The 224,904-nt window shown below is 65.3% G+C and carries 206 protein-coding genes, 3 tRNA genes, 3 pseudogenes and 2 riboswitches (2 of these 214 cut by a window edge); of the genes and pseudogenes, 126 read left to right on the top strand and 86 right to left on the bottom strand.

Going from position 1 to position 224,904, the window contains the following annotated elements:
* A protein-coding gene (rpsI, locus tag ACEF39_RS19275) for a 30S ribosomal protein S9 (RefSeq protein WP_005411311.1) crosses the window boundary here: on the top strand, nucleotides 1-262 show its 3' portion. 131 nt of this gene lie to the left of the window's left edge; 262 of the gene's 393 nt are visible here — the last part of the coding sequence; the start codon falls outside the window, past its left edge; it ends in the stop codon at nucleotides 260-262.
* 227 nt (nucleotides 263-489) lie between these two features.
* On the opposite strand, the gene ACEF39_RS19270 is transcribed toward rpsI, so the two are convergent.
* Together ACEF39_RS19270 and ACEF39_RS19265 are read right to left on the bottom strand one after the other, a co-directional pair.
* Nucleotides 490-563: transfer RNA gene (locus ACEF39_RS19270), tRNA-Gln, on the bottom strand.
* Between the two features lie 52 nt (nucleotides 564-615).
* A tRNA-Met gene (locus ACEF39_RS19265) sits at nucleotides 616-692 on the bottom strand.
* Between the two features lie 121 nt (nucleotides 693-813).
* Here ACEF39_RS19265 and ACEF39_RS19260 point away from each other — a divergent pair.
* The 3 genes from ACEF39_RS19260 (at nucleotide 814) to bfr (ending at nucleotide 2,363) form a co-directional block, all read left to right on the top strand.
* The gene (locus ACEF39_RS19260; protein ID WP_500286232.1) at nucleotides 814-1,434 is read left to right on the top strand and encodes an RNA pyrophosphohydrolase; all 621 of its coding nucleotides are present in this window, start codon (nucleotides 814-816) and stop codon (nucleotides 1,432-1,434) included.
* 108 nt (nucleotides 1,435-1,542) lie between these two features.
* Nucleotides 1,543-1,752, top strand: coding sequence for a (2Fe-2S)-binding protein (locus ACEF39_RS19255; RefSeq protein ID WP_089237360.1), 210 nt, complete (start codon nucleotides 1,543-1,545; stop codon nucleotides 1,750-1,752).
* Nucleotides 1,753-1,892: 140 nt separating this feature from the next.
* The gene (gene bfr / locus ACEF39_RS19250) at nucleotides 1,893-2,363 is read left to right on the top strand and encodes a bacterioferritin (RefSeq protein WP_025874625.1); all 471 of its coding nucleotides are present in this window, start codon (nucleotides 1,893-1,895) and stop codon (nucleotides 2,361-2,363) included.
* 1 nt (nucleotide 2,364) lies between these two features.
* Here bfr and ACEF39_RS19245 read toward each other — a convergent pair whose 3' ends face one another.
* Genes ACEF39_RS19245 through ACEF39_RS19235 form a run of 3 tightly spaced genes read right to left on the bottom strand, consistent with a single transcriptional unit; the run spans nucleotide 2,365 to nucleotide 7,130 of the window.
* Complete coding sequence (locus ACEF39_RS19245) at nucleotides 2,365-4,569, bottom strand: hybrid sensor histidine kinase/response regulator (RefSeq protein ID WP_500286231.1); 2,205 nt, start codon at nucleotides 4,567-4,569, stop codon at nucleotides 2,365-2,367.
* Nucleotides 4,570-6,468 carry an EAL domain-containing protein gene (locus ACEF39_RS19240; protein WP_500286230.1) on the bottom strand — a complete coding sequence of 633 codons (1,899 nt, stop codon included), beginning with the start codon at nucleotides 6,466-6,468 and terminating at the stop codon, nucleotides 4,570-4,572.
* A 44-nt stretch (nucleotides 6,469-6,512) separates the two neighbouring features.
* Complete coding sequence (locus ACEF39_RS19235; protein ID WP_500286229.1) at nucleotides 6,513-7,130, bottom strand: DUF4126 domain-containing protein; 618 nt, start codon at nucleotides 7,128-7,130, stop codon at nucleotides 6,513-6,515.
* 178 nt (nucleotides 7,131-7,308) lie between these two features.
* Between ACEF39_RS19235 and ACEF39_RS19230 the strand changes: the two genes are divergently transcribed.
* The 5 genes from ACEF39_RS19230 to ampE all read left to right on the top strand — a co-directional run bounded on the left by ACEF39_RS19230 (nucleotide 7,309) and on the right by ampE (nucleotide 11,001).
* Nucleotides 7,309-8,052, top strand: a complete 744-nt coding sequence (locus tag ACEF39_RS19230) for a DUF6776 family protein (protein WP_500286228.1) — start codon at nucleotides 7,309-7,311, stop codon at nucleotides 8,050-8,052.
* 4 nt (nucleotides 8,053-8,056) lie between these two features.
* Complete coding sequence (locus ACEF39_RS19225) at nucleotides 8,057-8,521, top strand: bactofilin family protein (RefSeq protein ID WP_500286227.1); 465 nt, start codon at nucleotides 8,057-8,059, stop codon at nucleotides 8,519-8,521.
* 31 nt (nucleotides 8,522-8,552) lie between these two features.
* Nucleotides 8,553-8,945: an iron-sulfur cluster insertion protein ErpA gene (erpA, locus tag ACEF39_RS19220; protein ID WP_025874631.1), complete on the top strand. Its 393-nt coding sequence runs from the start codon at nucleotides 8,553-8,555 to the stop codon at nucleotides 8,943-8,945.
* A gap of 141 nt (nucleotides 8,946-9,086) precedes the next feature.
* A complete protein-coding gene (nudC, locus tag ACEF39_RS19215; protein WP_500286226.1) occupies nucleotides 9,087-10,019 on the top strand; it encodes an NAD(+) diphosphatase in 933 nt (310 codons plus the stop codon).
* Between the two features lie 94 nt (nucleotides 10,020-10,113).
* Nucleotides 10,114-11,001, top strand: a complete 888-nt coding sequence (gene ampE, locus ACEF39_RS19210; RefSeq protein WP_500286225.1) for a regulatory signaling modulator protein AmpE — start codon at nucleotides 10,114-10,116, stop codon at nucleotides 10,999-11,001.
* A gap of 475 nt (nucleotides 11,002-11,476) precedes the next feature.
* Here ampE and ACEF39_RS19205 read toward each other — a convergent pair whose 3' ends face one another.
* The 10 genes from ACEF39_RS19205 to ACEF39_RS19160 form a co-directional block, all read right to left on the bottom strand.
* Nucleotides 11,477-11,902 carry a DUF2752 domain-containing protein gene (locus ACEF39_RS19205; protein ID WP_089237343.1) on the bottom strand — a complete coding sequence of 142 codons (426 nt, stop codon included), beginning with the start codon at nucleotides 11,900-11,902 and terminating at the stop codon, nucleotides 11,477-11,479.
* Between the two features lie 43 nt (nucleotides 11,903-11,945).
* Nucleotides 11,946-12,230 (bottom strand): CD225/dispanin family protein, encoded by a 285-nt coding sequence (locus ACEF39_RS19200; RefSeq protein ID WP_100462178.1) that lies wholly within the window; start codon nucleotides 12,228-12,230, stop codon nucleotides 11,946-11,948.
* 33 nt (nucleotides 12,231-12,263) lie between these two features.
* Nucleotides 12,264-12,551 carry a CD225/dispanin family protein gene (locus ACEF39_RS19195; protein WP_089237339.1) on the bottom strand — a complete coding sequence of 96 codons (288 nt, stop codon included), beginning with the start codon at nucleotides 12,549-12,551 and terminating at the stop codon, nucleotides 12,264-12,266.
* Between the two features lie 194 nt (nucleotides 12,552-12,745).
* On the bottom strand, nucleotides 12,746-14,635 hold the full coding sequence (locus tag ACEF39_RS19190; RefSeq protein ID WP_500286224.1) for an MFS transporter: 1,890 nt from the start codon (nucleotides 14,633-14,635) through the stop codon (nucleotides 12,746-12,748).
* 149 nt (nucleotides 14,636-14,784) lie between these two features.
* On the bottom strand, nucleotides 14,785-15,582 hold the full coding sequence (locus ACEF39_RS19185) for an SDR family NAD(P)-dependent oxidoreductase (RefSeq protein WP_500286223.1): 798 nt from the start codon (nucleotides 15,580-15,582) through the stop codon (nucleotides 14,785-14,787).
* A gap of 144 nt (nucleotides 15,583-15,726) precedes the next feature.
* The gene (gene yccS / locus ACEF39_RS19180) at nucleotides 15,727-17,904 is read right to left on the bottom strand and encodes a YccS family putative transporter (protein WP_500286222.1); all 2,178 of its coding nucleotides are present in this window, start codon (nucleotides 17,902-17,904) and stop codon (nucleotides 15,727-15,729) included.
* 109 nt (nucleotides 17,905-18,013) lie between these two features.
* Entirely contained in the window at nucleotides 18,014-20,071 is a 2,058-nt protein-coding gene (locus ACEF39_RS19175) for a TonB-dependent siderophore receptor (RefSeq protein WP_500286221.1), read from the bottom strand.
* 249 nt (nucleotides 20,072-20,320) lie between these two features.
* Nucleotides 20,321-23,443: an efflux RND transporter permease subunit gene (locus ACEF39_RS19170; protein WP_500286220.1), complete on the bottom strand. Its 3,123-nt coding sequence runs from the start codon at nucleotides 23,441-23,443 to the stop codon at nucleotides 20,321-20,323.
* Nucleotides 23,444-23,474: 31 nt separating this feature from the next.
* On the bottom strand, nucleotides 23,475-26,708 hold the full coding sequence (locus tag ACEF39_RS19165) for an efflux RND transporter permease subunit (protein ID WP_500286219.1): 3,234 nt from the start codon (nucleotides 26,706-26,708) through the stop codon (nucleotides 23,475-23,477).
* Between the two features lie 74 nt (nucleotides 26,709-26,782).
* Nucleotides 26,783-28,021 carry an efflux RND transporter periplasmic adaptor subunit gene (locus tag ACEF39_RS19160; protein WP_500286218.1) on the bottom strand — a complete coding sequence of 413 codons (1,239 nt, stop codon included), beginning with the start codon at nucleotides 28,019-28,021 and terminating at the stop codon, nucleotides 26,783-26,785.
* 186 nt (nucleotides 28,022-28,207) lie between these two features.
* Here ACEF39_RS19160 and ACEF39_RS19155 point away from each other — a divergent pair, with 186 nt between their 5' ends.
* The 9 genes from ACEF39_RS19155 (at nucleotide 28,208) to ACEF39_RS19115 (ending at nucleotide 37,155) form a co-directional block, all read left to right on the top strand.
* Nucleotides 28,208-29,527 carry a M20 family metallopeptidase gene (locus ACEF39_RS19155; RefSeq protein WP_500286217.1) on the top strand — a complete coding sequence of 440 codons (1,320 nt, stop codon included), beginning with the start codon at nucleotides 28,208-28,210 and terminating at the stop codon, nucleotides 29,525-29,527.
* Nucleotides 29,528-30,103: 576 nt separating this feature from the next.
* Nucleotides 30,104-30,922 (top strand): NADPH-dependent 7-cyano-7-deazaguanine reductase QueF, encoded by an 819-nt coding sequence (queF, locus tag ACEF39_RS19150; protein ID WP_500286216.1) that lies wholly within the window; start codon nucleotides 30,104-30,106, stop codon nucleotides 30,920-30,922.
* A gap of 172 nt (nucleotides 30,923-31,094) precedes the next feature.
* The gene (locus tag ACEF39_RS19145; RefSeq protein ID WP_329866127.1) at nucleotides 31,095-31,388 is read left to right on the top strand and encodes a LysM peptidoglycan-binding domain-containing protein; all 294 of its coding nucleotides are present in this window, start codon (nucleotides 31,095-31,097) and stop codon (nucleotides 31,386-31,388) included.
* Nucleotides 31,389-31,436: 48 nt separating this feature from the next.
* A complete protein-coding gene (locus tag ACEF39_RS19140) occupies nucleotides 31,437-31,940 on the top strand; it encodes a hypothetical protein (protein ID WP_025878596.1) in 504 nt (167 codons plus the stop codon).
* Nucleotides 31,941-32,296: 356 nt separating this feature from the next.
* Nucleotides 32,297-34,519 (top strand): NADP-dependent isocitrate dehydrogenase, encoded by a 2,223-nt coding sequence (locus ACEF39_RS19135; protein WP_500286215.1) that lies wholly within the window; start codon nucleotides 32,297-32,299, stop codon nucleotides 34,517-34,519.
* 326 nt (nucleotides 34,520-34,845) lie between these two features.
* On the top strand, nucleotides 34,846-35,793 hold the full coding sequence (locus ACEF39_RS19130) for a hypothetical protein (RefSeq protein ID WP_500286214.1): 948 nt from the start codon (nucleotides 34,846-34,848) through the stop codon (nucleotides 35,791-35,793).
* Nucleotides 35,786-36,334 carry a GTP-binding protein gene (locus ACEF39_RS19125; RefSeq protein WP_025878599.1) on the top strand — a complete coding sequence of 183 codons (549 nt, stop codon included), beginning with the start codon at nucleotides 35,786-35,788 and terminating at the stop codon, nucleotides 36,332-36,334. Before ACEF39_RS19130 ends, ACEF39_RS19125 begins: the two co-directional genes overlap by 8 nt.
* A complete protein-coding gene (locus ACEF39_RS19120) occupies nucleotides 36,327-36,743 on the top strand; it encodes a roadblock/LC7 domain-containing protein (protein ID WP_032976421.1) in 417 nt (138 codons plus the stop codon). The genes ACEF39_RS19125 and ACEF39_RS19120 overlap by 8 nt, the downstream gene beginning before the upstream one ends.
* Before the next feature lie 52 nt (nucleotides 36,744-36,795).
* Entirely contained in the window at nucleotides 36,796-37,155 is a 360-nt protein-coding gene (locus ACEF39_RS19115) for a hypothetical protein (protein ID WP_500286213.1), read from the top strand.
* Between the two features lie 64 nt (nucleotides 37,156-37,219).
* Here ACEF39_RS19115 and ACEF39_RS19110 read toward each other — a convergent pair whose 3' ends face one another.
* Entirely contained in the window at nucleotides 37,220-37,957 is a 738-nt protein-coding gene (locus ACEF39_RS19110; protein WP_500286212.1) for a KilA-N domain-containing protein, read from the bottom strand.
* A gap of 187 nt (nucleotides 37,958-38,144) precedes the next feature.
* On the opposite strand from ACEF39_RS19110, the gene aceK reads away from it, so the two are divergent.
* From aceK to ACEF39_RS19095, 3 genes are all read left to right on the top strand, one after another.
* The gene (gene aceK, locus ACEF39_RS19105; protein WP_500286211.1) at nucleotides 38,145-39,875 is read left to right on the top strand and encodes a bifunctional isocitrate dehydrogenase kinase/phosphatase; all 1,731 of its coding nucleotides are present in this window, start codon (nucleotides 38,145-38,147) and stop codon (nucleotides 39,873-39,875) included.
* 63 nt (nucleotides 39,876-39,938) lie between these two features.
* On the top strand, nucleotides 39,939-40,832 hold the full coding sequence (locus ACEF39_RS19100) for an energy transducer TonB (protein ID WP_500286210.1): 894 nt from the start codon (nucleotides 39,939-39,941) through the stop codon (nucleotides 40,830-40,832).
* 76 nt (nucleotides 40,833-40,908) lie between these two features.
* Nucleotides 40,909-41,784 carry an energy transducer TonB gene (locus ACEF39_RS19095; RefSeq protein WP_500286209.1) on the top strand — a complete coding sequence of 292 codons (876 nt, stop codon included), beginning with the start codon at nucleotides 40,909-40,911 and terminating at the stop codon, nucleotides 41,782-41,784.
* A 58-nt stretch (nucleotides 41,785-41,842) separates the two neighbouring features.
* Here the strand turns inward: ACEF39_RS19095 and ACEF39_RS19090 are convergent, their stop codons facing one another.
* The 4 genes from ACEF39_RS19090 to trxA all read right to left on the bottom strand — a co-directional run bounded on the left by ACEF39_RS19090 (nucleotide 41,843) and on the right by trxA (nucleotide 47,375).
* Nucleotides 41,843-43,417, bottom strand: coding sequence for a sensor domain-containing diguanylate cyclase (locus ACEF39_RS19090; RefSeq protein ID WP_500286208.1), 1,575 nt, complete (start codon nucleotides 43,415-43,417; stop codon nucleotides 41,843-41,845).
* Nucleotides 43,418-43,704: 287 nt separating this feature from the next.
* Nucleotides 43,705-44,939 (bottom strand): IS3 family transposase gene (locus ACEF39_RS19085; protein ID WP_500285793.1). Its coding sequence is split into 2 segments (ribosomal slippage): nucleotides 43,705-44,588 and nucleotides 44,588-44,939, totalling 1,236 coding nucleotides; the frame shifts between segments, so codons are not numbered across the junction.
* A gap of 112 nt (nucleotides 44,940-45,051) precedes the next feature.
* A complete protein-coding gene (rho, locus tag ACEF39_RS19080; RefSeq protein ID WP_500286207.1) occupies nucleotides 45,052-46,815 on the bottom strand; it encodes a transcription termination factor Rho in 1,764 nt (587 codons plus the stop codon).
* Between the two features lie 230 nt (nucleotides 46,816-47,045).
* Nucleotides 47,046-47,375: a thioredoxin gene (gene trxA / locus ACEF39_RS19075; RefSeq protein WP_025878607.1), complete on the bottom strand. Its 330-nt coding sequence runs from the start codon at nucleotides 47,373-47,375 to the stop codon at nucleotides 47,046-47,048.
* Nucleotides 47,376-47,888: 513 nt separating this feature from the next.
* Here trxA and rhlB point away from each other — a divergent pair.
* The 6 genes from rhlB to rpoH all read left to right on the top strand — a co-directional run bounded on the left by rhlB (nucleotide 47,889) and on the right by rpoH (nucleotide 54,103).
* Nucleotides 47,889-49,610, top strand: coding sequence for an ATP-dependent RNA helicase RhlB (gene rhlB, locus ACEF39_RS19070; protein WP_500286206.1), 1,722 nt, complete (start codon nucleotides 47,889-47,891; stop codon nucleotides 49,608-49,610).
* A gap of 141 nt (nucleotides 49,611-49,751) precedes the next feature.
* Nucleotides 49,752-50,438, top strand: coding sequence for a cell division ATP-binding protein FtsE (gene ftsE / locus ACEF39_RS19065; protein ID WP_025878609.1), 687 nt, complete (start codon nucleotides 49,752-49,754; stop codon nucleotides 50,436-50,438).
* A gap of 2 nt (nucleotides 50,439-50,440) precedes the next feature.
* Nucleotides 50,441-51,388 (top strand): permease-like cell division protein FtsX, encoded by a 948-nt coding sequence (gene ftsX / locus ACEF39_RS19060; protein WP_089237302.1) that lies wholly within the window; start codon nucleotides 50,441-50,443, stop codon nucleotides 51,386-51,388.
* 7 nt (nucleotides 51,389-51,395) lie between these two features.
* Entirely contained in the window at nucleotides 51,396-52,238 is an 843-nt protein-coding gene (locus tag ACEF39_RS19055) for a response regulator (RefSeq protein ID WP_100553793.1), read from the top strand.
* 9 nt (nucleotides 52,239-52,247) lie between these two features.
* The gene (ung, locus tag ACEF39_RS19050) at nucleotides 52,248-52,973 is read left to right on the top strand and encodes a uracil-DNA glycosylase (RefSeq protein WP_500286205.1); all 726 of its coding nucleotides are present in this window, start codon (nucleotides 52,248-52,250) and stop codon (nucleotides 52,971-52,973) included.
* A gap of 254 nt (nucleotides 52,974-53,227) precedes the next feature.
* Entirely contained in the window at nucleotides 53,228-54,103 is an 876-nt protein-coding gene (rpoH, locus tag ACEF39_RS19045) for an RNA polymerase sigma factor RpoH (protein WP_025878613.1), read from the top strand.
* Between the two features lie 119 nt (nucleotides 54,104-54,222).
* Here rpoH and purD read toward each other — a convergent pair whose 3' ends face one another.
* From purD to purH, 3 genes are read right to left on the bottom strand one after another with little or no spacing between them, the layout of a single operon-like run.
* The gene (purD, locus tag ACEF39_RS19040) at nucleotides 54,223-55,506 is read right to left on the bottom strand and encodes a phosphoribosylamine--glycine ligase (RefSeq protein WP_500286204.1); all 1,284 of its coding nucleotides are present in this window, start codon (nucleotides 55,504-55,506) and stop codon (nucleotides 54,223-54,225) included.
* Between the two features lie 58 nt (nucleotides 55,507-55,564).
* A complete protein-coding gene (locus ACEF39_RS19035; RefSeq protein ID WP_500286203.1) occupies nucleotides 55,565-56,443 on the bottom strand; it encodes a hypothetical protein in 879 nt (292 codons plus the stop codon).
* A gap of 17 nt (nucleotides 56,444-56,460) precedes the next feature.
* A complete protein-coding gene (purH, locus tag ACEF39_RS19030; protein WP_500286202.1) occupies nucleotides 56,461-58,044 on the bottom strand; it encodes a bifunctional phosphoribosylaminoimidazolecarboxamide formyltransferase/IMP cyclohydrolase in 1,584 nt (527 codons plus the stop codon).
* Between the two features lie 189 nt (nucleotides 58,045-58,233).
* Between purH and ACEF39_RS19025 the strand changes: the two genes are divergently transcribed.
* The 7 genes and pseudogenes from ACEF39_RS19025 (at nucleotide 58,234) to ACEF39_RS18995 (ending at nucleotide 64,712) form a co-directional block, all read left to right on the top strand.
* Nucleotides 58,234-58,863, top strand: a complete 630-nt coding sequence (locus ACEF39_RS19025; protein WP_500286201.1) for a hypothetical protein — start codon at nucleotides 58,234-58,236, stop codon at nucleotides 58,861-58,863.
* 38 nt (nucleotides 58,864-58,901) lie between these two features.
* Nucleotides 58,902-59,519, top strand: a complete 618-nt coding sequence (locus ACEF39_RS19020; RefSeq protein WP_428703953.1) for a CDP-alcohol phosphatidyltransferase family protein — start codon at nucleotides 58,902-58,904, stop codon at nucleotides 59,517-59,519.
* A 39-nt stretch (nucleotides 59,520-59,558) separates the two neighbouring features.
* Entirely contained in the window at nucleotides 59,559-61,310 is a 1,752-nt protein-coding gene (locus tag ACEF39_RS19015; RefSeq protein WP_500286200.1) for a bifunctional alpha/beta hydrolase/class I SAM-dependent methyltransferase, read from the top strand.
* Entirely contained in the window at nucleotides 61,310-62,644 is a 1,335-nt protein-coding gene (locus ACEF39_RS19010; RefSeq protein ID WP_500286199.1) for a phosphatase PAP2/dual specificity phosphatase family protein, read from the top strand. The genes ACEF39_RS19015 and ACEF39_RS19010 overlap by 1 nt, the downstream gene beginning before the upstream one ends.
* A complete protein-coding gene (locus ACEF39_RS19005) occupies nucleotides 62,641-63,078 on the top strand; it encodes a hypothetical protein (RefSeq protein ID WP_500286198.1) in 438 nt (145 codons plus the stop codon). The genes ACEF39_RS19010 and ACEF39_RS19005 overlap by 4 nt, the downstream gene beginning before the upstream one ends.
* 12 nt (nucleotides 63,079-63,090) lie before the next feature.
* On the top strand, nucleotides 63,091-63,720 hold the full coding sequence (locus ACEF39_RS19000; protein WP_500286197.1) for a lysophospholipid acyltransferase family protein: 630 nt from the start codon (nucleotides 63,091-63,093) through the stop codon (nucleotides 63,718-63,720).
* A pseudogene (locus ACEF39_RS18995) lies at nucleotides 63,717-64,712 on the top strand (phosphatidate cytidylyltransferase). The gene ACEF39_RS19000 and the pseudogene ACEF39_RS18995 overlap by 4 nt, the downstream one beginning before the upstream one ends.
* A gap of 133 nt (nucleotides 64,713-64,845) precedes the next feature.
* On the opposite strand, the gene fis reads toward ACEF39_RS18995, so the two are convergent.
* The 3 genes from fis to prmA form a co-directional block, all read right to left on the bottom strand.
* Nucleotides 64,846-65,121 (bottom strand): DNA-binding transcriptional regulator Fis, encoded by a 276-nt coding sequence (gene fis / locus ACEF39_RS18990; RefSeq protein ID WP_006397198.1) that lies wholly within the window; start codon nucleotides 65,119-65,121, stop codon nucleotides 64,846-64,848.
* A 116-nt stretch (nucleotides 65,122-65,237) separates the two neighbouring features.
* Nucleotides 65,238-65,987: a DUF3426 domain-containing protein gene (locus ACEF39_RS18985; protein ID WP_500288054.1), complete on the bottom strand. Its 750-nt coding sequence runs from the start codon at nucleotides 65,985-65,987 to the stop codon at nucleotides 65,238-65,240.
* 39 nt (nucleotides 65,988-66,026) lie between these two features.
* Entirely contained in the window at nucleotides 66,027-66,947 is a 921-nt protein-coding gene (gene prmA, locus ACEF39_RS18980) for a 50S ribosomal protein L11 methyltransferase (protein WP_500288053.1), read from the bottom strand.
* 150 nt (nucleotides 66,948-67,097) lie between these two features.
* On the opposite strand from prmA, the gene ACEF39_RS18975 reads away from it, so the two are divergent.
* Complete coding sequence (locus ACEF39_RS18975; protein WP_500286196.1) at nucleotides 67,098-68,063, top strand: hypothetical protein; 966 nt, start codon at nucleotides 67,098-67,100, stop codon at nucleotides 68,061-68,063.
* The gene (locus ACEF39_RS18970) at nucleotides 68,060-68,434 is read left to right on the top strand and encodes a hypothetical protein (protein ID WP_500286195.1); all 375 of its coding nucleotides are present in this window, start codon (nucleotides 68,060-68,062) and stop codon (nucleotides 68,432-68,434) included. Before ACEF39_RS18975 ends, ACEF39_RS18970 begins: the two co-directional genes overlap by 4 nt.
* A 137-nt stretch (nucleotides 68,435-68,571) precedes the next feature.
* On the opposite strand, the gene accC is transcribed toward ACEF39_RS18970, so the two are convergent.
* Genes accC through aroQ form a run of 4 tightly spaced genes read right to left on the bottom strand, consistent with a single transcriptional unit; the run spans nucleotide 68,572 to nucleotide 71,369 of the window.
* Nucleotides 68,572-69,939 carry an acetyl-CoA carboxylase biotin carboxylase subunit gene (gene accC, locus ACEF39_RS18965; RefSeq protein WP_089237274.1) on the bottom strand — a complete coding sequence of 456 codons (1,368 nt, stop codon included), beginning with the start codon at nucleotides 69,937-69,939 and terminating at the stop codon, nucleotides 68,572-68,574.
* A 12-nt stretch (nucleotides 69,940-69,951) separates the two neighbouring features.
* The gene (gene accB, locus ACEF39_RS18960) at nucleotides 69,952-70,443 is read right to left on the bottom strand and encodes an acetyl-CoA carboxylase biotin carboxyl carrier protein (RefSeq protein WP_500286194.1); all 492 of its coding nucleotides are present in this window, start codon (nucleotides 70,441-70,443) and stop codon (nucleotides 69,952-69,954) included.
* A 54-nt stretch (nucleotides 70,444-70,497) separates the two neighbouring features.
* On the bottom strand, nucleotides 70,498-70,920 hold the full coding sequence (locus ACEF39_RS18955) for a lysozyme inhibitor LprI family protein (protein WP_500286193.1): 423 nt from the start codon (nucleotides 70,918-70,920) through the stop codon (nucleotides 70,498-70,500).
* Nucleotides 70,917-71,369 (bottom strand): type II 3-dehydroquinate dehydratase, encoded by a 453-nt coding sequence (gene aroQ, locus ACEF39_RS18950; RefSeq protein WP_500286192.1) that lies wholly within the window; start codon nucleotides 71,367-71,369, stop codon nucleotides 70,917-70,919. Before aroQ ends, ACEF39_RS18955 begins: the two co-directional genes overlap by 4 nt.
* A gap of 266 nt (nucleotides 71,370-71,635) precedes the next feature.
* Between aroQ and ACEF39_RS18945 the strand changes: the two genes are divergently transcribed.
* Both ACEF39_RS18945 and ACEF39_RS18940 read left to right on the top strand, forming a co-directional pair.
* Nucleotides 71,636-72,976 (top strand): acetamidase/formamidase family protein, encoded by a 1,341-nt coding sequence (locus ACEF39_RS18945; RefSeq protein WP_500286191.1) that lies wholly within the window; start codon nucleotides 71,636-71,638, stop codon nucleotides 72,974-72,976.
* A 46-nt stretch (nucleotides 72,977-73,022) separates the two neighbouring features.
* Nucleotides 73,023-73,850 carry an isocitrate lyase/PEP mutase family protein gene (locus tag ACEF39_RS18940; RefSeq protein WP_500288052.1) on the top strand — a complete coding sequence of 276 codons (828 nt, stop codon included), beginning with the start codon at nucleotides 73,023-73,025 and terminating at the stop codon, nucleotides 73,848-73,850.
* Nucleotides 73,851-73,861: 11 nt separating this feature from the next.
* Here the strand turns inward: ACEF39_RS18940 and ACEF39_RS18935 are convergent, their stop codons facing one another.
* Complete coding sequence (locus tag ACEF39_RS18935; protein ID WP_500286190.1) at nucleotides 73,862-74,266, bottom strand: response regulator; 405 nt, start codon at nucleotides 74,264-74,266, stop codon at nucleotides 73,862-73,864.
* 189 nt (nucleotides 74,267-74,455) lie between these two features.
* Between ACEF39_RS18935 and ACEF39_RS18930 the strand changes: the two genes are divergently transcribed.
* Both ACEF39_RS18930 and ACEF39_RS18925 read left to right on the top strand, forming a co-directional pair.
* Nucleotides 74,456-75,052 (top strand): NAD(P)H-dependent oxidoreductase, encoded by a 597-nt coding sequence (locus tag ACEF39_RS18930; RefSeq protein WP_500286189.1) that lies wholly within the window; start codon nucleotides 74,456-74,458, stop codon nucleotides 75,050-75,052.
* A 48-nt stretch (nucleotides 75,053-75,100) separates the two neighbouring features.
* Entirely contained in the window at nucleotides 75,101-75,664 is a 564-nt protein-coding gene (locus ACEF39_RS18925; RefSeq protein ID WP_500288051.1) for a TetR/AcrR family transcriptional regulator, read from the top strand.
* 1 nt (nucleotide 75,665) lies between these two features.
* On the opposite strand, the gene ACEF39_RS18920 is transcribed toward ACEF39_RS18925, so the two are convergent.
* Nucleotides 75,666-76,217: a hypothetical protein gene (locus ACEF39_RS18920; RefSeq protein ID WP_500286188.1), complete on the bottom strand. Its 552-nt coding sequence runs from the start codon at nucleotides 76,215-76,217 to the stop codon at nucleotides 75,666-75,668.
* 68 nt (nucleotides 76,218-76,285) lie between these two features.
* A complete protein-coding gene (locus ACEF39_RS18915; protein WP_500286187.1) occupies nucleotides 76,286-77,083 on the bottom strand; it encodes a D-alanyl-D-alanine carboxypeptidase family protein in 798 nt (265 codons plus the stop codon).
* An 84-nt stretch (nucleotides 77,084-77,167) separates the two neighbouring features.
* Here ACEF39_RS18915 and ACEF39_RS18910 point away from each other — a divergent pair, with 84 nt between their 5' ends.
* Complete coding sequence (locus ACEF39_RS18910) at nucleotides 77,168-77,722, top strand: GIY-YIG nuclease family protein (protein WP_500286186.1); 555 nt, start codon at nucleotides 77,168-77,170, stop codon at nucleotides 77,720-77,722.
* A gap of 244 nt (nucleotides 77,723-77,966) precedes the next feature.
* Entirely contained in the window at nucleotides 77,967-78,869 is a 903-nt protein-coding gene (locus ACEF39_RS18905; protein WP_500286185.1) for a LysR substrate-binding domain-containing protein, read from the top strand.
* 36 nt (nucleotides 78,870-78,905) lie between these two features.
* Here ACEF39_RS18905 and ACEF39_RS18900 read toward each other — a convergent pair whose 3' ends face one another.
* Entirely contained in the window at nucleotides 78,906-79,622 is a 717-nt protein-coding gene (locus tag ACEF39_RS18900) for a transporter substrate-binding domain-containing protein (RefSeq protein WP_500286184.1), read from the bottom strand.
* Between the two features lie 344 nt (nucleotides 79,623-79,966).
* On the opposite strand from ACEF39_RS18900, the gene ACEF39_RS18895 reads away from it, so the two are divergent.
* The gene (locus tag ACEF39_RS18895; protein WP_500286183.1) at nucleotides 79,967-80,095 is read left to right on the top strand and encodes a hypothetical protein; all 129 of its coding nucleotides are present in this window, start codon (nucleotides 79,967-79,969) and stop codon (nucleotides 80,093-80,095) included.
* Between the two features lie 31 nt (nucleotides 80,096-80,126).
* Here the strand turns inward: ACEF39_RS18895 and ACEF39_RS18890 are convergent, their stop codons facing one another.
* Nucleotides 80,127-80,960, bottom strand: a complete 834-nt coding sequence (locus ACEF39_RS18890; protein WP_500286182.1) for an arylamine N-acetyltransferase family protein — start codon at nucleotides 80,958-80,960, stop codon at nucleotides 80,127-80,129.
* A 202-nt stretch (nucleotides 80,961-81,162) separates the two neighbouring features.
* On the opposite strand from ACEF39_RS18890, the gene ACEF39_RS18885 reads away from it, so the two are divergent.
* Nucleotides 81,163-83,700 carry a methyl-accepting chemotaxis protein gene (locus ACEF39_RS18885; RefSeq protein WP_500286181.1) on the top strand — a complete coding sequence of 846 codons (2,538 nt, stop codon included), beginning with the start codon at nucleotides 81,163-81,165 and terminating at the stop codon, nucleotides 83,698-83,700.
* An 86-nt stretch (nucleotides 83,701-83,786) separates the two neighbouring features.
* Here ACEF39_RS18885 and ACEF39_RS18880 read toward each other — a convergent pair whose 3' ends face one another.
* The 5 genes from ACEF39_RS18880 to ACEF39_RS18860 all read right to left on the bottom strand — a co-directional run bounded on the left by ACEF39_RS18880 (nucleotide 83,787) and on the right by ACEF39_RS18860 (nucleotide 92,091).
* The gene (locus ACEF39_RS18880) at nucleotides 83,787-86,312 is read right to left on the bottom strand and encodes a PepSY domain-containing protein (protein ID WP_500286180.1); all 2,526 of its coding nucleotides are present in this window, start codon (nucleotides 86,310-86,312) and stop codon (nucleotides 83,787-83,789) included.
* 637 nt (nucleotides 86,313-86,949) lie between these two features.
* Nucleotides 86,950-87,510, bottom strand: a complete 561-nt coding sequence (locus tag ACEF39_RS18875) for a TlpA family protein disulfide reductase (RefSeq protein ID WP_500286179.1) — start codon at nucleotides 87,508-87,510, stop codon at nucleotides 86,950-86,952.
* Entirely contained in the window at nucleotides 87,507-89,897 is a 2,391-nt protein-coding gene (locus ACEF39_RS18870; RefSeq protein ID WP_500286178.1) for a protein-disulfide reductase DsbD family protein, read from the bottom strand. The genes ACEF39_RS18875 and ACEF39_RS18870 overlap by 4 nt, the downstream gene beginning before the upstream one ends.
* Nucleotides 89,894-90,232 (bottom strand): divalent-cation tolerance protein CutA, encoded by a 339-nt coding sequence (cutA, locus tag ACEF39_RS18865; RefSeq protein ID WP_025878647.1) that lies wholly within the window; start codon nucleotides 90,230-90,232, stop codon nucleotides 89,894-89,896. The genes ACEF39_RS18870 and cutA overlap by 4 nt, the downstream gene beginning before the upstream one ends.
* A 68-nt stretch (nucleotides 90,233-90,300) precedes the next feature.
* Complete coding sequence (locus ACEF39_RS18860; RefSeq protein WP_500286177.1) at nucleotides 90,301-92,091, bottom strand: endonuclease; 1,791 nt, start codon at nucleotides 92,089-92,091, stop codon at nucleotides 90,301-90,303.
* A 352-nt stretch (nucleotides 92,092-92,443) separates the two neighbouring features.
* On the opposite strand from ACEF39_RS18860, the gene ACEF39_RS18855 reads away from it, so the two are divergent.
* A complete protein-coding gene (locus ACEF39_RS18855; protein ID WP_089237231.1) occupies nucleotides 92,444-92,731 on the top strand; it encodes a co-chaperone GroES in 288 nt (95 codons plus the stop codon).
* An 84-nt stretch (nucleotides 92,732-92,815) separates the two neighbouring features.
* Nucleotides 92,816-94,465: a chaperonin GroEL gene (gene groL / locus ACEF39_RS18850; RefSeq protein WP_025878650.1), complete on the top strand. Its 1,650-nt coding sequence runs from the start codon at nucleotides 92,816-92,818 to the stop codon at nucleotides 94,463-94,465.
* A 144-nt stretch (nucleotides 94,466-94,609) separates the two neighbouring features.
* Here the strand turns inward: groL and ACEF39_RS18845 are convergent, their stop codons facing one another.
* Nucleotides 94,610-95,512, bottom strand: coding sequence for a LysR substrate-binding domain-containing protein (locus tag ACEF39_RS18845; RefSeq protein ID WP_500286176.1), 903 nt, complete (start codon nucleotides 95,510-95,512; stop codon nucleotides 94,610-94,612).
* 275 nt (nucleotides 95,513-95,787) lie between these two features.
* Between ACEF39_RS18845 and ACEF39_RS18840 the strand changes: the two genes are divergently transcribed.
* The 7 genes from ACEF39_RS18840 to ACEF39_RS18810 all read left to right on the top strand — a co-directional run bounded on the left by ACEF39_RS18840 (nucleotide 95,788) and on the right by ACEF39_RS18810 (nucleotide 100,941).
* Nucleotides 95,788-96,423, top strand: coding sequence for a glutathione S-transferase family protein (locus ACEF39_RS18840; RefSeq protein ID WP_500286175.1), 636 nt, complete (start codon nucleotides 95,788-95,790; stop codon nucleotides 96,421-96,423).
* A 13-nt stretch (nucleotides 96,424-96,436) separates the two neighbouring features.
* On the top strand, nucleotides 96,437-97,465 hold the full coding sequence (locus tag ACEF39_RS18835) for an LLM class oxidoreductase (RefSeq protein WP_500286174.1): 1,029 nt from the start codon (nucleotides 96,437-96,439) through the stop codon (nucleotides 97,463-97,465).
* A 109-nt stretch (nucleotides 97,466-97,574) separates the two neighbouring features.
* Entirely contained in the window at nucleotides 97,575-98,075 is a 501-nt protein-coding gene (locus ACEF39_RS18830; protein WP_500286173.1) for a MarR family winged helix-turn-helix transcriptional regulator, read from the top strand.
* Nucleotides 98,072-98,809: a DNA alkylation repair protein gene (locus tag ACEF39_RS18825; protein WP_500286172.1), complete on the top strand. Its 738-nt coding sequence runs from the start codon at nucleotides 98,072-98,074 to the stop codon at nucleotides 98,807-98,809. Before ACEF39_RS18830 ends, ACEF39_RS18825 begins: the two co-directional genes overlap by 4 nt.
* 121 nt (nucleotides 98,810-98,930) lie before the next feature.
* Nucleotides 98,931-99,269 (top strand): DUF6616 family protein, encoded by a 339-nt coding sequence (locus ACEF39_RS18820; RefSeq protein ID WP_500286171.1) that lies wholly within the window; start codon nucleotides 98,931-98,933, stop codon nucleotides 99,267-99,269.
* A gap of 84 nt (nucleotides 99,270-99,353) precedes the next feature.
* A complete protein-coding gene (locus ACEF39_RS18815) occupies nucleotides 99,354-99,614 on the top strand; it encodes a hypothetical protein (RefSeq protein WP_089237217.1) in 261 nt (86 codons plus the stop codon).
* Between the two features lie 253 nt (nucleotides 99,615-99,867).
* Nucleotides 99,868-100,941 carry a 3-deoxy-7-phosphoheptulonate synthase gene (locus ACEF39_RS18810; RefSeq protein WP_049467209.1) on the top strand — a complete coding sequence of 358 codons (1,074 nt, stop codon included), beginning with the start codon at nucleotides 99,868-99,870 and terminating at the stop codon, nucleotides 100,939-100,941.
* A 170-nt stretch (nucleotides 100,942-101,111) separates the two neighbouring features.
* Here ACEF39_RS18810 and ACEF39_RS18805 read toward each other — a convergent pair whose 3' ends face one another.
* Nucleotides 101,112-101,729 (bottom strand): trimeric intracellular cation channel family protein, encoded by a 618-nt coding sequence (locus ACEF39_RS18805; RefSeq protein WP_032952083.1) that lies wholly within the window; start codon nucleotides 101,727-101,729, stop codon nucleotides 101,112-101,114.
* An 81-nt stretch (nucleotides 101,730-101,810) separates the two neighbouring features.
* Nucleotides 101,811-101,916, bottom strand: a riboswitch (glycine riboswitch).
* A 13-nt stretch (nucleotides 101,917-101,929) separates the two neighbouring features.
* A riboswitch (glycine riboswitch) is annotated at nucleotides 101,930-102,019 on the bottom strand.
* 40 nt (nucleotides 102,020-102,059) lie between these two features.
* On the opposite strand from ACEF39_RS18805, the gene ACEF39_RS18800 reads away from it, so the two are divergent.
* Both ACEF39_RS18800 and ACEF39_RS18795 read left to right on the top strand, forming a co-directional pair.
* Nucleotides 102,060-102,335 carry a GIY-YIG nuclease family protein gene (locus tag ACEF39_RS18800; RefSeq protein ID WP_500286170.1) on the top strand — a complete coding sequence of 92 codons (276 nt, stop codon included), beginning with the start codon at nucleotides 102,060-102,062 and terminating at the stop codon, nucleotides 102,333-102,335.
* A 101-nt stretch (nucleotides 102,336-102,436) separates the two neighbouring features.
* A complete protein-coding gene (locus tag ACEF39_RS18795) occupies nucleotides 102,437-102,868 on the top strand; it encodes a nuclear transport factor 2 family protein (protein ID WP_500286169.1) in 432 nt (143 codons plus the stop codon).
* Between the two features lie 222 nt (nucleotides 102,869-103,090).
* Here the strand turns inward: ACEF39_RS18795 and ACEF39_RS18790 are convergent, their stop codons facing one another.
* Nucleotides 103,091-104,371 (bottom strand): NAD(P)/FAD-dependent oxidoreductase, encoded by a 1,281-nt coding sequence (locus tag ACEF39_RS18790; RefSeq protein WP_500286168.1) that lies wholly within the window; start codon nucleotides 104,369-104,371, stop codon nucleotides 103,091-103,093.
* A gap of 121 nt (nucleotides 104,372-104,492) precedes the next feature.
* On the opposite strand from ACEF39_RS18790, the gene ACEF39_RS18785 reads away from it, so the two are divergent.
* Nucleotides 104,493-105,287, top strand: coding sequence for an NYN domain-containing protein (locus ACEF39_RS18785; protein WP_025879390.1), 795 nt, complete (start codon nucleotides 104,493-104,495; stop codon nucleotides 105,285-105,287).
* A gap of 59 nt (nucleotides 105,288-105,346) precedes the next feature.
* Here ACEF39_RS18785 and ACEF39_RS18780 read toward each other — a convergent pair whose 3' ends face one another.
* Nucleotides 105,347-105,538 carry a hypothetical protein gene (locus ACEF39_RS18780; RefSeq protein ID WP_500286167.1) on the bottom strand — a complete coding sequence of 64 codons (192 nt, stop codon included), beginning with the start codon at nucleotides 105,536-105,538 and terminating at the stop codon, nucleotides 105,347-105,349.
* Nucleotides 105,539-105,616: 78 nt separating this feature from the next.
* On the opposite strand from ACEF39_RS18780, the gene ACEF39_RS18775 reads away from it, so the two are divergent.
* Complete coding sequence (locus ACEF39_RS18775) at nucleotides 105,617-106,237, top strand: glutathione S-transferase family protein (RefSeq protein ID WP_089238140.1); 621 nt, start codon at nucleotides 105,617-105,619, stop codon at nucleotides 106,235-106,237.
* 57 nt (nucleotides 106,238-106,294) lie between these two features.
* Here ACEF39_RS18775 and ACEF39_RS18770 read toward each other — a convergent pair whose 3' ends face one another.
* Nucleotides 106,295-108,484: a primosomal protein N' gene (locus ACEF39_RS18770; protein ID WP_500286166.1), complete on the bottom strand. Its 2,190-nt coding sequence runs from the start codon at nucleotides 108,482-108,484 to the stop codon at nucleotides 106,295-106,297.
* A 414-nt stretch (nucleotides 108,485-108,898) separates the two neighbouring features.
* On the opposite strand from ACEF39_RS18770, the gene ACEF39_RS18765 reads away from it, so the two are divergent.
* The 4 genes from ACEF39_RS18765 to sppA all read left to right on the top strand — a co-directional run bounded on the left by ACEF39_RS18765 (nucleotide 108,899) and on the right by sppA (nucleotide 114,054).
* Nucleotides 108,899-109,900: a hypothetical protein gene (locus ACEF39_RS18765; RefSeq protein WP_500286165.1), complete on the top strand. Its 1,002-nt coding sequence runs from the start codon at nucleotides 108,899-108,901 to the stop codon at nucleotides 109,898-109,900.
* Nucleotides 109,893-110,471: a DUF3106 domain-containing protein gene (locus ACEF39_RS18760; RefSeq protein WP_500286164.1), complete on the top strand. Its 579-nt coding sequence runs from the start codon at nucleotides 109,893-109,895 to the stop codon at nucleotides 110,469-110,471. Before ACEF39_RS18765 ends, ACEF39_RS18760 begins: the two co-directional genes overlap by 8 nt.
* Before the next feature lie 181 nt (nucleotides 110,472-110,652).
* Nucleotides 110,653-112,017, top strand: coding sequence for an MATE family efflux transporter (locus ACEF39_RS18755; RefSeq protein ID WP_032976478.1), 1,365 nt, complete (start codon nucleotides 110,653-110,655; stop codon nucleotides 112,015-112,017).
* Nucleotides 112,018-112,131: 114 nt separating this feature from the next.
* A complete protein-coding gene (sppA, locus tag ACEF39_RS18750) occupies nucleotides 112,132-114,054 on the top strand; it encodes a signal peptide peptidase SppA (protein ID WP_336032522.1) in 1,923 nt (640 codons plus the stop codon).
* Between the two features lie 86 nt (nucleotides 114,055-114,140).
* On the opposite strand, the gene ACEF39_RS18745 is transcribed toward sppA, so the two are convergent.
* Nucleotides 114,141-114,344, bottom strand: a complete 204-nt coding sequence (locus tag ACEF39_RS18745; RefSeq protein WP_100462255.1) for a hypothetical protein — start codon at nucleotides 114,342-114,344, stop codon at nucleotides 114,141-114,143.
* Nucleotides 114,345-114,455: 111 nt separating this feature from the next.
* Here ACEF39_RS18745 and ACEF39_RS18740 point away from each other — a divergent pair, with 111 nt between their 5' ends.
* Entirely contained in the window at nucleotides 114,456-115,232 is a 777-nt protein-coding gene (locus ACEF39_RS18740) for an SDR family oxidoreductase (protein WP_025879399.1), read from the top strand.
* Nucleotides 115,233-115,257: 25 nt separating this feature from the next.
* Here the strand turns inward: ACEF39_RS18740 and ACEF39_RS18735 are convergent, their stop codons facing one another.
* The 9 genes from ACEF39_RS18735 to ACEF39_RS18695 all read right to left on the bottom strand — a co-directional run bounded on the left by ACEF39_RS18735 (nucleotide 115,258) and on the right by ACEF39_RS18695 (nucleotide 125,213).
* On the bottom strand, nucleotides 115,258-115,974 hold the full coding sequence (locus tag ACEF39_RS18735) for a hypothetical protein (RefSeq protein ID WP_500286163.1): 717 nt from the start codon (nucleotides 115,972-115,974) through the stop codon (nucleotides 115,258-115,260).
* Between the two features lie 451 nt (nucleotides 115,975-116,425).
* Nucleotides 116,426-117,133, bottom strand: coding sequence for a DUF4124 domain-containing protein (locus tag ACEF39_RS18730; RefSeq protein WP_500286162.1), 708 nt, complete (start codon nucleotides 117,131-117,133; stop codon nucleotides 116,426-116,428).
* Between the two features lie 43 nt (nucleotides 117,134-117,176).
* The gene (tsaC, locus tag ACEF39_RS18725; RefSeq protein WP_500286161.1) at nucleotides 117,177-117,737 is read right to left on the bottom strand and encodes an L-threonylcarbamoyladenylate synthase type 1 TsaC; all 561 of its coding nucleotides are present in this window, start codon (nucleotides 117,735-117,737) and stop codon (nucleotides 117,177-117,179) included.
* Between the two features lie 121 nt (nucleotides 117,738-117,858).
* Complete coding sequence (locus ACEF39_RS18720; protein ID WP_500286160.1) at nucleotides 117,859-120,327, bottom strand: DNA topoisomerase I; 2,469 nt, start codon at nucleotides 120,325-120,327, stop codon at nucleotides 117,859-117,861.
* A gap of 222 nt (nucleotides 120,328-120,549) precedes the next feature.
* Entirely contained in the window at nucleotides 120,550-121,479 is a 930-nt protein-coding gene (locus tag ACEF39_RS18715) for an RDD family protein (protein WP_500286159.1), read from the bottom strand.
* A gap of 48 nt (nucleotides 121,480-121,527) precedes the next feature.
* Nucleotides 121,528-122,268, bottom strand: coding sequence for a GYF domain-containing protein (locus ACEF39_RS18710; RefSeq protein WP_500286158.1), 741 nt, complete (start codon nucleotides 122,266-122,268; stop codon nucleotides 121,528-121,530).
* Between the two features lie 40 nt (nucleotides 122,269-122,308).
* A complete protein-coding gene (locus tag ACEF39_RS18705) occupies nucleotides 122,309-122,782 on the bottom strand; it encodes a DUF494 family protein (protein ID WP_025879062.1) in 474 nt (157 codons plus the stop codon).
* A gap of 43 nt (nucleotides 122,783-122,825) precedes the next feature.
* Nucleotides 122,826-123,953: a DNA-processing protein DprA gene (gene dprA, locus ACEF39_RS18700; RefSeq protein WP_500286157.1), complete on the bottom strand. Its 1,128-nt coding sequence runs from the start codon at nucleotides 123,951-123,953 to the stop codon at nucleotides 122,826-122,828.
* Nucleotides 123,954-124,085: 132 nt separating this feature from the next.
* Entirely contained in the window at nucleotides 124,086-125,213 is a 1,128-nt protein-coding gene (locus tag ACEF39_RS18695) for a LysM peptidoglycan-binding domain-containing protein (protein WP_500286156.1), read from the bottom strand.
* A 129-nt stretch (nucleotides 125,214-125,342) separates the two neighbouring features.
* On the opposite strand from ACEF39_RS18695, the gene def reads away from it, so the two are divergent.
* The 5 genes from def (at nucleotide 125,343) to ACEF39_RS18670 (ending at nucleotide 131,379) form a co-directional block, all read left to right on the top strand.
* Nucleotides 125,343-125,855 carry a peptide deformylase gene (def, locus tag ACEF39_RS18690; RefSeq protein ID WP_025879059.1) on the top strand — a complete coding sequence of 171 codons (513 nt, stop codon included), beginning with the start codon at nucleotides 125,343-125,345 and terminating at the stop codon, nucleotides 125,853-125,855.
* A 121-nt stretch (nucleotides 125,856-125,976) separates the two neighbouring features.
* The gene (fmt, locus tag ACEF39_RS18685; protein WP_500286155.1) at nucleotides 125,977-126,900 is read left to right on the top strand and encodes a methionyl-tRNA formyltransferase; all 924 of its coding nucleotides are present in this window, start codon (nucleotides 125,977-125,979) and stop codon (nucleotides 126,898-126,900) included.
* Nucleotides 126,901-126,903: 3 nt separating this feature from the next.
* Nucleotides 126,904-128,235 carry a 16S rRNA (cytosine(967)-C(5))-methyltransferase RsmB gene (gene rsmB / locus ACEF39_RS18680; protein ID WP_500286154.1) on the top strand — a complete coding sequence of 444 codons (1,332 nt, stop codon included), beginning with the start codon at nucleotides 126,904-126,906 and terminating at the stop codon, nucleotides 128,233-128,235.
* 22 nt (nucleotides 128,236-128,257) lie between these two features.
* Complete coding sequence (locus ACEF39_RS18675) at nucleotides 128,258-129,970, top strand: ArnT family glycosyltransferase (protein WP_500286153.1); 1,713 nt, start codon at nucleotides 128,258-128,260, stop codon at nucleotides 129,968-129,970.
* Between the two features lie 122 nt (nucleotides 129,971-130,092).
* On the top strand, nucleotides 130,093-131,379 hold the full coding sequence (locus tag ACEF39_RS18670; RefSeq protein ID WP_500286152.1) for an O-antigen ligase family protein: 1,287 nt from the start codon (nucleotides 130,093-130,095) through the stop codon (nucleotides 131,377-131,379).
* A 25-nt stretch (nucleotides 131,380-131,404) separates the two neighbouring features.
* Here ACEF39_RS18670 and ACEF39_RS18665 read toward each other — a convergent pair whose 3' ends face one another.
* Complete coding sequence (locus ACEF39_RS18665) at nucleotides 131,405-132,211, bottom strand: glycosyltransferase family 2 protein (RefSeq protein WP_500286151.1); 807 nt, start codon at nucleotides 132,209-132,211, stop codon at nucleotides 131,405-131,407.
* Between ACEF39_RS18665 and ACEF39_RS18660 the strand changes: the two genes are divergently transcribed.
* Nucleotides 132,210-133,268: a CDP-glycerol glycerophosphotransferase family protein gene (locus ACEF39_RS18660; protein ID WP_500286150.1), complete on the top strand. Its 1,059-nt coding sequence runs from the start codon at nucleotides 132,210-132,212 to the stop codon at nucleotides 133,266-133,268. The two genes, ACEF39_RS18665 and ACEF39_RS18660, sit on opposite strands and share 2 nt — an antisense overlap.
* A 104-nt stretch (nucleotides 133,269-133,372) precedes the next feature.
* Here the strand turns inward: ACEF39_RS18660 and ACEF39_RS18655 are convergent, their stop codons facing one another.
* The 4 genes from ACEF39_RS18655 to ACEF39_RS18640 all read right to left on the bottom strand — a co-directional run bounded on the left by ACEF39_RS18655 (nucleotide 133,373) and on the right by ACEF39_RS18640 (nucleotide 137,629).
* Entirely contained in the window at nucleotides 133,373-134,914 is a 1,542-nt protein-coding gene (locus ACEF39_RS18655) for a PH domain-containing protein (RefSeq protein WP_500286149.1), read from the bottom strand.
* Nucleotides 134,911-135,387 (bottom strand): PH domain-containing protein, encoded by a 477-nt coding sequence (locus tag ACEF39_RS18650; RefSeq protein WP_500288050.1) that lies wholly within the window; start codon nucleotides 135,385-135,387, stop codon nucleotides 134,911-134,913. Before ACEF39_RS18650 ends, ACEF39_RS18655 begins: the two co-directional genes overlap by 4 nt.
* 112 nt (nucleotides 135,388-135,499) lie before the next feature.
* Entirely contained in the window at nucleotides 135,500-136,633 is a 1,134-nt protein-coding gene (ribA, locus tag ACEF39_RS18645; RefSeq protein WP_500286148.1) for a GTP cyclohydrolase II RibA, read from the bottom strand.
* Between the two features lie 75 nt (nucleotides 136,634-136,708).
* Nucleotides 136,709-137,629, bottom strand: coding sequence for a lauroyl acyltransferase (locus tag ACEF39_RS18640; protein WP_500286147.1), 921 nt, complete (start codon nucleotides 137,627-137,629; stop codon nucleotides 136,709-136,711).
* A gap of 63 nt (nucleotides 137,630-137,692) precedes the next feature.
* On the opposite strand from ACEF39_RS18640, the gene dtd reads away from it, so the two are divergent.
* From dtd to ACEF39_RS18610, 6 genes are all read left to right on the top strand, one after another.
* The gene (dtd, locus tag ACEF39_RS18635) at nucleotides 137,693-138,133 is read left to right on the top strand and encodes a D-aminoacyl-tRNA deacylase (RefSeq protein WP_099820533.1); all 441 of its coding nucleotides are present in this window, start codon (nucleotides 137,693-137,695) and stop codon (nucleotides 138,131-138,133) included.
* A 90-nt stretch (nucleotides 138,134-138,223) separates the two neighbouring features.
* Nucleotides 138,224-140,074 carry an RNA polymerase sigma factor RpoD gene (gene rpoD / locus ACEF39_RS18630; protein ID WP_500286146.1) on the top strand — a complete coding sequence of 617 codons (1,851 nt, stop codon included), beginning with the start codon at nucleotides 138,224-138,226 and terminating at the stop codon, nucleotides 140,072-140,074.
* A gap of 340 nt (nucleotides 140,075-140,414) precedes the next feature.
* A complete protein-coding gene (yjjJ, locus tag ACEF39_RS18625; protein WP_500286145.1) occupies nucleotides 140,415-141,815 on the top strand; it encodes a type II toxin-antitoxin system HipA family toxin YjjJ in 1,401 nt (466 codons plus the stop codon).
* Between the two features lie 58 nt (nucleotides 141,816-141,873).
* Nucleotides 141,874-141,949 (top strand) — tRNA-Ile (locus tag ACEF39_RS18620).
* A 425-nt stretch (nucleotides 141,950-142,374) separates the two neighbouring features.
* Complete coding sequence (locus ACEF39_RS18615; RefSeq protein WP_500286144.1) at nucleotides 142,375-145,629, top strand: hypothetical protein; 3,255 nt, start codon at nucleotides 142,375-142,377, stop codon at nucleotides 145,627-145,629.
* Nucleotides 145,630-146,965: 1,336 nt separating this feature from the next.
* Nucleotides 146,966-147,544, top strand: coding sequence for a hypothetical protein (locus tag ACEF39_RS18610; protein WP_500286143.1), 579 nt, complete (start codon nucleotides 146,966-146,968; stop codon nucleotides 147,542-147,544).
* Here the strand turns inward: ACEF39_RS18610 and ACEF39_RS18605 are convergent.
* Both ACEF39_RS18605 and ACEF39_RS18600 read right to left on the bottom strand, forming a co-directional pair.
* Nucleotides 147,518-148,674, bottom strand: a protein-coding gene (locus tag ACEF39_RS18605; RefSeq protein ID WP_500286142.1) for an IS3 family transposase whose coding sequence is annotated in 2 segments (ribosomal slippage) — nucleotides 147,518-148,434 and nucleotides 148,434-148,674 — 1,158 coding nt in all. Because the reading frame shifts where the segments join, the coding sequence is not laid out codon by codon here. The genes ACEF39_RS18610 and ACEF39_RS18605 overlap by 27 nt on opposite strands.
* Nucleotides 148,675-148,966: 292 nt before the next feature.
* Nucleotides 148,967-149,173, bottom strand: a pseudogene (locus ACEF39_RS18600) (DDE-type integrase/transposase/recombinase); the annotation flags it as partial.
* A 682-nt stretch (nucleotides 149,174-149,855) separates the two neighbouring features.
* Between ACEF39_RS18600 and ACEF39_RS18595 the strand changes: the two are divergent.
* From ACEF39_RS18595 to ACEF39_RS18575, 5 genes are read left to right on the top strand one after another with little or no spacing between them, the layout of a single operon-like run.
* A complete protein-coding gene (locus tag ACEF39_RS18595) occupies nucleotides 149,856-151,103 on the top strand; it encodes an efflux RND transporter periplasmic adaptor subunit (protein WP_500286141.1) in 1,248 nt (415 codons plus the stop codon).
* On the top strand, nucleotides 151,100-151,873 hold the full coding sequence (locus ACEF39_RS18590) for an ABC transporter ATP-binding protein (RefSeq protein WP_500286140.1): 774 nt from the start codon (nucleotides 151,100-151,102) through the stop codon (nucleotides 151,871-151,873). The genes ACEF39_RS18595 and ACEF39_RS18590 overlap by 4 nt, the downstream gene beginning before the upstream one ends.
* Nucleotides 151,870-154,308, top strand: a complete 2,439-nt coding sequence (locus ACEF39_RS18585; RefSeq protein ID WP_500286139.1) for an ABC transporter permease — start codon at nucleotides 151,870-151,872, stop codon at nucleotides 154,306-154,308. The genes ACEF39_RS18590 and ACEF39_RS18585 overlap by 4 nt, the downstream gene beginning before the upstream one ends.
* A 20-nt stretch (nucleotides 154,309-154,328) precedes the next feature.
* Nucleotides 154,329-155,807 carry a sigma-54-dependent transcriptional regulator gene (locus tag ACEF39_RS18580; RefSeq protein ID WP_500286138.1) on the top strand — a complete coding sequence of 493 codons (1,479 nt, stop codon included), beginning with the start codon at nucleotides 154,329-154,331 and terminating at the stop codon, nucleotides 155,805-155,807.
* Nucleotides 155,794-157,113: a sensor histidine kinase gene (locus ACEF39_RS18575; RefSeq protein ID WP_500286137.1), complete on the top strand. Its 1,320-nt coding sequence runs from the start codon at nucleotides 155,794-155,796 to the stop codon at nucleotides 157,111-157,113. The genes ACEF39_RS18580 and ACEF39_RS18575 overlap by 14 nt, the downstream gene beginning before the upstream one ends.
* A 440-nt stretch (nucleotides 157,114-157,553) precedes the next feature.
* On the opposite strand, the gene ACEF39_RS18570 is transcribed toward ACEF39_RS18575, so the two are convergent.
* From ACEF39_RS18570 to lanKC, 4 genes are all read right to left on the bottom strand, one after another.
* Nucleotides 157,554-157,676 carry a class III lanthipeptide gene (locus ACEF39_RS18570; RefSeq protein WP_500286136.1) on the bottom strand — a complete coding sequence of 41 codons (123 nt, stop codon included), beginning with the start codon at nucleotides 157,674-157,676 and terminating at the stop codon, nucleotides 157,554-157,556.
* 130 nt (nucleotides 157,677-157,806) lie between these two features.
* Nucleotides 157,807-157,929, bottom strand: a complete 123-nt coding sequence (locus ACEF39_RS18565) for a class III lanthipeptide (RefSeq protein ID WP_500286135.1) — start codon at nucleotides 157,927-157,929, stop codon at nucleotides 157,807-157,809.
* Nucleotides 157,930-158,278: 349 nt separating this feature from the next.
* Nucleotides 158,279-159,778, bottom strand: a complete 1,500-nt coding sequence (locus ACEF39_RS18560; protein ID WP_500286134.1) for an ATP-binding cassette domain-containing protein — start codon at nucleotides 159,776-159,778, stop codon at nucleotides 158,279-158,281.
* A gap of 161 nt (nucleotides 159,779-159,939) precedes the next feature.
* Nucleotides 159,940-162,657, bottom strand: a complete 2,718-nt coding sequence (gene lanKC / locus ACEF39_RS18555) for a class III lanthionine synthetase LanKC (protein WP_500286133.1) — start codon at nucleotides 162,655-162,657, stop codon at nucleotides 159,940-159,942.
* A 581-nt stretch (nucleotides 162,658-163,238) separates the two neighbouring features.
* Between lanKC and ACEF39_RS18550 the strand changes: the two genes are divergently transcribed.
* On the top strand, nucleotides 163,239-163,946 hold the full coding sequence (locus ACEF39_RS18550) for a hypothetical protein (protein ID WP_500286132.1): 708 nt from the start codon (nucleotides 163,239-163,241) through the stop codon (nucleotides 163,944-163,946).
* Between the two features lie 31 nt (nucleotides 163,947-163,977).
* Here ACEF39_RS18550 and ACEF39_RS18545 read toward each other — a convergent pair.
* Nucleotides 163,978-164,655 (bottom strand): annotated as a pseudogene (locus ACEF39_RS18545) (IS3 family transposase); the annotation flags it as partial.
* Between the two features lie 33 nt (nucleotides 164,656-164,688).
* Complete coding sequence (locus ACEF39_RS18540) at nucleotides 164,689-165,330, bottom strand: glutathione S-transferase family protein (protein WP_500286131.1); 642 nt, start codon at nucleotides 165,328-165,330, stop codon at nucleotides 164,689-164,691.
* Nucleotides 165,331-165,524: 194 nt separating this feature from the next.
* Here ACEF39_RS18540 and ACEF39_RS18535 point away from each other — a divergent pair, with 194 nt between their 5' ends.
* Complete coding sequence (locus ACEF39_RS18535) at nucleotides 165,525-165,845, top strand: hypothetical protein (RefSeq protein WP_500286130.1); 321 nt, start codon at nucleotides 165,525-165,527, stop codon at nucleotides 165,843-165,845.
* Between the two features lie 18 nt (nucleotides 165,846-165,863).
* Here ACEF39_RS18535 and ACEF39_RS18530 read toward each other — a convergent pair whose 3' ends face one another.
* The gene (locus ACEF39_RS18530) at nucleotides 165,864-166,166 is read right to left on the bottom strand and encodes a hypothetical protein (RefSeq protein WP_487813520.1); all 303 of its coding nucleotides are present in this window, start codon (nucleotides 166,164-166,166) and stop codon (nucleotides 165,864-165,866) included.
* Nucleotides 166,167-166,333: 167 nt separating this feature from the next.
* Between ACEF39_RS18530 and ACEF39_RS18525 the strand changes: the two genes are divergently transcribed.
* The 8 genes from ACEF39_RS18525 (at nucleotide 166,334) to ACEF39_RS18490 (ending at nucleotide 171,316) form a co-directional block, all read left to right on the top strand.
* Nucleotides 166,334-166,555 carry a hypothetical protein gene (locus ACEF39_RS18525; protein WP_500286129.1) on the top strand — a complete coding sequence of 74 codons (222 nt, stop codon included), beginning with the start codon at nucleotides 166,334-166,336 and terminating at the stop codon, nucleotides 166,553-166,555.
* Between the two features lie 105 nt (nucleotides 166,556-166,660).
* On the top strand, nucleotides 166,661-166,918 hold the full coding sequence (locus tag ACEF39_RS18520; RefSeq protein ID WP_500286128.1) for a hypothetical protein: 258 nt from the start codon (nucleotides 166,661-166,663) through the stop codon (nucleotides 166,916-166,918).
* 43 nt (nucleotides 166,919-166,961) lie between these two features.
* Nucleotides 166,962-167,177: a hypothetical protein gene (locus ACEF39_RS18515; protein ID WP_500286127.1), complete on the top strand. Its 216-nt coding sequence runs from the start codon at nucleotides 166,962-166,964 to the stop codon at nucleotides 167,175-167,177.
* Nucleotides 167,165-167,464, top strand: a complete 300-nt coding sequence (locus ACEF39_RS18510) for a hypothetical protein (protein WP_025879032.1) — start codon at nucleotides 167,165-167,167, stop codon at nucleotides 167,462-167,464. The genes ACEF39_RS18515 and ACEF39_RS18510 overlap by 13 nt, the downstream gene beginning before the upstream one ends.
* Nucleotides 167,465-167,541: 77 nt before the next feature.
* Nucleotides 167,542-168,612, top strand: coding sequence for an alpha/beta hydrolase (locus ACEF39_RS18505; protein WP_500286126.1), 1,071 nt, complete (start codon nucleotides 167,542-167,544; stop codon nucleotides 168,610-168,612).
* 14 nt (nucleotides 168,613-168,626) lie between these two features.
* A complete protein-coding gene (locus ACEF39_RS18500) occupies nucleotides 168,627-169,043 on the top strand; it encodes a hypothetical protein (protein WP_500286125.1) in 417 nt (138 codons plus the stop codon).
* A gap of 306 nt (nucleotides 169,044-169,349) precedes the next feature.
* Nucleotides 169,350-170,270, top strand: a complete 921-nt coding sequence (locus tag ACEF39_RS18495; protein ID WP_500286124.1) for an MBL fold metallo-hydrolase — start codon at nucleotides 169,350-169,352, stop codon at nucleotides 170,268-170,270.
* Nucleotides 170,271-170,362: 92 nt separating this feature from the next.
* Nucleotides 170,363-171,316, top strand: a complete 954-nt coding sequence (locus ACEF39_RS18490) for an alpha/beta fold hydrolase (protein WP_500286123.1) — start codon at nucleotides 170,363-170,365, stop codon at nucleotides 171,314-171,316.
* A 101-nt stretch (nucleotides 171,317-171,417) separates the two neighbouring features.
* Here ACEF39_RS18490 and ACEF39_RS18485 read toward each other — a convergent pair whose 3' ends face one another.
* The 3 genes from ACEF39_RS18485 to ACEF39_RS18475 form a co-directional block, all read right to left on the bottom strand.
* A complete protein-coding gene (locus ACEF39_RS18485; RefSeq protein ID WP_500286122.1) occupies nucleotides 171,418-172,299 on the bottom strand; it encodes an RNA polymerase sigma-70 factor in 882 nt (293 codons plus the stop codon).
* 83 nt (nucleotides 172,300-172,382) lie between these two features.
* Entirely contained in the window at nucleotides 172,383-172,790 is a 408-nt protein-coding gene (locus ACEF39_RS18480) for a cupin domain-containing protein (protein WP_049466772.1), read from the bottom strand.
* Nucleotides 172,791-172,824: 34 nt separating this feature from the next.
* The gene (locus ACEF39_RS18475) at nucleotides 172,825-173,304 is read right to left on the bottom strand and encodes a carboxymuconolactone decarboxylase family protein (RefSeq protein ID WP_500286121.1); all 480 of its coding nucleotides are present in this window, start codon (nucleotides 173,302-173,304) and stop codon (nucleotides 172,825-172,827) included.
* Between the two features lie 144 nt (nucleotides 173,305-173,448).
* Here ACEF39_RS18475 and ACEF39_RS18470 point away from each other — a divergent pair, with 144 nt between their 5' ends.
* From ACEF39_RS18470 to ACEF39_RS18450, 5 genes are all read left to right on the top strand, one after another.
* Nucleotides 173,449-173,706 carry a sigma factor-like helix-turn-helix DNA-binding protein gene (locus tag ACEF39_RS18470; RefSeq protein WP_312705648.1) on the top strand — a complete coding sequence of 86 codons (258 nt, stop codon included), beginning with the start codon at nucleotides 173,449-173,451 and terminating at the stop codon, nucleotides 173,704-173,706.
* Nucleotides 173,703-174,734, top strand: a complete 1,032-nt coding sequence (locus tag ACEF39_RS18465; RefSeq protein WP_500286120.1) for a LysR family transcriptional regulator — start codon at nucleotides 173,703-173,705, stop codon at nucleotides 174,732-174,734. Before ACEF39_RS18470 ends, ACEF39_RS18465 begins: the two co-directional genes overlap by 4 nt.
* Nucleotides 174,735-174,849: 115 nt before the next feature.
* Nucleotides 174,850-175,617, top strand: coding sequence for an SDR family oxidoreductase (locus tag ACEF39_RS18460; RefSeq protein WP_500286119.1), 768 nt, complete (start codon nucleotides 174,850-174,852; stop codon nucleotides 175,615-175,617).
* A gap of 32 nt (nucleotides 175,618-175,649) precedes the next feature.
* A complete protein-coding gene (locus tag ACEF39_RS18455) occupies nucleotides 175,650-176,147 on the top strand; it encodes an Ohr family peroxiredoxin (RefSeq protein ID WP_500286118.1) in 498 nt (165 codons plus the stop codon).
* A gap of 207 nt (nucleotides 176,148-176,354) precedes the next feature.
* Nucleotides 176,355-176,807: a PA2169 family four-helix-bundle protein gene (locus ACEF39_RS18450; RefSeq protein ID WP_500286117.1), complete on the top strand. Its 453-nt coding sequence runs from the start codon at nucleotides 176,355-176,357 to the stop codon at nucleotides 176,805-176,807.
* Between the two features lie 87 nt (nucleotides 176,808-176,894).
* Here the strand turns inward: ACEF39_RS18450 and ACEF39_RS18445 are convergent, their stop codons facing one another.
* Nucleotides 176,895-178,394 (bottom strand): MFS transporter, encoded by a 1,500-nt coding sequence (locus tag ACEF39_RS18445; protein ID WP_500286116.1) that lies wholly within the window; start codon nucleotides 178,392-178,394, stop codon nucleotides 176,895-176,897.
* Between the two features lie 76 nt (nucleotides 178,395-178,470).
* Between ACEF39_RS18445 and ACEF39_RS18440 the strand changes: the two genes are divergently transcribed.
* The 5 genes from ACEF39_RS18440 (at nucleotide 178,471) to ACEF39_RS18420 (ending at nucleotide 182,155) form a co-directional block, all read left to right on the top strand.
* Nucleotides 178,471-179,376 (top strand): LysR substrate-binding domain-containing protein, encoded by a 906-nt coding sequence (locus ACEF39_RS18440; protein WP_500286115.1) that lies wholly within the window; start codon nucleotides 178,471-178,473, stop codon nucleotides 179,374-179,376.
* 218 nt (nucleotides 179,377-179,594) lie between these two features.
* Nucleotides 179,595-180,812 carry a CmlA/FloR family chloramphenicol efflux MFS transporter gene (gene cml, locus ACEF39_RS18435; RefSeq protein WP_500286114.1) on the top strand — a complete coding sequence of 406 codons (1,218 nt, stop codon included), beginning with the start codon at nucleotides 179,595-179,597 and terminating at the stop codon, nucleotides 180,810-180,812.
* An 89-nt stretch (nucleotides 180,813-180,901) separates the two neighbouring features.
* Nucleotides 180,902-181,420 carry an SLOG cluster 4 domain-containing protein gene (locus ACEF39_RS18430; RefSeq protein ID WP_500286113.1) on the top strand — a complete coding sequence of 173 codons (519 nt, stop codon included), beginning with the start codon at nucleotides 180,902-180,904 and terminating at the stop codon, nucleotides 181,418-181,420.
* An 84-nt stretch (nucleotides 181,421-181,504) separates the two neighbouring features.
* Nucleotides 181,505-181,705: a hypothetical protein gene (locus tag ACEF39_RS18425; RefSeq protein WP_331273719.1), complete on the top strand. Its 201-nt coding sequence runs from the start codon at nucleotides 181,505-181,507 to the stop codon at nucleotides 181,703-181,705.
* A gap of 99 nt (nucleotides 181,706-181,804) precedes the next feature.
* Complete coding sequence (locus ACEF39_RS18420; RefSeq protein WP_500286112.1) at nucleotides 181,805-182,155, top strand: VOC family protein; 351 nt, start codon at nucleotides 181,805-181,807, stop codon at nucleotides 182,153-182,155.
* Between the two features lie 15 nt (nucleotides 182,156-182,170).
* Here the strand turns inward: ACEF39_RS18420 and ACEF39_RS18415 are convergent, their stop codons facing one another.
* Nucleotides 182,171-182,731, bottom strand: coding sequence for a TetR/AcrR family transcriptional regulator (locus ACEF39_RS18415; protein ID WP_500286111.1), 561 nt, complete (start codon nucleotides 182,729-182,731; stop codon nucleotides 182,171-182,173).
* A 197-nt stretch (nucleotides 182,732-182,928) separates the two neighbouring features.
* Here ACEF39_RS18415 and ACEF39_RS18410 point away from each other — a divergent pair, with 197 nt between their 5' ends.
* The gene (locus tag ACEF39_RS18410; protein WP_500286110.1) at nucleotides 182,929-184,401 is read left to right on the top strand and encodes an MFS transporter; all 1,473 of its coding nucleotides are present in this window, start codon (nucleotides 182,929-182,931) and stop codon (nucleotides 184,399-184,401) included.
* Nucleotides 184,402-184,416: 15 nt separating this feature from the next.
* Here the strand turns inward: ACEF39_RS18410 and ACEF39_RS18405 are convergent, their stop codons facing one another.
* Nucleotides 184,417-184,719, bottom strand: coding sequence for a KGG domain-containing protein (locus ACEF39_RS18405; RefSeq protein WP_500286109.1), 303 nt, complete (start codon nucleotides 184,717-184,719; stop codon nucleotides 184,417-184,419).
* A 129-nt stretch (nucleotides 184,720-184,848) separates the two neighbouring features.
* The gene (locus ACEF39_RS18400) at nucleotides 184,849-185,181 is read right to left on the bottom strand and encodes a hypothetical protein (RefSeq protein WP_500286108.1); all 333 of its coding nucleotides are present in this window, start codon (nucleotides 185,179-185,181) and stop codon (nucleotides 184,849-184,851) included.
* 177 nt (nucleotides 185,182-185,358) lie between these two features.
* On the opposite strand from ACEF39_RS18400, the gene ACEF39_RS18395 reads away from it, so the two are divergent.
* The 4 genes from ACEF39_RS18395 to ACEF39_RS18380 all read left to right on the top strand — a co-directional run bounded on the left by ACEF39_RS18395 (nucleotide 185,359) and on the right by ACEF39_RS18380 (nucleotide 191,029).
* The gene (locus ACEF39_RS18395; protein WP_500286107.1) at nucleotides 185,359-186,480 is read left to right on the top strand and encodes a sensor histidine kinase; all 1,122 of its coding nucleotides are present in this window, start codon (nucleotides 185,359-185,361) and stop codon (nucleotides 186,478-186,480) included.
* Nucleotides 186,477-187,250 (top strand): LytR/AlgR family response regulator transcription factor, encoded by a 774-nt coding sequence (locus tag ACEF39_RS18390; protein ID WP_500286106.1) that lies wholly within the window; start codon nucleotides 186,477-186,479, stop codon nucleotides 187,248-187,250. The genes ACEF39_RS18395 and ACEF39_RS18390 overlap by 4 nt, the downstream gene beginning before the upstream one ends.
* 141 nt (nucleotides 187,251-187,391) lie before the next feature.
* Nucleotides 187,392-188,285: an NAD-dependent epimerase/dehydratase family protein gene (locus tag ACEF39_RS18385; RefSeq protein ID WP_500286105.1), complete on the top strand. Its 894-nt coding sequence runs from the start codon at nucleotides 187,392-187,394 to the stop codon at nucleotides 188,283-188,285.
* A 209-nt stretch (nucleotides 188,286-188,494) separates the two neighbouring features.
* On the top strand, nucleotides 188,495-191,029 hold the full coding sequence (locus tag ACEF39_RS18380; protein WP_500286104.1) for a methyl-accepting chemotaxis protein: 2,535 nt from the start codon (nucleotides 188,495-188,497) through the stop codon (nucleotides 191,027-191,029).
* Between the two features lie 72 nt (nucleotides 191,030-191,101).
* Here the strand turns inward: ACEF39_RS18380 and ACEF39_RS18375 are convergent, their stop codons facing one another.
* Complete coding sequence (locus ACEF39_RS18375) at nucleotides 191,102-191,488, bottom strand: DUF2628 domain-containing protein (RefSeq protein WP_500286103.1); 387 nt, start codon at nucleotides 191,486-191,488, stop codon at nucleotides 191,102-191,104.
* A 218-nt stretch (nucleotides 191,489-191,706) separates the two neighbouring features.
* Between ACEF39_RS18375 and ACEF39_RS18370 the strand changes: the two genes are divergently transcribed.
* The gene (locus ACEF39_RS18370; protein ID WP_500286102.1) at nucleotides 191,707-191,877 is read left to right on the top strand and encodes a hypothetical protein; all 171 of its coding nucleotides are present in this window, start codon (nucleotides 191,707-191,709) and stop codon (nucleotides 191,875-191,877) included.
* A 54-nt stretch (nucleotides 191,878-191,931) separates the two neighbouring features.
* On the opposite strand, the gene ACEF39_RS18365 is transcribed toward ACEF39_RS18370, so the two are convergent.
* On the bottom strand, nucleotides 191,932-193,968 hold the full coding sequence (locus tag ACEF39_RS18365; protein WP_500286101.1) for a TonB-dependent receptor domain-containing protein: 2,037 nt from the start codon (nucleotides 193,966-193,968) through the stop codon (nucleotides 191,932-191,934).
* A 494-nt stretch (nucleotides 193,969-194,462) separates the two neighbouring features.
* Between ACEF39_RS18365 and mdoH the strand changes: the two genes are divergently transcribed.
* The 5 genes from mdoH to hemC all read left to right on the top strand — a co-directional run bounded on the left by mdoH (nucleotide 194,463) and on the right by hemC (nucleotide 200,367).
* Entirely contained in the window at nucleotides 194,463-196,388 is a 1,926-nt protein-coding gene (gene mdoH / locus ACEF39_RS18360; protein WP_500286100.1) for a glucans biosynthesis glucosyltransferase MdoH, read from the top strand.
* Nucleotides 196,389-196,438: 50 nt separating this feature from the next.
* Complete coding sequence (locus ACEF39_RS18355; RefSeq protein ID WP_500286099.1) at nucleotides 196,439-197,098, top strand: alpha/beta hydrolase; 660 nt, start codon at nucleotides 196,439-196,441, stop codon at nucleotides 197,096-197,098.
* A 30-nt stretch (nucleotides 197,099-197,128) separates the two neighbouring features.
* A complete protein-coding gene (locus tag ACEF39_RS18350; RefSeq protein ID WP_500288049.1) occupies nucleotides 197,129-198,145 on the top strand; it encodes a sensor histidine kinase in 1,017 nt (338 codons plus the stop codon).
* Nucleotides 198,146-198,155: 10 nt separating this feature from the next.
* A complete protein-coding gene (locus ACEF39_RS18345; protein ID WP_025879008.1) occupies nucleotides 198,156-198,884 on the top strand; it encodes a LytR/AlgR family response regulator transcription factor in 729 nt (242 codons plus the stop codon).
* Between the two features lie 571 nt (nucleotides 198,885-199,455).
* A complete protein-coding gene (gene hemC / locus ACEF39_RS18340) occupies nucleotides 199,456-200,367 on the top strand; it encodes a hydroxymethylbilane synthase (protein ID WP_100553635.1) in 912 nt (303 codons plus the stop codon).
* 116 nt (nucleotides 200,368-200,483) lie between these two features.
* Here the strand turns inward: hemC and ACEF39_RS18335 are convergent, their stop codons facing one another.
* Nucleotides 200,484-201,260, bottom strand: coding sequence for a DUF481 domain-containing protein (locus ACEF39_RS18335; RefSeq protein WP_100462319.1), 777 nt, complete (start codon nucleotides 201,258-201,260; stop codon nucleotides 200,484-200,486).
* Between the two features lie 107 nt (nucleotides 201,261-201,367).
* The gene (locus ACEF39_RS18330; RefSeq protein ID WP_500286098.1) at nucleotides 201,368-201,970 is read right to left on the bottom strand and encodes a LolA family protein; all 603 of its coding nucleotides are present in this window, start codon (nucleotides 201,968-201,970) and stop codon (nucleotides 201,368-201,370) included.
* Nucleotides 201,971-202,051: 81 nt separating this feature from the next.
* Here ACEF39_RS18330 and ACEF39_RS18325 point away from each other — a divergent pair, with 81 nt between their 5' ends.
* Together ACEF39_RS18325 and ACEF39_RS18320 are read left to right on the top strand one after the other, a co-directional pair.
* On the top strand, nucleotides 202,052-203,023 hold the full coding sequence (locus ACEF39_RS18325; RefSeq protein ID WP_025877388.1) for a helix-turn-helix transcriptional regulator: 972 nt from the start codon (nucleotides 202,052-202,054) through the stop codon (nucleotides 203,021-203,023).
* Between the two features lie 26 nt (nucleotides 203,024-203,049).
* The gene (locus ACEF39_RS18320) at nucleotides 203,050-203,844 is read left to right on the top strand and encodes a MetQ/NlpA family ABC transporter substrate-binding protein (protein ID WP_025877387.1); all 795 of its coding nucleotides are present in this window, start codon (nucleotides 203,050-203,052) and stop codon (nucleotides 203,842-203,844) included.
* 127 nt (nucleotides 203,845-203,971) lie between these two features.
* Here ACEF39_RS18320 and glpK read toward each other — a convergent pair whose 3' ends face one another.
* The 3 genes from glpK to ACEF39_RS18305 form a co-directional block, all read right to left on the bottom strand.
* Nucleotides 203,972-205,471: a glycerol kinase GlpK gene (glpK, locus tag ACEF39_RS18315; protein ID WP_500286097.1), complete on the bottom strand. Its 1,500-nt coding sequence runs from the start codon at nucleotides 205,469-205,471 to the stop codon at nucleotides 203,972-203,974.
* Nucleotides 205,472-205,534: 63 nt separating this feature from the next.
* On the bottom strand, nucleotides 205,535-207,019 hold the full coding sequence (gene glpD / locus ACEF39_RS18310; RefSeq protein WP_500286096.1) for a glycerol-3-phosphate dehydrogenase: 1,485 nt from the start codon (nucleotides 207,017-207,019) through the stop codon (nucleotides 205,535-205,537).
* A 120-nt stretch (nucleotides 207,020-207,139) separates the two neighbouring features.
* Nucleotides 207,140-207,775 carry an OmpW/AlkL family protein gene (locus ACEF39_RS18305; RefSeq protein ID WP_049464294.1) on the bottom strand — a complete coding sequence of 212 codons (636 nt, stop codon included), beginning with the start codon at nucleotides 207,773-207,775 and terminating at the stop codon, nucleotides 207,140-207,142.
* Between the two features lie 186 nt (nucleotides 207,776-207,961).
* On the opposite strand from ACEF39_RS18305, the gene ACEF39_RS18300 reads away from it, so the two are divergent.
* The 3 genes from ACEF39_RS18300 (at nucleotide 207,962) to lpdA (ending at nucleotide 212,273) form a co-directional block, all read left to right on the top strand.
* On the top strand, nucleotides 207,962-208,531 hold the full coding sequence (locus tag ACEF39_RS18300) for a DNA-deoxyinosine glycosylase (protein WP_500286095.1): 570 nt from the start codon (nucleotides 207,962-207,964) through the stop codon (nucleotides 208,529-208,531).
* A 113-nt stretch (nucleotides 208,532-208,644) separates the two neighbouring features.
* The gene (gene aceF / locus ACEF39_RS18295; protein WP_500286094.1) at nucleotides 208,645-210,357 is read left to right on the top strand and encodes a dihydrolipoyllysine-residue acetyltransferase; all 1,713 of its coding nucleotides are present in this window, start codon (nucleotides 208,645-208,647) and stop codon (nucleotides 210,355-210,357) included.
* Nucleotides 210,358-210,464: 107 nt separating this feature from the next.
* Complete coding sequence (gene lpdA, locus ACEF39_RS18290) at nucleotides 210,465-212,273, top strand: dihydrolipoyl dehydrogenase (RefSeq protein WP_500286093.1); 1,809 nt, start codon at nucleotides 210,465-210,467, stop codon at nucleotides 212,271-212,273.
* A 449-nt stretch (nucleotides 212,274-212,722) separates the two neighbouring features.
* Here lpdA and ACEF39_RS18285 read toward each other — a convergent pair whose 3' ends face one another.
* Complete coding sequence (locus ACEF39_RS18285; RefSeq protein WP_089237057.1) at nucleotides 212,723-213,541, bottom strand: hypothetical protein; 819 nt, start codon at nucleotides 213,539-213,541, stop codon at nucleotides 212,723-212,725.
* Nucleotides 213,542-214,038: 497 nt separating this feature from the next.
* Between ACEF39_RS18285 and ACEF39_RS18280 the strand changes: the two genes are divergently transcribed.
* From ACEF39_RS18280 to ACEF39_RS18240, 9 genes are all read left to right on the top strand, one after another.
* Nucleotides 214,039-214,371 (top strand): hypothetical protein, encoded by a 333-nt coding sequence (locus ACEF39_RS18280; protein WP_032952006.1) that lies wholly within the window; start codon nucleotides 214,039-214,041, stop codon nucleotides 214,369-214,371.
* 31 nt (nucleotides 214,372-214,402) lie between these two features.
* The gene (atpB, locus tag ACEF39_RS18275) at nucleotides 214,403-215,191 is read left to right on the top strand and encodes a F0F1 ATP synthase subunit A (RefSeq protein ID WP_176019520.1); all 789 of its coding nucleotides are present in this window, start codon (nucleotides 214,403-214,405) and stop codon (nucleotides 215,189-215,191) included.
* Nucleotides 215,192-215,255: 64 nt separating this feature from the next.
* Nucleotides 215,256-215,558 carry a F0F1 ATP synthase subunit C gene (gene atpE, locus ACEF39_RS18270; protein WP_089237053.1) on the top strand — a complete coding sequence of 101 codons (303 nt, stop codon included), beginning with the start codon at nucleotides 215,256-215,258 and terminating at the stop codon, nucleotides 215,556-215,558.
* A gap of 114 nt (nucleotides 215,559-215,672) precedes the next feature.
* Nucleotides 215,673-216,143 (top strand): F0F1 ATP synthase subunit B, encoded by a 471-nt coding sequence (locus tag ACEF39_RS18265; protein WP_025877365.1) that lies wholly within the window; start codon nucleotides 215,673-215,675, stop codon nucleotides 216,141-216,143.
* A 2-nt stretch (nucleotides 216,144-216,145) separates the two neighbouring features.
* A complete protein-coding gene (locus tag ACEF39_RS18260; protein ID WP_230111829.1) occupies nucleotides 216,146-216,673 on the top strand; it encodes a F0F1 ATP synthase subunit delta in 528 nt (175 codons plus the stop codon).
* Between the two features lie 44 nt (nucleotides 216,674-216,717).
* On the top strand, nucleotides 216,718-218,265 hold the full coding sequence (atpA, locus tag ACEF39_RS18255; protein ID WP_089237049.1) for a F0F1 ATP synthase subunit alpha: 1,548 nt from the start codon (nucleotides 216,718-216,720) through the stop codon (nucleotides 218,263-218,265).
* Nucleotides 218,266-218,360: 95 nt separating this feature from the next.
* Nucleotides 218,361-219,224, top strand: coding sequence for a F0F1 ATP synthase subunit gamma (atpG, locus tag ACEF39_RS18250; RefSeq protein ID WP_089237047.1), 864 nt, complete (start codon nucleotides 218,361-218,363; stop codon nucleotides 219,222-219,224).
* Between the two features lie 38 nt (nucleotides 219,225-219,262).
* Nucleotides 219,263-220,669 carry a F0F1 ATP synthase subunit beta gene (gene atpD / locus ACEF39_RS18245; protein ID WP_089237045.1) on the top strand — a complete coding sequence of 469 codons (1,407 nt, stop codon included), beginning with the start codon at nucleotides 219,263-219,265 and terminating at the stop codon, nucleotides 220,667-220,669.
* A 112-nt stretch (nucleotides 220,670-220,781) separates the two neighbouring features.
* On the top strand, nucleotides 220,782-221,204 hold the full coding sequence (locus tag ACEF39_RS18240; protein ID WP_025877355.1) for a F0F1 ATP synthase subunit epsilon: 423 nt from the start codon (nucleotides 220,782-220,784) through the stop codon (nucleotides 221,202-221,204).
* 77 nt (nucleotides 221,205-221,281) lie between these two features.
* Here ACEF39_RS18240 and ACEF39_RS18235 read toward each other — a convergent pair whose 3' ends face one another.
* Nucleotides 221,282-221,665 (bottom strand): GtrA family protein, encoded by a 384-nt coding sequence (locus ACEF39_RS18235; RefSeq protein ID WP_500286092.1) that lies wholly within the window; start codon nucleotides 221,663-221,665, stop codon nucleotides 221,282-221,284.
* Nucleotides 221,666-221,743: 78 nt separating this feature from the next.
* On the opposite strand from ACEF39_RS18235, the gene glmU reads away from it, so the two are divergent.
* A complete protein-coding gene (gene glmU / locus ACEF39_RS18230; RefSeq protein ID WP_500286091.1) occupies nucleotides 221,744-223,111 on the top strand; it encodes a bifunctional UDP-N-acetylglucosamine diphosphorylase/glucosamine-1-phosphate N-acetyltransferase GlmU in 1,368 nt (455 codons plus the stop codon).
* Complete coding sequence (locus ACEF39_RS18225; RefSeq protein ID WP_500286090.1) at nucleotides 223,080-223,613, top strand: GNAT family N-acetyltransferase; 534 nt, start codon at nucleotides 223,080-223,082, stop codon at nucleotides 223,611-223,613. The genes glmU and ACEF39_RS18225 overlap by 32 nt, the downstream gene beginning before the upstream one ends.
* A 475-nt stretch (nucleotides 223,614-224,088) precedes the next feature.
* Here the strand turns inward: ACEF39_RS18225 and ACEF39_RS18220 are convergent, their stop codons facing one another.
* Nucleotides 224,089-224,904, bottom strand: the 3' portion of a protein-coding gene (locus ACEF39_RS18220; RefSeq protein WP_500286089.1) for a sensor histidine kinase. 546 nt of this gene lie beyond the right edge of the window; only the last 816 of its 1,362 coding nucleotides appear in the window; its start codon lies beyond the right edge, outside the window — the gene reads right to left on this strand; it ends in the stop codon at nucleotides 224,089-224,091.

Genomic DNA, 224,904 nt, shown 5'->3' with positions numbered 1-224,904 from the left:
TCGCATGATCGTGCGCCAGCCGCTCGAGCTGACCAAGAACACCGAGAGCTTCGACATCCTGGTCACCGCCGCTGGCGGCGGCACCACCGGCCAGGCCGGTGCGATCCGTCTGGGCATCGCCCGTGCTCTGGTCGAGTACGACGAAACCCTGAAGTCCGAGCTGCGCAAGGCTGGCTTCATGACCCGCGACGCCCGCGAAGTCGAACGTAAGAAGGTCGGTCTGCACAAGGCCCGCCGCGCCACCCAGTTCTCCAAGCGCTGATCTGCTGCGCCTGGTTGGGCTCCTTCGGGAGCCCGCTGGTTGGAAACGCAAAAGCCCGGCTTCGGCCGGGCTTTTGTCGTTCTGGCGGTGTGCATTTCGAGGTTGCCGGCCAGCGGCCGGCACTACCTGTTCCAGGTGCGCGCGGCGGGCGAAGGTGGGGCGTGGAATGCGTGACCAGATTAAACGCAAAAGGCCAGATCTTTCGATCTGGCCTTTTGCATTTAATTTGGCTGCCCCTGATGGATTCGAACCACCGATGCCTGAGTCAGAGTCAGGTGCCTTACCGCTTGGCTAAGGGGCAATGTAACGTGTAACTATTTTCTCACTTTTCACATTGAAAAACAACTTCAACGTGGTGGCTATGGGTGGACTCGAACCACCGACCCCAGCATTATGAGTGCTGTGCTCTAACCGGCTGAGCTACATAGCCTTGGTGAGCCCGCTATTCTGCTGATGTGTACAAGGACTGTCAACACCTTTGTATCGTGCTTGTGGCCCGACAGACGGCATGGGATAGTCCCAACCAGTAGATTTTCTTAGGAGTCCGCATCGTGATCGATCCGGACGGCTATCGACCGAACGTCGGCATCGTGCTGATGCGGCAGGACGGACAGGTGTTCTGGGCACGACGTGTGCGCCGGGATGGCTGGCAGTTCCCGCAGGGTGGCATGAACACCGACGAGACGCCTGTCGAGGCCATGTATCGTGAACTGCAGGAAGAGACCGGGCTGTTGCCGGAGCACGTTGAAGTGCTCGGGGCGACACCGGGTTGGCTGCGCTACAAGCTGCCGGCGCGTGCCATCCGCCGCAATGAACGCCAGGTCTGCATCGGCCAGAAGCAGGTCTGGTTCCTGCTGCGCCTGACCGGTGACGAGGCCCACGTCAGCCTGGACCATACCGACTCGCCCGAGTTCGATCATTGGCGCTGGGTCGACTTCTGGTATCCGGTGGAGCATGTGGTGGTGTTCAAGCGTGGCGTCTATGCGCGCGCCCTGCGACATCTGGCGCCCTTGGCCCAGGGAGTGGCGGGGCACGGCATCAGTGCCATGCCCAAGAGCGCTGCCGAGGCCTGGATGCCAGGCCATGCCGCCGGCCACGAGCGGCCGCGCAAGCGGCCCCGCAGCCACGGGTACTGGCCGAAGAAGGCGCAGGGCGAGGGTCCGGTCACCTGACGGGCTGAACGGTATCGAGAATGGTTCAGGTCTCTGATTGACAACCATTCTCGTTTCCATTGGAATAGTGACCAGGCCGCTACTGGCCTGTTGCCCTGGTTCCCGCCTGTGTACGTCTGCATCTGCAACGGTGTTACCGACCACCAGATCCGCGAAGCCGCCAGCCATGGCGTCACGTCGGTGGCCGAGCTGACCATGCGTACCGGATGCGGCGCCACCTGCGGTTCCTGCCTGGACATGGCCGGCGACCTGCTGGCCAAGGCACGTGCCACGCACGATCTGCCGTTGCCGGTACTGGGTCTGGCGCAGGTCGCCTGAGTCGTTTCGCGGCGCGTTGACGCTGCGTTCTCCTGATCTTCATTGCTGGTCACAGCGGCCAATGCGCACGATTCGCGTTCCTTCACGCGCGCGCACAAGGCGTTACAGTGCCCGCGATTTCAGCGTGCAGGAGCATTCCCATGAAGGGCGACACCAAGGTCATCGAATTCCTCAACAAGGTCCTCTACAACGAGCTGACCGCGATCAACCAGTACTTCCTGCACGCCAAGATGCTGAAGAACTGGGGCATCAAGGAACTGGCCGAACACGAGTACAAGGAATCGATCGAGGAAATGAAGCATGCCGACATGCTCGCCGATCGCATCCTGTTCCTCGAAGGCCTGCCGAATTTCCAGGCGCTGGGCAAGCTGCGCATCGGTGAGAACCCGACCGAGATCCTGCAGTGCGATCTGTCGCTGGAACGCGACGGCGTGGTCACCCTGCGCGAGGCCGTGGCCTACGCCGATTCGGTCGGCGACTACGTCAGCCGCCAACTGTTCGTGAAGATCCTCGACTCCGAGGAAGAGCACATCGACTGGCTGGAAACCCAGCTGGAGCTGATCGAGCGCATCGGTGAGCCGAAGTACCTGCTGAGCAAGCTCGAAGAGTGATTCAGCGGGCCTGGCCGGCGAGGTAGCCGGTCAGCGCCACACGCGCGCGGGCGAACTCCGCCACCAGCAGCGCCACTGCCACGGCAGGGCGCTGCAGGCTGCCGCTGCGGGCTTCGTGTTCTATCCGTCGCGCCACTGCTGACAGCGACAGCGCACCAACGTTGGCGCTGGAGGATTTCAGGCTGTGCGACAGCGCCTGCAGGCGTTCGATATCGTTGCCCTGTGCCGCCTGCTGCAGCTGCTGCACCAACTGCGGTGCGTCTTCCAGGAACACTGCCACGATCTGCGCAGCGGCATCGCCGATCACCGCGTGCAGCTCATCCAGCACGCTGCGATCAAGCACCAGCTGTGGAATCGGGGTCGAGCGTGCTTGGTCATCACGCGGGCTTTCGCCGTCGAGCGCGCTCGGCGCTGCGGGCAATGGCAAAGGTTCCGGCAGCGCTGCATGTCCGCGATCCGCGGATACCCGGCCCCAACGTTGCAGCAATGCATGCAGCGCTTCACGCGTGATCGGCTTGGACAGATAGTCGTCCATGCCCGCCTGCAGGCAGCGCTCGCGATCACCGGCCATGGCGTTGGCGGTCATCGCGATGATAGGCAACCGCGTGCGCCCCGCTTCGGCCTCCTCCCTGCGCCAGCGCTGTGTTGCGCCGTAGCCGTCGAGCACCGGCATCTGGCAATCCATCAGCACGACGTCGATTCCGCCTTCGCGCAGCAGTGCGAGCGCCTGCTCGCCGTCGGCGGCGTTGCGCACCTGGCACTGGAAGACCCGCAGCAGGTGCTCGGCCACCATCCGGTTGACCGTATTGTCCTCGACCAGCAGGACACGCAGATCCAATGACGGCAACGTCGCGGCTGGCTGCGCGTCTTCGGCGTTGGCCAGCAGCGCTGCTGGACGCGCGGTGGCCGTTGGCTGTGCCAGCAGCGCGTGCAGGGCGGCATCGTTGAATGAGCTGTGCAGCTGCTGCTGGCGAGGACGGGGTGCAACCGGATCGTCCTGCAGCCACAGCACCTGCAGAGTGTCGTCGGCACCGCGCTCGGCCAGGGCCCGCTGCAGGGCCGCCTCGCCATTGCGGCGATGGCGGGCGTCGATCAGCAGCCATGCCGGCGTGCTCTGGCCGGGACGTGGCGCTGCGCGCAGGCGTTCCATTGCGTCATCGATGCTGGCCAGCAGCTGTACCTGCAGGCCGTGGTGTGCGGCGATGCGCTCGACGCGTGGCTGCAGCTGCGCATCGGCGGTGTACAGCAGCAGCGCTGCCGGCGAGCGTGCCAGTGCCGGCAGATCGCCGGGGACCTTCAGCAGCGGTATTTCGAACCAGAAGGTTGCACCCTGTCCCGGGGTGGAACGCACGCCGATGTCGCCATGCATCAGGTCGGTGATGCGCTTGCAGATGGCCAGGCCCAGGCCGGTGCCGCCGTAGATGCGTGTGGTGGACGCGTCGGCCTGACTGAAGGACTGGAACAGCCGCGCCTGCTGGGCCTCATCGATGCCGATGCCGGTGTCGATCACTTCGAAACGCAACTGGTGCTGGGCGGGGCCTTCGCCCAGCCGCTGCACGCGCAGCTGCACCTGGCCACGTGCGGTGAACTTGATGGCGTTGGCCAGCAGGTTGCCCAGCACCTGACGCAGGCGCACGGGGTCGCCGCGTACCGGCAGGCGCACGGCCGGATCCAGTTGCAGACTCAGTGTCAGGCCTTTGGCTTCGGCGGCGCGCTGCAGCAGCTGCACCACGCCGTCGAGCAGTTCGCGCAGGTTGAAGCTGGTGATCTCCAGTTCCAGTGCCTGTGCTTCCAGTCGCGAGTAGTCGAGGATGTCATCGACGATGCGCAGCAGCTGCTGCGAGCTGGCCGAGGCGGTAGCCAGCATCTGCCGCTGGTCCTCGCCGAGCGGACCACGGGCGATCAGCTCCAGCATCGGCAGGATGCCATTGAGTGGCGTGCGGATCTCGTGGCTCATGGTGGCCAGGAACTCGCCCTTGGCCAGCACGGCCGCTTCGGCCGCCTGCTTGGCCTGCAGCAGCTGATGTTCCAGCTGGCCCTGGCGTTCGGTGGTACGCCGCAGCTGGTCACGCTCGCTGATGAGGGTGATGCGGTCGCGCTGCAGTGCCGCCAGCGTGCGATTGCGCGAACGCAACCGCAGACCCAGTACCAGCGGGGCGATGATGGCCAGGGCCAGCACCGCCAGCAGCGCAACCGTCGATGACACTCAGAGCACCGCGTTGTGGAAGTCGAAGTTCAGGTCGCTGCCGGCCGACTGCACCATGTTGCCCTGGATGTAATCGACACCGCCGACCCACATCGCGGCCGCTGCCTGCGGATCCTCGATCTGCTGGCCGATGATCAGCAGGCCGGCTGCATGCGCCTGCTCGATCGATCGGCGCAGTTCTTCGCGCGTATCCGGGTTGGAGTGGCTGCTGGAGAAGCGTGCGGCCATGCGCACGAACGACAACGGCAGCTGGGTGAGCAGGGCAAGGGCTTCGCTGCCTGGTTCGAACTGGCTCAGGCAGAAGCGCACGCCAACGCTGGCCATGCGCTGGCAGAACTGCTGCAACGGCACGGTGTGGATCAGCGCGTCGGGCAGGCGCACGTCGATCACCAGCGCGCTGCCGGGCAGGCGACGTTGCTGCAGCGATTCCAGCAGCCAGTCAGCGAAGGCATCGCGCTGCAGGGTACGCAGCGACTGCGAGACGAACAGGTTCAGCGGTTGGGTGGCATGGCGATACAGGTCGAGCAGGCCCATCGCATGTTCCAGTACCTGCTGGTCAAGATCGGCGATGCGGCCGGCGGCTTCGGCTGCGGGAATGACCTGACCGGCGGTCAGCACGCTGCCATCGGCCTGGCGCAGGCGCAGCAGCAGCTGGTACTGCGCGCTGCTGCCGCCGGCGACGGCGACGATCGGCTGGTAAGCGAGCTCCAGCTGGCCTTCCAGCAACGCCAGGTGCTCCTGCTCGGTGGTCACCTGGCGATGCACGTGGCCCGCCACGCCGGCGCTGAGCAGGCGCGCCTGCAGGGTGGTGCGTTCGACCGCTTCCAAGGCGCTGCTGGCATCGTCGAAACCCGGCGACAGCGGCGCGTAGCCGACCACACCGCGCAGGTGCACCGATTCGTCGTCGCGGATCACGAAGGCGCGCGCGGACAGCTGCTCGCGCAGGGTGCCGGCGATCGCTTCCAGGCTGTCCTCATCGGTGTTGCGGGCAAGCAGCAGGAAGCTGTTGTCGTTCAGGCGTGCCAGCAGATGCGGATGGCCGGCCTCGGCAAGACGTTGCCCGGCCTGCACCATCAGCCGCTCGAAGGCCGCGTAGCCGTAGCGCTCGCGCAGGCCCAGCGCGCTGGAGATTTCGACGAAGAACACGCCACCGCGTTCGTGCTGGGCAAGCGTTGCGTTGAGTTGCTGCAGCACGTGGTGGCGCGTGGGCAGCCCGGTTTCCGGGTTGCTGGTCGCCGGTGCGCCGTTGGCACCCGGCAGGGTCGCGGCCTGCGCGCGTGCGCGGCGGATACGGTTGGCTACCGCGGCGATCAGGTGGCGCGGCCGGATCGGCTTGCTCAGGTAATCGTCGGCGCCGCAGTCGAGCACTTCGAACTGGCGCTCCGGGTCCGGGTCGCCGCTGAGGAATACGATCGGTAGCAACTGCATGCCGGGCTGCTGGCGGATCATCGCGGTCAGCCGCATGCCATCCAGCCCGGGCAGGTGCAGATCCATCAGGATCAGGTCTGGGCGTTGTTCGCGGATGGCCTGCTGCACGCCATCGGCATCGCCGAGCACGATCGCCTGCATGCCAGCGCCATGCAGCACGCTTTGTGCGAACAGCGCCTGGGCACGGTCGTCTTCGACGATCAGCACGCGGTAGGGCGAGTCGGCGTCGACAGGCGCCATGTCACTGTTGCCCGCCTCTGGCAGTGCTGCGGCGGAGGGCAGGGGCGGCGGAGCAGCCAGTCGGGCACCGTCGCTGGGCGCTGACGAGGCCGGCACCTGCACGGTCGTTGACGACGGTGCCTCGGCAGGCGCCGCCGCAGCCAAGGGTGCGGCCCAACGTTGCCAATGATCGGCCGGAGGGGTTTCAGCGCGTCCCGGGCGGGGGCCCGTGGCGGATTCGTTTGCGGCCATCGATGCTCCTGGTGTTCGCCGCCATTATGCGACAAGCCCGCCGATCAGCCGGTACCGGGTTGCCGTTGTCCGTCGTCGCTGCCACCACGTGCCAGCCAGCGCACGCTCTTCCACAATGTGCGCCAGACCAGCCAGACCAGCAATGCACCGGCCAGACTGCAGGCCAGCACCACCACCAGCGCGATCCATGGATGCGCCAGCGCGAGCGCCAACCCGCCGATTACCACGGTATCTTCGGCCGCCGAGGCGATCCAGTTGCTGGCCGGTTCCGGTGAGGTGTTGAGCAGGGCGCGGGTGCCGGCCTTCAGGCCATGGCTGGCCAGTGCAACACCCGCGCCCGCCACCAGTGCACCGGTGCCCAGGTCGCCATCTGGCGACAATGTCGCTGCCGCGAGGAAGGCGCCGGCGGGTACGCGCGCCAGGGTCTGCACAAGGTCCCAGGCGGAATCCACGCCGGGAATCTTGTCTGCGAAGAATTCGGCGACGGCCAGCGCCGCCGACGTGCCCAGCACCCACCACGACTCGGTGGCCTGCAGTGCCGGTGGCAGGTCGACCCAGCCGAGCAGGCCGGCGATGCCGACGCCGAATACGGTGAGGTAGACACGGATGCCGGCCAGCCAGGCCAGCAGGATGCCGATCACGAACAGGTGGGCTTCGGTCATGGCGGGCTCCGGCGGCGGAACTGTGCGGGGTGCCACACTATCGACGATGGAGTGGCTGAATGCCACCGCCCGGTGCCGGCCGGCACCGGGGAAACCTGTCGTTCCTGTCATACACTAGCCCGTCGTTTGCCCCAGGGGCCGTACTGGCGTCGCCATTGCGATGCCACGGAGACTACCCATGAACAACCGCCCTCCCATGCGTGTGCAGGTCCGCCTTCCCGGTGCCCGGCAACCACCTGCCGACCGCCGTCGCCTGCTGGTGATCGCGGGCATCTGGCTGCTCAGCCTGGTGCTTGCGGTGCTGGGGGGCTGCTGGCTGGGCGCGCCGCGCGGTGAACAGGGCCAGCGCGTGCAGGTTGCCGAGAAGCGGGCCGATGCGCTGCAGACCCAGCTGACCGAACTGCGGCAGAAGCAGGCGACGCTGGAAGCGTCGGACCGCATCAGCCGCGCCGCCAACAATGAGGTGCAGTCTTCACTGGCCGAGCGCGATGAAGAGATCGCCGGCCTGCGCGCTGACGTTGCCTTCTACGAGCGTCTGGTGGGCTCGACCAGCCAGCGCAAAGGCCTGAACACCCATTCGATTGAATTCAGCCCGGAATCGGCCGGCACCTGGCAGTACAGCGTGGTGCTGACCCAGAACCTCAACCGGGGCGCGATCAGCCAGGGGCAGATGCGTTTCACGGTGGAAGGCGTAAAGAACGGCAAGCTGGCCACCATCAGCTGGGACGAGCTGCACCAGCGCAGCAAGGTGCCGGGACAGGATTACTCGTTCCGGTACTTCCAGCAGCTCACCGGCAGCGTGATGCTGCCGGCTGACTTCACCCCGCAACGGGTGAAGGTGACATTGGGGAGTGGTGCGGGGGGCACCACGCAGGTATTCGACTGGAAACAGGCCGGCGCACCGGCCAGCAAAGGGGAGTAGGCAGATGTTCGGAAGCAGCAAATCCAGCCGTGATGGCCAACTGGTGGTGGATGCCCTGATCGGCAACCAGGTGGTGATCCGTGGCGATGTGGAATTCAGTGGTGGCTTGTACGTGGAAGGTCGCATCCACGGCAAGGTGATTGCCCAGGAGGGCGCCAGCGCGGCGACCCTGACCCTCGCCGAGCATGGCGTGATCGAAGGCGAGATCCGCGCCCAGGTGGTGGTCATCAGTGGCCGCCTGGACGGCGATGTGCATGCCACCGAGAAGGTCGAACTGACCCCGAGCGCCCGGGTCAACGGCAACGTTCACTACCAGGTGGTGGAAATGAACGCGGGTGCCCAGCTGAACGGCCGGCTGATCCATGCCAGCGCCCCGATGCAGGCCCTGCCAGCCCCGGAGAGCGGGGACGCCGCTGATGGCAAGGGCGACACTGCGGCACGCCGCAAGCTGGCCGAGGCGATGGCTTGAAAGCCATCGCCTGCGCCCCCATGCTGAGCCCATGAACACGCTCGTCTCCCTCCCCGGCGCCACGCCGGCCGCCGCGCCCGACTACCAGTCGCTGGATCGGCCGCTGAACTTCACCGAGGCCGCTGCGGCCAAGGTCAAGGAACTGATCCAGGACGAGGGCAACCCCGACCTGTCGTTGCGTGTGTACATCGAGGGCGGTGGCTGTTCGGGCTTCCAGTATGGGTTCGAGTTCGATGAGAACCGTGCCGGCGATGACCTGGCGGTGCAGACCAGCGGGGTCACCCTGCTGGTCGATCCGCTCAGCCTGCAGTACCTGATGGGCGCCGAGGTGGATTACACCGAGAGCCTGACCGGTGCGCAGTTCGTGATCCGCAATCCGAACGCCAAGACCACCTGCGGCTGCGGCAGCAGTTTCAGCATGTAATTGCAGGGCGTGGGGCATGCGCCCCGCGCGGTGCCTTCGGTAGATCCACGCCATGCGTGGATGGCTTTTCCTGCACCCACAGGCGGGTTTCCGCAAAGTCTGCGGCTTGCCACCTGCATCGATTGGCGGCAGGCTAGCTGGATGCTCACTTCTCCTTCGCCGCTTTCCGGTTTTGCCTTCGTGGGTGAACCGTTGGAGCGCGCCGATGCCATGCGCGAAGATGCCGATGCTCTGGCGCGCCTGTGGCCCGATGCGCGCATTCTTGTCCTGGACCAGGACGGCACCGCCTTCACCGGTGATGACGACCAGCCGCTGGCGCTGACCGGCGCTGATGTCGGTGGCGGGCCCGGTGTCGCGATCTTCCTCGGCCTGCGTGGTGAGCAGGCCTGGTTCTCGGTGGAAGCTGCCAGCGTGACCGTCACCGCGCCACGCCGGCTCGATCTGCGCCAGGCCGCACTGCTGTGGACCGTGGCCGATGCGACCGCCTTCAGCTACGCCCGCGGCATGTCCTACTGGCAATCGCGTACCCGCTTCTGCGGCGTCTGCGGCACGGCCGTGGCGTTCGCTCGTGGTGGCTTCGTCGGCCGCTGCCCGCAGTGCGCGACCGAGCACTACCCGCGCGTCGATCCGGCAGTGATCGTCGCCGTGGAAAACCAGGGACGGCTGTTGCTGGGCCGCCAGTCCAACTGGGCGCCGCGCCGCTATTCGGTGTTGGCCGGCTTTGTCGAGCCTGGCGAGACCTTCGAGCAGACCGTAGCGCGCGAAGTGCACGAAGAGAGCAAGGTACGGGTGACCGCCTGTCAGTACCTGGGCTCCCAGCCCTGGCCGTTCCCCGGTGCATTGATGATCGGTTTCCGGGCGCAAGCACAGGACGATGTGCCGACCGTGGATGGCGAGCTGGAAGACGCGCGCTGGTTCAGTGCCGAGGAGGTTGGAGCGGCCCTTGCGCGTGACGTCGAGGACGATGGTGAAGGCATTCGTCTGTCGCCGCCGATCTCCATTTCGCGGAGCCTGATCGAGCATTGGTACCGCCAGCAACCGGCATCCGGCGGCGCCAGCATTGCCGCCACCTGAACACGCTGCCGGTTACAGTACGGTTCACCGCTGACGGCGACGCTGCGACAGGTAAGGTAGCGACGCCGAACGCTTGCTCGTAGGGAGACCTGCCATGTTCACCACCCTGGTCGCCGTGTTGGTGGCACTGGCCCTTGGCCATGTCGCCCCGGCCGCTGCCGCGTCGCTGCGCCGTTTCGACGGCTTCCGGCGCTGGCTGGGCTGGCTGGACGCGCACGGTGGTCGGGCCTGGCAGGGGGCCGCCGGCGTGGCGCTGGCGATCGTACCGTCACTGCTGCTGATGGCGTTGGTCGCCTGGCTGCTGCGCGGGGTGCTGTTCGGCCTGCCGGCGCTGCTGCTGGGCGTGGCCGTGCTGGCCTGGTGCTGGGGTCCACGGGACCTGGACCGCGACATCGAAGCGATCATCGATGCCGACGACGCGCCGACCCGGCAGGCGGCAGTACGCAACCTGCAGTCAGCCGGTGGCAGCCTGCGCGAGGATGTTCCTTCACTGGTCGAGGCGACCGTGCTCAACGCGCTGCGGCGCTGGTTCGCGGTGCTGTTCTGGTTCCTGCTGCTGGGCCCGGTGGGTGCGCTCGGTTATCGCCTGCTGGCATTGATGGCGGAAAGCCCGATGCGGGCGCGAGTGCCGGTGGAGCCGCTGGCGCTGGCGCAGCGGTTGCTGGGCTGGATTGAATGGCCCGTTGCCCAGTTGATGGCGTTCTCGATGGCCCTGGTCGGCAACTTCGACACGGCCTGGAAGGCATGGCGCCAGGCGCATGGTGAGCGCTTGGCCGGCGACATTGGTTTCCTGGGCGCGGTGGCGCGTGCCAGCGTCCATGCCGAGTTGCGCGAAGATGCCCACGATTACACCGAAGCCGGTCTGTTGCCGGTGTGGCAGCGGCTGCCGGACCTGCGCGATGCGATGAGCCTGGTGTGGCGGATGCTGCTGCTGTGGCTGGCAGTGCTGGCTCTGCTGGTGATCGCGGGCTGGGTGACCTAGTTGTTCTTTCTGCAGGGCTTGCAGCCCTGCACCTGCAGAGGCCAAAGCCAAAGCCAAAGCGGCTCTGGGTTGCTGAGGATTGGGCGGGGTGGTGTGGGGCTGCAGGACACGCCGTGAACCCATCCATGGCGCCAACGGTCCTGCAGCCCCACACCGCCCCACCCCCAGCAGATTCCGGCGGCTGTTGGTAGGTGTCGACCTTGGTCGACACGGTAGATCCACGCCATGCGTGGATGCAGAGCGAAGCGATCCGCTTCCGCTTTTGATCTTCTCTTTCTTTTCCGTGGTGGACGCGCACGGAAATTGTCCGTGGCCGGGCGGGTGGGTTGCGCAGGGGCGTAAGCGCCATGGATGGCGCGACCGAGCTTACATGGACGTACTTGCAGCGGCCCCTGCGCAGCCCACCCGCCCGGCCAACCCCAACGGCTTCTGCTTCCAGCGACCAACCACGAGGGGCTGCGCCGTTGGCGGGAAACTACACCGGAGCCAGCGCGGTGAACGGTGCCCACGGCAGGTTGCGCAGCACGGCATAGCCGGGCAGCAGCCACAGCCAGAACGTAGGGCTGGCCAGTACCCGCATCAACGGGTCGAGCACGCGCGGGCGCACGCCAGCCATGTTGAGCAGCATCAGGAACAGGAAGGGCAGGCTGATGACCAGCAACGGGTTCATCGCCATCGCGCCGGGCAGGTCGAAGTGGACCAGTGAATACAGGCAGCGCGTGCTGCCGCAGCCGGGGCAGTAAAAGCCGGTCAGTGCGTACAGCGGGCAGCCCGGCAGCGGGTTGCCGGAGACATACGGATTGACGTGGCGCAGGACCACGGCGGCACCCGCAGCCAGGCCGGAAGCGGCCAGCAGCGGAGCCCAGCGGGCCAGGCGGGAACGCGCGGGAAGTGCGGACATGCGGGAGCGGGATCCGGCGCGTGGCCGGACCCCGTCGCGGGCATCAGTAGCTGCCGTTGCCGCCGCTCAGCGCGCCCAGGCCGCCAACGGCCATGATCACGATGAAGTACAGCACCATGACGACGACGGCGGCGATGGCCGACCACATGGCCCACTTCTTGGCCTTGTCGGCCGAATCACGGGCACCGGCGACGTCGCCAGCAGCCAGCTTGCCGTTGACCTGGGCGGCGTAGACGATCGACACGATGCCGGCCGGCAGGCAGCAGAACAGGGTGGACAGGATGGCCCAGACCAGATTGTTGGGGACCTGCGGGGTACTGGTGTTCATGGTTCAAGCTCCTCGATGGGTGGTGGTGGTGAATCAAAGGTCGGATAGAGCGCCCAGCACGGCCAAGCCGCCGAACAGCCCGAACCACAACAGCAACAGGACCGGCAGGGCAACGGCCGAAGCCACCGCCCACCAGCCCGCCTTGCGCGACGCGCTATAGGCCCCCGGCAGGTCACCGGCCGCGCGGCGACCATCGACCTGGGCGGCATACACGATCGACACCACGCCCAACGGCAGGCAGCAGAACAGCGTCGTCAGGATCGCCCAGACCAGATGGTTGGGGATGTAGACCGGACGGCTGAGCGGTGGCGGTTGATTCAAAGCAAGACTCCATTCCTTGGTGGCCGGCCGTGTGAACGGGCCGAACCTCCCCCCTGTGGGTGCGTAATCTACCGCAACCTGCGACGCATGTATGCGGTTACAGCCAGATCCTGTCGCCTTTGACGCTTGACGGGACAAGAAAAAGCCGGCGCTTGGCGCCGGCTTTCAGAGCACGCTGCGGCGTGATCGGCCCCTCAGGCGAGGTCGCCGCGCAGGGTGCGGACCTGGGCTTCCAGGGCGGTGGCATCGGTCGAATGGCCATCCACTGCCGGTGCCGCGACCACCTCTACGGTCGCCCGGAACCGGCGCGGTACGCGCATGCGGCCCAGGCGGGTATCGCGGCGGCTCCACATGCTCGACCACATACCGCGCAGGGCCATCGGCACCACCGGTACCGCGCGGCGTTCGAGGATCTTCTCCACGCCGGATTTGAACGGTGCCATCGTGCCGTCGCGGGTCAGTGCGCCTTCCGGGAAGATGCACACCAGCTCGCCCTCGGCGAGGGCGGCATCGACTTCATCGAACGCACGCTGCATCAAGGCCGGATCTTCGCGCGCACCGGCGATCGGAATCGCCTTGGCGGTGCGGAAGATCCAACGCATCACCGGGATGTTGAAGATCTTGTAGTACATGACGAAGCGCACCGGGCGCGGAATCGTCGCCGACAGGATCAGCGCGTCCATGTAGCTGACGTGGTTGCAGACCAGCAGCGCGGCGCCTTCATCGGGCACGTTGTCCTCGATGCCATGGGGGCGCAGGCGATACAGCGTGCGCACCATCACCCAGCTGAGGAAACGCATCAGGAATTCGGGGACGATGGTGAAGATGTAGATTGCCACCACGGCATTGGCGATGGCCAGTGCCAGGAACAGTTGCGGGATGGTCCAGCCGAGCAGGCGCTGGGTGAGCAGGCCGAGTACGGCCGCAGCGACGATGAAGCCGGAGTTCTGGATGTTCAGCGCGGCGAACACGCGCGACATCTCCGACTTCGGCGTGCGGCTCTGGATCAACGCAAACAGCGGCACCACGAAGAAGCCGGTGAACAGGCCGATGCCGAGCAGGTCGATGATGATGCGGATGCTGCCGGCCTGGTGCACGAACTGGGTGACCGACAGGCCCTGCGCGGTGGCCTCACCGGCGCGTGCGAAGTACAGGTCCAGCAGGAAGGCGGTCATGCCGAATGCACCCAGCGGCACCAGGCCGATCTCCACGGTGCGTGCCGACAGCTTTTCGCACAGCAGCGAACCGACGCCGGTGCCGACCGAGAACAGCGCCAGGGCGAAGATGTACAGGGTGGGTTCGCCACCGAGGTTGGTGACCGCATAGGACGGCAGCTGCGCGGTCAGGATGGTGCCGACGAACCAGAACCAGGACACGCCGAGGATGGCGTTGCGTACCGACTTCTGTTTCCTGGCCATGCGCAGCACGGCCAGCGATTCGGGGATCGGGTTCCAGTTGATCTTCAGATCCGGCGCGCCGGCATCGACCTTGGGGATCATGCGCGCGGCGAGGTTGCCGCAGATCGCCAGCGCGATGACCGCCGTGGCGGCCACGATCGGTCCATGGCTGCCGGCCAGGGTGAACACCAGGCCGCCGACGATCATGCCGGTCAGGATCGACATCGACGTGCCCATCTCGACCAGGCCATTGCCACCGGTCAGTTCTTCCGGGCGCAGTACCGAGGGCAGCACCGAGTACTTCACCGGGCCGAACAGGGTGGATTGCAGGCCCGTGCAGAACAGGGCCACCAGCAGCACCGGCAGGCTCTCGGTGAGAAAGCCCACCGCGGCCAGTGTCATGATCACGATCTCCATGGTGGTGGTGATCACGATCAGTCGCGACTTCTCCAGCTTTTCCGCGATCTGCCCGGCCAGGGCGGAGAACAGGAAGTAGGGCAGGATGAACAGCGCCGGCGCCAGGTTGGTGTAGAGCGTACGCTCGCTCTCGGCCACGCCGAGGTAGAACAGCAGGCCGATGATCGCCTGCCGGTACACGTTGTCGTTGAAGGCACCCAGCCCCTGCACGATGAAGAACGGCAGGAAACGGCGCTGGCGCAGCAGGGCGAACTGGTTGTGACCGGACATGGAACCTCCTTGGACCGGCGCAGCCTAGCATTCCTGCCCATCTGTCGGGACCGTGGCGGCATGCATCCACGCATGGCGTGGATCTACTCATACCCCATGGGGGGGTGCGGACGGTGGGTGCGGACCGTTGGTCCGCATACCTGAGAACCTCAGACGATATCGTCGACCACGCCGCCGTCGACCCGCAACGCTGCGCCGGAAGTGGCCGACGCCTGCGGCGAGGCGAGGTAGACCACCATGTTGGCCACTTCTTCGACCGTGGCCGCGCGCTGGATCACCGACGCAGGACGATGGGTCATCACGAACTCACGGCCGATCTGTTGCAGTGGCTTGCCAGTGCGCGCGCGCTCCTCTTCGAACATCGCTGCGAAGCCGTCGGACAGCGTCGGGCCGGGCAGCACCGCATTGACGGTGACGCCGCTGCCGGCCACGCGCTTGGCCAGGCCGCGCGACAGCGACAGCTGCGCGGTCTTGCTGACGCCGTAATGGATCATGTCGGCAGGAATGTTGCGTGCCGATTCGGAGGAGATGAACAGCACGCGGCCCCAACCGGCGTCGACCATCGCTGGCAGCAGGGCGCGCGACAGGCGCACGCCGGACATGACGTTGGTCTGCCAGTATTGCTCCCAGGTGGCATCGTCGGTCTCGAAGAAGTCCTGCGGGCCGAAGATGCCGGCATTGTTGACCAGGATGTCGACGTTGCCCGGCAGGCCGGCCAGCAGCGCGTCGACCCCGCGGGCGTCGGACAGGTCGGCGGCCACGCCCAGCACGTTGGCGCCGGGAATGGCAGCCAGCAGGCGCTGGCGCGCGCGCTCCACGCTGTCGGCACTGCGGCCATTGAGGATGACCTGCGCGCCGGCGGCGGCCAGCCCCTGTGCGATGGCGTGGCCGATGCCAGCGGTGGAGGCGGTGACCAGCGCGGTGCGGTCGTTGAGTTCGATCTTCATGGGGGAGATCCTGCGTGGGCGACACGGCAGTATCGGCGCCCGGGCGTGATCGGAATGCCCCCGTGGACGCAACACGATGTTGCACGGCCGACAAGCCCCCGCCCGAATGCGGTTCCAGTAGATCCACGCCATGCGTGGACGCCGTCAGCTCAAACCACGCACCGCACCATTCGCCGCCGCTCTCACCTTCGGCAGCATCCGCAGCACCAGCGCCATCTGCGTGCGGATCAACTGCAGTTTCGGCGGCATCGTTTCATCGAGCTGCTCAAGTTCCGCGGCCACCGCACGATCGGCGTCGTTGTCCTCCTCCGACACCGGCTGTTGCGCCGTCAATGCCGACGCCAGCTGCTGCAGCGCTTTGCGCACCCGCTCGCCGGCGGCCAGTGCAAGTGGATCGCCCGCGTAGCTGTCGACCTGGTCGCGATGCGCACCCAGCGCGGACAGATGCCCGAGCAGGGTGTTGGACAACGCCAGGAAGTGGAAACCCGAATCGAGGTTGCGGCGCACGTGGCCCGGTTCGCGCAGCATGTTCGACAAAGCGGTGGACAGTGCGGCATCGGCGTTGTGCATGTCGCGGCGGGCGATGCGGTAGGCCAGATCGTCGCGCATGCCGCTGCGGTACTGGCCCAGCACCGATTCCAGATAGCGGGCGGCGGTATCCAGCACCCGCGCCAGCACGCGGTGCAGCTGTCGACCCTGCCAGTCCGGCAGGATCAGGAACGCGGCCGCTGCGGCGATTGCGCAACCCAGGATCGTATCGACCATGCGCGGCACGATCAGCACGAAGCCGTCGCCGATCAGGTTGAAGCAGGTCAGCGCCATCACCGTGATGGCGGCCGAGGCGACCAGATAGCGGTCGGTACGGGTGAAGAAGAACAACAGTGCCGACAGCAGTGCGATCAGCAACTGGATCTCCAGCGTTGGGAACAGCTGCAGCAGCGCCCAGGTCAGCACCAGGCCGGCCAGCGTACCGACGATGCGCTGGGCCAGGCGCTGGCGGGTGGCACCGAAGCTGGGCCGGCACACGAACACGATGGTCAGCAGCACCCACGAGCCGTTCTGTGCATTGAACAGATGGATGGCAACGAAACCGGCGATCAGTGCCAGCGCCATGCGCAGGCCATGGCGGAACAATACCGAGCCGGGGGTGAGCTGCTGGCGCAGGCGCACGCCCATTTCGCGCAAGGTGTGCGGGTTGCTGTCGCGCAGGCGGGTGTCGACGTTGTCCAGGCTGGCTTCGGAACGTTCGGCATCGAGCAGGCGGCGCTCGATGCTGCGGAGGTTGTGCACCAGCAGGTCCAGCGAACCGAGCAGGCGCTGCCACTGCGGTCGTTGCTGGTCGCGCAGGTAGGTCAGGGCATCGGCCAGATCGCGCCCGGCCTGCTGGTTGCTCTCGCCGTAGACGAATGGGCGGCGCAGCCGGATCGCTTCGCCCAGCCGCGCACAGGCCTGGCCCTGCAGGTCGAGCAGGCGCTGGCAGCGGTACAGCACGTCGCTGTGGAAGAACGCATCGACCAGCGCGCCGTACGGGTAGTGGGAGGAGCTGGCGCGCTCATGGAAATCCTGTGCCATGTAATACAGGCGCAGGTACAGGCCGGAGTTGACGCCCGGCCGGCCGGAGCGGCCAAAACGCGCCAGGATCGCTGTCTTCGCCTCGTTCAGCGCACCGACCACGCGGCGGTTCTGCTCGGCCAGATCGAGCTGGCGGCGCTGCAGGTCCGCCTCGCGCACGGGTTCGAACAGGGCGGCCTTGAGCTGCAGGTAACGGCCCAGTTCCACGTACAGGCGCGCCACGCGCTCGCGCACCGGCCGGTTGGCGAACAGCGTGGTCCACAGAATCGACAGCAGCCCGTACCACACCGCACCCGCCAGCAGGTGGCTGACCGCGTCCAGCGCACTGTGCAGGTCATGGGCACCATGCTGTTCCAGGCCGATCATGGTGTAGATGGCCAGGGTGACGGTGGCCTGGGCGATGGACGCGTAGCGCTCGCCAAGTGCGCCGAGCAGCGTCAGGCCGAACGTGGACAGCGCCAGGGCCGCGATGAAGATCCATGGCCAGGGGAACAGCCAGATCACCGAGGCCGCCGCCAGGCAGAAGCACAGCAGCGACAGCAGCACGGCCTTGGTCCGGCCCCACCAGTTGTCATCGGTCTCGGCAATCGCGCTGGCGATGATGCCGAGGAACACTCCGGGCAGCGCGGTCAGCGCATCCAGGTGCCAGCACACGGCCAGGGCCGCTGTCAGGGCAATGAACACCCGCAGGCCATAGCTGGCCTTCTCGTGGGCCCACAGACGGCTGAGGCGGGATTCGCGTGCGGACATGCAGGCTCGGCGGAAGGATCGACCACCATTATTGCGGGCCGCGCGTGAAATGGTAGATCCACGCCATGCGTGGATGATTTTCCACTCGATATCCGGTAGTGCCGGCCGCTTACATGTCGAACTGCACGCTCAGCGCGAAGGTGCGCGGCAGGCCGACGCCCGCATTCGACCAGTACCTGCGGTTGGCCAGGTTCTCCACGCTGGCACGCAGGGTCACCGGGTGGCCGGAGGCCAGCAGGCGGTAGCCGACGCCGGCATTGACGAGCGTGTAGTCGGGCAGCTTCAGGGTGTTGTCGGCGTCGTACCAGACATCGCCGTAGTAGCGCACGGCGGCATAGGTCTCCAGCCCTTCCACCCACGGCAGCTGGTAGGTGGCGTGCAGCACGCCGCTCCAGCGTGCTGCACCGACGGTGCGGTTTCCTTCCTGCGCCGCGCTGCCCGGTGACAGCTTGTCGTAGGTCGGGTCCAGCCAGGTCACGCCACCACCAACGGTCAGTGCATCGCTCAGGTGCAGGTCGGCGCTGGCCTCGATGCCTTCGTACAGGGTGATGCCATCCTGCACCAGGCGTTTGCCTGCATCGGTCAGCTGATCGATGTTGGCGCCACGCTCCAGGCGGAACGCAGCGACGTTTGCGTTCCAGCGATCCGCTTCCACCTTGGCGCCGATCTCGTACTGCTTGCTGATGGTGGGGTCGAGCACATCGCCGGCATTGATGTAGCTGTTGCCTACGCGACCGCCTGCTTCCAGCGACTCGATGTAGCTGGCATACAGGGTGACGGCCTCGCTGGGCTTGAACATCACCGCGTAGGTCGGGGTGACCGGATAGGTGTGATAGGCGCCCTTGGTCTCGAAGTCGTTGTAGCGCCAGCCGGCCAGCACCGACCAGCCATGGCCGAGGTCGACGGTATCGCTGACGAACACGGCCTTCTGCACGGTTTCGCTGCCACGGCTCATCACCCGCGACCCGACTGCGTCGTGGCGGATGTCATGGCGCTGGTACAGATTGGCGCGGCCGATCAGGCTGAACTCGTAAGGACGATCCCAGCCCAGCCCGGTCTGGTGGCTGACGCCGGCCACCAGCTGGTGCCGCAGCGGGCCGGTGCCGAAGCTGCCCTGCACCAGTGCCTGCGCCAGCTTCCACTCGCTCTTGCCGCCGAGTTCGTAGACGTTGACGTCGTAGTCGCCGTTGAGGTCGTCGATGTAGGCGAAGATCTTGTTGACGTCGTTCCACGAGGTGGTGACGCCATAGCTCAGGCTGGCCTTCCAGTCGCTGTTGATCTGCCAATCCAGTGCGGTGGACAGCAGGCTGGAGCGGGTGTCGTAGTAGGTGCCGGGCACGCTGTTGTCGACATCGCCAGCGATCGGCCGCGGCAGCGACGTCAGGCCACGGAAGTAGTATTGCGGTGATTCCTCGCGCAGGTCGCGCGACTGGAATACGCCGTCGAAGGTCCAGGTGAGCGCATCGCTCAGATGTGCGTCCAGCGACAGTGCGCCGACCTTGCGATCGATATGGCCACCGTTGAAGGTTTCGCCCTTTTCCTGGAAGGCGTTGAAGCGGTAGCCGAACATCTGCTCGTTGCCGAAGCGGCCACCGACGTCGATGCCGCCGCTGACGATGCCCTGCTCGCGCCAGCCGAGCTGGGCGGAGAAGGTCGGTACCTCGGTCGGCTTCTTGGTGATGTAGTTGACGATGCCGCCCGGCGCGCCGAAGCCGTACAGGAACCCACCGGGGCCCTTCAGCAGGTCGACCTGTTCCATCACTTCCAGCGGCCATTCGGTGCCCCAGGACGAGACCTGCAGGCCGTTGACCCGGTAGCTGTCGAAATTCAGGTCGATGCCGCGATTGCGGATCGGCGAGCTCCAGCCGCTGGCATAGGCGCTTACCTGCGTGGTGACCGAGGGGTCGAGCAGGAAGGCTTCGCCCAGCGACACGACCTGGCGCTGTTCGATCTGCTCACGGCCGACCGCGGTGATCGCAAACGGGGTATCACGCAGGACGCGATCGCCGAGGGCGCCAGCCTCGGTGTGGGTACGCTCGGCGATGACCTTGACCGCGTCCAGATCGGTGGCACTGCGGGCGTCGGCGGGGGCTTCGGCGTGTGCAGTGCAGGCGGCGGACAGCGCTACGGCCAGCACGGCCAGGCGGGGGGAGCGGATGGGCAACATCGATGGAGATCCTCGGCGGGCGGCCACGGGCCATCCGCCCATGCAGGGGGGAAAGGTCGGTGGCTGGGATCACGCAGGCGTGCCGGCAACGGCAGCGGGGCGCCGCAAGGGGGCGCAGGACCATGGCTGGATGAGAATTGTTCTCTTTTCGTTACAGCGCGTCAAATGCCATCGGCGTGCGGACCAACGGTCCGCACCCACCAGAGGCAGGTGTTGCAGTAGATCCACGCCATGCGTGGATGGGCCTTGCTACGCCCGCTGCGCGCGCCTGAGCAGCTTTGCCTCACGCCTGCGCGCGCGCCGCGCCTTCCAGCGCTCGGCCAGGCACGAGAAGATCACGTACAGCGCAGGCGTGCTGAGCAGGGTCAGGCTCTGCGAGAACAGCAGGCCACCGATCATCGCGATGCCCAGCGGGCGACGCAGTTCCGACCCTTCGCCCAGCCCGATCGCCAGCGGCACCGCCGCCAGAATCGCCACCATCGTGGTCATCATGATCGGCCGGAAACGCACGATGCTGGCTTCACGGGCAGCCTCGCGCGGAGTCAGCCCATGTTCGCGCTGCGCCACCAGGGCGAAGTCGATCATCATGATCGCGTTCTTCTTGACGATGCCGATCAGCAGCACCAGCGCGATCATCGAGATCACCGACAGTTCGGTGTTGGTGCCGAACAGCGCCAGCAACGCACCGACGCCGGCGGCCGGCAGGGTGGACAGGATCGTCACCGGGTGGATCAGGCTTTCGTACAGGATGCCCAGTACCAGATAGACGGTGAGGATCGCCGCCAGTACCAGGATCAGCATGTCGCTGGAGTCGGAATTGAAGCCGAAGCCCGCGTCGTCGGCCAGGCGGATGTCGCCGGGCATGCGCATGCCGGCCACGGTGCTGTCGATGATGGCCTTGGCCTCGCCCATGCTGACGCCGGGGGCGAGGTTGTAGCTCAGGTCCATCGTCGTGTACTGGTTCTCATGGGTGATCTGCGAGGGCGCCAGGCCCGGCGCCTGTCTGGCCACCGCCGTGATCGGCACCATTTCGCCGTTGCGTGCGCGCACATGCACTTCGTCCAGCGCCGAGGGGGTGGCGGTCTGCGACGGCAGCGCGTTGACCACCACGCTGTACTGGTTGATGTCCGAGTAGATGGTGGAAATCTGGCGCTGGCCGAAGGCGCCGTACAGCGCACCGTCGATGGCACCGACCGAGATGCCCAGGCGCGCGGCCTTGGCGCGGTCGATCTCGATGTTCTGGCGCAGGCCGGCGTTGTCGACGTCGGTGCCGACATCGCGCAGCTTCGGGTTCTTCTTCAACGCCGCCTGCAGCTTGGGCAGCCATTCCTGCAGCGCGGCCAGGTCGTTGCCCTGCAGCGAGACGCGGTACTGCGCGCCCTGGCTGTTGCCACCGCCATCGTTGCTGGGCAGGTCCTGGATCGCGCGCAGGCGCAGCTGCAGGTCCGGGTAGCGGTCGGCCTTCGCACTCAACCGCGCTAATGCATGCGCTGTGGTTTCGCGGCGGCCTTCCTTGCGCGACTTCAGTTCGACGTTGAACTGCGCGCTGGAGCCCTGGCGGCCACTGCCCAGGCGTACGCCCACGGTCTTCACCGCCGGGTCGGCCATCAGCATGTCGGTGATGCGCCGTTGGCGGCTGACCATGTCCTCGAAGGACACCGTCGCACTGGAGTTGGCGCGGCCCCAGATCAGGCCGGTGTCCTGTGGCGGGAACGCACCCTTCTTCACCGCACCGAACAGGAAGATGGTGACGCCGATCAGGATCAACGGCGTCAGCGACAGCAGCAGCGCATGGCGCAGCGAGAAATCAAGGAATACGGTGTAGATGCGCAGCATCCGCTCGTGACCGGCATCGAGCCAGCGGCCGAAGCGCGACGGTGCCGCCTTGTGGTCGTGGGCGCTGAGGAAGCGGCTGCACAGCGCCGGGGTCAGCGTCAGCGAAACGATCATCGACACCACGATCGCCGCCACCAGGGTCACGGTGAACTCGCGGAAGAACGCGCCCATCATGCCGCTGGCGAACAGCAGCGGGATGAACACCGCCACCAGCGAGGCGGTGATCGAGACGATGGTGAAGCCGATTTCGCGCGCACCGGCGAAGGCCGCCTGCATCCGCGGCATGCCCTCGTCGAGGTGGCGCATGATGTTCTCGATCACCACGATCGCATCGTCGACCACGAAGCCGATCGCGATCACCAGCGCCAGCAGGCTCAGGTTGTTCAGGGTGAAGCCCATCACGTACATCACCAGCGCGGCACCGGCCAGTGACAACGGCACGGTGACTGCGGCAATCAGCGTCGGCGCCAGGCGGCGCAGGAACAGCGCCATGGTCAGCACCACCATCGCCAGGCTGATCAGCAGGGTGATCTGCACTTCATGCAGCGACGAACGGATGGTCGGGGTGCGGTCGAAGTAGGGCGTCATCGTGGTGCCCGGCTGCAGGTAATCGCGCAACGCGGGAATCTGCGCTTTCACCCGGTCCACGGTCTCGACGATGTTGGCGCCGGCACGGGTGAACACATACATCACCACGGCCGGTTTGTGGTCGAACCACGCGGCCTGGTACGCATCCTGCTGGCCGTCGTAGACGTTGGCGATGTCCTTCAGGCGGATCACCCGGCCATCGCCCTGGGTCTTGACCACCAGATCGGCGAAGTCGGCGGCGCGCGCGACCGAATCGTTGGCGATGATCGCGGTGGTGGTGTTGCCATCGCTGAGGAAGCCGGTGGGCGAGGTCACGTTGGCTGCACGCACGGCATTGCGCAGGTCGTCGGCGGTCAGTCCCAGCGCGTTCATCAGGCGCAGGTTGACGTCCACCCGTACCGCTGGCGTCGAGGCACCGGCGATATCCACCGAGGCGACGCCGCCGATCTGGCGGATGCGCTGGGCCAGCAGCGAGTCGGCGACGTTGTACAGCTCATCGGCGGACTGCGTCTGCGACGTCAGCGCGATGGCGATCACCGGGTCGTCGTTCGGGTTCGCCTTCTGGTACATCGGCGAGCCCATGCCCGAGGGCAGGTCGGCCTGCGCCGAATTGATCGCCGTCTGTACGTCCAGCGCGGCTGAATCGATGTCGCGGTCGCTCTGGAAGATCATGAACACCAGCGAGCTGCCTTCCGAGCTCGACGAGCGCATGCGGTCGATGCCCGGCAGCTGGCCGAGGTGGCGCTCCAGCGGCGCGGTCACCGTGGAGGCCATGGTTGCCGCGTCCGCACCGGACTGGCTGGCGTGCACGAAGATCACCGGGATCTCGATGTTCGGCAGTGCCGACACGCCGAGCCGCAGGTAACAGATCACGCCGACCATGAACAAGCCGATGGCCAGCAGCGCGGTGCCGATCGGGCGGCGGATGAAGGGGCCGGACAGGTTCACCGTGCAGCCCCCCGGGGGTGCGGGGCCAGGGTCATGCCTGCGGCTCCTGCACCGTGCCATCGCGCAGCGCGCGCTGTTCACGGCGGCGTGCAAGCCATTCCGAGAAGCGCTCCATGTACAGGTAGATCACCGGCGTGGTGTACAGCGTCACCAGCTGCGACAGCAGCAGGCCGCCGACGATGGCGATGCCCAGCGGGCGACGCAGCTCCGAGCCGATGCCGGTGCCCAGCGCCAGCGGCAACGCACCGAGCATGGCCGCCGCGGTGGTCATCATGATCGGGCGGAAGCGCAGCAGGCAGGCGCGGCGGATGGCCTCGCGCGCGTTGGCGCCGGTGCGCCGCGCCTCGATGGCGAAGTCGACCATCATGATGCCGTTCTTCTTGACGATGCCGATCAGCAGCACGATGCCGACGATGCCATCCACCGACAGGCTCAGGCCACAGACCATCAGTGCCAGCAGCGCGCCGACACCGGCCGGTGGCAGGGTCGAGATGATCGTGATCGGGTGGATGTAGCTCTCGTACAGCACGCCCAGCACGATGTAGATCACCACCAGCGAGGCCAGCAGCAGCCACACCACGTCGGTCTGGCTGCCGGTGAATTCGGCGGCCTTGCCGATGAACTGCGCATGCACATGCGCCGGCATGTCCAGGCTGGCCTTGGTCTCTTCGATGGCCTTGACCGCATCGGACAGCGAATAGCCCGGGGCGACGTTGAACGACACCGTCACCGCAGGCAGCTGCTGCTGGTGGCTGACCAGCAGCGGCGCGCTGGACACCTTTGCTTCGGCCAGCGCCGATAGCGGGATGATGCTGCCCGCACCGACGGTGATGCCGGTGTTCTGCGCACCGATACCGGTGGCGGTCGACGAGTTGGAGGAGGTGACCTGGCCGAAGCTCGTCGCGTTGGTGCCGGTCAGTGCGCCAGCGCCGTTGGAGGCGACCGCCAGCTGTTCCATCAGCGCAGTGCTGGTGCGGAACTGCGGTGCCACTTCCAGCACCACGCGGTACTGGTTGAGCTCGGTGAAGATGGTCGAGATCTGGCGCTGGCCGAACGCATCGTAGAGCGTGTCGTCGATGGTCTGCATCGGCACGCCCAGCACGCTGGCCTTGTCGCGGTCGATGTTCAGTTCCAGTGCGCGGCCCTGGTTGGACAGGTTGTTGTCGACGTCGGCCAGTTCCGGGCGCTGGCGCAGCGCCTGGGTCAGGCGGTTGGCCTGCAGTGCAACCTCCGCACTGTCCACGTCCGACAGCGAGTACTGGTACTCGGTGGCGGCCACGCGGGTGTCCAGGGTCACGTCCTGTACCGGCTTCAGGTACAGCGCCACGCCGGGAATGCCGGCGACGGACTTCTGCAGGCGCGGCAGGATCTCATCCAGTCCATCGCGCTCGCCACGCTCTTTCAGCACGATCGACAGCTGGCCCTGGTTGAGCGTGGGGTTCATGCTGCCGGCGCCGATGAAGGCCGACACGCCGGTCACGTCCGGATCCTTGCGCAGCGCTTCGGCCACCTGCTTGGTGCGCTGCTCCATCTGCGGGAACGCGATGTTCTGGTCGGCCTGGACCACGGCGGTGATCAGGCCGGTGTCCTGTTCGGGCAGCAGTCCCTTGGGGATCAGCACGTACAGCAGCACGGTCAGCACCAGCGCGGCAGCGGCCACGGCCAAGGTGAGGGGCTGGTGTTCCAGCACCCAGTCCAGACTGCGCTCGTACAGGCCGACGGTGCGCGTCCACAGGTTCTGCTTGCCGGCCGCGGCGGCACGTTCGTGCGCGTCCTCGCCCTCGGGCAGCGCATCGGGCTTGAGCAGGTAGGCGCACATCATCGGGGTGAGCGTCAGCGAGATCAGCATCGACAGCACCACGGCGATGCTCAGCACCCAGGCGAACTCGTGGAACAGGCGGCCGGTGACGCCGGGCATCAGCAGCAGCGGCAGGAACACCGCCACCAGCGAAACCGTCAGCGACAGCACGGTGAAACCGATCTGGCGCGCACCGATCTCGGCCGCTTCCTTGCCGCTCTTGCCTTGTTCGATGTAGCGCACGATGTTCTCGATCATCACGATCGCATCGTCGACCACGAAGCCGGTGGCCACCACCAGCGCCATCAGCGAGAGGTTGTCCAGCGACATGCCGGTAAAGGCCATCACCGCGAAAGTGCCGGCCAGCGACAACGGCACCGCCACCGAGGGAATGATCGTGGCCCAGAAACGGCGCAGGAATACGAAGATCACCGCCACCACCAGGCCGATGGTCAGGATCAGGGTGAACTGCACTTCATGCACCGACGCGCGGATGGTTTCGGTGCGATCAGAGAACACTTCCAGGTGCACATCGGCCGGCAGCACGCCCTGCAGCTGCGGCAGCAGTGCGCGGATGCGCTCGACGGTCTGCACGATGTTGGCGCCCGGCTGGCGGCGCACTTCCAGCAGCACCGCCGGCTTGCCGTCGGCCCATGCGGCGAGCTGGTCGTTCTCCACGCCATCGATCACTTCGGCCACGTCGGACAGCCGCACCGGGCGGCCGTTCTTGTAGCTGATGATGGTGTCGCGGTACTCGGCGGCGCTGGTCAGCTGGTCGTTGGTGCCGATGCTGTAGGACTGGGTCTTGCCGTTCAGCGAGCCCTTCGGCGCATTGACGTTGGCCTGGGTGAGCGCGCTGCGCAGCTCTTCCAGGGTCAGGCCCATGTTGGACAGCTGCGCCGGATTGACCTGGATGCGCACGGCCGGACGCACGTTGCCGGCGATCGACACCAGGCCCACGCCCTGCACCTGCGACAGGCGCTGGGCGAGGATCGAGTCAGCGTAGTTGTTGACGTCGCGCAGCGGCCGCGTATCGGAGGTCAGCTTGAGGGTGACGATGGCCGCGTCGGCCGGATTCACCCGGTTGTAGACCGGCTGGTACGGCAGCGACGAAGGCAGGGTGGCCTGGCGGATCGCCGCCTGCACGTCCTGTGCGGCGATGTCAATGTCGCGGTCCATCGAGAACTGCAGGATGATCGTGGACAACCCCGCCGACGAATCGGAGGTCATCAGTTCCAGCCCGGAGATCTGCCCGAACTGGCGCTCCAGCGGCGTGGTCACCAGCGAGGCCATGGTGGTGGCGTTGGCACCGGGGTACTGGGTGGTCACCACCAGGCTGGGCGCATCGATTTCCGGCAGCGCCGACACCGGCAGCTTGCGGTAACCGAGGATGCCCAGAAGCAACAAGCCCGCCATCAACAGCGAGGTGGCAATCGGGCGGCGGATGAAGATCGTCGAAAAGCCCACGGACTGATCCTTGCTGGCACTTCAATGGCAGCGCCGGCGGGATCGCCGGCGCGGGGAAGAGCAGGGGCCTGCGCTCAGCGCGGGCCACCACCGCGGCGACCGCCGCCACTCTTCTGTTCGGCGGCCTTCAGTTCGGCCTCGGTCGGTGCGGCCGGCGTTTCGCCCGGCTTCAGCGCGGTCACCTTGCTGCCCGGCTTCAGGCGGAACTGGCCTTCGCTGACCACACGCTCGCCGCCTTTCAGGCCTTCGGCGATCTGCACCTGGCTGTCGCCGACTTCCACGCCACTGCGCACGGTCTGCATCTTCACCGTGTTGTCGCCCTGCACGACGTAGACGTACTCGCCGTCCGGACCACGCAGCACCGCCTGGGTCGGGATCACCACGCCGCCGCCGATGGTGCGCAGTTGCATGCGCACATTGACGAACTGGCCCGGCCACAGGCCGTTGTCGGTGTTGTCGAACACCGCGCGCGCCTTGAAGGTGCCGCTGTCGGCGCTGATCAGGTTGTCGACCACATCCAGCTTGCCGTCGCCACTGAGCACGTGCGAATCGGCGCGGTCCAGCGCGGCCACCGGCACGCTGCCGGCGGCCTGCGCCTGGCGCACGTCGCCGAGCTGGCGCTCGGGCAGGTTGAACAGCACGTGGATCGGGTGGATCTGGGTCAGGGTGACCAGTGCGGTGCCGGCGTTGACCACATTGCCGGCGTCGACCGCGCGGATGCCGGCGATACCGGTGATCGGTGCGGTGACCCGGGTGTACTGCAGCTGCACCTGCGCCGAGCGCATGCTGGCTTCATTGGCGGCAACCGCGCTTTCGTACTGTGCCACCTGGTTTCGTTGTGTATCCAGATCGGTCTTGGCTACGAACTGGCGGTACTCCGGCGCGTTCGAACGCTGGTAGTTCGAGCGCGCGGTGGCCAGCAGGGCTTCGTTCTGGCGTTTGGAGGCAACGGCCTGGTCGTAGCTGGCCTGGGCGGTGCGCGGGTCGATCACCGCCAGCACGTCGCCCTTCTTCACTTCCTGGCCTTCGCGGAAATTGAGGCTCATCAGCTGGCCACCCACCTGCGGGCTGACCGTCACGGTGTTCATCGCGGTCACCGTGCCCAGCGCGCTGGCATACACCGGCACGTCCTGGCGCACGGCATCGACCACGGTCACCGGCACCGGGCCGGCATCGGGGTTTTCACCGCCCTGGCGGGCGCCTGCTTCCTGCCCTGCGGCCTTGTCCTTGCCGCCACCGAGTACGCGCAGGCCGACCACGGCCAGCACCAGTACCGCCACGACCAGCAGCACGATCTTCCAAACACGTGACATTCAAGACTCCAAGAGGGCTGGACGGGGTGGCACCCCGGGTGGCAATGCGCAAAGCATACCTGTGGCCCACCGGGTTTCCTGCATGACGGATGGGACGGGCGCTCAGACCAGTGGGCGAAGGTGGAGGTTCCCGTAGCGGCGAGGTTGCCCTACATTCAGGTGCAGACCCCTTCCGTGGAGATCGAGATGCGCCGTTCGTTGCTGCTGTCCGCCCTGCTGCTGGCCCTGCCGGCCCTTGCCCATGCCGAGGACGCCCAGCGCCCGGAAGTGACCGCCGCCGCGCAGCGCCTGCAGGCCAAAGTGGTTGAATGGCGGCGCGATTTCCATCAGCACCCGGAACTGTCCAACCGCGAGGAGCGCACCTCCGCCGAGGTCGCCAAGCGCCTGCGCGCGATGGGCCTGAAACCGAAGACCGGTATCGCCCACCACGGCGTGGTGGCGATCATCGAAGGCGGCAAGCCCGGCCCGAAGATCGCCCTGCGCGCGGACATGGACGCACTGCCGGTGACCGAGCAGACCAGCCTGCCGTTTGCGTCAAAGGCCACCGCCCAGTACCGCGGGCAGACGGTGGGGGTGATGCACGCCTGTGGCCATGACGCGCACACCGCCACCCTGCTCGGCGTGGCCGAAGCGCTGGTGGCGATGAAGAAGGACCTGCCGGGCAAGGTGATGCTGATCTTCCAGCCGTCCGAAGAAGGTGCGCCGCCGCCGGAAGAGGGCGGTGCTGCGCTGATGCTGAAGGAGGGTCTGTTTGCCGACTTCAAGCCCGAGGCGGTATTCGGCCTGCATGTGTTCTCCAGCGTGCAGGCAGGACAGATCGCGGTGCGCGGTGGCCCGCTGATGGCCGCGTCCGATCGTTTCGGCATCAAGGTGATCGGCCGGCAGACCCATGGCTCGGCACCGTGGAACGGCGTCGACCCGATTGTTGCTACTGCCGATCTGATCGGCACCGCACAGACCATCGTCAGCCGCCGCGCCAACCTCTCCAAGCAGCCGGCGGTACTGACCTTCGGCGCGATCAACGGCGGCATCCGTTACAACATCATTCCCGATGAAGTGGAGATGGTCGGCACCATCCGCACCTTTGACGAAGGCATGCGCCAGCAGATCTTCGCCGACCTGCGCAACGTGGCCGATCACACCGCTGCCGCGCATGGGGCCAAGGCGGTGACCGACATCTACGAATCGGAAGGCAACCCGGCCACGGTGAACGACCCGGTGTTGACCGCGAAGATGCTGCCGAGCCTGCAGGCGGTGGTGGGCAAGGACAACGTGTACGAGCCGCCGCTGCAGATGGGCGCGGAGGATTTCTCGCTGTACGCCAAGGAAGTGCCGGGCATGTTCTTCTTCGTCGGCTCGACCAGCGTGGGCATCGACCCGGCGACGGCGCCGGCCAATCATTCGCCGAAGTTCCTGCTGGATGAGAAGGCGCTGGATGTTGGATTCCGTGCGCTGCTGCAGGTGAGCCTGGATTACCTGCACGGCGCCGGCACCCCGGCTGGTTGAGGGTTATCGGCAGGGCTTGCAGCCCTGCACCCGCCGAAGCAACGGCAACGTCAACGGCAAAAGCGGTGCTGGATTTCTGCTGGTTGGGCGGGGCGGTGTGGGCCTGCAAGACACGCCGTAAACCCGTCCATGGGGGCTCGATGGCGCCATCCATGGCGCCAACGGTCCTGCAGGCCCACACCGCCCCACCCCCGACAGGTTCACGCGGCTGTTGGTAGGTGTCGACCTTGGTCGACACAGTAGATCCACGCCATGCGTGGATGGCAGACATGGTGAATGTCTGAAGGATCGGCTTCTGCTTTTGATTTTGATTTTGATTTTCCTGATCTTTCCCGTGGTGGCGGCCGCGCGCAGGAAACTGTCAGAGGCCGGGCGGGGAGGCTGGGCAGGGGCGTGAGCCGCATGGATGCGGCGACCGAGCTTACATGGACGTACTTGCAGCGCCCCCTGCCCAGCCTCCCCGCCCGGCCAACTCCAGAATCCCGGCTGTAGGCGACCAACCCACCCACCACGGAGGGGCTCCGCCGTTGGCCGACCCGGCCGAAGGCCCGCTCTACGCGCGATACAATAAGCAGCATGAACACCCCACAGGATTCCAGCCTCGGTCGCGAGGTCAGTTACCCGTCGCAGTACGATCCCGGCCTGCTGTTTCCCATCCCGCGCGTCGGCGCCCGCGCCGAGATCGGTCTGGACGAGGCCGCGTTGCCGTTCGTCGGCCACGACCGCTGGCACGCCTTCGAGCTGAGCTGGCTCGACCCGCGTGGCAAACCGCAGGTCGCCGTCGCCACCGTGCAGGTGCCGTGCACCTCGCCGCGGCTGATCGAGTCGAAGTCGTTCAAGCTGTATCTGAACTCGCTCAACAGCACCCGCCTGGATAGTGCCGACGCTCTGCGCGAGCGCCTCGTCGCCGACCTGTCGGCCTGCGCCGGTGCACTGGTCCAGGTCACGTTCGGGCTGCCGGCGCTGTGCGAATCGCCGCTGGGCGAGTTGATCGACGGCCTTGATGTGGACATCGACTGCTATGGCCCGCCGCAGGCGGACTACCTGTCGGCCAACGCCGAAGCGCTGGTGGAGGAGACCCTGGTCTCGGCCCTGCTGAAGTCCAACTGCCCGGTCACCGGTCAGCCGGACTGGGCCACCGTCAGCCTGCGCTATCGCGGCCCGCAGATCGATCGTGCCGGCCTGCTGCGCTACCTGGTCAGCTACCGCGAGCACGCCGAGTTCCATGAGCAGTGCGTCGAGCGGATCTTCAGCGAAGTGTCCGCGCGCTGCCGGCCGCAGTGGCTGGAAGTGGAAGCCCGCTATACCCGTCGCGGTGGCTTGGACATCAACCCGTGGCGCGCCAGCCCCGGCATCGCCGCCCCGGCCGCGACCTACCGCGAACTGCGCCAGTAACCGCCGCAGGCGGTTACGGGTAGCACCGGGCCATGCCCGGCGAGCCCAGCAGCCGCTTTCCGCCTCGATTGTTCAGCCGCCCCAGGGGGCGGCTTCACATCGGCACCATCCCCATTTAACAACCTCTATGACACCGTGCCAGCCATGTAGTCATACAGACGGGAGTGTGTGGATGAGTACCGAGAAGAAAGCCGATTTCTCCGGCGTCAGTGGCAGCGTCGACAGTACCGCCGAGCAGGTCCCCAAGGCGGACTTCTCCGGCGTCAGTGCGTCGGTGGACAGTACCGCCGAGGTGGTCAGCGGTGGCACCTACACTGTGCAGAAGGGTGATTCGCTGTCGAAGATCGCCAAGCAGCACCTGGGCGATGCCAACGCCTGGAAGAAGATCTTCGAAGCCAACCGCGATGTGCTCGACGACCCGGACAAGATCTTCCCGGGCCAGACCCTGAAACTGCCGCCGAAGTAATGCCGGCGATCCAATCGCCGTCCGAACAATCCCTGTGAGGAACCCCGAATGATCAAGACGACCCCGCTTCAGAATGCCCTGCTGGCCGCGCTGCTGGGCAGTGTCGCCCTGGTGGGCTGCAAGAAGAAGGAAGAAACCGCAGACAACAACGCGGCTCCGGCGGCAACCACGCCGGCCGAGGCGCCTGCACCGATGACCGGTGCGCCGCCGCCGATGGCTGCATCGGCCGTGGCGGTATCGGCGGTCACTGTCGGCAAGACTGCCGCAGCTGACAAGTCGGTGACCACGGCCGCCCTGTTCGCGCCGAAGGACGATGTCATCGTCTCGGTGAAGACCGATGGCGCGGCCAACAATGTGACTGTCGGCGCCAAGCTGACCTTCCAGGACGGCCAGGTGGCCGGCGAGCAGAACGCGACCCTGAACACCAGTGGTGCTGAGACCACCAACATCACCTTCAAGAATGCCAATGGCTGGCCGGCCGGCAAGTACCGCGCCGAAGTCATGGTTGATGGTAAGGCGGCCGGAACGCCGCAGGAGTTCGAGGTCAAGTAAGTCCCGCCGACTCTCTCCCGGTTGGACTCACGATGGACGCAGCCGCGAGGCTGCGTCCTTTTTTGTTTGTGGCTTTTGCGGGAAGGCTCCATCCACGCATGGCGTGGATCTACCGGAGCCCGGCACGCGGCATTTCCGTAGACCCACGCCATGCGTGGATGGATCACAGCGTTGCCGGGGTGCAGTACCGTCGCGTATGGCGCGGCTTTGCCCCGCGCGGCTGAAAACGCGACAATGCAGGGGTTTCCCCGGCGCGCGCCCACCCTGACGGCGGCGGGGGAAAGCGACACGGTTGCACGTGGCCCGGCGCTGGCGCCGGCCTTCCCCTGAGCACTGCTACAGAGTCCAAGTCCCCCATGTCCAAGATCCTCTACACGCTGACCGACGAAGCACCGTTCCTGGCCACCCAGTCGCTGCTGCCGATCGTCGACGCCTATACCTCCACCGCCGGCATCGCGGTGGAAACCCGTGACATCTCGCTGTCCGGCCGCATCCTGTCGCTGTTCCCGGAACTGCTGAGCGATGCGCAGAAGGTCAACGATGACCTGGCCGAGCTGGGCCAGCTGGCGACCACCCCCGACGCCAACATCATCAAGCTGCCGAACATCTCCGCCTCGGTGCCGCAGCTGAAGGCTGCCATCAAGGAACTGCAGGACCAGGGTTATCCGCTGCCGGATTACCCGGAAACCCCGGCCGACGACCAGCAGCGCGACTACAAGGCGCGCTACGACAAGGTCAAGGGCAGTGCGGTGAATCCGGTGCTGCGCGAAGGCAACTCCGATCGGCGCGCGCCGCTGTCGGTGAAGAACTACGCCCGCAAGCACCCGCACCGCATGGGCGCCTGGGCGTCCGATTCGAAGTCGCACGTCGCGCACATGGCTGCCGGTGATTTCTACGGCAGCGAGAAGTCGGCCACGCTGGCCAACGCCGGTTCGCTGAAGATCACCTTCCACGGCAAGGACGGCAGCACCGTCGTGCTGAAGGAAAAGACCGCGGTCAAGGCCGGTGAGATCGTCGACGCGGCGGTGATGAGCCGCAAGGCACTGGCCGCTTTCATCGGCGAGCAGATCGCCGATGCCAAGGCCCAGGGCGTGCTGTTCTCGCTGCACCTGAAGGCGACCATGATGAAGGTCTCCGACCCGATCATGTTCGGCGTGGCGGTCAACGAGTTCTACAAGGATGTGCTCGCCAAGCACGCCGACGTGCTCAAGCAGGCCGGTTTCGATGCCAACAACGGCATCGGTGACCTGGCCGCGCGCCTGCCGTCGCTGCCCGAAGCCACCCGTACCGCCATCGAGGCCGACCTTGCTGCCGAGTATGCACAGCGCCCGGGCGTGGCCATGGTCAACTCGGACAAGGGCATCACCAACCTGCACGTGCCGAGCGATGTGATCGTCGACGCCTCGATGCCGGCGATGATCCGCGACTCCGGCAAGATGTGGAACGCCGAAGGCAAGCTGCAGGACACCAAGGCGGTCATTCCGGACCGCTGCTACGCCGGCGTGTACCAGGCCGTCATCGACGACTGCCGCAGCAACGGTGCCTTCAACCCGGCCACCATGGGCTCGGTGCCCAACGTCGGCCTGATGGCGCAGAAGGCTGAAGAGTACGGCTCGCACGACAAGACCTTCCAGATCGCTGCCGACGGCGTGGTCAAGGTCACCGACGACGCCGGCAACGTGGTGTTCGAACACGCCGTGGAAGCGGGCGACATCTGGCGCATGTGCCAGACCAAGGACGCGCCGATCCAGGACTGGGTCAAGCTGGCCGTCGAACGCGCCCGCCTGAGCACCACCCCGGCCGTGTTCTGGCTGGACGCCGCCCGTGCGCACGACGCGCAGGTCATCGCCAAGGTCGAGACGTACCTGAAGGACCACGACACCAACGGCCTGGACATCCGCATCCTGCCGCCGGTGGAAGCCACCGCGTTCTCGCTGGCCCGCATCCGCAAGGGCGAGGACACCATTTCGGTGACCGGCAACGTGCTGCGCGATTACCTCACCGACCTGTTCCCGATCATGGAGCTGGGCACCAGTGCCAAGATGCTGTCGATCGTGCCGCTGATGGCCGGTGGCGGCCTGTTCGAGACCGGTGCCGGTGGTTCGGCGCCGAAGCACGTGCAGCAGTTCGTCGAAGAGGACTACCTGCGTTGGGATTCGCTGGGCGAATTCCTGGCCCTGGCCGCGTCGCTGGAGCACCTCGGCAACCGCTACGACAACGCTGCCGCCCGGGTGCTGGCCAAGGCGCTGGACGAGGCCAACGGTCAGTTCCTGGACAACGACAAGTCGCCGTCGCGCAAGCTCGGTGGCATCGACAACCGTGGCAGCCACTTCTACATCGCCCTGTACTGGGCGCAGGCGCTGGCGGCACAGAACGAAGACGCCGCACTGCAGGCGCGCTTCGCTCCGCTGGCGAAGGCGCTGGCCGACAACGAGCAGAAGATCATCGACGAGCTGATCGCGGTGCAGGGCAAGGCCGTGGACATTGGTGGCTACTACCGTCCGGACGTGGCCAAGGCCGCTGCCGCGATGCGTCCGAGCACGACCTTCAACGCCGCGCTGGAGCAGCTGCGCGGCTGATCCATCGCTGCCCGGTTGTGACCTCGAAACCCGCGCCTCGGCGCGGGTTTTTTTTGCGGGCCCGGGGTCAGATCCCTCTGCACCGCAGAGGGATCTGACCCCACCCATGGCGTAGGTCTACTCGGGCCCAGAACCGTGAAATCCGTCATCTGTCGGAATGCCGTCAACGCGGCATGAAACTTGCCCGCGATGGCCGTCGCAGAACGGACGCGTGCGTGTTCACCACTGCCGCCAATATGAGCAGTCGATCACGACGATGGCGGCAAGCCATGGCCTAGCCTTGGCGATGCGAGACCGCCGGGGAGGCGGTCGCACGGGGAACATGGATGGCACGCGTGCTCGTAGTGGGAACCGATATCCAGGGCGAACAGGCCCTGCTGCAGCGGCTGCGGTTGGCCGCGGCGTTGCCCGACGGGCAGATCCGCCGCAGCCAGGACCTGGACGACTGCGACCTGCTGGTGATCCGCGATACGCCGGCGCTGCGCAACGCGGCACTGCGCATGCGCCAGCAGCGCCCGCGGCTGCACTGCTGGATCGAAGACCTCGGTGGCCAGCTGCGCGAAGGCGATGGTGGCCAGGACGTATTGGATGATGGCGCGATAGGACGCGCACTGCGCGGCATGCAGGCCGGTACCGCGGCGACACCGATTCGCCTGGCGGACGGTGCGCACGCGATCACCCGTCTATTGCGCGAGCGCCTGCCATTGCGGCAGGGGCAGGCGCTGTTGGGCGAGGGCGCAGAGCCACTGTTGCTGCTGGATCTGGAACAGGACCAAGCGGTGCTGCTGCACGAGCCGGCCACGGTGCTGGTGGAACGGCTGGCACAGGGCTTCGAGCATCTGTATCTGGACGCATTGCAGCCGGCACAGCTGCAGGCACTGGCCGGTGACCGCACGCGCCTGCCGCTGCGTCCGTTGCTGTGGCAATGGGCGCAGCGCAGCCGCCACTGGCAAGCGTTGGATGAGCGCCTGCGCGGGGCGTCGGTGAAGCTGCTGCGCTGGCCGGATTTCCGCGTGCTGGGGCACGATCACGATGGCTTCCGTCTGTGCTCGCTGCTGCTCAAGCGTGCCTGCACGGTGGACGAATGCGCGATGCTGCTGGATCTTCCCGCCGCCGCCGTGCGCGATTTCATCCACGCCGCCTACCTGTGCGGTTACGCACAGCTGCAGGTCGCGCCTGCCGCACCGCTGTCTGGCGCACGTGCCAGCACTGCCGACACCGGCCTGCTCGCCCGCCTGTGGCGCACGCTGCGCGGGAGTGATCGCGATGCGTGAGCACAAGGTGGTGGTGCTCGGCGGCATGGGCAGCGGCAAATCGACCTTGGTGCGCAGCATCGCCGCCGGTGCGGTGGTCGACACCGATGTAGCCAACAGCGACCGCGCGGGTGCCGACAAGGCGTCGACCACGGTGGCGCTGGACTACGCCGATATCGACCTGCCCAACGGTGAGAGGCTGCGTCTGTATGGCACGCCAGGTCAGCAACGCTTTGATTTCCTGTGGCCGATCCTGCTGCAGGGCGCCCGCGGTGCCGTGCTGCTGCTGGATGCGCGCCGGGCCGGGGTGGCCGCTGAGCTGGACGCCTACCTGCAGGTGCTGCGTCCGTTCGGTCCAGCATTGGCCCTGGTGGTGGCGGTGACCCATCTTGACCAGGTGCCGGCAGCGGCACTGGATGACTGGGCCGAGCGCGCCCGGCTCGATGGCCAGCCGCTGCCGCTGCTGGCGGTGGATGCGCGTGATCGCGAACAAGGACTGCTGCTGATGGACGTACTGATGAGCGAAATGGAAGCGCATGCACTGGTGGCCGCACATGGCTGATGGACAAGGCGCGCCGTTGCCGGACGCGCAGCAGCGCGAGCGCCTGCAGCCGTTGCTGCAGGACCTGCAGCAGCGGGTGGAAGGTGTGCGGACCGTGGTGCTGGCAAGCGTCGATGGCTTTGCCCTGGTCAGCGCCGGTGCGGAAGGTCGCGGCGAGCGACTGGCGGCGATGACCAGCGCGATGCTGGCCCTCGCCGCGGCGGTGGGGCGAGAGCTGGCACTGGGCGATCTGCAGACGCTGATGCTGGAGGCCGCCGGCGGCAAGGTGCTGATGCTGGCCATACAGGCAGAAGGGCGGGCGCCTCTGCTGCTGATGGCGGCCTGCGACCAGCGCAGCGTGATCGGCCAGGTGCTGTGGCAGAGCAGGGAATGTGGCCAGGCGATCCTGGCCGAACTCAGCGGATCGTGAGCCCGGCCGCAGGGGAACGAGGGGCTCGAACCAACATTGAGAGGGGTACAACGTGGCTGGATTGAATGATTCGTTGACTGCACTGATGGGTATCGATGGCGCGCAGGCCGTGGCGCTGGTCGACTACGAAAGCGGCATGCTGCTGGGCGAAGCCGGTTCGGGCGTGGACATGGAAGTGGCTGCCGCCGGCAATACCGAAGTGATCCGCGCGAAGATGAAAACCGCCGCCTCGCTGAATCTCAACGATGGCATCGAGGACATCCTGATCTCGCTCGGCAAGGCGTACCACATCATGCGCCCGGTGGCGAAGAAGAAGGGCCTGTTCTTCTACATCGTGCTGGACCGGACCAAGTCCAACCTCGCCCTGGCGCGGCGCAAGGTGCAGGACGTGGAGGCCGAACTGGCGATCTGAACCGGCTCGATGGCGTCGATCCCTGGCTGCTGCACGGCAAGCCAGGGATCGTTCCGGTGCGATGTCACGTCGAAGGCAGCAGAAGCGTACGGACGAACGTCAGCGCCTGCTTGTCGCGCGCAGCAAAGTAACTGGGCGCGTGCAGGGGAAGCCAGGTTTCGTTGAAGTGTCGGCGGAAGTCTTCGTAGAGCTCGTTCGGATAGAGCTTTGCCTGCACGTTGCGGCCGTCTGGATAGCTGTGCTCATAGGTGTCGAAGGTGTTGGGCTCGATGCCCTTGTGATCGCGCAGCCACTTGCAGAACAACCGGCCCTCGGAGATGTCCGGCACCAGCTCCTGAGGCAGGGTGTAGCCGGCCTGTTCGAGCGGAGCGATCAGGTTCAGGGTCAGCTCGTTCAACATCGAGAAGTGCGTATAAGGCACCTTCGAGCGGTTCTGCATGTAGCGCTCGATGTGGGCGGGCATGACGGCGTTCGCCCGGCCCTGCTGCCATTCCACCACCCATTGCGACACCTTCACCGCGAATTTGCGCGACAGCCACTGGCCGAGATTGATGGCCAGGTAGGGGTGGATCCAGGTGCCCTGCATCGCCGCATTGCCCCCGGACACCACGTGGATGAGCTGGTCCTCCGCAAGCCCGGTCTGCGTGGTCAGCTCCTCGATGAACTCGCCGGTCGATTTCAATGCGCGGTAGTCGGACCAGCGCTTGCCGACGGACTGGCAGAGCGCGGTAGCGCTGATATAGCCGTCGCGGGCGCGCTGCGGGATTACGTTGCCTTCCTCCATGCGTGGGATCAGGGTCATTTGCTGCATGCGTCACCTTTTGCCGTTACTTGGCCTGAAATGGTAAGCAGCAGGGGGCGCCGGGGTCTGTAGGAATGGTTGCGTTTGTCTGCTTCTCCCAGGCAGAAGCAGCCGAACATGGCTCGGCGCTACACAAGCTACCCCACGCCAGCGTATGGTGGAGCCGGTCTTCCCGGGTGAGCTGTGCATGTCCAAGCCTGACATCGCTGCCGAGCTGGCGCCGCGCATTGCCGGTGCCATCCGCGATGGTTTCGAGCAGTACCACACTCGTTTCGCGGTGATCACGGCCCGCGCGCGGAAGCGCTTCGAGCAGCGCGACTGGGCAGCGGCGCGCCAGGATGCGGTGGAGCGCATTGCCCTCTACGACCAGTGCATCGCCGAGCAGATGGATGCGCTGCGACGGCTGGCCGGTGACGCCATCAGCGAACGCGCGCTGTGGTTGCAGGTGCACGCGCACTACAGCGCCCTGCTGCAGGGCCTGATCGATGCCGAGCTGTACAAGACCTTCTACAACACCCTGTCGCGGCGACTGTTCGCCATCCGTGGCGTGGATCCGGAAGTGGAGTTCATCGCCTTCGATGTCGAGCCCTCCGATGCAATCACGCATCCGGTGGCGCGGCATACCTATGCCATTTCGCCGACGCGGCCGGTGGAGGCGCTGCAGCGGGTGCTGGCCGACTACCGCTTCGATGTTCCGTATGCGCACCAGCTGCGCTGTGCCGCCGCCATCGCCGTGCGCCTGCAGGATGATCTGGCGCACTGGGGCGACACACCGGTGCGCAGCATCGAACTGCTCGATACCGTGTTCTACCGCGAGCGTCGCGCCTATCTGGTCGGACGCGTGTTCGGCGAACACCGCTTCTCGCCGTGCGTGATCGCGCTGGTCAACGACGACCAGGGCCTGCGTGCCGATGCCGTGCTGACCCGGCGTCGCGATGTGGCCCACCTGTTCGGCGTGTCACGCAGCTATTTCCAGGCCGACCTGGGCACCGTTGGCGATGCGGTGGTGTTCCTGCGCAGCCTGCTGCCGGGCAAGCCGATCGACGAGATCTACACCGTGCTCGGACGCGCCAAGCAGGGCAAGACCGAGCGCTACCGGACGTTTTTCCGCCACTTCAATGAACACCCGAACGAGCGCCTGGCGCATGCCGAAGGAACGCCGGGCATGGTCATGGCGGTATTCACCCTGCCCAGCTACCCGCTGGTGTTCAAGCTGATCCGCGACCGTTTCGCCTGGCCCAAGGCGATGTCGCGGCAGCAGGTGGAGGAAAAGTACGCGCTGGTGTTCAACCTCGATCGCGTCGGCCGCCTGCTCGATGCACAGCCCTATCGCCACCTGCGTTTCCCGCGCGAACGCTTTGCCCCGGCGTTGCTGGACGAACTGCTGCAGCAGTGCGCGCAGAGCGTGCGCGTGGATGGCGACGAAGTGGAGATCGCGTTGTGCTACGTGCAGCGTCGCTTCCGGCCACTGAACCTCTACCTGCGCGAGCAGGCCGGCGAGGCCGTGCGTGCAGCCGTGCTCGACTACGCGCAGGCGATCACTGACATGGCGCGCAACAACATCTTCCCCGGCGACATGCTGCCGAAGAACTTCGGCGTGTCGCGCCACGGCCGTGCCGTGTTCTACGACTACGATGAGTTGTGCCTGGTCAGCGACTGCGTGTTCCGTGCCTGGCCACAGCCAAGTTCCGCCGAAGAAGCGATGGCCGACGAGCCCTGGTTCCATGTCGGCCCGCGCGATGTGTTCCCGGAGCGGTTCGGGCCGTTCATGGGCTTGCCGGCGCAGGAGCTGGCAGCAGTGCGCGAGCACTATCGGCATCTGTTCGACCCCGCCTGGTGGCAGGGGCTGCAAGCGCGCTTTGCAGCGGGTGATTATCCGGATACGCCACCCTATTCGGCTGCGCAGCGGTTGGCGTGATCGGCTGTGCCGACGGCGGGGAACTGGGGTAATCTCGGCACTCTCATCACCAAGGATCGGGCCATGATGCGTTCTCCGCTGCTTCTCGCCTTCGCGCTTGCGACCGGCACGGCTGGCTCCCTGCTCAGCACTGATGCCGCAGCGCAGAGTACGCGCGCGGTGCGTGCCACCGCCGAAGCCAGCATGGTCTTGACCGGCAACATCGATGTCGCCGCAGATGGCGCGGTCAGCGGCCTCGTACTCGACCAGCGGGCATCGATCGCGCCTGCCATCGCTGCGTTCGTGGACGGCACGATCCGCAAGTGGCAGTTCGAACCCACCCTGGTGGACGGCAGGCCCGTGGCGAAACATGCACCGTTGCGCGTGCGTCTGCTGGGCCGGCCCGGGGCCGACGGCAACACCGAAGTGCGCATGACCAGCGTGGACTTCAGCGAGTACGACGACAAGGCCACCGATGCGGTGACTGCCGAGCAGATGCGGCCTCCGCGCTATCCGGAAGCGGCTTTCCGCGTCGGTGCACAGGGCGAGGTGATGCTGCTGGTCAAGGTCGAGCGTGACGGTGCGGTTGCCGATGTCGTCGCCGAACAGGTGAACATGGGCGTTGTCGCACCCGAACACGTAATGCAGAAGATGCGCGACATGCTGGCCAAGGCCAGCATCAGCGAGGCCCGCAAGTGGACGTTCACGCCGCCGACCTCCGGTGAGGACAAAGGCCTGGCGTTCTGGACCGTGCGCGTGCCGGTCACCTTCGCGCTGAGCGAGAAGGGCAGCAGGCAACCGCCCAGCCCCTACGGACGCTGGCAGGCCTACATTCCCGGCCCGCGCCATCAGGCCCCGTGGCGCACCACCGACGATGCCGCGCAGGTCGGCAGTGACCTGTTGCCGGCCGGCGGCGTGTACATGGTCGACAGCGCCACCCGCGGGCTGCGTCTGTTGACCCCGCTTGCCGAGCAGTGATGTCGGCCAACCGACCCCAGGTTGCATCGGCCCGGGCGTCAGACTTCATCGGTTTCATGCACAAGGAGTGGCTGTGATGCGTTCTTCTCTTTTCCTCGCGTTGACCCTTGCCGTGGGTGGTGGCGCCGCCCTGGTCGATACCGCCGCTGCGCAGACCGCGCGCGAGGTTCGCAGGCAGGCCGAGGCCAGCATGACCCTCAGCGGCGTCATCGACATCGGCCGCGAAGGCCAGGTCGAAGGGTTCCAGCTCGATCACCGCGAGAAGGTCGACACCGGCGTAGCGGGCTTTGTCGACAAGGCGGTGCAGGGCTGGCGTTTCGAGCCAACGCTGGTTGACGGCAAGCCGGTACTGGCCCGTACCACCGTCCGCCTGCGGCTGATTGCCGACAACAAGGAAGCCGACAGCATGCAGGTACGGGTGGCTGATGCGCGTTTTGGCAAGCTCAGCGACTCCAGGCAGCCGAGTACCGATGACGTCACCGGGGCGAAGATGCGCGCGCCGGTATACCCACCGCAGGCGGCGTCGATCCGCGGCCAGGGCACCGTGCTGCTGCTGGTCAGGGTCGGGCGGGATGGCAAGGTCGCAGACGTGATCGCCGAGCAGACCAACCTGACCGTGGTCGGCCCCGAGCGCACCATGAACCAACTGCGCGATGTGCTTGCCAAGGCCAGCGTCAGGAACGCCCGCGACTGGACCTTCAACCCGCCCACTACCGGCGAGGACAAGGATCGCGACTTCTGGACCGTGCGCGTACCGGTCAATTATTTCTTCGACAAACAGAGCGAGCGCTACGGGCGCTGGGCCGCCTACATTCCAGGCCCGCGTCAGCGGGCGCCGTGGAAGACCGGCGAGGAAACCCGGGTGGCCGGCACCGACCTGCTGCCCGAAGGCGGTGTGTACATGGTCGGTCGCGCGCAGGAAGGCCCACGGCTGCTCACCCCGCTGGGCTGATGCGTCATTGCGGGATGCACCGGGCCTGTCCCGGCACATCCCGCTTCAATCGATGTGCTCAATCGGCGTGCGGGTACACCACGACCCGGTTGCGGCCCTGTTCCTTGGCCAGGTACAGGGCCTTGTCGGCCAAGCGCAGTGCCTGTTCCGGATCGGTATGGAAACTGGGGAAATGGGCCACTCCCAGTGACACGGTGATGGTACCCACCGGGGCGAAGGGTTCGTCGGCGATGGCCTGGCGCAGGCGCTCGCCGGTCTGCCGGGCCGCTTCGACGCCAACGCCCGGCAGCAGCACCAGGAACTCCTCGCCACCGGCGCGGCACAGCACGTCGGTCTCGCGCGAATGGCGGCGCATCTGTTCGGCGATATGCACGATGGCCGCATCACCGACGTCGTGACCGTGGCTGTCGTTGATCGATTTGAAACGGTCGATATCCAGCGTCAGGATCGCAAACGGCAGGCCCTGCGCCTGCAGTGCGTCGAGCGCCTGCTGCAGCCCGCGACGGTTGAGCAGGCCGGTCAGCGGATCGGTGCGGCTGGCCCGGTTGAGCGTGCCGATCCGATCCTGCAGCGCATTGAAGCTGTACAGCACGGCCTGTTTCAGCTGCGCCACTTCAAAGTACCAGGCTTGGATGCCATTGACGTGGCTGATCGCATTGCCGGTGTCTTCGCCGTCCTGCACGTTGCGCGCCAGCTGCCACAACGGCAGCGAAATGCGCCGTGCGAACCACCAGGTGATCAGCAGCGACAACACGCCCAGCGGAATGGCATTCCAGATCACCGCCGACATCAGCCGTGACAGCGGCTGCAGCGTCGCCTCGGTCGGGCGCTGCGCGACGATGCCCCAGCCGGTTGCCGCAACAGGCGCATAACCGGCCAGCATCGCCACCTGGTGGTTGTTGCGCACCTGCTGCGCACCGCGCTGGCCGCGCATCACCTCTTTCACCGCCGGGTTGTTCAACGCGTAGGTGCCCACTTCCTTGGCATTGTTGTGATAGATCAGGCGGCCATGGCGGTCCACCACGTACAGGTAGGAGCCGTCGCGGTAGTAGTGCGTACCCAGCAGGGTGTTGAGCGCACTGCGCTGGCGCAGGTACAGGGTGCCGCTGACATAGCCCCGGTACTGGCCGCTGCGGTCGAATACCGGGTGCGAGATCGAGATCAGCAGCTTGCCGGCGGCCGACTGGTAGGGATCGCTGATCATCGGCTCGCGCCGCTCGAGCGCCGCCTTGCTGCCAGCGCTGCGCAGGATCTCGCCCTGCAGCTGCAGGCTCTGCGGCGAGGTCGCGATCACCCGCCCGTCGCTGGCCACCACCAGCGAGGAATTGAAGCTGCTGGACTGCAGCTGCAGACGGCTGGCCTCATCCTGTGCCTGGGCCGGATCCATGTCGCTGTTGCCAAGCCGGGTGGCGGCATAGGCCAGCTGCTGCTGCGCCGCCAGCAGGAAATTCTGCGTGGTCTCGGCCAGCTTGGTGGCATACACGCGGTTGGCTTCCAGGGTGTTTCCCACCAGCTGGTCACGCTGCACGCGATAGCTGGCAAGCAGCGTATTGGCCAGGGCGATGACGGCGCTGAGCAGGGCCAGGGCAAGGATCAGCTTGCCCAGGTTGAGCCGGGGGGACAGTGTGCGCATGCGGTTGAAGGATCAGGCAGGGCTGGACCCGCCGGATCCTCCGGATGGGGCAACAGCGGGAATCGGCGGCCCGGCCAGCACGGCCGGGGCGGAGCGTCAGGCATTTGTCCGCAGATTATCGCCAAAACAGCGGACCGCGAAGTGAAGCCGCCACCCTCGGTTGGAACTACGCGGAACCTGCCAGTAGATCCACGCCATGCGTGGATGGGCGCGCCGGGCGCGGAGCACGTTCCACTGACCCGTCCTGCCATAGGTTGACACCTATGGGGTGGATGATCCGGCCGCCGTCAGGCGGCCAAGGATGCCCGGTGCATCGCATCGGGCGTCTGCATTTTAAGGGACAGGTGGGGGCGCTCGGCGTTGTAGATCTCCACTGCCTCAGCCACCATCTGCCGAGCCTGTCCCAGGTCCCGTGGGCGACGGAGCAGAAACTCGCATTTGAGGATCCCGTTGATCCGCTCTGCCAGAGCGTTCTGATAGCAATCGTAGCCCTCGGTCATGGAGCAGGTCAGGCCGTGCTTGGCATGGATCTTCTGATAGTTGTCCGAGCAGTACTGGATGCCCCGATCCGAATGGTGGATCAGCCGTTGCCTCGTTTTCCGGGTTTTCAGGGCCATCTCCAATGCCTGCGCGGTATGTTCGGTCTGCAGCGTCTCATTCACGCTCCAGCCTACGATCTTGCGTGACCACGCATCGGTAACAAGGCTCAGGTAAACGAACTTCCCATCTGTTGGTAGATAGGTGATGTCAGCCACCCACACCTGTTCGCAGCCACTGGGAACGATGCATCCTTCACCGGATTTGAGCAGATTGGGATGCTTGCGGAAGCGATGATGGCTATCGGTCGTCTTGTGATACGCGCGGCGCTGCGGCACCAGCAAGCGCGCTTCTCGGAGCACGTCAAATAAACGATCGCGCCCCAGAGCGATCCCCGCCGCCTGCAGCTTCGGCTCAATCAGATGGTGCAGCTTGCGCGTACCGACCCGAGGCTGGCGCGCGCGGCAGTCGCTCACCAGCGACAGTGCCGTAGCATCAGCAGCGTCTCGCCGCTGATGGCGGTGACCGGCCTGATAGAACGCCTGCCGACTGATGCCGAAATGGCGGCAAGCCCTTGCCACGCTTACGCCTTTGAGGCGCCCTTGCGTGAGGACTTGCCGGAAGGCTTTTTTACGATTTTTACCCCGTAATCCTCTTTGAGGACATCCACGATGGCCTCGAACAACTGCGCCTTCTCGTTTGCCTCCCGCAACTGGACCTGCAGGGCCTTGATCTGTTGTTCCGGCGTCAGCGGCTTGGCCGCCCCGGCTTTGGGGACAGTGCTCATGGGAGGCAATGATGCCCCAGCTGACCAATCCTGCCGACCATGCCGACGAAGCCAGGAAAGCACCGTGCTGCGCCCTTGGATCCCATAACGCTCCTGGGCCTTTTTGTAGGTCAGCTCCCCGCGCTCGACCTGGTCTACCACCGACAACTTGAAGGCCAGCGAGTAATCCCGTTGGCTGCGCCTGATTGTTGATTTCATTGAACATTCCTTTTCCAGAGGGAAAAGGTGTCAACCCAATTCAGGACGGGTCACACCCAAAGAAAAAGCCCCGCATCGCGGGGCCTTTTCGTAGTGCATCAATGCCGCGCGATCAGCGCTTCATCGAACCGAAGAACTCGTCGTTGGACTTGGTGTTCTTCATCTTGTCCAGCAGGAATTCCATCGCCGTCATTTCATCCATCGGATGCAGCAGCTTGCGCAGGATCCAGATCTTCTGCAGCAGTTCCGGTTCGATCAGCAGGTCTTCGCGACGGGTGCCCGAGCGGTTGATGTCGATGGCCGGGAACACGCGCTTTTCAGAGATGCGGCGGCTCAGGTGCACTTCGCTGTTGCCGGTGCCCTTGAACTCTTCGTAGATCACCTCGTCCATCTTCGAGCCGGTATCGACCAGCGCGGTGGCGATGATGGTCAGGCTGCCGCCTTCTTCCACGTTGCGTGCGGCACCGAAGAAGCGCTTCGGACGGTGCAGGGCGTTGGCGTCCACACCACCGGTCAGCACCTTGCCGGAGCTCGGCACCACGTTGTTGTAGGCACGTGCCAGGCGGGTGATCGAGTCGAGCAGGATCACTACGTCCTTCTTGTGCTCGACCAGACGCTTGGCGCGCTCGATCACCATTTCGGCGACCTGTACGTGGCGTGCGGCCGGCTCATCGAAGGTCGAGCTGATGACTTCGCCGCGCACGGTGCGCTGCATTTCGGTCACTTCTTCCGGGCGCTCATCGATCAGCAGCACGATCAGGTGCACGTCCGGATGGTTGGTGGTGATGGCTGTGGCGACCTGCTGCATCATCATCGTCTTGCCGGCCTTCGGCTGGGAAACGATGAGCGAACGCTGGCCCTTGCCCTGCGGTGCCATCAGATCGAGGATGCGACCAGTGATGTCTTCCGAGGAGCCGTTGCCGCGCTCCAGGGTGAAGCGGCGACGCGGGAACAGGGGGGTCAGGTTCTCGAACAGCACCTTGTTCTTCGACGCTTCCAGCGGCTCACCGTTGATGGTGTCCACGATCGACAGCGCGAAGTAGCGCTCGCCGTCCTTCGGGAAGCGGATGCGGCCGGACAGGTGGTCGCCGGTACGCAGGTTGAAGCGGCGGATCTGGCTGGGCGAGATGTAGGTATCGTCCGGGCCGGCCAGGTAGCTGGCTTCGGCCGCGCGCAGGAAGCCGAAGCCGTCCGGCAGGATTTCCAGCACGCCGTCGGCGGCCACGCCGTCACCGTGGCGGGTCAGCACCTTCAGCAGCGCGAAGATCACATCCTGCTTGCGGGCACGGGCTACGCCTTCGGAAATCTGCAGCTGCTCGGCGATATCCAGCAGCTTCTGGGCCGGCATGCGCTTGAGGTCGCTCAGCGAATAGACCGGGAAGCCTTCGGGCACGTTGGCGTGGGGGCGCGGAACGAACGGCTGCTGTTCACCGTTGTCGTTGGGCATGCCGTCGTCGCGGAAGCGACCGCCGTTGCCGCCACCGCCACCGCCACCACCGCGATCACGGTCGCGGCGGTTGCGGAAACGGTCACGGCGGTTGCCCTGACCCTGCTGGCCTTGCTGACCACCCTGGTTGTAGGGGTTCTGGTTCTGGCCACCGCCCTGGTTGTTCTGCCGCGCCTGGCCGGATTCGCGGCCCTCGCCACCTTCGCCACCGCCACTGCTGGCAGGGGCCTCGGCGGCGGGTGCGCTCGGCGCGGAAGGCGCTGCGGACGGTGCCGGCGCTTCAGGCGCGGCTGCCAGCGGCAGGGCAGGCTGCGCCGGAGCGCTGGTTTCGGCGGCGGCCGGAGCGGCAGCCTTGGTTACGCGGGCTTTGCGCACGCGCTTTTCGGCGGGCGCATCAGCGCTACCGGTTTCGGAAGTGTTATCGGACAAGAGCGTTATTCCTCGCTTGAAGGTGCGAGCGCCCGGCTGGGGCGGCGAACATTGGGAATGGGTCTGGAAGAAACTGCGTCCAGAAGATGCGGCACGCGAACGCGGCCGGATGTGCCGACACTATCATCGGCCCGCGGCGCCACGCAAGGGTCGCCGGATACGGTATTCAGTCAGGCGCCCGGGGGGCCCGCCCGGCAGCCGTGGAAAACGGCTGCCGGTCACCCGCAGGATCAGGCCAGGGCCTTGTCCAGCAGGCCGGCCAGCTGGGCCTTGCCAACGGCACCGATCTGCTCGCCGACCTTCTCGCCGTCCTTGAAGACGACCAGGTAGGGAATCGAACGCACGTGGTACTTGGCGGCCAACGCGCGGTTGTTGTCCACGTTGACCTTGGCGATCTTGGCGCGGCCCTGGTAGGCATCGGCCAGTTCGTCCAGCGCCGGGGCGATCATCTTGCAGGGGCCACACCATTCGGCCCAGAAATCGACCAGCACCGGTTCCTTGGAATTCAGCACGGCGCTATCAAAGTCGGCATCGCCGACGTGTACAACCTTGTCGCTCATCTTGGTTTCTCGTCTTGGATTGCACCCGGCCAGGCCGGAGGTGGGTGAACTGGGCCATGCCCGGTGGCGTGACCCTCGTCGTTGCCTCGCGGCGGACTGCCACGGTGCGTTCGGCGGGATGCCTGGACGCTCACGGCCGGCAGTGTACCCCTATCGCAGGGCGGGGACAGGTGCTGGCTGGAACCCAGCGTATCGTGATCGGGTTGCAACCCGGTATGTGTCCGATTTCACTGTCCATGGCTGAAATGGGGGTGCTGGCGCGATAGGCCATGGGGGGGCGGCGCCGCTGTTCAAGCGCGGTACTGCGGCGTGAAGAGTGCTGTCTCCGCAAGTGGTGAGACGTCTGATTCCGGTTTGCCGGCCCGAGTGCGGTAAACTGGGGCATTGTGCGGCGCGCGGACCCGAGGGGTCCCGGCCAGCCCGACCCGCCGCAGGGGCCGCAGTTTGCGACGGAGCCCCAGACAGATTTCAGTGCCGCCGCCCGCAGGCGCGTGGCCATACCAAGACGGACACATGAGCGACAAACCGCTGACCGATTTGACCTTTTCCTCCTTTGATCTGCATCCGGCCCTGCAGGCCGGTCTTGAAGGAGCCGGATTCACCCGCTGCACGCCCATCCAGGCGCTGACCCTGCCGGTCGCGCTGCCCGGTGGCGACGTCGCCGGCCAGGCCCAGACCGGCACCGGCAAGACGCTGGCCTTCCTGGTCGCTGTCGTGAACCGCCTGCTGACGCGCCCGGCGCTGGCCGATCGCAAGCCGGAAGATCCGCGCGCGCTGATCCTGGCCCCGACCCGCGAACTGGCCATCCAGATCCACAAGGATGCGGTCAAGTTCGGTTCCGACCTCGGCCTGCGTTTCGCCCTGGTGTACGGCGGCGTGGATTACGACAAGCAGCGCGAGATCCTGCAGCAGGGCGTGGACGTGATCATCGCCACCCCCGGCCGCCTGATCGACTACGTCAAGCAGCACAAGGTGGTGTCGCTGCACGCCTGCGAAATCTGCGTGCTTGATGAAGCCGACCGCATGTTCGACCTGGGCTTCATCAAGGACATCCGCTTCCTGCTGCGCCGCATGCCGGAGCGCTCCACCCGCCAGACTCTGCTGTTCAGTGCCACCCTGAGCCACCGCGTGCTCGAGCTGGCCTATGAGCACATGAACGAGCCGCAGAAGCTGGTGGTCGAAGCCGAGACCATCACCGCCGCGCGCGTGCGCCAGCGCATCTACTTCCCGGCCGACGAAGAGAAGATCCCGCTGCTGCTGGGCCTGCTGTCGCGCAGCGAAGGCGCGCGCACCATGGTCTTCGTCAACACCAAGGTATTCGTCGAGCGCGTGGCCCGTTCGCTGGAACGTTCCGGCTACCGCGTCGGCGTGCTGTCCGGCGACGTGCCGCAGAAGAAGCGTGAGAGCCTGCTCAACCGTTTCCAGAAGGGCCAGCTGGAAATCCTGGTGGCGACCGACGTGGCCGCCCGCGGCCTGCACATCGACGGCATCAAGTACGTCTACAACTACGACCTGCCGTTCGACGCCGAAGACTACGTGCACCGCATCGGCCGTACCGCCCGCCTGGGCGAGGAAGGCGATGCCATCAGCTTCGCCTGCGAGCGGTACGCGATGGGCCTGCCGGACATCGAGGCCTACATCGAACAGAAGATCCCGGTTGAAGCGGTTACCAGCGAGATCCTGACCTCGCTGCCACGCCCGGAGCGTGCCGCCCCGGCACCGGGTGAGGAAGGCGACGAGAACGAAAGCGTCGGCCAGATCTTCCGCGAAGCACGCGAAGCGCGTGCCGCCGAGGAAGAGCGTCGTGGCGGCGGCCGTAGTGGCGGTCGTTCCGGCAGTGGCGCTGGGCGTGGTGGGCGTGATGGCGAGCGCAGCGGCGAACGCCGTCCGCGTGGCCCGCGCAAGCCGCGTGTGGAAGGCGAGCAGGTTGCTGCCGCAGCAGTCGAAGGCGCGGTGACGGCTGAAGCCGCTGCCGTGCAGGCCCCGCGTCCGCCGCGCGCTGAGGCTGCGCCGGAAGGTGCGGTGGATGGCGAGCGCAAGCCGCGCAAGCGTCGTCGTCGTCGCCACGGCCGTCCGGTCGAGGGTGCCGAGGGTGTGGCGAGCGACGGCAACGGTGCCGCTCCGGTCAAGCCGGTGCAGGTGGTGGCCAAGCCGGTGCGCACCAGCGCCGATGCCGGCGACTCGTTCCTGACCCGTATCGGCCGCAAGATCCGCCGGATGCTGTCCGGCAGCTGATCGGTGCGGTAGCACCCGACCGTTGGTCGGATGGCATTTTGAGGCGTGCCGACCAACGGTCGGCACCCACCAGCAACGGTCGGCACCCACCATGTAGCCCGGCGCTACCGATCTGTCGCGCCGGTCCTGCATAATCGGGGCATGAGTGTCCTGCGCTTCGACAATGTCAGCAAACAGTACGCCGGTGGCCACGAAGCCCTGACCGATGTCAGCTTCGAGGTCGCGCCGGGCGAAATGCTGTTCGTCACCGGTCACTCCGGGGCGGGCAAGAGCACCCTGCTCAAGTTGATCCACCTCGACGAGCGGCCCAGCCGCGGTGCGGTGATGTTCGACGAGCGCAACTTGCTGAAGGTGCGCGGCGGCGATGTGCCGCGGCATCGACGCGCGGTCGGCGCGGTCTACCAGGACCACCGCCTGCTGATGGACCGCTCCATCGCCGAGAACGTGGCCCTGCCGCTGATCCTGCGCGGTACCCGCCGCGGCGACATCAACAAGCGCGTGCGTTCGGTGCTCGAGCGCATGGGCCTTGGCCACCGCGAGAAGGCGCTGCCTTCGCAGCTGTCGGCTGGTGAGCAGCAGCGCGTCGGCATCGCCCGTGCGATCGTCGGCGAGCCCAAGCTGCTGGTGGCGGACGAGCCGACCGGCAACCTCGACCCGACCCTGGCGGCGGAAATCATGTCCCTGTTCGCCGAGCTGCCCGCGCGCGGCACCAGCGTGCTGGTGGTCAGTCATGACCTGCCGCTGCTGCGCCACATGCGCAAGCGCGTGCTGATCCTCGATCACGGCCGGCTGGTGGACGACATCTCGCCGCAGGATCTGGCGGAGTAACCATGGCCAAGAACGAAAACACCGAAGCCGCTGCGCCGTCGCGCCTGGGCGTGTGGTTCCAGCATCACGTGCACAGCGTGGTGTTCAGCCTCGGCCGCGCCTGCCGCAAACCGTGGGCGACGCTGCTGACCGTGATGGTCATGGCGCTGGCCCTGGCGCTGCCGCTGGGCCTGTCGATCGCGCTGGACAACCTCAAGCAGTTTGCCGGCAGCGTGCAGCAGTCGCGCGACATCAACGTCTTCCTGAAGGCCGATGTCGACGGCCCCGGTGCGCTGCGCCTGGCCGGTGAACTGCGTGATCGCCCGGACGTGGCCAGTGTCACCGTGCGCACGCCGGAGCAGGGCCTTGAGGAACTGCGCCAGGCCGGTCTCGGCGAAGCCATCGACGCACTCAACGACAACCCGCTGCCCTCGCTGCTGGTGATCACTCCTGGCCAGGGACAGGACGATGCGCGGCTGGCGCGCGCGCTGGAAAGCCTGCCCGGGGCAGACCTGGTCCAGCATGACGCGTTGTGGCGCCAGCGCCTGGATGCGTGGCTCGCGTTCGGCGCGCGGCTGGTGCAGGTGCTGTCGGTGCTGCTCGGCGTCGGCGCCGCGTTGGTGGTCGGCAACACGGTGCGCCTGGACATCCAGGCCCGCCGCGAGGAAATCGGCGTGCTGCAGCTGCTCGGCGCCAGCGATGGTTTCATCCGCCGCCCGTTCCTGTACCTGGGAGCCTGGTATGGCCTGGGCGCCGGTGCGGTCGCACTGGGCCTGATCGGCATTGCCGGTGCCGCCCTGCGCGCGCCGCTGGCCGAGCTGTCGCGCAGCTACGGCAGCCCGTTCGTGCTGCATGGCCTGGACCTGCTGCATGGCAGCCTGGTGCTGCTCGGCACCTTGCTGCTGGGTTGGCTGGGTGCGTGGCTGGTGACCGGCCACTTCCTTCGTCAGACCCGCCCGACAGACACCTGAGACCGGCATGCAACCGCAAGCGCTGAAGCACCTTGAAGGGCCCGCGACGCGGGTGATGGTGGTTGACGGTTCCAAGCTGGTACGCAAGCTGATCGCCGATGTCCTGCAGCGCGATCTGCCGGGCGTGGAGGTGATCGGCTGCGACAGCATCGAAGACGCCCAGCATGCGCTGGCGCAGGGCCCTGTCGATCTGGTCACCACCTCGCTGACCCTGCGCGATGGCGACGGCCTGGCGCTGGCACGGACGGTGCGTGAAGCCGCCGGGCAGGCCTATGTGCCGGTGATCGTGGTCTCCGGCGATGCCCAGCAGCACCTGGAGCAGCGCCGTTTCACCGAGTACGTCACCGACTATTTCGACAAATCGCTGGGCCACGAGGCCCTGGCGACGTTCGTGCGCGGCTACGTGCAGCCGCAGACCATTCCCGGCGCGACCATCCTCTACATCGAGGACAGCCGGGTGGTGGCCGAGGCGACCAAGCGCATGCTCGAGCGCCAGCAGCTCAACGTGATGCATGTGGTCAGCGCCGAAGAGGCGTTCACCCTGCTGACCGCCGAATCGCTGGGACGCAGCCGCCATCGCATCGACCTGGTGCTGACCGACGTGACCCTGAAGGGAGAGCTGAGCGGCCGTGACGTGGTGCAGCGCGTGCGCGTGGACTTCGGTTACGGCAAGCGCCGCCTGCCGGTGCTGGTGATGACCGGCGATGGCAATCCGCACAACCAGACCGGCCTGCTGCAGGCCGGCGCCAACGATCTGGTGCTGAAGCCGATCGAAGAGCGCCTGCTGATCACCAAGGTGCTGTTCCAGCTGCGGCTGGCCCGATTGAATGATGGACCCCTGTTGCGATGACGTGTTGCGATGATCGATGAAGTAGTGGACACCCCGGCGATCCAGCTGGAACCGAGCTGGAAACAGCGTGTGGGCGATTACCTGCTGCAGCCGCAGATGCGCGAGCTGTCCAGCTTCCTGCGGCAGCGCAAGGCCAGCGGTGCGGCGGTGTTCCCGCCCGGCCCGCAGATCTTCGCCGCGTTCGATGCCACCCCGTTCGATCAGGTGAAAGTGGTCATCCTCGGCCAGGACCCGTACCACGGCCGTGGACAGGCCCATGGCTTGAGCTTCTCGGTGCAGCCGGGCGTGCCGGTGCCGCCGTCGCTGTTGAACATCTACAAGGAGATCGAGGGTGACCTCGCCATCCCGCGCCCCGACCACGGCTGCCTGATTCCCTGGGCACAACGCGGCGTACTGCTGCTCAACGCGGTGTTGACGGTGGAAGAGGGCAGGGCCGGTGCGCATCAGGGGCGTGGATGGGAAGGCTTCACCGACCACGTGGTGGACGTGCTCAACCGCGAGCGCGAGGGCCTGGTGTTCATGCTCTGGGGCGCCTACGCGCAGCAGAAGGGCAAGGTGATCGATACCGGCCGCCATCGCGTGCTGAAAGCCCCGCATCCCTCGCCGCTGTCGGCCCACCGTGGCTTCCTCGGCTGCCGTCATTTCTCGATGGCCAACGAGTACCTGCAGCGCCGCGGGCAGGCGCCGATCGACTGGTCGCTGCCGCCGCGGGCGGCGCTGGCGCCATCGGGCTGAACGGCGGGCAACGCGGCCCGGTGCTGAATGGGCGAAACTGCGGCCCGTTCAGCTCCCTTTGACCCGGAATGGCCGTGTTTTCCGGGCTAGTGGGTTGAATTCCAAGGGATTGTGTATCCCGAAAAGCGCGCTCGCCGCTGTCATCAAATCGCGTTACGTTAGGGCTCTGTTTGGGACCAGTGTTTCATCAGTGGAATGCTGGAACTTTTTCCTCCTTTAGCAGTCCAAATCCCAGACTGCTAAGATGGGTGCCTATGAGCCAGAACACCTCTACTGCCCTTGTGGCAAACAATCTGCCGATTCCCAGTGCGCTCGGTTCGCTGGACGCCTATATCGGTGCCGTGCACCAGATCCCGGTGCTGTCGGTCGATAACGAACAGGACCTGGCCCGTCGCTTCCGCGACGGCAACGACCTGGACGCTGCCCGTGAGCTGGTGCATTCGCACCTGCGCTTCGTGGTGCACGTGGCCCGCGGCTACAACGGCTACGGCCTTGCGCTGGGCGACCTGATCCAGGAAGGCAACATCGGCCTGATGAAGGCGGTCAAGCGCTTCGACCCCGACATGGGCGTGCGCCTGGTGTCCTTCGCCGTGCATTGGATCCGTGCCGAGATGCACGAGTTCATCCTGAAGAACTGGCGCATCGTGAAGGTCGCCACGACCAAGGCGCAGCGCAAGCTGTTCTTCAACCTGCGCAAGTCGAAGAAGCGCCTGGGCTGGATGAACGCTGCCGAAGTCAGTGCGGTGGCCAAGGACCTGAACGTGTCCGAGCGCGAAGTGCTGGAAATGGAATCGCGTCTGTCCGGCCGCGATATCGGTTTCGATGCGCCGACCGATGAAGACAACGACCACGCGCCGCCGTCGCCGGCTGCGTATCTGGTGGCCAATGACGAAGATCCGTCGATGGCCTACGAGCGCGAGGACAGCGAAGACAACCAGATGCAGCTGCTGCGCGAAGGCCTGGCGGAACTGGATGCGCGTTCGCGCGACATCATCCGTCGCCGCTGGCTGGATGCGGACAGCAAAGTGACGCTGCAGGAACTGGCCGACGAGTACGGCGTGTCGGCCGAGCGTATCCGCCAGGTCGAAGCGAACGCGCTGAAGAAGATGAAGGCGCTGTTCACCGCGTAAGGCGGCGAAGCGTTTGATTGACGAAAAGGCCCGGCAATGCCGGGCCTTTTCTGTTTGTGGGGCTGGTACAGCACCAGTAGATCCACGCCATGCGTGGATGCGTTGATGCCGTGCGGGCCTCAACCCTCCCGCGCGATCGCCCGCCAGCCGATGTCGGTGCGGTGGAACTCGTTGGCCCAGCTCACCTTGGCCACGCCGGCATACGCGTTCGCCTGCGCGTCGCGCACGCTGTCGCCGAGCGCAGCCACGCACAGCACGCGACCGCCGGCGCTGAGCACCTGGCCCTGCGCATCCAGCGTCGTGCCGGCATGGAACACCTTGGCCGGTGCCGGCACCTCGTCCAGACCGGAGATCACCTCACCGGTGATCGGCGCTTCCGGATAGGGCTTCGCGGCCAGGACCACGCCCAGTGACGGGCGCGGATCCCACTGCGCGTCTACCTGGTCCAGGCGGCCATCGATCGCCGCTTCCACCAGCTCCACCAGGTCCGACTGCAGGCGCAGCATCACCGGCTGTGTTTCCGGGTCGCCGAAACGCACGTTGAACTCGATCACCTTTGGCGCGCCGCTGGCATCGATCATCAGGCCTGCGTAGAGGAAGCCGGTGAACGGAATGCCATCGGCGATCATGCCCTGCACGGTCGGGTTGACCACTTCGCGCATCACCCGTGCATGCACTTCAGGTGTCACCACCGGGGCCGGCGAGTACGCACCCATGCCGCCGGTATTCGGGCCGGTATCGCCGTCGCCGACGCGCTTGTGATCCTGCGAGGTGGCCATCGGCAATGCATGCACGCCGTCGACCATCGAAATGAAGCTGGCTTCCTCGCCGTCGAGGAATTCCTCGATCACCACGCGCGCGCCGGCATCGCCGAAGGCGTTGCCCGAGAGCATGTCGCGCACGGCGTCTTCGGCTTCGGCCAGGGTCATCGCCACGATCACGCCCTTGCCGGCGGCCAGGCCGTCGGCCTTGACCACGATCGGCGCGCCCTTCTCGCGCAGGTAGGCCAGTGCCGGCTCGATCTCGGTGTGCACCGAATAGAACGCGGTGGGGATGTTGTGGCGTGCCAGGAAGTCCTTGGCGTAGGCCTTGCTGCCTTCCAGCTGCGCGGCCGCCGCCGTCGGCCCGAAGATGCGCAGGCCGGCGGCGCGGAAGCGGTCGACCACGCCGGCCACCAGCGGCACTTCCGGGCCGACCACGGTCAGCGCCACGCCTTCGGCCTGGGCCAGGGCAAGCAGGCCATCGATGTCGGTGACCTTCACCGCCACGTTGCGGCACTTGTCTTCGTTGGCGGTGCCGGCATTGCCGGGCGCCACGAGCACTTCAGTGACACGGGAGGACTGGGCCAGCTTCCATGCCAGGGCGTGTTCGCGGCCGCCAGAGCCGATGACAAGTACGTTCATCACGAGATTCCAGATTGCGTGGGAAGGAAAGTTCCAGGTCCCCGGCGGCGCGTGTGCGTCATTCGCAGCCTTCGCGTCGTAGTGATTCGGGGAAGGAGTAGGTCCAGGACTTCGGGTCCAGGGTGAAGCGGTGTTCCTGCCGTACCCGCTTGCCGCCGCAGGTGCTGCCGGTTTCCTCGATCAGCAGCGGCCAGACGCGCGCGCTGCGGTCGCTGTCGTCGAAACGCAGCGCGAAGTCGATGCTGAAGCGACGGGTGCGGCAGTCCTCGGCAGTGTCGGGGTCGGCGGCCGCGTCGATGTTCTCGCATTCGTACTGGGCGTCGTTGTCGATGTGGCTGCGCACGTTGCCGGTGCTGGTCAGGCCTTTCGGGCCCGGCAGGACCAGGGTCTGCGAGAGCAGCGAGAAGCCCTGGCCGAACCAGCCATCCTCGACGCGGAAGCCGTAGAAATCGCTGCCAGCGCGGATGATGCTGGCGCTGCCGGGCTGACCGCCACTGCCGAAGCGCTCGCCAGTGAGTTCGCTCACGACTTCGAAGCCTTCGCCCTTGGGATGCAGCACGAAGAAGTCGATGGTTCCCGGGTCGATGTGCGCGCCATCGGCCAGCGCACCGCACACGGCCAGCAGCTGCTGCCAGCTGTTGCCGGTCACCACCGGCTGCTCGGCGCAGACCTGCCAGTCCATTGGGCGGGTTTCGCTTTCCTGGGTCCAGGTGCCGCGCCACTCACCTGACAGCTTGGCGTCCTTGCCGTAGCGCTCGGTCAGGAACGCCTGCAGCCGCGCGGTGCGGCTGACATGGATGGCCGGCGCGCTGGGGGCAGTCTTTGCCGCATCTGCCTGCGGGGCAGCTGTGGGTTCGGCGGCCGGCTTGCAGCCGGCCAGCAGCGCCGTGCCAACGAAGGCGAGCACGGCGAGGGGTTTCAAAGAGACTGCAGACATCCGTGTCGCTCCAGTAATCAGTGGCGGAAGTGGCGAACGCCGGTGAACACCATGGCCAGGCCATGTTCGTCAGCAGCGGCGATGACTTCGGCATCGCGCATCGAGCCGCCCGGCTGGATCACCGCCTTGATGCCGGCCGCGGCTGCAGCGTCGATGCCATCGCGGAACGGGAAGAACGCATCGGAGGCCATCACCGAACCCTCGACCACCAGGTTCGCATCGGCCGCCTTGATGCCGGCGATCCGCGCGGAGTACACGCGGCTCATCTGGCCGGCGCCGACACCGATGGTGCGGTTGTCCTTGGCGTAGACGATCGCGTTGGACTTCACGAACTTGGCGACCTTCCAGGCGAACAGCAGGTCGGTGAACTGCTTGTCGGTCGGCGCCAGCTTGCTGACCACCTTCAGTTCGTCGCGGGTCATGCCGCGGTTGTCCGACGACTGCAGCAGCAGGCCGGAGCCCACGCGCTTGTTGTCGAAGTTGTTCAGGCCGTCGCCGTGCGGGATGCGCAGCACGCGCACGTTGGCCTTCTTCTGCGCGTATTCCAGCGCGGCCGGCTCGTAGTCCGGGGCGATCAGCACCTCCACGAACTGGCGGTCGAGGATCACCTGCGCAGTCGCAGCGTCGAGCGGCTTGTTGAAGGCGATGATGCCGCCGAAGGCGCTGGTCGGGTCGGTGGCGTAGGCCAGCTCGTAGGCATCGCCGTTGCCGGCACCAACGGCCACGCCACACGGGTTGGCATGCTTGACGATGACACAGGCCGGCGCATCGAACTGACGCACGCATTCCCATGCCGCATCGGCATCGGCCAGGTTGTTGTAGCTCAGTTCCTTGCCCTGCAGCTGCTGGAAGGTGGCCAGCGTGCCCGGCACCGGGTGCAGGTCGCGGTAGAACGCGCCGCTCTGGTGCGGGTTTTCGCCGTAGCGCAGGTCCATCACCTTCACGAAGGTGGAATTCATCTGCGCCGGGTACTCGGCACGCGCCGGCACGGCCGCGTCGGTGGCGGTGACGGCAGACAGGTAGTTGCTGATCGTCGCGTCGTACTGGGCCACGCGGTTGAACGCGGCTACCGAGAAGGCGAAACGGGTGCCGGCCGACAGCTGGCCGTCGTTGGCGTCCAGCGAGGCCAGCAGTTCGGCGTACTGCGACGGATCGGTGGCCACCGCCACGCGGGCGAAGTTCTTGGCCGCCGAGCGCAGCATCGCGGGACCGCCGATGTCGATGTTCTCCACCGCGTCGGCCAGGGTGCAGTCGGCCTTGGCGGTGACCGACTCGAACGGGTACAGGTTCAGCACCAGCAGGTCGATGGCACCGATGCCGTGCTCGGCCATCACCGCGTCGTCCAGGCCGGAGCGGCCCAGCAGGCCGCCATGCACCATCGGATGCAGGGTCTTGACCCGGCCATCCATCATTTCCGGGAAGCCGGTGACCTCGGCCACGTCCTTCACGGCCAGGCCCGCATCGCGGATTGCCTTGGCGGTACCGCCGGTGGACAGCAGCTCCACGCCGCGTGCAGCCAGCGCGGTGGCCAGCTCGACCAGGCCGGTCTTGTCGGAAACGGAGAGGAGGGCCCGGCGGACGGGCAACAGATCAGCAGTCATGGGGACAGGGCAATCGGCAGCGGAGCGGGGCCGATATTGTAGGCGGTGGGGGCCGGTGGCGGGGGCTGCGAGGGCAGATTTGCCGCGCCCCGGGGGCGACCAGGCCGTGTTGGGCACTGCCCATGGCTTGCCTGTGACCATCCGGCACGGCACGGTGCTGTCTGTTCCCTGCGCGAGGATGCCCGCCCCATGACCGTCTCCACCCGCCTGCAGGCCGCCCTCGATGCCGAGGGCTCGCTGATGTTCCTGGCCCGCTACGTGTACTACGTGCGCTGTGGACAGGGCGCCGCGTGGTTCGACCCGGGCGATGTGCCGGCGCTGCAGGCCGAGGCCGAGGAGCGCTGGGGCGAGCATGCGGAGATTCTGTCCTGGGACGTGCAGCGCCGCGAACGCCGGCGCTGGCGACGGCTGGAGTTCAAGCTCTACCTGGATGTCGACAAGCGCTGGTACGGCGATGCCATCGCACCCCGTCGGCGCGCGCCGAGCCTGGCAGAGCTGCTGCAGGTGATGCACGCGCAGCGCTGGCTGGTCCACTTCGAGCTGTATCTGTATGCCGACGGGCTCGACGAGGGCGCGATCGTGCTGCCTGCAGGCGGGATCATCCACTTCCAGCGTTCGCGCGGTGGCGTGTTCCGGCTGCTGCTGTTGCAGGGAGGCTATGTCGATACCGCGGCCAAGGGGCGCGCCGCGCAGGCAATACGCAGCGCCCTGCAGCGCAGCCACGACCTGGCATGGCTGCGCCGCCATATCGATGCGGCGCTGCCATGGGAGGAGTGGCTGGCCCCGCCAAACTGCCGGAACCGACATTCGATAGGGTAGGCTGTGCCCGCACTGCCAAGGATTAGCGGGTTCAGATCGTGTCGATCTATGCATTGAAAGGACGTTTCCAGGACCTGCTGCGTCCGGCCGTACGCGGCCTGTACCGCATGGGCGTCACCGCCAACGTGGTGACCGTGGCTGCGGCCGTGGTCTCGCTGCTGGTGGCTGCCGCCGTGTGGTACTGCGCCCCCGCCCAGCCGCTGCTGTATCTGGCCCTGCCGCTGTGGATGCTGCTGCGCATGGCCCTCAACGCCGTCGACGGCATGCTGGCCCGTGAGTTCGGCCAGCAATCGCGGCTGGGCGCCTATCTGAACGAATTGTGCGACGTGATCGCCGACGCGGCGCTGTACCTGAGCCTGCTCAGCGTGCCGGGCGTGCGTGCGGAGGCACTGTGGCTGCTGGCCTGGGCCGCCGCGCTGAGCGAGTACGCCGGCGTACTGGGCCTGATGGTCGGCGCCAGCCGCCGCTATGACGGCCCGATGGGCAAGAGCGACCGCGCGTTCGTGATCGGCGTGCTGGGCCTGTTGCTGGCGTTTGGCTGGGCAGGTGCGATGACGGTCAGCGGCGTGGCCGCTGCGATGGCGGTGCTGTGCGGGGTGACGATGGTCAACCGCGTACGCCGGGGATTGAAGGAATCGGCGGTTTCGCCGCAGTAAACACAACACGGCTACACGCCATTCCAATACGGAGATTGCATGCGTCAGGCGCAGGAACGGGAATTCCACAGCTTCGACCAGGTACCGCTGTTCTACCGGTACTGGCCGAGTACCACGGCAACCACGCCGGCCAAGGCCATCGTGCTGCTGCATCGCGGCCATGAACACTCCGGCCGGGTCACCCATCTGGTCGATGAACTGGACCTGCCCGACACGGCCTTCTTTGCGTGGGACGCGCGCGGCAATGGCCGCTCGCCCGGCCCGCGCGGCGACGCACCGGGCTTCCCGGCGCTGGTACGCGACCTGGACAGTTTCATCGCCCACATCGGTGCCGAGCACGGCATCGCGATCGAGGACATCGTGGTCATCGCGCAGAGCGTGGGCGCGGTGGTTGCCGCCACCTGGGTACACGATTACGCACCGCGGTTGCGCGCACTGGTGATGGCCTCGCCCGCCTTCAAGGTGAAGCTGTACGTGCCGTTCGCACGCGCAGGGCTGGCGCTGATGCAGAAGCTGCGCGGCAACTTCTTCGTCAACAGCTACGTCAAGCCGCAATGGCTGACCCACGACCCGGCACGGGTGGAAAGCTACCGCACCGATCCGCTGATCACCCGGCCGATTTCGGTGCGCGTGCTGCTGGGCCTGTATGAAGCCGCCGACCGCATCGTGGCCGACGCGCAGGCGATCAGCGTGCCGGTGCAGTTGCTGGTGTCCGGTTCGGATTTCGTGGTGCATCGCGGCCCGCAGGACCGTTTCTACGAACGCCTGTCCAGCCCGATCAAGGAGCGCGTGCACCTGCCGGGCTTCTTCCACGACACCCTGGGCGAGCGCGACCGTGCACCGGCACTGGCTCGCGTGCGCAGCTTCATCCAGGCACGCTTTGCCGAACCACTGCAGGAGCTGTCGCGGCGCGATGCGCATCGGCATGGCCCGACCTTCGAGGAATCGGAGATCCTGTCGTGGCCACCGGAGCGCAACAGCCTGGCCGACCTGCGCTGGCGCGTGGTGCGCGGTGGACTGTGCTTCGGTGGCACGCTGTCCGAGGGCATCGCGCTGGGCCTGCAGACCGGTTTCGACTCGGGCAGCACGCTGGACTACATCTACCGTGATGAAGCGCGGGGCAAGGGCCCGCTGGGCCGGATGATCGACCGCAACTATCTGGATGCGATCGGTTGGCGCGGCATCCGCGTACGCGGCAGGCATCTGCAGGAACTGCTGCGCGATGCTGCCCAGCGACTGCGCGGGCAGGGTGCGCCGGTGCGCGTGCTGGACGTGGCGGCCGGCCATGGCCGTTACGTGCTGGAAGCACTCGGCCAGGGCGAACAGCGTGCCGACCGCATCGTGCTGCGCGATTTCAGCGAGCTGAACGTAACGCAGGGCAAGGCCCTGATCGAGGGCCTCGGCGCGGCCGACATCGCCCGCTTCGAACAGGGCGATGCGTTCGACCCGGCACAGCTGGCGGCGGTGGACCCGGCGCCGACGCTGGCGGTGGTATCGGGCCTGTACGAACTGTTCCCGGACAACGATGCCGTACTGCGTTCGCTGCAGGGTATCGCTGCGACGGTGCCGGTGGGCGGTTACCTGGCCTATACCGGGCAGCCGTGGCATCCGCAGCTGGAGTTCATCGCGCGTGCATTGACCAGCCACCGTGGTGGCGCGGCGTGGGTGATGCGCCGTCGTACCCAGCATGAGATGGACGAACTGGTGCGCCTGGCCGGCTTCCAGAAGGTCGCCCAGCGCATCGATGACTTCGGCATCTTCACTGTATCGCTGGCACGCCGGATCGCGTGATGGCGACGCTGGTGGCAACCGCATCACCCAGCGAGGCGCGCCCGTGGCGGCGCGCCCTGCTGTGGCTGGTCCTGCTGGGTCCGTTCTTCTTCGCCAGCTATGGCTTTGCCAACTGGATGGCGGGCCGCCACGCCGAGCTGCCGGTGTTGGCGTTCGCCTGGGAGACGCAGATTCCGTTCGTGCCGTGGACGATCGTGCCGTACTGGTCGATCGACCTGTTCTATGCGGTCTCGTTCTTCCTGTGCCGGCGCCGGCTGGAGCTGGACCGGCACGCGCTGCGCCTGCTCAGTGCGCAGGTGATCGCGGTGGTCTGCTTCCTGCTGTGGCCATTGCGCTTCAGCTTCGAGCGGCCGGAAATCGGCGGGGTGTTCGGCTGGTTGTTCGACGTGCTGCTGGGCTTCGACAAGCCGTTCAACCAGGCGCCGTCACTGCATATCGTGCTGTTGATCGTGCTGTGGGTGAAGTTCGCGCAGTACCTGCACGGAGGCTGGCGGCTGCTGCTGCATGTGTGGGCGCTGCTGATCGGCATTTCGGTGCTGACCACGTTCCAACATCATTTCATCGATATTCCCACCGGGCTGCTGGCCGGCTGGTTGTGCGTGTGGCTGTGGCCGGAGCAGGGCACACCGCCGCTGCGTGCGTGGCAGGCCACGGGCGACGCGAAACGTTGGCGGCTGGCGGCGTTGTATGCGCTGGGTGCCGCTCTGTTGCTGGTGCCGGTGGTGATGCTGCGCGGCATCGCGTTGTGGCTGCTGTGGCCGATGGTGTCGTTGTTGCTGGTGTCGCTGGCCTATGCGGGGCTGGGCACGGCGGTGTTCCAGAAGCGCACCGATGGCCGGTTGACGATGGCCGCGCGCTGGCTGCTGGCACCGTACCTGGGCGCGGCGTGGATCAACTCGCGATTGTGGACGCGGCGCGCGCCGCAGCCGGTGCCGGTCATCGACACCGTCTGGCTGGGTCGACTGCCGGCTGCCGCACTACCGGCGCCGCTGGTGGGGGTGGTCGACACCTGTGCCGAGCTTTCCTGTCGCGCGCCAGGGGCAGCGTATGCCAGCGTGCCGATGCTGGACCTGGTGGTGCCATCGGCGGCGCAGCTGCGTGCGGCGGCGGACGCCATCGAACGCCTGCGTGACCACGGCCCGGTGCTGGTGTGTTGCGCACTGGGCTATTCGCGCAGCGCGGCCAGCGTGGCGACCTGGTTGCTGCGCACCGGCCGTGCGCGCGATGTGGCTGAAGCGGTGGCGATCGTACGCACCGCGCGGCCGAGCATCGTGCTGCGTGACGTTCATCTACAGGCGATCGCGGCCGCTGCCGCGCAGGAGACCGTTGCATGAGCGCTGTGCCTGATCTGCCGATGATGCATCTGCTGCTGCGACAGGGACGTTTGCCTGCAGCGCTGTCGCTGGGGCTGCTGCTGGTGGCCCTGTTGCTGCTTGGCATCGAGCCCGGGCTGGCGATGTTCGCCGCTGGCCTGCTGCTGCTGAGCCTGGTGGCCGGCGTTGTGCAGGCGTACTACGCGGTGCGGGTGCAGTTGGATGCCAGCCTGCTGCACTTGCTGCAGCAGGAAGGCGTGCAGGGCGAAGACGCGGCACAACGGGTGGACCAGGCACTGCACTCGGCCGGCCTGCGCAGGCTTGACGCACAGGCGCCGACGCGTGGCTGGGACACACGCTGGACCGGTATGCGTCGCCTGCTGATGCGCCAGTACGCTGCCACGCTGCTTCAGTTTGCAGCCCTGCTGCTGGCCGTGTTGTGGCCGCAGACCTGACTGGAGGTGCCGATGTTCGCTGAACTGATTGCCCGCGCCTGCAGTGCGGCCATCCACGTAGTGACCGGGGCACGCGCGCTGTGGGTCGGCTGTGCGCCGTCCAGCGAGCACCGCGTTTACTACGGCAACCATGCCAGTCATGGTGATTTCGTGCTGATCTGGTCGTCGATGCCGCCGGCATTGCGGCGCCAGGTAAGGCCGGTCGCCGCCGCCGAGTACTGGCAGCGCGATGGTCTGCGTCGCTATCTGATCGATGCAGTGTTCAATGGCGTGCTGGTGGAACGCGAGGCGGGCAACCGCCATCAGGATCCTCTGCAGGTGCTGCGCGATGCGGTGGACGGGGGCTGTTCGTTGATCCTGTTTCCGGAAGGCACGCGCAATATAGGCGATGAGCCGCTGTTGCCGTTCAAGAGCGGCATTTACCATCTGGCCCGGCAACGCCCGGAGCTGGAATTTGTGCCGGTGTGGATCGACAACCTGAAGCGGGTGATGCCGAAGGGGCGTTTCCTGCCGCTGCCGCTGCTGTGCACGGCGACGTTCGGCTCGCCACTGCGGCTGCAGGCCGATGAGGACAAGGCCGCGTTCTTGGCGCGCAGCCGCCAGGCACTGCTGGCGCTGGCCCCGAACGGAGGCCGCGCATGAGCTTCATGATCGATGTATCCGGTGATCTTGCCGCGCGCAGCGTGGGCCAGCAGACCGGCCTGCTGTTTGCCGGGGTAGGTGCGGTGCTGGTGGTGGCCACGCTGGTGGCCGAGACGCTGCGCTGGCGCCAGCGCGGCAAGCCCAGCGCGGTGATCGCCAACCTGGTCTCGCGTATTCGTGCGTGGTGGGTGATGGCCATCGTGGTCGGGCTGGCGCTGTTTTTCGGACGCGCCGGCGTGATCGTGCTGTTCGCGATCATCTCGCTGTTCGCACTGCGTGAGTTCATCACCCTGGCGCCGACACGATCAGGCGATTACTACGCGTTGCTGGCTGCCTTCTACATCGTGCTGCCGTGGCAGTACTACCTGGTGTGGATCGACTGGTACGGCATGTACACGCTGTTGATTCCGGTATATGCGTTCCTGTTTCTGCCGATCCTGGCCACCATCGGTGGCGACACCACCCACTACCTGGAGCGCACGTCGAAGGTGCAGTGAGGCCTGATGATCTGCGTGTTCTGCATCTCGCATGTGCCGCTGCTGCTGAACCTGCGCGTGCCGGGCTACGATCCGGCGCGCAACGTGCTGCTGTTCGCCTTTCTGGTGATCGTGGTGCAGTCGTCGGACGTGCTGCAGTACATCTGGGGCAAGCTGCTGGGCAAGCACCTGATCGCGCCGAAGCTGTCGCCGTCGAAGACGGTGGAAGGCTTCGTGGGCGGCGTGCTCTGTGCCAGCGCGCTGGGTGCCGCACTCTGGTGGATCACCCCGTTCACGCCGCTGCAGGCATTCGGCCTGTCGCTGCTGATCAATCTGATGGGGTTCTGGGGCGGCCTGGTGATGTCGGCCATCAAGCGCGACCGCGGCATCAAGGACTGGGGCAACATGATCGAGGGCCATGGCGGCATGCTCGATCGGCTGGATTCAGTGTGCTTCGCCGCGCCGGTGTTCTTCCACGTGGTGCGTTACTACTGGAAGGCGGGTGGCGGCGGGTGATTCCGCCAGAGGGCCATTCACGCATGGCGTGGATCTACCCGAGCCGGTAGTGCCGGCCGCTGGCCGGCAACCTCATGAACGATGACAGCGTGTTGCGATTGCCGGCCAGCGGCCGGCACTACCCATGCGGCGCTTACGCGCTGATGCCGTATTCCTTCAGCTTCTTGCGCAGGGTGGCGCGGTGGATGCCCAGCATCGCCGCCGCGCGGCTCTGGTTGCCTTCGCAATGGTTGAGCACTTCCACGAACAGTGGAATCTCCATCTCGCGCAGTACGATCTCGTAGACATCGTCCGCATCGCAGCCATCGAGGTCGCGCAGGTAACGGCGCACGGACTGGGCCACGTGTTCGCGCAGCGGTGGCCGGGCAGCGCCACGACTGTTGTCAGGACGAGAAAGGACAGCGTTCAAGGGGGGTTCCCGATCTGGTTGGTCCATGCACGCGGGGCGCCGGACCGGATGAGGTGATGGCGGTCAGTCTAGCGCGAGCGTGCCCGACCTGCCACGACCGGACGGTCCGACCAAGGTCAAAGGAACTCGAAGGTGAATGCGACCGTGGATGCGGCAGGTTCCTGCACGCGGAAGGCGATGCGCGCGCTTTGACCCGGTTCCAGCGGGGCCGCCCCGGGGTTTTCACCGAGGTACTGCGCCGGTGAGAACACGCCGGTGCCGATCACGCGACCATCGGCATCGGACAGCGACAGGCGCAGATCCGGCCATGCCTGCGGCCAGCGCGCGTCGTTGCGGATGCTGGCCTGGATCTGCAGGACGCCGGCCTGGGCCGGCAACGGGCGGATTTCACGGCTGGTCATGGTGAATGCAGTGGGCTCGCGCCAGGCGGGGAGCGTGCAGCGCAGCACGTTGCACAGCGCGCTGATCCACGGCCGGGTGCCGGCATCGGCGGCCAGCCGTGCACGATCGGCAAGCACGCTCTGCAGCAACAGCAGCAGTGCCAATGCGGCCACCAGCAGCCAATGCCAGCGAGGGGTTGGCTGCGCCCGTGGGCGCACGCCGAGGAAGCTGGGCGCATCGGCGACGGTGGCAACGATGCCGGGTGTGGCAGTGAAGGCCGGTTCGATGATTGGATCATCGGCAACCAGCGATTCTGCTTCTGTTGCCGCCACGATGTCCGTTGCCGGGTCTATGTCGTCGATCACCGGCGCTGCATCGGTCGGCACCGGTTCACGCGGTCCGGTGGCTTCAGGCGTGGCATCGCGCTCCTGCGCGGTGCGCAGGAACGTGGCCAGGGGACGGCGCGGTGGGTTCGGCTCGGACATGCTCACGCGGGCTCGGATCCAGCGGTCATTCAACCACGATCAGGCGCGGCGTACGCCGGTGATACGCATCCAGTCGCCATCCTGGGTGGCCTGCAGGTCGTCGAACCACGTCGCATAGCGCTGCAGCAGTTCGTCTTCCTGGCCCTGCAGGATGCCCGACAGGGCAATGCGACCACCGGTGGCGACACGGGCGGCCAGCAGTTCGGCCAGTGCATCCAGCGCGGAGGCCAGGATGTTGGCGACCACGATCGGATAGGTGGCGACCGGTTCGTCCTGCGGCAGGTACACCTGCATGCGCGCCTGTTCGCCGTTGCGTTCGGCGTTGTCGGCGGTGGCGATCAGCGCCTGCGGGTCGTTGTCCACGCCGATGGCCTGGGCGGCACCAAGCTTCAGCGCGGCCAGGGCGAGAATGCCCGAGCCACAGCCGAAGTCGAGCACGCGCTGGCCCTGCAGCTGGCCATCAACGGCCAACTGGTCCAGCCAGCGCAGGCACAGCGCGGTGGTCGGGTGGGTGCCCGAGCCGAACGCCAGGCCCGGGTCGAGGCGCACGATGGCGGCGTCGGCAGCCTGCGCGGCCTCCGGCAGCTCATGGTTCCACGGCACGATCCAGGTGCGGCTGCCGAAGTCCATCGGCTGGAACTGGTCCAGCCACGCGCGCTCCCAGTCCTGGTCTTCCACGGCGCGGAAGCTGCCGTTGCTCCAGTCCAGCTCCGGGTCGAAGGCTTCCAGCGCGGCCAGCAGCAGCAGGGCGTTGCTGTCGGCCGGGAACAGCGCGCTGAGCACCAAGGTGTCCCACAGCGGGGTCTCGCCCACGCCGGGCTCCAGGATGGCCTGCTCGTTGCTGGTGTCGGCTTCGGCATCAAGCAGGGTCACCGCCAGCGCGCCGACGTCCTCCAGCGCATTCTCATAGCGGGGCTGGGTGGCTTCGGTGCAACGCAGGGTCAGTTCCAGGAACGGCATGGCGGTGAGGGCAATCGCGGGAAAGGGGGCCATGCTAGACCATCACGGCGTCTCCGTATGCCTTGAGATGAACGAAGCCGATTCAGACAGGCCTCACGGGCCTTGCTAAACTCGGCGCTTTCCTGTGCGCCGTACCACCGACCGTTGCCGATGGCTTTCGCCCCGACCCTGAAAACTTGGTTGCTCGTCCTGCCGGCCGTGGCCGTGCTGGGCGTGGCCGGTTATCGGGCCAATGGCCACAGCCGGGACATGGACGCGCGCGGCGATGTACCGCTGGCTGCCCAGGCCAGCGATGTGCAGGGGGCGCTTGCGCCGATGATGCCGGAAGCACTGTCACGCCGCCTCACCGCTTTTGAACGTGGCACCGCGCTGCCTTCGGGCCTGCCGCTGGATATCCGCGCCGACATCGAAAGTGCCACCGATCTGTACGCCTACGCGCAGCGCCTGCGCGTGCAGGCCGACCAGGGCAACCATGAGGCGCGCTGGATGCTCAGCCGGGTCTATGACTACTGCGCGCAGTACGCCGTTGATCCGGGCGGCTATCGCCTGGACAACAACGTGCTGTCCGGCCTCGGCCTGAGTGCTGCACCGGAGATGGTGGAGGCGCGCGAGCGGGTGGCGCAGCGCTGCGGTGGCTTCGTGCCCGGCGACAAGCTGGGGCCGGCGCTGGTGCTCGGCGAGCGCCGTCGTGCGGCCCAGCAGGGCAACCTCGCTGCTGAAGCGGCGCTGTTTGCCGAAGGTGAGCCGCTGCACGACAACGAGCAGTACCGCCGTGATCTGGTCGAGCGCGTACGTACCTCGCGCGATCCGGAAGCCTATATGGCAATCGCGCCGGGCATGGGATTGCGTGCGGCGGGCGACAAGGCGTTGACCGGCATGGTGGCCGGTGAACAGCTGAGTGAACTGGCATGGCGGGTTGCGGCCTGCGAACTCGGTCTTCCCTGTGGAGCCGACAGCGTGCTGGTCAACAGTTTTTGTGCGAATGGAGGGATCTGTTCGCCGGATGGAACGCAGGACTTCCGTGAATTTGTGTATGACGCCGCGGTTTCGCGGCAAGGTGCGGGGAAAATGAAGGAATGGATCAAGCGATTGATTGGAACGAGGGACGGGCGATGAACTACCGTCGATTCCTGCATGGGGCCAAGTTCTGGTTCTGGGTGGTGTTGTTCGTGGCGTACTCGGCCGGTGCCGTGGGCCTGCTGATGATCGACACCTACGAGGACCGCTACCGGCATCTGTCGAAGGTGGAACTGACCTCGGTGAAGGCGCAGGAAGATATACGCCGTGCCGGTGCCAGCCAGGTTGCTGCCGTTTACCGCGCGCAGAGTGGCGTGCCGTTCTCGTCGTTGCCGGCCGGCAGCACCTTCCAGGTGGTGTGGCCGGATGGCTCCAGCGAGACCATGGTGATCGTCGATCCGACCTCGCCGAACGGCGTGCGTCCTTTGGCGAACTCGCAGATTCCCGCGGAAGTGGCCGACAAGCGTTGAAGGTAACGCCGGGCCATGCCCGGCGGCATTGCGCCTGGTTGCCTTTTCGCCGGGGATGGCCCGGCGCTACCGGACGGCAAACAGAAAAGGGCGGGGAAATCCCCGCCCTTTTCGTGTCCAGCGACAGCAGTTGCCGATCAGGTCAACGCGATCGGCTTGCTCTTGCGCTCGGCAAGGCGCTTTTCCAGGTAATGGATGTTCTGGCCACCGGCCTGGAAGCCCTTGTCGCGCATGATCCGCTGCTGCAGGGCGATGTTGGTCTTGATGCCATCGACCACCATCTCGCTCAGCGCCACCCGCATGCGGGCGATGGCGGTCTCACGGTCCGGACCGTGCACGATCAGCTTGCCGATCATCGAGTCATAGTTCGACGGCACGCGGTAGCCACTGTAGATGTGGGTATCGACGCGCACGCCGGGGCCGCCCGGTGCATGGAAGCCGGTGATGGTGCCCGGGCTCGGCACGAAGGTTTCGGCGTCTTCGGCGTTGATGCGGCACTCGATCGCATGGCCGGTCAGCACCACGTCGCTTTGCTTGATCGACAGCTTCTGGCCGGCAGCGATCTTCAGCTGTTCGGCGACCAGGTCGATGCCGGTGACCATCTCGGTAACCGGATGCTCCACCTGGATGCGGGTGTTCATTTCGATGAAGTAGAAACGGCCGTCTTCGTACAGGAACTCGAAGGTGCCGGCGCCGCGGTAACCGATACGGATGCAGGCTTCCACGCACACCTTGCCGATCTGCTCGCGCTGCTCGGTGGTGATGCCCGGTGCCGGCGCTTCCTCGACCACTTTCTGGTGACGACGCTGCATCGAGCAGTCGCGCTCGCCGAGGTGGATGGCATTGCCCTGGCCGTCGGCCAGCACCTGGATCTCCACGTGGCGCGGATTCTCCAGGAACTTCTCCATGTAGACCTCGCCATTGCCGAACGCGGCCTTGGCCTCACTCTTGGTGGTCTCGATGGAGGTCTTCAGCGAGGCTTCGGCGTGCACCACGCGCATGCCGCGGCCACCGCCGCCACCAGCTGCCTTGATGATGACCGGGTAGCCGATCTCACGGGCGATCTTGGTGTTGGCGACGATGTCTTCGCCGAGCGGGCCACCCGAGCCGGGCACGCACGGCACTCCGGCCGACTTCATGGCGCGGATCGCTTCGACCTTGTCGCCCATCAGGCGGATGGTGTCTGCCTTCGGGCCGATGAAGATGAAGCCGGACTCTTCCACGCGCTCGGCGAAGTTGGCGTTCTCGGACAGGAAGCCATACCCCGGGTGGATGGCCTGGGCGTCGGTGACCTCGGCCGCGGCGATCAGCGCCGGGATGTTGAGGTAGCTTTCCGCCGACGACGCCGGGCCGATGCAGACCGATTCATCGGCCATGGCCACGTGCTTGAGGTTGCGGTCGACCGTGGAGTGCACGGCCACCGTGCGGATGCCCAGGGTATTGCACGCGCGCAGGATGCGCAGCGCGATTTCCCCTCGGTTGGCGATGACGACTTTGTCGAGCATGGCAGCCGCCCCTTAGCCGATCACGAACAGCGGCTGGTCGAATTCCACCGGCTGGCCGTTCTCGCCGAGGATGGCGACGATGGTGCCCGACGCATCGGCTTCGATCGGGTTGAACATCTTCATCGCTTCGATGATGGCCAGGGTCTCGCCGGCCTTGACCTGCTGGCCGATGCTGACGAACGCCGGCTTGTCCGGAGCGGACGAGGCGTAGAAGGTGCCGACCATCGGCGAGCGCAGCACGTGGCCTTCCGGCAGTGCGTTGCCCGGCTTGGCGGTGCCGCCGGTGGAGGCTTCGGTCGGCGACTGCATCGGCATCGCCGGGGTGGCCGGCTGGGCGGCGACCGGGGCGGCCATCATCATCTGCGGCGGGGCCTGCATCATGCCGTAGCCGGACACCGGAGCGCGCGACAGGCGCACCGACTCTTCGCCTTCCTTGATTTCGATTTCAGCCAGGTTCGACTCTTCCAGCAGGTCGATCAGCTTCTTGATTTTGCGGAGATCCATGGTGGCCTCTTTGCTCTTTGATGTCAGTGTGGTGGGAAGCGCGTTGCGCTCGGGTCAAAGCAGTTCGTAGAAGTCGCGCAGCTGCCGGGTGCGGTCGCGCGCGAGGGTGATCAGGCAGCGCATCTGTGCGCCATTGCGCGCGGTGCCGTCGGAGTTGAGGGCATACACCGCCTGGCAGTCGTGGTCGCGCAGCTGCATCCATGCGCGCTGGGCCAGCACCAGTTCCTGTTCGGCGTTGCCGCAGTAGCTGCAGCTGCCGCCGTTGGCCGGCGTGCGCAGCTGCCTGCGCGCCTGTGCGTAGACGGCGTTGAGTTCGACGTCGGCGGCCGCTGCCACGTCCGAGGCGCACAGGTCGCTCTCCATCGTGGTGGTCGGATGCGCGCAGTCGATGCCTTCGGCCTCACGGTCGGACGCGGCGGCAACGCCGCACAGGCTGGCCCACAGCACAACGCTGGCGAGGACGCGCGACAGGCTCATGACGCGGCGGCAGCCTGCACGCGTGCCAATGCCGCGTCCATCGCATAGCGGTAGCTGTCGGCACCGAAGCCACACACCACGCCCACCGCCTTGTCGCTGAAATAGCTGTGCTGGCGGAAGGGCTCGCGGGTATGCGGGTTGGACAGGTGGATCTCGATGAACGGCACCGCCACCGCTGCCAGCGCATCGCGCAGGGCAACCGAGGTATGGGTGAAGGCGGCCGGGTTGATCAGGATGAAGGCGGTTCCGTCGTTGCGTGCGGCCTGCACACGATCCACCAGGACGTGCTCGGCGTTGGACTGCAGGGTCTCCACCGCATGACCCGCGGTAGCGGCCTGGGCGACCAGCGCCTGGTCGATGTCCGCCAGCGTGGTGTGGCCGTAGACCTCCGGCTCGCGGGTGCCGAGCAGGTTGAGGTTGGGGCCATGCAGGACCAGCAGCTTCGCCATGGGATCCGATTGACGGGAAAGGGCGGCAGTCTGGCGGAAGCTGAGGATGCTGTCCAGTTCGGCGAAATTAGTGGTGTTTAAAGCGACCGTTTGAAAACGCCGTGCGCCGCATGGCTGCTCACTATAGCTAGTGGAAATTGCGCGCGCCGACCATTCCCCATGTCTGGCCGCCACCGCCGGGCCGCATTACGTACGACACTGCGGAGGTTGCCAGGGTGTCCCTACACTGCGCCTACCCGCCATGTCGGCGTTCATGGATGCCCGCCTTGCCTACCTCCTTGCGATTGCCGGCACTGCTGCTGGCAATGCTGCCTTTGAATGCGCTGGCTGCCGAACAATGGATCGTTGCCACCGACCTGCGGGGCAACAGGAACTACCAGACCCTGCATCTGGACGTGCAGGGCGGGCGCATCGCCGGCCGGCTGGATGCCGACCCGGTCACCGGCACCCTGAGCGCCGGACAGATGGTGTTCACCGCAACGGACAGCCAGGGCCAGCGCTACCGGTTCGACGGGCGCATTGACGGCGCGCGGATGCAGGGACAGAGCGATCAGCCGGACACCAACAACCGCGCAGTGCGTGCCGTCCACGCCTTCAGCGCATGGAAGGTACCGGCGCGGGCCTCGACCGCACCGCAGCGTCATGTGTTCACGCCTACCGACTATTCCAATACGTTCAGCGCCGACCGCGCGCCGGTGCTGGTGATCTGGCCGGGGGACTCGGTGCAGACCCGCACACTGGACTCTGGCGGCGTGGACGAGAACGGCGTTACCCGTGCGCTGTTCGGCAATCCGCAGGTGGGGCCCTTCTTCGTGGTCGGTGCCGAACCGGGCGATACGCTGGCGATCACGCTGACCTCGCTGAAGCTCAACCGCGACCATGCCGACAGCCTGGATGGCCTGGTGGGACGCTTGAAGACACCGCGCGTGGCCGCCGAAGCCGGCGGGCTGGGCAAACCGGTGCGCTGGCAACTGGACCGCAGCAAGGGCATCGCTCGTCCGCAAGGGGCAAGCGGTGGCCTGCGGCATTTCGAAGTGCCGGTGAAGCCGATGCTCGGCGGCCTGGCGCTTGCGCCGGGCTTCGGCTACCCACCGTTCTCCACCGGTGATACCGCTGATTTCGGCGGCAACATGGATTTCAACGCCGTGGTCGAGGGCAATACGGTCTACCTGCCCGTGCAGCAGCCAGGCGCCCTGATGTACCTGGGTGATGGCCACGCCTTGCAGGGTGATGGCGAAACCACACAGTGGGCGCTGGAGACCTCGCTGGACGTGGAGGTGAAGGTCGAGCTGTTGAAGCAGCATGCGATCGTAACGCCGCGGGTGGAATCGGCAACGCAGATCATGACCCTCGGCCAGGGTGGGTCCAGCGATGATGCGCTGCGCATCGCCACCTCGGGCATGCTGCAGTGGCTGCGCCAGGCCTATGGATTGACGTTGTCCGAGGCGACCCAGGTGCTGGGCGTGGCGGTGCAGTACCAGGTGGCCAACCTGGCCGGGCGCAGTGTTGGCGTGGCGGCGAAGTTGGACAAGGTGGTGTTGCGGGGGTTGAAGGTGCAGACGACAGCGGCACCGGGCGGCGCCGCCGTGAAGCACGCTGCCAAGTGACCATTGCCCTGATGGCAGCTTGGGAAGGCGTATGAACCAGGAGTCCGTGATGAGTGTCGACGCGATCCAGAACCGCCGGGCTGCCTTCAGGGCACTTCATGCATCTGGTTGCTTCCTGCTGCCCAACCCATGGGATGTTGGCAGTGCCGTGGCGCTGGCGCGGCTGGGTGCGCAGGCACTGGCCACCACCAGCTCCGGCCATGCCTGGGCCCACGGGCAGCCTGACGGGACGATGGGTCGCAGCGAGATTCTCGCCCATCTGCGAACGATGGTGGCGGCGACCGATCTGCCGGTGAACGCCGACTTCGAAGATGGTTTCGGCAGCAGCCCGGAGGCGGTGCACGAGAGTGTGTCGATGGCGATCGACACCGGCGTGGCCGGCCTGTCGATCGAGGATTCCACCGGCGATGCGGAGCATCCGCTGCGCAGCATCGCAGACAGCGTGGCCCGGCTGCAGGCCGCGCGCCGTGCCATCGATGAAAGCGGGCACGACGTGCTGCTGGTGGGGCGCGCGGAAAACTTCTTCGTCGGCCGCCCCGATCTGGACGATACGTTGGCCCGCATCCGCGCCTATGCGCAGGCGGGTGCGGATTGCCTGTACGCACCGGGTATCCGCAGCGCAGAGCAGATCCGCGCCGTGGTGGATGCCGCCGCTGGCAAGCCGGTCAACCTGCTGATCGGTTCGCCCGGGCAGATGACGCTGCAGCAGGCGGCCAGCCTCGGCGTGCGCCGGGTCAGTGTCGGCGGTGCGCTGGCCCGCAGTGCGTGGGCAGGCTTTCTCGACGCCTCCCGGCAGATGCTTGCCGGTGGATCATTCGACGCACTGCCGGGCACCCCGTCAGGTGCCGAGCTCAACGGGTTGTTCAAGCCGTAAGCGCGTGCGGGCTAGTGGGGCGGTGCCGGCGACGAGGGGGGCATCCTGCCGAGCGCTTCGCGCACCGCGCGCTGCAGGCCCTGCACATGGAACGGTTTGGCCAGGAAGGGCGCGCGCCGATGCCTGACCGGCACCAGCTGGTCGTATACCGCTGAAGCGAAAAGATAGGGGATGCCCAGTTCGAGCAGCCGATCGGCCACAGGGAATACCACGCCATCACGAAGTTCCACGTCCAGCACGGCGCCATCGAAGTGGCCACGGTCGAGCATGCCCAACGCCTCGAAGACGCTGTTGGCGTGGGCGATTTCGTTGCCTTCGTCGGTCAGGGCCTGTTCCATCAGATCAGCCAGATCAAGCTGGTCTTCCACAAGGAGCAGGCGGGGTAGCGGTGCGGGTCGTTCGTTGTTGCTCTGCATGGGTGTTGTCGTGCGAATGCTGCTCTGGTCTGGCAAGCATCCGCTTACCGGCATCAAGGCCGTGGCAGCCCGGTGTGGCTGTGATGTGCACAACAGCGACCGCAGCGCGCAACAGCATTCCACCGATGGTGCTGGTGCTGGCTGCAATCGTAGTTACCATTGGTAACTAGTGAACATCAGAGCCCCATCATGCATACCCATATTGTCGTGGCACATCCTGAACCGGCCTCGCTCACCCATGCCGTCGCTGCGCGGATCGGCGAGGCCATCGTCAACGCCAACGCCGGCAACACGGTCACCACCGTGGATCTGATGGCGGAAAGTTTCGATCCTCGCTTCAACGCGCAGGACCACGCTTTCTTCCGCAGAACCACAGCGCTGCCGGCCGATGTGGCCGCCGAGCACGCACGGCTGGATGTGGCCGACACGCTCGTGCTGGTCTATCCGCTCTACTGGTGGTCGTTCCCGGCGCTGCTGAAGGGGTGGATCGATCGCGTCTTCACCCAGGGCTGGGCCTATGACGAAGGTGCCGATGGCAAGGTGGAAAAGAAGCTGCAGCGGTTGCAGGTGCATCTGGTGGCGCTGGGCGGTGCGGGCCAACAGATGATCGACCGGCGTGGCTATGGCGAGGCGATGAAGACCCAGATCGACCAGGGCATCTTCGATTACTGCGGAGCGCCGGTGCTGTCATCCACACTGCTGCTGGATGCCGACAGCGGCATGGCCGAAACGCATCTGCAGACGGCGGTGGACATCGGACGTAAGATCGGAACCCCCGCGCCCTGACGATCACCCTTGCCTTCCAGCCCTGCCGTGCCTGAGCTCCGTCGCCGCCTGACCCGCGAACAGCGTGCCCGCCAGCTGCTGGACGTGGCGTGGGCGCTGGTCGGCGAAGAGGGCACCGATGCGCTGACGCTGGGGCGCCTGGCCGAGGCGGCGGGTGTCGCCAAACCGCTGGCCTACGGCCACTTCGAAACCCGCAACGGCTTGCTGGCCGCGCTGTATGCCGACTATGACCAGAGGCAGACCGTGGTCTTCGATGAGCGTATCGGCGCCGCGAAGGCGCGGCTGAAGGATCGAGCGCGTGCCATCGCCTCGGGCTACATCGATTGCGTGCTGTCACAGGGCAGCGAGATCCAGGACATCCTCGCCGCCTTGGCGGGATCGCCGGAACTGCGGGCGGTGCGCCGTTGCTATCAGCAGGATTTCATCGACAAGTGCGCGCGGTGGCTGGGACCATTCGCAGCGGGAGAGGTCGTGCCCGCCAGCGGCCTCTGGGCCATCCTCGGTGCCGCCGAAACCCTGTCTGAAGCGGTTGCGGCCGATGCGGTGGAACATGCGGCCGCCGAGGCCGAGCTGGAGCGCGTGATCGTCGCCATCGTCAAGCGCAGCACCTGAATCATGTGCGCGGAGCGACCTGGAGTTGCTCGACGTTGACCGGTGGCAGTGGCACGTCGGGCTGCAGGTCCGGCAACAGCTGTCGCAGCAGCTCCGGCATCGTCTGCATCGCGGCACCATCGATGTAGCGCCACTGCGTTTCACCGACGTGCCGGATGGCGACCATGAAGGCGAGGCTTCTCACGGTCTGCGCGTCGACGGTGAACACCGTGGTCCGTGGCACGAAGCAGACCTCCTCGTCGCCGGCAGCATAGGTGCGGGTCGGTTCACCGACATCATCGCGGATGACCTTCACGCCCATGTCGTCGAGTGTCTTCATCGCATCGCGCGCGGCCTTGGCATAGGCCGCATCGCCGCCGGCAAACCGCTTCACGCTGGGATGCGTGCGCGCGATCATGGCATCGGTATCGCCGCGGGCGAACGTGGACAGCAGTGATCGCACATCCCTCTGCAGCGCGTCGGTCTCGGCAGGAGTGAGTTCGCCGGCATGGGTGAGTGCAGCTGCGAACATGCAGGACAGCGCAAGCATCCAGCACAAGATGCGTCGATCCATCGATGGGGTACTCCTTCGGGCGCTGGACTATAGAGCGCATTGCATCTGGTGTCTGCCCGGTCTGCCCGTCACACGGGATGGGCCTCGGCCCTCTCGGCGATGGCGAAGCCCGCATCAAGCTGCGCGCGGACCTGGTCATCGCGCGACGCACGGGAATCAGCACCCAACACCACGTTGATCAGGCGCAGTGGCAAGGCGTGCCCAGCGCACCTGCGACGGGCGGTGGCCGCCAGGCAGAATCCCGCAGCCTGGGTGTAACCGGTCTTCAAGCCATCCACACCGTTTTCGCCGAGCAGGGCGTTCTGGTTCGCCTTGTGCAGCGTGCGGTGCGCGAAGCTGCGCTGTGCGGTGATCGCCAGCAGACCCGGGTAGCGCGCCAGCAGGTGGGCGGCCAGCATCGCCATGTCGCGTGCGGTCGACAGATGGCCCGGGGTGGTGATGCCGGACGCGGAGATGAAGTGTGTATCGTGCAGGCCCAGCGCCCGCGCGTGGTTGTTCATGTGCTGCGCGAACGCCGCCTGCGATCCGGCCAAGTGACGGGCCAGGGCGAGCGCGGCATCGTTGCCGGAAACCACCATCAGGCCCTCCAGCAGTCTGCCGAGGGCGATGCGTTCGCCGGGCACCAGGCCCATCCGCGTTTCATCGTCGGCCACCTCGTGTACGTCGCGCGGATCGATGGCGATCGTGTTCGACCACGAACCGCCCGACTGCGCGAGCAGGTCGTACGCGGTGTAGGCCGTCATCAGCTTGGTCAGCGAGGCCGGCGGTCGTCGCAGCTCCGCGTGCTGCTGCTGGAGGATCTCGAGGGAGAGGGCATCGATCGTGATCGATGACGCGGGCGGGCGAGGGGCGTGCGATGAAGACATGGTCGCGCAAGCGTAGCCGGAAGTGCGCATGCCGTGGGCATTACCTGCACATCCTGCGAATACGCGCCACGCGATCCTGTGGTCATGGAGCCAGGCATCCGCATCGACGGCCGCGTCTTCGCCTACGTCTTTCCCTGTGCTTGGGAGGACTACGCGAAGATTGGTTTCTCGCGCGATCCGCTGGGCCGGATCAGTGCGCTGCATCGGCGCTGGTTCGAGTTCTTCGATCTGGAAGCGGGTGCGCTGGTCGAGGCGGAATCCGAGCGGGATGCGCGTGACCTGGAACTGCAGTTGCGCCGGCCCTTCAAGCTGCATCGTGCGCCGGCACCGATGACGGTGCAGGACAAGGCCGGTGGGCGCACCGAATGGGTGCGCGGGGCCAACGCCGCCTTGGCCGAGGCGGTACGTGCGCTGGCACAGCAGGGCTATCACACCTATCCGCTGCGGCTGTGGCTGCGGGCGGCGATGGTCCAGCGTCTGGACCGGCTGCATGACTGGGCCGCAGCGCAGGCGCCGGAAGAGGAAAGCCTGCGCACGCCGGTCGGTGTGGTCGCACTGCGCGAAGCCCTCGATGCGTATCGTGCGCTCGCTATCGATCCCGAGCCGTGGTTGCCGGAGCACCTGCAGCGCGGCGGGTGACACTTCCCGAGGTGGCCGGGACGTTGGCCGGCCGCGGTGCCCGGCGCGCATCGGGCGCTGCGGGAACGGGATTGGCCAGACGCTGGGCCAAGGCAACGTTGGTCACGTGCCCCTGCAGGAACAACAGACCGCTGAAGATGTTCATGATTGCGCCTCCACTTGAGTGGAATGCACGATACGGGCAGCATGGGGGGCGCAAAAAGCGACATTTCCGCAAGATCGACTTGAGAGAAATTCAAGACTTATGTCCCGCCCACCGCTGCATGCCCTGCAGGGCTTCGTCGCTGCCGCACGCCTGGGCAACCTGTCCCGCGCCGCCGCGTCGATGAACCTGACGGTCAGTGCGCTCAGCCATCAGATGCGCCAGCTCGAGGAACGCCTGGGCCAGCCGCTGCTGATCCGGCAGGCACGCGGTGTGGCCTTGACCCTGGAGGGACAGCGCCTGCTGGATCAGGTCGGGCCCCATCTGGATGCGATCAATGAAGCCTTCCAGCCGTACGCCGCGAGGCCAGAGCATGTACTTACCCTCAGCGCCGTGCCGTCGATGGCCAGCGCATGGCTGGTGCCACGACTGGGCAACTTCGTGGCCGCGCATCCACAGATCGAAATCAATCTGCAGTCGAGCGAGCGGCTGATCGACTTCGACCGGCAACTGCAGTTCGATGCAGCCCTGCGGCTGGGCAGCGGACAATGGCCGGGACTGGTGGTGGAACCGTTGTTCGACGAATGGCTGCTGCCGATGGCCAGCCCGGCACTGATCGAGCGCATGGGTGGCATCGGCCACCTACCGTTGGCGCAGTGGCCGCTGCTGGGAGACCCTGACGGCGCGTGGGGCGCATGGTTCGCGCTGACCGGGCAGCGCCCACCGGCGCGGTTCGTGGCGGTGCTGGATGATTCCGAAGCCCACCATCGCGCTGCGCTGGACGGCGTCGGTGTTGCACTGGGGCGGGTCACGCGGGCGCGGCTGCTGCTGGATTCCGGCCAGTTGGTTGCGTTGTCGGACCTGCGCCTGAAAACCGCATGGCCGCATTGGCTGGTGTACCCGCAGCGCTCGGTACGCCACCGTGGTTTCCTGGCCTTCCGCGAATGGCTGCATGCGCAGGCGGCCGAGCATGTGCGGCACATGCAGGCCGCCGACGCGGGATAGCGCCCGTCGCGCAGGCGCGATGCTGTGGCGTGTGCGTCAGCGCAGCAGCGTGACTGCCTGCCCGGCGCGTGCGAAGGCCTCGCCCAGCAGCGGCCCGGCCTTGATGGCTTCCACTTCCGCGAACAGTGCCTGCAACGCCGCTGCGGGTCGAGCAACGGGCGCTGCGACCGCCTGCTGGATGACGGTGAAGCGATCTGCCAGCACGCGATGGCCGGGATGCACCTGTGCCCAGGCCTGCAGGGGTTGGCGTACGCCGGCCGCTGCATCCAGCCGCTGCTGGTCGAACAGGGTGATGGCGGCGGCCGAGGTATCGGCGCGTTCAATCGTTGCCTGTCGCAGTTCACGGCTGAGGAACAGATCGTAGGCGGCGCCGCGGCCCACCGCGATGCGCAGCCCGTCGTGATCGAGATCTGCAACCTGCCGTGCTGGGCTGTCATTGCGCACCAGGTAGGTTCCTTCGATTTCCACATACGGTGCACTGAAGGCAATGCGGTCAGCGCGTGCCGGGTCCACCGCCAGGAAGGCCAGGTCCCACGCATCGTCGCTCGCTGCTGCCACCACCGATGCGGCCGCATCGTGGCAACTGAAGTGGGCCTGCACGCCCAACCGCTGTGCCAGAACCGTGGCCAGATCCACCGACGGCCCGCGTGGTGCATTGGCGTCGCCCTGGGCCAGCACCGGGTTGCCGAGGTTGATGGCAACGCGCAGGAAGCCCAGCGGGGCCAACGCATGACGGTGAGTGGCCAGGGACATGCGCGGTTCCAGCTCGGTGTCGGGCTGCCCAGCATGCCAGCTGTGGCCGTTATCGTGTGGTGTGCAGAGCTGCGATCCTGTGTTTCATCCGCCTGCACGCCAAGCCTGATCACCATGAATCCCATCCTGCACGTTGAAGTTCCCGTCGCCGACCTGGAGCGTGCCATGGCGTTCTACCGGTAACGGCTGCAGGTGGATATCGATACGCCGATCCACGTGCATGACTGCCGGATGGCCTACCTGTCGTTCAACGACGACGCCGCAGGTGCCAGCACGGCGCCGACTACGTACCGTCGGAGCACGGCCCGCGCATCTGCCTGGGCGTGGACGATCTGGATCGGAGCGTGCAGCGTGCCCTGCAGGCCGGCGCGGTGCTGTGCTTCGGCCCGGCCGTGGCCGCTGGCTGGCGGGTGGCCGAGATCCGCGACAGCGAGGGCAACCGGATTGCCCAGCAGGCACCCGTCACCCCATAGCCCTGAGTCAGCAGCCGAACATCGCGTGGTGCTACACGGACGCGGCGCGCGATCGCTGCAGCCAGTCGGCGATGGCCGGATCCAATCGCGGATCGTCCGGAAGGCGCATGCCGAAGGCCTGCTGCAGCACCTCGCGCACGTCCTGCACCTCGCGCAGCGGGCGTTTGGCCGGTACCTGGCCCGGGCGATATTCGGTGTAGTTGCCGCTGCCGATGGTGCGTCGCCAATCCGGCCCGGTCAGTGATGCACGCAGCTGGCCGGGAAAGCTCGACTGCGGATGCGTGCACACGTACCAGTTGCCTACCTCGTTGTCGATCGGCGCCGGTGGCTGCAGGTCGAAGCGGTACAGTGCCCGCCAGTCATCCCCCGCCTTGGCGGCGAGCATGAAGTCGCCATCATCCAGCGTCCGCACGCGGTAACGCTCGTGCGGTGTGTCCTGCACTGCGGTCTCGTGCAGGCGCAGCGGTACGGTCGGGGTCAGGCTGCCGAAGCCGGTATCGACCAGCCATTCCTCGTCCTGCAGACGCACCCGAAGGAGCAGGTGCGTACGCGCGGTCAGTTCGCCATCGACAGCCGACAGCAGCACCCGTGCGCTCAGCGGCTGCGCATCGAAGCCCAAGGCCTGCAGCAGCGCCAGGAACGCGCCATTGAGTTCGAAGCAGTAACCGCCGCGCTGCGCGTGCAGCAGCTTGTGCTGGACGCTGTCCAGGTCGATCGCCACCGCGTCGCGCAGCAGGCTGGTCAGGGTCTCGAACGGCAGCAGGGCGTTGTGGCGCTGCTGCAGCAGGGTCAGCCCGGCCAGGGTGAGCGGAGGCCGGGCATCCAGCTGCAGGCGCTGCAGGTAGCGGGGGACGTCGATGGACATGGCAGGCACCACGGGCAGGGGGCTCCACTGTGATACCGCAACCGGGGTTGAGGTCAAGCGCATCCCGCCGGTGTCATCCCCCGGTCGCCTACGGCCGGTACAACAGCGACAACTGCCCGCCGCTCGGGGCCGGATTCAGCCCGGAGCTAAAGTTCCTCTGCGACCGGTCGATACAGGTGCGTCCTTCCGCCTGGAGTCTGTCATGTCGGCCGTCGTTTCCCACCTTCGGTCCCTGCGTAGCCGCGTCGTCGGGTTGCGTTCCCGTTTGCCTGGCCTGCTGCGCTGGCTGCAGCCACATCGGCTCAGCGTTGCCGACAAGCTCAAGGCGACTTTGTTGGTCTGCAGCCTGGGCCTGGTGACCATCGCCGCCGTCCACGCCTGGACCAGCCATGCGAGCACGCAGGCGGCCCGTGACCAGGCCAGCTACCAGCACGGCAGTGACCGCGTTGCTTCGCTGGCAGCGCGGGTGGCCGAGGCCCGGCGCCTGCAGACCCAGTATGCGCGCAGTTTCGATGATGCAGACCGTAGCCAGTTGCTGGCCACGCAGCAGATGTTGAAGCAGGACCTGCAGGCCTTGCATGGCATGCCGATGGATGCGGGTCGGCGCAAGGCGCTGCAGGCGATGGCCGAGGCGGTCGATGCCTTCTCACAGGGCATCGCCGCATTGTTCGAGCGGGTGGATGAGATGGGGCGCGGCGACGCCGGCCTGGCCGCGCAGCTGCAGCAGGCGGCCGACGCGCTGCAGACGCAGGTGGATGCGCTGGAGCGCCCTGCGATGTCCCTGCATGTGCAGCGGATGCGGCGCCAGGAAGCGTTGCTGCTGCTCGATGGCGATTCCACCCACGCCGATCGTGCCAGCGAAGAAAAGCTGCCCTTCGACCTGGCATTGGCCGGCCTGCCCGCCGAGGTGCAGGACCGCATACGCAATGGCATGGAAGCCTACCAGGCCGCGTTGCTGGGCTATACCGCCGCGCGCGTCGGCCTGGACGTGGAGGCGCAGTCGCTGCTCGAGACCGCGGCGGCCGTCGGCCCGGCACTGGCCGCGTTCCAGCAGGCCCAGGTCGCGGCATTGGAACAGGCACAACTGCGCCAACGATCGGGTGCAAGGATGGCCAGCGTGCTGTTCGTGGCCACCCTGCTGCTGGTGGCCGGTGTGCTGATCACAAGTCTGGTGCTGGTGGTGCGCGCGGTGCGTCGACCGATCCAGGACACCCTGCGCTTTGCAGGCGATATCGCCGATGACCGGCTCGACACCACGCTGCGCGTGCACAACGCCAATGATGAGATCGGCCAGCTCGCGCAGCGCCTGGTCGACATGCAGCAACGCCTGCGTGCGCGCACCGAGACCGAACGCGCGGTTGCGCGCGGCAACACGCGCGTGCGGCAGGCGCTGGACAGCGCGCAGACCGGCTTGATGGTGGTCGACGCGGAAGGGCAGGTGGCCTACGCCAATCCAGCGCTGCTGCAGCTGCTGGATCTTCCTGCAGAGACGTTGCTTGGCAGCGACGCGGTCCGCCTGCACCCGGCACTGGCGGGGCTGATTGGTGCCCGTCAGCGCGAAGAGCGCGAAATCGGCCACGCCGGCACCCGCTATCAGCTGATCGCCAACGCCATCGTCGAGGACGACCACTTCCTCGGCGTGGCAGTGGAATGGCGCAGCCGCGCGCTGGAGACACTGCTGGAAACCGAAGTGGCGGCATTGGTCGACGCGGCGGCGCATGGCGAGCTGCAGGGGCGCATCGCGCTGGAGGGCAAGCAGGGCTTCGTGCGCACGCTGTCGACCAGCATCAACCGCCTGCTGTCCACCTTCGAGACCAACCTCGGCGATCTGCAGGCGCTGCTGGCCGCACTGGCACGCGGCGACCTGAGCGTGCGCCTGGAGGGCGACCTGCAGGGCGTGTTCGCCCGCATGCGTGACGATGCCAACGCCACCGTCGCGCAGCTGGGCCACATCGTCACCCGCATCCAGCAGGCCACGGTCCGCCTGGATGTGGGCGTGGGCGAGATCGTTGCCGGCCATCACGATCTGTCCCACCGCACCGAGCAACAGGCGGCCAACCTGGAGGAAACCGCGGCATCGATGCATGAGCTGACTGACACCGTCGGCCGCAATGCCGACGCCGCGGGGCGTGCTGACGGACTGGTGCGCGATGCCGCCAAGGTTGCCGAGCGCGGCGGCGCTGCGGTCGGCCAGGTGGTGGCGACCATGCACGGCATCAGCGCGTCGTCGCGGCGCATCGGCGACATCATCCAGCTGATCGATGGCATCGCCTTCCAGACCAATATCCTGGCCCTCAACGCGGCAGTGGAGGCGGCGCGTGCAGGCGAGCAGGGTCGCAGCTTCGCGGTGGTGGCGGCCGAAGTCCGCTTGCTAGCCCAGCGCAGTGCGGACGCGGCCAAGCAGATCAAGGAACTGATCGAGGATTCAATGGCGCGGGTAGGCCAGGGCAGTATGCAGGCCGAGCAGGCGGGCACCACGATGGACGAGATCGTCAGCAGCGTGCAGCAGTTGGCCGGTCTGCTGGCCGGTATCCGCAGTGCCTCGCACGAACAGCATGCAGGCATTGCCCAGGTAAACCAGACCGTCGTACAGATGGAGGCCAGCACGCAGCGCAATGCGAGCCTGGTGGAAGAGGCTGGCGCGTCGACTGCGCAGATGCAGACCCAGGTTCGCGCGCTGGCCGAAGCGGTGGCAGCGTTCCGACTACAGCCCGAGCGCCGGGCGCGGTCGGCGGCGTGATGGCCTGATCGCCTTCGCCGGGCATGGCCCGGCGCTACCGTTGAAACCCATGATGGGTAGCGCCGGGCCATGCCCGGCGAACGGACTCAATACACGTCGCGCCGGTAGCGCCCGTTCTCCAGTAGCAGTTCCACCATTTCATCGCCCAGTGCCTCGCGCAGCACCTGGTCCACGCCTTCGGCCATGCCGTGCAGCGATCCACACACATGGATCACTGCGCCTCGTGCCAACCACGCCTGCAGTTCATCTGTCGCAGCGCGCAGTCGATGCTGTACGTAGCTGCCATCGTCCACATCACGCGAATAGGCCTGATCCAAACGCAGCAGATGCCCGTCAGCCTGCCACCGGATGATCTCGTCGGCGAACAGGAAATCGTGCGCGCGCTGACGCTCGCCGAACAGCAGCCAATGGCCGTGCTCGCCGTGATGCGCGGCTTCGCGCAGCAGGCTGCGCAGGCCGGCGATGCCGGTGCCGTTGCCGATCAGCACCATCGGCGCGCCTGGCCGCCGATGGAAGCCCGGGTTGCGATGCACGCGGGCGGCAACTGCACCACCCGTAGGCGCATGCAGGGCCAGCCAGCCCGAACCCAGGCCCGCGCGACCTGCTGTGTCGTGGACCAGCCGCACCACCAGTTCCACCTCGCCATCGGCGGCGCATGAGGCGATGGAATATTCACGCCCCGGCAGTGACGGCAGGCCTGACAACCATAGGCCTGCATCCTGCACCTGCAATGCACTGCCAGGTTCGGGCAGCACGCGTTCGCTGGCCAGTTCCAGCAGCGTTTTCGTGCCACCGTCGATCAGCATCGGTTGCAGTGGATCCAGACCATGCGCCCGAAGTATCGCGTGTACGTGCAGCGCGTCGTGACGTGGTGCGATGTGCAGAATGTCGCCGGCCTGCCAATCAACATCGGCCGGCGCTGCCAGGCGGATCTTCCAGATCGGGCCACCGACGCTGCCGGCGTTGAGCAGGGTGCGGCCGAGCAGGCGCCAGTCGTGCATCACCGTGGCTGCCGGCAGCACGCTGTCATCGGTGTCGATGCCGGTCAGCCCAGCCAACTGCAGCTGCCATTGGCGCAGTGCCACCACCGAAGCGGCATCGACGTCGATGCGGTCGAACAGCGGCTGCGCGCCCGAGCGCGTCAACCAGTCATCGATCTGGATGCCGAACCCGCAGAACTGCGCGTACTGGTGGTCACCCAGCGCGAGCATGCCGTAACGCAGCCCGGAAAGGTCCGGATGCTGTGCCAGCAACTGGCGTGCGCTGCGCCGTGCATTGTCCGGTGGTTCGCCATCACCGAAGGTGCTGAGTACCAGCAGCGCTTGGGTGGTGGCCTGCAGCTGCGAGGCAGTCACACGCGCAAGCGGCAGTACCTGCACCCCGTGGCCGGCCGCCTGCAGCTGTGCCGCCGCACGCCAGGCCAACTGTTCGGCCAGGCCGCTCTGGCTGGCATGCACCACCAGCCACGGTATGCCCCCGGCGTGGAGTGCTGCTGCCGGAACGGTCTGCCGCAGCGCGCGCGCGGCGCGCTGGCTGCGGCGGCGGTCCAGGTACAGCAGCCAACCGGTGACGAAGAACAGACACATGCCCAGGCTGCTGAGCATCACCACGATGCGTCCGGGCATGCCGAAGAAGCTGCCCGAGTGCAGGGCGAACATGCTGGTGGTGAGCTGGCCGCCGGCACCCTGGCGTGCGTACGGGCGCGCGTCGAGAACCGCGCCGGTGGCCGGGTCGAGCTGCAGCAGGTCGTGCGCACGATCATGGTGGCCGCCGCGCTGCGCGGGATCCGCCGACATCACCCGCACATTGAGTGCTTGACCGGGCTTCTCCGGCAGGCGCAGGTCGATGAAGCCCTGGCGCACACCGGGCAGCGCATACAACGTGGCCTCGACGTTGTTCAGATCGAGGGACAGATCGGTGGCGAGTTTGTGCTTGGCGGGGGGCGCGACACCCAGCAGCTGGGTCAGCCCGTTGCGGTACCAGTCGAACGACCACCACAACCCGGTCAGTGCGCTCATCAGGTAGATCAGCAGCACCCAGGTGCCGATCACCGAATGCAGGCTCCACAGGAAGCCTCGGCCCTTGCGTGCCCATTCCACCACCAGCCAGCTGCGCCAGTGCCACCAGCGGCGTGGCCAGCGCAGGTACAGCCCGGACAGGGTGAAGAACAGCAAGGCGATCGCACAGCTGCCGGTGATCCACGAGCCCCGTTCGCCGGCGACCATGTGGCGGTGCAGGTCCTCTACGAAATCGAAGAAGGCCTGTCCACGCAGCGCGCTGAAGCGCGCGCCGCTGTAGGGGTCGAAATAGACCCAGTGGTCCTTGCCGCCGGCAAAGCGTGCCACCGATGGACGCTGGCCGCTGGCATCCACCCGCAGGCGCTGCAGCGATCGCTCGCTACCTGCCTGCAGCAACGGCACCAGCTCGCTCAAGGCGAGCGGCTGCTGGTTGTCGGCATGATGCTCGGCGATCTCGGCGAAGCCGGGATTGGCCGCGCGCAGCAGTTCATCCTCGAACGACAGGACTGCACCGCTCAGGCCCATCACGGCCAGGATGGCACCAGCGCTGATGCCCAGCAGCCAGTGCAGTTGGAACAAGACGTTCTTGAACATCGGGATCGAGGGCCGTCGAGGCTGCCGCCCGCATCCTGCGCAACAGCAAATGAGAATTAATCTCGTAATTCTCCGGGGCCCGGGCCGCTGCGGTCAAGGAGGGTTTGCCGGCAAGGCTGCGCCCTGCACCCGCAGAGGCAACGGCAACGGCAACGGCCGGAGCAACAGCAGAAGCTGGTTTCCTGTGGGGAGGCGGGGTGGGTCCGGTGGCGGGGGCCGCTGCAAGTACGTCCATGTAAGCTCGGTCGCCGCATCCATGCGGCTCACGCCCCCGCGACCGGACCCACCCCGCCTTCGACAGATTTCCGCGATCTGTCGGAATGGCATGAGGTCAGATCCGTTTTCCGTAGGAAAACGGATCTGACCCCAGAGTAATGTCGATATCTGACAGAGATTCATCCACGCACGGCGTGGATCCACCAGATCATGGAAATCTGTCAGAGGTGGGGCGGTGTCGGAGTGCGGGGTGTCAGCCGCATGGATGCGGCCGCCAAGCCTACAGGGACGTACTTGCGGCGTCCCCGCACTCCGACACCGCCTCGCCATCCCACGGAAGCCCGCTGTTGCCGTTGCTTCGGCTGTTGCTGTTGCTGTTGCTTGAAAGCATCTGCAGGTGCAGGGCGCAGCCCTGCCGACCCTACTTCGCCCAGCCTTCGATCTCGCCGTGCGCGAACGGGCCGAGCTTGGCCTTCACCATCCGGCCCTGCGCATCGAACAGCACGCTGTACGGCAGCAGACCCTGCGCGTTGCCCAACTGCACGCTGGCATCGCGTGGACCGGGGGTATCGAGCACTATGAGATAGTTCACTGGCACCCGCTGCAGGAAGTCGCGCACGCCGTCAGGCGTATCCAGCGCCAGGCCCAACACCTGTACGCCGCTCGTGCCCTGGCCCTCGGCAAAGCGGGCCAGCTCGGGCATTTCTTCCACACAGGGGCCGCACCAGCTGGCCCAGACATTGACCAGCAATGGCCGGCCCTTGAAGCGTTCGCGGATATCCTGCGCGTTGCCTTCACCATCGGGAAGGACCAGCGCCGGCAGCGGATCACCGGGGCGCAGCATCGGCAGCGCTGGCGGTGATACGGCAACAGGCGCTGGGTTTTGCGCCGCCGGCGGCGGCGTCAGCCGATTGCCGGCCCACAGGCCAAGCCCGGCAGCCAGCACCGCTGTCCACAGCAGTGCTGGCCGTTGCCACCTCATCGTGCGGTGCGCAGCAGCGCTTCTTCCACCAGCGCCTGGGTCAGCAGGGTGGGCAGCACCGTCGGCGGTGCGCCCGGGCCGTACACCACGTACAGCGGCACGCCCACGGCCTTGTGCTCATCCAGGAACGCGGTGATCTGCGGGTCCACATTGGTGTAGTCGCCGCGCATGTACACCGCGTTGGTGCGCTTGAGCAGTTCCTTGAACTCCGGGCGCGACAGCACCGCGCGTTCGTTGGCCTTGCAGCTCACGCACCAGTCGGCGGTCATGTTGACGAACACCACGCGGTTGTCGGCGCGCAGGCGGTCCAGCATCTGCGGCGAATACTCCACCACGTTCTCGCTGCTCGCCTGCGCGGCACGCGCCGGCGGTGCCAGCTGGGTCACACCCCATACCGGTACCAGCGCGGCGATCACCAGCAGCACGCCCAGCAGCCCGGCCGCGCGCTGGCTGCGCCAGCGGCTGCGCTCGAACAACCACAGACCGCCGGTGAGCAGCAGCAGGCCACCCAGCGCCAGCGCCATGCCATCCACGCCGCGCTGCTTGCCCAGCACCCAAAGCAGCCACAACGCGGCGGCGTACATCGGGAAGGCCAGCACGTGCTTGAGGGTTTCCATCCACTGGCCCGGCTTGGGCAGGCGACGGGCCAGCGCCGGCACGAAGCCGATCAGCAGGAACGGCAGGGCCAGGCCCAGGCCGAGGAACAGGAACACCAGCATCGCCGCCACCGGCGGTGCAACGAAGGCATAGGCCACCGCCGGGCCGAAGAACGGTCCCACGCAGGCACTACCGACCACGCAGGCCAGCACGCCGGTGAAGAAGTCGCCGGCCGGGCCACTGCGTCGCGCCAGCGACTGGCCGAAGTTGCCGATGCCGCCGCCCATGGTGAATACGCCGGACAGGCTCAGGCCCACAGCGAACATGATGTAGGCCAACGCCGCGACCACGCCGGGATGCTGCAGCTGGAAACCGATGCCGACCGCATTGCCCAGCATGCGCAGGCCGACCATCAGCGCGCCGATCACGGCGAAGGCGACCAGCACGCCCAGCGTGTACCACATGGCGTGGCTGCGGGCGCGCTCGGGGCTTTCACCGCTCTGCGCCAGGCTCAGCACTTTCAGCGACAGGATCGGCAGCACGCAGGGCATCAGATTCAGTACAAGGCCACCGCCCAGCGCCAGCAGCAGTACCCATAGCAGCGAGCTGTCGGTTTTCGGTACGCGGCTGGGGGCCTTGGTACGCAGTGCATTGTCCTGCTGCGCGTCGGCGGCGAAGGCATCGCGTGCGCCGCTGCTGGCGTCGGCAGCACCGGCGTTGGCCGGCGCGTCGTTGGGCACGGTCGGAAGCAGGCGCAGCGGCGTACCGTTGGCGCCCTCGCGGGTGCGGGCAGCGGCCGAAGCCGGCAGCGAGCGGATCACGTCGTCGCGTGCGGCAGAGGCATCACCGCTGGCGCTGGCCTTGCCGGCGGGGATCGACAGCTTCACCCGGCGGGTCATCGGCGGGTAGCAGATGCCATCGGTCTGGCAACCCTGGAAGGTCACCACCAGCGTGCTGTCGACCACCTCGGCGCGGGTGCGGCGCAGCGGCACCGGCACTTCCACTTGGTTGAAATAGACCGCCACATCACCGAAGTGCTCGTCGCGATGCGACTGCGCCGCCGGCCAGCGGGGCTTGTCGGCCAGTACCCCGGCGCCGCCCTCCAGCTTCAGCGAGGTGCGGTCGCGGTACAGGTAATAGCCCGGTGCCGGGCTGAAGCGCAGTAACAGGGTGTTGCCATCGCTGGCGATGGCATCGAAGCCGAATGCCTGTTCCGACGGCAGCGGCAGCGCCTGGCTGTTGCTGGTGCCCGGCAGCCGCAGGCCACCGCCACTGCCGGCGCCAGCCAGCGGGTTGTTGAACGCACTGGCACCGGTGGCGCGTGCAGTCGGCAGCGTGGCAGCCGCACCGCCCGCGCCGGGCAGGGTTACCTGCATCACGCGCTTCTGCGGCGGGTAGCACACACCGGCATCGGCGCAGCCCTGGTAACGCACTTCCAGGCTGATGGTGCCAGCGGCATCGGTGGGCGCGCCGGGCAGGGTGGCCTGCAGGCGCTCGCGGTAGGTCTCCACTTCACCGAAGAAATCGTCGTGATGCTTCTTGCCTGCGGGCATCTGCAGCGCAGCGGCATTGAAGGCCGGATCGGCCTTCACCGTGGTGCGGTGGCGATACAGGTAATAGCCCGGGGCGATCTTGAACTGCAGTTGGATCTGGCCACGTTCGGGCGCGCTGGCGGTCAGCGCGAACGCCTGGTCCACCGGCAGCAGATCTTCTTCATCCAGCGCGAAGGCCGGCAGTGAAAGCCACAACAGGGCGCACAAGGCGGCGCCACGCGCAAACAGAGTCTTCAATCAGTGTCCTCCCGGGTCTGCGCCCGGATCCAGTCCAGATACGCCGGCAGGCCGGCCCGGGTTTCGACCGCGATGCACTCCGGGAGTTCATACGGATGCAGTTCGACGATCCGGGCGATGGCTTCATCGACACGGCTTGCGGTGGTCTTCACCAGCAACTGCAGCTCGGCGTCGGTGGTGACCTCGCCCTGCCAGCGGTACGTCGACTGTGCGCCGTCCAGGCGAGTGACACATGCAGCCAGGTGCTCGGCGACCAGCGCGTGCGCGATGCGCTCGGCACTGGCCCGGTCCGGGCAGGTGGTCAACAGCAGCAGGACGGGATCGACGGTCGACATGACCGTCGAGTATAGGGCCGTCGCCGGGGCAGGGCCCGGCGACGGCAGTGCACCGCAGCGTTGCGCGGTCAATTGGCCAGCTGGCAGGTGGCTGGCTTGGCCGAGGTGAACAGGGCCGGGGTGGCCCACTCGGGGTGGTCGATGAACGGGTTGCGGTTGCCCTGGAAGCTGTAGATCACGTCATTGCGGGCACGTTCTGCAGCGCTCGGCGGATCAGCAAGATGCCAGTCGATCAGGGTCGACAGCAGACCCATGTAGGCCGGCGAGCTGCTGGTCTTGACGATCTTGCTGCGGTCGTCGGTCAGTTCCAGGTCCGGTTCGGATTGGCCGGTGGCCGCATCCTTGCCACCTTCATAGCGGATGGCCATGTACATCACCGCCCGTGCCATGTCGCCCTTGCGATGGCCCCACACCTCGAAGGTACCGGCATTGCCATCCGGCGTGCGTACCCAGTTCGAATTGCCCGGGTAACCGCCGTTGCCGCCGCCCTGGCCGTTGTTGGCCTCGGTGGCGCGCTCGCCGCAGTTGGCGTCGCATTTGCCGAACGGCTTGTTGCCACGATCGGCATTCCACTGTGCGTCGGTCAGGTACAGCATGTGGGTATCGGTGTAGGGCGCGTACGGCAGGCCCTTGTCGCCGGTGATGCTGGCAAAGCCCAGCGAGTTCGGCCAGGTGTGCTCGCGGTTGTAGGTCAGGCCACTGCCGGTTCCCGCGCGGTCACTGACCTTGGCATAGCTGCGGTTCCGGTAGGCATCCAGGATCCGGTTCGGATTGTTTGGATCCTCGTCGGCGATCTCCAGGATGGTCCAGGTGCTGGTGCCGGTACCGCTGTACGGGTACGCGGTGTGGCCCTTGATGGTGGCATGCAGCGAGCAGCGCAGTTGGCTGGAGCTGCTGGTATTGACCTTGGAGTAGTAGCCGGCCGGCACCCCCGGGTTGCCAGGGTCGGGATTGCCGCCGGTGCTGGCCACGGTGAAGGCAATGCGACTGTCGGCGGCCGGGCGGGCCCCCTGGGCATCGGTGATGCGTGCGGCACGGATGTCGAAGCGGCAGGCTTCACCGGCGACCAGCGCGGTGTTGGTCGACAGCTTCACGCTCTTGCCGCTGGCCGGCCAGGTCAGCGGTACGCTGCCCGAAGTGCCGCAGGTCAGTGCGAAGGCGCCGCTGGCGAGGTTGACCGTCTCGCTGAACACCACTTCCAGGTCGGCGGCGGCCGGGAAGGTGCTGCTGCCCTGTGCCGGCGTGGTGGTGGACACCGACGGCGGCGTGTTCGGGCCCGGGGTGCCGCCGCCACTGAAGGTCTGGTTGTTGTTGCAGCTGCCGAAGGTCTGCCTGGCCGATTCGGCCCAGGTGAAGTGCGCGTACTGGCTGCCGCTGCCGGTCAGCTGCAGCGAGGTGCCCGCCGAGGTGCTGTTGGTTTCGGCAACCGGAATGTTCTGGCTGGTCATGCCGGCAGCGGGGCCACCGGCGGCCGTGATCGCGCCCTCGTAGCTGAGGAACTGGACCACCTTGCCGCTGGCGTCGACCAGGGCGATGCCGTCGTTGGCACCGTTCTGCAGGCCGTTGCTGGGGTAGGTGACCACGGCCAGGGTGGCGCTGCCGCAGCCGGTCGCGGTTCCGGCCGGCACCGCGTTGTTGGCGTAGACCGTGGCGGCCGACGGGTTGCTGCCGTTGTAGAGGTACAGGCGGTAGCCGGACAGGTCTTCGCCGGCAGTGGCGACCACTTCGATGGCTTCGCCGACGTCACCGGCAGCGGTGCTGTCGTCGTAGTGCAGTTCGTTGATGAAGACCTCGGCCTGGGCCGGCGCGGCAGCCAGGGCCAGCAGGCAGGCGGCGGCGAGCGGGGACAGCAATCGCATCGACTACTCCTTGTGATTGGGAATGCCGGGCCACCCTAAAGCCGATCCGGTGACACTTTGTCGTAAATGAACGCCAGATATCTGACAGTGCGACGGCGGTCACCAAATGATCGCGAATTGCCCCTTGGCTTGCCGCGACGCATCCCTATAAAGGCGTCCGCGCAGTGACGGAGCGCCACCGGGGCCCTCGAGAAAAATTTCGGGGCGGGCCTTGAAAGGCCTCCGGAGGTCTCCATCTCTGTCGTGCTCCCGACCTGTCGGGCTTTTTCACGCGCGTTGCTGGCAGTCGCCTGGTGCGAGTGCTAACATCGCCGGACTTTTTCAGACCAATCAATAACTTAAGAGGTCCCACATGAGCATCAAGCCGCTGCACGACCGCGTTGTGGTCAAGCCGATCGAAGCCGACGAAGTTTCCGCCGGTGGCATCCTGATCCCGGACTCCGCCAAGGAAAAGTCCACCAAGGGTGAAGTCGTGGCCGTGGGCCCGGGCAAGCCGCTGGACAACGGCACCGTGCGCGCTCCGTCGCTGAAGGTCGGTGACAAGGTCATCTACGGCCAGTACGCCGGCAGCTCGTACAAGAGCGAAGGCGTCGAGTACAAGGTCCTGCGCGAAGACGACGTGCTCGCTGTCATCGGCTGAGCGTCGGCGCGACCTGCTTCATACCCCTGATTCCAAACACCCAGCCGCCGGGCATGGCCCGGCGCTACCAATGAGGTAACTGCAATGGCTGCCAAGGATATTCGTTTCGGTGAAGACGCCCGTTCGCGCATGGTGCGCGGCGTCAACGTTCTCGCCAATGCCGTCAAGGCCACCCTCGGCCCGAAGGGCCGCAACGTCGTGCTCGAAAAGAGCTTCGGCGCCCCGACCATCACCAAGGATGGCGTGTCCGTCGCCAAGGAAATCGAACTGGCTGACAAGTTCGAGAACATGGGCGCACAGATGGTGAAGGAAGTCGCGTCGCGTACCAACGACGACGCCGGCGACGGCACCACCACCGCCACCGTGCTGGCCCAGGCCCTGATCCGCGAAGGCGCCAAGGCTGTTGCTGCCGGCATGAACCCGATGGACCTCAAGCGCGGTATCGACAAGGCCGTCGTGGCTGCCGTCGCCGAGCTGAAGAACATCTCCAAGCCGACCGCTGACGACAAGGCCATTGCCCAGGTCGGCACGATCTCGGCCAACTCGGACGAGTCGATCGGCCAGATTATCGCCAACGCGATGAAGGAAGTCGGCAAGGAAGGCGTGATCACCGTTGAAGAAGGCTCGGGCCTGGACAACGAGCTGGACGTGGTCAAGGGCATGCAGTTCGACCGCGGCTACCTGTCCCCGTACTTCATCAACAACCAGCAGTCGCAGACCGCTGACCTGGATGACCCGTACATCCTGCTGCACGACAAGAAGATCTCCAACGTCCGTGACCTGCTGCCGGTGCTGGAAGGCGTCGCCAAGGCCGGCAAGCCGCTGCTGATCGTCGCCGAGGAAGTCGAAGGCGAAGCGCTGGCGACCCTGGTGGTCAACACCATCCGCGGCATCGTCAAGGTCGTGGCCGTCAAGGCACCGGGCTTCGGCGATCGCCGCAAGGCGATGCTGGAAGACATGGCCGTGCTGACCGGCGGCACCGTGATCTCCGAGGAAGTCGGCCTGTCGCTGGAAAAGGCCACCATCAAGGACCTGGGCCGCGCCAAGAAGGTGCAGGTTTCCAAGGAAAACACCACCATCATCGATGGCGTGGGTGACAAGGCTGCGGTCGATTCGCGCGTTGCGCAGATCAAGACCCAGATCGAAGACACCTCCTCGGACTACGACCGCGAGAAGCTGCAGGAGCGCGTGGCCAAGCTGGCCGGTGGCGTTGCAGTGATCAAGGTCGGCGCTTCGACCGAAATCGAAATGAAGGAAAAGAAGGATCGCGTCGACGACGCCCTGCACGCGACCCGTGCGGCCGTTGAAGAAGGCGTGGTTCCGGGCGGCGGCGTTGCCCTGGTCCGTGCGGTGTCCGCGCTGGCTGGCCTGAAGGGTGCCAACGAAGACCAGAACCACGGCATCCAGATCGCCCTGCGCGCGATGGAAGCTCCGTTGCGCGAAATCGTCGCCAACGCCGGCGAAGAGCCGTCGGTCATCGTCAACAAGGTCAAGGAAGGCACCGGCAGCTTCGGCTACAACGCCGCCACCGGCGAGTTCGGTGACATGCTGCAGTTCGGCATCCTGGACCCGACCAAGGTGACCCGTTCGGCGCTGCAGAACGCCGCCTCGATCGCTGGCCTGATGATCACCACCGAAGCCATGGTTGCCGACGCTCCGAAGAAGGACGAGCCGGCCATGGGTGGCGCCGGTGGCATGGGCGGCATGGGTGGCATGGGCGGCATGGACTTCTAAGTCCCGCTGCACCGGTAGCGGCCGACCCAGGTCGGTACGCTTCCCTGCTGCAATGAAAAAACCCCGCCGCAAGGCGGGGTTTTTTTTGTGGGCTGCATCCACGCTTAGCGTGCATCTACGCGGGCAACGCGGGATTGCCCGCCGCTACGCTGCGCGTGCTGTTGACATGGTGTCCTGCAGCCACGCCAGGAACGCAGCCACCATCGGTCGGTCGCTGCCCTCGCTGCCTGGCCGGGTCACGGCGTAGTAGGCGAAGGACTGCGGCCACGGCTGCTGCAGGACCACCTGCAGGCGACCGCTGGCCACTTCGTCGGCCACGTGGATGTCGCGCACCAGCGCGATGCCCTGGCCGGCTGCCGCCGCACGTATCAACAACAGATCGTCATCGAAGGCGGGGCCGCGCTGCAGGCGCGCATCCTGCGGCAGGCCCAGGGCCTGGAACCACAGACGCCAGTCACTGCGTTCGCTGTCCTGCAGCAGCGGCAGCCGCAGGCAGTGCTGCACGCGGGTGATCGTTGGCACGGTTGCCAGCAGCGCGGGGCTTGCCACCGGCAGCAACGCCGGTGCCAACAGGTGCTCTGCATGCAGCCCCGGATACTGGCCCAGGCCGTGCCGGATCGCGATGTCCACGCCATCACGGCGCAGGTCCACCAGCGCAGGGCTGGCATCCAACTGCACGTCGATTCCTGGATGCCGTGCACTGAAATCGGCCAGTCGCGGCGCCAGCCAGTGCGCGGCGAAACTGGGCGCGGCGCTGATCCGCAGCGTTGACCTGCCTTGCCACGCTTCCAGTGCGTGCAGGCTGCTGGCGATCTGATCGAAGGCCTGACGCAGTTCCGGATAGACGCGGCTGCCGGCCGCGCTGAGCACCACGCCATGGCGGGTTCGATCGAACAGGCTGACGCCGAGTCGTTCCTGCAACTGCTTCAGTTGCTGGCTCACGGCACCGGGTGTCACGCCCATCACCTCGGCGGCCGCTGTCAGGCTGCCGTGGCGGCTGGTTTCAACGAAGGCCCGCAGGGCCAGCAAGGGCAGTACCGCACCCATTTCCATTCTCCCGTGACGATGCTGGCGAGCCGTCGGCACGTCCACCGGCCAGCGCAGGGCACAGCATATCGGCCGGGTCGATGGCTGTCGCGTCGGTGCGCGCGATGTTGAGCTGGGCTCAACTGCAACCGCAGCAGACATCGTTTCCCGCTTGCATGCCCGGTTCCTAGACTGGTTGCACGGTCGCTGCAGCGCCTTTTCCACATCGCTTCGCCCTGCTGATGTTGTGGGCGGGCAGCGCGTGTGCACCCGATTTCTGCCTCCAGGACGTTGCCGTGACCGAACCTTCGCTGCACCTGCATACCGACAGCTCACCCAATGGCTACAAGGCCACCATCGCGCTGGAGGAGCTGGGCCTGCCCTATCGCCTGCACCACGTGCGCATCGAGCTGGGTGAACATCGCCATCCCGACTTCCTGCGGCTCAATCCGCACGGTCGCATTCCGGTCCTCGAAGACCGCGCCAGGGGCATCGTGCTGTTCGAGTCGGCGGCGATCCTGCTGTACCTGGCCGAGCGGGGCGGCGCATTGTTGCCACAGGTACCGGCCGCGCGTTGGGACACCATCACCTGGCTGATGTTCCATGCCTCCAGCGTCGGTCCCATCTTCGGCCAACGCGTGCATTTCGAACACTTCGCGCAGGAGCGTTACCTGCCGGCGATCGAGCGCTACCGGCACCTCTCGGAAGACATCTTCGCGATCCTCGATGCACGCTTGGCCGCGCGTCCCTGGTTGGCCGGCGATGACTACTCGATCGCCGACATCGCCCACTTCGGTTGGCTGCATGTGCTCCGCGTAATCGACATCGACTTCTCGCGCCATCGACATCTTTCGGCGTGGTACCGGCGCGTAGCCGGACGGCCCGCCGTGCAGCGCGGCGTGCGGCTGCCTGAGCCCGCGACCGGGCCTTGAGGAGATCCCTGTGATGACAGCTTCCGTTTCGATCCACGGTGCTTCGGCAGCCGCCTTCGCCGGCCATGCCGGTTATCAGCGCATGTTCCGCGCCGATGCGCTGACTCTGGGCATCTTCCTGCCGCTGCGCTTCTACCAGGGCGATATGGCGGTTCTGCAGGGGCAGGCCGCGCTGGTGGAGGCCATCGACCGCCATGGTTTCGCTGCGGTGTGGGTGCGCGATGTTCCGCTGTTCGATCCACAGTTCGGTGATGCCGGACAGGTATTCGATCCGTTCACGTATCTCGCATGGCTGGCCGCGCGCACCTGTCGCGTAGCGCTGGCGACAGGCAGCGTGGTGATGCCACTGCGGCATCCCATCGACCTGGCCAAGGCCGCCGCGTCGATTGACCAGTTGTCCGCAGGGCGGCTGGTGATGGGCATTGCCACGGGTGATCGACCGCTTGAGTTTCCCGCCTATGGCCTCGACCACGCCCAACGTGGTGAACGGTTCGCCGACGCCGTGGTGGGCTTCCGGCAATGGTTGCAGCCCGCTGACGGGGCGCTGGCCGGCCATCCTTGGGCCACGCAGGGCGTGCAGCTGCTGCCGCCGCCGGTCAGCGGTCGCATTCCGCTGATCGTCACCGGTGGCGCCCGGCAGTCGCTGCAATGGATCGGCGAGCATGCCGACGGCTGGCTGACCTATCCCGACGCAACCCATGACGCGGCAGGACCACAGCGGCTGGCGGCGAAGATCCACGCATGGCGGGCGCAGATTCCCGATGGCGGCTTCCGTCCGCACATGACCAATGAATGGCTGGATCTGGTGGATGACCCGGACCATCCGCGCGTGCCGCTGCAGGGTGGCTACTGCCTGCGTACCGGGCGCAAGGGGCTGATCGCGCTGCTGGAAGCGTGGCTGCGCGCCGGGGTCAACCATGCCGCGCTCGGCATCCAGTTCTCGCGCCGCCCAGCTGCCGATGTGCTGCAGGAACTGGCCGAAGAGGTGCTGCCGTTGTTTCCGTCGCATCCCGGCCCACCGTTGCGGGTGATGGAATGGTAGCGATGCATCTCCGCGATTGCTGAGCTGAGGACCCTGCCGGCGGCAACGGATGCTTGCAGTTCTTGTCTCATGGATTATGATTAGCCGCCTAATCATATCTGGATGCACTATGCTTGAGTCGAAGCACCAGGCCCTCGTCGAGGAGGCACAGCGCCGTGGTCACGCCAATGTCGCGCAGCTGCGCCTGTGCTTCCAGCTGCTCGCCTTGTCCGGTGCGATCGACCGTGACTGCGCCACACGCCTCGCGCCGCACGGCCTCAGCGAAGGCCGCTTCGTCGTGCTTTTCCTGCTGCACGGCGCCGGCGGCACGTTGCCGCCGCATGAGCTTGCCGAGCGTGCCGGGGTCACCCGCGCCACCATCAGCGGGCTGCTTGATGGCCTGCAGCGTGACGGACTGCTGCAGCGACGCAACGATGCCGAGGATGGCCGCCGTCTGCAGATCGTGCTGACGGCGCGCGGCAAGCGCTTGGCCGGCGATCTGTTCAACCAGCACACACAGTGGATCGGCGGACTGTTCAAGGGTCTTGATTCCGGCGAACAGGCGCAGTTGTCGCTGCTGTTGGAAAAGGTCTGGCGACACACCGACGCAGGCCAGGACGCAGGTACATGAGCACTACTATCGCCACGGCACGCCTGCTTGCACTCAACGCAGGCAGCACCGCCAGCACGCATCTGGCCGAGTGCCTGGCGGTGGACTTCGCTGCGTTGCTGCAGGCGGTGGCACCAACCTTGCCACCGGCCTCGATACAGCACATGCACGCCGCCGCAGGCAAGGGAATCACCCAACGCATGGCCTTGGCTGCAGCGCTACTGCGCGAGGCAGGGCAGGGCGACGTACAGCACTGGCAGGCCCATCCATCCGACACCGTGCGGGGGTGGGTGTGCTATCTGATCGGCGGTGACGCGCAGGCGACTTTGGCTGACAAGCTGCAGGCGATGCGTCCACTGGCAGACGATCCGCACTTCGGTGTGCGCGAATGGGCGTGGTTGGCGCTGCGCAGCGATATCGTCGCCGGGCCACTGGAGGCGCTCACCTTGCTGCAACCCTGGACGCAGCAGCCTTCGCCACATCTGCGCCGCTTCGCCTGTGAGGCGCTGCGTCCCCGCGGTGTCTGGGCCACGCACATTGCGCTGTTCAAGCAGCAACCCGAACACGTGCTGCCCGTGCTGAAGGCACTTGCCGACGATCCAGAGCGTTACGTGCAGGACTCGGTGGGCAACTGGCTCAACGACGCTGGCAAGAGCCAACCCGATTGGGTGCGCGATGTGTGCACGAGGTGGCAGTCAACCCACGACAGCGTCGCCAATACGTACATCCGCAAACGCGCGCTGCGCTCGCTGTAGCGCCGCACCGTTCACCCGTATCCCGCTGATGCCGGCCGCCGGCCGGCAACCCCATGTCACACCCATTCCCCGGTAGTGCCGGCCGCTGGCCGGCAGCCCCATGACCCTCAAGGAAGACCCCATGTCCCACCTCCTCATCGAGCTGTACACCGCGACGCCGGCCTGGAAAGCGCTGTCCGCTGAACAACGGAACACCTTCTTCACCCGTATCGGCGCCGGCATGCAGCAACTCGACCCTGCATGCATCGCACCGTTGGCGATGGGCCGCGTGGCCAGCGAGGTGCCACATGCCAGCGCCGAGCAGTACTACGCCGTCTGGCAGTGCGCCAGCCGTGCCGATGCCGATGCCTTGATGGCCGCCATCAGTGCCACCGGCTGGCATGACTACTTCGCCACCACCAATGCCGTGGGCGCCGTGGATGCAATGGCCCAGCACCTGGCGGACCTCGCGGCGCTGTGACGCGGGCTGCGGTGGCACATGCGCGTGTCATCCATTCCGGGTAAAGATGGCGCTCGGCCGTATCCATCCGCAGGAAAGTCGAGCATGCAGAGCAAGATCCAGGTGACGTTGTACGGGGCGCTGGGCAGCAGTCCTGCGCTGCAGGTACCCGGCCTGGAAGGGCCGGTGGTCGCCATCCAGGAAGCCACCCTGCGGCAGCTGGTCTCCGATCTGTATACGGCCCGATCCATGCTCAACCCCGAACAGCTGGATGAGGCCAGGCAGGAACTGGATCGCGTGGTGGAGCGCTGGGTGGATATCCACGAGACGCTGTTGCTGGACGTGGAAGTGCATGGCAGCCGATAGTCCGCTGAACCGCGCCCGCAGTTGCGGATGAAACAGTTGGCACCTGCCAAAACCCTGTGTTATCAATAGATCCCATGAACGCAGCCCACGCCAGCTTTTATTGGTATTACTTTCCGAAGCCCCCGGCGGAGGAAGGATTGCGCTCACCCTGAAGAAAGCTTCAGACGCATTCCCGAAAGCCGCCAGCGAACCTGGCGGCTTTTTTCATGTCGCCACGCTGCGGACCCCCATCGTTCCGTAGAGACCCCCCACCATGCCCCCGCACACCGACGACCTGCGTATCCGCACCATCGAACCGCTGACACCGCCTGCCCAGCTGCTGGCGATGCTGCCCTGTGATGACGAAGCCTCCGACACCGTCAGCGCTTCGCGCGCGGCCCTGCACCAGATCCTGCACGGCCGCGACGACCGCCTGGCGGTGGTGGTCGGGCCATGCTCGATCCACGACCCGAAAGCCGCCATCGAGTACGCACAGCGCCTGAAGCCGCTGCGCGATGCGCTGGCCGGCGAGCTGGAAATCGTCATGCGCGTGTACTTCGAAAAGCCGCGTACCACGGTGGGCTGGAAGGGCCTGATCAACGATCCGGACCTGGATGGCAGCTTCAAGATCGACAAGGGCCTGCGCATCGCCCGTGGCCTGCTGCGCGACATCAACAAGCTCGGCCTGCCTGCCGGTGTCGAGTTCCTCGACGTGATCTCGCCGCAGTACATCGCCGACCTGGTGGCCTGGGGCGCGATCGGTGCACGCACCACCGAAAGCCAGGTGCATCGCGAGCTTGCGTCGGGGTTGTCGTGCCCGGTCGGCTTCAAGAACGGCACGGATGGCAACGTCAAGATCGCGGCCGATGCCGTGGGCGCCGCCTCGAACCCGCATCACTTCCTGTCGGTCACCAAGCAGGGCGGCACGGCCATCGTCTCCACCACCGGCAACCCGGACTGCCATGTGATCCTGCGTGGTGGCAAGCAGCCGAACTACGATGCGGCCAGCGTGGCCGATGCCTGCCAGGCACTGGCCAAGGCCAAGCTGCCGACGCGGCTGATGATCGATGCCAGCCACGCCAACAGCCTGAAGAACCACGAAAACCAGCCCAAGGTGATCGAAGACATCGCAACCCAGCTGGAAGACGGCGAGCAGCGCATCGTCGGTGTGATGGTTGAAAGCCATCTGGTCGGTGGCCGTCAGGAGCTGGTCGAAGGCCAGCCGCTGGTCTACGGCCAGAGCATCACCGATGGCTGCATCGATTGGGACACCACCGTGACGGTGCTGGAGCGGCTGGCGGCGGCCGTGCGCGCTCGTCGCGAAGTGAAGGTGTCCGAAGCCGCCTGACGGCGGCACGCGTGTGGATGGCGGCCAGCGCCTGCGGGGGTGCGGCCGCGATCAGGGCCGGTCGGAGTTGGAGATCGGCCCGTCTGCACCGGCGATGCGCCTGGCGCTGCGTATGTAAACAGCGCCAGGTACATCGCCGGGGTGGTGTGGACTCCGGCGAACGCCAGCGCTCAATGCACTTCGTCGTGGTACACGAACTTCGGCATTTCCCAGCGGTAGTGGATCGCCAGCAGGCGCACGGCGAACCCACCGCCCAGGCAGCACAGGATCGCGGTGGCATCGGCTACGCCCCAGTGCAGCAACAGCAGATACACCGCACCGGTCAGCAGCGAGATGATCGCGTACAGCTCTTTCTGGAAGATCAGCGGCACCTCGTTGCAGAGGATGTCGCGCAGCACGCCGCCGAAGGCGCCGGTGAGCATGCCGGCGATCAGCACGATCGGCAGTGCATGCCCGGCCTCGCGCGCGATCGAGCAGCCGATCAGGGTGAAGGCGATCAGGCCCAGCCCGTCCAGCACCAGGAAGGTGCGGCGGAAGTGGTGCATCCAGCGTGCCACCCAGGTGGCGATCAACGCCGCGCACACGGTGAAGCCCAGGTACTCGGGGTGTTTCACCCAGCCCAGCGGATAGTGGCCGAGCAGGATGTCGCGCAACGAGCCGCCGCCGAGGGCGGTGACACAGGCGATCATGACAACGCCGAACAGGTCCATGCGGCGGCGGCCTGCAGACAGGGCACCGGTCATGGCTTCGGCGGAAATGGCGATCAAGTAGATGATGGACAGCAGCATGGACAGGCTCCGGACGCGGTGGGGCCGGCCATGCGCGGGCACCACCATTGCCTGCGCAATGACGGGACGACGATGACCGGTGCCGCTCCCGCTGTCCTTTTGCCTGAGAGTTCAGCGGCGTGAGCCGCGTGCCCCTTCGGCGGATCGTCCCGGGCATGCCCGGTGACCTCTCTCCAGCTCGGCGAGTCGAATGCATGGTTGGTGGGATTCCAGCCCACCGGCCTGAGCGATCATGGGAGCCTGCGCCTTCGGCGGGCGCCAGCGCGGCGCCTCTCTCCTGCATTCGGGCGCCAGTATATCCGCTGCAGTGCAGCACGGCATAATCCGGCCATGGTTTCGCCTTCCCGCCCGTGGTTCCTGTACCTGCTCGAATGCCGCGACGGCAGCTATTACGCCGGCATCAGCACCGACGTGCAGGCCCGTTTCGCCGCCCACCAGGCCGGCAAGGGGGCGCGCTATACCCGGTCGCGTCCGCCGCTGCGGGTGCTGGCGGTACGCGAATACCCGGACAGGGCAGCGGCCTCGCGCGCCGAATGGGAGCTCAAGCAGCAGCCGCGCGAACGCAAGCTGGCCTGGCTGCGGACGCCGGATCCCACGCCTCTGTAGAGCCGAGCATCGGCTTGGCCCCACAGTAGATTCACGCCATGCGTGGATGGGACGCATCCGGCCATGCCATGATCGCCCAGCCCTCAGCGCTGGAGACCCGGATGTCCACCGTTGCCCTGTTGTTCGCACTGTCGGCGGCGGCAAGCCCCGCTGCCGACGCCGCCACGATCGCCGCCATCGAAGCGACCTGCCATGACTACGTGGATGGCCAGCTGGAGGCCGACCCGCAACGCGTCGCCCGTTCCCTGCATCCGGATCTGGCCAAGCGCGCGGTGCTCGGTGATACGCCGGACGAGCGCCTGGGCCTGCGCCGGATGTCGAAGGAAGAGCTGGTTGCGTTGACGAAACAGGGCGCGCTGAAGACCCCGAAGGATCAATGGGATCGCCGCTGCACGGTGCTGGACGTGACCGGCAGTGCGGCCTCGGTGCGGCTGGAAACGCCGTGGTTCGTCGACTACTTCCACATGGGCCGCTTCGACCAGCGCTGGGTCATCGTCAACGCGTTGTGGTACCCGAAGCCGAAGGCGCCGTGAGCGATGCGTGGCTGCGCCCCATGCAGCCTGCACAGAAATCCATCCACGCATGGCGTGGATCTACTGTGTCGGTCGAGGACGCGCCCCCAGCGGGTGCCCAGCGGCCCGATGAAGCAGTAGAGCCACGCCACGCGTGGCTACGCTCCATGCAGCCTGCACAGAAATCCATCCACGCATGGCGTGGATCTACTGTGTCGGTCGAGAGGTCACCCACGGCAGTACCTACCGCTTCGGTCGCCGGTCTTCGCGGTCATCGCCGAAGATGATCCGCGCGCTGCGCTGGTAGCTCCAGTACGCCACCGCCCAGTTCAGCAGCACCACGACGCGGTTGCGGAAACCGATCAGGAAGAACACGTGCGCGGCCAACCAGAACCACCAGGCCAGCACGCCCGACAGCTGCAGCTTGCCCAGGTGCACGATCGCGGCCATGCGGCCGATGGTGGCCAGGTTGCCGAAGTCGGCGTACTTGAACGGCCCCGGTGCCGGATTATCGTGCAGGCGCGCGCGGAGGGTTTCAGCCACGTACTTGCCCATCTGCTTGGCGGCCGGGGCCACGCCCGGTACCGGCTTGCCGTTGGCCTGGCTCAGCGCGGCCAGGTCGCCCGCTACGAACAGTTCGGGATGGCCGGGCAGGGTCAGGTCGGGCTGCACCGGCACGCGTCCTGCGCGGTCCAGCGGCACGTCCAGCGTGCGCGCCAAGGGCGAGGCGGCCACGCCAGCGGCCCAGACTACGGTGCGCGCGGGCACGAACTGGTCGCCCAGTTTGAAGCCCTGTCCATCGATGTGACTGACCGGTGTACCGGTCATCACTTCCACGCCCAGCTTTTCCAGCTGCCGGCGTGCCTTCAGCGAAAGCACTTCAGGGAAGGTCGACAGCACGCGCGGACCGGCCTCGACCAACCGCACCTTGGCGCTGGCTGGATCGATGTGGCGGAACTCATTGCGCAGCGTATGCCGGGCGATTTCAGCGAGGGTGCCGGCCAGCTCGACGCCGGTCGGGCCACCACCCACCACGGCAAAGCTCAGCCATGCAGCCTTCTTCGCCGGGTCCGGCTCGGCCTCGGCGCGTTCGAACGCCAGCAGCAGTTTGCGGCGCAGGGCGATGGCATCGTCCAGTGTCTTCAGGCCGGGCGCATCGTCGGCCCATTCGTCGTGGCCGAAGTAGGCGTGGGTGGCGCCGGTGGCCAGCAGCAGGCTGTCGTAGTCCAGCGTGCTGCCATCGGCCATGCGCACCTGGCGGGCTTCCTTGTCGATGGCCACCACTTCGCCCAGCCGCACCTCCACGTTGCGCTGGTGGCCGAGGATGTGGCGCAGCGGTGCGGCGATATCCGGCGCAGACAGCCCCGCGGTGGCCACCTGGTACAGCAGCGGCTGGAACAGGTGATGGTTGCGACGGTCGACCAGGGTGATGCGCATGCGTTCGCGGGCCAGCGCACGGGTGGCCCACAGGCCGGCGAAACCGCCGCCGACAACGACCAGGTGGGGGACGCGATCACGACTCATCGACTCACTCCAGGGGGGCATGGGGGAAGTGCCTGGCATCTTCGCACGGCCGGTCCTTGTCACGTCAGCGTGCATCCGGATCGGCGATACTCGGGTTCAGGCAACTGCCCGTGAGGAGTCCATGAGCGAACCGGAAAAGCGCATCGCCCTGCTGATCGACGCCGACAATGCACCGGCCTCGAAGATCGACGAAGTCCTGGCCGAGGTCGCCCGTTATGGCGTGGCCAACGTGCGCCGTGCCTATGGCAACTGGAAGAGCCCACGGCTGAAAGGGTGGGAGGCGGTGCTGCACGAATACGCGATCCGGCCGATCCAGCAGTTCGCCTACAGCAAGGGCAAGAACGCGTCGGACATGGCGATGGTGATCGACGCGATGGATCTGCTGTACGCGCGCAACCTCGATGGTTTTGCGATCGTGTCCAGCGATGCCGACTTCACCCCGATGGTGATGCGCCTGCTGACCGACGGCGTGAAGGTCTATGGCTTCGGCGAAAAGAAGACCCCGGAACCCTTCGTCAACGCGTGCTCGAAGTTCACCTATCTCGAAGCGTTGGGCCAGACCCACGCCAGCGTGCAGGATGTGGAGCAGGCAGCGAACGAACAATCATCGAACGGACAGGCGCCCAGCGAGCAGGCCACCAGCGATGATGCGCGCCCACGCAAGAGCGGGGCGGAAATGCGCAGCGACACGCGCCTGGTGAAGATGTTGCGGCGTGCGGTGTCCTCGGCAGAAGGCGAGGATGGCTGGTCGCACCTGGGCCCGGTGGGCAGTCAGATCGGCAACCAGGCCTCGTTCGATCCGCGCAATTACGGCTACGGAAAACTCAGCGACCTGCTGGCTGCGATCGGGCTGTTCGAACTGAAGAAGGACGGTAAATCCTCCTACGTGCGCGCACTGCCAAAGAAGAACCGGTAACGACGGAAAGCGCCGGTGCAAAGCAGAGCCGAGCCACGCTCGGCTGCTGTTCGTGCGCGTTATAGAGCGTGTGCATCGGACCCGGCGTAGCCCGCAGCGAATCCATCGGCGAAATCCTCAACTCCGTTGAATGCCAGCAGCAACAGCCCGGCACACAGCAGCATGTTGCGGTTTGATCGGCGGTACCCCAGCACCAGCACCACAAGCCCTGCTGCCAGCAGAACGTAATTCACTGCATCCCATGCGGTCATGCCATTTCCCCTTGTGGATCGGCGTATCGTAACGGCTCCGCGCCCTCTTGGCGCAGCGCTGCACGCAAGGAAATCCGCATGTTGAAGATCTGGGGTCGCCGCAATTCCAGCAACGTCCGCAAGGTGCTGTGGTGTGCCGAGGAAATCGGCCTGCCATACGAGTCCATCGAAGTGGGTGGCAGCCACGGTGGAACGCAGTCGCCGGAGTACGTGGCGATGAACCCGAACGGGCTGGTACCGGTGATCGAAGACCACGGCCTGCCGCTGTGGGAATCGAACACCATCGTGCGCTACCTCAGTGCGCGCTATTCGCTGGGCACGCTGTACGCGGAAGACGCGATGGAGCGTGCGCAGGCCGAGAAGTGGATGGACTGGAGCACCTCGCGGATGGCGCCACTGTACTCCGAACTGATCTGGGGGATCATGCGCACCGCGCCGGCCGACCGCGATGAGGCGCGCATCAATGCCGCCATCGTGCGCGCCGGTGATTTCCTGGCCCTGCCCAATGCGACCCTTGCCACGCAACCGTGGTTGTCAGGCGAGAAATTCGCAATGGGTGACATCGCCCTGGGCTCGTTGATCTACGCGTGGTTCGAGCTGCCGATCCAGCGCCCGGACCTGCCGCACCTGGCCGACTGGTATGCACGCCTGCGCGAACGCCCGGCGTACCAGCGCGGCGTGATGTCCCCGATGACGTAACGCTGGATCCAAGGTGGCACCTGTAGTGCCGAGCCATGCTCGGCAGCGCTCTGCCGATCAATACAGGTCGGTGGGATCCACATCCAGCGACCAGCGCACCTTGCGTGCCTCCGGCAGTGCGTACAGCTGCGGCACCAGCTGTGCCAGCACTCCGTGCAGCGGTGGCCGCTGCGCCGCCGACAACAGCAGTTGCGTGCGCTGGTAGCCGGCACGCCTCGGCATCGGCGCCGGCATCGGCCCATAGGCTTCCACCACGTTCTGCTCGTCCAGCAGTTTCCGCGCGGCCAGCAGGAACGCATTGGCATGCTCGACCTGCAGCGCTTCAGCACGCATCAGCGCCAAGTGCGCGAACGGTGGGAAACCTGCCGCTTCGCGCTGGTTCAATTCGGCTTGTGCGAACGGATGGTAGCCACCGTTCACCAGTGTCTCCAGCAGCGGATGACCCGGATGATGGGTCTGCAACCACACTTCGCCCGGATCGCGCGCGCGACCGGCGCGACCGGCCACCTGGATCAGCTGCTGCGCCAGTTTTTCGCTGGCGCGGAAATCGGCCGAGAACAGGCCTTCGTCGATGCCCACCACCACCACCAGCGTCAGCTTGGGCAGGTCGTGCCCCTTGGCCAGGATCTGCGTGCCGACCAGGATGCCGGGTTCGTTGCCCAGCTTGGCCAGCTGCTGCTCCAGCGCATCGCGCCGGGAAGTGGTGCCGCGGTCGATGCGCACCACCGGGAAATCGGCAAATGCACTGACCAGGTGTTCTTCCAGCCGCTCGGTACCGATGCCCTGGGGCTGCAGCGCCAGGCTGCCACAGGCGGGGCAGGCCAACGGTGCCGGCTGCCGCGCACCACAGTGGTGGCATTGCAGGCGACGGCCACCGCCATGCACGGTCATCGGGGCATCGCAGCGGTTGCACGGCGCGGTCCAGCCGCAGTCGTGGCACAGCAGCACCGGCGCATAGCCGCGCCGGTTCTTGAACACCAGCACCTGCTGGCCACGCTGCAGGTGTTCGCCGATGCCGGCCAGTACGTCGGCGGAAAGGCCATCGCGCAGCGGACGCTTGCGCACATCCAGGATGCGCACGCGTGGTGGTCGGGCATCACCGGCGCGCTGCTTCAGGCGCAGGTGCGCATAGCGGCCGGCATAGGCGTTGTGCAGGGTTTCCAATGAAGGCGTGGCGCTGCCCAGCAGTACCGGAATACCTTGCGCCTTGGCCCGCACCAGAGCGAAATCACGTGCGTGGTAGCGGATGCCGTCCTGCTGCTTGTAGCTGCCGTCGTGCTCTTCGTCGACGATCAACAGGCCGGGCTGCGGCAGCGGAATGAACACCGCCGAACGCGTACCGACGATCACCCGTGCTTCGCCGCGCGAGGCCGCGGCCCAGACCCGCGCACGTTCGTTGTCGGTCAGCCCCGAGTGCAACGCGTGCACGGCGATGCCGAGACGGCCGCGGAAGCGCGCCAGGGTCTGCGGGGTCAGTCCGATCTCGGGCACCAGCACCAGGGCCTGCCTGCCCTGCGCCAGGCAATGGATGATTGCCTGCAGGTAGACCTCGGTCTTGCCGCTGCCGGTCACCCCGTCCAGCAGGAATGCCTGGAAGCTCTCGGCGGCGGTGATCGCGGCCACGGCCTCGGCCTGCTCCGCATTGAGGGTGGGGCCGGGCAGGGGCTGAGCGTGCTGCGGTGCCACGCTCAGGGCGATGCGCTCGGCCAGGTCGCGCTTGCCCAGGCTGCGTGCGGCCACCCGCCAGTCCTGCATGCGCGCGGACAGGACCTCCTCGTCCACCACCGCGTCGGCCAGCAGCTCGGCCAGTTGCCGTGGTCGGCTGCCGGCGCGCAGCTTTTCGCGCTGGGCATGGCCCTCCGGTGTCAGCTGCCAGCCCCAGTGATGGGTGTCGGGCAGCGGCTCGCCGTGCCGCAGGGGGCCGGGCAGGGCGGTGCTCAGTACCTCGCCCAGCGGGGCGTGGGTATAGCGGGCCAGCCACTGCAGGCTCTGCCACAACTCGCCCTGCAGCAACGGTGCCGTGTCACACCAGGCCAGCGTCTGGCGCAGGCCTTGGCTGTCCTCGACCTGCCCATGGCCGGCCACCACGCCGATCAGTTCGCGGTTGCCGAACGGCACCTTCAGCCGGCAGCCGACTGCCACCGTCGGGCCCACGCCCTGCGGCGGCAGGTAGTCAAACAGGCGCGGCAGGGGGACGGGCAGAGCGACCTGCAGGGTCGGGACAGGGCCGGAATCGGGGGCGAGCATCGGCTCAGTGTAACGGCCCCTGCGAGGGCGCATGGCAGTGGCAAATGCGACTGGCATGCCCTTCGGTGAATCATAAATGTCACCTAAATATCGGTGTCTATTGGAGATTCAGTCTTATCCACATCTTCTGTGGATAAGTCTGTGCGTTAGCGGGTCATGGCACCGCATGAGGCCGATAGCGACGGCCTCACGCTTGGGTTGGTCAAAAAATAGCCACACTTTAAATCCAATAAAAATCAATAAGTTAAGTGTGAAACATTGCTGAAACAGGGTGAATTCAGCCATTCACCCAGGAATCGCCGCGTTCCTGCGTGATGCTGTGCACAACCTGCAGCATGAAGTGTCTGCAATCGCAAGTCCTGCCGGGCAGCGATGGGCTGCCGCTATCATGCCGGCAGACCTTTGGAGTGACCGATGACGGCTGTGCCCGCCCCTGTTTCCTCGACCGCGGCCGGCGCGCTGTCGGCATTTCTGCGTGGCGTCGAGCGCCGTGCCCTGGTCGTGGCCGAACTGCAATGCGGTGACCCCGCCCGTGCCGAACAGACGCTGGTTGCGGTGATGCGCGCCTTCGCCGCGGTCGCCAGCGACCTGCCGATGGCGCAGTGGCCCGGCCGCTTCTGGACCCTGTTGGGCCAGCGCCAGGCGCTGCGCGAGCCGGCCACCGGTCAGTGGCCGCCTTCGCTGGCCGCATTGGGCGACATGGCACCTCTGCCGCGGCTGGCCCTGCTGCTGCGGGTGGGGGGCAGTCTGGACGAGAGCATTGCCACCCGCGTTCTGGATGTCGACGAGGAGGGCTACCAACGCCTGTTGGCCACGGCCTGCCCACGCGATGCCGATGGCCAGCCCGACGCCGCCGCATGGCGGACGCTGGCCGAACAGGTGCAGCTGCGTGTCCGTGACCTGCCGGCCAAGCGCCTGCAGCAGCTGCAGCAACCGTCCGCGCCAGCGGCCAACAACCAGGCGCCGGCTTCCAGTTGGCGTGCACCGCCGCGCGATGAGCGCGCGCCTGCCACTGGCAAGCGTCGCCGCCCCAATGCCAAGCCGCGCTGGCGTGGCCCGGTGATCCTGTTGATCACCGTGGCGGTGTTGCTGCTGGCTGCGTTGGGCTGGCGCCATTGGCAGGGCCGCGCGTTGACTGCCGATGGCCCCTTGCCCGAAGGCGTGGTGGGTGAGGCCGGGCCGGTCACCGTCGAGGCACTGCCCGCCAGCGATGTCCGCCCCGCTGCAGGCGGCGATGCGCAGGCCAGCGAAGATGCCGCCATGCTGGCCGACCGCGATTACCCGCTGCTGGCCGAGGCCGACATGCATGCCTGGAGTGCTGCCGGTGGCCCGTTGCCGGTGGACGAGTCACAACCCAAGCCGACCCGCCCGGAACCGGTCGGCGCAGCGCTGGAAACCTCTGCTGCCGATGAATAAGCTTCTCTTCGCCGGCCTGCTGCTGGCCTTGCCGCTGTCGCTGGCCGCTGCTCCGCAATCGTTGAATGTGCCGCTGCCCACGCCGTCGGCAACACCATCAGCATCAGCGGCCACGCCCGCGTCCACTGCGGCGGCGGCATTCGCGCAACTCGATCCTGCCCAGCAACGCCAGCGTCGCAGCGACTACGCCGCGTGGCGGGCCCTGCCAGAGGGTGAGCGCGAACGCATCCGCCAGGCCGCCAGCCGCTTCGCTGCGTTGCCGGCCGATCAGCAGCAGCGCCTGCGCACGCAGTTCCAGGCACAGGACCAGGCCTTCCGAGAAGGCTGGCGTCTGGGCCCGCAACTGGGCGCGGAATTCCCCAAGCTGCACGGCCTGTTCGGCTTCGTGCCGCCGCAACAGCGCGACGCCATCCTGGCGGTGTTGCGCCAGCTGAGCCCGGCGCAGCTGGTGCAGTTGGCCCTGGTCGCCCAGCGCACGCCGCCGCAGGAACGCGACAGCGTACGCAGCGCATTCCTCACTGTCCCCGCCGCCGAACGCGACACCTGGCTCAAGCGCCAGGCCGGCCAGTAAGCAAAAAGGGGACGGAGGGGATTAAGTCGTTTCTGGCCCGAGTGTGCCGGAGACGACTTAATTCCCTCCGTCCCCTTTATGGGGCAGTCATGGGAATGACCGCCCAGCGCGCGTAAGATGGCCGGCCGCAACCCGGTGCCTGTGCCCTTCGCGCGCAACCGTAGTTCGCGTCAAGCACCTTATGTCTACTGCAACCTCCACGCCGCGCTTCAGCAAGGAAGTCGGCGCCACCGGTCTGCTTGCCCTGCCGCTTGTGCTCGGGCACGTCTCCACCGGTCTGATCTCCTTCGTCGACAACGTGATTGCCGGCCACCATGCGACATCCACCCTGGCTGCAGTGACCATCGGTACCGCGCTGCTGTGGCTGCCGATGCTGATCCCGATCGGCACGCTGATATCACTCACCGCCTCGGTGTCGCAGCTGCATGGCGCTGGCCGTGAGCGCGAGATCGGCCCGCTGTTCCGGCAGGCGCTGTGGCTGGCGCTGGGCCTGGGCCTGATCATGTTCACCTTCCTCACCGTGGTGCCGCCGCTGCTGCCGGCCTTCGGCATCGCCCCGGACATCGTGCCCGGCGCAACGGCGTTCCTGCATGCGGTGCGCTGGGGTGGCCCGGCGCTGACCCTGTACTTCTGCATGCGCTATCTCAGTGAAGGCATGCATTGGACGCTGCCGACCATGCTGCTCGGTTTTGGCGGCCTGCTGGTGCTGGCGCCGATGGGCTACGTGCTGGCCAACGGCAAGCTGGGCTTCCCGGAAATGGGCGCCGAAGGCCTGGGCATCGCCTCGGCGGTGATGATGTGGCTGCAGGCGATCGCCTTCGGTACCTACCTGTGGTTCACCAAGCGCTTTGCCCACCTGCAGCTGTTCTCGCACTTCGAGGGTCCGCGCTGGTCAGCGATCTGGGACCTGCTGCGCACCGGCCTGCCGATCGGCATCACCGTGTTGATGGAAGGTGGCCTGTTCATCGTCACCGCCCTGTTGATCGGTCGCCTGGGTGCCAATGAAGCGGCTGCGCACCAGATCGCGATCAACGTGGCGCAGCTGTGCTTCATGATCCCGATGGGCGTGGCCGAGGCGACCACCGTGCGGGTCGGCCATGCGGTCGGCCGTGGCGATGGCTTCGGCGTGCGCCGTGCGGCGTGGGCCGGCTACGCGATCATCATGGGTACGCAGACGCTGTCGGCGGCGGCGCTGCTGTTCGGCCACGACGCCATCGTCGGCGTCTACACCAACGACCTGGCCGTGGCCGGTCTGGCCTCGACCCTGCTGCTGTACGCGGCCACCTTCCAGTTCCCCGATGGCATCCAGGTGCTGTCGGCCGGCGCGCTGCGCGGACTGAAGGACACCCGCGTGCCGATGTTCATCGCCATGTTCGCCTATTGGGGCCTGGGCATGCCGCTGGGCGCCGGGCTCGGCCTCGGCCTGGGCATGGGCCCGCAGGGCATGTGGATCGGCCTGATCGTCGGCCTGACCGCGGCGGCAATCCTGATGGGCTGGCGCCTGAGCCGCAGCAGCAAGCGCATCGGCCAGTCCACGCTGGCCTGACATCACGCCGGTCCAGGGCAACCGTGACCGGCGATCCCCTGACTTGTGTCCGATGCTGCCTCACGCGGCACCGGCTATGCTGTCACCACGGCAAGAAGCCATCCGGAGTGCTCCATGAACCAACCCGTGCCGCCGCTGCCCCCGGCGAACCGCAATCCAGTCGCCAGCTTCTTCATCGGGCTGTGGGACGTGATGAATTTCACCCGCCGGTTGATCCTCAACCTGGTGTTCTTCGGCCTGTTGCTGCTGGTGCTGGTGATGTTCATCGTCGCTGCGGGCATGGGCGCTGGCGCCAGCAAGGCGCTGCAGGACCGCACCACCCTGGTGATCGCGCCGGAAGGCCGCCTGGTCGAGCAGTACAGCGCCGATCCGGTCAGTCGCGCACTGGCCAAGGCCGTCGGTGACAACGGTGCCGAGGAAGTGCAGCTGCGCGACCTGATCCGGGTGATCGAGAACGCGCGCGATGACAAGAAGATCGAGCGGGTGGTGCTGGAGCTGGACAAGCTGCAGCCGTCCGGTTTCGCCTCGCTGCGCGAGGTGTCCGCTGCGCTGCAGGACCTGCGCGCCTCGGGCAAGCAGCTGGTCGCCTTCAGCGAGAGCATGGGGCAGTCGCAGTACCTGTTGGCCGCGCAGGCCGACGAGGTCTACCTGGACCCGATGGGGTCGGTGGTGCTGGAAGGCCTGGGCCGCTACCGCCAGTACTTCCGTACCGGCCTGCAGGACAAGCTGGGCGTGGACGTGCACCTGTTCAAGGTGGGCGAGTACAAGTCGGCCGCCGAGCCGTACGTGCTCGACGCGGCATCGCCGGCGTCCAAGGAAGCCGACCTGTTCTGGATGAACGATGTGTGGCAGCGCTACCTCGGCGATATCGCCAAGGCCCGCCGCCTGGATCCGGCACAGCTGGCGGCCGGCATCGACACCCTGCCTGAAGGCGTCGCTGCCGCCGGCGGTGATCTGGCCAAATTCGCCCTGCAGCAGAAGCTGGTGACCGCGCTGAAGACCCGCGAGGAATTCGAGGATCTGATGATCGAGCGCGGCGTGGCTGATGAAGACGCCGACGGTGGTTTCCGCAACATCGATTTCGGCACCTACATGGCCCAGCTCGATGCGCGCCGCAACCCGGTTGATTCGCGTCCGCAGGTCGCGGTCGTGGTGGCCTCCGGTGAAATCAGCGGCGGCGATCTGCCGGCCGGCCGTATCGGTGGCGAATCGACCTCGGCGCTGCTGCGCGCGGCGCGCGACGATGACGACGTGAAGGCTGTGGTGTTGCGCGTGGATTCTCCGGGTGGCGAGGTCTACGCTTCCGAGCAGATCCGTCGCGAAGTGGTGGCCCTGCAGGCTGCGGGCAAGCCGGTGGTGGTGTCCATGGGCGACCTCGCTGCATCGGGTGGCTACTGGATCAGCATGAACGCCGATCGTATCTATGCCGATCCGTCGACCATCACCGGTTCGATCGGCATCTTCGGCATGATCCCCAACTTCAGCCGTGCGCTGGACAAGTTCGGCGTGCACACCGACGGCGTCGGCACCACCCGTTTCGCCGGTGCCTTCGATGTCACCCGGCCGATGGACCCGGCGGTGGGCCAGGTCATCCAGTCGGTGATCAACAAGGGCTATGCCGATTTCACTGGCCGTGTCGCCGAGGCCCGCAAGAAGCCGGTCGAGGCGATCGACGAAGTGGCCCGCGGGCGTGTCTGGAGCGGTGCGCAGGCCAAGGAGCGCGGTCTGGTCGATGCCTTCGGTGGCCTGAAGGACGCCGTGGCTGATGCCGCCGGCCGGGCCAAGCTGGGCGCGACCGACAAGTACCGGGTGCGTTACATCGAGAAGGCGGCGACGCCGTTCGCGCAGTTCGTCAGCGGCTTCGCTGGCAGCCACGCCGGCGCCTGGATGCTGGCCGATTCCGGCGTGGGCCGGATGATGCTGGCGCGCACAATGCCGGAAATCGATACGCAGCTGCGCTTCGTTGAGAACGCGGCCCGCGAAAAGGGCAACGGTGCACCGGTGAAGTCGCTGGCGTATTGCTTCTGCGGGTTCTGATTCCCGATCAGCGATGTCCACGCATGGCGTGGACCTACTGAACACACAACGCCCGGCCTTGGCCGGGCGTTGTTGCATGCGGGGATCTACTGCGCGTCGGCCTCTGCCTTGCGCTCGCGTTCGGCCGCCTCGTCCATGGTCTTCTGCACGCCTTTGGCGCGGTCCAGGGGTTGATTGACCGCCTTGGCCAATGCCTGCGGTTCCGGTGGTCGTTCCGGATTCGGCGGTGCAGGGCGCTGGCACCCGGCCAGCACGGCGGCCGACAGCAGAACGGGAATCAGGACGCGCATGGCAGCTCTCCACGAGGGACGTGGGGCCAGTGTCGCATCACGGACAGGGGAAGGTCGTGAGCGCGTATCCTTGCCGTATCGAAAGACAGTGGGCGCGGCCCCGGAGAACATATGACCCAGCAACGGTGGCGCCTGGATGGGCAGACGGCCCTGATCACCGGTGCCAGCGCCGGTATCGGCCTGGCGATCGCGCATGAACTGGCCGGTCTCGGCGCCGATCTGATGATCGTCGGCCGCGACCTGGATATGCTCGAGAGTGCCCGCGACGAGCTGCTGGATGTGTATCCGCAACACCAGGTTCACGCATTGGCCGCCGATGTGTCCGACGACGAAGACCGCCGGCAGATCCTGGACTGGGTCGAGGACCACGCCGATGGCCTGCACATCCTGGTCAACAATGCCGGTGGCAACATCACCAAGCCCGCCACGGAGTATTCCGAAGACGAATGGCGCGGCATCTTCGAAACCAATCTGTTCTCGGCGTTCGAACTGTCGCGCTATGCGCATCCGTTGCTCGCGCGCCACGCGTCATCGGCCATCGTCAACGTCGGCAGCGTGTCCGGCCTGACCCATGTGCGCAGTGGCGTGGTCTATGGCATGACCAAGGCGGCGATGCACCAGATGACCCGCAACCTCGCGGTGGAGTGGGCCGAGGATGGCATCCGGGTCAATGCAGTGGCGCCGTGGTACATCCGCACCCGTCGCACCTCCGGCCCGCTGTCCGATACCGACTACTACGAAGAAGTGATCGGACGTACGCCAATGCGGCGCATCGGAGAGCCGGAAGAAGTGGCCTCGGCGGTGGGTTTTCTGTGCCTGCCGGCATCGAGCTATGTCACCGGCGAATGCATCGCGGTGGATGGCGGCTTCCTGCGTTACGGGTTCTGACGGCGCCCGCTCGCTGCGAATGGTTTCACTTCGGCACCGGGCAATTGCTGGCTTCCAGTACGGCCTGCAGGCGCTCGCGTTCGCTACGCGCCGTCTGCTGATTCTCCGGTGCGGCGAACCGCTCGCGACCCCGTGCATCGCGGAAGCGCTGTTGCCAGCTGCCGCAGCGCTGCGCTTCGGCTACTTCGGTGCAGCGGTCGCGGACCACTTCGCAGCTGGCGGCGTTGACCGGTGTCGCCCCGCCCAGGCCCTGTACGTTCAACAGTTCGCAATGACCCGGTGCGGCTTCGTACTCATGCAGGTATGAGCTTCCCTCGCTGCTGAGGCATTGATAGATCGCCGGCAGCGGTGGCTTTGGCGGTGCGTTGTCATCCACCGCCGTGGCGTCGCCCGAACGTGGCAGCATCGCGCTGTCGAGTATGGCGTCGCCGCCTTCGTGCTCGACCATGCGTGCTTCCATGATCGTTCGGCCCTCGCGTGGTTGCGTTGCTGCAGGCTCGGCGGCGGCGTCCACGGACGGCAGCGCTGCAGGCGGCGGAGTGGGGCCGTTCTGCACCGGCGCGACCGGTGCTGTCGGCGAAGGCGCAGGGACACGCTGGATCTGCTGGCGGGTACCAGCGGGGCAGGGGGTGCGCTGCAGCGTGGGCACATCGCTGCTGCCCATGCAGCGGTAGATCACTATGTCATCGGCCAACGCGTTGCCGGGCAACAGGCCCATGGCCAGCCAGATCAGTCTTCTCATGCGAGCAGCCTACAGCCGTGGCCCATGCCTTGGTAGCTGCCAACCCTGGTTTGCACCGCTGTCTGCCAGCGCCCACCAAGGTGGGCGTCCACCAAAGCAGGGCTCACATGCCCCGGTAGGTGCCAACCTTGGTTGGCACCACAGTCTGCCAGCGCCCACCAAGGTGGGCGTCTACCAAAGCAGGGCTCACATGCCCCGGTAGCTGCCAACCTTGGTTGGCACTGTGTCTGCCAGCGCCCACCAAGGTGGGCGTCTACCAAAGCAGGGCTCACATACCCCGGTAGGTGCCAACCTTGGTTGGCACCACAGTCTGCCAGCACCCACCAAGGTGGGCGTCTACCAAAGCAGGGCTCACATGCCCCGGTAGCTGCCAACCTTGGTTGGCACTGTGTCTGCCAGCGCCCACCAAGGTGGGCGTCCACCAAAGCGGGGCACAGCCCCAGCGCAGGGCTCAGATGCTGCAATCCTGCGCCAGCCGTGCATCGATGCCACGCTGCTCCTTGCTGATCGCGGTGCGCTCGCTCTGCAGCGCGCTGTTGTAGCGCCGGTCCAGTTCCCAGCGACGGTCACGCAGGCGTGCGCACACTTCCTGCGGGGGCAGCGCGTGGCAGGTATCGCGAACCAGGATGTTGCCGGCAGGCACGTTGACGCCGACGCCCACCGACGGCGGGCGATAGACCGGCGGTCCTCCACCGATGGAGGCATCGATGGCGGTGCCACTGCTGGCCGGGCGCGGCCCTGGATGTGGTCCGGGTCGCCCGCCGCCAGGATGACCATGTGGGTACCAGACCGTGGTCCACAGCGGCACCCAGCGCGGATTCCCTTCGTTGTTGTCGCTGGTGTAGCGGTCGCCGTCTTCACTCACGCATTCGTACATCGGCTGAGGCGCCTGGATGTAGACATGGCGCACTTCGCGCTCGCGCATTGGCGGTGCTTGCGCCGGTGAGGGCACTGCTGCGTCGGTGCTGACCACCCGCGGCGACGGGTCGCGTGGGCGTTGCAGGTCGCGCACTTCCTGGCGGCCGGCCGTGCAGGGCTTGTCCTGCAGGGCGACGGCACCATTGCTGCCGACGCAGCGGTAGACCCGCACATCGTCAGCGGCAAGTGCCGGCAACGGCAGCAGCAGGGCCAGGCACAGGACAGGGCGCAGCAGGGTCATGGGCGCAGCGTGCGCGATCGGCAACGCCGGCGCAATCAGCCCGTCAGGAGCGCAGTACGTTGCCACTGAGCGCGTCGCGGATTGGCGTGGGTTGGGCCAGGCCACCGGTCTGCCCATCGAGGATGCCGTCGAGCAGGCGCAGCAGGCGCGGGTCCAGCTCTTCGCGGCTGCGCGCGGGGGGCTCGCCGGCGAGGTTGGCGCTGGTGGAGACCAGGGGGCCACCCCAGGCCTGGCACAGCGCTGCGACCAAGGGATGGTCGCTGATGCGTACCGCGATGCCGCTGTGCTCGCCGGTGATCCAGCCGGGGGCGCGGGTGCCGACGGGCAGGATCCAGGTGTTGGCGCCAGGCCAACTGGCGAGCACCGCGCGCTGGCGTGCATCGGGCAGCGCCTGCAGGCGCACCCAACCCTGCAGCTGTGACAGTTCCGCGGCCACCAGGATCATGCCTTTCTCGATCGGGCGCTGCTTCAGCCGCAGCAGCAGGTGAACCGCTGCCTCATGCGAAGGGTCGCACCCCAGGCCCCAGACCGCTTCGGTCGGGTAGGCGATCACCCCGCCACTACGAAGCGTGGCGACTGCGGTGTCCAGCGTGAGTTCTTTCATGGCGGCGACCGGGCCCGGCGTGGGCCTTCATTATCCTCCCGCTGCGTGCACAACGGGTGCAGCAGTGGGTGCGGACCGTTGGTCCGCACACCTTGGCATCTCATCCACGCATGGCGTGGATCTACTTGGCAGCCTTCTTGACGGCCTTCTTGGCCACGGCCTTCTTCGCCGGTGCCTTCTTCGCAGCTGCCTTCTTGGCAGCCGCCTTCTTCGGCGCGGCTTCCTTCTTCACTGCCGCTTTCTTTGCCGGGGCCTTCTTCGCGGCGGCTTTCTTGGCGCCGAAGCCCTTGCGCACCGGCTTGCCGGTTTCTTCCATCAACTGCTGCACTTCGGACAGGGTCAGCGATGCCGGTTCACGATCCTTGGGGATCTTGCCGTTCATCTTGCCGTCGCTGATGTACGGGCCGAAACGGCCGTTCAGCACCTGGATGTCGCTGCCCTCGAACTCCTTGATGATCCGGTTGCGCGCGATTTCTTCCTTCTCTTCGATCAGGAACACGGCGCGGGCCAGGTCGATGGTGTACGGGTCGTCTTCCTTCTTCAGCGAAGCATAGGTGCTGCCGCGCTTGGCGAACGGGCCGAAGCGGCCGATGCCGACGCTGACGTCCTCACCCTTGTCCTCACCCAGCGCGCGCGGCATCAGGAACAGCTCCAGCGCGTCTTCCAGGGAAATGGTGTGCATCGACTGGCCCGGCCGCAGCGAAGCGAACTTGGGCTTGTCCTCGGCATCCTCGGCCGTGCTGCCGATGGCTGCGTAAGGCCCGAACCGGCCCAGGCGCACGCTGACCGGCTTGCCGGTCTTCGGGTCGGTACCGAGCTCGCGCGCGCCACTGGCCTCGGCACGGTCGACCGATTCCTTCTTGTCTTCAACCAGTTCCTTGAACGGGCCCCAGAAGCGCGACATCAGCGGAATCCACTCTTCCTCGCCGCGCGAGACGGCATCGAGCTCGTCTTCCAGCTTGGCGGTGAAGTCGTAGTCGACGTACTGGGTGAAGTGGCTGGACAGGAACTTCGATACCGCACGGCCGACATCGGACGGGCGGAAGCTGCGGCCTTCCATTTCCACGTACTTGCGGAACAGCAGGGTCTGGATGATCGAGGCGTAGGTCGAAGGACGGCCGATGCCATATTCTTCCAGCGCCTTCACCAGCGCCGCTTCGGTAAAGCGCGGCGGCGGCTGGGTGAAGTGCTGGTCGGCCACGATGCGTTCCAGCGGCACGCGGTCACCCGGCTTCATCGCCGGCAGCTTGCGGCCTTCGTCGTCATCCTCGGCGCTCTTGCTGTCCTTGCCTTCCTCGTAGACGGCCAGGAAACCGGGCACGACCACCGTGGTGCCACTGGCGCGGAACACATGTTCGCTGCCGGCCGACAGATCCACGCTGACGGTGTTGAGCGTGGCCGGAATCATCTGGCAGGCCACTGCACGCTTCCAGATCAGCTCGTACAGCTTGCGCTCGTCGTCGGTCAGGAACCGCGCGACCTGGGCCGGGGTACGCAGTGCCGAGGTCGGACGCACCGCTTCGTGCGCTTCCTGGGCGTTCTTGGACTTGGTCTGGTAGGTGTTGGGCTGGTCGGGCAGCGAGGCGATGCCGTAGTCACGGGCGATCACATCGCGGATTTCGGCCAGCGCGTCCTGCGACAGGTTCACCGAGTCGGTACGCATGTACGAGATCAGGCCGACCGTGCCTTCTTCGCCGCCGATGTCCATGCCTTCGTACAGCTTCTGCGCAACCTGCATGGTCTTGCGGGTGGTGAAACCCAGCTTGCGCGAGGCTTCCTGCTGCAGCGTGGAGGTGGTGAACGGCGGCGCGGGGCGACGCTTGCGCTCCTTGCTGGCCACGTCGGTGACATGCAGGGCGCCCTGTGCGGCCTGCTGGATGCGCAGGCGGGCGGCCTCGGCGGTGTCGCCGTCGGTGACGGTGAACTGCTCGAACTTCTGCCCGTCCAGCTTGATCAACTTGGCGTTGAAGTGCTGCGAGGGGTGCGCGCACTCGGCGGCGATCGACCAGTACTCGCGTGCGATGAAGGCTTCGATCTCTTCCTCGCGCTCGACGATCATGCGCAGCGCCGGGCTCTGCACGCGGCCTGCGGACAGGCCGCGCTGGACCTTGCGCCACAACACCGGCGACAGGTTGAAGCCGACAAGGTAGTCCAGCGCGCGGCGCGCCTGCTGGGCATCGACCAGGTCGCTGGCGATCTCGCGCGGCTGGCTGATGGCTTCCTTGATCGCGCGCGGGGTGATCTCGGTGAAGACCACGCGCTGCATCGGCTTGTCCTTGACCAGCCCACGCTCCTTCAGGATCTCGGCGATATGCCAGCTGATCGCTTCACCTTCGCGATCCGGATCGGTCGCCAGCAGGATGTCGTCGGCGCCCTTTGCGGCCTTGGCGATCGCATCGACATGCTTTTCGTTCTTTTCGATCACGTCGTAATGCATGGCGAACCCGTTGTCCGGGTCAACCGCGCCTTCCTTCGGGATCAGGTCACGCACGTGCCCATACGAGGCCAGGACCGTGTAGTCCTTGCCGAGGTATTTGTTGATCGTCTTGGCTTTGGCCGGCGATTCAACGATGAGCAGGTGCTTGGGCATGGCAGCAGGGTCTGTGGGTAAGCCGCGGGGAAGGGCCGCTAGGGTGGAGCAAACGGACGCATTAGTGAAGCGGCCACGGGCAAATCAATAAACTGAACGCCCGGGACTGTGCCGGGCGTTCAGGTTTCACCTTATTAGAGGAATCACGCCCGGCCTGCCGTTGTCAAGCAGGGAGGCGTGAGGATGGCCGTCCGCGACGGCGCATTGGCCCTCGATCTTCGATCACGACGCCATGTTGGCAATGACGCCGACGGCGAAGATGATCGCGGCGAAACCGGCCAGCATCAGCAGACCGCCCAGCACCAGGACCACGATGGTCACCGTGCCCAGCTCGCGGCGCTGCAGTTGCGGCTGGTCGGTGTAGGCCCAGCGGTCGACCACCACGGTGTCGCAGATCAGGTCATGCAGGCCCTGCTTGCGCTCGGTGAAGGCAGCCATCAGGTAGCCGATGCAGAGGGTCAGACCACTGAGGATGGTGGCGAAATAGCGGCCGATGCTGCGGCCCAGGGTCAGGCGATCGCCGTTGCCGCGCACGACCTTGATGCCGATGGCCATCTTGCCGAGGGTGGCGCCGCCGCGGGAGGCATGGAACCAGCCGTAGTAGGCGGCGGCGATGACCAGGCCAGCCAGACCACTGATCAGCTGGGTGACCACTTCCACCGCTGTTTCGCCGCTGCCGGTCGCCCCCATGCCAGCGCCGAGCACGAAGCCCAGTACGCCACCGACCACACCGCTGGGGATCAGCAGGACGAAATAGTCGATCAGGTAGGCGGCAAAGCGCTTCCAGAAGCCCGCATAGACCACGTCGCCGCCCTGCACGGGCTGCGAATAGTCACCACCGCTTGCACCGGGCGCGGTGTACGGCGAGCTGCTGAGGGCGCCGGTGCCTGGCAGGGGCGCGGTGCCGTTGTCGATCGCGGCGTAGTCGTTGCGCAGGTCGAAGCCACCGGTGGCGGTGGAGGTGCTGGCATCGGCCAGGGTCTGCAGGCCCAGTTCGTCCACCATCTGCCGCAGCGGTGCCCACTGTCCCATGCCTTCGCGCCAGACCAGGGTGTCCAGGGTCAACTGGCCGCGCTGGAAACGCTGGCGGATCTCGGTGACCTCCAGCGGCCCCTGGCGTTGCTGTCCTTCGGCGTAATACCACTCAGTCATTGCATGTCCCCTGTTGGGTCGTCCTTGGTGGGTTGCCCGATGCGCGGCTCAGCCGCGGCATTGCGTGGGCAGATACTTGTCGTCGCTTTCGCCGCTGCATTCCCAGCGTCCGCTGTCACGGTCGTACTCGAGCCACAGCAGGTCGCCATCCTGGCTCTTGCCCGGAACCGCCAGCGTTGCTTCGATGCCGCAGTGACCGTTGTTGAAGCGGCCGATATGCACGGCCGACAGGCCCTGGCCTGCGAATTCGTCCGCCGCCGGGAAGCCGGCGTCGTTGGCGCCCGGGCAACGGCCCTGGTCATCGGCGAAATGCTGGACCTTGTCCTTCAGCGGCTGCAGCGCCGTGATCGCGCCAGCGACCTTGGCCTTGATGGTGTAGTCGTTGTAGGCCGGCAGGGCGATGGCTGCCAGGATGGCCAGGATCGGCACCACCACCAGCAATGCAACGCCGCCGATGATGGCGGTCAATGCGCAACCGGACAGGCCCTTCTTCGCGGCCGGTGCAGCATCCATCGGCGTGGTCGCGTAGGGCGAGGCAGGTGGCAGGGTCGGCGGCAGGGGAGCGGCAGGAGGTGGCGGCGCCACAGCGACAGTGGCGGCTGCATCAACAGCGGGCACGATCAGGCCCAGTTCGTCGACCACGTTGCGCAACGGCTGCCATTGCGGCAAGCCGTCGCGCCAGACCAGTGTGTCCAGAGTGATCTGGTTGCTACGGAACAGCTCGATCAACTGTTCCGAGGGCAACGGGCCTTGCTGGCGGTTGCCTTCGGCATGGAACCACTCACTCACGGGGGACGCTCCTGAATGCGCACGGCCCCCAAGTGTACGGTCAGTGCAGGGGTTCTGGCTCGTCCACGAACATCTGCGTTTCCATCCAGGCGTAGGCCGCCTCGGCGCCGGGCTGGTTGAACAGCACCATCAGCACCACCCATTTCAGGTCGTCCAGGTCCAGTTCGTCCTGGTCCAGGGCCATTGCCCGGTCCAGCACCAGCTCGCGCTGGCCGGCATCCAGGATGCCGTGCTGTTCCAGGTACAGCAGGAAACCACGGCATTCCACGTCAAGCTTGTCCAGCTCCGGGCCGTGATAGATGCGCACCGGGCCATCGACCCGGGCCTGGGCCGCGCTTGGGCGCTGCGCTGCCAGGGCATCGAGCCATTCGAATGCCTTGTTGATCTCAGTGGGGCTGAAACCGGCCTGGATCAGGCCATTCTGCAGTGAGTCGCGGTCACGGATCAGGTCCGCATCTTCGCTGAAATAGTGTTCAAACAGGTACAACAGTACATCCAGGATGCTCTCTTTCATTGCCCCTCGGCCTGCGTCGCGCGACGCTGTGGAGGTGAAGAAACTAGGGACGTCGACAGTAGCGGCCGTGTACGCACACCACGATCCCCGCAAGTTCCATGGCCAGCAGCATGGAGGACACCTCCGACGCCGTCAATCCACAGTGCGTGATCAGTGAATCCATACTGATTGGGTCATGCCCCAGCGCCCGCCACAAGCTCTGGTAGTCAGCGTCGTTCGCCCAGCATGCCGGCAGGTCCGCCGGCGCTGCCTGTTCAGTGGGGGTGGCAAGCCGGGTTTGCAAGCCCGGAAGCTGGTGACGCAGTGCCGGGGCCAGCAGTTCCAGCACTTCTTCGGGGCGTTCGACCAGGGCAACCCCTTCACGGATGAGCCGGTGGCAGCCGGCGGCGCGCGGATTGAGCACCGAACCGGGTATCGCGCAGACCTCGCGGCCTGCTTCGGCCGCCAGCCGGGCGGTGATCAGGGCGCCCGAGCGTTGTGCGGCCTCGACCACCACCGTGGCCAGGGCCAGCCCGGCCACCAGCCGGTTGCGCGCGGGGAAGTGGCCCGGCCGTGCGGGCGTGCCTGGCAGGTACTCGCTGAGCACTGCACCTTCGGTAGCGATTGTTGCCTGCAGGCGGGTATGGCTGGTGGGATAGGCGCGGTCCGGGCCAGTGCCTATCACCGCGAGCGTGCAGCCGCCTGCGTCCAGCGCCGCCTGGTGGGCAGCTGCATCGATGCCTGACGCCAACCCACTGGTCACCGCCAGCCCTGCCTCGACGAAGCACGTGGCAAACCGGGCGGCCAGGGCACGGCCGGCGGGGGTGGGTGAACGGCTGCCGACCAGGGCCACCGCAGGACGCCAGGCGATGGTTGGATCCCCGGCAACGAACAGCGCCAAGGGCGGATTGGGTGCGTCGAGCAGGAGGGGCGGGAAGGCGGGATCGTTGCAGGCCAGCAGATGATGATCAGGCTGCTGCAGCCAGCGCTGCGCAAGCGCGAGGGCGCGGGTATCGGGACGCTCCAGCGCAGCGCACTGTTCCGGCGTGCAGCCGTGGGCCCGCCAGCCTGCAACGCCCAGCGCCAACGCCGCGTCCGCATTGCCGGTGGTCTGCAACAGGGTGCGCCTGGGTGCCAGGGAACCACCCGCGATCATCAGGCGCAGCAGCGCCTCAAGTCCATGCTCTGTCATCCCCCGACTATCGGCCCCACACAACAAAGGCGCCCTAGGGCGCCTTCGCGTATTGCTGTCAGAGTATCCCGGAGGTTGCCGGCCGATGCGGCCGGCGCCATCTGCCGAGGCCGGGCGGGGCCCGGCGCCGGATCATTTCGCGTCCGGATGCAGCGCGCTGTAGCCCACACGCACCGGCTTCACGCCCTGCATCACCAACGCATAGCTGACGTTGTCGAAGGTGCGGAAGACCATGGCATGCGCGGCGTACTCATCCGGCAGGCTGACCCGGCCGGCGCCCGTGCTGGTCGAGTCGTCCATGCGCGAGGACCCCGGGAACTTCATCCGGTGCGCCACGTGGCTGCCCTGGCGCCACAGCGAGAACACGGTGCCGTTGTCCACGCCCTGGGCGCGGCCAGCGGAAATCGCGATCACATCGCGCGGGCCGCCGGCGTTGAACATGTCGGTGACCGCCAGTACTCGCACGTCCACGCCTTCCACACCGGCTGCGGGCACATGCGGGAAGAACTGCAGGTCGTACGGCGTGGCCTCGACCGGTACCAAGCGGTCGCCGGCACGCACTTCACGGCCGCCACTGGCATTGTCCAGTACCAGGGTCGACGCTTCGGTCTTGCCGCCGGCCACCTTGGCGATGGTGCCGGTGCCGACCTGTGCCAGCTCGTACCCCAGAATGCCGCGGCGGTGGTTGGGCGCGCTGAAAGCCTTCCAGAGGTTGCCGCTGCCGGGGGTGACATCGCCGTTGGCGGTCAGGTCCTCGGTTGGCTTGGGCTGGGCGTAGCGCACGGTCGGGCGGACCACGGCCCAGCGTTGGCCGGTTTGGGCGTCGGCCAGGCGCACATAGGCGGTCTGCCCACCGGTGGCACGCAGGCGGTTGTCCTCCAGCGCGACCACGTACGGCAGCTGCTCGATGCTGTCGACCACGCTGAGCTGTTTCAGGAACGGTTCCACCTGTGCCAGCGGCACGCCGGTGACCGGGGCTTCCTGGCGCGGACCGGGCTGGGCCGTTACACGGTCCAGATAGGCCAGGCTGAGGACGTCACCGGGATAGATCAGGTGTGGATTGGCGACCTGTGGATTGGCCTGCCAGATCTCCGGCCACAGCCATGGTTTCTGCAGGAATCGTCCTGCGATGTCCCACAGGGTGTCCCCTTTGCGGACCACATAGGTGTCCGGGTGCCCGCCATTCACTTCCACGGCGGTAGCATAGGCAGCCACGGTCAGCATCGCCGCGGCGACGACCGTACGAAAACGAAGCAACATAGGTGTGAAGCCCTGATTCCCCAACAGGTCCGCGCACTATAGTCCAGAAACCGGGGCGCAAGGCAAGCGTTGGAGCTAGAATCTGCGACGTATGCCGGCGTACCCCGGCCCCACCCCCCGGAAACTGCCATGGCTTTACTCCCCATCCTTGAGTTCCCCGATCCGCGCCTGCGTACCAAGGCTGCGTTGATCGATGCCGCCGAAGTGACCACGCCGGCGTTCCAGGAGCTGCTCGACAACATGTTCGAGACCATGTACGACGCCCCCGGCATCGGCCTGGCTGCCAGCCAGGTGGATGTGCACCAGCGCTTCATGGTCATCGACGTGAGCGAAGAAAAGAACGAGCCGCGCGTGTTCATCAACCCGGAAATCGTCGCCAAGGACGGGGGCCAGGTGTACCAGGAAGGTTGCCTGTCGGTGCCCGGCATCTTCGCTGACGTGACCCGTGCCGACACCATCACCGTCAAGTTCCTGGACCGCCAGGGGCAGCCGCAGGAACTGACCACCGATGGCCTGCTGGCGGTCTGCGTGCAGCACGAGATGGACCATCTGGACGGCAAGCTGTTCATCGATTACCTGTCGCCGCTGAAGCGCGAGATGGTCCGCAAGAAGCTGGCCAAACAGCGCAAGCACGTGGCGTGATCGTTGCTTCGGGCCGCCCGTCCGGGTGGCCCTCGCCTGCGCGTGACGCGCGGGCTGCATGGCGCCGGCCGACGGCGCCGTTTTTTTTCCTGCACGATTTCATCCTGCAAGTGGGGTTGCCATGAGGATTGTCTTTGCCGGTACGCCGGAATTCGCGGTGTCGTCGCTGCGCGCGGCCGCGCGTCATCACGAGGTGGTGGCTGTCTATACGCAGCCTGATCGCCCGGCCGGTCGCGGCCGTGGGCTGGCGCCTTCGCCGGTCAAGCTGGAAGCGGTCGCCCGCGGCATCCCCGTGCACCAGCCGGAAACGCTGAAGGACGAGGCGGCCCAGCAACTGCTGCGTGACCTGCAGCCGGACCTGATGGTGGTGGTGGCCTACGGCCTGATCCTGCCCAGGGCGGTGCTGACCATCCCGACCCACGGTTGCTGGAACGTGCATGGTTCGCTGCTGCCGCGCTGGCGCGGCGCCGCACCGATCCAGCGTGCCATCCAGGCCGGTGACGAGAAGACCGGCATCTGCCTGATGCAGATGGAAGCCGGCCTGGATACGGGCCCGGTGTTGCTGCACCAGGAGCTGCAGATCGCCGCCACCGATACCGGTGGCCAGTTGCACGACAAGCTGGCCGAGCTCGGCGCGCAGGTGCTGTCCGATGGGCTGGGCCTGCTGCGCGCTGGTATCAAGCCGATCGCACGGCCGCAGCCCGAGCAGGGCGTGACCTATGCGCACAAGCTGGACAAGGCCGAGGCAAAACTGGACTGGGCGCAGGACGCCGAAGCGCTGGCGCGCACGGTACGTGCGTTCAATCCGTGGCCGATTGCCGAGGCATTGCTGGCCGGTGAGCGCGTGCGCATCCACGGCGCGGTGGCGCTGGATGCGGCGCATGGCCAAGCGCCGGGCACGGTGCTGGCCGCTGGCCGCGAGGGCATCGACATCGCCTGCGGGCAGGGCGCGCTGCGCCTGCGCGTGCTGCAGCGGGAAGGCGGCAAGGCGATCACTGCCGCCGACTACCTCAATGCCCGCCGCGACCTGCGCGTGGGGGTCTGACGGGTGAGCAAGGCAAACGATTTTTCCATCGCCAAGGCGGCGCCGGGCGCGGCCACCCGCATGCTGGCGGCGCGCGTGCTGGCGCAGGTGTTCACCCGCGGTCGTTCGCTCAAGGCGGAGCTGGCCTGGGCGCTGCCCAAACTGGCCGACACCCGCGATCGCGCCCTGCTTGAAGCGCTGTGCTTTGCGGTGCTGCGCCGTCGCAGCACCTATGACGCCGCCCTGCAGGGATGGATGCAGAAGCCGCTGTCCGCACGCGATGCCGACCTGCGCACGCTGCTGATGGTGGGCTTCGCCCAGCTGGACGTGCTGGAACTGCCGGCCCATGCAGCGCTGTCGGCCACGGTCGATGCCGCACGCGCACTTGGCCGTGAACGCCAGGCGGGCCTGGTCAACGCGATCCTGCGCCGGGCCCAGCGCGAGGGCTTCCCCGAACAGCCGGCACGCGACGCATTTCCGCTCTGGCTGGCCGAGGCCGTCGAGCGCGACTGGCCGGCACAGGCCGAGGCGATCTTCGCTGCCAGCCTGCAGCCGGCGCCGTTGTGGCTGCGTGCCAACCGCCAGCAGGGCGGGCGCGACAAGGTGATGGCGGCCCTGGCCGAGGCGGGCATTGCCGCCGAAGCCAGCCCGCTGAGCGCCGATGCGTTACGACTGGCCGCGCCGGTTCCGGTGAACCAGTTGCCCGGCTTCGGCGAAGGTGTGCTGTCGGTGCAGGATCTGTCGGCACAATGTGCTGCCGACGCGCTGGCGCCGCCGGCCGGCAGCCGTGTGCTCGACGCGTGTGCCGCCCCGGGTGGCAAGGCCGCGCACCTGCTTGAGCGCGACCCCAGTCTGCGATTGCTGGCGCTGGATATCGACGCCCGTCGCCTGGCGCGCGCCAAGGATACGTTCACCCGCACCGGTGTGGGCGAAGGTGCCGAGGTCCTGGTGGCCGATGCCAGCGATCCGGGGGCATGGTGGGACGGCGTTCCGTTCGACGCGATCCTGCTGGATGCACCGTGCTCGGCCACCGGCGTCATCCGTCGGCAGCCGGACGTGATGTTCCATCGCCGTGCGGAGGACATCGATGCCCTCGTCGGCATCCAGGCCCGGTTGCTGGAAGCCTGCTGGTCGATGCTGCGCCCCGGTGGTGCACTGCTGTATGCCACCTGCTCGATCCTGCGCGCGGAGAACGTCGATCAGGTAAAGGGCTTCCTGAAGTGGCACGCGGATGCGGAAGCGGTCGCGCTGGATGACGCATTTGGTCTGGACTGTGACGGTATCGCGCGCCAGCGCCTGCCCGGTGAAAACGATGCTGACGGATTTTTCTACGCGCGTCTGCTAAAAAAGGGCTGACCCAACCGCTGTCCGAGCCCCCATGCTGAAAACCCGTGCGTTACGCCAGACGTGGCTGTTCGTTGTGATGGCCCTGCTGGTGTTGGGTGCCGGCCTGGGACTACGCGATCCCTGGCCCTCGGACGAACCGCGCTTCGCCCTGGTCGCCAAGCAGATGGTGGACAGCGGCGACTGGCTGTTCCCGCATCGTGGGCTGGAGCTGTACTCGGACAAGCCGCCGATGCTGATGTGGTGGCAGGCCACGCTGTACAGCGTGGTCGGCAACTGGCGTGTGGCATTCCTGTTGCCCTCGCTGATCGCCGCACTCGGCACGCTGTGGTGCGTGGTCGATCTGGGCCGGCGCCTGTGGACGCGGCAGGTTGGCCTGTACGCGGGCTGGGCGCTGCTGTTCGCCCTGCAGTTCACCTTTCAGGCGAAGAAGGCGCAGATCGACCCGCTGGTGGTGGTGTTCATCACCCTGGCCAATTACGGTCTGCTGCGCCACCTGCTGCTGGGGCCCGCGTGGCGCTGGTGGTGGCTGGGCTGGTTCTTTGCGGGCATCGGGGTGATCACCAAGGGCGTGGGCGTGATCGCGCTGCTGATGATCGTGCCGGCGGTGATCGGTTCGGCGCTGCACTGGCCGCGGGTGCGGCTGCATGCACGCGACCTGCGCTTCTGGTTGGCGCCATTGGCATTCGTGCTGGCCATCGCGCTGTGGCTGGTGCCGATGGTGATGACCGCGCTGGCGACACGCTCCGGCGATTACCTGGCCTACATGGACGACATCCTGTTCCGGCAGACCGCCAAGCGCTATGCGCAATCATGGGATCACCACCAGCCCTGGTGGTACTTCCTGGCCACCATGCCGTCGATGTGGATTCCCGCCTTCCTGGCGGTGCCGTGGGCGATCCCCGCCTGGCGGCGCCGGCTGCAGCGTCGGGATGCGCGCTATCTGTTGCTGTTGGGCTGGTGGGCGCTGATCGTGCTGTTCTTCTCGATTCCCAACGGCAAGCGCGACGTCTACATCCTTCCGGCGTTGCCGATGTTCTGCCTGGCACTGGCGCCGTTGCTGCCGGGGTTGCTGCGTCGTCGCGACGTGCAATGGCTGCTGGGCGCGTTCACGCTGCTGCTGTCGCTGGGCACCTTGGCCGCCGGGCTGGCGGCCCTGCTGGGCAAGCCCGGCTTCGAAACGCGGCTGATGCAGACGCGTGGCATCGGCAATGGCGAGATGAACGCCTTGGCCTGGGCGGCGATGGCGATGGGCGGCTGGGGTATGGCCAGCCTGCTGTTGTTCGGTCGCGGCCGTCGCCAGCTGGCACTGGTCTCGACCTTGACGGCCGTATGGGTGCTGTACAGCCTGATCGGCTATCCGCTGCTGAATGATTCAAGTTCCGCTCGTGGCCTGATGCGGCACACCGGCCAGCGCATCGGCGCCGATGCCGAGCTGGGACTGGTGGCCTGGAAAGAGCAGAATCTGTTGATGGCCGACCGCCCGGCAGCAACCTTCGGTTTCAACGAGCCTTGGGATGCACAGCTGGCTGCGGCCGTGGAATGGCAGCAGTTGGCGCCCCGGCGCCGCTGGTTGCTGGTCCACGAGGACGCGCTGCTGCCCTGCATCGACCGCAACCGTGCCGAGCTGGCCGGAATCGCCAACCGCCGCCGCTGGTGGCTGGTGCCGGCCGCTGCGGTGCAGGGCCGGTGCGTGGCCAGCGCCGACGAGCGCGAACGCGAGCGGCGATTGCAGCGTGAGGAGTAACCACTCCGGCCTGCGCTTGTCCAGACTGCCCAAGCGGCGCCAAAGGCAGTAAAACGTCAGCGTGGGATCGGCCGTGCCGCTGATCCCGTTCATTCCGCAGGATCGTAGCGAAACTTTTCGACGTGGCAGTTTCACAGCACAACCTGGAATCCACGACCGGCGATCCGCTGGGCGTACCCGTTGGTGGTCGCCCGCGCGCTGCGCACTGGTTGGCGCAGATTGGCCTGTTCTGCATGCCGGCGTTGGTGCTGACCATCCCGATCAACCTGCTGCCATATGGCCTGGTGTTGCTGGTCACGACGCTGATGGCGCCGGAACTGCTGTGGCGTGCGAGGCACATGGAAGCCCAGCCGATCAGGGCGCTGACCTGGCTGACGCTGGCGGTGCTGGCCCTGGGTGTGCTCTCGATGGTGGTGTTCGAGCACGGCCTGCGCAATGTCGACAACCGCTCACGATTCCTGGTGATCCCGTGGATCGCGCTATGGGTCTGCGCGTTGCGGCCGGACATGCGCTGGTTGTGGCGCGGTGCGTTCGCCGGCCTGCTGGGTACCTTCGCGCTGGCATTGTTGCAGGTACTGGGAGGCGCGGCGCGCGCGGAACTGTCCACAAATGCGATTGTGCTCGCCGACATCGTGGTGATGCTGATGGTGCTGCTGGTGTTCTGCCGGCCCTCGCGACGCTGGTCGCTGGTGATCGTCGGCACCGCCGCCGGTTGCGGAACCATCATCCTCACCGGCAGCCGTGGCGTGTTTGCAGCGCTGCTGGCGTTGCTGGTGGTGTTGGCACTCAGCCTGCGCTGGCGTACCGGCGTGGCGCGCCTGTCGGTGCTTGCCGGCATGCTGGCCATCGCTGCGACCCTGCTGCTGTCGGTACCCGAACTGCGCCACCAGGTGCGCCTGACCGAACTGCACAGCGATGTGCAGCGCATGGAGCAGGGCGACAGCGACTCATCGGCAGGTGCCCGGGTCGAGCGCTTGCAGGTGGCATGGGATACCTTCCTCGATCACCCGCTGATCGGGGTAGGCGTTGGCCACTTCGACAACGCCATGCAGCGGGTTCCGATCTGTCGCGAGGATCCGCAGGAACAGCGCTGTCATCTGGGCCATGCCCACAACGATGTCGCCGAGTGGGCGGCAACCCAGGGCGTACCGGGCCTGTTGCTGCTGCTGGCGGTGTATGGCGTGCCCCTGTGGGTGTTCGTGCGCCTGCACCGGCGCAGCGGGCACGCCACCTTCCGTGGTCCGGCTGCCGCCGGCGTGATGGTGGTGGTGTCCTACATCCTGTGCGGGCTGACCCAGTCGATGTTCGCGCACCAGATGACCGCCAGCTTCTACGTCACCATCGTCGGCCTGCTGACCGGCCTGTCGATCGTGGAAGGTGCGCGGCACCGGGCAAAGAACGCCCGGTAGCCTCCAGCCCCGGCCGGCTTCCCGCTCAGGGGTTGGGCGGGTCGGACACGGCCTGGCCGTTGCCCAGCATCCACAGCATGATGGTCTTCTGCCGCACGTAGTTGGCGCGCACATAGGCATACACCAGGCCGTGCCAGCCGTCGCGGAAGCCGCCCCGGAACAGGAAGCCGCGCCAGAACCGCCAGGCCGGGGCCAGCACCAGCTTGCCGAGGGTGGCCCGCTTGCCGCGCGCGAACTCGTGCTCGGCCATCATCCGCGCGTATTTCTCGGTCTTGGCCAGCTGCTGCTGCAGCGAGCGGTAGGGGAAGTGGATGAGGTCCCCGCGCAGGGTGCCGACGGTGCCATCGACGCTGGCCGCCTCATGGATCTCGCGTTTGCCGCGCCAGCCGCCTTGACGGCGGTCGAACAGGCGCAGCACCCGGTCCGGATAGGCATTGCCGTGGCGCAGGAATCTGCCGAAATACTCCGACAGGCGCGCGAAGCGGTAGCCCGCATGACCTGTAAAACCGCCGTCGCGGGCCTGTTCGATGGCCGTGCGCAGTTCTGGGCTGATGCGCTCGTCGGCGTCCAGGCACAGTACCCATTCGTGGCGGGCCTGCTCGACGCAGAACGCTTTCTGGCTGCGGAAACCATCGAACGGGCGCTGCAGCACGCGGGCGCCGGCAGCCTCGGCGATGGCTGCCGTGGCATCGGTGGACAGGGAGTCCACCACCACGATCTCATCACAGAAGGCCAGCGAGGCCAGGCAGTCGCCGATGCGCCCGGCCTCGTTGAACGCGATAATGCAGGCCGAGATGCGAGGCCGTTCGATGGGAGCGGTCGTGGAGGACATGATGGCCGGGTACCTGTTGTTTGCGACGGAGCGCTATGCGCTGCCTATTCTCGCCCCGTTGGTGCAGGCCTTGCACGCTTCCGGCCAGGAAGTGGCGGCCTGGTTCGAAGATGGTGCGGCTGGCAGCCAGCTGCCCGGCGTGCCCAACATCGGCCTGAAGCAGGCCCTGGCGATGCGTCCGCGGGCAGTGTTCAGCGCGGCCAACTGGGTACCGACCTTCCTGTCGGGGGCCAAGGTGCAGCTGTTCCACGGCTTCAACGTGGAAAAGCGCGACAGTGCGCGTGGCCACTTCCGGGTGCGCGGCATGTTCGACCTTTACTGCACGCAGGGCCCTGCCACTACCGCGCCGTTCCGCGAGATCGCGGCACTGCAGGGTCATTTCGCCGTGGCGGAAACCGGCTGGCCGAAGCTGGACCCGCTGTTCCGCGACGATGGCGGCGACAGTGCCGCGCTGCGTAGTGCGGCCGGCGGTCGCCCAGTGATCCTGTTCGGTTCAACTTTCACCGAGCGCTTGAGTGCGGCCCCGCACCTGCATGCGCAGATCGCCGCCGACATCGCCGCCGGGCAGCACTACTGGCTGCTGACCCTGCACCCCAAGTGCCCGCCAGAACTGTTCGAACGCTACCGCGCGCTGGCCGGCGCCAATGCGCGGTTCATCGAACCGGAGCAGGTGATGGCTGCGCAGCGCGCCGCCGACGTGCTGGTATCGGACACCTCATCGATCGTTTCCGAGTTCATCATCCAGCACAAACCGGTGGTGACCTTCCGCAACCGCGTGCCGAAGCCGCACATGATCGATTTCGACGATCCGCAGCAGCTGTCGGCAATGCTGGCGCGCGCGCTGCATCCGGATGCAGCGTTGCAGGCGGAGATCGTGCGCTACGCCGATGCCATCCACCCCTACCGCGATGGCCTGTCCAGTGAGCGGGTGATCGCCGCGACCGAGGATTTCCTGTCCGGCGAGATGGGCGCGCTGCGTCGCAAACCGTTTGGCAGCTGGGTGCGCGACCTGCAGATCCGCAAGGACCTGGGCTACTGGGGGCCGTCGCAGCGGTGATGGATGCGCAGGGGTCAGAGCCCATTCCTGCGGAATGGGATCCGACCCCCTGCTCCGCAGTAGGTCCACGCCATGCGTGGATGGTCATTTCAACGCCCGGCGGCTTACCAGCGCAGCTTGCGACGCGCCAGCGCCGTCGCCAGTTCTTCCATCAACGCATGTGCACCCGCCTGCGGCAGGTAGCGCAACGCCAACGCCACATCGCCATGCGCACCGGCGGTGTCCAGATGCAGGCTGGCCGTACCCAGCAGCTTGTCCAGCGGTGAGCGCTGCAGGCGCAGGCCCTGCACCTTGTCCAGCTCGGCCCAGCGCCACCAGCGCTTCCACCAGCCACCGCGCACCGCCACAAACTGGCCATCCAAGTGCCAGCCCATCCGTGCCATCTGCCGGTGCGCGATCAACAGGCTGACCGGCAGCCAGGCCAGCAGTGCCAGGGCCGGCAGGCCCCAGCGCCAGTACAGTGCGGCGGTCAGCAACGGCACAACCAGCAACGTGGACAGCGACAGCCGCCACCATCCGCGTTGCGGTATCGGCTGCCATTGCTGCGGCGGCCATTGCAGCTGTGGCAGCAGGTGGCGCACCAGCCCGTCGCAGGCGCTGGCGCCAGCCAGCGGTGCCAGTTCGCGCAGCGCGCGGTCGTCATCGCGCGAGGGGCCACCGGCGGCGCTGTCGATACGCAGCTGGCGCAACCCGAACCAGCGCTGCAGGGTGCTCTCGCCCAGCGTCCAGGCCTGGATGCGGCGACGCGCGACGCTGCTGCGGGTACGGCTGAGCAGGCCGGTGGAGACGGTCAGGCGCCGTTCGCGCTCGCTGAGGGTGAAGCCGTGGTAACGCAGCAGCGTCAGCACCACCGACAACACCCGCAGCAGCAGCCAGCCCAGCAGCAATGCCGCAGCCAGCAGCACCAGCCCACCGGTTACCCCGGTGTGCAGATGGCTGGCGTAGCCGAAGGCCTCGCGCCCGCCGCGCTGGATGGCATCGTCCATCACCGGACGCGGTACGGTCTGGAACAGAACACCGAAGGCGGCGATCGCCAGCGCCCAGCCGCGGTTGGACAGCAGGCCCATGCGCAGCACATCCCAGCTCGACAGGCGCAGCAGTACCTGTTCGTCGTCGGAGGGTAGGACACTGGCAGCCGCCGCGTCGCCCGGCGTTGGCTGGGGCGCCTGTCCGCGCTGGCGCACCAGTTGTTCCAGGGCCAACGCCTGGTCCAGCCGCAGCACGCGCATCTCCGCTTCCGGGCGCACGCCGCCGGCCGATTCCAGGCGCAGCTCGGCAACCCCGAACAACCGATGCAACGGGTTCTGCCGCACTTCCACGTTGTGGATGCGGGCGAAGGGAATCTCGCGCCGGTTGCGCGCCAGCAGGCCGCTGCGCACGGTGATCGCATCGTTGCCGATGCGATAGCGGTAACTGAGGTACTGCAGTACCGAGACCAGCACCAGCGCGGCGATGGCGGTCAGCGGGATCAACTGTGCCCACATCGGGTCGCGGTCGCTGCGTTGGCCGAACACCAGCAACGCGACCAGCGGCAGGAAATAGTGGCGCAGCTGCATCAGCAGCACGAACAGCCACGACCACGGGTGCAGGCGATGCTCTTCGCCACCGTTGGGCAGCGACGGCGGCAGGGGCGGCGGCAGGCTCACAGGGCGTCGGCGTCCTGGTCGAGCTGATGGGCCAGGGTGTCACGCAGGCGCTCGGCATCGGCTTCGTCCAGGCCGTTGACCGTGACCGCACTCAGGCGGGTGCCGGCGGTGTGCACGATCAGCGTGGCCAGGCCTGCGCGCCGCTCCAGCGGCCCGCGCCGCAGGTCCAAGTGCTGCACGCGCGAAATGGGAATGCGGGTCTCCAGCTGCCACATCAGGTCGCGGCGCAGGCCCAGGCCCTGTGCATCCAGCCGCCAGCGGGTGCGGGTCAGGCGGCGATGGCCGATCCAGCCGCCGAAGGCGACGCCGACCAGCAGGCCCAGAGACGCCGCCCACAGGCCACCGGGAAGATCGAAGAACCACCAGGCGGCCGCCAGCGGTGCGCCGGGAATGAAGAGTCCGCCGAAGGCGCCCTCCAGCGCCGCCAACCGGGCAGCGCGCCGCGGCAGGGGTTGCCAGTGGTCGAGGGGCATTTCGGTGGCGGCAACAGGCAAGGGAAGTTCGGTCACGCAGGCGTCCGTCGGGCAGCAGGGCGGGCAGGCGCGGTGATGGCCGCACTGCGCAGACGTTAGCAGGTCGCCCGCGCTACTGGGCGGCCTGGATCAGCGCGTCGACATCCAGCAGGTGGCCAGCGCGGTCGGCCTTGGTGCGCAGGTAGTGCTCGTTCTCGGCGGTGATCTCGCCGGTGACCGGAATGCAGTCCAGCACTTCGATGCCTGCATTGCGCAGGCGTTGTGCCTTGGTCGGGTTGTTGCTGAGCAGGGCAACACGGGACACACCCAGCCCGCGCAGCATCGCCACCGCGCTGCCATAGCGACGCTCGTCGGCGCCGAAGCCCAGCTGCGCATCGGCGTCGATGGTATCCAGTCCGTCATGCTGGTAGCCGTAGGCGCGCATCTTCGCGGCGATGCCGGTACCGCGGCCTTCCTGGTCCAGGTACAGCAGCACGCCGCCGCCCAGTTCCTTCAACTTGCGCAGGCCGCGCCGCAGCTGGTCGCCGCAGTCGCACTTGAGTGAACCGAACAGGTCGCCGGTGAGGCAGGACGAATGCACGCGCACCGGCACCACGGCGGAAAGGTCCGGTTCGCCGACGATGATCGCCACCTGGTCGCGCTGGGCGACGCCGCCGCGGAACACCGCGAACGTGGTCATGCCGACATCGCGAAGCGGCACAGGAGAACGTGCCACCAGTTCGTAATCATGTGCGGCATGCGCAGCGCCTTCGGCCAGATCGCACAGGCCGACGTCGGCGGCGCCATCGAAGGTGTTGTCAGCCGCCTCAAGGCGCACGGCCACCATCGCCGGCAGCAGCAGGCCCAGCCGGGCCAGTTCCACCGCGCCGGCATCGAACGCATCGCCTGCGCTCCAGGCCGCGGGCATCGGTCCGGGCTCGCGCAGGTAACCCAGCGAGGGCAGGGCATCGAAGGTGACGCCGGCCAATGGCAGGCGCGCGCCCTCGGGTGCCTCGACGCCGAGCACGCGGGCGCGGGTGGCGGTCAGATACAGGTAATGGCGCTCGCGCGCGGCGCTGGCGAAGGCGGCAAAGCTGCTGGCAGTGGCGCTGTCCAGCGCGATCACCGCCAAGCGCTGGCCCTGGCCATCGTGGAGCAGGACCGGACGACCGGCGCGCAGCTCGGCGACCGCGCGCTCGCAGCGGATCGCTGCCGGATCACCGAACAGGGAGGAAGCAGACATGGCAGGACCGGGGGAGGCGGACATCGGTGTCTCTATGGGGGCGCCAGCGTCGTATTCAACGTGCTGCGGCGGTGTGTCGCAGGCCGGGTGGAGCGGCTTTCAGTGCGGATGCTCGTCGGTCGCGTACGGGTCTTCCTCGCCGCTGCCCGGTGGCCGCAGCGTATAGCGCTTGTAGGTCCACTGATACTGCGCCGGGTCGCGGCGGGCGATGCGTTCGATGCCCGCGTTGAGCGCGGTGGCGGCGACCTCTGGGTCCGGGTCGGCCACGGCCGGGTCGGTCGGCTCGATGTGCAGGGCGAATTCCATGTCCGGGCCGATGCGCTCGCACCAGCCATACAGCACCGTCGCGCCGGTGCGCTCGGCCAGCCGGTTGACCAGGGTCATGGTCAGTGCCTGCACGCCGAAGAACGGCACGAACACCCCGTCGCCGGCCTTGGGCTGCTGGTCGGGCAGGATGCCGGTGGCGCCGCCGTCCTTGAGCACCTTGAACAGCTGGCGCACGGCCGGGCCCTCGGCGCGCACCTGCTGCACGTTGTGGCCGCCGCGCACGATCTGCAGGAAGGCATCGCTGGCCTCGTCCTCCGGCGGCTTGTAGACGATGGCGATCTGCCCGCGCGAGGCCAGCCACTGGTTCAGCAGCTCCCAGTTGCCGTAGTGCGGGGCCGCCACGATCACGCCCTTGCCACTGGCCAGCGCCGCATCGTACAGCGCCTGGCCGTGGCGCTCCTTCAGGTGCAGGCGCAGGTTGTCTTCGGGCTTCCGGCTCCACAGGCGCAGGGTCTCGATGGCCTGCAGGGCAGTGGAGCGCAGCAGGTCGCGCTGCAGGCGTTCGCGTGCCGCGCCGTCCAGCTCGGGATAGGCCAGCTCCAGGTTGCGGCGGGTGACGCGGCTTTCGCGGGCATCGAGGCGCACCCACGTCCAGGCCAGGGCGTGCGCGAACCCGCGCAGCAGTGGCCAGGGCAGGCGGGCGAACAGGGTGGTGGCGCGGTAGACCAGCCGGGCTTTGCGGTGTGGATTCATCTCCCCCAGTTTAGCCAAGGGCGCTGCTATCGTGGCCGGCCCCTTGCCTGGAAGCCTGCCCCGATGCTCGTCCTGATTCAACGTGTCAGCCAGGCTGCCGTGCATGTGGAAGGTGAGGCGGTAGGGCAGATCGGCCCCGGCCTGCTGGCCCTGGTCGGCATGGAGCCGGGCGATACCGAGGCCCAGCTGCAGCGGATGGCCGAACGCGTGCTCGGCTACCGTGTGTTTGCAGATGAGGCGGGCAAAATGAACCGCTCGCTGCGTGATACCGGCGGCGGCCTGCTGCTGGTCAGCCAGTTCACCCTGGCCGCGGACACCCGTTCCGGCATGCGGCCCAGCTTTACCAGCGCCGCACCGCCGGAGGAGGCTGAACGCGGCTTCAATCGATTTGTCGACATTTGTCGTGAAAATCACGCGCCGGGGGTGGAAACGGGCCGCTTTGGTGCCCATATGGTCGTCAGCCTGGTCAATGACGGTCCCGTGACCTTCCTCCTCAGGCCCTAGGCCACCGGGACCACCGCCCGGCAGGCCGGGCCCCGGGCTGGTATAATGCTACGTTCCCTATTTCCCCCTAGCCGGTGGCGCGAGCACTACATGGCCAACGAACGTCCTGCCCAATCCGAAATCAAGCAACTGATCAGCAAGGGCCTGGAACAGGGCTACCTGACCTATGCCGAAGTCAATGACCACCTGCCGGACGACATGGTCGACCCGGAACAGATCGAAGACATCATCGGCATGATCAACGGCATGGGCATTGATGTCCATGAAGTTGCTCCGGATGTGGAAACCCTGCTTCTCAACGACGGCAACACGGGCAACCGTGAGGTCGACGACACCGCAGCCGAAGAAGCTGCCGCCGCGCTGAGCGCGCTCGACACCGAAGGTGGCCGTACCACCGACCCGGTGCGCATGTACATGCGCGAAATGGGTACCGTCGAGCTGCTGACCCGCGAGGGCGAAATCGCCATTGCAAAGCGCATCGAAGAAGGCCTGTCCCAGGTCCAGGCCGCACTCGGCCAGTTCCCGGTGTCGGTCGAATCGCTGCTGACCGATTACGAAGCGCACAAGGAAGGCCGCAAGCGCCTTGCCGAAGTGATCGTCGGCTTCAACGATCTGTCTGAAGAAGTGCCCGCCCCGGCGGCTGCCGTGGCCGATGACGCCGACGCCAGCGATGACGACGCCGACGAAGAAGATGACGACGTCGAGGGCGGTGAAGAAGAAGCCGGCCCGACCGGTCCGGATCCGGAGGAAGTCGCCGCGCGCATGCAGGCGCTGGGCGATGCCCTCAATGCCTTCAAGAAGGCCGTTGCCAAGGGCGACAAGAAGAACCTGCTGAAGCTCCGCGAGGAGATGTCGGCGGTGTTCGTCACCCTGAAGCTGCCGCTGCCGCTGACCGACGTGCTGACCAAGCAGCTGCGTGACACCATGGGCAGCGTCAAGGCCCACGAGCGCCGCGTGCTGAACCTGGCCACCGTCACTGCCCGCATGCCGCGCAAGGACTTCATCCGTTCCTGGGAAGGCAATCAGACCAACCTGGAATGGGTGGAAGACGCACTGAAGCGCAAGCAGAAGTGGTCTTCGGCGCTGCGTGAAGTGAAGGACCAGATCGTGTCCGAGCAGCAGGCCACCATCGATATCGAGAAGGTGACCCTGCTGGACCTGGACGAGCTGAAGGAACTCAGCCGTGCCATGGCCTACGGCGAAGCCAAGGCGCGCAAGGCCAAGAAGGAAATGGTCGAGGCCAACCTGCGTCTGGTGATCTCCATCGCCAAGAAGTACACCAACCGCGGCCTGCAGTTCCTCGACCTGATCCAGGAAGGCAACATCGGCCTGATGAAGGCCGTGGACAAATTCGAGTACCGTCGCGGCTACAAGTTCTCCACGTATGCGACCTGGTGGATCCGCCAGGCCATCACCCGTTCGATCGCCGATCAGGCGCGCACCATCCGTATTCCGGTGCACATGATCGAAACGATCAACAAGTTGAACCGCATTTCCCGCCAGATGCTCCAGCAGTACGGCCGCGAGGCTACGCCGGAGGAGCTGGCCAAGGAAATGGACATGCCGGAAGACAAGATCCGCAAGGTGATGAAGATCGCCAAGGAGCCGATCTCGATGGAAACCCCGATCGGCGACGACGAGGATTCCCATCTGGGCGACTTCATCGAGGACACCAACGTGGAGTCCCCGATCGAGAACACCACCAACATCAATCTGTCTGAAACCGTGCGCGACGTGCTGGCCGGCCTCACCCCGCGTGAAGCCAAGGTGCTGCGCATGCGCTTCGGCATCGACATGAACACCGACCACACCCTCGAGGAGGTCGGCAAGCAGTTCGACGTGACCCGCGAGCGCATCCGCCAGATCGAAGCAAAGGCCCTGCGCAAGCTGCGTCACCCGAGCCGTTCGGAGCAGCTGCGCAGCTTCCTGGATATCGATTGATCGATCCCGGCAGTTCGCGATGAAGCACCGACAGACCCCGCGCAAGCGGGGTTTGTTTTTTGGGGCGGCAGGTGTCGCCGCGTATGCAGCGGGCGCGAATGCGGATGTGTACTCGAGCCGGGCGGCGGCGCAGCGGATGGAGCGGTTGTTCGAGGGCTTGGGGGATCGCTAGGCGGAACGCGTTATTTCGTTGCGCGTTTCGTAACTTAATTGCGGGTTTTCTCTCGATGCTATTTGGGGAGATGCTATTTTAATCAATGGCATATGGGTTTCGTGAGGTTGCGATTTGCCGAAAATTGGTGTATAGATTCGTAACTTAATTCGTCCCGAAACTCAGGCCATGGCCCGTCCCCGTACCGTCCAGCTCCAGACGCTGTTCGACAACCTGCCTGCCGGCGAGGTCGTATCAGCTGCCGATCTCGTCGATCGCTTGAGGGTTACCCGGACAACGTTGAGTCGTCTTGTCGCCGAGGCCGGGAACCGCGTGGTGCGACTTGGCCGCACCCGTACCACGGCCTATGCCGTCCGCCAGCAGACCGCCGCGGGCAGCGAGTGGCCGCTGTTCCGGCTGGGGCCGGACGCCACCCTTGAAGAACTGGGCACGGTCGTGGCACTCACGGGCGAGACCTTCCACGTGGCGACCACCGCCGCACGCCCCAATCTGACCCGTTCGCCAGGCGAGACCGTCGAAAGCCACTTCCCGGGGCTGCCGTGGTACCTGGACGACCTGCGCCCGCAGGGCTTCCTCGGTCGCACCTTCGCACATCGTCGCGGCCGGGATCTGGGCGTTCCCGACGACCTCAATCGATGGCAGCTGGCCGATACCCTACAGGCACTCGTCCGTGCAGGCGGAACCGAAATCGGTGATCTCCTGCTCGGCGGCGATGCGGTGCAGATGGCGCTGCGCGGGCTGGACGCGCCCGGTGACCGGGTTCCAGCAGGGGAGCGTGCACGCCGCTATCCCGAGCGTGCCGCGGCAGCACTGGAAGGCGAAGACGTCGGCTCGTCGCCCGGTGGCGAGCAACCGAAGTTCACCGCGACGGTCGAGCATGACGGCGGCCGCTACGCAGCGCTGGTCAAGTTCGCGCAGCCCACCGCAGGGCAAGCCGCAGAGCGCTGGGCGGACCTGCTGGTCTGCGAGCACCTGGCCCTGCAGTGCCTGCGCGACGCCGGTATGCAGGCAGCCGCTTCAGAGGTCCTCCAGACCGACACGCACACCTTCCTGGAGGTGCAGCGCTTCGACCGCACCGTTGACGTGCTCGGTCGGCGTGGTTTCGTCTCGTTGCTGGCGCTGTCATCGGCATTCGTCGGCGATGTGACCCTGGACTGGGGAACGGCGGGCGACGCGTTGCTGGCGCAGGGCTGGGTCGATCACGACGCGCAGGCCACCATGGGCAGGCTGCACGCGTTCGGCCGGCTCATCGGCAACAGCGACATGCACCAGGGAAATCTAGGTTTCCACCTGGTGGATCGCGGCCCGCTGGCGCTGGCACCGGTCTACGACATGCTGCCGATGTCACTGGCGCCTTCGCGCACCGGGGTCGTACGTGCGCCTACGCCGCTGGCGTCCGTCGCCCCGGAGCGCAGTGGCCAGCTTGCGCACCTGCACTGGGCGGCGCCCCAGGCGGTGGACTACTGGCAACGCGTGGCGGACTCGGCGCTGCTGCGCTCGGCCGAACTGCGCGAGCTGGCGGCGGAGAATGCCCGCCGGGTGGAGGCGATGGGGCAGCGTTTCGGATGATGCTTGGGTGTGTAGTGGAAAGCGTGCAGGGGGCTCCACTACACTGTGCAGCTGCGGGGGGCCTATAGCTCAACGGTTAGAGCAGAGGACTCATAATCCTTTGGTTCCAGGTTCGAATCCTGGTGGGCCCACCACATCAAACTCCCGCATTGCCACCTGTTGTGGGCGAAAGCACAAGTTGGCCGTTTTGGCCAACTTGTACTAGAGCGTAAAGCACAAGTTGGCCGATTTAAGGCCTCTGTAGATTCGCCGGCCTAGGCAATTCAATGGCTTATGTGCCGCAAGTGGTGGTTCTTCCGGCTGCGGCCAACTTATGCTGAAGTGCCCATGTACCGTCTACGCGAAGGGTAGGCTAGAAGGGCTCCACGTGATGATGGTGGTGCCTGTTGGCCAGACTACGACGACAGGTCTAACAGTGGTGCATCCAATAACGGCTGTGCGCTACTGCCGGAAACCAGATATTGCCATGCTGAAACGCAATGGCTTGGCAGCCTGAACCAAATGATTCTCAGTGGCGAGCCATGCTTCTGTGTGCGAAGCGTAGACCTTAAGGACATTTATGGACGACGGGATTGCGAAGGTGAGCTACAGAAAATTCATGCGTGCTCGACGCCCGGAGCTGTACTCGGACACGCTGCATGCCGATGTCGGCGAAATGGACCGACGCCAGTTTGAGTACCATCTGCAAACCCTCACCAGCCGTAAGGAAGAAACCGCGTTTGAGAACTTCGCGCGGTTGCTCGCTGAGAAGGAGCTATGCCCCAATCTCATACCGCAGACTGGGCCCACAGGCGGTGGTGATAGCAAGGTCGATACGGAGACGTATCCAGTAGCTCCGTCGATTGCGACGCTCTGGTTCGAGGGGGCGCCAACCGCTGCCGAAGAACGCTGGGGCTTCGCAGTGAGCGCCAAGGCCCAATGGAAGCCAAAAGTCCTCTCCGACGTTGCAAAGATTGCGTCTACCGGTCGGCCGTACTCCCTGATCTACTTCATCTCCAATCAAGCCATTAAGGACAAAGATCGTGCCGCAGTAGAAGATGCCCTGACAGCTGAACATGGCGTCCCGGTGCGAATCCTCGACAGAAGCTGGATCGTAGAGAAAGTTGTCCGAAATCGACGGTGGGACACCGTAGCCGAAGCCCTCCAGTTCGAGTTTACGCATAAGACTGTCTCTACGCCCGGCCCTCACGATGTTGGCAGACTGCGCGATCTGGAGGCGTTGGACACCAAGATTGAGGCAGCGGCTGCATCTTCAGTCACCTTCGAGCTGGTTGAAGAGAGCTTGCGATCTGCTGTGCTTGCACGGGGCCTTGAGAGGCCCCGACATGAAATCGATGGCCGCTTTGATCGTGCACTGCGTCTCGCGGAGAAAGTCGGAGGTAGCCAGCGACAGCGCATTTTGTACATGAAAGCTTGGAGCGCACTTTGGTGGTTCGATGACTTGGATGAAGCGGCACGAATTTATGACCTCCTTGAATCCGAAGCTCTGTCCTCCGACTGGGTATGGCACCTAGATGACCTCGTCAATCTATGGACGGCGCTTCAGATCACAAAAGAACCTGAAGAGGCGCGTACAGCCGCATTGCGTGCCGCACTCCAGCGCCATGCCGACGACACTTCAAAGACGACAAGTTCGCTCTGGGCACGCATGCAGCTGCTCCTCATGGATCTCGCTGAGACCAGGCGCGGGAAAGGAAGCCTGCAGGCCACCCTGGCCGCAATGCACGAAATCCTTGGCCAAGTACGTCGACTGATTGAATTCCCCATCGAGCCGATCATTCGCATCGTGCGGGAGCTATCACAGTTCATCGGTGACACGGCCGGATATGATGATCTCTTGGACGGCGTCATTGAAATCGAGCGCGAGAGGAATGGCGATCGTGCCGCTGGCGAGCTGCAGTTGCAGCGCGGACTGCAAAAGCTTGAGCGAAAGAAGCCGTATGACGCGATTGACGACTTGGCCCGTGCGCAGGTGCTCCTGGCACAAGACGACTGCCGTGATCAGTTCATAGCTGCGCTGGTTGGAACAGGGCTGGCGTACGAGTCGGCGGGACTATTCTATGCAGCAAGAGGAAATCTTGTTGGTGCGCTCGACCGATCCCTGTACTCGTGGTTCAAGGAAGGGTCTGTTGATCGACGTGCGCTACCGCTTCTCAAGAAGCTAGCGTGGATTGAGATTCAGCTTGGTCGCGTGCCCTACGTGCTTGCATGGGTGAAGTGGTTTGGGCCCATCCGAACTGCATTGAGCTTGAGTGAGGCAGAGGTCCAGGAGCTTGATCATGAACTGCAAGCAATCGATCGAGTCTTGGGGATACTTATTCTTCGTACTGCTCATGAAGACTGGGTGGCTTTGACGCGACTACCAGACCTCTTCTCCAGCCTAGGCTTGGAGATGTCGCGTGCTGCCGCACTTTTCATGCTTGGCTACGAGAGCAAGATACGGGAAGAGTACGGCTCCGGTGACGGCGATCTGAACCAGTACTTCAGCCAGTGGCTCGCGTCCCCGGCCGGGCTCGATCTTTCCGAAAAGCCGTTATGGCACTTCCGTACCACCACCTTGGTGACCTTCATACTGGGGTGTCGAGTCGAAATTCTGGTCCGCGGCGGAACTACATCGGCATTGCTTGGAGAGAGCATCGTAGGCTTCCTCGAGGCCTTCTACTCCAGTGCGGTTCGCGGCATGACGCTCATTTCTCCACGAGAGCGACTGCTTATCGAGGTTCGACAGGCCGAGGCTGCGAAGGCACCGTTCTCGCATCGTCATGTCGAGGACGATTGCGGCGAGACGACGCTCATCATCACCCACCCAGTCTTGGCAGTCGCAGATATTGTCGGTGAAGGCTTTGAAGGACCAATGTTTGATCTCTTCACGCGCGTGACCTATGAGCTGCAACTCAATGCCGAGTCGCAGCAGTTTGAAGAAATGTTTGCAAAGTTCCGCGCTCAGGATCGCGCACACTACGCTGCACGATCGATCATTTCACTGGCAAACATCCTCGGAGATCCTCCGCCTGGGCGGGCGAATGATTGGCTGCGAGACGAAAGTTTGTCTGACTTTCCGCTCGCTCGAGAGGAGGCATGGGCGCCAAGGGCCGTTGCCGCTGAGGAAGGTGACGATGTATCCCGCGAGGAGGGGGCTCCCGGCGATGAGTTGCGTCCCGAGCATCTATTTGGCGCAGATGCTATTCGGCATCGCGACGTGAGAGTGATGTCCCCCATCGTACTTCCACTGTGGGATAAGGCGAAGTGGAAAGGAACAGCTGTAGCATTGCCACAGGCACCTGGAGAAGTAGTGCCGCCTATGATGGCCTTGGCTTTCGAGGATTTCGAGTCAGGCAAGAAGATCTTCCGTGGATGGCTCAAAAAGATTGGTGCGGAGAACCAGGATGGCTGGCTCAGTGTGACGATCATTACCGAAATCCAGCGCAGTAATCCGCTGGCCTACCGTGTGGTAGTTGGTATCAGTGAGTCGTATATGAAAGCTGCCATGTCGAACAATCGATTTTGTGCCATGGCCTATCGGATGCACGACATGACGCCATCATCAGGTCGAAACCTTGACATCCTGCAGGAACACTTTAGACGGTCGGGATTCGTCATCCTGATGCCAGTTGATTTCAAGGGAGGCGCCTCTGGGATAGCACTTGCACGCGAGAACATTGATCTGGGAATAAGAATTTCGTCTTTGCAGTTTGTTCCAGCATGGAAGGTTGATCCTTCCTCGCCTTTGATTGCAGCCATGCGTGGAATCACCGACCCTGTACTACCGGCGGGTATGACTGAAGCACCTTTCATGCAACGCCTTCAAAAATAGGCGAGTTCAGGCGGCTAGTGCGTGTGCAACCTGAGGGCGAGGCGTAGCGTTGCATGCAACCTGTGCCGACAAACGTATTCCGATCGCTTGAGGCCATAATGCCGCCGTCAGTCGGGGACGTGTCTATCTTGTTTTGACGGATTCATGTGGCTTATTCCTTAATCGGGATGGATGTAGGCCTCAGTACTGACAGCGAACCTGTCCCTGACATTGAAGGAGGATCAGGATTCTCATTCATTAAGGTAGGTCTGACATCCATGGCTACAAAAGATTCAATCGGCCAGGCACTGGCCATCGTAGATGTGTCGCTTCGCGAGTTCTTCCCAGACGACTTTCATAAGCGTTGCATGTATGCATCTCTCGGGATCGCGGCCCTTCTGCGAGACGAAGGCATCTCAGCGCATATGGTGGGAGGAGAGTTCATTTGTACGGTGGTGTCCCGAGACGGCGCAACGTTGACGCTCCAGGGATTCGGAGGCGGTAAGGATGGGCTCCCTTCGCACTTCTGGGTATTGGCCGCGGGTCAGTAGCTTGATCTGGGACCGATGTACCTTCCCTATGAAGCTTCCTTCCCAGCTGCACCCTTGCCCATTCTTCGGTGGCCAACGGCTGTGAAGTTGCCCAACTTCATTCTGTATAGAGAGCATGCACGCTACGCTGGCGATGTTGAGTTGCTAGATCCAGAACTGCGAGAGAAGAACATCGCATTTCTTTCCCATTGTCGAGCAGTCCGGGGTGTCGCAAGTTCGCGCTTTGCCGTTCCGACCTGGCAACTGAAGGACTCTCAGTCGTTGCACTACGCTGCGCAGAGGGGTGACATGTGGTCCAGAGCGTCGGTGGAGTACCTCCGAAGATCGCTGAAGGCAGCCTTCCCTACTCAATGAGTACTCGCTGTGCAGCATGGAGTGAATCGCCCCGGCTTGTGTAAACAATGGGCACCCGCCCTTGGGTGACCGCTTCCGGACAGAAGCGGTCATGAAGACAACTGGACGGCAATGATCCTGACCTCGGTCCGTCTCCCGTTAGCATCCACGTTCAAACAGTATCCGCGGCTTGTGAAGGGGGGGGGGCTGAAGCGCTAATGCGCCTCGGAGCCCTCGCCTATCGGGAAGACCGACCGTATCTCCTACAACCAAAAAATGGGCGCACCCCCGCCACAACCTGCACGCGTGAGATACGCTAAAAGGATCCAAATTCAAGGTGACGAGGATGGTGATGGCAAAGACTAGTGCAATGGCGGAAGCGGCCTCTTGGGACGATGGGTCTCAGCGTCTGTATGAGGCACTGATACGTGTACTGGACTCGCTGAGAAGCGAAGCACCCCCCCCAGGAAGCGGTGTATAACCCACCGAAGAGCAACCATGACGCCGTAATCCAAGCACGGTCGCGCGCGCTTCTTCATTTGTTTTTGAAGGCACGATTTGGGCTTATAAGTCACTCGGCCCGAGAGCCTTTCATTACCGACGGAAAGTACGACGGCGGCATTGATGCCTATTACATTGATAGACCGAACAAGAAAATGTACTTGCTGCAAGCAAAGTTTAGAGCGAACGCGAAGAACTTCTTGAGCGTCCACATGACCCCAACCGATCTGCTAAAGATGGACGTCGCCAGGATTATGCATGGCGAGACAACTTCGGAAGCTGGCGAGCCCTACAACGCCCAGATCAGGAAGATGCAGAAAGAGATTAAAAAGATTCCCGATCGTGGAAGCTATGAACACAGAGTTGTTCTACTCGGAAATTCGGAGCTGCTGTCGCACGGAGATCTCAAGAAGCTAATCGACGGATATCCAATCGATCAACTGCCGCATCAGAAGATCTTCAATGAGCTGATGCTGCCCGTCATCCACGGCACATACTTTACCGATCCGGATCTAACAAGGGTTCTACCCCGATACCACGGACGGTTCTAAAAGAGTTGCAACCTTCTGATCCTGCCTGGCGATCCTTCGCCGCATCCTTGGGTTGTGGCGTCGCTCGATGTAGTCAAACACATCCGCTCTTGCTGCATCCAGTGTGGGGTAGCTCGTTCGATAGATCCGCTCGCGCTTCAGCAGCCCAAAAAAGCCTTCGCAGGCCGCGTTGTCGCCGCAATGCCCAACAGCGCTCATTGAGCAGATCAGTCCGTTAGCCGCGAGATACCCCTGGTAGTGGCCGCTGCGGAACTGACTGCCACGATCCGAATGCAGGATCACCTCATCGCTTCCTTGCCGCTGCCACACCGCCATCTGCACCGCCCGGATCACCATCTGACGGTCCTGCCGAGCGTGCATTGACCAGCCCACAATGCGCTGGTCGTACAGATCCAGCACGATGCACAGATACAGCTTGCCTTGCTGGGTCTTGATCTCGGTGATATCGGTCACCCACTTGGTTTCCGGCTCCAGCGCGAGAAAATCGCGTTCAAGCAGGTTGACCACGCCCGGCGGCGTTACGGCCGGGCTGTAACGCGCCCCGCGACGCTTCCGCCGGGGCCAGCCCTGCAGGCCGTCGGCCGCCATCAGGCGAGCGACCCGGTTCAAGCTGGCACTTTCGCTCTCCTCAGCCAGGTCTTCGCGCATGCGACCAGCCCCCAACGTACCGCGGCTGTCTTCGTGCAGTTCGCGCATCCGTACCACCAGGCGCTCATTGTCGACCTGCCGGGCGCTCGCAGGGCGTTTGCTCCACGCGTAGTAGCCGCTGGCCGATACCTTCAGGCACCGGCACATCAGCCGGATCGGAAACTCATCGCGGCAACGTTCGATCACCTGATACCTCAGGATGATCCCTTTGCAAAGAACGTCGCCGCTTCTCGCAAAAAATCCCGTTCCTTCTTCACCCGCGCCAGCTCACGCTTGAGGCGTGCCAACTCCTCATCCCGAGGTGTTCCGGCGCCCCCGAAGGCGATAGCCCCCGGGCTCTGTGCCTCGCGTTTCCAGCGGGTCAGCAGGGTGTCGCGGATCCCCAGCTCCCGGGCCACCTGGGCGCAGCTGACGCCGGGCTTGCTCGCCTGCTCAACCGCTCCGCGCTTGAACTCGGCACTGAACTTCCTACGCTTTGACATGAACACTCCTTATGGCCTGGATCGGCCTTCTCGTAAGTGTCCGTGAAAACGGGGGTGAACCCCTCGCCCTTGGTGTCTCTGCGCGGACAGCTACCAAGCTGCTTCGTGACAGCTCAAGGCCTGCCGAAAGAGTGCACCCGTCTGTGGCTCGAACGATCGATGTTCCACTGCCGGCTCTTGGTCTAGTTCCCGCCACGCTGCATGGTGATTCCGATCGCCTATCTGGACCAGAATCAAAGAGCCGGCCCTTCAGCCGGGTGGCATCTTGCGTGGTCTGCCGCCAATCTCCCTCCCAACCGACGATCCGCCGGGCATACACATCAACGACGAAGGCGACGTAGACGAAACCCTGCCAGGTCGAGACGAAGGTGAAATCGCTGACCCACAGGGCGTTGGGTCGGTCGGCCCGGAACTGGCGCTGGACGCGATCGAGCGGGCACGGGACGTTGCGGTCCTGGATCGTCGTGCGCACCCCCTTGCCGCGAATGACGCCGCACAGGGCCGAGGGTTTCCCAAGGAAGAAGAAACCGCACATCGGGAGCTGCACCGTCGATGATTGGGAGCCCGTGCCACTGCAGTCCCAGCTGAGACGCGCGCCCTGGCAACTGAGGTATGCGGAGTTCATCAAACTCCCACGACTCGATCAAGGTGATGAGGTGGGTCGCTCCCCAGGCTCGGATGGCTGAGAGATCAGTGTCCAGATCTCTAGCCCAAGAACCGGTTATAGCGATCTCTTGAAACTTTCCCGGCGCGAAGGAGACGCCAACGTATCCTCCGTTACTCCCGATCGGGATCTCTGCGATGAGCAGGGGATGAGAGTGGCTTGTTCTGATCACAACGCATCTCCAGCGCCTAGGGAGATGTGTGTAATAGCACCGGATCAACCAGCGCTTCAAGCGTACCAGTAGGCTCACGCCTACCTCTGCCAGCCGGTCAGGTCGCCAAGCAGCCGAGCAGGCCGGAAGTGGTAGAGGCAGCTATTTGCGGGTAGCCGTCACCCTCAGCTAGATGGCACCCGTACGGTGTGCTTTCTGCCAGCCAAGACACCACCGAATTCCACTGACGTGTCCGGAGTGTCCGAAAACGGACGTCTCGGATCGCAAGATGACGCGGGAAGCCTCCGAAGCGCGCCAAAAGTAGCAGTTCGACGGAGTTGGCACGATTTGTGCTTCAGGGTCGTCATGGACATAAAAAAAGCACCTCAAGGTTTCACGCGCCGCCGTAAGCTGCTGACGGCGGCACTCGTTTCAGTGCTGTTTTTGGCCGCGATCGTGCTGGCACTATTAGGCAAAGCACCACCATCAATTGGCTTGGACGATATTTGGATAGACAGCGTTGTCCAGGGAGAGATGAAGCGTGAGATCAGGGCTAGCGGACGATTAGTGCCCAAAGACATCAGGTGGGTTACCGCTGGTGCCACCGCAACTGTCAAGAGAGTGGTCCTGCAAGGCGGCACACAAGTTGTCGCTACAGACACCATTTTGGAGCTCGAGAATCCGGAAGTGTCGACCAACATGATCAAGGCGAAGGCCGCTTACGTTGCAGCGGTAGCAGATACTGCCGCCCTTCGAGCGTCGCTCGCCTCACAGCTTATGGATCAAAAGTCGGCAGCAATTCAGTCAGAGTCTGAGTCTATGGCTGCGACTGTGAAGGCAGATGCGCATAGAAAGGCATTTGCTGCGGGAATTCTTTCATCGGTCGAACTTAAGCAGACGGAGATTGCTGAGCAGCAAGCTCAGCGAAAATCAGCCATCGAAAGGGAGCGGGTGACAGCGTTTCAACGAAACATGGAAGCACAACTGCGTGCGGCGACCGCAAGGAATGAAGAGGTAAAGAGTTCACTAGATATAGCGAACCAGCAGGTGTCTTCTCTGACAGTCGCCGCGGGCATCAACGGAACGTTGCAACACGTCGAAGTTGAAGAGGGGCAACAGGTTGAAAGCGGCGCCAAACTCGCGCGAGTTGCACAGCCCGACAAGCTAATCGCTCGACTGCTCGTGCCGGAGATGCTCGCTACAGGAGTAATCCAAGGTCTGTCAGCGGAGATTGATGTCCGAAATGGTAGCGTCCTTGGCCGCATTGCACGTGTAGATCCCGCAGTTCGCGATGGCGCCGTTACAGTGGACGTCGAATTACCAGCAGAACTTCCCTCCGGGGCTAGACCGGATCTTTCCGTGGAGGGGCGAATACTGCTAGGAACGCTTGCTGACGCTGTATCGATTGGCAGGCCAGCGCTCGCCGCTGCTGATAGCACAGGGCGCCTATTGGTCCTGGACAGTGCTGGCGCACGCGCTCACTGGGTTCCTGTGGAATACGGTGCCGCTTCAAGCGACCGAATAGAGGTGCGTAGCGGTTTGAAACCCGGGCAAAAGGTGATTCTCTCAGACGCAACACGTTGGGCAGACTACGAAGAGGTGCGCATCAAATGAGCAACGCTAGCATCAACCTGCATGCAGAGGAGCCGTTTATCCTCCTCTCAGAGGTAAACAAGGTATTTCATACTACAGATATAGAAACGCACGCCCTCTCTTCAATATCCCTAAGTTTTAATCGGGGAGAGTTCGTCGCTGTCACGGGGCCGTCAGGTTGCGGGAAATCAACACTCCTATCAATTCTCGGCCTCTTGGACTCGCCTGACGAGGGAAAGTACCTCATCAACGGTGAGGAAATGACCGGGACATCCCTCGCCAAACGAACGGTAATGCGAAACAGCCACATCGGCTTTATCTTCCAATCATTCAACCTGATAGCCGACCTGACTGTAATAGAAAATATTGCCCTGCCTCTTACCTATCGCGCTAATTATGATCGAAGGACTGCGCTTGAAAAAGCTGACCAAGCTCTAGAGCTCGTTGGCATGGCGCATCGCCGGAAACACTATCCTGGTCAACTGTCAGGCGGACAGCAGCAACGCATCGCTGTCGCACGAGCGCTAGTTGGCGAACCCGCTCTACTTCTGGCGGACGAACCTACCGGAAACTTGGACAGCAAAAATGGCGAGTCTGTCATGGAGTTGTTATCAAATCTGCATGCGTCGGGCTCAACAATCTGCATGGTCACGCACGATGCAAACTTCGCCAAACGCGCAGACCGGGTGATTCATATGCTAGATGGACAGATCGTCGATGAGGATGAGGTTGCTCGCAGTGGTCGAATAGCGCCGTCCCAGGCCTTGAGTATTGCGGAGCAGGCGAGATGATAAAGGCAGACCTAATCACTGATGACGCCCTGCAAAGCTGGCGCGCGCTCTTCCGTCGACCGGGCTATCTGGCACTTGTAAGCTTAACGCTGGCTCTGGGCATCGCCACCACAACAATGGTGACTGCACTTCTGGACCAGACGGTTTTTCGTGAGCTGCCCTTCCCCAGCGCAGATAAGCTCGTCACCCTCGGGGTTTCCTCCGGAGAGGGAACGACCTACGGGTCACCTGGCCTCTACAATAGAGCTAAGGAGTTCCAGACACTTGAATCAACGGGACTAGTTCAAGCCTATACGCGCAATGTAAACGCGGTCGTCGACGGTGAGCCAAGAGTTCTTACATCGCTGGGCGCTGATCGTGGCTTCCTTGACACGATGGGCCTTCTCCCGACATTAGGGCGTAACTTTTTAGAGTCCGAGGATACTAGGAATGGTGCAGATGCAGTGATCATTAGCAACGATCTTTGGCGGCGTCACTTCGGCGCAGCAAAAGACGTTGTGGGTCGTAGCATCGTGATTGAAGGACGCGAGGTCGCAGTCGTTGGCGTATTGTCCCCGGCGTTTGTGTGGCCAGATACGTTTGATTTGATTACCCCTCTGCGCAACGATCCTACAAGCAACAGCCTATCGATAAATGAATTTATTGTGGGGCGGTTATCCGGATCGCAATCAAGATCACAATTGGTTGCAGAGCTTCAAACGCGATTTCGCGCGTATCTCGCGCAGTTAGGTGCATCTAAAGGGGGGAGAGCATCCGCCCGTCAGATGGAGTTTACTGCAATCGATCTGAACGACGGAATATTCGTGAGCCGTTCCGGCAACGTGCCATGGATGTTCCTTGCAGTCGCAGGATGCGTCCTCGCTATCGCACTTATGAACCTCACTAATTTGATGGTTCTCAGAGCAGGCTCTCGCGCACATGACTCGGCCATCCGCGCCGCGCTTGGCGCAACGTCTTCCCGGCTGCTCGTGCCGCAACTTTCCGAGGCCGTGCTTGTCGGATTGATCGGTGGAATTGCCGGCATCGCAATTGCTTGGCTAGGGCTGTTACTCCTCACCCCTCAGATTCCACTCGAATGGACTCAAGGTAGAACCGTGGGGCTTGGGTCGTTTACGATAGTTAGTACCCTGCTCATCGCCCAGTTAACCGCAGTTAGCGCTGCCGTGATTGGAAATGCCAGGCTGACCCGGTCGCTCCCCGCCAGTATCTTCAACGAAAGTCGGAGCGGGATGGGGCGTGGCGCCGGTAGACTCGCGAGAATTCTAATCGTCTTTCAAATAGCGGCCGCGTCTGTTCTCCTGCTTACAGCGGCGCTGTTTGGCCGGAGTCTGCAACAGCTGTCCTCCGTCCCCATGGGATTCAAGAGCGATTCGATCACAACCTTTTCGCTGTCCCCAATTCAGCTTGACCAGCCGGATATTGGTGCGGTCCTTCAGCAACAACGACGCATTGTGGAAATGCTGTCGGTGCAGCAAGGTGTTAAAAATGTCGCCGCAAGCACGAACCTCCCAACGGGATCCCAGTTCAACTACAACATGCAACTCCCCAGCGGGCAGGAAATTAGTGCTCAGTTCCGCCCCATAACTTCTGGCTTCTTCGATGTCTTCTCAATACCTCTGCTGTCCGGCAGAACGTTTACGGATACACAGGATAGGGCTGACTCGCCACGAGCGTGCATCGTTAGCTACTCTTTCGCAAAGTCATATCTGACAGGAAGTCCATTGGGACAGATGATCACGCTACCCGACGAAGACGGAATTGCACAGACAATGCGTGTGGTAGGCGTGGTGGGCGACGTTCGTCAGCTGGGCCCAAGTGAGCCTGCACCTCCTATCATCTACATCCCCCTCGCCCAGGTTACGCAGACGCTTTGGGTAACAATCAGGGACTTCCTGCCACTGCGCTACGCTGTCCTCTTACAACCAGGCTCTGCTACTGAAATCCACCGCAAGCTGCCCAGGCTGATTGCCTCCACCTCGAATCAGCAGCCCATTTCACACATTGAGAGCATGGATCATGTGGTGCGATCGACCACCTCGGGACAGAGGCTCAATGTAACCCTTGTGTCGATCTTCTCGATATTGGCGCTCGTTCTCGCTTGTGTTGGGCTCTACGCGGTGCTCGCCTACTCAATCGCGGCTCGCAGTCACGAGTTCGGCGTGCGTGCAGCCCTAGGGGCGAGCCCAAGCCACCTGCTTTTACAGGTTCTTAAGGAGAGCGGGAAACAGTTGGCCTACGGGCTAGCGATTGGTATCGCTGTTTCAATGGCAGTGTCCAAGCTGGTCCAGCGCTTCCTGTTTCAGACCTCCTCAGCAGACATAGCTGCCTTCGCGCTTGTGATTGTGACATTGACCCTTGCTTGGCTGGCTGCGAGCATAGGTCCCGCACGACGCGCCTCGGCTGTTGATCCTATGAAAGTACTTCGGGAGAGCTAGCGCTAGACCAAAGGTGGTTCATGGACGCCGCCCTGGTGGTGAAGCGGACGGGGCTATACGCCCCGTCCGCAATGCTTCATCGTCGCCATACAGATGCAGAACTGATAGCAATGACACAAGATATCCCAAGACCTCTCATACTCGTCGCGGACGACGAGGAAGACATCCGTAGAGCGCTAGGCCTTCTGCTTAAGGGCGCTGGTTTCGCCATAGTGGAAGCCGCAACGCCAGCCGAGGCCATCGAGAAGGCTGAGTCAAACCAAGTCTGCGCAGCCTTGGTTGACATGAACTTCCAGCTCGACACCACATCGGGCCAGGAGGGCGTGGATCTGGTTTCTCGCTTGGCCAGCAGCTATCCCGATCTACCTATTGTCGCGATGACAGCCTGGGCCAGTGTGGAGGTCGCTGTAGACGCAATGAAGGCGGGAGCCGTCGACTTCATTGAGAAGCCTTGGAACAATGCTCGAGTTCTAGCGGTAATCGACGGAAGGGTCAAGCTTCGTCAAAGCATGGTAGAGAACGAAAAATTAACCCAAGCGCAGCGCCTTCGGCTATCTGAGGTCAGCCCGTTTGTGGTGTCGCGGTCGGAAGCAATGCGGTCCTTCCTGAGGAAGTGGTCCAAGGTCGCAACGAGTAGCGCAAATGTGCTCATTCTCGGTGAGAACGGCACAGGAAAGTCTATGCTCGCTGCCATGATGCACCGGGAGTCCCCGCGTTGTGACGCTCCGTTCGTAAAAGTGGACGTGGGGGGATTGGCTCCCTCGCTGTTTGAAAGTGAACTGTTTGGTCATGTAAAAGGCGCATTTACAGATGCCAAGTCAAATCGCATGGGTAGATTCGAGCTCGCCGATCAGGGCACCCTTTTTCTGGATGAAATCGCAAATTTGGGCTTGGACCAGCAGGCAAAGATACTTCGAGCCATCGAGGATGGCTCATTCGAGCGCGTCGGTTCCTCTACTACCCAACGAGTAGATGTCAGAATAATCTCCGCAACGAACGCCGACCTAAACGAGCGCGTCCGCGTTAGGGAATTCCGAGAGGACCTCCTCTATCGTCTCAACCCTCTCCAACTTCACGTCCCTCCGCTTCGTGAGCGAGGAGAGGACATTAACGAACTCGCAACAAACTTCTTAGACGCTGCGGCGTTGCGATATCAACGAGGAAAGCTGAGGCTGAATGAAGCGGCGTCCGAAGCGCTGCGTGCATACGAGTGGCCAGGGAACGTTAGGCAGCTCGCTCACGTGATGGAGCGGGCAGCACTATTGTGTTCCACGCAAACCGTCGAGCCGGAGGATTTGCAGCTTGATACAAGTGTGACTAAAGCAGGCTCAGCTAGTAGCGAGAAGGATCTCCATGGGCTCACTCTAGACGAGGCTGAAGCTGAACTGCTACGTCGAGCACTTCGGGATCACAAGGGAAATATCCAGCGTGCGGCCGATCAACTCGGGATCAGCCGACAAAGCCTTTATCGAAAAATGAGTCGACATGAGCTTGCGTAAGTTGCGGCGCAGTAGTCCCTCCTCCGCGCGATATGCCCTGGTTGCTGTTCCCGCCACGCTTGGATTAGTGACCGTTCTAGTCGCAGGAGCTCCGCCCTTGGGCCCGTCGCTAATACTGTTAGTGCTGGTCGCAACACTGACTATAGCGCTTGCCAAGTCATTGGGGGCGCGTGAGCAGCACGATGAGCGAACCCTACTCACGCTACTTGAATCGATCCGAAAAGGAAACGTCGCAATTCGGGCAAGCATGCAGAAGGGAGGGAACACATACTACCGAATTTTAGAGGAGGTCAATCTCCTTGCGACAGCTCTCCAGCAACGACAGGTTGCCGAGCGTGAAGCCCAGAATCTCGTTCGCAAGACACTCGCAGCGCTTGATGCGGGGGTCTATTTGTTTGACCACGAACAGTGCCTGAAAATGACTAACCTGGCGGGAGCCAACATTCTGCGATCAACTGAGAAGAATCTGATCGGCAGAAGCGCCTCTGATCTTTCCTTGGCTAGGCTCTTCGACGTGCCGTCGGGCTCGGTGCAGAGTCACGACTTCGGAGGTTTACCCGGACGTTGGCATGTTAGGCACGCGACGTTGCGCATCAGGGCAAAGCCCGCACGACTTCTTTTCATCCAATCCGTTGAGCCAATTCTGAGAAAGCAGCAGGCACAGGCCTTCAGTCAACTTCTTCGCGTTATCAGCCATGAAATCAATAACACTCTCGCTCCGATATCCTCAATGGCTGCCACTGCACAGCAGCTATTGCCGGCTTCCGCGCAATATACGGATACATATCTATTAGGAGACATTCGAGAGAGTCTGGTCGTCATTGAAAGAAGGAGCGCACATCTCCGGTCATTCATAAGCCAGTACGCTGCTTTGGCCAAGATACCTGCTCCCTGCATTCGAAAAACATCTCTTCGGGCAGTCGTAGAATCTTCGCGTGCAATTTTCGAAGGCATTGATGTGAAGGTTAATGGTGCGGACGTTTCAGTTGCAGCAGATCGAGTTCAACTAGAGCAGGTTTTGATCAATGTCCTGCGCAACGGGATGCAGTCAACCGGCGCAACACAACTGCTAGTTAGCTGGAAGGAAGGGAATGACAGCGTCATAATAGAAATTGCCGATGATGGCGCTGGAATAGTTAACCGCGAAAACCTGTTCATTCCCTTTTACACGACAAAAAAGGACGGTAATGGCATCGGGTTAGCGCTCGCGCGGCAGATCCTGGATGCACATGGTGGTCGAATTGATCTGGACAATAGGGTCGGAGTGAGGGGGGCTGTGGCGCGGATAGAACTTCCATTATTCTAAGTTTTGTACCGGTACGTGAACGCTTCAAGCGAGTTGCCGCGCCAAGCTCTTGCACACTTTGCGCAAGCCAGTAAGGCACGCGCTAAAATTCGACGTTTGTGGGGGGGGCGAGGAGCCCCGACATTTAGCTAGACGCTGGTAACGTTCATTTGTTTTCGTTACGAGTGACTAGCCGCCCCTTACATTGCCTGGCAGCCCTTGCTGGCGCTGCTGCAATGGTTGCTGACGCTGCTGATGCCCAGCAGTTCTGCTCCCTGAGTGGTTTAGAGGGCCTGCAATGCGAGAACATTATTCATTACTTAACTCCATTTAAGTATTGAGGTGTCGAGAAACTGCAGCAACTGCGGCAAATGCTGCAATTGCTGCAGTTGTTCACGGCTGAGCGTCAACTCTGATTTTGCATCGGTTGAGCTTCTTTCTCAAAATTGCAGCAGCTGCAGTTACTCCTCCTCCTGCTGGCAGCCGTTACTGCCGCTGCTGCAGTGATTGCTGACGCTGCTGATGCCCAGCAGTTCTGCGCCCTTGGCGGTTTCGAGGGCCTGCAATGCGAGAACATTATTCATTACTTAACTCCATGTAAGCATTTGAAATACCGATATTCAACTGCAGCAAATACTGCAATTGTTCACTGCTGAGCGTCAACTATGATTTTGCATCGGTTGAGCTTCTTTCTCAAAATTGCAGCAGCTGCAGTTACTCCTCCTCGTGAGTGCAGCCCTTACTGCCGCTGCTGCAGTGATTGCTGACGCTACTGATACCCAGCAGTTCAGCGGCCTGGGCGGTTTCGAGGGCCTGCAATGCAAGGACGTTGTTCATAGGTTTAACTCCATTTAGTTAAATAATAAATACCCTGGGCCAATTTTAATCACCGTCTCCTGATGCTTGAAGGTGGACTAAATTAGATTCAAGGCATGCGTTCTGCCAGAGCATCAACTCTTAGCAAGAGCTAACGTGACTGACAATCCTGACTGGCTGTGACAGCAAGTACAGAAGCTGCTGATCCCATCAAATCGCCGCGTACACGACGCCGTGGGTTTGCAGCCAAAGTATTCCCTCACTATCGGCGCTTCGTCTTCCTACTGAGGCCATAGAACAAACACCAGGTGAGACGACCTCGGGCCTCACCCTCGTTGGCGCCGCAAAAGCTCGACGCTTTTTCTGAACTTCATACGCCAATCTGGACAGCACGTGGTGTCGAGATTGGCAATTCTTCAAATTTGGTAGGCGTCAAATCACCATCGCCGGTGTTGCCCGACATGTCCAAGTGATGCGTGAAGAGCGTTACAAGCTCGGGTTCGTGCAGGGTCACCACCAAAATTGCCGTCTTGGTTCGATCAATAATGACCTTCATGATTCTCGATTTGGCAGCACTCTCTAAGCCTGACAGTGGCTCATCAAAGACGTAGATCGCCGCTTTTTTGCTTAGCGCCAGAAGGACGCCCAATCTGCGCTTTTCGCCATCAGACCAACCTTGGGGGCATTCATCAAACCGACCTGGATCAAGCCCAAGCTCGCTCGCCAGCTCCCTGATTTCTTGAATAGCCTCGTCACCCAACAGGTCGAGCTTTAACAAACGCGAGATGGATAGAACGGGGAAGGCTGGCGGGCTGACTACCAGTGACATTGGACCTGGAACCTGCAAATGTCCAACTTGATCGCTGCTTGGGCAACTTAAGGCATTGAGAAAAGTCGTCTTTCCTGCGCCATTAGCACCCGTTACAACCAATCTTTGGCTCGGTGCAAGATCAACGGTCAATTGCCGTGTTGTGCCGTCGTATCGCCCAGTTACTAGGCCTCGCACCCTCAATTCCGAGTACTCATTGCCACTCGCGGTCGATAGCCAGCGGCCCGGGGTGCGCCCACAGAACCGTTCGTATCTGCGGATGCGACCATAATGCACTGCCACCATGGGCATGCGTTCGGCCATGTCGCGTACTGAGTTCAGTAGTCGCCAGTATGCTGCGGTCAGCCCAAAGTAGGATCCAATACTCAGATCTTTCTGTATCACAACAAATGCCACGGCAGCGAAAATAAGTACCTCTACGGCCGACATCGACATCCGAGCGTTTCGATTGACACGCGCGCGACCTGCCAACATCTCGCGGTTCTCCCAGCGGTACTTTGAGAAGCTCCTACTAACGCCTCTGCGTACTCGCCCCAAGAGCCTGAAAGGCACGAACAGAGCCATTGACGCCAGGGTTTGCGTAAGCTCCGAGGTCGCCTCTGCTTTGCGTCTTTCAACTCGTATTGACGCGCCATGCGCACGATTGGCGTCGCGCATGACAACGACTATGACCACCGGAAGCAAGAGCAGCAACGGCAAGATGGCGTAGATAGATACGAAAGCGCAGAAGACCACGGAGAAGCAGAACGTCAGCACTATTCCAAACATCTCGAGCGCGAAGGTTGCGGTGCCCGATAGTTGTGCTGGCTCATTCATAACGCGACTGACGAGATCACCTCCCTGCGAGCCCCGCCTAGGCGGATGGGCGTAAAGCGAAGACATGGCGCGATCCATCAGCAGTGCGGATAGCACCCTGTCCACATCCGCCCTTAGTAGCACTGTGCGCCATCCCAGCCAGTACATTCCGATATACAAGGCGAAGGCCGTGAGGACCGCCGCCAGGAACATCTCGATGTTCCGGGCGACGAGCTGGTCAATCATGAACCTTTGAATGAATGGATCTGCAAAGGACCAGGAGAAGGTAACGAGGGAGTGAAGTACGAACACCCAGACTAGCGCGTGCCGAGCAGTCCGCATGTTTCTAAAGGGAAAAGCGAAACAGTAGCTGGCAGTCCGCATAAGGCGACCGAACGATCCAGCCTTCATCCCACCGCTCTCCCACTGAAAAGCTCAGCTGACGGAAGTGCGAAGTCCATCAGCGGGCGACTGCCGCCCAGTGCGGCCCTTCGAAGCGCCACGCCCACGCCGGCACTGCCGGTAGCAAAATCGCAGCTCAGTCGCATGGCAAAGTTGCCAGGAAACGCAATACCTTCCGGTGTCCGCCTTGAGTAGAGACCGATACCCTCTACAAGCTGCTCTTGATAGAACGCCGCCTCGGTAAGATCGGCCAGTTGAACAAGATCAGTCTGGAACTCAAGGCAACCGGCCAATCCGTCAAATTGCCCAACGCACACAGAGAGCTTTGAGAAGGCTGAGCTTGCCACGGATTTGGCAAGTTCGACAAAGTAAGGCTCGTCAAGTTGCATTCCCACACGAAGCAGAACAGCACCGACGCCGCCTGCGCCATGAGACCAATAGGGCATTAGCCGCGTGTCATCCGCATGAGGAGTCCATTGGAGGCCTCCTCTCTTGTCCAAGAGTCCATTTGAAATGACGAACTTCAAGGCGTCCTTAGCCAGGACTGCCGCCTCTTCACACTTTTCACTCACCGCGTATTGCGCAAGGAAGAAGGCAATTCCCGCACCACCACGAGCATAGCCAAAGTAGGAATTTTTCTTGGCATCGTTAGACGGCCATCTGGCACCCGTGGCGTCATGAATCGCTGTCTGTTGGAGGTAGCGGAAGCTCCCCATGGCGCAGACTTTCGCCTTCTCAGACCCGGTCAGCCTATGCAGACTGAGCATTCCGACGCCCACGCCAGCCTCACCGGTCGCGATATCAGCGCCGCGGTAACGGAACGCGCTCTCCGCAATCTTCTCTACTGCTCTCTCTGTGGCGATGTAGTCACCGCGCATTGCCGCAAAAGCACTAATGCCCGAAAGTCCCGTGTAGAGCCCGATATCATCAGTGCATTCGACCAGCTTTGCTGACCGTAGCACTCGGTCGACTCGGTCGGGAGTACCGCGCTTCATCTGATCAAGGAAGGCCACGACGCCCGTTGCTCCGTGGGCGAGGTTCCACATATTTGAGGCGTAAAGGCCAGGATCAGCGGGCCAGAACTCTGTCCTGGATGACTCTCGATATGTCTCAGAAATGAAGTCCGCAACCTCATTCAGGTCGACAGCCCCTCTCGACTTCAACGGATCTCGCTTCGTCGAGCTAAGTTCGGACAGGCGACGTTGAGGAGGTGGCAGCTCAATGAAGTCTTGGAGCCGTTGCAGGAACGTTAGAGCCGAGTCTGGGTCGCCGTTGAGCAATGCAGTGATAACATCAATGACAAGGTGCGGAAGTCCAGTTGTATCAACAAGATACTGTGCCAACTCCAAATCACTGAGGCTCTCTTCATCCCCCTCAGCGATCGTCAGGCCCTCAAGAGCGATCACCGAGCTCATCACACATTTGCCCAGTGCATACCAGTCATCAAGTGGGCTGACCTCAGTTCGAGACATCCGATCAGAGCGACCATAACCCCGCGTTGCCCAGTACGTGTTCCAAGCAGATTCCTGGTCACCGAGAGACGCAGACTCAACATCGATGATTCGAATGGTGAAGTCGTCGGGGTTTACCATGATGTTGTTGGGCGAAAGGTCGCCCAGCACAACGCCGCTCCTGTGCACCCTTCTAAGCATCTCCACCGCATTGCGGACGATCTGAGGAAGCACCTGCAAGAAGCTCTCTACACGACACCAGCCCTTAACGAATGGTCCCAAAAAGATATCTTCTCGAGCGAAGTATGACTGCCAAGTAGGGCAATCAATTAGCTCCTGCGCAAGAAAGAGATGCTCCCACTCTTGAAACAGCTGGATTGGCCTTGGAGCGCACCCCAAGTCTTCGAGCCGACACAGTATTTCGTATTCACGCGTTAACGCCTGCTGCGCGTCCGCGCGCCCCTTTGCGCCTCCTGATCGGAGACCACAGCGTGGGCGCGCTTCTTTCAGGACCACCATCTGTCCGTCATGCCGATCCTTCGCCTTGTACACCCCTCCGCTATTGGAAAAGTGCAAGGCTGACTCGACCTCAAAGCGTCCCTGCAAAGCGGGATCATTTGACTCATTATGAGCGGGCACGGCGTGCTGACCTTCGAATGGATCGGATACCCACGGGGGTAGATAGAACGATGGGTCACGTCGATCCTCGACCAGTTCGCCATCAGGACGTCGGATGAGATGCTTGGCTCGACCGTCCTCTGTGCTACCCACAATGCTGCGCAAACCGCCGTACCGATAGAAAACTACATCAGATCCAGGGACGCGTCGGTCGGTAAGGATGTAGGGCCCATTGAACCCGTGCATTGCGCTTGCCAAGGCTTCAGCAAGGCGCTTGAAATGTGAGTCGTCGACGGGATAGACCGTGACGAATTTGCCGGACGCGGTCCTCGGAAAGTTCTTTGAGTTGGTCAGCTCGACTAGGAAGTCATCGGCAACGATCTTGAATGAAGCTCCCATCTGGACGAGCACTTCGAGAACCTTGTCGACTTGCTCGGCGATACGCTCGTAGTCGGGCGCAACGTGAAGCTTGAAGCCCTGATCAGGAAATGCATCGCCTGGTGCGATGGCTTGAAGCCAGTATGAGGAACGGAACAGCTGCCAGTCCCCTGGCAGCGCAGCTCGTACTCGACTTTGCCAGTCGTCTTTGTGCTTGTACGCATCGATAGGCTCGAAGAAGCGCGATTGGACAAGACTATGCTCGAAGTAGCTCATTTTCGTTCCTTGAAAAACGCATTGATCAGCACTCCATTGCTCAAGCTAGGTGTGCGTGGTCGAGCGACGAATAGAAACCATATCGTCGCAAAACGTCAAGTGGAAATTTCTCAGCGTAGATGACCGCAGGGCTGCAAATGGGCGTAAACACAGCAGGAGACAACACTTTTTGTTGTGTGTGTTGAGGAAAAAATGCGCATTCGGAAGTTGCTACTAGACATCGCTCAATGCCAAGATCAGTTGAGACGATGTTCGCTGGTTCGATCATCAGCTCGGATACGCTTGCGAGCGCTCACCACCTCGCGAGTTGCAGACGAGCTACGTCGTTGTAGCTTTGTGATGTACACCACGCTTTAATGAGTGCCATTTGTCTTAACGCACTGGTATGGTCTACCTCCATAGACCGCAGATCGACGTCATGTCCTCCGCCTCTACGCTTAGCATTCGGGGGCACGATGAAAACGTTGGATCCCATGTGTGACACGAGCAAATGGCTCTTGTGGGGCTGATGATGAATCACGCATTTGCCAGTGGACATGGCGCATGGGGCATTCACTTGAATAGGGGCGAGACGATCTAGGATGGTCGAGTACGACGAAGAAATTAGGCTCAAGATTCACAGGCTGCAGCGACGCCAGTTGTATCTTGCTGCCGCCATCGTTGTCGCAACGTTTGCAATCGTGCTGACTCGCCCTTCGGTGGAGCGAGACAAACATGCCGATTTGGACGTGCTGGATGTTCAACGCATCAACATCCGCGAGCCAGATGGGACAATCCGCCTCAGCCTGTCCAATCGCACAAAGTTCCCTGGCGCCATCGTGCGCAACGAAGAGCATGCCCACCCACGTGATGTTGCAGGCATGCTGTTCTTCAACGACGAAGGAACCGAAAGCGGCGGATTGATCTATAGTGGTGCCGAAGGATCTTTGGGGAAACCATCGAGCGGGTTGAGCTTGACATTTGACCGTTACCAACAGGACCAGCAGGTGCAGTTGCTGGGTGTGGACGAAGAAGGCAGGCATTACGGGGGCCTCTCCTTCAACGATGTGGCTGATGGCCTCAAAAGACCAATCTTCTCCGCGGTCGATGAATCGCTTCATCGGCAAGGGCAGGCTGCAATCACGCGTCGAGTCTTCTTGGGAAAGTCTGAAAAGCAAGACTCTGTCCTTGAACTTCTCGATGCCAAGGGCAACGTTCGTCTCGAGCTGGTCGTCCAACCAAATGGAGAGGCGTTGATGCGGTTCCTTGATGAGCAAGGAAAGCCCACGCGTGAGCTGACTGGCCGATGATCCGGTGGACCGGCCAGACTTCCGTAGACATTCATGAGCCGCTTTGCGCGTAGCGCCGTTCAAACTCTACAGGGGCCAGGTTGCCAGCGGAACCGTGGCGTCGGATTGGGTTGTAAAACATCTCGATGTAATTGAATACATCCGAGCGCGCCTCGTCCCGGGTCGGGTAGATTCGTCGCTTGATCCGCTCCTTCTTCAGTGCACTGAAAAAGCTCTCAGCCACCGCGTTGTCATGGCAGTTTCCACGCCGAATCATGCTTGGAACCATGCCATGCTGCTTCAGCAACGATAGCCAGTCGCTGCTCGTGAACTGGCTGCCTTGGTCAGAGTGGATGATCAGGCCCGCAGCAGGCTTTCGCTTCCACACCGCCGATACCAGTGCCTGTAGCACAAGGTCGGTGGTCATCTGGGACTGCATCGCCCAGCCAACCACTTGCCGTGAGTAAAGGTCGACGATCACTGCCAGGAATATCCAGCCCTCGTAGGTTCGGATGTATGTGATGTCGGTGACCCACACCTTGTTTGGTGCAGCGGGCGAGAAGTCGCGATTGACGACGTTTTCAACCATCCCAGGCGGACCGCCTCGATGGCGCGGCTTGGTGCCGTAGCCAATTTCTGCCCTTATTCCCTCTGCCTTCATCAGACGTCGAACATGATGGCGGCTGCAACGTTCACCGGCCTCACGAAGTTCCCGGGTGATCTTGCGGTATTGCTTCCGGAGATCTCCGCGCATGGCGTAGAGCTACAGGTTCTGGAACACCGCCAGCTGCGCTGCGAACGCGCGCTGGTACGCCGGCCGCGCGGTCGCGCGGTCAACGTAGGCCGCAAGGCTTGGATACTCGCCGACGATGCCGCTGCTGTGCAGCCGCAGCAGTACCGACACCATCAACAGGTCGCCGGCGCTGAAGTCTCCGTCCAGCCACGGCGCATCGCCCAGTCGCGCGGACAACTCACACAGTCGCCTGCGTACGCGCTCGTCCAGCATCACCAGACGTTGCGCATACCAAGGCTGCTCCCGTTCCAGCACCCAGGCCATGGAGCGTTCGACGATCGGCGGCTCGACGGTGTTCAGTGCGGCGAACATCCAGGTGATCGCACGCATGCGCGCGATCGCATCGGCGGGCAGCAAGCCGGGGTGCTGTTCGGCCAGGTGCAGGACAATCGCGCCTGATTCAAACAGCACCAGGTCTTCATCCTCGTAAGTAGGAATCTGCCCGAAGGGATGCCGTGCCAGGTGTGCCGGTCGCTTCATTTCCTCGAAAGAGAGCAGATGGACGCCGTACGCCACGCCCAGTTCTTCCAGCGCCCAGCGTACGCGCATGTCGCGGGCCAGGCCTTGGCCACGGTCCGGTGAATGCTTGAATGCGGTCAGGATCGGGGTCATCGGGATCTCCATCGCGGTTGGGCGCCACCATCGGCCGGCCCTCCTTCCATCGACGTGCGAGGAGCCCTGGAATCGACACAGGTGCTTTCTGGTCACGCAGGCCATGGCCGGCAGGATGAATGGTTCACGTGGCGCGGTTCGCACAGGGTGCGCGGTGACGCGATACTGCCCTTCTGCACACCTTGGGGAAGTACGTGAGCACGTCCAGATTGCCGCGGATCGTTGGGTTCGACGTGCCTCGGCTTCGCCAGCAGGTGGATGCGACTGCCGATGAAGCAATCACTGCGCTGCTGGACCAGGCGCCCGATGGGCAGTGGACTGACCGCTTCCTGCAGCACTGCGCGACGCTGGCGTCGCAGCTTTCATTGGCGGAAGTGAAGGTGGAGGGCACCCGCATCGCCTTCCATGGCTCCATCGCCGATGCGCGCGCCCTGGCCGATGCGGTCATTGCGCTGGTGAACCGCTTGAACGATCAGCTGATGCAGGAAGGCAACCAGCTCGCCGGCGAGGAGTGATCTGCCGGCAAGGGCGTGTCAGCCCGCTTGCGGAACCAATGCCGGCCCGGACAGGCGCGCCCAGCAACCCATCGCCATTTCAGCCGACCCCGGGTGGCCACGCAGGCTGGTGCGCAGTGCGAGCCGTGACTGCAGATCAGTGAGCCACGCCGTGCGCGTGCCGTGTGGGTTGCGGACGTAGATGTCGCACGCCAGGCGGATCACTGGCGCAACCTCGTGGCGGAAGTTGATGGCGGGCAGATCGCCCGTCTGGAATGCGGCCTGCCAGTGCTGCAGCTCGCGTTCGACGTCAACGAAGTCCTTGTTGGTGGTGCGTTCCATGAGACTTCTCCTGTTTGAACACCACCGTATACCTCTGCGTGTCAGTACCCCGTGTGCACCAGCGGCTGTTCATGGTGGCTGTTCATTATTCGCGTGATCCGATGCAGCTGCGTAACTGGCCGAAGCACACAGTGGCGTGGCAGCAGATCGCTGCGGTGGAGCAAGACATGAACAACAACACGCAAGGCCAGACCTACCGCAAAAACGCCTCGACCGATACCAGGCAGGTTGCCCAGCAGGGGCAGACCGATGGCAACGAACTGGGGGGAGAGCAGAAGCAGGATGGCAAGCCAGGCCAGCAGGAACAGCAGCAGGATGGGCAACCGAGCGTCCCGCAGAAGTCCGGACAGGAACAGAAGAGCGAGCCGGGCCGTGACGCCCGTCGCTGAGCAGTAAGCAAAGAAGAGGCCGCACATTCTGCGGCTTTCCTCTGTCCAACCATCCAACGTTCTGGAAGAGCGCTGATGCCATCCCATGCCCGTGCGGTAAGCCTGATGACGAAGATCATGTACCAGTGCCGACCGGCAAGGACGACGACGATGGCGCGATGCCGCGCCTGCCAGGCACCCAGTCCGGGTGGCATGGAGTGTGCCCGTTGCCTCACCGAGGAACTGGGCGGCGTGATCGGCAACCGCGGCGCTGCTGCGCGCTGGCTCGATTCGTTCCTGAAGGTGCAGCAGGACGAGGCGTTCGTCTTCGTCTGCGCGAAACGGATCGAGGAGACCGCACTGGCGGGTCGCAGTATGGAGTGACATTGCGCAGGCGTATGCTCGAGTTCCGATGGGAGCGAGCGTCATGTCTTTTCAGATCAACCTCTATGACAGGGACGGACGCGGGCTTCGCCTTCCCGATGGATGGTGGATCGACCTGCACACGGATCCTCCCGCGCTGGTCAATGGCGCCGTCCGCATCGATCTGCCGGTGTCCACGCGCAATGAGCATCCCGATCTGCAACCGGACGTCCTGAACCATCTCCGCCGCCGCATTGAAGGTGCGCAATGGCTAACCTGACCTACCATCCGCCGCTGGGCGTGCGCTGGCTGACGTTCCGCCTGCGCAACGGTCAGTCCATCGGCCCGGAGAAGCTGCGGGCCGTGTGGTCCGATGCCGCCGAGACCAACAATTGTTCGGTCCGCCGCGAGCACGTGGAAGGCGCCGGCTTCGTCTATGCGCTGTACGCACCGAGCGGGCTCTGCGTTCCGCGCCGCGCGGAACTGCGCATGCGCCTGTTGCTGGAAGAAGCGGGCTACGCGTTCTCGATGGGCGTGCTTACCGGTAGTCATCCTGCCTACGGTTGAGCGCACGGTGATCTGATCGGCCCCGAGGTTGCTAGACTGCGCGCCCCGCGCGTCGCCGCAATCACGGAAGATTCCCCATGCCCATTCCCAGGCTGTCTGCTCTCCCTGTTTTCATGGCGCTTGCTGTCTGCGCGCCGAGCGCACACGCCGACGAACAGGACAGCGCGTCGACCATCGCGTTCAAATCGATCAGCCCGGTGCTGAATGCCCTGATCAATGCCGACGATGCGCAGGAGCTGATGGAGAGGGCCGAGGAAGACGACGCCACGCTGCTGCAGTCGCTGGCGCTCTATCTGGCGGCAACCCGCGAAGACCCCATGCTGGCACAGGCGCCGTACCATGCAGCGGCATTGTTCGCTCGTCGCGGTGACGACGCGCTTGCCGAGCGCTATCTGCGTGAAGCCGATGAGCGTGGCATGTGGTTCGCGCCCGCGCTGGCCGACAACGATGATTTCGAGCACCTGCGCGGAACGCCGTTCTTCAAGCAGGTGCTGGCCAACACGCAGGCCCGCTACGCGCAGGTGTCGGCCGGAAAGGTGGGCGCCAGCTCGGTGCTGCAACCTTCCAAGGGTGTTGCGATGCCGGCCTGTGCGCCGGTACTGGTATGGCTGCACGGCTACGGCATCAACGGACACCTGGACAGCAGCAAGCAGCCGCTGGCCGATGCCGGTGTGGTGCTGCTGGGCATCAACGGTACGGAGATGCGCGAGTCGTTCCACAGCTTCAGCTGGACCGGCCCCTATGAAGGCACGCACAAGGTCGTTCAGAAGGGGGTGGAGCAGCTGGCCGCGCGCCAGTGCATCGACCGCAAGCAGGTCTACCTGATGGGCTTCTCGCAGGGCTCGCAGCATGCGGGCGCATTGCTGGCGCAGCACCCGGATGACTACGCCGGTGCATTGCTGGTGTCGCCGGGCGGTTGGCGCCAGCCGGTGCCTGCGCAGAGCAGCGCACACGGCAAGCGGGTGTTTGTCATCAACGGCGAACAGGAAGGGCCGGCCAACCAGAAGATGAGCGCGGACTTCCGCGCGCTGTTCAGGGAGGGCAACGAAGTACGTTCGCGTACGCATGGCGGTGGCCATTTCTATCCGGACGACTGGAAGACCTCGTTCCCGCAGGCCATTCGTTGGATGATGGGCAAGGACGGCTGAGTCAGGGAGCAACAATGGGTCTGCGTGGAAACCGGCTTGAACGGCTGCATGCCCAGCGTGCTGCGCTGCAAGCCGAGATCAATCTCGAAGCGGCCCGACTTGCTGCCAGGCAGCTGCCTGCGGAGCAGTTCGCGGAGGCGCTGATGCCGCTGTCGCTGCGCTTGCAGGCAATTGACCAGCAGATACTGCGGACAGCACCTGCGCGGGAGCTGATGAAGCGCCTGCGCGAGGTGGAGCGGCAGTTGTCCGCCCCACGGCAGCGCGGGGCGAGTGAACGTCGCGCGCTGGAAGCGGAGTTGCGCGATCTACGCCTGCACTTCAGCAACCCGCGTCGTCGCCCGCTGACAGTCAAGGTTGTGCTGATCCTGTCGGTGGCTGTTGCGGCAGCATTGTTTCTGCCAAAGGCCATCGTGGCGCTGCTTGCGCCCTGACTGAGTGAGCGGCCGCCTGCCGAAGCGGGCAACGTGCCCACTGCTTCCCAAAAGGCAACGCCGCGAGCCCGCCTGCGGGTCTACTGCGCACTGCCTGCGTTGCCTACGCTGATCCCACACGGCCCCTTGCCGTGCTCCGGGTCCACGACAGCTCGTGGATCCCGTCTTCAATCGAACCAGCGGCGCTGTGCTGCAGGGCATTGCTGCCCGGCAACGCCATGCCCTGCGTCGTGCGAAGGCGTACCCCGGAACTGTCCGCCGGCCCTGCTTCACTGCCCGCCAGCCAACCTTCGTGGAGATCGCCTCATGTTCAGCCTGGAAAACACCACTACCCCTGCCGCGCCCGCGCTCGACGAGCTTGTTCCCTCGCGTTACGCCCTGAAAGTCGGTGATATCGATGTGCTGGTGGTCAGTGACGGCGTGCTGCCGCTACCGACGCAGATGCTTGGTCACAACGTGCCGGCGTCCGAGCGTGCCGAATGGTTCGACGAGATGTACCTGCCACAGGATGCGTTCGACTGGGCGTTGAACGTGATGGTGGTGCACAGCGGTGAGCGCACCATCCTGATCGACGCCGGCCTGGGCATGGACCCGGACCTGCAGCTGCCACGCGCCGGCCAGTTGATCCGCCGCCTCGGCGCCGCTGGCATCGACCTGGGCGAGATCACCGATGTGGTGATCACCCACATGCACATGGACCACATCGGTGGCCTGCTGGTGGACGGGGTGAAAGCGCAGCTGCGACCGGACCTGAAGATCCACGTCGCGGCGTCGGAAGTGGCGTTCTGGAAGTCGCCCGACTTCACCCGCACCAACATGCCACAGGGGTTCCCGGAGGCGCTTCGCGCAACGGCCACGCATTTCTGGGCCGAGTACGGCAACTTCGTGCACACCTTCGAGGATGAGCACGAGATCGCACCGGGTGTGGTCGCGCGCCGCACTGGTGGCCACACGCCGGGCCACTGCGTGGTGCGCGTTGCCTCGGAGGGCCAGGCGCTGACGTTCGCTGGTGATGCCGTGTTCGCCGTCGGTTTCGATCAACCGAACTGGCACAACGGCTTCGAGCACGACCCGGAGGAAGCGGCGCGGGTGCGCATTGAGCTGCTGGACGCGCTGGCCGGTACCGGCGAGATGCTGGTGGCCACGCATCTGCCGTTCCCGTCGGTGGGCCGCGTGTCCCGCGAGGGCGAGGCGTTCCGCTGGGTGCCGGTGTTCTGGGATTTTTGATCAAGTTTTCTGGACTTCACGTCACCAATGGTCCCGGACAGGGGCGCACAGTAGCCCCTGTCGAAACCCACCCCATCCGCTGGAGGTCCACCATGAACACCGTTACCCGCACGCTCGCTGCAACTGCCCTGGCCCTGTCGATGCAGGCGGGCCTGTCGGCCCAGGCCGCCGCGCCGGCACGCCCTTCCGCACCCAGCGCTGTCGCGCGCACCGCCAGCACCATCACCACCGCCGATGGTGTGCAGCTGTACTACAAGGACTGGGGCCCGAAGAACGGGCCGGTGGTGACCTTCAGCCATGGCTGGCCACTGGATTCGGACAGCTGGGAATCGCAGATGATGTTCCTGGCGGACCACGGTTACCGGGTGGTCGCACACGACCGCCGTGGCCACGGTCGTTCCAGCCAGCCCTGGGATGGCAACGACATGGATCACTACGCCGATGACCTGGCCACGGTGATCAATACGCTGGATCTGAAGGACGTCACGCTGGTGGGCTTCTCCACCGGCGGCGGCGAAGTGGCGCGCTACATCGGTCGCCATGGCACGGGACGGGTGAAGAAGGCCGTGCTGATCAGTTCGGTGCCGCCGTTCATGCTGAAAACCGCAGACAACCCCGGTGGCGTTCCGATCGAAGTGTTCGACGGCATCCGCAAGGCGCAGCTGGAGAACCGTTCGCAGCTGTACAGGGACATTCCGTCCGGTCCGTTCTATGGATTCAACCGACCGGGCGCGAAGGTCAACCAGGCGATGGTCGATGCATGGTGGGCGCAGGGCATGCTGGGTGGGCAGAAGAACACCTACGACTCGATCGCGGCGTTCTCGGCGACCGACTTCCGCGGTGACCTGGAAAAGTTCGATGTGCCGACCCTGGTGATCCACGGCGACGACGATCAGATCGTGCCGATCGACGTGGCGGGACGGATGTCCGCCAAGCTGATCAAGGGCGCCAGGCTGATCGTCTACCCGGGTGCGCCGCATGGTCTGACCGAGACCCACAAGGACAAGGTCAACCAGGACCTGCTGGCCTTCCTGCAGCAGAAGTAACCACAAGGGCAGCCGTCAGGCAGCACGGAGAATCAGTAGAGCCACGCCATGCGTGGCTTTTGCCGTGCATGAGAGCAACCGCATCCATGCATGGCGTGGATCTACTGGATCGAGGTTGGCTGGTTCAGACCCTGCAGCTTGTGTGGGTTGCGCTGCACCAGGATCTGCACGATCTGCTCGCCGTTGGTATCGAAGGCCATTGCTGATTCCAGCACGCCGTCGAAGTAACGCAGCAGCCCCAGTCGTCCATTGATCATGCTCGGCACCATCCGCAGCTGGTCCTTGCGCCGCAGGTGCGGGGCATACAACAGCTGCGCGATGCGTGCGCCGCCGACCATCGGTTTCGGGAAGCTGGTGACGATGCCGCCGCCATCGCCGATCAGCACGGCCGATTCGGCCATCAGGGTTTTCATCGTCCTGAAGTCGCCATTGGCGATGGCCTCGGCGAAACGCCGCATCAGTTTCTGGTGCACGTCCTGCGGCACGTTGTAACGCGGGCGTTCCTGCCGCAGCTGCAGACGTGCGCGGTGCACGATCTGCCGGCAGGCGGCTTCGGTCTTTTCCAGCGTGCGTGCCACCACGTCGTAATCCTGGTCGAACACATCGTGCAGCAGGAACGCGGCACGCGCGTCCGGTGCCAGCCGCTCCAGCACGTTGAGGAAGGCCACCGACAGGTCGCTGGCCGTTTCCAGCATGTACTCGGGTGTGCCCGTTTCATCGGTGAGCAGCGGCTCGGGCAGCCACATGCCGACATAGCGCTCGCGCGTGCGCCGGGCCAGGCGCAGGCCATCAATGGCGCGGCGGGTGGTGGTGGCCACCAGCCAGGCTTCGGCGTTCTCGATGCCCTGCTGGTTGGCGCCATGCCAGCGTAGCCAGACATCCTGCACCACGTCCTCGGCCTCATGCGAGGAGCCAAGCATGCGGTAGGCCACGCCGAACAGGCGCGGGCGTAGTCGGGTGAACAGGGCAGTGGGGTCGTCCATGCCAGCAGAGACGGGACAGGTCCGCCGATTGTGACATCGGCGGACCTGGGATGGGGGCTGGTATTGCCCCGGACCGGTGGCGGTCAGCGTGGTGGCAGTACCGCTGGCTTGCCGATGTCCTTGATCAGGAACACGACGAATGTCGCCGGTTCGGTCTGGCTGGCATTACGGCCGACGGTGTGCAGATCGTCCGGACCTTCATGGAAGGCCTCCCCGGGGCCGAGCGTAACCTCGCGGCCACCGGCCACGCCCATCACGATGCGGCCCTGCAGCACATAGACGAAGCCGTGGGCGTCGTGCCGGTGCACGGGATCGGCGCCGCCGGGTGGGTACTGCACCGTCAGGATCAGTGCTTCCTTGCCCGGCTGTTCCGGCAACGGACGGGTCATGACCTCGCGCACGATGGGCTCGGGTGCGGTGGGCGGCGGTGTGGCGGCGATGCTGGTCAACGGCAGCAGGGCCAGCAGGGCGAGGGAACAGAGAGAACGCATGGCAGGTCTCCAGCGGGGACGTATGCAGTCGAAGTCAGGCCAGACCGGCCTTGTCCAGGCCAAAGGCCTGGTCCAGCGAGCCGGGTTGCGTACGGAAGGCGACGTTGGCGCGGTTCCAGGCATTGATCGCCATCACCGCGTAGGTCAGATCGACGATTTCCTGTTCGGACAGCTGCCCGCGTACTCGCTCATACACGTCGTCCGCAACACCTTGCGCAGGCAGGTGGGTGAGTACGTCGGTCCATGCCAGGCAGGCACGTTCGCGCGCGCTGAACAGGTTCGATTCGCGCCACGCCGCGACGTGGTGCAGGCGCAGTGCGCGCTCGCCGCGGATCGTCGCTTCCTTCACATGCATGTCCAGGCAGAACCCGCAGCCGTTGAGCTGCGAGGCGCGGATGTTGACCAGGTCGATGATGGGCGCTTCGATCGAACTGTTGTGCACGGCATGGGAGAAGGTGCCGAGCTTCCTGAAGAGTTCGGGCGACTGTGCGGCGTAGTCCAGGCGTTGGCTCATGACGGTGTTCCGATGGGAGTTGAGGGATGCAGTGAGGCTAGGCCCGCTGCGCGCGGGGCGGTAGGCGAGGGCGGGGCTGCACGGTGTTGCACGAAAAACACCAATGGCCTGTCACAGCGGCGGATGCTCGCCCGTCTGCCGGGCATGGATACCTCATCTGCCTCGATCCGCGCAGCAGCCTGCCCCGCCAGTGAACGGGTCTGGCAGGCCTTCCTTGCCGCATTGCACGAACTGCCACCGGACATGCGGGCCGTGCTGTTGCTGCATGACGTGCTGGGTGCGGGCGTCGAAGACATCGTGCCCCTGCTGGGGCTGGACCTGACGACATGCCGCCAGCGCCTGGAGCATGCACGCGCCCACCTGCTTGCCCGACGCGACTTCCAGGAGCCCGGAACACCATGAATGTCATGCCGCAGTCCTGTCTGGCCAGCGACGGCCGCGATTCCCTCACGGCGTCCTTCTCCGCCAGCTATGCCGGGGTTCTGGCATTCATCGCGGTAGCCGCCGAGGGCAGCTTCGCCCGCGCCGGTGATCGCCTCGGCATCGGTCGTTCGGCAGTCAGCCGCAGCGTGCAGAAGCTGGAGGGACAACTGGGCGTGCGCCTGTTCCTGCGCACCACGCGCTCGACAACACTGACCCGCGAAGGCGAGCTGTTCCTGGAGGGCTGCAGCCCGGGCGTTGCCAGCATCCTGCAGGCGCTGGACGAGATGCGCGACCTGCGCGAGGGACCACCGCGCGGGCATCTACGGATCAGTGCGACCCATGGTTTCGGACGGCGGGTGATCGCCCCGCTGCTGTCTGCGTTCCGCGCGGAGTATCCGCAGGTCTCGGTCGAGCTGCTGCTGGACGAGCAGGCGCCGGACCTGGCCGCCGATCGCATCGATGTGGCGTTCCGCGATGGCGTGCTGGAAGACAGCCAAGTGATCGCCAAGCAGCTGGTGCCGATGCAGCTGGTGATCTGTGCGTCGCCTGCATACGCACAAGCGCATGGCCTGCCGGAGGAAGTCGAGGCCGTGTCCGCCCACGCGTGCATCGGTCGACGCCTTCCCGGTGGGCGCCTGCAGCGCTGGGACTTCCGTGTGGAGGGCCAGGATGTGAATCTGCAGCCGCCGGCGGAGGTGGTGTTCAATGATGCCGATCTTGTCCTGCAGGCAGTGATCGACGGGTTGGGGATCGCCCAGCTGCCCAGCTACCAGGTAAGTGCTGCGCTGCGCACAGGCGCTGTACTGACCTGCCTGGATCGCTACGCGCCCCACGATCGTGGCCATTACCTGTGCTATCTCAGCCGACGCCAGCTGCCCAAGCGGATCCGCGCGTTCATCGACTTCAGCACCCAACGCATACGTTCGCTGGATCTGGATGTGTTCTCGCACTGGGAAGCGCGGCAGCAGGCGGCAGCGCATCGCGATGCGGCCCCGGCATGGGCATGACCGCATTGGTGCCGATGCGGCAACGGTGCGTGGCCCGCTGCGGATCTACTGCGCCGGCCAATGCGTTCCTAGCATGCAGCCACGCCCGCACCTTCCACGTTCCAGGAGACCTGTCATGAAGATCCTCGTCATCGGTGGCACCGGCCGCATCGGCAGCAAGGTGGTCGATCGCCTGCATACGGCCGGCCATGAGGTCGTCGTCGCTGCACCCTCCACCGGTATCGATGTGCTGAGCGGCGAGGGTCTGGCCGCTGCGATGGCGGGTACCGAGGTGGTGGTCGACCTGGCCAACTCACCCTCGTTCGAAGATGCGGCGGTTCTGTCGTTCTTCGTGACTGCCGGCCACAACATCCTGGCGGCCGCGGCGCAGGCGGGCGTACGCCATCATGTCGCGCTGTCGGTGGTGGGTACCGACAAGCTGGCCGCCAGCGGCTATTTCCGCGGCAAGATCGCCCAGGAACGCTTGATCCGCGATTCCGGCCTGGCGTACACGATCATCCACTCGACGCAGTTCTTCGAGTTCCTGCCGGGCATCATCCAGGCAGCCGGTGACGGCCAGACCCTGCATCTGCCGACCGCCGCAGTGCAGCCGATCGCCGCCGAGGATGTGGCCGATGCGGTTGCGCGCATCGCGCAGCAGACGCCGGCCAACGGCGTAGTGGAGATCGCCGGTCCGGAGCGTGAATCGATGGCAGTGCTGGCGCAGCACTTCCTGCAGGCAACCGGTGACGTGCGCAACGTGGTCGGCGACGCCCAGGCGCACTACTTCGGTGCGCAGCTGCAGCAGGACACGCTGGTACCGGTGGGCCAGGCATGGCTCGGCACGATCGGCTTCGAGCGCTGGTTGCAGCAGTCCGGGCTGGTACAGGGCCAGCCGGCCTGATCGGCGGTGGACGCTGCCAGCAGGAACCTGCGATGACCGGGCTGAAACCGCCTCCGCACAGTGTGCTCGACAAGTACCACGGTGATGAGGTGCGCCCGCTGTATACCGGACGGGTGCGGGTCAGTGGTGGCGTGGCACAGCACGGTCGTGCGTCGGGCGTGGTGCGGTCGGATGACGGCGCGCTGTCGGTGGACCTGCGATTGCCCGCTGAGCTGGGAGGACCCGGCGGCGGTACCAATCCCGAGCAGCTGCTGGCGGCGGGCTACGCCGGCTGCTTCCACGGCGCGATGGTGCTGGTGGCTGCGCGTGCGGGGCTGGAACTGATCGACCCGAGCATCGAAGTAGCGGTGACGTTCGCACGCGATCCCGTGGACGGTCTGTACCTGCTGTCGGCCGAGATCGTGGTGTGTCTGCCTGGCATGGACCCGATACGTGCAGCCGAACTGGTGCGCAACACCGAGCGGGTCTGTCCCTACGCGAAGATGTTCCATCGTGGCATCAGCCATGTGGTGAGGGTTGCGGTGGACTAGACGTCCTGTCTGCAAGATCGTGTGACCGCTCCTGGGATTCGGATGCAGTGAAGACATCGCGTCGTCCGCGTGAGTGGGTGGGGCCCCGTTGGGCAGCATGATCACCGCATCAATCGATGCTCACCCGCGAACCACACCGGGTCGGCCAGTCTGGGCTCGCAGGCAACGGATTCCACTGTTGCCCTTTTTCCCCAGAGGAGACTACACATGAGCAACCAGTCCACCATCGAGCATCGCCTCAACGACCTGATCGAGATCGCACGTGATGGCAAGTCCTTCTACGAGGAAGCCGCAACCAAGGTGAAGGACGCCGAGCTGTCGGCATTGTTCGTCCGCATCGCCGGGGTGAAGGGCCGCATCGTGTCCTCGCTGAGCAGCTCGGTGGCCGCTACCGGCGGCAAGCCGGCCGAGCACGGCACCATGGTCGGTTCCATGCAGCAGTTCTACGGCAAGGTGCGCGCGGCCTTCGGTGACACCAACTACGGTTACGTGGCCGAACTTGAAGAGTCCGAGGATCGCCTGCTGGGCGCGTTCAAGGACGTGCTGAAGGACAACGACCTGCCGCCGGCGGTGCGCCAGGAAGTGACCCAGTGGCTGCCGGAAGTGCAGGAATGCCATTCGGTGATGCGCGCGCGCAAGCATGCGATGAAGGCTGCCTGATCGCATCTGGCGATCGCCCCCCACATCGCCGCGACCAGGGCAGCCCAGTGCTGCCCTGGTCGTTTCTGCGTCTGTCACCACCCGCGGTCAGTTGCGTTTCCTGAGCAGGGCAACGGCCAAGCTGGCCAGCGTCGCTGCAATGGCGGCGGTCCACAGGGACGCGGCAAAGCCCTGGCTGTAGATCGCCCGCGCGAGATCAACCGGGTCTCCTTGGCTCAGTGCACCGGTGGCGATGGTATCGGCCAGACGCATGACCTCTTCTGCGGGAACGCGTGCTGAGAGTCCGGCGCGGATGCCGACGGTCAGGGCGCTGGAGAGCACCGTGAAACCGAGCAGGATGCCGACGAAGCGCGTCGTGGCACTGATGCCCGAGGCCATGCCTGCGCGGTCGCGAGGCGCCGAGCCGATGATGGCCTTGGATGTTTCGCCGTTGAGGATGCCACCGCCAGCGCCGATGATGACCATCGCCAGCAGCGCCACCATCGGCGTGTTGTGCCATGCGCCGATACCCGCCAGCGCGTTGCCGGCGGCAGTGATGGACAAGCCGATGGCCAGCACCATCTCACTGGAGAATCGCCGGCCCAGGCGCCTGCCAACGCTTGGGAACAGCAGCATCGCTGCGGCGAACGGCAGCATGCCTGCACCCGTGGCCAAGGCACTCAGGCCGACGCCGTTCTGCAGGTACTGCGGCAGCATCGAAGCCATCACCTGCGCGCTGACCGCGTAGCCGATCATGGCGATGAGTGCACCGACGAAGCGCGGGCTGGCAAGCAGCCGCAGGTCGACCATCGGATGCCGACGTTTGAGTTCGATGCCGGCAAACAGCGCGCCCATCGCGATGCCCAGGCCCAGGCCGGCCAGCGCCACCACCGATGTCCAGCCCTGTGCGAGTCCTTCCACGAGGAAGAACACGATGCCGAAGATCGCCATGCTGAAGGTGATGATGCCGGGCGGATCCAGCGGGCGTACCACCGCGTCGGCGGAGTCGGGTACCCAGCGGATCGCGCCGTAGGCCAGGAAGGCGAGGAAGGGCAGGATCGCGATGAACACCGAACGCCATCCCCACAACGAGGACAACAGCCCGCCGATCAATGGCGACAGCACCATCATCATGCCCATTGCCGTGCCCCAGAAGGCCCAGGCATCGTCGCGTTGCTTGCCTTCGTGGAACTCGTGGCCGATCACCGACAGTGACGGCGCCAGCAGGAAGGCTGCTCCCACGCCCTGGAACGCGCGGGCCAGATACAGCGCGCTGGCCGTGGGGGCCAGCGCACAGGTCAGCGATGCGATGGCGAACAGTGCGATGCCGATCAGCAGCACCCGCCTGCGACCGTGGCGATCGGCGATGGCACCGGCGGGGAGAAGCAGCGAGGTGAAGGACAGGATGTAGCAGCTGATCACCCATTCGATGTCGGCGAAGTCAGCCTGCAGGTCCCGCGCGATGGTCGGTAGCGCAACGGCCACGGCGTTGGTTTCCAGCACTGTCATCGTGCAGCCGAGCGAGGCGATGATCAGGATCCAGTTGGGCGGCCTGCGGCGGGGAGGGGAGAGGGGCACCGGATACTCGGGTGAGAGAAGAATGGACATTCAAGCAGCTTCGATCGTTTGTTTCATTGCCGGTGTTCTTGAAGTACGTTAGGTCAAAGCTAACGACCGGGCGCGTATGGACCGTCGACATCTGCAGTACTACGTCGCACTGGCCGAGGAACTGCATTTCGGACGCGCCGCGCTGCGCCTGGGTATCGCTACGCCGACGCTGAGCGTGCAGATCCAGGAGATCGAACGTCGCCTGGGTACGCCCTTGTTCGATCGCAGTCGACGCGAGGTCACGCTGACCTCGGCCGGCGCGATCTTCCTGGCAGAAGCGCGCAACGTGCTGCGCCAGTTCGAGCAGGCAGAGGCGGTGGGCCGCCGTGCTGGTCGCGGCGAGATCGGCAGGATCGAGATCGGCTACGTGGGTTCGGCGGTCTATGCGGGCGCGCTGCAGGAGCTATTGCAGCGGTTCCGCAGCGCCTCGCCCGATGTGGTTCTGCAGGTCGGCGAATGGCCCATGGCCGACCTGCCGGACCTGCTGCTGGACGGTCGCATCGATGTGGTGTTCTGCCGCCTTCCGATGGAGGTTCCCGACGCGCTGGGCTCGCACATCCTGATCGAAGACCAGTTCTGCGTAGCATTGCCGGCATTGCACGCGCTGGCCGGCACGGCGTTGCCGGTGCAGCCGGCGCTGCTGGCGAAGGAGGCGTTCATCATGCCGGAGCAGCCCGCAGGCACACTGGAAGTCGCCCGCCGTGGCGGATTCGTGCCGGACATCCGCTCCCGTCCCGGCCATCTTGCCGCTGTACTCGCGCAGGTCTCGGTGGGCGATGGGGCGGTGGCGATCGTACCGTCGATACTGCAGCGGACGCTGCTGCTGCCGGGCGTGGTGTATCTGCCGATCGCCGGGCCGGTCATCGCCTCGACCATCGCTGCCTTGTACCGTGAACAGGAAACGTCGCCAGTGGTCCGCCGGCTCATCGAGCAGGTGCGATGCACGCCATCCAGACGCATCGACATGCCGCCCTTGCCCTGAAGCCGTGCGGGACGACGTTGCCGGTTACCCCGGAATTGCCTTGCTACACTGGCCGCATTCGATTTTCCACCGGATCATCAGATGAACAACGGGAACGGTCCGCAGACAGTCCGCTGAGCCGCAACAACGGTACGCACGTTGTTGCGGTGGTCTTTACCTGCGATTTCCACGCATTGGGTTGATCACCGCCGGATTTCCTCCTGAGCGGATGTTTCCCCATGTCTGATCGAAAAGCCCTTCGCTGGGCCCATTCCCTGCCGGCCGCCATCGCGTTGATGGCTCCTTTCGACCTCCTGGCCTCGCTGGCCATGGATATTTATCTGCCTGTTGTATCGGCCATGCCGGATGCACTCGGCACATCGCCTGCCGTCATCCAGTTGACGCTGAGTCTGTACATGCTCGTACTCGGGCTGGGCCAGCTGATCTTCGGCCCGCTGTCGGACCGGATCGGGCGACGGCCTGTGCTGCTGATGGGCGCGTTGCTGTTCACGCTGGCGTCGTTCGCGCTCGCCGCGTGTAGTGGTGGCGCGGCGTTCCTGGCCTGGCGCGGCGTGCAGGCGATCGGTGCGTCGGCCGCACTGGTCGCCACCTTCGCTACGGTGCGCGACGTGTATGCCGATACGGCCGAGGGTGCCACGCTCTATGGTCTGTTCGCCTCGATGCTGGCGTTCGTGCCGGCACTCGGCCCGATCCTCGGCGCGTTGATCGCCTACGCACTGGGTTGGCGGGCCATCTTCATCGCGCTGGGTGTGTTGGGGCTGCTGGCGGGTGTGCGTGCATGCCGGGGCTGGCAGGAAACGCGGCCACCGCAGCACGGCAACGCATCGCCAGCCTTCGCGCGCATCCTCGGCAATGCCGGGTTCTGGGTCCACGCACTGGGATTCAGTGCGGCGATGGGCACGTTCTTCGTGTTCTTCTCGATCGCCCCGCGAGTGCTGATGGGGCGCGCAGGCTATTCGCCGATGGGCTTCAGCGTGGCCTTCGCGACGGTTGCGCTGGTGATGATCGTCACCTCGCGCTTTGCTGCGTGGTTCATCGGGCGATGGGGCATTGGTGGCAGCTTCCTGCGTGGATTGATGGTGATGATCGGCGGCGTACTGGTCATGGCCATGGCGGTGATGTTGCGGCCGTCATTTGCCAGTGTCGTGCTGCCGATGTGGCTTGTGGCTATCGGCATCGTGATGGTGGCTTCGGTGGCGGCCAACGGTGCATTGCGCGAATTCGCCGATGCCTCCGGCACGGCGGTGGCGCTGTACTACGCCGTGCAGAGCCTGATCGTAGCCGCGCTTGGCACGCTCGCGACGCTGGTGCTGCCGGGCGATACGGTCTGGCCGCTGGTGGCCTTTGGCCTGCTGCTGCCGTCGTTGAGCCTGGTTGGTCTGGCGATGCTGCGACGGTCGTGGAGTGAGCAACCCGCATCAGAAAGGGATGGATGAGCGTGATACTGTCCCGCCTCGGGCAATCGAGCGCGCTGTGTGGATCGAGTCTGCCTCCCTGCTTCTCTTCCCATCGCCCAGGTCGCTCCATGACATCATCCTTCCGCAAGCCCCAGATCGCGATCCTTGGTAGTGCCGATCCCGGCTCACCAGCATTCGACCGTGCTGCACAGGCGGGGAGATTCCTCGCCGAAAGTGGAATCACCCTCGTCAGCGGTTGCGGCAGCCCGGCCACGCGGGTGGCAGCCGAGCATGCAGTCGCGGCCGGTGGCACGGTGCTGAGTGTGATTCCGGAAGGCAGCATGCCTGCAGCGGACTGGCCGGCAACAGTGGTCGTGCCCTGCGGTATGGGCGATGCGCGCAACCTCATCATGGCCCTGGCCGGCGATGCCTGCATCGTCATTGGCGGGCGCGCTGGCACGATCTCCGAGGTGTGTCTGGCCTGGCTGCACAAGCGGCCGTTGCTGCCGCTGGTGGGCGCTGGTGGCTGGTCGGACGGTCTTCCCGGCAACCCTCCCGATGAGCGCGGGAACTCGCCGATACTGCCGTGGCACGACATCGCGGAGCTGCGCGCGCAGCTCCGCCATCTGCAGCTGCTGGCAGGCTGAACCGGCGCTTTTCACTTCCTCTCCCGCACACGCGGGTAGGGTGATGCGGCCTGGAATCACCAGGCCTATCAGGGAGTGATATCGATGCGAGCCATCAGGAAAGTGATCGCTGCTGCAGTGTTTGCACTTGCGTGTACCGGTTCGGTGGCGGTGGCCGGTCCGGTCCAGCCATGTGACCTGCCGTGCTGGAAGGCCTACCAGGCCTGCGTGGCCGGCGGCGCTGATGCCATGGAGTGCCAGTTCGAATACGATCGCTGTGTCATGGACAGGTGCGGCGCCATCTGAGGCCTGCATCCCGTTCGCATTGGGGGGGGCCGATCCATGGGCCCCTTTCCACCTGGCCGCAGCACGCGGTCCGCGGTCTTGTTCGCCTGGAGCCGCCACATGGCTGTAAAACGCGTCGTCGCCAACATCGCCAGTGCCGATCCTGCGCAGGCGGCCGCGTTCTACGGTGACATCCTCGGCATGGACATCGTCATGGACCACGGCTGGATCGTCACCTACGGCGGGCAGGGCACTGCGCTGGCACAGCTCAGCATTGCCAGCGAAGGTGGATCGGCTACGCCGGTGCCGGATCTTTCGATCGAGGTGGACGACCTGGATGGCGTGCTCGAACGCCTGCGACACGCGAACATCGCTCTTGAATATGGCCCAGCCGAAGAACCATGGGGCGTGCGCCGCTTCTATGTACGCGACCCATTCGGGCGCCTGTTGAACATCCTCGTCCACGCCTAGTCGGCGCGCGCCGGATCAGCGGCGCTTTTTCGCGGCTGTCGCGGCAATACCGACCATGCGCAGGCAATCGGTGACCACCGCAGCGATGAACGTATCGGGTGACTGTTCGGGAGCGGCGATCAGATCGTCCGTGGCGCCATGCACGCCGGCGTAGATCAGCGAGGCGGTGATCCGTGGCGCGGGCAACGACCACAGCCCTGCCTCGACACCGCTTTCGAGGATTGCCGACAACTGCTGCTGGATGGCATTGCGGTCTGCGTTGCCGCGTTCGTGGTGATGGTGGTTGGCGAAGACCACGTCATGCAGCGCATGCGTGCGCGCATAGATGCGGATGTTGGCCTCGATCCAGGCACGCAGGCGGGCCTCGCCTGCGATGGCCGGATGCTGCTCGACCGCCAGTTCCACTTCGGCCAGGAAACGCTCGGTATAGCGCTTGGCCAGCGCCTGCAGGATTTCGCCCTTGGACGCGAAGTACGTATAGAACGTTCCCTTGGCGACGTCGGCTGCAGCCACGATGTCACTGATGGTGGTCGCTTCCACGCCGCGCGACAGGAACAGTGCCTCAGCGGCGTCCATCAACTCCTCCAGACGGATCTCTGCGGGCTTGGTGCGGGACTTGGCTGACGCGTGCGACGGAATCATCGGCGGCGATCCGGACTGAAGAGGGTGAGCGCCATTCTACGGCGCGGACGGTATTGACTGACCGCCAGTCATTGACCGACGGTCAGTCAGTGATTAATGTATGCGTCGATGTTCCTTCGGGGTTTTCCGGCATGCAACGCTTTCGACGCCCAGCCTTGGTGCTGGCGGCCTATCTCGGTACCTTCCTGGCGTCGTTGGACATCAGCATCGTCAACGTCGCACTGCCGACACTGCAGACCGCACTGCGGACCGACATCGCCGGGCTGCAATGGGTCATCAACGCCTACGCGATCGCACTGTCGGCGTTCATGCTTTCGGCCGGTCCGTTGGGCGATCGACATGGCCAGCGGCGGGTGTGGCTGGTCAGTGTCGCCACCTTCATCGCCGGCTCGCTGGTATGTGCCTGCGCCGGCAGTCTGCAGGTGCTGGTGATGGGACGTGCGATCCAGGGAGTGGCCGGTGCGCTGCTGATTCCCAGCGCCATGCCGATCCTCAGCCATGCCTTTCCCGATCCCCGGCAGCGGGCCAAGGTGATCGGCGGCTGGTCGGCCTTCAGTGCGTTGGCGCTGGTGCTGGGGCCGCTGCTGGGCGGTGTACTGGTGGAGCGGGCAGGATGGCCGAGCATCTTCCTGATCAACCTGCCATTGGGGTTGCTGGCGATCGCGCTTGGCGCCTGGGGCATCCCCGAGCGACGGCACCCGCAGCATGCCGCGCTGGATCCGGCGGGACAACTGCTGAGCATCGTGGCGTTGGCGGCGCTGAGCTACGGACTGATCGGCATCGGCGAGCATGGGTTGGCGGCGCCTCGGACCGTACTGGCGCTGACCCTTGCCGTCGCCGGCCTGGTGGCCTTCGGCTGTGTGGAACGACGGGTCTCGCGCCCGCTGCTGCCGCTGGCCCTGTTGGCCGATCATCGCTTCCGCCTGCTCAACGTCGCGTCCTTCGTGCTGGGCTTCAGCGCCTACGCCAGCCTGTTTTTCCTGTCGCTGTTCTTCCAGCAGGTGCGGGGCGACAGCGCCGCCGACGCGGGCCTGCAACTGGTGCCACAGTTCCTGATGATGGGCGGAGTTTCGCTGCTGTTTGGTCGCATTGTCGGGCGGATTGGCTTGCCGGTGGCGCTGGCGACCGGTTACGCACTGGCAGGCATTGCTCTGTGTGCGATGCCAGGCCTGGATGCCAGCAGCACGCGCACACATGCAACGCTGCTTCTGTTGCTGCTGGGGGCTGGCATGGGGCTGGCGGTGCCTGCGACCGGCATGGCCGTAATGGGCGACGTGCCACAGGAGCGGGCGGGTATCGCTTCGGCGACGATGAATGCACTGCGCCAGGCGGGGATGAGCGTGGGCATCGCGCTGCTTGGGAGCGTGATGAGCCAGCGCGCTGTACAGCACCTCACTGCGGCAGCCCATGCCGCCGGCCAACCGCAGGTGGCGCTGCAAGCACGGCTGCTCATCTTCGAACCTGCGATGGCGTCCGGTTCACCGCACCTGCTGGGCTACTACCGCGCGGCGATGGCCAGTGGGTTCGCTTGGGCAATGGCGCTGGCCGGTGCGCTGGCGGTGCTGACAGCCTTTGCCCTGCACCGCCGATACGTGGCGCAGTAACCGCACCAACTCAGCTCAGCCTTGTTGACCGTTGCCAGGTTTGCCAGGCATGTCCTGCTGTTGCAGGTGCTGTTGCTGGCGGGCACTGGCATGCCGTGCATGGCCACCTTCACGCCCGATCGCGGCCATGTGCTGGCGATCCTGGCTGATCGCTTCGCCGCCCTTGCGGCCCGCCACGCGGGCCTCATCCGGGCTGAACTGGTGCGCATTGCCGGATGCGTGTGCGGCACGCCCCCCCTTTGACGCGATCACGCGCTGCTTGTCTTCGTCCATTGAGGCAAAGCCACGGTTGCTGCTGCCATTGCGTAAGTTGGCCATTGCCGGTCTCCGGATATGAACTGGGATGCCACCATCAGCGACAGCTTCATGTTCCGCATCGCGGGGTAAGGGCAAGTGGACGTTGACCGCGTTGAACTCACATTTTCTGCGCATGCGTTTGACACCGGGTTACCGTGCAGGAAGTGCCGATATGACCAGCCGGTCACCGCGACAGACATCAGTGGCGCTGTACAGCGCGCGACGCCCATCGTTGAAGATGACGCGCAGATCGACGCGGCAGCCGGTTCCGCGCAGTGCCACGGTTGCCTGGCCGCCACCACCGGCGATGGGACCGGCCAATGCCAAGGTGTGGAATGCGTCGGTTTCACTCGCCGCGACTTCCAGTGACGTGATGGGTGCATGGGCGCGATTGATCAGGGTCAGGTAGTGCAGCGGCGCGGCAGGTGCGCTGAAGGCACTGCACAACAGGCTGGCAGCGAGCAGGGTGCGGGGCAGGTGCATGGGGGATCTCCGTTGGGGACATCGCCATCTGGCGGTGGAGGCCACGCGCCTGCAATCGATCCGGGACGAATCGTCGCGACAGCGGGACCAATCGCAATCGGCCATCGCCGCCCTTCATTGCCGGGCATGCTGTGCCTAAGATGGCGCTGGCCCGCTCCGGGCACCGGGACGCATGCGATGAAGATCCGCCTTGGCCATACCCAGATCGACGTGCTGCGTTACCTGCTGCTGTGGCTGGCGGTCGCGCTTGCCTTCACCCTGCAGAAGGTGTTGAGTCAAGGCCTGCAGGGCCAGTCATTTCCATTTGAGGTTTACCTGCGCTGGTCGATGATCCAGTGGTTCACCTGGGCGGTGCTGGCGCCTCTGGTGTTTACCCTGGGCGAACGCTACCCGCTACGGCCGGAGCGAAGGCTGGCCGGTATGGGCGTGCAGCTGCTGGCCAGCGCGGGAGTGACCGGGCTGGCGATGGTGGTGGGTGCGCTGGTGTCGACCTGGTTCGAGCCCAGTAGTTTTGGCGAGCAGTTGTGGTATTTCATTGCCCAGCATTTCGCGATGGGCCTGCTGACCTATTGGGCCCTGTTCGCGATCCAGCAGGCACTGCATTTCCAGCAGGAAAAGGTGCACCGCGAGGTCGAGGCAAGCAGGCTGGCGGCCGAGCTGGCGCAGTCGCGGTTGCTGGCATTGAAGTCGCAGCTGCAGCCGCATTTCCTGTTCAATACGCTGCACGCAATCATCACCCTGCTGGATGACGACAAGGCCGGCGCCGAAGACATGCTGCTGCGTCTGAGCGAGCTGCTGCGTGCTTTTCTGGAAGACTACGACGGCCAGGAGATCAGCCTGCGCCAGGAACTGGAGTTGATCGAGCTGTACCTCGGCATCCAGCGCACGCGCTTCAAGGATCGCCTGCACAGCCGCATCTACGTTGCACCGGAACTGCTTGATGGCGCGGTTCCAAGCCTGATCCTGCAGCCGCTGGTGGAGAACGCGCTGCGCCATGGCATCGGTCGCAACCTTGGCGAGGACACCATCGAGATCGAGGGCCGCCGCGACGGTGACATGCTTTGCATTGAGGTACGCAACCAGAACAGCACGCTGCAGCAGCCGGGGGCGCCAGGTGGCCATGGCATCGGCCTGTCCAATACGCGGCTGCGCCTGCGCGAGCTGTACGGCGATGCGGCCGAGGTGCGCCTGGACCTGCTCTGGCCGCAGGGTGTGGCCTGCCGGGTCCGGTTGCCACTGCGGATACTGGACGATGCCGATGACGCTCCCGAGTTTGTCGTGCACGGCGGTGCCGCATGAGCCTGAGTGTGCTGGTGGTGGATGACGAGCCGATCGCCCGGCGTGCGGTCACGCGCCTGCTGCACGGTGATGTAGACATCGACAATGTGGCCGAGTGCGGTGACGGAGTGTCTGCCGTGGCAGCCATCCGTGCGCAGTCGCCGGACCTGGTATTCCTGGACGTGCAGATGCCTGGCATCACCGGTCTGGACGTGCTGGCCACCATCGGTGCCGCGCGGATGCCGGCCACGGTATTCGTCACCGCGTACGAGCAGTATGCGGTACGCGCGTTCGAGGCCAACGCGCTGGATTACCTCGTCAAGCCCTTCAGTCGCGAACGGTTCGCGGCCACGTTGCTGCGCGCGAAGTCCCGGCTGACCCAGGCCGCCGATGCCGCCGACAATACGCGCTTGCTGCAGGCGCTCGACGTGCTGCGCAGGCGCGAGGACTATCTGCAGCGGATCGCCGTGCGTGAGGGCGAGGCCGTCATGTTGCTGGCGGTGCAGGACATTCTCTGGATCCGCGCCAATCGTAATACAGTGCAGCTGCATCTGCCCGATCGCGTGCACGAGCTTCGCGAAACGATGAACAGTCTGGCTGAACGGCTTGATCCCCGGCACTTCGCCCGGGTGCACCGCTCGGCCATCGTCAACATCGCGCGGGTCAGGACGATCCACCCCTGGTTCAACGGCCATCACGTGCTCACCCTGGAGAACGGCCAGCAGCTGCGTATGAGCCGCTACCAGCACGAAGCCTTCCTGCGGCTGGTGTCGGCCCGCGCGCAGGTGTGAAGTCTGCTGCCCGCCCAGGCGCTGTCAGCACCGCAGCTGTGGCATACAGAATGTCATCGATTCCTATCGCCGATGCCATCGGGCTTGCCTAGAATCGAAGCATCCCGGTAGATCCCGGGCGCTGTCGAGTGAATGGATTCAATGAAGATTCTGTTGACCGGAAGTTCCGGGCGGATAGGGCGCGCGATCTTCGGTGCGCTGGCGGGTGCCAATGAGGTGGTGGGGCTGGATCGCAGTCCCTTCGCCACCACGCGGGTGATTGCCGATGTCACCGACCGCCGGGCGCTGGAGCGTGCCGTGCAGGGGATTGATGCCGTGATCCACACCGCGGCACTGCACGCACCCCACGTGGGCCTGGTACCCGACGCGGTGTTCCAGCAGATCAACGTGGAGGCCACCACGAACCTGCTGCAACTGGCGCGCGAGGCTGGCGTACAGCGCTTTGTGCTGACCAGCACCACGGCGTTGTACGGCCATGCCGTGGTATCCGGCGGCTGCCGTTGGGTCGACGAGGACACCGAGCCGCTGCCCCGCACGATCTACCACCGCACCAAACTGCAGGCGGAGGCGGCCGCCGAAGCGGCGGCCAGCACATCGTTCACCGTGCGCGTGCTGCGGATGGCACGCTGCTTCCCGGAGCCGCCTGATCGCATGGCGATGTTCCGCCTGCACCGCGGTATCGACGCACGCGATGTGGCCAGCGCGCATGCCGCGCTGCTTCATGATGAAGGCGCGCCCTTCCGGCGCTACCTCGCCTGTGCCCCGACGCCGTTCCGGCGCGAGGACTGCCTGCAGCTGGCGGCCGATCCGCGCCAGGTGCTGGCGCGCCGCGCACCGCAGCTGCTGGCCGAGTTCGAGCGCCGTGGCTGGCCGCTGCCGCTCAGCATCGACCGGGTCTATGACAGCAGCCGGATGCGCGCGGCGCTGGGCTGGCAGCCGCGTTTCGGTCCGGAGGACGTTCTGCAGCAGTACGCCGCAGGCAGCATCGAGGTCCTGCCCCGTGCGGAGTGGATCCGCGACCGCGTGGCGGAGTAGCACAGGCCGCTGTCGACGGCCGCGGCTGAGCAGGTTCAGGTTTGTGCGTGCGCTGAGCCTCAACCTCGCCCGGCCATGGCCGCTAACCCGGTGCGCGCTTTCCTGCGCCGGGTTCCGATCCGGCAGGGCAGGCGGCCCGCGCGAGGGATCGCGCATCTGCGCGGTGCCCTGGTGGCACCGGTCGACCTGAACTGCCTGCGGATCCTCCCATGTCTTCTTCCCGTTCCGTCGCTGCCCGTCGCCCCGGCAGCATCGCCCACAAGCTGATGCTGGGCACCGCGGTGATCGCGTTGCTGTGCTTCGGCGCGACCGCGTTCCTGATCTATCACCAGGCCAGTTCGGCGCTGGTGTCGTCCTCGCGGCAGACCATGGCCAGCGAAGCCCGGGCCGAGGCGCGGCAGGTGGCTGCCGACCTGGGCACAGCCTTTGCCAGCAACGATGCGATGGTGGAAACCGTGCTCGCCCAGCGTGCGCGCGGTGATGCGCCTGATCGCGCCAGCCTGGCCAACGTCATCGGCGAGCAGCTGCACGCGCACCCGGAATGGCTGGGCAAAAGCACCATGTGGGAGGCCAATGCCTTCGACGGCAAGGATGCCGAGTTCGTCAACAGCGAGGCGCACGACGCCACCGGCCGCTACATGAGCTACTGGGCCTGGCAGGACGGCAAGCCGCAGCAGTCGACGATGACCGACTACACCGAGACGCCGAGCGGCTCGGGCAACTGGTACATGGTGCCCAGCCGCGACAAGCTGCCGATGGTCAGCGAGCCCTACGCCTACGACATTGGCGGCAAGCAGGTGCTGATGAGCACGCTGAGCACGCCGATCGTCGAGAACGGCACCTTCCTCGGTGTCTTCACCGTGGACTTCTCGCTGGCCGCGCTGCAGAAGCATCTGGCCACACTGACACCAATGGGCGCCGGCCGAGTCGAACTGCTGTCGCCGAAGGGCGTGGTACTGGCCTCGGCCAACGCTGCCGAGATCGGCAAGCCGCGTACCGATGCCGCCACCCTCGGCATGCTGGCGCAGATCGCCGCCGACAAGACGTACGAAGCGTTCGAGCCCGACGCTGCCGGCAACGTCCGTCTGTATGTGCCGTTGCAGGTGGGTGACGCGCCGCAGCGTTTCGCGCTGGGCGTGGTGATGCCGCATGAGGTGATCATCGCGCAGGCGCGTGAGCTGCTGTGGATCATCCTGCTGGTGGGTGTGGTGGCCGCGCTGGTCCTCAGTTGCGGTGTCTACCTGCTGCTGCAGCGGCTGGCCGTGCGACCGCTGGCGCAGGCGGTGCGTATCGCAGGCGACGTGGCCGCGGGCAAGCTGGACACCGCCATGCCGGCGCTGGGCAACGATGAAGTGGGCCGCCTGCTGGATGCGATGCAGGGCATGCGCGGCCAGCTGCAGGCAGTGATGGCCGCACAGGCGGAGATGGCGCGCCGCCATGATGCCGGTGAAATCAGCTACCGCATGGATGCCTCGGTGTTCCCGGGCGAATACGGCCGCATGGTGGCCGACAGCAACCAGCTGGTGGCCGACAGCAATACGGTCACCCAACGCCTGGTCGAGGTGATGCAGCGCTACGCGGTGGGCGACCTGAGCGTGGACATGGAGGCACTGCCTGGCGAAAAGGCGGTATTCACCGCGGCCATGGCAACCACCAAGAGCAACCTGGCGGCGATCAACGAGCAGATCCAGCAGTTGGCCGCCGCCGCAGCAGCGGGTGATTTCGCGGTGCGCGGCGATGCGCAGCGCTTCGAGCATGATTTCCGCCGCATGGTGGAAACCCTGAACACCATGATGCAGGTCAGTGACCACAACCTGGCGGCGCTGTCGATGCTGCTGCGTGCGATTGCCGCCGGTGACCTGAGTACACGGATGGAGGGTGACTTCCACGGCGTGTTCGCGGTGATGCGCGATGATGCCAACAGCACCGTGCAGCAGTTGACCCGGATCGTCGGCCAGATCCAGCAGTCTGCATCCAGCATCCGGTTGGCCGCAGGTGAGATCGCGTCGGGCAACAGCGACCTGTCACGCCGCACCGAGCAGCAGGCGGCCAATCTGGAAGAAACCGCCGCGTCCATGGAGGAACTCACCTCCACCGTGCGCCAGAACGCCGAGCATGCCCTGCAGGCCAACACGCTGGCGGCCTCGGCCGCAGGCGTTGCCAGCGAGGGCGGGCAGGTGGTCAGCCAGGTGGTGCAGACCATGGAGCAGATCGAGACCTCTTCGCAGCGCATCGCCGAGATCATCTCGGTGATCGATGGCATCGCCTTCCAGACCAACATCCTGGCATTGAACGCGGCGGTGGAAGCGGCGCGCGCGGGCGAACAGGGCCGTGGCTTTGCGGTGGTCGCCAGTGAGGTGCGCGCGCTGGCACAGCGCTCGGCAGGCGCAGCCAAGGAGATCAAGGAGCTGATCGACGCTTCGGTCGGCCATGTCGGCGCCGGCGCGCAACTGGTGCACGGTGCGGGCCGCACGATGCAGGAGATCGTCGGCCAGGTCGGCCGGGTCAACGAGATCATGGCCGAGATCTCGGCCGCCTCGCGCGAACAGTCGGCCGGTATCGAACAGGTCAACCAGACCGTGGTGCAGATGGACGAGACCACCCAGCAGAATGCTGCGCTGGTGGAAGAAGCCACGGCGGCGGCACGGGCGATGGAAGAACAGGCCGAGCAACTGGCGGTGGCGGTGTCACGCTTCCGCCTGCAGGCGGATATCCAACCGGCTGCCGCGTTGCGCGCGGCCTGAGCCAGACCATGAACGACGACGCCCGGCCAAGGCCGGGCGTCGATATGCCGCTGCGCGTGCTGTGCGCTGGGCTCAGAACATGCCTTCGAAGGGGTTCCAGCTGGTGTTGCCCTTCACCTGTTCCAGGTAGTAGCTGTAGTTGGTGCTCGAGGCCACCAGGAAGTTCATTGCGATGAACAGCGCGCGGGCCACGATGTCCGGCAGCACCAGGCTGACCGCGATCAGCACGATGTTGATGCCGATCACCACCAGCGCCTTGCGCCACATGCCCAGGATGAACAGATAGATCGCGCCGAAGAAGAAGGCGAAGAAGTTGAGGTTGACCTTCAGGCGGTCGCCGAAGGACAGCGCCTTCCAGGCCTGCTTGAAGCCGGGCTCCTTGGGGGCGCCGTGCTGCTGGAAGAAATTGAAGCGGAACTGCCACTTCGGGCTGAAGCGGGTCAGGTCGACGGTATTCATGTGCGTAGGGACTTCCCTGTTAGGAAAACGTTTTCATGATAAGTGAGTCACATTCAGCAAGCCAGCTTGCAGCGTCAAAAATGTGACGTTCCTACGGCAAAGGGCTTGCGTCCCAACGCCGCACCGTCACCCATCCGCCTTGTTTTTAGGATAGGGTGCGCAGTTCCGCTGCCACCCCGGTTGTTCACGGGTAGCGGCGGTATGTCCATGGAGGTTGCATGACCACACCCGCTACACCGGAAAACGCACCCGGACCGGTGCTCCTGCCGACACCCGAAGTGGTGCAGGCACAACAACTGCTCGCCCGCCAGCAACTGGCGGTGGCGATGGACCGTGCACGCATCGCGGCCAGCCGTGACGCGGCGCCGGCGGTGCTGGAACACGACTGATCCCGGAAAGCCCACGATCGCGCTGGCCTGCTGCCGGCGCGATCGCAGTGCGCATCAGAAGCGCGCGGTCATGCTGAGGAAGTAGCTGCGGCCGGCGACGAAGTAGTCGGTGGAGCCATCGGCATACAGCTTCTTGTCGGCCAGGTTGCTGACGCCGCCACGCAGGGTCAGCACCTCGTTGACGTTCCAGGCAGCGGTCAGGTCATACAGCGTGTAGGCCTTCAGGAAGGTGCTGACCACGCCGGTCTGCTTGCCGGTGTACTGCGCCGACAGGCTGCTGGAGAACACCGTGTTCGGCGTCCAGTCCAGCGACGAATAGCCTGAGAACTCCGGGGTGTCGATCAGGTTGCGGCCGGTGGTCAGGTTCTTGGCTTCCTTCATCCAGGTCGCCGAGGTGCGCCAGCGCCAGTGATCGCCGAAGCGGAAGTTGAGGTTGCCTTCCATGCCGCTGGTGCGCGCGCGCTGCACGTTGCTCATGCGCGTCCACCAGTAACCGTTGAAGTTGCCCAGCGCTTTGTACTCGATCTTGTTCTTGAAGTCGGTATGGAAGTAGGTCAGGCCGGCGTCGACCAGATCGTTGTCGAAGCCGACGCCGATCTCGCGGTTGGTGCTGGTTTCCGGGTCCAGGTCCGGGTTGCCGGCCATGTAGCAGCCGCCGCGGGTATAGCCCAGCGGGATCAGCGAGGTGCAGCCGCGGCCACCGGACTGGGTCGCCGCGCTGGGCGAGTTCTCGGTCAGGCTCGGTGCGCGGAAACCCTTGGACACACCGCCACGGATCGTCCACTGCTCAGTCGGGTGCCAGACCAGGTAGGCACGCGGACTGACATGGCTGCCGAACTGTTCATGGTGGTCCAAGCGCGCGCCCAGGGTCAGGGCCAGGGTGCGATGCAGCTTCAGCTCGTCTTCGACGAACAGCGCCCAGGTATCCACCTCCAGGCTGGAGCCGACCACCGGGTTGCCGGCGTAGTCGATCGGTGCCTGGCCGATGGTGTCGGTGTTGGTCAGCTCCTGGCGCTTCCATTGGCCGCCCACCGCGAACTGGTGGTCCACGCCCAGGGTGAAGGACGTGCTCAGGCTGCCTTCGATGATCGTATCGGTTGCCTCTGAGCGACCGGTGGCGCCGATGTCGTTCTTGTACTCGGTCCAATACGCACTGAGCTTGGAGGTACCGAAATCCCACTTGCCGTCATGGTTCAACGCCAGCGAACTGCGCTTGAGCTCACTGGCACCCCATGCGCCCTCGTCCTGCTTCTCCAGCGCCTGGGCGATGAAGGCCTGCTGCACGCCGTGGCCCGCTTCCAGCGACACTTCCTGTGCCTCGCTCAGCTTCCACTGCAGCAGCGCGTCGACATTGCGGTCCTTTTCGCCGGCGTAGGCGTTGCCATACACGCCGCCGTTGGAGCGGTCCGAGTCGCGGCGCATGCTGTTGGCACCGATGCGCAGGCCGAAGCGCTCGCCGAGCGGGCCGGAGAAGGTCGCGCCGATCTGCTGCGTGTCGCCACGGTCGCCATCCTGCGGCCGGGTGTAGCTGTGGGTGGCGCTGCCGTTCCAGCTGTCACCGATGCGCTTGGTGATGATGTTGATCACCCCGCCCATCGCGTCCGAGCCATACAGCGATGACATCGGGCCGCGCACCACTTCGATGCGCTCGATCTGGTCGGGAGAAATCCAGTTCAGGTCCTGGCGGCCCAGGTCGGGGCGATAGTTGGTCGAGGCCGAGCTGCCCATGCGCTTGCCGTCCACCAGCACCAGCGTGTAGTTGGACGGCATGCCGCGCAGCTTGATCTTGGACTGCTCACCGGCGGCGCTGAGCCCACCGGTCACGCCCGGAATGCGGCTGAGCAGGGTGGCCAGGTCGTGCACCGGCTGGCGTTCGATGTCTTCGCGGCTGATCACGCTGATGCTGGCCGGGGCATCCTTGATCCACTGCTGGTTGCCCGAGGCGGTGACCACCACGGTATCCAGGTCCTTGGTCGAGGCGTCCGCGCTGGATTCAGCGGCGGCGAGGGCAGGCAGGGTCAGCAGGCAGGCGGCGGCCAGGGCGCTGGCCAGGCGGGTACGCGACAGGCGCGCGGAACGAAGAGGGGACATGACGGCTTCCAAGGGAGAGGAGAGACCCGGTGGAAGCAGCAGGCGCACGCAGACAGCAGGCAGCCACCCCTTCCCTGGGTCGTCGGGCGCGCGGAAGGTCCGGCGCAGCTGGGTGGGTCCGGTGCGCGGAGCGCGGCGACCTGCCTGGTTAACGTAATGATAACCGTTCGCGTTTGTTACGATCCAGTACTTTCCGGGTTGAATCGACATTCCCCGACCACGTGCCGCGGTTCGCCTGCTGATTGCTGAATGGGGAGATTTCCCGGCGTAGACCTTCGCACCCGGCTTACATTCGGGGCCATAGACTGAGCCGCATTTTTCGATTCCGCCCCGTTGGAGATCGTGTGGGTTCCGGTAGTGACAGACATCGACTGCGCGGCATGACGCCGTGGCAGACAGGACAAGTGCGGACGCCGGGAATGCGTGCCAGGAACCTTGGTGCATGCAGCCCGGCCGGGATGGCCGGTCCTGCGGCCTGCAGGGAGTAGGCGGCCATGGGGAGTGAAACCATCGAAGCGGAACCGGTCACGGCCGGTCCCGACGCGGGCTGGGCCCTGCTGCCGGCCGAAGCACCGCTGGTGATGCCCGAACAGACGCTGCGCGAAGGCACGCTGAAAGTCCGCCGCCATCGCACCTCGCCGCGCATGATCGGCCTGCGTCGCCTGTACATCCTCGGCGGCACGGTGGCGATGACCGCCGTGGCCACCCGGATGATGTGGCGGGTGCTGTCCGGCAACGGCATCAGCGTGCTGGAGGCCTGCCTGCTGGTGCTGTTCGTCGGCCTGTTCGCGTGGATCGCGCTGTCCTTCGCCAGTGCCGTGGCCGGCTTCCTGACGGCCGTGTTCGACCGCGGATACCGCCTGGGCATCGATCCGGACAAGCCGCTGCCGACCGTGCACAGCCGCACCGCGCTGCTGATGCCCACCTACAACGAAGACCCGCGCCGGCTGTTGGCCGGCCTGCGCGCGATCTACGAATCGGTGGCGGCCACCGGCCAGCTGCAGCGTTTTGATTTCTTCGTGCTCAGCGATACCCGCCGCGAGGACATCGCGCGTGCCGAAGAGCAGGTGTTCGCCGAACTGCGCGAGCTGGTGCCCGATGGGCAGGCGCGACTGTTCTATCGCCGCCGTGGCGACAACAGCGCGCGCAAGGCCGGCAACATCGCCGACTGGGTACGCCGCTTCGGCGGTGCCTACCCGCAGATGCTGATCCTGGATGCCGACAGCCTGATGACCGGTGACAGCATCGTGCGCCTGGTGGCCGGCATGGAGCACAACGCTGACGTCGGCCTGATCCAGACCCTGCCGTCGGTGATCGGCGGCCGCACCCTGTTCTCGCGCATGCAGCAGTTCGGCGGGCGCGTGTACGGGCCGGTGATCGCCCGTGGCGTGGCTTGGTGGCACGGTGCCGAAAGCAATTACTGGGGGCACAACGCGATCATCCGCACCCGTGCCTTCGCCGACCACGCCGGCCTGCCGGAACTGCCGGGGCGCAAGCCGTTCGGCGGCCACGTGCTGAGCCATGATTTCGTGGAAGCAGCGCTGATGCGCCGTGGTGGTTGGGCTGCGCACATGGTGCCCTACCTGGGCGGCAGCTACGAAGAAGGCCCGCCGACGTTGACGGACCTGCTGGTGCGCGATCGCCGCTGGTGCCAGGGCAACCTGCAGCACGGCAAAGTGGTGGGCAGCCCTGGCCTGCACTGGATCAGCCGCGTACACATGCTGATCGGCATCGGCCACTACTTCACCGCACCAATGTGGGCGATGCTGATGCTGATCGGCATCGCCATCCCGCTGTTCCAGGAAGGCATCGATTTCAATGCCCTGCTGCACTTGTCGCCCAGCGTGTACTGGCGCGCGCAGGATGAAGAACAGGTGGTGCGCCTGTTCGCCGCCACCATGGCGGTACTGCTGATGCCCAAGGTGCTGGGTTACCTGGCGATGCTGCTTGATCCGGTCGAGCGCCGTGGCTGCGGTGGCGCGATCCGCGCATTCCTGTCGATGCTGGTGGAAACCGTGCTGGCCGCGCTGATGGCGCCGGTGGTGATGTACGTGCAGTCGCGCGGCGTGGCCGAGGTGCTGTCCGGCCGCGACTCGGGCTGGGATGCACAGCAGCGCGATGACGGTGGCATCTCGTGGATGGCGCTGGTGCGCGGCTACGGTGGCCTGGGCGTGTTTGGCGCTTTCATGGGCATGCTGGCGTGGGCGGTGTCGCCGTCGCTGGCCGCCTGGATGGCGCCGGTGGTGATCGGCATGGTGCTGGCGGTGCCGGTGGTGGCACTGACCTCGCTGCGTGGACCGGGTGCCTTCCTGCATCGCCTCGGCCTGCTCGACATCCCCGAAGAGAACATCCCGCCGCCGGTGCTGGTGCGTGCCGCACAGCTGCGCCGGGAAGCGGCCGAGCAACCGCCGCTGTACTGATCGCACCGTGCCAGCGGCATAATGCGGCTCGAACGTACAGGAGCCGCAACATGCTGCAAACGGTGGAACAGGAAACCGGCGCCTCGCCGCAGTGGTCGGTGATCTGGCTGCACGGCCTCGGTGCCGACGGCCATGATTTCGCGCCGATCGTGCCCGAACTGGTGCGCCCGCACTGGCCGGCGCTGCGCTTCGTGTTCCCGCACGCACCGGTGCGGCCGATCACGATCAACAACGGCGTGCCGATGCGCGGCTGGTACGACATCGTCGGCATGGACTTCCGCTCGCGCGCCGACATGACCGGCGTGCAGGAGTCGGTGGCGCAGCTGGATGCGCTGATCGCCCGCGAGATCGAACGTGGTGTCGCCGCCGATCACATCTTCCTGGCCGGCTTCTCGCAGGGCGGTGCGGTGATCCTCAGTGCCGCGCTGGCGCGCACTGCGCCGTTGGCCGGCCTGATCGCGCTGTCGACCTACCTGCCGGATGCCGAAAGCGCGACGCGCGTCGATGGCGCAGTGGACGTGCCGGTGTTCATGGCCCACGGCAGCAGCGATCCGGTGATCCCGCAGGCAGTGGCCGCGCACAGCGCCGAGAAGCTGCGCACGCTCGGGTTGGACGTGCAGTGGCACAGCTACCCGATGGCCCACCAGGTCTGCGCCGAGGAAATCGACGCGTTGGGCGACTGGCTGCAGGCACGCCTGGGCGTCGCCTGAGCCATGGCCGCGAGCGCTGCCACCCCGTGGATGCCGGAACTGTGTCGCCTGCCGCGGCTGGCGGCGATGCTCGGCCTGGCCGAACTGGTGGTGGTGGTGCTGGCGCTGGCGCCCGATGGCAGCCGCCATTGGACGATGGGTGAACTGGCCTCGGCCAGCGGTTTCGCGCTGTGGCTGGCGCTGGCGGTCACCGCCAGCCTGTGCCTGCTGCGGCAGGCGCTGTCGAAGCTGCCGGAACTGCTGGGCGCCGTCGCCGCTGTCGGTCTGGCCGCGCTGATCGCCATCCTGTGCGCGGGCATCATCCATGCCCTGTATGCCGTGCTGGGCGACAACTTCGCGCGCGGCATCGGTTTCTGGCGCTTCACCCTGGGTAGCGCGGCCACCACGGCGCTGATCACCGCGCTGGCGCTGCGCTACTTCTATGTCAGCGACCGCTGGGCGGCGCAGGTGCAGGCCAATGCCCGCGCGCAGGCCGACGCCCTGCAGGCGCGCATCCGCCCGCATTTCCTGTTCAACAGCATGAACCTGATCGCCAGCCTGCTGCATCGCGACCCGGCGGTGGCCGAGCGTGCCGTGCTCGACCTGTCCGATCTGTTCCGCGCCGCGCTGGGGGCGGGCGAGGGCGATTCGACCCTGCGCGATGAGTGTGAACTGGCCGAGCGCTATCTCTCGATTGAATCACTGCGTCTGGGCGACCGCCTGCGGGTGCACTGGCAGCGCGACGAACCGCTGCCCTGGGATTTGCCGATGCCGCGGCTGGTGCTGCAGCCCCTGGTGGAAAACGCGGTGCTGCACGGCATCTCGCGCCTGCCCGAAGGCGGCACCATCGAGCTGCATCTGGCCTGTGTGGGCAACGAGCTGCAGATCCGCGTACGCAATCCTGCGCCGGATCCGCAGGTGCCCGGGCTTGCCCTGGCCCAGGGAGCAGGCCATGCCCAGCACAGCATCGGCCATCGCCTGAGCTGGCGCTTCGGCCGCGCCGCGCGGATGACGGCTGGCTGGAGCGAGGGCTACTATGCCTGCCAGGTGACAGTGCCGATCCAGTGAGGGGACGATCGTGAGGGTAGTCATCGCCGATGACGAGCCGCTGGCGCGCGAGCGCCTGCGCAGCCTGCTGGCCGCGCAGGAAGGGGTGGACGTGGTGGCCGAGGCCGGCAACGGCGAGCAGGCCCTGCACGCGTGCGCCGAACTGCAGCCGGACCTGGTCCTGCTGGACATCGCCATGCCTGGCCTGGACGGACTGGAAGCGGCCCGCCATCTGGCCAGTTTCGAGCCGAGGCCGGCCGTGGTGTTCTGCACCGCCTACGATGCGCACGCGCTGTCGGCGTTCGAGGCGGCGGCCATCGATTACCTGATGAAGCCGGTGCGCGCCGAACGGCTGGCGGCGGCGATCGCACGCGCACGCACCTTCCTGGCCGGCCGTGACGGCCAACCCCAGCACACCGGCGGCCAGGCGCGCAGCATGCTGTGTGCCCGCCTGCGCGGCAGCCTGCGATTGATTCCGCTGGACGACATCCACTATCTTCAGGCCGAAGAAAAGTACGTGGTGGTGCATCACGCACGTGGCGAAGACCTGATCGAGGAATCGTTGAAGTCGCTGGAGGAAGAGTTCGCCAGCCGCTTCGTGCGCATCCATCGCAATTGCCTGGTGGCGCGCCATGAGCTGGTGGAACTGCGTCGTGGCAGCGGAGGCCAGGTGCAGGCGGTGCTGCGGCATGGCAAGCAGCCGCTGGAAGTGAGTCGGCGCTGCGTGGCGACGCTGAAGCAGGAATTGCGGCATCTGTGAGGTTCCGCGCGGCCTGCGGCCGCGACTGCTTCGACAGCAACAGCAACAGCAACAGCGGGTTGGTCGGCTCGTCGGTGTCACGTGCTGGGTTGGGCCGGGGTGGGGTGGCGGGACACGCCGTAAACCCATCCATGGGGGCTCGATGGCGCCATCCTTGGCGCCAACGGTCCCGCCACCCCACCCCGGCCCAACCCTCTCGTTGTCCACTGCGTCGGACGGCAAAGGCATTGTTGTTATCGGGCGGGAAAGAGGGGTCAGATCCCTTTTCCTGCGGAAAAGGGATCTGACCCCGGAAGCTGTCGGCTGTTGCTTCTGCTTCTGCTTCTGCTTTTTTCTTTTTTCTTTTTTCTTTTGATCTTCCGTGGCTGACGCACACGGAAACTGTCAGAGGCCGGTCGGGGTGGGCTGCGCAGGGGCGTGAGCCGCATGGATGCGGCGACCGAGCTTACATGGACGTACTTGCAGCGACCCCTGCGCAGCCCACCCCGACCGGCCAAGCCCAGCTGCTGCTTCAAGCCACGAGGGGCTCCGCCGTTGGCCGTATCCCGCCGATAGGCGCGATAATGAAAGGATGGAAACCGTCCGCATCGCCACCCGCAAGAGCCCGCTCGCCCTCTGGCAGAGCGAACACGTCGCCGACCGCCTGCGCCAGGCACATCCCGATCTGCACGTGGAACTGGTGCCGATGAGCACCCGCGGCGATGAAGTGCTGGATCGCTCGCTGGCGGCCATCGGTGGCAAGGGCCTGTTCCTCAAGGAACTGGAGCTGGCCATGCTGCGTGGCGAGGCCGATTGCGCGGTGCATTCGCTGAAGGACGTGCCGATGGAACTGGATGCGCCGTTCGCGCTGCCGGCGATGCTGACCCGGCACGATCCGGCAGACGGCTTCGTCTCCAACCTGTATGCGTCGCTGGATGCGCTGCCGATCGGTGCGCGCGTCGGTACCTCGTCACTGCGCCGCCAGGCCCAGCTGCGCGCGCTGCGCCCGGACCTGGAACTGCTGGACCTGCGCGGCAACGTCAACACCCGCCTGGCCAAGCTCGACAACGGTGGCTACGACGCCATCGTGCTGGCGGTGGCTGGGCTGGAGCGGTTGGGCCTGGGGGGGCGCATCGTCGCCCGCCTGCAGCCGCCGCAGTGGCTGCCGGCGCCGGCACAGGGCGCGGTAGCGGTGGAGTGCGATGGCGGCAATGCGGCGCTGATGGCGTTGTTCGCAGGCCTGGATGACGCCGCCACGCGCGCTTGTGTGGAAGCGGAGCGGGCGATGAACCGCGCGCTGCACGGCAGCTGTCATGTGCCGGTGGCGGCGATAGCGCAGTGGCAGGGGCAGGATCTGCACCTGCAGGGTCTGGTCGGCAGTGCCAGTGACGGCCGCGCGGTGCGTGCCGACGCCGTGGGCCCGGCCAGTGACCCGGAAGCGCTGGGCCAGCGCGTGGCGAAGATGCTGCTGGAGGCGGGTGCCGGCGAGCTGTTGAACGTCTGAGCCACCGCAGGTAGTGCCGGCCGCTGACCGGCAACCTCATGATCCTGATTGAATGCAGTTGCCGGCCAACGGCCGGCACTACCAAAAGCAGAACGGGCGCCAGGCGCCCGTTTCGCTTACTTGAACTTGTAGACCACGTTCATCGTGGTCAGCGTATCGGTCTTGCGCTTGTCCTCGGCGACGTCGCTGTTGTAACGCGCCTGCCAGCCGGCCTTCAGCGCCAGGTGCTCGTTCATGCTCACCGAGACACCGAAATCGTTCTGGCCGAAGGTGTTGTACGAACCCGATTCGACCAGCAGCGTGTTGATCAGGTCGGTGTTGTCGGTCAGCGAGTACTTCAGGTCGAACAGGCCACGACCGATCAGGCCGGTGCGGGTGCGATCGTCCTCGGTGCTGTGGGTGCGGCGCACACCGGGGCCGATCTGCGCATCGAACGAGAAGCGCTCGGTGTTCCACAACCGGGTGCCGTAACCCAGGCCGAACGAGCTCTGCCGATCGTAGGTGGCGAAATCATCACGCTCGGTACGTACCGTGGCGGTCAGCTGGCGATGTTCGCCCAGCTGCAGCGCGCTGCCAGCACTGCCGGTGTAGCGGTTGGCGGTGGTGTTGTTGCGGCGGGTGGTGGTGCCGTCGTCGCTGGTCTCGATCACCTTGGAACTGGAGCGCAGACCGAACAGGTCCATGCTGTGCACCCAGTCGCCATCGGTGTAGCGCAGGCGCAGGCGGCCGTTGAAGCTCTCGGTGCTGCTGTTGCCACGTGCCGACGCGAAGCCGAGTTCGCCACCACTGCCACTCCATGGCGAGGACATTGCCGCCAGTTCGGAGGCATCCTGCGCATACGCCAGCGGGGCGCAGAGCAGCAAGGGGACCAGCAGGGACACGCGCAGGGACATCGAGGCTTCTCCAAAGCGATTGGCAGCCGGTGATGATACTGGATGCGTGATGACCGTCCGAATCGCCCGTCCCGCCTGCTTCAGCAGGCGTTGTCGGCGAGCCCCATTCAGGGCAGGTCGACCTGCAGGGCAGGATCGTTGAAGCGCGAGTAGCGCAGCCGCAGCTGGAAGGGTTTGCCGTTGTTGTGGCCACTGCGCACGATCTGCCGTGGCAGGCCCTGCGCATCCACCCAGTACTCCAGGCGTTCACCGGCGGTGGCGCCACGCAGGCGGTAGTGGCGCGTGCTGACCCCATCCAGCGTCTGCTCGCCCAGGTCTTCGGCCTGCAGGGCCTGGGCGGGGATATCGGCGGGCAGCGGGCTGCGCCATTGCTCCAGCAGCCCTGGCGGGGTCGGTACCTGGCGGATCGCATCGTCGGTCTGCAGGAACATGGTGTCGCCGATGATCACCTGCGGCCCGGCAGGGGTCTGCACCCGGAAGCGGTCCGGGGCGACGAAGTCCATCGCGGTACGTACCGGTTGCTGCGCGCCCAGCACCTCCAGCTCGGCGTGGAAGCTGCGCAGGGCGGCAAACCGCTGGCTGGCAGACAGCACCGCCTGTGCCGGATCGGCAGCGGGGACGGGCGTTGCAGTACCGGTGGGCGCCGGTGTGCGGTCGCAGGCGGCCAGCAGCAGGCAGGCCAGCAGGGGCAGGACAGACAACCGGCGCATCGGGCGCTCCGCAGGGCAGGGGGCGCCCACGATAGCCCAATCGTCCGCCACAACGCCCGAGACTCGGACATAATCGGGGGCATGGACCGATACGAACGCATCACCGCCCTGCATCGTCTGCTCAAGTCCGCACGCTATCCGGTGACGGTGGCGACCCTGCAGGACAAGCTCGGTTGCTCCCGGGCCACCGTCTACCGCGACCTGGCGTTCCTGCGCGATGCGCTGATGGCGCCGATCGAGGGCGATGGCGAGGCCGGCTTCCGCTACCTGGCCGACGAGAGCGACCGCTTCGAGCTGCCCGGCCTATGGCTGAGCTCGGAGGAACTGCACGCGCTGCTGGCCTCGCAGCACCTGCTGGCCCGTACCGGCGGTGGCGTGCTGTCTTCGGTGCTGGCGCCGCTGCAGCAGCGCATCGAAAGCCTGCTGGCCGCCCAGGCCGGTGTTTCCAGCTGGCCGGTGGACCGGGTCCGGGTGATTCCGCACCGTGGCCGCAAGTTCGATGAAGCCAGCTTCCGTTCGGTGGCCTCGGCGGTGCTGGAACGCAAGCAGCTGGGCTTTGAATACCGTGCCCGCTCGACCGACGAAGCGACCAAGCGCACGGTATCGCCGCAGCGGCTGACCCACTACCGCGACAACTGGTATCTGGACGGCTGGGACCATGATCGCGAGGCCCTGCGCAGCTTCGCGGTGGACCGCATCTACAAGGCGCGGGTGATCGACAGCACCGCCCGTGATGTTGCCGACAGCGAGCTGGACGAGCAGCTGGGCGCCAGCTACGGCATCTTCTCCGGTGCGCCGAAGGGCTGGGCAACCATCCTGTTCAGTGCCAAGGCCGCGCGCTGGGTGGCCGACGAACACTGGCACTCCAAGCAGCAGGGCCGCTTCCTCGCGGACGGCCGCTACGAACTGAAGGTGCCTTACAGCGTGTCGCGCGAACTGTTGATGGACGTGTTGCATTACGGGTCCGATGCCGAGATCGTCGAGCCGATGATGCTGCGCGAGCAGGCCAAGGCATTGCTGGAACTGGCCCTGACCAACTACGAAAAATCCTGACAACTCCCCCGAGATCGATTGCGCCCATGAAGAAGACCCTGTTGCTGCCCCTGTTCGCCGCTGCGCTGGCACTGACCGCCTGCGGCAAGTCCGGCGAGCCTTCGCAGAAGCTGGTGGTGGCCGCCACCGCCGTGCCGCATGCCGAGATCCTGGAAGTGGTCAAGCCGATCCTCAAGCAGGAAGGCGTGGAGCTGGACGTGCGCGTGTTCAACGACTACGTGCAGCCCAACGACCAGCTGGTGCAGAAGCAGGTGGATGCCAACTACTTCCAGACCGAGCCGTACCTGGACGCCTACAACCGTGATCGCAAGACCGACCTGACCAAGGTGGTGGGCGTGCACATCGAGCCGTTCGGTGCTTACTCGCGCAAGATCAAGTCGCTGGCCGAGCTGCGTGAAGGAGCCGATGTGGTGATCCCCAACGACCCGAGCAACAACAGCCGCGCGTTGATCCTGCTGCACAAGGCTGGCGTGATCGAGCTGAAAGACCCGACCAATGCGCTGGCCACCCAGCGCGACATCGTGTCCAACCCGAAGAACCTGAAGTTCCGCGAGCTGGATTCGGCCATGCTGCCGCGCGTGCTGGACCAGGTCGATCTGGCCCTGATCAACACCAACTATGCGCTGGATGCCGGTCTGAACCCGACCAAGGACGCGCTGGCGATCGAGAGCAAGGACTCGCCGTACGTGAATTTCCTGGTCGCCCGCCCGGACAACAAGGATGATGCCCGCGTGCAGAAGCTGGCCAAGGCGCTGACCAGCCCGCAGGTGAAGACCTTCATCGAGACCAAGTACAAGGGCGCGGTGCTGCCGGCGTTCTGACCGCCGATCGCCGGGCATGGCCCGGCGCTACGGCCGTTCTGGCCATGTGGTAGTGCCGGCCGCTGGCCGGCAATCTGCAAACGACACCAAAGATCATGGGGTTGCCGGCCAGCGGCCGGCACTACCGTCAATCGACGTGGAAGGCGAGGGTGGCGGCCACTGCCTGCTGCCATCCGGCGTAGAGTTTCTCGCGCCGGGCTACCGCCATCTGCGGTTCGAAGCGGCGATCCAGCCCCCACTGTGCCGCGATCTGCTCGCGGCTTTCCCAGAAACCGACCGCCAGCCCCGCCAGGTAGGCCGCCCCCAGCGCGGTGGTCTCGGTCAGCCGCGGGCGCAGCAGCGGCACGCCGAGGATGTCGGCCTGGAAGCCGGCGAGGAAGTCGTTGCCGATCGCGCCGCCATCGGCGCGCAGTTCACTGAGCGAGATGCCCGCATCGGACTGCATCGCGTCCAGTACGTCGCGGGTCTGGTAGGCCATCGCTTCCAGCGCCGCCCGCACGAAGTGGGCCTTGCGGGTGCCACGGGTCAGGCCGAACATCGCACCGCGTACGTCGCTGCGCCAGTACGGTGCACCCAGGCCGACGAAGGCCGGTACCAGATATACCCCTGCGCAGTCCGGCACCTGTACGGCCAAGGCCTGGCTGTCGCCGGCGCGATCGATCATACGCAGGCCGTCGCGCAGCCACTGCACCACCGAGCCGGCGACGAAGATCGATCCCTCCAGCGCGTATTCCACCTTTCCATCCAGGCCCCAGGCAATGGTGGTCAGCAGGCCATTGCGCGAGCGCACGGCCTGCGTGCCGGTGTGCATCAGCATGAAGCAGCCGGTGCCATAGGTGTTCTTGACCATGCCTGGCTGGAAGCAGGCCTGGCCGAACAGCGCGGCCTGCTGGTCGCCGGCGATGCCGGCAATCGGGATCGGGTGGTCGAAGAAGAACTGCGGGCGCGTGTGCGCATACACCGAACTGGAATCACGCACCTGCGGCAGCATCGCGCGCGGGATGCCCAGCAGTGCCAGCAGGTCATCGTCCCATTCCAGGGTATGGATGTTGAACAGCAGCGTGCGCGCGGCGTTGCTGTAGTCGGTCACGTGCGCCTGGCCACCGCTGAGATTCCACACCAGCCAGCTGTCGATGGTGCCGAACAGCAGCTCGCCACGTTCGGCCCGCTGCTGCGCGCCTTCGACGTGATCGAGGATCCAGCGGATCTTGGTGGCCGAGAAATAGGCGTCGATCAGCAGGCCGGTGCGTTCGCGGATCAGCGCTTCGTGGCCGCCGGACTTCAGCCGCTCGCAGATCGCCTGGCTCTGCCGCGACTGCCAGACGATGGCGTTGTGGATCGGCTGGCCGCTGGCGCGGTCCCAGACCACGGTGGTTTCGCGCTGGTTGGTGATGCCCAGTGCCGCGATGTGGCGGGGATCGATCTGTTCGCGGCTGAGCAGTTCGGTGATCGTGGCATAGACGCTGGTCAGGATCTCGCGCGGGTCATGCTCGACCCAGCCCGGCTGTGGGAACAACTGGGCGAACTCGCGCTGCGCGCTGCCGACGATGTCGCCGCTACGATCGAACAGGATCGCACGCGAACTGGTGGTTCCCTGGTCGATGGCCAGCACGTAGCGGGGCGTCATGCAGCGTCTCCAGTGGCGATGTTGGAATCGTAATGCATCGGCGGCTACTGGCCGCGCCTGGCATTACCGGCAATGTGAATCCATCCACGCCTGCAGCCGTGCCGCCTGCGCCGCATCCATCTGCAGCCCCAGCTTGCTCCGTCGCCACAGTACATCCTCGGCGCTGCGGGCCCACTCGTGGTCGCACAGGAACGCCACCTCGCGTGCGTGCAGGCCAGCGCCAAAGTCTTCGCCCAGATCGAGCAGGGTGCTCGCGCCGTGCAGCAGATCGACGCTGCGGCTGCCATAGGCGCTTGCCCAGCGCCGCACCATGGTCTCCGGCAGCCACGGGGCCTGTTGCTGTAGTTGCTCGCGTGCCTGCCCGGCATCGCCCCAGTCGCTGCCGGGCAGCGGGTCGCCTGCCGCCGTCCAGGCGGGGCCAGCGCCTGGCAGATAGGGGCGCAGCAGGTCCAGTGCTTCCTCGGCCAGCACCCGGTACGTGGTCAGCTTGCCGCCCAGCACGTGCAGCGCAGGCGCACCCTCGGCGTCCAGTTGCAGGCGATAGTCGCGGCTCAGTTTCGCCGCGCGCGGGTCCGGGTCGGCCAGCAACGGGCGCACGCCAGCAAACTGCCAGACCACCTCGGCAGGTGTGATCGGGTCGCGCAGGTAGCCGTTGGCCGCGCTGCACAGGTAGTCCACCTCCGAAGGCAGCACGCCGCAGCGTGCGGGGTCACCGCGATAGTCGGTGTCGGTGGTACCGACGAGCAGATGGTCGTGGAAGGGCAGCAGGAATACCACGCGGCCGTCGGGCTGCTGCAGCAGGCAGGCCCTGTCGTTCGGCCAGGGGCGGCGCAGCACGATGTGGCTGCCCTGCACCAGGCGCAGCGCGGGTCCGCCGCTGCGGGCGTGCATGCGCTCCAGCAGGCCGCCAGCCCAAGGGCCTGCGGCGTTGGCCACCGCCCGTGCCTGCACGGTCTGCTGATGGCCGGATGTGTCTTCCAGCACGACGCGCCAGCGCCCCTGCCCGCGTCGCAGATCCACGCAGCGCGTGCCGGTCAGGATGCGCGCACCCCGTTGCGCAGCGTCGAGCGCGTTGAGGATGACCAGCCGCGCATCATCCACCTGCGCATCGGCATAGCTGAAGGCCTGCCGCAGCTGGGGCGACAGCAGCGCGCCGAGCGGATCGTCGTGCAGATCCATGCGGCGCGATGCAGGGAAGGCGGGGCTGCGCCGGCCCAGGTGGTCGTACAGCCAAAGGCCGAGGCGCAGCATCCAGCGTGGCCGCAGGTGCGGTTGCCACGGAAGCACGAAACACAGCGGCCGCACCAGGAACGGCGCCTGCCGGCGCACCACCTCGCGCTCACCCAGCGCCTTGCGCACCAGGCCGAACTCGCTCTGCTCCAAGTAGCGCAGGCCGCCATGGATCAGCTTGCTGCTGGCGCTGGAGGTGTGCGCTGCGAGGTCGTGCTGTTCGCACAGCAGCACCTTCAGGCCACGGCCACTGGCATCACGGGCGATACCGGCACCGTTGATGCCACCGCCGATCACCAGCAGGTCGACCTCGTCCATCGCGCCTCCGCATCCCGTTTGTGTAGAGTCGACTGGCAGTCGACTCTACCTAATGCGGGTGACGGAAACGACGACGGGCCCCGAAGGGCCCGTCGCGGTACAACAATGATGCAGAAGCGCTTAGAAGCGGGCGCCGATGCCGAAGCCGACGGTCCACGGATCCATCTTCGCTTCGCCGATCTTCTCGCCGCCGACCTTCACGTCCGGACGCGAGCGCATGTAGCGGGCGTCGGCACGGGCGAACCAGGTCGAGTTGATGTTCATGTCCACACCGACGGTGCCGATCACGCCCTTGGCATCCTTCAGGCGGATGTCGGAGTCGCTGCCGTCGGCCAGCGTTTCATTGCTGAAAGCCGACTGGAAGTAGCCCACGCCCACGAACGGACGGAACACGTTGTCGGCCTGGCCGAAGTGGTACTGGCCGCTCAGTGCGACCGGCTGCTGCTCGACGCTGCCGAGGCGGGCATTGCCCGGGCCCTTCACCTTGTGGTCGAACTTGTCTGCAGCGCCCCACAGTTCAACGGCCCAGTTGTCGTTGATGTAGTAGCTGAAGCTGACGGTCGGTGCCGGGCCGCCATCGACCTTCTTGATGCCGTCGATCGGGTCATTCTTCGGCTGCAGCAGCGAGACGCCGCCAACCACGGCAAAATGCTTGCCCGAGGCGGTATCGGTGGTGCTGCTGTCCTGCGCGAAGGCAGCCGGTGCGAACGCGGCGGAGGTCAGCAGGGCGAGGCTCAGGATACGGATGGAGCGCATGGGGGAATCTCCTAATGTTTCTTGTTTTGGGCCCCCGGTTGCGGGGCGAGCACACCGTAGTCGCCCCAACATGAATCGAATCCGACGCGCGTTAAAAATTAGTTCGCACTGTTCAGCGAACAGCGCGAAATCCCTGTTTCCATGCGGTTTGTGCCCTTCCGGAATATTCATGCAGTTGGAGAAGATGTGAGCGCCGCAACGTTGTGCATCGGCCTGCCTGCGCAGGTGAACACGGATTGCCGGGTGTTGCTGCTGGGTTCTATGCCCGGTATTGCGTCGTTGCAGGCACAGCATTACTACGCCCACCCACGCAATCGCTTCTGGCCCTTGCTCGGCGATCTGTGCGGCTTCGATCCGTCGTTGCCGTATGCGCAGCGACTGCAGGCGCTGGCCGTCAATGGTGTCGGCCTGTGGGATGTGATCGGCCGCTGCGAACGACGCGGCAGCCTGGATGCGGACATCGTGCGTGGCACGGAAGTGGCCAATGCACTTCCCGCACTGATCGCCACGTTGCCTGACCTGCAACTGATCGGCTGCAATGGCGGCGCTGCGATGCGGGCCTTCCAGCGCTGGGTGCAGCCGCAGCTGGCCACGTCGCCCAATGTGTTGGCGCTGCCGTCCACCAGTCCAGCCAATGCAGCATGGTCGTTGCCGCGCCTGCGCCAGGCCTGGCAGCAGGTGGCCCTCGCACTGGCGACATCAAGCGGACATCGACGGGACAATACGCTACCGACTGGAAGCGCCGGCGAGCCATGAGCAACAGCGTGTCCCGGCTGCGTGCGTACTGAAAACACCTGTAACGGTTGGCGCAGGCCCCCGCTGGCCGCACAATAGACGTTTCCCTACACCAGATTGCCGGAGTTCTCCCCATGGCCGAAATCAAGGAAGCACGTGTCCCCGATATCGGTGACTACAGCGATATCCCGGTAATCGAGGTGCTTGTTGCCGTCGGCGATACGGTGAAGAAGGACCAGGGCCTGGTCACGCTGGAAAGCGATAAAGCGACCATGGAGGTACCGTCCTCGGTGGCCGGCGTGGTCAAGGAAATCAAGGTCAAGCTGGGCGACAGCCTGTCCGAAGGCAAGGTCGTGGCGCTGATCGAAGTGGCCGACGGCGAGGCTGCCCAGCCGGCCGCTGCTGCCGCTGCTCCGGCTCCGGCCAAGGCCGCTGCTCCGGCGGCCGCCACCCAGGCCGCTCCCGCCCCGGCCGCCCCCGCTGCCAGCGGCGGCGCGGTTGAAGCGCTGGTGCCGGATATCGGCGACTACAGCGGTATTCCGGTCATCGAAGTGCTGGTCGCCGTGGGCGATACGGTGAAGAAAGACCAGGGTCTGGTCACGCTGGAAAGCGACAAGGCCACCATGGAAGTGCCGTCGTCGGTCGCCGGCGTGGTCAAGGAGATCAAGGTCAAGGTCGGCGACAATCTGTCGCAGGGCAACGTGGTCGCCATCATCGAAGCCGAAGGCGCTGCCGCCCCGGCCCCGAGCAAGGCCGCCGCCGCTGCCGCCCCGGCCGCCGCCGAGACGGCCACCAAGGTCGAGCCAGTCGCCGTGCCGGCACAGCCGGACAAGCTGGCCGCCCGCGAGATCGCCAGCGCCCCCTCGGCCGGCGCGCCGAGCAGCCCGCCGGTGCAGTTCAACGCCGATGGCGTGCTGCCGGCCAAGGTGCCCTACGCGTCGCCGGTGGTGCGTGTGTTCGCCCGTGAGCTGGGTGTCGACCTGCTGCAGGTCAGCGGCAGCGAGAAGGGCGGCCGCATCACCAAGGCCGACGTGCAGAAGTTCGTCAAGGCCGCGCTCAGCGGCGGCGCCCCGGTGGCTGCCGGTGGTACCGTGGCCGCCGGCGGTGGCCTCAACCTGCTGCCGTGGCCGAAGGTCGATTTCAGCAAGTTCGGCGACGTTGAAGTGCAGCCGCTGTCGCGCATCAAGAAGATCTCCGGTGCGAACCTGGCCCGCAACTGGGCGATGATCCCGCACGTCACCCAGTTCGAGCAGGCCGACATCACCGACCTGGAAGGCCTGCGCGTGGCGCTGAACAAGGAGAACGAGAAGGCCGGCATCAAGCTGACCATGCTCGCCTTCCTGATCAAGGCCAGCGCTGCGGCGCTGAAGCAGTTCCCGGAGTTCAACGCTTCGCTGGATGCCAGCGGCGAGAACCTGACCCTGAAGAAGTACTTCAACATCGGTTTCGCGGCCGATACCCCGAACGGCCTGGTCGTTCCGGTCATCCGCGATGTCGACAAGAAGGGCGTGGTGCAGATCGCGCAGGAAACCGGCGAGCTGGCCAGGAAGGCGCGCGACGGCAAGCTGGGCCCGGCCGACATGAGCGGCGGCTGCTTCTCGATCAGCTCGCTGGGCGGCATCGGCGGCACTGCGTTCACCCCGATCGTCAATGCACCGGAAGTGGCCATCCTCGGCGTCTCCAAGTCGTCCATCCAGCCGGTCTGGAACGGCAAGGAATTCGCACCGAAGCTGATGCTGCCGCTGTCGCTGAGCTACGACCACCGCGTCATCGATGGCGCCCTGGCCGCACGCTTCACCACGTACCTCTCGCAGGTGCTGGCCGACATGCGCCGCGTGCTGCTGTAAGGCACCGCTTCGCCCCCACCGTGCGGCCGCTGCCCCTGGCGCGGCCGCCTGTCGAAACGCAGTGACAGCCCACCGGCCACGCCGGTCGGGCACGAGGAAAACCCACCATGGCCACGATTGAAATCAAGGTTCCCGACATCGGCGATTACAGCGATGTACCGGTGATCGAAGTGCTGGTCGCCGTTGGCGATACGGTGAAGAAAGACCAGGGTCTGGTGACCCTGGAGTCGGACAAGGCCACCCTGGAAGTGCCGTCCTCGGCTGCCGGCGTGGTCAAGGAAATCAAGGTCAAGCTGGGCGACACCCTGTCCGAAGGCGCGGTTGTCGTGCTGCTGGAGACCGAGGGCGCCGCTGAAGCGCCGGCCAAGGCCGCTGCGCCGGCCCCGGCTGCAGCCGCTCCGGCCAGCAAGCCGCCGGTGACCCCGTCGCACCGCGCCCCGGCCGAGCCTGCCGCACCGAAGCCAGCGCTGGCCAGTGGCAAGGCCGCCGACATCGAATGCGAAATGGTCGTGCTGGGCTCGGGCCCAGGCGGCTACACCGCCGCGTTCCGCGCCGCCGACGTCGGCCTGGATACCGTGCTGGTCGAGCGCTATGCCAGCCTCGGCGGCGTCTGCCTCAACGTGGGCTGCATCCCCTCCAAGGCGCTGCTGCATGCCGCTGCGGTGATCGACGAAGTCGCCCACGCCGGTGATTTCGGCGTCGAGTTCGGCAAGCCGACCATCACCCTGGACAAGCTGCGCCAGTACAAGGAAAAGGTCGTCAACCAGCTGACCAAGGGCCTGGCCGGCATGGCCAAGCAGCGCAAGGTCCGCAACGTGCAGGGCGTTGGCACGTTCGTGTCGGCCAACGAACTGCTGATCACGGCTGAAGACGGCAGCACCCAACTGCTGCGCTTCCAGAAGTGCATCATCGCCGCCGGTTCGCAGGCGGTGAAGCTGCCGAACTTCCCGTGGGACGACAAGCGCGTGATGGACTCCACCGACGCACTGGAACTGGCCGAAGTGCCGGGTTCGCTGCTGGTCGTCGGTGGCGGCATCATCGGCCTGGAAATGGCCACCGTGTACGGTGCGCTGGGCAGCAAGGTCACCGTGGTCGAGTTCATGGACCAGCTGATGCCGGGCGCTGACAAGGACCTGGTCAAGCCGCTGGCCGACCGCCTGAAGAAGCAGGGCATCGAGGTTCACCTGAAGACCAAGGCCTCCGGCGTGACCGCCGATGCCAAGGGCATCACCGTGACCTTCGAGGCTGCCGAGGAAGGCCAGGCGCCGGCATTGGCACAGGGCACCTTCGACCGCGTGCTGGTGGCCGTGGGCCGCTCGCCGAACGGCAAGAAGATCGACGCGGACAAGGCCGGCGTGCAGGTCACCGACCGCGGCTTCATTCCGGTCGACCGGCAGATGCGCACCAACGTGCCGCACATCTTTGCCATCGGCGATATCGTCGGCAACCCGATGCTGGCCCACAAGGCCACGCATGAGGGCAAGCTGGCGGCCGAAGTGGCTGCCGGGCACAAGAAGGAGTGGGTGGCCCGCGTGATTCCGTCGGTGGCCTACACCAACCCGGAAATCGCCTGGGTCGGCGTGACCGAGACCGAAGCCAAGGCCAAGGGCCTGAAGGTCGGCGTGGCCAAGTTCCCGTGGGCCGCCAGCGGCCGCGCGATCGGCATCGGTCGCACTGAGGGCTTCACCAAGCTGATCTTCGACGAAGACAGCCACCGCATCATCGGTGGTGCCATCGTCGGCGTGCATGCTGGTGATCTGCTGGCCGAGATCGGCCTGGCAATCGAAATGGGTGCCGAAGCCGAAGATATCGGCCACACCATCCACGCGCACCCGACGCTGAGCGAATCGGTGGCGATGGCCTCGGAAATCTACGACGGCACGATCACCGATCTGTACATGCCGAAGAAGAAATAAGGCGCCCGCGCCTTCCCGAACAAAAAGCCTCGGCATTGCCGGGGTTTTTTTGTTTCTCCGTTCCGGATTTTTGCGAGCTGTAGGGCCGCTGCGCGGGCGGCAGGCATTTCGACAAATGTCCCCCGTCGTCCGCCTGCGGCGGTCGCCTCCTCCTTTACTTTGTCGAAACGCCTGCCACCCGCGCAGCGGCTCGGCTTGCGGACAGTCGAGAGCCAGTGCCAAAGCCGCCCGGATGCCTGACACGCGGAGGGAGAGGGGGGTGGGTGCGAAGTAAAGGAGGAGGGGACGGCCGCAGGCTGGCGCCGGGGGACATTCGCACGCAGCCCCCTCTCCCTCCAGCGCTCGACCATCCTGCTCTTGCCCCTGCACGGAACAACAGCACAAAAAACGCGGCCCCCGATGTTCCGGAGGCCGCGCCAGGAGAGAGAGTTGTGGAAGAGGCGCAGGGCTTAGAAGGTGACGCTGATACCGGCCACCGGGCCCTTGAATTCCTGCTTCAGGCCGATGGTGCCGTCGCTGCCCTTCTTGTCCGCATCCAGCTTGAACCAGTCGTAGCCGGCGAACACGCCGAAGTTGTCGGTGAAGCGGTAATCGACGATCGCGTTGGCGCGGCTGAGGTCGCCCTTGTAGTCGTCGAAGCTGCCCCAGCGCGTGTTGAGGTACTGGCCCTGCAGGGTGATCATCCACTTTTCGGACGGGGTGAAGCTCAGGCGTGCACCGACCACCGGCGCCACACCGTCGGTCTTCTCGTCCAGGAACTGGCCTTCGTACACCGTGCCCAGGTCAGCGTAGCCCTTGGTGCTGACCTTCGCGTACTCGGCACCCAGCTGCAGGCCGAGGTCGAACTTCTCGGTGTCCACCACCGAGTAGTCATACACCAGGCTGGCCACCTGGTACTTCAGCTCGGCCTTGACGAAGCTGTCGGCCGGCACGTTGACGTTGCCGAAGGAAATATCCTGGCCGAGCGTCTCGCGGCGGTCCTTGTCGTACTTGAAGTAGTTGAACAGCAGGCGCTGGCGGTTGCTGATGCGGAACATGCCGTCGATACGCGGCTCCCATTCCTTGCCACCCAGCTTGAAGTCCTCGGAGAAGCCGATGTCCTGGCCGGCGACGTTGGTGTTGCCGCGCAGGGTATTGTCCGAGTCGATGTTCATCGCACCCAGGCGCAGGGCGAAGCGGTCATCGCCTTCGGCGGCATGGGCGGCGGAGGCGAACGACGCGCCGGCGGCGAGAAGCGAGAGGGCGAGCAGGGTGGGGACGGAGCGCATCGAAAGAGTCCTTGCAGTGGTTCATCGGAATGAAGACCACTTTGCCGGACGTCGCTGTCCACCATCCGTGAACGTATGGTCCACGCGGTGTGGACGGTTCAGCGCTGTCGGTGCCGAGCGAAAAAGATGGCCCCGGAGCGGCGCTTCGGGGCCATCATGGGGACCTGCAGGCGAAGCGTCGACGAGGTAGCTGCAGGCAGGTCGCAAGATCGGACCATCGCCCTCGGCGGAAAGTTCCATCGCCTGCGACCAAAGTTGAATACGTTGCGGCGCAACATCGCGCAGATGTCATTGTCCCCATGGTGGGCTGTAGAAGCGCAGCCCTTACCGCAACTTGCGCTGTTCCGATATGAACAGGCACCGGTTGTCTCGCAAATTGTCCCATTGCTATAATTTGGCGGCTCGATGAGGCCCCCCTGCTGTAGTCGCCTCAGCCATCCACTTGTAACCACGCGGGACGTCCTGTGCTGAACTCCGTAGAAACGGGTCGGCGACTGATGCTGCGCGCCGCGGTCTACCCGCTGGCCGCAGTGGCTGTCCTGGCTCTGGCCTTCCTGCTGGTAGGGCCGAAGTATGCCCTTGGTGCCCTGGCATCCGGTGTGGCGGTTTCGGCCGGTGGTTGGGTGGCGGCACGGATGGCATTGGGTGGTGGTGCGCTGGGGGCCGGTTCGGCCATGGCACGCCTGATCGTTGCGATCGTGGCCAAGTGGGCGCTCGTTTTTGGTGTCCTGATGGTGGGGTTCCTGGTCTTCAAGCTGCCTGCATTGGCGCTGTTGGCCGGTATCGCCGTCGGGCTGATGTTCCAGGTCCTGGCCATGGCCAGGCGCTAATCGAATTCATTTAACTTAAGGTTCCGGACACATGGCAGGCGAGGCGCTTACACCCACCTCCTACATCCAGCATCACCTGCACAATCTGACGGCAGGTCATGGCTCTCCGTGGGCAATCCACGTGGACACGCTGGTGACCTCGCTGCTGATGGGCCTGGTGATGGTCGTCGCCTTCTGGCTCGGCACCCGCAAGGCCACCTCCGGCGTGCCGGGCAAGTGGCAGGCGTTCGTCGAGATCTGCCTGGAGTTCGTTGACCGCCAGGCCAAGGACACCTACCACGGCACCAGCAAGCTGGTGACCCCGATCGCGATCACGATCTTCTTCTGGATCCTCCTGATGAACCTCATCAAGATGATCCCGGCCGACTTCATCGCCAAGCCGCTCGAACTGATGGGCGTGCCGTACTGGAAGCCGGTGCCCACTGCCGACGTCAATGCCACCCTGGGCATGTCGATCAGCGTGTTCTTCCTGATGCTGTTCTTCGCGTTGCGCTCCAAGGGCTTTGGCGGTTTCGCCAAGGAATTCCTGACCGCACCGTTCGGCAAGTGGATGATGCCGTTCAACCTGATCCTGAACATCGTCGAGTGGCTGAGCAAGCCGATCTCGCTGGCGATGCGACTGTTCGGCAACATGTTCGGCGGTGAAATCGTGTTCCTGCTGATCTGGGTGCTGGGCGGTGCAGGTATCGCCGGCATGTTTGCAGGCGCGTTCGCCGGCTTCGGCTGGATGCTGTTCCACCTTCTGGTGATTCCGCTGCAGGCCTTCATCTTCATGATGCTGTCCATCGTGTACCTGAGCCTGTCGGAAGACGCTCACTGAGTTTCGCTTCACCCTTCATCCGTTTGTTTCTAAACCCTTAGCAATCAAGTTCCTGGAGAAAACCATGTACTTCGCCGTCCTGACCAATCTCGCCCAAGTTCAGAGCTCCACCGTCCTCGCCGTCGGCATCATGATCGGCCTGGCCGCGCTGGGCGCCGGTCTGGGTCTGGCCATCATGGCCGGTAAGTTCCTGGAGTCGGCCGCGCGCCAGCCGGAACTGATCCCGGTCCTGCAGGTCCGCATGTTCATCACCGCCGGCCTGATCGACGCCGCCTTCATCATCTCGGTCGCCGTGGGCCTGCTGTTCGCCTTCGCCAACCCGATGGTCGGCGAGTTCGTCTCGCGCCTGCCGGCAATCGCTGGCTGATCCAGCGAAAGCGAAACGACCGGGCGCCGCAGGCGCCTGGTCGCGGATGAAGGTTCGGATGCGCCGCCCGTGTGGCGGCGCCTCCATCCCGTCACAACCGACTGAGCGAACCCCATGGATATCGGTTTTACCCTCATCGCCCAGGCCCTGGCCTTTGCCGCCCTGATCTGGCTCATCGCGACCAAGATCTGGCCGCCGCTGATGAACGCGATCGAAGAGCGTCAGCAGAAGATCGCTGAAGGCCTCGCTGCTGCCGACCGCAGCCAGAAAGATCTGGCCCAGGCGCAGGACAAGGTCAATGAAGCGCTGAAGGAAGCCCGCACCAAGGCCAACGAGATCATCGACCAGGCCCATGCGCGTGCCAACCAGATCGTCGACGCGGCCCGCAACGAAGCTGTTGCCGAAGCCACCCGTCAGAAGGACCTGGCCCAGGCTGAAATCGACGCCGCCGCCAACCGTGCCCGTGAAGATCTGCGCAAGCAGGTGTCCGCGCTGGCCGTGACCGGTGCCGAAAAGCTGCTCAAGCGCGAAATCGACGCCAACGCCCACAAGGCGCTGCTCGACGAGCTGGCCTCGGAGATTTAAGGATGAGCCAGGCCCTCACGCTTGCCCGCCCGTACGCCCGCGCCGCCTTCGCGACCGCGCGTGACGAAGGCGCGTTCGCGCCGTGGTCGGACGCTTTGGCGTTCTCCGCCCACGTCGCCGCCGACCCGCGCGTGGCGGCCCTGCTCGCCAACCCGGAGCTGGGTCGCGATGACGCCGTCGCCCTGCTGGCGCCGGAGTCCCGCGGCGAGACCTACTCGCGCTTCCTGGCTGTGCTTGCCGAATCGCATCGTCTGCCGCTGCTGCCGGAAATCGCTGGCATGTTCGACGCACTGCGCGCCGAGGCCGAGCACGTGGTCAAGGCCACGGTGACCTCCGCGGCCGAGTTGTCGGTTGCCGAGCTGGACGCGATCAAGGCTGCGCTGCGCAAGCGCTTCAACCGCGAGGTCGAAGTGACCACCGCGGTCGACGCCTCGCTGATCGGCGGCGCTGTGATCGACGCCGGCGACGTGGTCATCGATGGTTCGCTGAAGGGCAAGCTGGCCCGTCTGCAGACCGCGCTCGCTAACTGAATTCATTTAACGTCCGGCCCCGCTGCCGGCACTAGGACTTGACGATGGCAACCACGCTCAACCCCTCCGAAATCAGCGAACTGATCAAGAACCGCATCGAGAAGGTCAAGCTGGCCGCGGAATCGCGCAACGAAGGCACCGTGACCAGCGTGTCCGACGGCATCGTGCGCATCTTCGGTCTGGCCGACGTGATGCAGGGCGAAATGATCGAACTGCCGAACAACACCTTCGCCCTGGCCCTGAACCTGGAGCGCGACTCGGTCGGCGCCGTGGTCCTGGGTGGCTACGAGAAAGTGCGCGAAGGTGACGTCGCCAAGACCACCGGCCGCATCCTGGAAGTGCCGGTCGGTCCGGAACTGCTGGGCCGCGTCGTCAACGCACTCGGCGAACCGATCGACGGCAAGGGCCCGCTGGGCACCGACCTGACCGCTCCGGTGGAGCGCGTTGCGCCGGGCGTGATCTGGCGCAAGTCGGTCGACCAGCCGGTGCAGACCGGTTACAAGTCGGTCGACTCGATGATCCCGATCGGCCGTGGCCAGCGCGAGCTGGTCATCGGTGACCGCCAGACCGGCAAGACCGCGCTGGCCATCGATGCGGTGATCAACCAGAAGGGCACCGGCATCAAGTGCGTGTACGTAGCGATCGGCCAGAAGGCCTCGACCGTTGCCAACATCGTGCGCAAGCTGGAAGAGAACGGCGCCCTGGCGCACACCATCGTGGTGGCTGCCACCGCGTCCGAATCGGCCGCGATGCAGTACATCAGCGCCTACTCGGGCTGCACCATGGGCGAGTACTTCATGGACCGCGGCGAAGACGCGCTGATCGTGTACGACGATCTGTCCAAGCAGGCCGTGGCCTACCGCCAGATCTCGCTGCTGCTGAAGCGCCCGCCGGGCCGTGAAGCCTACCCGGGTGACGTGTTCTACCTGCACTCCCGTCTGCTCGAGCGCGCTGCCCGCGTGTCCGAGGAATATGTCGAGAAGTTCACCGAAGGCAAGGTCACCGGCAAGACCGGTTCGCTGACCGCGCTGCCGATCATCGAAACCCAGGCCGGCGACGTCTCCGCGTTCGTTCCGACCAACGTGATCTCGATCACCGACGGCCAGATCTTCCTGGAAACCGATCTGTTCAACGCCGGCATCCGCCCGGCCGTGAACGCCGGTATCTCGGTGTCGCGCGTCGGTGGTTCGGCGCAGACCAAGATCATCAAGAAGCTGTCTGGCGGCATCCGTATCTCGCTGGCCCAGTACCGCGAGCTGGCTGCGTTCGCGCAGTTCGCGTCGGACCTGGACGAAGCCACCCGCAAGCAGCTGGAGCGCGGTCAGCGCGTCACCGAGCTGATGAAGCAGAAGCAGTACGCACCGATGTCGATCGCCAACCAGGCGCTGTCGATCTACGCCGTCAACGAGGGTTACCTCGACGACGTGCCGGTCAGCAAGCTGCTGGCGTTCGAAGAAGGCCTGCACGCGCACTTCGCCAACACCCAGGGCGAGCTGATCGGCAAGGTCAACGCCACCGGCGGTTGGGACAACGACATCGAAGGTGCCTTCAAGAAGGGCATCGTCGAGTTCAAGACCACCGGCAGCTGGTAATCGAGGTCCTGTAGAGCGGAGCGATGCTCCGCTGGACCAGACGATCAAACGGTTGAACAACGCGGGGCCCAGGCCCCGCGCCACGGGAATAAAAGATGGCAAGCGGACGCGAAATCAAAACCAAGATCAAGAGCGTGCAGAACACCCGCAAGGTGACGCGCGCCCTGGAAATGGTCTCGGCCTCCAAGATCCGCAAGGCGCAGGATCGGATGAAGACCTCGCGTCCGTACGCGCAGGCGATGAAGCAGGTGATCGGCCACCTGGCGCAGGCCAGCACCGACTACCAGCATCCGTTCCTGGTCGAGCGTGAGCAGGTCAAGCGGGTCGGTTTCATCGTGATCTCCTCCGATCGCGGTCTGGCCGGCGGCCTCAACAACAACCTGTTCCGCAAGATGCTTGGCGAAGCCAAGGCCTGGCAGGACAAGGGTGCCGAAGTGGACCTGGTGACCATCGGCCAGAAGGCATCGACCTTCTTCCGCCGGGTCAAGGTGAACATGGTCGGCACGGTGACCCACATCGGCGACACGCCGAAGCTGGAATCGCTGATCGGTGTGATCAAGGTCATGCTCGACGCCTTCACCGAAGGCAAGGTCGACCGCGTGTATCTGGTCTACAACCGCTTCGTCAACACCATGGTGCAGAAGGCCAGCTTCGATCAGCTGCTGCCGCTGCCGGCCGCGGAGAAGCAGGTTGCGCACCACGACTGGGACTACCTGTACGAACCCGATGCCGCGACCGTGCTCGAGCACGTGATGACGCGTTACATCGAGTCGCTGGTGTACCAGGCGCTGCTGGAAAACGTCGCTTCCGAGCATGCCGCGCGCATGGTGGCGATGAAGTCGGCCAGTGACAACGCCAACAAGCTGATCGGAACCCTGCAGCTGGTCTACAACAAGGCCCGCCAGGCAGCGATCACCCAGGAAATCTCCGAAATCGTCGGCGGCGCGGCAGCAGTCTGACCGCGTTCGTTAAAAGCACACATTTAGAGGATGCAGCAATGAGTCAGGGCAAGATCGTTCAGATCATCGGCGCCGTCGTCGACGTCGAATTCCCCCGCGAGTCGGTGCCGAAGGTGTACCACGCGCTGAAGGTGGACAACACCGAAATCACCCTGGAAGTGCAGCAGCAGCTCGGTGACGGAGTGGTCCGCTGCATCGCGCTGGGCTCCACCGATGGCCTGAAGCGCAACCTGGTGGCCACCAACACCGAGCGCGGCATTTCCGTGCCGGTCGGCGCAGGCACCCTGGGCCGCATCATGGACGTGCTCGGCCGTCCGATTGACGAAGCCGGTCCGGTCGCCGCCAGCGACACCTGGGAAATCCACCGCGCTGCTCCGTCGTACGAAGACCAGTCCCCGGCCACCGAGCTGCTGGAAACCGGCATCAAGGTCATCGACCTGATGTGCCCGTTCGCCAAGGGCGGCAAGGTCGGCCTGTTCGGCGGCGCCGGCGTCGGCAAGACCGTCAACATGATGGAACTGATCAACAACATCGCCAAGGCGCACAGCGGTCTGTCCGTGTTCGCCGGCGTGGGTGAGCGTACCCGTGAGGGCAACGACTTCTACCACGAGATGAAGGACTCCAACGTCCTGGACAAGGTCGCGATGGTGTACGGCCAGATGAACGAGCCGCCGGGCAACCGTCTGCGCGTCGCCCTGACCGGCCTGACCATGGCCGAGTACTTCCGCGACGAGAAGGACGAGAACGGCAAGGGCAAGGACGTGCTGCTGTTCGTCGACAACATCTACCGCTACACCCTGGCCGGTACCGAAGTGTCGGCACTGCTGGGTCGTATGCCGTCGGCAGTGGGTTACCAGCCGACCCTGGCCGAGGAAATGGGCGTCCTGCAGGAGCGCATCACCTCGACCAAGAATGGTTCGATCACCTCGATCCAGGCCGTCTACGTGCCGGCCGATGACTTGACCGATCCGTCGCCGGCGACCACCTTTGCCCACTTGGACTCGACCGTGACCCTGTCGCGTTCGATCGCTTCGCTGGGTATCTACCCGGCGGTCGATCCGCTGGATTCCACCAGCCGCCAGATGGACCCGCTGGTCATCGGCCACGAGCACTACGACACCGCCCAGCGCGTCCAGCAGACCCTGCAGAAGTACAAGGAACTGAAGGACATCATCGCCATCCTGGGCATGGACGAACTGTCCGAAGAAGACAAGCAGGCCGTGTCGCGCGCCCGCAAGATCGAGCGCTTCTTCAGCCAGCCGTTCCACGTGGCCGAAGTGTTCACCGGCTCGCCGGGCAAGTACGTGTCGCTGAAGGACACCATCCGTGGCTTCAAGGCCATCGTCGATGGCGAGTACGACCACCTGCCGGAGCAGGCGTTCTACATGGTCGGCAGCATCGAAGAAGCGGTCGAGAAGGCCAAGAAGATGGCCGAGAAGGCCTGATGCGGCAGGGACGGGCACACGCCCGTCCCGACCGTGACACGGGGTGGGCCTGCGCCCACCGCTGCGGAATCCCTGCGGTGGGTTCGACCCGCCCCCTAGCGAAGAGAGTTACATGAGCACCATCCGTTGCGACATCGTCAGCGCCGAGCAGGAAATCTTCCGTGGCGAAGCGACCCTGGTCGTGGCCACCGGTGAGCTGGGCGAACTGGGCATCGCGCCCAAGCACGCACCGCTGATCACCCGCCTGAAGCCGGGCAAGGTGGTAGTGACCACGCCGAGCGGCGAGCAGCTGGATTTCGCCATTTCCGGCGGCATCCTGGAAGTGCAGCCGCAGGTGGTGACCGTGCTGGCCGACACCGCGATCCGCGCACAGGACATCGACGAAGCCTCGGTTCGCAAGGCCAAGGAAGAAGCCGAGCGCATCCTGGCCAACCGCGGCGAAGCGATGGAAGTGGCCGAAGCCCAGCAGAAGCTGGCCGAAGCCGTTGTCCAGCTGCAGGCGCTGGAGCGCCTGCGCAAGACCCTCAAGCACTGAGGTCCAGCACCATCAAGCAGGAACGCCGGCCACGTGCCGGCGTTTTTGTATGTGTCGACGACGCAGCGGAGACGCCGTTACCGGTACACGACATGGCGCAGCAGCAGGAAAGACACCACCGCCAGGCCCGCTTCCACCAGCGGCTTTGCCAGCCACGCGTACTGCAGGCCCAGCACATGGTCGGCGGCGGCCACCAGCAGCGTGCTGGCCGTGGTCAGCAGCAACCACAGCGGCAGGAATCGTGCGAAGCGACGCCAACCCAGGCGCTGCCCGTTGGCGTCGGCGAAGGTGATGCGTCCATTTAGCCAGAAACCCAGCAGCATGCCGGCCACGCGTCCACAGACGTTGCCGGGTGCAGCAGGCATGCCGGCTGCCGTTGCCAGTACGAACACCGCCCAGTCCAGCAGCAGCTGCAGCAGGCCGATGACGAAATAGGAACGGCCTTGGCGGAGCAGGCTCATGGTGCCGGGGTCATGGTGGGGGCTCCATGTTAACGGCCCCCGTTCTAGAATCACCGCATCAAATCGTGGACCACCCGCATGACCCAACCCCTGCACGTGATCATCCTCGCCGCTGGCGCCGGCAAGCGCATGAAATCGGTGCTGCCCAAGGTACTGCAGCCGATCGCCGGCAAGCCGATGCTGGCGCATGTGATCGCCACGGCGCGCGAACTGCAGCCGGCTGCCATCCACGTGGTGTACGGCCACGGCGGGGACCAGGTGCGGCACTACTTCGCTGACCAGCCGGACCTGTTGTGGGCGGAACAAGTGCAGCAGCTGGGTACTGGCCACGCCGTGGCCCAGGCCATGCCGGAGGTGCCCGACGCCGCACAGGTGCTGGTGCTGTATGGCGATGTGCCGTTGATCCGTGCGCAGACCCTGCGCGACCTGCTGGCCCAGCCGGGCCGGCTGGCCGTGCTGGTTGCCGATGTCGAGGATCCCACCGGCTATGGTCGCGTGCTGCGCGATGCGGAAGGCAAGGTGGGGGCGATCGTCGAGCAGAAGGACGCCGATGACGAACAGCGCCGGGTGCGCATCATCAACACCGGCATCATCACTGCCGAGTCGACCGCGCTGCGCCGTTGGCTGTCGCAGCTGTCCAACAGCAACGCGCAGGGCGAGTACTACCTGACCGATGTGTTCGCCTTCGCCGCCCGCGAGTTCACTCCGGCGGAGATGGCCTTGGTGGCCGATGCGCAGGACGCGGAAGGCGCGAACGATCCCTGGCAGCTCTCGCAGCTGGAACGCGCCTGGCAACGCCGCGCAGTGCGCGCGCTATGCATCCAGGGCGCGCGCGTGCGGGATCCGGCGCGGGTGGATATCCGCGGTGAAGTGATCGTCGGCAGCGACGTGATGATCGATGTCGATGTGATTCTTGAAGGCAAGGTGGTGCTCGGCGATGGCGTGACCGTCGGCCCGTTCACCCGGCTGAAGGACGTTACTCTCGGCGCGGGCACCGAAGTGCGTGCGCACTGCGATGTGGAAGGCGTGATCAGCGAGGGTGCGGCACAGATCGGCCCGTTCGCGCGCCTGCGCCCCGGTACCGTGCTGGCCGATGGCGTGCACGTGGGCAACTTCGTGGAAACCAAGAAGGTCACCCTGGGGGTGGGCAGCAAGGCCAACCACCTGACCTACCTGGGCGATGCAGTGATCGGCAGCAAGGTCAACATCGGTGCGGGCACCATCACCTGCAACTACGACGGCGTGAACAAGTCGACCACCACCATCGGCGACAACGCCTTCATCGGCTCCAATAGTTCGCTGGTGGCGCCGGTGCAGATCGGTGAAGGGGCAACGATTGCCGCAGGTTCGGTCATCACCCGCACTGCGCCGGACGGCAAGCTGACCGTGGCCCGCGCGCGCCAGGAAACGATCGATGGCTGGCAGCGCCCCATCAAGAAAAGCTGAGCCGAGGCCACCGCGCGTCGACGAGCTCGACGCGTTGCCCCGCATCGAACAGCGTGCGGGCGAACTGCTGCGCGGGCACGAGGCGTACCCGGTGTTCGCCGGTCATGGTCTGGATCTGCTCACGCTGCAGGCTGGACTGCGGCGTGGTCAGTTGTGGGTCATCGAGGGCGCCGATGGCGACATCGCTGGCTACCTGCTGGGCGGTGCACTCGACGGCGATTTCCATGTGCTGCAGATGGATGTGGATCCCAACCACGCGCGGCGTGGCTACGGACGCGCGTTGCTGCGCCATGCGCTGGCCGTGGCCAAGATGCGTGACTACGCTGCCGCAGTCCTGACCACGCTGTCCGATGTGCCGTGGAATGCGCCATTCTACGCCAGCGAAGGATTCAACGTGCTGCCGGAGGCTGAGTGGGGCGTGGGCCTGCAAGCGGTGATGGCGGAGGAAGCCGCGCTGGGATTTCCGATGCACCTGCGGGTGGCGATGCGACGGGTGCTTTAGTTTTGCTTCCTCTGTTGCTTGCTGAAGGTTGATCATTGTTAATGGGTGTCACTTTTCTTTGTACGCAAAGAAAAGTAACCAAAAGAAACGTTCCGCCGGCCGCGAGCCGATGCTGCGCATCGGTGCCCTGCGCTCCTCGGCGAATCAGGGGCCGGTGCCGAACTCGCTGCGCTCAGACATCGGCACCTCTTCGCCCCTGATTCCCCTGCGGTGCTCGGCTCGCTTCAAGGCGGACCCAAGTCAAAGTCCACAGCTGCACCCAGTAGATCCACGTCATGCGTGGATGCTTTTGCTCTGCTTCTCGAGTCCGCCTTGAAGCGAGCCGAGCACCGCAGGGTGTCGGCGTGCGCAGCACGACGGCTCGCGGACTGGCGGCGCGTTTCTTTTGGTTACTTTTCTTTTCGCGCGAAAAGAAAAGTGACGCCCATGAACCGTGATCAACCTTCAGCAATCAACAGAAGAAGGAAGAACAAACCTACCCCACCGGCAACAGGATCGACACACACAGCCCGCCGTCGGTGCGGTTCTGCAGCGATACCCTGCCACCGTGCGCCTCGACGATCTCGCGGGTGAGTGCCAGCCCCAGGCCGGTGCCATTGCGCTTGGTCGAATAGAACGGCATCAACGCATTCTGCAGCACCTGCTCGTTCATGCCCTTGCCCCGGTCCAGCACATCCAGCCGCAACCACTGTGGCAGCCGGGTCAGCTGCACCTGTACGTCGTCGTTCGGCGGATCTGCTTCGGCGCAGGCCTCGTGCGCGTTCTTCAGCAGGTTGAGCAGGGCCTGGCCGAACTGGGCGATGTCGATCCGGCTGCTCAGCTCCTCGTCGAGTTCACGCTCCATCGTGAACGGAATCTGCTGGCACAGGCTGGACAGGAACGGCGCCCAGTGCACGGTCTGCAGCTGCGGCTGCGGCAGCTTGGCGAAACGTGCGTAGCCCCGGATGAAGCCTTCCAGATGCCGTGCGCGGTCTTCAATGGTGGTGAAGATCTCCGGCAGCCGGTCGAAGCGTTCGCGCTTGACCAGTTCGCCGCCGGAGTGTGCCAGCGATGCGATCGGCGCCAGCGAGTTGTTGAGCTCGTGGCTGATCACCCGGATCACCTTCTTCCAGGTCTGTACTTCCTGCCGGCGCAGTTCGGCAGTGAGCTGGCGTACCAACAGCAGGTCATGCGGGCGGCCGTTGAGCTGGAACGCGCGCCGCGACAGGTGATAGACCTGTTCGTCATCCTCGTCGCCTTCCACGCCGTCTTCGCTTTCCGACTTCACCGCGAACAAGCTGTCGCCGCCGCG

It is taken from the genome of Stenotrophomonas indicatrix (assembly GCA_041545745.1).
Classification (GTDB): Bacteria; Pseudomonadota; Gammaproteobacteria; order Xanthomonadales; family Xanthomonadaceae; genus Stenotrophomonas; species Stenotrophomonas indicatrix_A.
Note: the sequence above shows the minus strand (reverse complement) of the source record. Positions and strands in the feature narration are given on the sequence as shown.

Bases quoted from the DNA above. Each gene is read 5' to 3' on its own strand.
- bfr (WP_025874625.1), top strand. From the start codon at position 1,893: ATGAAGGGCGACACCAAGGTCATCGAATTCCTCAACAAGGTCCTCTAC.
- ACEF39_RS19240 (WP_500286230.1), bottom strand. From the start codon at position 6,468: ATGGCCGCAAACGAATCCGCCACGGGCCCCCGCCCGGGACGCGCTGAA.
- ACEF39_RS19235 (WP_500286229.1), bottom strand. From the start codon at position 7,130: ATGACCGAAGCCCACCTGTTCGTGATCGGCATCCTGCTGGCCTGGCTG.
- ACEF39_RS19230 (WP_500286228.1), top strand. From the start codon at position 7,309: ATGAACAACCGCCCTCCCATGCGTGTGCAGGTCCGCCTTCCCGGTGCC.
- ACEF39_RS19225 (WP_500286227.1), top strand. From the start codon at position 8,057: ATGTTCGGAAGCAGCAAATCCAGCCGTGATGGCCAACTGGTGGTGGAT.
- erpA (WP_025874631.1), top strand. From the start codon at position 8,553: ATGAACACGCTCGTCTCCCTCCCCGGCGCCACGCCGGCCGCCGCGCCC.
- nudC (WP_500286226.1), top strand. From the start codon at position 9,087: ATGCTCACTTCTCCTTCGCCGCTTTCCGGTTTTGCCTTCGTGGGTGAA.
- ampE (WP_500286225.1), top strand. From the start codon at position 10,114: ATGTTCACCACCCTGGTCGCCGTGTTGGTGGCACTGGCCCTTGGCCAT.
- ACEF39_RS19205 (WP_089237343.1), bottom strand. From the start codon at position 11,902: ATGTCCGCACTTCCCGCGCGTTCCCGCCTGGCCCGCTGGGCTCCGCTG.
- ACEF39_RS19200 (WP_100462178.1), bottom strand. From the start codon at position 12,230: ATGAACACCAGTACCCCGCAGGTCCCCAACAATCTGGTCTGGGCCATC.
- ACEF39_RS19190 (WP_500286224.1), bottom strand. From the start codon at position 14,635: ATGTCCGGTCACAACCAGTTCGCCCTGCTGCGCCAGCGCCGTTTCCTG.
- ACEF39_RS19185 (WP_500286223.1), bottom strand. From the start codon at position 15,582: ATGAAGATCGAACTCAACGACCGCACCGCGCTGGTCACCGCCTCCACC.
- yccS (WP_500286222.1), bottom strand. From the start codon at position 17,904: ATGTCCGCACGCGAATCCCGCCTCAGCCGTCTGTGGGCCCACGAGAAG.
- ACEF39_RS19175 (WP_500286221.1), bottom strand. From the start codon at position 20,071: ATGTTGCCCATCCGCTCCCCCCGCCTGGCCGTGCTGGCCGTAGCGCTG.
- ACEF39_RS19160 (WP_500286218.1), bottom strand. From the start codon at position 28,021: ATGTCACGTGTTTGGAAGATCGTGCTGCTGGTCGTGGCGGTACTGGTG.
- ACEF39_RS19155 (WP_500286217.1), top strand. From the start codon at position 28,208: ATGCGCCGTTCGTTGCTGCTGTCCGCCCTGCTGCTGGCCCTGCCGGCC.
- queF (WP_500286216.1), top strand. From the start codon at position 30,104: ATGAACACCCCACAGGATTCCAGCCTCGGTCGCGAGGTCAGTTACCCG.
- ACEF39_RS19145 (WP_329866127.1), top strand. From the start codon at position 31,095: ATGAGTACCGAGAAGAAAGCCGATTTCTCCGGCGTCAGTGGCAGCGTC.
- ACEF39_RS19140 (WP_025878596.1), top strand. From the start codon at position 31,437: ATGATCAAGACGACCCCGCTTCAGAATGCCCTGCTGGCCGCGCTGCTG.
- ACEF39_RS19135 (WP_500286215.1), top strand. From the start codon at position 32,297: ATGTCCAAGATCCTCTACACGCTGACCGACGAAGCACCGTTCCTGGCC.
- ACEF39_RS19130 (WP_500286214.1), top strand. From the start codon at position 34,846: ATGGCACGCGTGCTCGTAGTGGGAACCGATATCCAGGGCGAACAGGCC.
- ACEF39_RS19125 (WP_025878599.1), top strand. From the start codon at position 35,786: ATGCGTGAGCACAAGGTGGTGGTGCTCGGCGGCATGGGCAGCGGCAAA.
- ACEF39_RS19120 (WP_032976421.1), top strand. From the start codon at position 36,327: ATGGCTGATGGACAAGGCGCGCCGTTGCCGGACGCGCAGCAGCGCGAG.
- ACEF39_RS19110 (WP_500286212.1), bottom strand. From the start codon at position 37,957: ATGACCCTGATCCCACGCATGGAGGAAGGCAACGTAATCCCGCAGCGC.
- aceK (WP_500286211.1), top strand. From the start codon at position 38,145: ATGTCCAAGCCTGACATCGCTGCCGAGCTGGCGCCGCGCATTGCCGGT.
- ACEF39_RS19100 (WP_500286210.1), top strand. From the start codon at position 39,939: ATGATGCGTTCTCCGCTGCTTCTCGCCTTCGCGCTTGCGACCGGCACG.
- ACEF39_RS19095 (WP_500286209.1), top strand. From the start codon at position 40,909: ATGCGTTCTTCTCTTTTCCTCGCGTTGACCCTTGCCGTGGGTGGTGGC.
- ACEF39_RS19090 (WP_500286208.1), bottom strand. From the start codon at position 43,417: ATGCGCACACTGTCCCCCCGGCTCAACCTGGGCAAGCTGATCCTTGCC.
- trxA (WP_025878607.1), bottom strand. From the start codon at position 47,375: ATGAGCGACAAGGTTGTACACGTCGGCGATGCCGACTTTGATAGCGCC.
- rhlB (WP_500286206.1), top strand. From the start codon at position 47,889: ATGAGCGACAAACCGCTGACCGATTTGACCTTTTCCTCCTTTGATCTG.
- ftsE (WP_025878609.1), top strand. From the start codon at position 49,752: ATGAGTGTCCTGCGCTTCGACAATGTCAGCAAACAGTACGCCGGTGGC.
- ftsX (WP_089237302.1), top strand. From the start codon at position 50,441: ATGGCCAAGAACGAAAACACCGAAGCCGCTGCGCCGTCGCGCCTGGGC.
- ACEF39_RS19055 (WP_100553793.1), top strand. From the start codon at position 51,396: ATGCAACCGCAAGCGCTGAAGCACCTTGAAGGGCCCGCGACGCGGGTG.
- ung (WP_500286205.1), top strand. From the start codon at position 52,248: ATGATCGATGAAGTAGTGGACACCCCGGCGATCCAGCTGGAACCGAGC.
- rpoH (WP_025878613.1), top strand. From the start codon at position 53,228: ATGAGCCAGAACACCTCTACTGCCCTTGTGGCAAACAATCTGCCGATT.
- purD (WP_500286204.1), bottom strand. From the start codon at position 55,506: ATGAACGTACTTGTCATCGGCTCTGGCGGCCGCGAACACGCCCTGGCA.
- ACEF39_RS19035 (WP_500286203.1), bottom strand. From the start codon at position 56,443: ATGTCTGCAGTCTCTTTGAAACCCCTCGCCGTGCTCGCCTTCGTTGGC.
- purH (WP_500286202.1), bottom strand. From the start codon at position 58,044: ATGACTGCTGATCTGTTGCCCGTCCGCCGGGCCCTCCTCTCCGTTTCC.
- ACEF39_RS19025 (WP_500286201.1), top strand. From the start codon at position 58,234: ATGACCGTCTCCACCCGCCTGCAGGCCGCCCTCGATGCCGAGGGCTCG.
- ACEF39_RS19015 (WP_500286200.1), top strand. From the start codon at position 59,559: ATGCGTCAGGCGCAGGAACGGGAATTCCACAGCTTCGACCAGGTACCG.
- ACEF39_RS19010 (WP_500286199.1), top strand. From the start codon at position 61,310: ATGGCGACGCTGGTGGCAACCGCATCACCCAGCGAGGCGCGCCCGTGG.
- ACEF39_RS19005 (WP_500286198.1), top strand. From the start codon at position 62,641: ATGAGCGCTGTGCCTGATCTGCCGATGATGCATCTGCTGCTGCGACAG.
- ACEF39_RS19000 (WP_500286197.1), top strand. From the start codon at position 63,091: ATGTTCGCTGAACTGATTGCCCGCGCCTGCAGTGCGGCCATCCACGTA.
- ACEF39_RS18985 (WP_500288054.1), bottom strand. From the start codon at position 65,987: ATGTCCGAGCCGAACCCACCGCGCCGTCCCCTGGCCACGTTCCTGCGC.
- prmA (WP_500288053.1), bottom strand. From the start codon at position 66,947: ATGCCGTTCCTGGAACTGACCCTGCGTTGCACCGAAGCCACCCAGCCC.
- ACEF39_RS18975 (WP_500286196.1), top strand. From the start codon at position 67,098: ATGGCTTTCGCCCCGACCCTGAAAACTTGGTTGCTCGTCCTGCCGGCC.
- ACEF39_RS18970 (WP_500286195.1), top strand. From the start codon at position 68,060: ATGAACTACCGTCGATTCCTGCATGGGGCCAAGTTCTGGTTCTGGGTG.
- accC (WP_089237274.1), bottom strand. From the start codon at position 69,939: ATGCTCGACAAAGTCGTCATCGCCAACCGAGGGGAAATCGCGCTGCGC.
- accB (WP_500286194.1), bottom strand. From the start codon at position 70,443: ATGGATCTCCGCAAAATCAAGAAGCTGATCGACCTGCTGGAAGAGTCG.
- ACEF39_RS18955 (WP_500286193.1), bottom strand. From the start codon at position 70,920: ATGAGCCTGTCGCGCGTCCTCGCCAGCGTTGTGCTGTGGGCCAGCCTG.
- aroQ (WP_500286192.1), bottom strand. From the start codon at position 71,369: ATGGCGAAGCTGCTGGTCCTGCATGGCCCCAACCTCAACCTGCTCGGC.
- ACEF39_RS18935 (WP_500286190.1), bottom strand. From the start codon at position 74,266: ATGCAGAGCAACAACGAACGACCCGCACCGCTACCCCGCCTGCTCCTT.
- ACEF39_RS18930 (WP_500286189.1), top strand. From the start codon at position 74,456: ATGCATACCCATATTGTCGTGGCACATCCTGAACCGGCCTCGCTCACC.
- ACEF39_RS18920 (WP_500286188.1), bottom strand. From the start codon at position 76,217: ATGGATCGACGCATCTTGTGCTGGATGCTTGCGCTGTCCTGCATGTTC.
- ACEF39_RS18915 (WP_500286187.1), bottom strand. From the start codon at position 77,083: ATGTCTTCATCGCACGCCCCTCGCCCGCCCGCGTCATCGATCACGATC.
- ACEF39_RS18910 (WP_500286186.1), top strand. From the start codon at position 77,168: ATGGAGCCAGGCATCCGCATCGACGGCCGCGTCTTCGCCTACGTCTTT.
- ACEF39_RS18905 (WP_500286185.1), top strand. From the start codon at position 77,967: ATGTCCCGCCCACCGCTGCATGCCCTGCAGGGCTTCGTCGCTGCCGCA.
- ACEF39_RS18900 (WP_500286184.1), bottom strand. From the start codon at position 79,622: ATGTCCCTGGCCACTCACCGTCATGCGTTGGCCCCGCTGGGCTTCCTG.
- ACEF39_RS18890 (WP_500286182.1), bottom strand. From the start codon at position 80,960: ATGTCCATCGACGTCCCCCGCTACCTGCAGCGCCTGCAGCTGGATGCC.
- ACEF39_RS18885 (WP_500286181.1), top strand. From the start codon at position 81,163: ATGTCGGCCGTCGTTTCCCACCTTCGGTCCCTGCGTAGCCGCGTCGTC.
- ACEF39_RS18880 (WP_500286180.1), bottom strand. From the start codon at position 86,312: ATGTTCAAGAACGTCTTGTTCCAACTGCACTGGCTGCTGGGCATCAGC.
- ACEF39_RS18875 (WP_500286179.1), bottom strand. From the start codon at position 87,510: ATGAGGTGGCAACGGCCAGCACTGCTGTGGACAGCGGTGCTGGCTGCC.
- cutA (WP_025878647.1), bottom strand. From the start codon at position 90,232: ATGTCGACCGTCGATCCCGTCCTGCTGCTGTTGACCACCTGCCCGGAC.
- ACEF39_RS18860 (WP_500286177.1), bottom strand. From the start codon at position 92,091: ATGCGATTGCTGTCCCCGCTCGCCGCCGCCTGCCTGCTGGCCCTGGCT.
- ACEF39_RS18855 (WP_089237231.1), top strand. From the start codon at position 92,444: ATGAGCATCAAGCCGCTGCACGACCGCGTTGTGGTCAAGCCGATCGAA.
- groL (WP_025878650.1), top strand. From the start codon at position 92,816: ATGGCTGCCAAGGATATTCGTTTCGGTGAAGACGCCCGTTCGCGCATG.
- ACEF39_RS18845 (WP_500286176.1), bottom strand. From the start codon at position 95,512: ATGGGTGCGGTACTGCCCTTGCTGGCCCTGCGGGCCTTCGTTGAAACC.
- ACEF39_RS18835 (WP_500286174.1), top strand. From the start codon at position 96,437: ATGACAGCTTCCGTTTCGATCCACGGTGCTTCGGCAGCCGCCTTCGCC.
- ACEF39_RS18830 (WP_500286173.1), top strand. From the start codon at position 97,575: ATGCTTGAGTCGAAGCACCAGGCCCTCGTCGAGGAGGCACAGCGCCGT.
- ACEF39_RS18825 (WP_500286172.1), top strand. From the start codon at position 98,072: ATGAGCACTACTATCGCCACGGCACGCCTGCTTGCACTCAACGCAGGC.
- ACEF39_RS18820 (WP_500286171.1), top strand. From the start codon at position 98,931: ATGTCCCACCTCCTCATCGAGCTGTACACCGCGACGCCGGCCTGGAAA.
- ACEF39_RS18815 (WP_089237217.1), top strand. From the start codon at position 99,354: ATGCAGAGCAAGATCCAGGTGACGTTGTACGGGGCGCTGGGCAGCAGT.
- ACEF39_RS18810 (WP_049467209.1), top strand. From the start codon at position 99,868: ATGCCCCCGCACACCGACGACCTGCGTATCCGCACCATCGAACCGCTG.
- ACEF39_RS18805 (WP_032952083.1), bottom strand. From the start codon at position 101,729: ATGCTGCTGTCCATCATCTACTTGATCGCCATTTCCGCCGAAGCCATG.
- ACEF39_RS18800 (WP_500286170.1), top strand. From the start codon at position 102,060: ATGGTTTCGCCTTCCCGCCCGTGGTTCCTGTACCTGCTCGAATGCCGC.
- ACEF39_RS18795 (WP_500286169.1), top strand. From the start codon at position 102,437: ATGTCCACCGTTGCCCTGTTGTTCGCACTGTCGGCGGCGGCAAGCCCC.
- ACEF39_RS18790 (WP_500286168.1), bottom strand. From the start codon at position 104,371: ATGAGTCGTGATCGCGTCCCCCACCTGGTCGTTGTCGGCGGCGGTTTC.
- ACEF39_RS18785 (WP_025879390.1), top strand. From the start codon at position 104,493: ATGAGCGAACCGGAAAAGCGCATCGCCCTGCTGATCGACGCCGACAAT.
- ACEF39_RS18780 (WP_500286167.1), bottom strand. From the start codon at position 105,538: ATGACCGCATGGGATGCAGTGAATTACGTTCTGCTGGCAGCAGGGCTT.
- ACEF39_RS18775 (WP_089238140.1), top strand. From the start codon at position 105,617: ATGTTGAAGATCTGGGGTCGCCGCAATTCCAGCAACGTCCGCAAGGTG.
- ACEF39_RS18770 (WP_500286166.1), bottom strand. From the start codon at position 108,484: ATGCTCGCCCCCGATTCCGGCCCTGTCCCGACCCTGCAGGTCGCTCTG.
- ACEF39_RS18765 (WP_500286165.1), top strand. From the start codon at position 108,899: ATGACGGCTGTGCCCGCCCCTGTTTCCTCGACCGCGGCCGGCGCGCTG.
- ACEF39_RS18760 (WP_500286164.1), top strand. From the start codon at position 109,893: ATGAATAAGCTTCTCTTCGCCGGCCTGCTGCTGGCCTTGCCGCTGTCG.
- ACEF39_RS18755 (WP_032976478.1), top strand. From the start codon at position 110,653: ATGTCTACTGCAACCTCCACGCCGCGCTTCAGCAAGGAAGTCGGCGCC.
- sppA (WP_336032522.1), top strand. From the start codon at position 112,132: ATGAACCAACCCGTGCCGCCGCTGCCCCCGGCGAACCGCAATCCAGTC.
- ACEF39_RS18745 (WP_100462255.1), bottom strand. From the start codon at position 114,344: ATGCGCGTCCTGATTCCCGTTCTGCTGTCGGCCGCCGTGCTGGCCGGG.
- ACEF39_RS18740 (WP_025879399.1), top strand. From the start codon at position 114,456: ATGACCCAGCAACGGTGGCGCCTGGATGGGCAGACGGCCCTGATCACC.
- ACEF39_RS18735 (WP_500286163.1), bottom strand. From the start codon at position 115,974: ATGAGAAGACTGATCTGGCTGGCCATGGGCCTGTTGCCCGGCAACGCG.
- ACEF39_RS18730 (WP_500286162.1), bottom strand. From the start codon at position 117,133: ATGACCCTGCTGCGCCCTGTCCTGTGCCTGGCCCTGCTGCTGCCGTTG.
- tsaC (WP_500286161.1), bottom strand. From the start codon at position 117,737: ATGAAAGAACTCACGCTGGACACCGCAGTCGCCACGCTTCGTAGTGGC.
- ACEF39_RS18720 (WP_500286160.1), bottom strand. From the start codon at position 120,327: ATGCCCAAGCACCTGCTCATCGTTGAATCGCCGGCCAAAGCCAAGACG.
- ACEF39_RS18715 (WP_500286159.1), bottom strand. From the start codon at position 121,479: ATGACTGAGTGGTATTACGCCGAAGGACAGCAACGCCAGGGGCCGCTG.
- ACEF39_RS18705 (WP_025879062.1), bottom strand. From the start codon at position 122,782: ATGAAAGAGAGCATCCTGGATGTACTGTTGTACCTGTTTGAACACTAT.
- dprA (WP_500286157.1), bottom strand. From the start codon at position 123,953: ATGACAGAGCATGGACTTGAGGCGCTGCTGCGCCTGATGATCGCGGGT.
- ACEF39_RS18695 (WP_500286156.1), bottom strand. From the start codon at position 125,213: ATGTTGCTTCGTTTTCGTACGGTCGTCGCCGCGGCGATGCTGACCGTG.
- def (WP_025879059.1), top strand. From the start codon at position 125,343: ATGGCTTTACTCCCCATCCTTGAGTTCCCCGATCCGCGCCTGCGTACC.
- fmt (WP_500286155.1), top strand. From the start codon at position 125,977: ATGAGGATTGTCTTTGCCGGTACGCCGGAATTCGCGGTGTCGTCGCTG.
- ACEF39_RS18675 (WP_500286153.1), top strand. From the start codon at position 128,258: ATGCTGAAAACCCGTGCGTTACGCCAGACGTGGCTGTTCGTTGTGATG.
- ACEF39_RS18660 (WP_500286150.1), top strand. From the start codon at position 132,210: ATGATGGCCGGGTACCTGTTGTTTGCGACGGAGCGCTATGCGCTGCCT.
- ACEF39_RS18665 (WP_500286151.1), bottom strand. From the start codon at position 132,211: ATGTCCTCCACGACCGCTCCCATCGAACGGCCTCGCATCTCGGCCTGC.
- ACEF39_RS18650 (WP_500288050.1), bottom strand. From the start codon at position 135,387: ATGCCCCTCGACCACTGGCAACCCCTGCCGCGGCGCGCTGCCCGGTTG.
- ribA (WP_500286148.1), bottom strand. From the start codon at position 136,633: ATGTCCGCCTCCCCCGGTCCTGCCATGTCTGCTTCCTCCCTGTTCGGT.
- ACEF39_RS18640 (WP_500286147.1), bottom strand. From the start codon at position 137,629: ATGAATCCACACCGCAAAGCCCGGCTGGTCTACCGCGCCACCACCCTG.
- dtd (WP_099820533.1), top strand. From the start codon at position 137,693: ATGCTCGTCCTGATTCAACGTGTCAGCCAGGCTGCCGTGCATGTGGAA.
- rpoD (WP_500286146.1), top strand. From the start codon at position 138,224: ATGGCCAACGAACGTCCTGCCCAATCCGAAATCAAGCAACTGATCAGC.
- yjjJ (WP_500286145.1), top strand. From the start codon at position 140,415: ATGGCCCGTCCCCGTACCGTCCAGCTCCAGACGCTGTTCGACAACCTG.
- ACEF39_RS18615 (WP_500286144.1), top strand. From the start codon at position 142,375: ATGGACGACGGGATTGCGAAGGTGAGCTACAGAAAATTCATGCGTGCT.
- ACEF39_RS18595 (WP_500286141.1), top strand. From the start codon at position 149,856: ATGGACATAAAAAAAGCACCTCAAGGTTTCACGCGCCGCCGTAAGCTG.
- ACEF39_RS18590 (WP_500286140.1), top strand. From the start codon at position 151,100: ATGAGCAACGCTAGCATCAACCTGCATGCAGAGGAGCCGTTTATCCTC.
- ACEF39_RS18585 (WP_500286139.1), top strand. From the start codon at position 151,870: ATGATAAAGGCAGACCTAATCACTGATGACGCCCTGCAAAGCTGGCGC.
- ACEF39_RS18580 (WP_500286138.1), top strand. From the start codon at position 154,329: ATGGACGCCGCCCTGGTGGTGAAGCGGACGGGGCTATACGCCCCGTCC.
- ACEF39_RS18575 (WP_500286137.1), top strand. From the start codon at position 155,794: ATGAGCTTGCGTAAGTTGCGGCGCAGTAGTCCCTCCTCCGCGCGATAT.
- ACEF39_RS18570 (WP_500286136.1), bottom strand. From the start codon at position 157,676: ATGAATAATGTTCTCGCATTGCAGGCCCTCGAAACCGCCAAGGGCGCA.
- ACEF39_RS18565 (WP_500286135.1), bottom strand. From the start codon at position 157,929: ATGAACAACGTCCTTGCATTGCAGGCCCTCGAAACCGCCCAGGCCGCT.
- ACEF39_RS18560 (WP_500286134.1), bottom strand. From the start codon at position 159,778: ATGATTGACCAGCTCGTCGCCCGGAACATCGAGATGTTCCTGGCGGCG.
- lanKC (WP_500286133.1), bottom strand. From the start codon at position 162,657: ATGAGCTACTTCGAGCATAGTCTTGTCCAATCGCGCTTCTTCGAGCCT.
- ACEF39_RS18550 (WP_500286132.1), top strand. From the start codon at position 163,239: ATGGTCGAGTACGACGAAGAAATTAGGCTCAAGATTCACAGGCTGCAG.
- ACEF39_RS18540 (WP_500286131.1), bottom strand. From the start codon at position 165,330: ATGACCCCGATCCTGACCGCATTCAAGCATTCACCGGACCGTGGCCAA.
- ACEF39_RS18530 (WP_487813520.1), bottom strand. From the start codon at position 166,166: ATGGAACGCACCACCAACAAGGACTTCGTTGACGTCGAACGCGAGCTG.
- ACEF39_RS18525 (WP_500286129.1), top strand. From the start codon at position 166,334: ATGAACAACAACACGCAAGGCCAGACCTACCGCAAAAACGCCTCGACC.
- ACEF39_RS18520 (WP_500286128.1), top strand. From the start codon at position 166,661: ATGACGAAGATCATGTACCAGTGCCGACCGGCAAGGACGACGACGATG.
- ACEF39_RS18515 (WP_500286127.1), top strand. From the start codon at position 166,962: ATGTCTTTTCAGATCAACCTCTATGACAGGGACGGACGCGGGCTTCGC.
- ACEF39_RS18510 (WP_025879032.1), top strand. From the start codon at position 167,165: ATGGCTAACCTGACCTACCATCCGCCGCTGGGCGTGCGCTGGCTGACG.
- ACEF39_RS18505 (WP_500286126.1), top strand. From the start codon at position 167,542: ATGCCCATTCCCAGGCTGTCTGCTCTCCCTGTTTTCATGGCGCTTGCT.
- ACEF39_RS18500 (WP_500286125.1), top strand. From the start codon at position 168,627: ATGGGTCTGCGTGGAAACCGGCTTGAACGGCTGCATGCCCAGCGTGCT.
- ACEF39_RS18495 (WP_500286124.1), top strand. From the start codon at position 169,350: ATGTTCAGCCTGGAAAACACCACTACCCCTGCCGCGCCCGCGCTCGAC.
- ACEF39_RS18490 (WP_500286123.1), top strand. From the start codon at position 170,363: ATGAACACCGTTACCCGCACGCTCGCTGCAACTGCCCTGGCCCTGTCG.
- ACEF39_RS18485 (WP_500286122.1), bottom strand. From the start codon at position 172,299: ATGGACGACCCCACTGCCCTGTTCACCCGACTACGCCCGCGCCTGTTC.
- ACEF39_RS18480 (WP_049466772.1), bottom strand. From the start codon at position 172,790: ATGCGTTCTCTCTGTTCCCTCGCCCTGCTGGCCCTGCTGCCGTTGACC.
- ACEF39_RS18475 (WP_500286121.1), bottom strand. From the start codon at position 173,304: ATGAGCCAACGCCTGGACTACGCCGCACAGTCGCCCGAACTCTTCAGG.
- ACEF39_RS18470 (WP_312705648.1), top strand. From the start codon at position 173,449: ATGGATACCTCATCTGCCTCGATCCGCGCAGCAGCCTGCCCCGCCAGT.
- ACEF39_RS18465 (WP_500286120.1), top strand. From the start codon at position 173,703: ATGAATGTCATGCCGCAGTCCTGTCTGGCCAGCGACGGCCGCGATTCC.
- ACEF39_RS18460 (WP_500286119.1), top strand. From the start codon at position 174,850: ATGAAGATCCTCGTCATCGGTGGCACCGGCCGCATCGGCAGCAAGGTG.
- ACEF39_RS18455 (WP_500286118.1), top strand. From the start codon at position 175,650: ATGACCGGGCTGAAACCGCCTCCGCACAGTGTGCTCGACAAGTACCAC.
- ACEF39_RS18450 (WP_500286117.1), top strand. From the start codon at position 176,355: ATGAGCAACCAGTCCACCATCGAGCATCGCCTCAACGACCTGATCGAG.
- ACEF39_RS18445 (WP_500286116.1), bottom strand. From the start codon at position 178,394: ATGTCCATTCTTCTCTCACCCGAGTATCCGGTGCCCCTCTCCCCTCCC.
- ACEF39_RS18440 (WP_500286115.1), top strand. From the start codon at position 178,471: ATGGACCGTCGACATCTGCAGTACTACGTCGCACTGGCCGAGGAACTG.
- cml (WP_500286114.1), top strand. From the start codon at position 179,595: ATGTCTGATCGAAAAGCCCTTCGCTGGGCCCATTCCCTGCCGGCCGCC.
- ACEF39_RS18430 (WP_500286113.1), top strand. From the start codon at position 180,902: ATGACATCATCCTTCCGCAAGCCCCAGATCGCGATCCTTGGTAGTGCC.
- ACEF39_RS18425 (WP_331273719.1), top strand. From the start codon at position 181,505: ATGCGAGCCATCAGGAAAGTGATCGCTGCTGCAGTGTTTGCACTTGCG.
- ACEF39_RS18420 (WP_500286112.1), top strand. From the start codon at position 181,805: ATGGCTGTAAAACGCGTCGTCGCCAACATCGCCAGTGCCGATCCTGCG.
- ACEF39_RS18415 (WP_500286111.1), bottom strand. From the start codon at position 182,731: ATGGACGCCGCTGAGGCACTGTTCCTGTCGCGCGGCGTGGAAGCGACC.
- ACEF39_RS18410 (WP_500286110.1), top strand. From the start codon at position 182,929: ATGCAACGCTTTCGACGCCCAGCCTTGGTGCTGGCGGCCTATCTCGGT.
- ACEF39_RS18405 (WP_500286109.1), bottom strand. From the start codon at position 184,719: ATGGCCAACTTACGCAATGGCAGCAGCAACCGTGGCTTTGCCTCAATG.
- ACEF39_RS18400 (WP_500286108.1), bottom strand. From the start codon at position 185,181: ATGCACCTGCCCCGCACCCTGCTCGCTGCCAGCCTGTTGTGCAGTGCC.
- ACEF39_RS18395 (WP_500286107.1), top strand. From the start codon at position 185,359: ATGAAGATCCGCCTTGGCCATACCCAGATCGACGTGCTGCGTTACCTG.
- ACEF39_RS18390 (WP_500286106.1), top strand. From the start codon at position 186,477: ATGAGCCTGAGTGTGCTGGTGGTGGATGACGAGCCGATCGCCCGGCGT.
- ACEF39_RS18385 (WP_500286105.1), top strand. From the start codon at position 187,392: ATGAAGATTCTGTTGACCGGAAGTTCCGGGCGGATAGGGCGCGCGATC.
- ACEF39_RS18380 (WP_500286104.1), top strand. From the start codon at position 188,495: ATGTCTTCTTCCCGTTCCGTCGCTGCCCGTCGCCCCGGCAGCATCGCC.
- ACEF39_RS18375 (WP_500286103.1), bottom strand. From the start codon at position 191,488: ATGAATACCGTCGACCTGACCCGCTTCAGCCCGAAGTGGCAGTTCCGC.
- ACEF39_RS18370 (WP_500286102.1), top strand. From the start codon at position 191,707: ATGACCACACCCGCTACACCGGAAAACGCACCCGGACCGGTGCTCCTG.
- ACEF39_RS18365 (WP_500286101.1), bottom strand. From the start codon at position 193,968: ATGTCCCCTCTTCGTTCCGCGCGCCTGTCGCGTACCCGCCTGGCCAGC.
- mdoH (WP_500286100.1), top strand. From the start codon at position 194,463: ATGGGGAGTGAAACCATCGAAGCGGAACCGGTCACGGCCGGTCCCGAC.
- ACEF39_RS18355 (WP_500286099.1), top strand. From the start codon at position 196,439: ATGCTGCAAACGGTGGAACAGGAAACCGGCGCCTCGCCGCAGTGGTCG.
- ACEF39_RS18350 (WP_500288049.1), top strand. From the start codon at position 197,129: ATGCCGGAACTGTGTCGCCTGCCGCGGCTGGCGGCGATGCTCGGCCTG.
- hemC (WP_100553635.1), top strand. From the start codon at position 199,456: ATGGAAACCGTCCGCATCGCCACCCGCAAGAGCCCGCTCGCCCTCTGG.
- ACEF39_RS18335 (WP_100462319.1), bottom strand. From the start codon at position 201,260: ATGTCCCTGCGCGTGTCCCTGCTGGTCCCCTTGCTGCTCTGCGCCCCG.
- ACEF39_RS18330 (WP_500286098.1), bottom strand. From the start codon at position 201,970: ATGCGCCGGTTGTCTGTCCTGCCCCTGCTGGCCTGCCTGCTGCTGGCC.
- ACEF39_RS18325 (WP_025877388.1), top strand. From the start codon at position 202,052: ATGGACCGATACGAACGCATCACCGCCCTGCATCGTCTGCTCAAGTCC.
- ACEF39_RS18320 (WP_025877387.1), top strand. From the start codon at position 203,050: ATGAAGAAGACCCTGTTGCTGCCCCTGTTCGCCGCTGCGCTGGCACTG.
- glpK (WP_500286097.1), bottom strand. From the start codon at position 205,471: ATGACGCCCCGCTACGTGCTGGCCATCGACCAGGGAACCACCAGTTCG.
- glpD (WP_500286096.1), bottom strand. From the start codon at position 207,019: ATGGACGAGGTCGACCTGCTGGTGATCGGCGGTGGCATCAACGGTGCC.
- ACEF39_RS18305 (WP_049464294.1), bottom strand. From the start codon at position 207,775: ATGCGCTCCATCCGTATCCTGAGCCTCGCCCTGCTGACCTCCGCCGCG.
- aceF (WP_500286094.1), top strand. From the start codon at position 208,645: ATGGCCGAAATCAAGGAAGCACGTGTCCCCGATATCGGTGACTACAGC.
- lpdA (WP_500286093.1), top strand. From the start codon at position 210,465: ATGGCCACGATTGAAATCAAGGTTCCCGACATCGGCGATTACAGCGAT.
- ACEF39_RS18285 (WP_089237057.1), bottom strand. From the start codon at position 213,541: ATGCGCTCCGTCCCCACCCTGCTCGCCCTCTCGCTTCTCGCCGCCGGC.
- ACEF39_RS18280 (WP_032952006.1), top strand. From the start codon at position 214,039: ATGCTGCGCGCCGCGGTCTACCCGCTGGCCGCAGTGGCTGTCCTGGCT.
- atpB (WP_176019520.1), top strand. From the start codon at position 214,403: ATGGCAGGCGAGGCGCTTACACCCACCTCCTACATCCAGCATCACCTG.
- atpE (WP_089237053.1), top strand. From the start codon at position 215,256: ATGTACTTCGCCGTCCTGACCAATCTCGCCCAAGTTCAGAGCTCCACC.
- ACEF39_RS18265 (WP_025877365.1), top strand. From the start codon at position 215,673: ATGGATATCGGTTTTACCCTCATCGCCCAGGCCCTGGCCTTTGCCGCC.
- ACEF39_RS18260 (WP_230111829.1), top strand. From the start codon at position 216,146: ATGAGCCAGGCCCTCACGCTTGCCCGCCCGTACGCCCGCGCCGCCTTC.
- atpA (WP_089237049.1), top strand. From the start codon at position 216,718: ATGGCAACCACGCTCAACCCCTCCGAAATCAGCGAACTGATCAAGAAC.
- atpG (WP_089237047.1), top strand. From the start codon at position 218,361: ATGGCAAGCGGACGCGAAATCAAAACCAAGATCAAGAGCGTGCAGAAC.
- atpD (WP_089237045.1), top strand. From the start codon at position 219,263: ATGAGTCAGGGCAAGATCGTTCAGATCATCGGCGCCGTCGTCGACGTC.
- ACEF39_RS18240 (WP_025877355.1), top strand. From the start codon at position 220,782: ATGAGCACCATCCGTTGCGACATCGTCAGCGCCGAGCAGGAAATCTTC.
- ACEF39_RS18235 (WP_500286092.1), bottom strand. From the start codon at position 221,665: ATGAGCCTGCTCCGCCAAGGCCGTTCCTATTTCGTCATCGGCCTGCTG.
- glmU (WP_500286091.1), top strand. From the start codon at position 221,744: ATGACCCAACCCCTGCACGTGATCATCCTCGCCGCTGGCGCCGGCAAG.
- ACEF39_RS18225 (WP_500286090.1), top strand. From the start codon at position 223,080: ATGGCTGGCAGCGCCCCATCAAGAAAAGCTGAGCCGAGGCCACCGCGC.